Below are 230,686 nucleotides of genomic sequence, written 5' to 3' on the forward strand. Positions count from 1 at the left end.
TTATGGTAGGAGGCGCTGCCCTTTCCCGTAAATTTACTGACTTTAAAATTGCCCCGGAATATGAAGGTGCCGTCCTCTACGCCAAAGATGCGATGGACGGATTAGCGTTAGCAAATAAGCTGCAGAACAAAGAAGAAGTTATTCAGCTTTTAGCAGATTTAAAAACGCGTCAAGAAAAGAAAGTAACGGTTCGAGAACGCCAGCCTCAAACCGCTCAAGCAGCTACGGCTGTTTTAGAAAGATCCGCCATTTCAACGGATGTTCCTGTTTTTGTACCGGCTGATTTAAAGCGCCACGTTGTCAAACACTACGATTTGGCACAGGTTCTTCCGTATATTAACTGGCAGATGCTTTTAGGCCATCACTTAGGACTAAAAGGAAAAGTGAATAAGCTGCTTGCTGAAAAAGACGAGCGTGCTGTTCAATTAAAAGAAACCGTTGATGACCTTCTCGAACTGGCACTAAAAGAAAACTTAATTAAACCAGCGGTTATTTATCAGTTCTTCCCTGCTCAAGCAGACGGAAATGATTTAATTATTTATGATCCTGCTGATGAAAAAACAGAAATTGAACGCTTTACCTTCCCTCGACAAGCAAAAGGACAGTTCCTGTGCTTATCTGATTTTGCAAAACCTAAAGAAAAAGAGATGGACTATGTATGTTTCTTCTCTGTAACAGCAGGAACAGGCATTCGCGAACGCGCGGCGAAATTCAAAGAAAACGGCGAGTTTTTAAAGAGTCACGTGTTCCAAGCTCTTGCGCTTGAACTAGCTGAAGGATTAGCAGAACGTGTTCATCAGCAAATTCGTGACCGCTGGGGATTCCCCGATTCGCCTGACTTTACAATGGCGGAGCGTTTTTCAGCCAAATACCAAGGTCAGCGTTTTTCATTCGGATATCCCGCATGTCCAGACCTTGAAGACCAAGCAAAACTGTTTAAATTAATTAAACCTGAAGACATCGGCATTCAGTTAACAGACGGTTTCATGATGGAACCAGAAGCTTCTGTTACAGCCCTTGTTTTTGCACATCCTGAAGCGAAATATTTTAACGTATTGTAAAACATGGCTGCGGTCTTTTAGACCGCGGCTGTTTTTTTACAGTGAACAAACCTAAAAAAAAGGCTGCGACAAATGGATTTTAGTTGAAGAAAGATTCGAACGGAGTTAATTCTTAATTGAGAATCAACTCCGTTCGGATTGTTTTCATTATGATGGCGAACTAGATTTCATGTAGCTGTTTCTAGCTGTTGATTAGAGGGCAAGGCGAAGACTCCTGCGAAAAAAAGTGATGTAGTTATGTCTTAATCTCTTTGAATTCACCGCCGGTTTGAGCTTTTTTTATGAGTTTCTTGGGAAACACTGATAGAATAAGGAATGTAATAAATTTGTAACACTCTTATCAAGGTAATTTTTTTAGGGAAAGGAATTTTCAAGAGATGATTAAATTATTTGTAAGCGACTTAGATGGAACTCTTTTACACGAAGAAAAATACGTAGAACAGCATAATGCAGACGCACTTAGTGAACTTCAGCGCCAAGGAGTAGAGGTTTGTCTTGCTTCTGGACGAATGGATACGGAAATTTTAAAGATTTCTACTGATATTAATAATACATTTCATCGCATTAGCCAAAACGGAGGATTTGTGTGGACCAAAGAAAATCAAGAACTTCATGGAAAAGTGTTTGAAGATGATTTAGCGGTTCAACTTTATAAAAAAACGATAGATCCTAACCGTATTACGCTTGTCTGTTCAAACGACACGAATTATGTAGAGCAGCGAAATGAAATTATTGAAGCAATTGAAACTCACATGTTTTTCCCTATCGAAGAACAAATTAAAATGACAGATTCATTTGGTCACGCTCTTTCTCCATCTAAAATCACGGTTCTTGGAGATCATGATGAAATGGTAGCTCTGCAAAAAGAAGTGAACGAAGAGTTTGGTGATTATATTGATACATATATTTCTGCCAAGCAGTGTTTGGATATTATGCCTAAACATATCAGCAAAGGAAATGCCATTGAAATTTTATTAAATCATCTTCAGCTAAAACCAGAGGAAATTGCATGTGTGGGGGATTCATTTAATGATATTCCTATGTTTCAATTAACACCGAACAGTTTCGCTATGGCTACAGCTCCTGAAGCTGTTCAGCGCCATGCCTCTGCTGTTGTGTCATCTGTTAGTGAAGCAGCGCGTATTGTTTTAGAAAAAAATAAGCAAACAATCTAAAAAAAGCGGTCAACGTTTAAATTGACCGCTTTTATCTATTTAATAAGAAAACGGTAGTTATTTTTTTCGTAAAGAACGAAAAAAATCACCTAAGCTTTTTTGCTTCCCATCTGCATGCTCTCCATGATTAACCAAGCTGCTGATTCTTTCTCGTCGAACAACAACCATAATAAGAGTGGCAAAAAAGATAATGGAAACGGCAATGACAACCAGTGCAAGAACGGATGCTACAATAGCTTCAGAAGTCGTTAGTGACGATAGCATCTGCCTCGTACACCTCCATTTCGTTTGTGGCGAAAAGGAGCCTAGCAATTAGAAATGCAAATAATCTTTTTTCTCAGCTTGATGCATGTTATTATACACCATTTTCATTTTAGAAGCTGTAGCTTTTAAAGACGTAGACGAATCCACATCTTCGGCTAACATAATGTTTACTAAGTCAACCACAGAACGAGACAACAACTCTACATTATTTTGCAACTCTAATTCGTCATAAGTTGTACGGTCTTGAAGACGAAGTCGAATAATTTCATTTGCTAGCTCCCTAACACGCACTAATTGTTGATGTTCTCCCATAGTATCTCCGCCGCAAGAAACTTATAATCAGCCCTTTTATTGGCTTTTATAAGAGCTAGAAATCCCTGCAGCTTACCCCTCCTTATAAAGATGCCTAGCACACCTTTATGTAAATCGCACTTTCACCTTGTTTACATGTATATTCGCTATAGCTGGTTCTTTTTCCTTTTGAAATTAGCAGCCATCGTCAACGACCTTCTTGGTTTATCGTTCAGGTTTCAAATTTTTAAGGGTGTGATATACGAAAATTAAAACGCCAATAGCCGTAAGTGTTGCTCCTACTGCCACTAGGGGTGTAAAAGCTTGGTTTTCTAGTACGATCATGAGAAATAAACCAATCATCATGACCGGTAATCCTATATTATGCAACCATACGTGCAGTTTAGCTAATTTACTTTCGCTAAACGCAGGAAACAAATAATAAATAAGTCCCGCTAACGTAAGCGACGTCCATCCTAATAAATTAATGTGCACGTGAACAGGCGTCAAAGCGTAGCTGTGAACAATTGACATATAATACCCCAATATGATGCCAATTCCAAAATAAACGGCTGATATTTTAATTAATTTAATTCCCATCGTTTTCTCCCCCTTATTTCCCCTCCGACTTCTGTACTACTTTACGCAGGAAACATCATTTTAGAAGCGGCTGATTAACCAAAGGACACGAAATACGGAGTATGATATCTAAAAAGAGGATTCTTTACCGCAAACACAAAAAACAGCTGAGCAAAAGTACTCAGCCGTCTATTTTAAGCAATATAATGCAGCACAAAATTCAAGAAAAACAATAGCGCGCTTACATACATAAACATCGATACTTCACGCATTTTACCAAGGAATAATTTAAGCAGTGGATACGCAATGAACCCAAATGCAATTCCATCAGCAATGCTGTACGTAAGAGGAATAAGCGCAATAATTAAAAATGCAGGGAAACCTTCTGTTAAGTCCTGTAAATTGATGTTTTTGATATTTTGAATCATTAGTGCTCCAATAACAATAAGAATAGGTGCAATAGCACTATCTGGAACCAGCTTGATAAATGGAATAAACAGAAGTGAACTTAAAAATAAAACTCCTGTAATCAGCGATGTTAAACCCGTTCGCCCTCCAGCTGCAATACCAGATGCTCCTTCTACAGAAGACACCGTTGGACTTGTTCCAAACACGCCGCTTAGTAACGCTGAGGCAGCTGTTGCTTGAAAGGCCCGCGGAAATTTGCTATCTTGATTCATCATACCTAGCTGACCATGCAGCAACCCGATATTTTCAAAAATCAATACCATTGTTAATGAAAAGACAGCTGCCCAAAACGCAACGTCTCCAATAGCTCCAAAAGACAATGTGCCAAAGCTGCTAAAGAAGTCGTTCACGCTCCCAGCGGAATGTCCTTTTTCTGCACTGCTTCTTACACCAAGTAAGAAGGCAAGGACGGATCCAGCAATCATGCTTAACAAAAAGTTACCTTTCACATTTCGGATAAACAGTACGATTGTGATAATTAACGTCAACAGCGTACTGATTACAAACGGATCTGACAAGTCTCCAAGTGCTACAAAAGTGTTCTCGCTTGGAACTACAAGCTTCCCTTTTTGCAAACCGATAAATGTTAAAAATAAGCCAACACCGACTGTTATCGCTTCTTTTAACGAATGCGGAATCGAAGAAACAATTTTGGCAGACAGTCGTGAAAAAGCTAATGCTATAAAAAGAAAGCCGGATATCACTACTGCTAATAACCCTTCTTGCCAAGATAACCCCATTGATTGAACCATCGTATACGTAAACAATGCGTTAATCCCCATACCTGGCACCAGAATGAGAGGCGCATTTGCCCAAAAAGCCATAATAACACAGCCTACAAAAGCCGAAGCCACTGTTGCGAATATTCCTGCTTCAAGCGGAATACCAGCATCAGACAAAATGGTTGAATTAACAGCAATAATATACACGATGGAAAGAAATGAAATGACCCCAGCTAAGCTTTCTTTTCCGACAGTTGTTTGGTGGTCGTTTAAACGAAACAACTTTTCAAATAATGCGTTCAATCTAATTTCCTTCTTTTCATCTATCCCTCGCCCACCCAGTGACCAAAAATGCCACCGAAGTTATTATAGCAAAATCAACAATTGTTGCAAGGAAAACTTGTCTCCTTTAGCTTAAGCGTTCATTCCTTATTTAAAACTGTTATCATTTTCTAAACGTAGCGTCTTGCATGCATTCTATATATACCTTGAATTGGACATAATAAAAGAGCGCTTTATCAGCGCTCACTGTTTTAATAATAATAATATGGTGGGTACGGCGGATAATATGGTGCTGGATAACCGTAATAACCTGGACCTCCTAATGCACTTCCAAGAACTAATCCTCCAAGAAATGGAGCTCCAAAGCCCCAACCCCAAGGGCGACCAAAGCCATAACCGAACCCCGGGCGGCCGAAGCCATAACCGAACCCCGGGCGGCCGAAGCCAAAACCAGGACGACCGAAACCAAAACCCGGGCGACCGAAACCGAATCCTGGACGGCCAAAGCCTCCAAAACCACCGAATGGTCTTCTTATGTCATTAATATCAAATTCTTGCATGATACATGCCTCCTCAAATTATATTTCATTCTCTTTATTACATATGTTATTCACCTACTTCTTGCATAGGCAATCGCCTCTTTTTTTGTGATTTCTTAAAAAATATTCTTTTTCTATCACCTCGTTAGGATCAAACAAGCGTACAGCCATATATTTTTTAAGGCTTTGAAACATACTACATGTAACTTATGTAAAATAAGAGAGAGCAAAGGAGGAATGTACCTTTATAATTTTCAGCAGCTGCTGCAATGAGGAATAAATATAATATGAACGCATAAAAAGAACGCTCAACAAACATGTTGACCGTTCTTCTTATGAAAATACATAGCGATTTTTTATTAATTTATCTGACCCTTTGCTTGACCGTATATGCCCTAAAGCTATATAATCCCCTTTTTATACAATGCGCTTTGAACATAAAATCATAGGAGCGTCTCCCCAAACGCTGCTATGTATGTATATCTGTAATCGCTTACAAACCTTTAATAAAAAACCGATATGATTTTCTATCTATTTACATTAAACAATATTTTAGGCTAAATTTCAACACATTTTTTGTTTTTCTTTGTACTCAGCAAAAAAACAGGTGATATAGCACAATGATTTTCCTTTTTTCCTGTCCCTTTTACTTATATCCATAATCGTTTATAGTTTATAACGAAAGGAAGTGACATAATGTCTGATCAACTAGAAGAATACTTAGAACGAGGAATGTACGGAGCAAAGGAAACAAAAAGAGACGAAAGAAGATATTTCTTAACTGCTCTACGTGAGAATATTGAAATTGCGCTAAAAAAAGGGCAAGTCATGAAAAAGGATGCAGCAAAAATAAAGCCTCTTTTAAAAAAAGTGAAAGACGGTCATTTGTTTTTAAATGGCTCTTTGTCTTATTCATACCTCTCCCCTTATATTCAAGCGGCTAACCAATATAAAGTGCCTTTTACCATCGTTCAGAACTTAGAAGCTGATACCGATATTGGTCTAGTTTTAACGGGTTCTGAAGGCAGTTTGGAACGAGATATCTTTTTAGACTAAAAAAAGAGGTTGACACATAACGAAATGAATTCAATCAACTGCTAGAAGGAACGAGACAGATAAAACTATATTCACCATCAAAAAAAAACGAACCATTGATCAACATGTGATCAATGGTTCGTTTTTCACTTCGTCTAAAATACTTTTGTTGCAGCCTCTTTTTTATTTAGCAAACACGTGATGATCAATTGTTTTAATTACAGCACGTGAACGAATCCAGTTATCGGTAGCTGTTTTTGGATTATAAAAGTAAATGGAATCGTCTAAACGATCTTTTCTAGTCAACGCTTGCTCTACTGCTTTTTTCGAATCTTCTGAAGCAGGTTTGTTAATTGATCCGTTTTGAACCGGTGAAAAAGCGTATGCTTTTCCGACAACTTGTTTAATAACTCCTGTTACCGTATCTGGAAACTTCGGAGAATCTACACGGTTTAACACCACTGTTGCTACCCCTACTTTTCCTTCATACGATTCGCCTTTTGCTTCGGCTTCTACTAAGCGAGCTAATAAATCTTTTTCGCTTGACGAAATCGAAACTGCAGGTGTTTCCTGGTCTGCAGGTTTGGCTTCTGGTTTTGGTTCTGGCTTAGCCGTATTAGCAGGTGCTGCCGTTGAAGGTTCCGTTGTTTCAGCAGCCAGCACTTTTGTCTTACTCGGAATAGCTAATGTTTCACCAATATAAATCATATCTCCTTGACGATTGTTTAATTTTTTAATATCGTCAATTGTTACACTATATCTTTTACCTAACTTCCAAAGACTATCGCCTTTGACTACTTTATAATTAGTTGCAGCCGTAGCTGTTGCATTAAAACCTATAAATGAAAGAGTAGCTAAACAAGCTACTACCATTGATTTCATATAACTATGTTTCATAGGTAATACCTCCTGAAATTTCGTATGGTATTACTCTATCATAGCTATATGGGGGTTTCACCGAACGATTCAATTACATTTCTTTAAGTTTGATGAACAAAATTACGTTCGGAACACAAATATGACATTGTACCTTATTTTTTGTCATATTCACGGTAATTTTTCTGAAATACAGGTATATTTTCCCGCATTATTTCAGTTTAATCAGAAATTTCTTCATTCGTTTTTCCCTTATAATTCTTATGATAAACATTTAAATTCATCTACTTTTACACAAAAGAGCTGAATGTTGTAATCAACATTCAGCTCTTTTTAATCTTCGATCTCAATTTCTACAACATCATAGAAATCAATCACTAGCTTAGCACCCGTATCATCCATAAACGTAAAAACGTCTTGATCATCTGATAAATGTATCACGTATCCGGTCAACTGCTGTTCACTGTTGTCGTAAACAGTAGTAATTAGAATTTTTTTATGATCTACATATGCTTCTTCTAATAACGAATGGAGGTCATAGTCCCCGTCATCTTCGGGCCGGTTCGTTAACAGCATCCCATAAGTCGTCATTCCATTTTTATCTTTCCATATATGATCTGCAAAATAAAAAGGTGCTGTACTTTTTCGAAACTCATCCATAATATCCCTCCTATAACTAAACACGTTTATTCGCTCTTACTATACGTTACTAAATAAACGCACAAGCACTTGTAACAGTATATTCTCTACTGTACAGGCTCATACATCCATTATATAAGGCATAATCAAATAATGCCATCATTTCGTTTAACTCCTAGGAATTTCTAGATACGTATAGGTAAAATCGCCTCCGCGTCCGGCGATTCCACGAAAATGTTTGAAATCAGGGCGATTTACTAAAAAAGGGCGAAAAGCAAGAAAGTCTTCTTTTTTAACTTTAATTTCGGTTACTTTTCCTTCACTTAACTCATTTAACATATTGATTACTGTTTGTTCATCCATTCAGTTCCACCTCGTTTTTAGCTGTTCAGCCAATTTTGCAGAGACGCAAATTGAGCTTCAGCTTCTTTATATCCTTGGTTATAAAGAGCGTCGAGACGCTCACGATTCTTCTCAATTCGCCCTACTACAAGAGGGGATTGCGGACGAATCACAAAGATATTCCCCTGTCTTTCCTGCTCTTCAATATATGACAATGTTTCATTATACAATTTATAGCGGTTCTCAAGCGCACGAGTCAGCCCATCATAATGACGATATTTGCGCTTCAATAACCAAAGCATATTTGATTTCTTTTTTCGATATCCTTCGTTTCGCGTTAGCACAACAATATTTTTTCTATATCCATCCTGCACTGCTTTTTTGATTGGAATCGGATCACTGATTCCTCCATCTAACAGCTCTTTTCCTTTATATGTAACGACAGGTGCTAAAAATGGAAGGGAACTAGAAGCGCGAACCGCTGTCAAAATATCCCGATCATACTCATCAAAATAAACGGGTTCTCCCGTCACGCAGTCCGTTGCTCCTACTACAAGCTTCTCTGTACGCTCAGCAAATGCCTCAAAGTCAAATGGAAGAAGCTGATTAGGAATTTCATCAAAAACGAAATCCATTCCAAATATCTCTTTTGTTTTAAAATAATTTTTCCACGACAAGTAGCGAGGATCCTCTAAAAAATCTAAATTAGCTTTGCGACTTCTTCCTATTTGTCTAGATAAATAAGAAGTGGCATGACAAGCGCCGGCTGAAACGCCAATTACATACGGAAGGTACAGATTTCTTTCCATAAAGTAATCTAAAACTCCGGTTGTATAAAGGCCTCTCATACCGCCTCCTTCGAGCACGAGTCCAGTATCTTTCAATTTCTACACCTTCTAATTCTTATAATTTATGACAAGATTATACCTCGTTTATTATAACGAAAGATGAACAAAGATGGAACTGTGTTGCTTCTCTCTTTCGTTAAAGCTACCAATTCCTTTTATTCCTCAGCACATTTTACTTGTTTTTTCAATTTTATTTTATATTTTTTCAAAAAACCCTTTACTAATTCCCAGTTTTAAGGCAAAATTGTAAAAAAAGAAAACGCTAACTAGTTTCACTATTTTCAAAATTAAAATTATTTAAAAAATTAATAATGAACTAATTTAAAACAAAGGAGCGATGAATGATGAAAATAGCAGAGGTAGGAAACTTGATAGAATTTAAAAATGGCTTACAGGGCATTGTCGAAAAAGTAAATGAAAACTCCGTGATTGTTGATTTGACTTACATGACAAACTACCGGGATTTAGACTTAGAACAGCGAACTGTTGTCAATCACAAAAACTACACGATTATTAATCCCGCTATGTAAAGGGAAAAAGCAACCGGAACGCAAAAACGGTTGCTTTTTTAGTGGTTTTGAAAGAACTGATTCTTTTGTTCTTCTGTAATAATTCCCAGCTTATACATGAGATAAATATACTGTTGAACCTTAACATCCTTCGAACTTTTTTTCACTGTACTCCCTCTTTTCTAAAATGTTTCTTCATACAATAATATATGGCTAAGATAAAAAAAGTTTCCTTAAAGAAACAAAACCAGGCCCCATTTTTTCTTGAAAGGGCCTTATTTTCGTGTGACAATAAGAACAAGCTACTACTACCTACTTACTGAAAGGAATTACTAGCATGTTTGATACTGTATTGTTTATCGTTGCACTTATTGTCATTCTTTTTTTCATCGTGCAGTTCGTTTTTAAACGCAAGCAAACTTCAAATAAAAAAACATCCGTTGAACCCATGAATTATGCCGAAGAAGATTCTAACTCCTACACAAGCTGGAGTGAATCTGCTTCTAATCACGATCACGATGGTGATGGTGATGGGAACGCGGATGCTGACGGAAGATAGAAAAAAGCCTCTTCTTATGAAGAGGCTTTTTTTATTTTGATAACACGCGCTTGCCGTTGGTAAACGAATAATAGCATTCACCTGTATAGATGTCTTGGCTTTCATGTACATGAACACCACATTTATCTTCAAGTGCAGCTTTCATCATGGATTTGGCTACGTTATACGCTTTAATTGGACGATATTTTCTCCACTTTCCTACAAGGCAAAATGAACACGACTTTAACGTGTATCCCCCAAGCTTTTCAAATAGGCGAAACTCTTGGCGCTTGCCTAATAATAACGATGGGCGGAAAAAGTGAGTAGAACGGATATACAAGCTTGCGATATCTTCTTCTACTTGCCCCTTTACTTTACTGTAAAAGAATGGCGAACGAAGATCAGCACCAATTGCTGTAATCGTTAAAAAGTTTTTGCAGCGATATTTTTCTGCACATTTAGCCGCTTTTAAAGGAAATTCGTAGTCAACTTTAATGAATTTCGCTTTTGTTTTTGCTTTTTTCATTGTCGTGCCTAAACAGCAATATACATCATCAACTGCAAAGCATTCTTCGTGCTTATCAAGCTCTGAAAAATCAATTTCAAGCTGACGTAGCTTTGTGTGTTCGATTGGTAGCTTTTTTCGAACAAACACTGTCACATGGTTATATAAGCTGTTGCTTAATAACATTTTTAAAAGTTCTTGACCAACAAGTCCGCTTGCACCTAATACTAATGCTGATCTCTGTGACATTCTTTCACCTTCTCATCTGTTGTTTTTGCAATGGAAAACAGGTTGCATACACAACCTGTTTGTTCGAATTAACGATTATCAATTGTTTCTGGGTATAAATCATGATTCATCAGGCGATAATTAGCCATTTCTTCATACTTCGTACCAGGACGGCCATAGTTTGTATATGGATCAATTGAAATCCCGCCGCGTGGTGTGAATTTTCCCCATACTTCAATATATCTTGGATTCATCAGTTTAATTAAGTCATTCATAATAATATTCATACAGTCTTCATGGAAATCTCCATGGTTACGGAAGCTGAACAAATAAAGCTTTAACGACTTGCTTTCCACCATTTTTTCATCTGGAATGTAACTAATATAAATGGTTGCGAAATCCGGCTGACCCGTTTTTGGACATAAGCTCGTAAATTCCGGACAGTTAAATTTCACAAAATAATCACGATTTGGATGTTTGTTATCAAATGCTTCTAGAATCTCTGGTGAATATTCAAACAAATAGTTTGTTCCTTGATTTCCAAGGAGTGATACACCTTCTAATTCTTCATCTTTTCGACCGCTCATTTGCATTTCCTCTCTTTCTACGATTGTCATTCTAACAGCGTTTTTTTATTTTGTATATATCTGTTTTTATTTTTCTTTGTAAATTTTTTGCTATGCGCTTACACGCCTCGTTTATTTCCCCAAACAAGGGCGTGAACCTGCGGCAGAACTCTTACATCGTTCATGTTTTTAGCTGCCACTGCCTTGTCGATTAACCACTCATACTTTTTAAGCAATTCTTGTGTTAACGACGCATTATCGATTGTCGTTAAGTCCTCGTTGCCTACTTGAACAAAAAATGGAACCTCAGGATAACGTTCATGAACAGATGCTGCATATTCAAAGTCCTCATCATTAAATACAACGACTTTTATGCTTATGTGCGCCATGCGTTTTTCCTTTATTAATGTCTCTATAATATCGTCTAATACGGAGAAATTTGTTTTCATTAATGAACTTGGAGGCTTAGGAGAAATCGTTAAATCATCGATCTTTAGGAACCAATCCTGATAACGGCTTCCCTGTGTTTCAAGAGCTGCTTTTACCCCATGACTGTGCAAAAGCTCTACAAATGAACCAATCGCCTTGATAAGCGCAGGGTTTCCTCCAGAAATGGTGACGTGATCAAAGCACTCTCCTCCAATTTCTTTAAGCTCCGTCCAAATTTGTTCTGCTGTTAGTTGACGAATATCGTTTTTAGCTGATCCATCCCATGTAAAAGCTGAATCACACCAGCTGCAGGAATAATCACAGCCTGCGGTACGAACAAACATCGTCTTACGTCCTACAACCATTCCTTCCCCTTGAATCGTTGGGCCGAATATTTCAAGTACTGGAATTGTATTAGCCACGTTTTTTCACCTTCTTTGGGCGGTAAACTACGTAACTTGTCGGCGTTTCCCGCACGAATACTTGTACGCAAGAAGGCTTATTTGGTAGTGTGTCTAGATATTCTTGAACCAACTCATAAATTTTACGAGCAACAACTTCAGTTGTAGGAAAATCATTTGGATTTTCTTCGTTAAAGATAGAATGATCGTTCAATAATGTATGATCAAATTGACCAGAAACAATTTTTTTCAATAGCGCAAAGTTTACTAAAAAGCCCGCTTCGTCTAATGTATCTCCGGCAACAGTTAAATTTACAAAATACGTATGTCCATGGACTTGACGGCATTTTCCTGCTTCTGTATGAGGAACAAAATGTGCCGCAGCAAACTGCATATCTTTGTTCAATTCATATTCATAGTCATGAAAGACTTGAGGATACATTTGTTGCAGCATTATTTTTCTCCTCCTTCTTTTGTTTGCAAGTATTGATCTAACCCGCGTTTTCGCAATTGACATGCGGGACATTCGCCGCACCCATCAGCAACAATACCGTTGTAGCACGTTAATGTTTTTTCACGCACATATTCAAGCGCTCCTAGCTCATCCGCTAACGCCCACGTTTCTGCTTTATCAATCCACATAAGCGGCGTATGAATCACAAACTCGAAGTCCATTGATAAATTAAGCGTGACGTTTAACGATTTCACAAATACGTCTCGACAGTCTGGATATCCCGAAAAATCAGTTTCACAAACGCCTGTTACGATATGACGGCCTCCGCTGTTTTTAGCAAGTACGGCAGCAAATGATAAAAATAACAGATTGCGGCCATCCACAAACGTTGTAGGCAACTCTCCTTCTTTTTGCTCAATTTCAATATCATCTCGCGTTAAGGCATTTGGTGCTAATTGATTTAAAAGTGACATATCTAGGACGGTATGCTTCACACCTAAATCAGCTGCGATAGCTTTTGCTACCTCTATCTCTTGACTATGACGCTGACCGTATTGGAAAGTAACCGTTTCTACTTCTTTAAAGTTTTTCAAAGCCCAAAATAGACATGTTGTACTATCTTGACCTCCGCTAAATACAACAATAGCTTTTTCATTTTTCATCATTATTGTTCGTCTCCTTTTTGATTGAAATCAAAAGAAGAAGAAACTTTATTGAACCGTTCGTTCCCTTTGTGACTAATTTTATAACACAAAAAAGAGACTGCTCTTTTCCAGCAATCTCCCTAAAAAGCAACTAAGATACACGTCCTCGCCAGCATACACGTCAAAAAGACGTGTTGATAGAAAAGCACGTGAAAGAAGACACGCTAAAACCGTGTCTTTTGTCATCAACGATGATCTTAGTTTTTTATAGAGGGAGTTTTCGAACCTCTCCCGTACATATACAAACGTGTACGGCGTTTCTTCTTGAATTGTCATCGTATACTATACCACATACGTATAAATAATGCTATGTTTGTTGGCTTCTATCACCTTTAGCTGCCTTATTTCTCTTTATATAAGAAAGCGCAATAAATAACAACGGAAAACAGACGCTTAGTACAAATAAATAAAACGGCCAGTAATATTTTTCAAAATAATTGAAGTATGCTGTATTTGGAATAATGTAATACGCCACGCCTGTAATGATTAGACCTAAAGGAAAGCTCAAAAAATTGCGCACCCGTAAATTACATAATTGAGCGATACTTAACTGAATAGCATAGAACACAATGACAACTTTAAAAAAGATAGATAACATCCAAATAATAGCTACTAATACTTCAACGTGCTGTATCGTTGCACCTAACGAAATCATTTTTCCTAATAAATAAACTGGGTAGCTGTGCATTGATGCAATATTCGCGCCAAGAGCTAATATACAAGCCGCAACTGCAATCGTAATCGTCAAGCCCGATGCCACAGTGCCGATAACAATCATTCTTTTTACCTTTTTGCCATCTTTTATATGAGGCGTAATCATTAGCACAAAAATCAATTCCATAAACGGATTTCCTAAGAAATACGTGGTTCCTAACACTAAATCATCCATGCGGAATTCAAACAAAGGGTAAAGACGATCCAGTTTCATCTGAGGAATATTTAACGAAATTAACAATAAAAAAGGGACGACGATCCACGGTAAAAAGATTTCCGCGGTTCTCGCTATCACTTCAATGCCTAAATACCCTCCGTATATAACCGCTAAAATCACAAGAGCATGAATCCACGTAGGCAGCGTTTCAGGGACAATTTGCGTCGTCATAAATGTACTGATATCTCGAAGGGAAAACGTAGATTGAATGAACATAAAAAAAATGTAAATAAGAGACATACACGCTCCGGCGTAAGGACCTAGCGCTTTTTTAGCTATTTCAATGAACGTTTGCTGAGGGTAACGGTGCATCAGCCATAACAGCACCGCAACAATTAAAAGGGCAAAGCCAATAGCAAGCACACTACATACCCAGGCATTTTGTCTATTCGTTTCTAATAACGTAGCCGGAACTGCCAAAATAGCGCTTCCGATACAAAAAAAATAAATGAGAAAAAGAAGTTGTTTCGGAGTAATAAATTCTTTTATTTGCATCATACACCCCTTCTCTCCTACATGCTTACGTAAATAACAGATGATGAACGGTTTTAGTAAGAGGCTTAATGAGTTCCTCTAAAAAGTACAGAGGCGTAGGTACTTCTTTACGGAGTGTAATGGCTCCCCAAAAGAATAAACCCATACCTATAAGACAAAGATAGACAACGATTTCACGGTAATACTTTTCCTTTCGGAAGTTAATCATAATTTTTTTAGTCAAATAAGCAAGAAGTACGAGTAAGGCGATAAATCCCTCCATTTTCTTTCTCCTTAATGCTTCATTTGCTTCATATATGAGTTATTTAACGTGCCTAAGCGACGGATTTGAACTTTGGCATCTAACTCGACGGTTAAATCTTCTGCGTAAATTCTGTTCCAGTCTCTTTTCATTTTGTACCATCTCTTTACATCTTGTCTGTAAAACGTTTCTCCAAAACCGAAGATATCACTTTTATAATCTTTTTGAGCTTTTTCCACTGCGTCATTCATTTTTTCTTTTACGTCCGCTGCTGTTTTTCGTTCGAGCATATTGATTACAGCTGGGTCCTGTAAGTTTACTTGACACTCTACATCTGCCACGTTTGCTTCACCTTTTAAATCCACGTGAATATGAGGCTTATGGTTTTTCATAGAAGCCGTTACCTTCACGTTCGTTCGAAGCATTTCTACTCCGATGATATCGTGCTGTTTTTCTTTTCCTTCGCATGGAATAACAATTAACGTACTTTTTACATTTCCTGTAATATAGTTATATCCTTTACTTTCGTCTTCATTGAACCAGCCGATCAGCTTATCATTTTGAAAGACACCTAATCCTTTAAAATTGAGCAGGGTGGACAGATTGGTCCGGGAAATGCTCGACATATCTCCTGCCTTTTTCACGTCGCCTTTGACCAATACTCCCGATAACACCGCCTGCTTTCCTTCGCTCGTTAAGTTACTGATCAGTTCATTTAACTTTACGCCTCTAGTGGGTGCCCAAATACGCTGAGAGACGTCTAATGAAGCAAACATATGGTTAGCTGGTATTTTTTCAATTGTTGTTAATACGTTCAGAACGCTCGATGCTTTCGTGTTTTTAGCAACAACAACAAAATAATCGGTACGCACTTCATGATCCCGAGCAAAGAAATCAAGCACTTCAGCAATACCCTCTTCCGCCATGCTTTCGCTAATGACTAGCATTCGTAAATGAGAAAGATAAATTTTCCGCGGGGATTTTGTCGTTATTTTTCTTAACCCTTCCATTACAGACGAAGCCTTAATAGAGAATGTGGTAACAGAAGGCCCGTTTGTAGGGGTTTTGGCCTGAATATCACCAGGGTTAATCAGCTGAACTGTAACAATAATGCCATCTTCTGCTTTATCAATTCCGACAGCAACCGTAATGGCTAGCTCATTCAACTCTCGACTGCTCCAGCAGCCGCTTAACAGCAATGAACAGATACATAACATCAGAAATGCTTTCATAGTAACCGGCCACCTTTGCACAGTTTAGTTTTTTTGCGTCTTTTGACGTGAAATATTCTTCTCGTTAATAAGCTTTGGCCTTGTTTTCATTTTTTTGATCGAACGTCTAATTAGAACATCCTTTTGATCACGCTTCACAAAGGGAGCCATAGGTGTCATATAAGGGACTCCAAATGACCTTAAGCTGCATAAATGTAAAATCATTAAAATTAGCCCGAGGATAATACCGAACAAGCCAAAAGTAGCTGCTAAAACCATTAAAATAAAGCGCAGCATCCTTACTGCAATGGCCATATCATACACCGGTGAAACAAAGTTACTAATAGCGGTGATGGATACAACGATAACCATTGCAGGCGATACTAATCCAGCTTGTACGGCGGCTTCTCCTAAAACGAGTGCTCCCACGATTGAAATAGCTGAACCTACTGCTCGAGGCAATCGGACTCCCGCTTCTCGCAAAATTTCAAACGTGATTTCCATAATAAACGCTTCAATAATAGCTGGAAAAGGCACACCTTCCCTTTGAGCTGCAATACTAATTAACAAAGCAAAAGGAAGCATCTCTTGATGAAAAGTAGTTAAAGCAATATAAGCAGAAGGTGTTAAAAGGGCTAAGAAAAATGCCATGTAGCGCATTAAGCGAATCAATGTACTAATATCTGCGCGCTGGTAATAATCTTCGGCCGCCTGAAAAAATTGAATAAATAGGGCAGGAACCATCAATACAAAAGGTGTACCGTCTACTAAAATGGCTATCCGCCCCTCTAAAAGACCTGCTGCCACGGAGTCTGGACGCTCCGTGTTATGCATAGTAGGAAAAGGTGTATAATCTTCATCTTGAATCAACTCTTCGATATATCCGCTCTCCAAAATACCGTCTATATCAATTTTAGAAAGACGCTCTTTTACCTCTTGAATGACCTGTTCATCCGCAATGCCGTCTATATAAACGAGCGCAATATCCGTTTTTGTAAACTCTCCTATTTGCTGAGATTCAATCCAAAGTTTTGGAGATTTTATTCGGCGCCGAATCAATGCGGTATTCGTTCGCAGTGTTTCTGTAAAACTGTCTCGAGGTCCTCTTACAACGGTCTGAGATTGTGGTTCAGAAACAGCCCTGTCTCTCCACCCTCTTGTACTTGCCACAATACACGTTTGATACCCTTCTAAAAACAGCACGGTATCTCCTGATAAAACATGAAGAAGAGCATCATCCAATGTTTTGGCTTCCATAATTTCACCGGCCGCCAAACTATAGCTTTTAATCAACTCGTACATATTAACGACACCGTCATCATGAGTTAAATGCTCATCGTGATAATGCATAATGGAGTCCAGCGCATAGTGTTCAACTTCATCTTTATTTACCAATCCGTCGATGTAAGCAACACCTAAAGTGAATTTTTCTTCAATTGAAATTCGAAACTCTCTTGTCACTAAGTCCGTGCTCTGTCCCAATGCTTTTTTCATGTGGAAGATATTATCTCCCACTCTCTCCGACAATTTCTGCTCTTCCTCAGTGGAAGAAGCACTAGTTGCCTTAGAGTCCTTCGATTCACCAGCTTTTTCTTTCCGCTGTTTGGATTTATTCGTTAACTCCGATAGTTTTTTAATACGCATTGTTCATCCTCCACTACATTGAACGAAAAGAAACGGAATTTCTTCTTTTTATTCTCTATAGTTTTTGTATGAAAAGGAAATTTATACTTGAAGCCATTTTAATAATCTTTATTTTTGACATCATTTGTGCATTTCTATAGGATAGTAATGGATAATTCTTCGTTATTATAAAGAATGTTTATACGGAACATTGAAAGGAGTCTATACATGGCACAATCACTTAAAGGCAAAGTAGCTCTTATTACAGGAGCAGGAAAAGGCATCGGTCGTTCAACTGCAATTGAATTAGCAAAAGAAGGCGTAAATATCGGTTTAATTGCTCGTACAGAGGCAGATTTAAAGGCTGTTGCTTCTGAACTGGAAGCATTTGATGTACAAGTTGCTTATGCAACAGCAGACGTTTCTTCTATGGAAGAAGTAAACGCAGCAGTTGAGCATCTACATACAAAATTAGGGGCAACGGATATCTTAATCAACAATGCGGGAATCGGTAAATTCGGAGGCTTTTTAGAGCTAGACCCAGCTGAGTGGAAACAAATCATTGATGTGAATTTAATGGGCGTTTACTACGTAACGCGCGCCGTTCTACCTCAATTAATCGAAAAAAATGGTGGAGACATCATCAATATTTCATCCACTGCTGGTCAAAAAGGCGCTCCCGTTACAAGTGCTTACAGCGCTTCAAAATTTGGCGTGCTTGGCTTAACTGAATCTTTAGCGCTAGAAGTGCGCAAACACAATATTCGTGTAACAGCTCTAACACCAAGTACAGTAGCAACGGAATTAGCATATAAAGAAAACTTAACGGATGGCAATCCTGATAAAGTGATGCAGCCTGAAGACCTAGCAGAAATTATGGTAGCACAATTAAAGCTGCATCCGCGTATTTTTATCAAATCTGCGGGCATGTGGTCTACAAATCCATAAACAAACATAGAAAAAGGAGAGCTTCAGCTCTCCTTTTTTGTGTCTTCTTTTATATGATGGTTAGCTTATTTACGTTTAGGCGTGATTTCTTCTGATAGTTCTTCAAAAGACTTTACTTTTCCATGCGATGGGTTTTGTGATTGCTTTCGTACGTTCCACTGACGCTCTTTTTGACTTTTAGACTGAGTCATTTTGCTTCATCCCCTTTTTATATGCTTACATGTAGTAGGATAAAACAAGCTGCTCTTTTCCATTCATCAAAACTGCTTCCAATTTCTTTACTGCTTAGCTAAATGTATTTTAAACCATTTATCAATTTCCGCGTTATATTGATCATAATAAGCAGTTAGCGGATGGTCTCCGTTTTTATACAGTACATATTTGTATTCTTTTCCCTGCTCATCTAGTTGTTTCACAAGCTTTTCAGCCTGAGTGTGATGAACTTTACGATCATGATCACCCTGTAAAATTAAAAGAGGTGAATTTACTTTATCGCTCCAGTAGACAACAGAACGACTTTTATACCTCTCTGGATACTGCGCCGGATCTCCTACAATTGTCCGCAGCACTTGTTTCATTTCAGGCCCTCTTTGGTCGTAGAATTGAAACATGTCTGTAATACCTGATTGTACGACAACAGCATCAAATTTAACGCCGTTTTTCATCGTTAAATACGTCATCATACCGCCGCGTGAATATCCTAGCGCTACCTTTTGCTGGTGATTTACATAAGGAAGCTGTTCTCCCCATTTAATAAGATTTAATACGTCGTCAATATCTTTACCGCCGTACGTCTCTGTTCCTTCACTTCCGCCATTTCCCCTGTATTGAGTCGCAACAACGACGTAGCCTTTACTTGCCCAGTATGACAAATACTGAAGTGTTTTTGCGCGAATCATGCCATGTTCGCGATTTCCTCCGCGATTATATACTAAAAGCGGATAATGTTTGTCTGCAATGTCTTTAGGCTGTACTAAAAACCCTTTTATCTTTAAATTATCACTAGGATACGTAATTCTATATACATCTACTTTATTTGAATAAGGCGATAATAAATTCAATTTTTCTTTATTTACATCATCACTTTCAGCTCGGTTAAAAACCGCTGTCACACCGAGCACAGCTACAGTGATTAATGCAATGATGCCCCATTTTTTCAACAGAAACCCTCTCCTCAATAAATATCTTTTCTCTTTTATAATGAGTGTTTTCATTTGCCTTTACCCTTCTTAAATGTTTGCTAAAAAGGGCATTCATCCCATCGCCAATACAGCTTATTTATCATACCGCAAAACCCAAATTTCTTCATTAATAAAGAAATAAGAATTCATACAAGTACATGAAGAGGAAAGACGTATAGTAAATTGTATTATTAAATTATAGATTTGAAAAGTGGAATGATACTTTTTTTGTCGTTTTTTACCTGTCCTTTTTTAAAAAGAAAAAAGCCCAGTTAAGACTGAGCTTTTTTCTTGGCAATACCAATGCCTGTATTTGCTAAAATAATTGAAAAAATCGGACATAAAATGCTAAAGAATGTAAATGGAATATAGTCAGCCGCTGGAATATTTAATGCAGTTGAAATAAAAGCTCCGCTGACACCCCACGGAATAATAGCATTAATAACCGTTCCACCGTCTTCAAGCGTTCGTGATAAGTTTTTCGGGTCTAAGTTCCACTTTTCATACAGCGGCTTAAACGTTTGCCCAGGCAGAAGAATTGATAAATACTGTTCTCCTGTAATAACGTTCACTCCAATTGAAGATAGAAGCGTAGCAAAAATAACGTCTCCGCTGCGGCGGATTTGTTTTGCTAATCCTTCTAATAAAGCATCAATAATTCCAACCGCTCTCATCAAGCCACCTAGCGACAAGGCAATCATGATAAGAGAAATAGAAAACATCATGGACTGTAATCCGCCTTTGTTTACAATCGCATCGACTACTTTATTGCCTGACTCGATTGCTGGCCCGCTTTGAAGAACCCCTAGCAATTGACTCAGCGTAAATTCATGCTGTGTAATCATTCCTGTAATAATGGCCGTTACAATCCCTAAAACTAACGTTGGCAATACATCGACTCTTCTCATCGAAAAAATAAGAACTAAGAGTGGAGAAAGCAACGTTAACACGTGTAAATTAAACGTATGTTTTAATGCTTCTTGAATTCCTTGAATTTCTCCGTAATTGACGCTTTCATGATTTCCGTTCATTCCGATTACCAATGCAATGATTGCTGTAATAACAATACTTGGAACCGTCGTCCACGTAATATGCTGAATATGTTTAGGGAGCGGTACTTCAACGATACCAGAAGCAAAATTTGTTGTATCAGACAATGGAGACATCTTATCTCCAAACACAGCTCCTGAAACAATCATCCCTGCTGCTAGCCCTGGATGTACACCAATAGCAGTTCCCACGCCAAATAAAGCGACTCCTACCGTACTGACGGTTGTTAATGAACTTCCCGTGAATGTTGAAACTAACACGGTGATAACCAAAGCACTAATTAAAAAGTACTGCGGTGAAATCCAGTGGAAGCCGTAGGATAAAATCGTCGGTATCGTTCCTCCTACCATCCAAATCGCAATGAGCATCCCGATCAGCATTAGAATAAGGATAGGCTTAATGCCAAGTCTAACACCGTCTAAAATGCCTTTCTCCATTTCTGTCCACTTATATTTCAACAAAAAGCCAATCACACTAATAAATGCTACACCAAATATTAGCGGAATATGAGGCGGCAGCTTTAACATAAATAATGAAACAAAAATAATAGCTAATAGCACCAAAACCACCGCTATTGATTGTATAAATGAAATTTCTTTTTTCATGAGGTATTCCCTTTCTATCTTTCTTTTTCACTTAAACGCTTTTATGCTTTTACGCAGTTAAGTGCAAACCTTCTTGAGTATAATTTTTATCCTTCTTGCTGTCAATAACTTATTTTATCCAACGGCAGGCTCTGCACTCATTTTTCCACTTTTCTTCTTATTAATATTTATTCTCTATCTAAGCAAATCATTGTACAAAATGCTTCTAATGTTTTTATATATATAAAACGGGTACACACAAAACACACGTTTTTTTAATGTACTACCTTTTGTACATAAGCGAGGAACTTCCCTCAAAAAATTTTTAAGCAAAAGACTTGAAAGTCAAAAAAGGTCAAAGTATAATGAGATTATGAAAGGTCAAGAAAGGTCAAACACCTGCTGATCTTCGATTAAAATCATTTAGGGAGGCTAATTAAATGATTTGTCAAAACTGTAATAAACGTGAAGCATCTATTCAATTAAATGTACAAACAAATAATCAAAAATCTCAATATCGTTTATGTCATACATGTTATCAAGCACTAATGAAAGAACATAAAATCCCATCAGGCTTTGGAGGTGGCGGCTTTATGAACATCGATGATTTATTCAAGCAAATGGCGCACGAACAAGCTGCACCGGAGCAGCCACAGCAAGGAAACGGCGGCGGAGGCTTTTTAGATCAATTTGGTCGAAACTTAACTCAAATTGCGAAAACGGGATTAATTGACCCTGTTATTGGCCGCGAAGAAGAAGTAGAGCGCGTCATTGAAATTTTAAATAGAAGAAACAAAAACAACCCGGTACTAATTGGAGAACCCGGTGTTGGTAAAACAGCTGTAGTCGAAGGGTTAGCTTTAAAAATTGCGGAAGGAAAAGTTCCTGCAAAGCTGCTAAATAAAGATGTATATCTGTTAGATGTAGCATCACTCGTAGCTAATACGGGCGTGCGAGGTCAATTTGAAGAGCGTATGAAACAGTTAATTTCCGAGCTTCAACAGCGAAAAAACGTGATTTTATTTATCGATGAAATCCACCTTCTTGTAGGAGCAGGTTCAGCGGAAGGTTCAATGGACGCAAGCAATATTTTAAAACCTGCTCTTGCACGAGGTGAACTTCAAGTAGTCGGAGCTACAACTTTAAAAGAGTACCGTTCCATTGAAAAAGATGCGGCTCTTGAACGACGTTTCCAGCCGGTTATGGTTCACGAACCGTCTGTAGAAGAAGCCGTTGAAATTCTAAAAGGAATTCAAAGTAAATATGAAGATTATCACGGCGTTAGCTATACAGATGAAGCGATCCGCGCTTGTGTAAATTTATCACACCGCTACATTCAAGATCGTTTCTTGCCTGATAAAGCAATTGACTTGCTAGATGAAGCAGGTTCAAAAATGAACTTACAGGCAGGCATTACAAATAAAGACGACGCAGCCGCTCGCTTAAAAGAAATTACAAAAGAAAAAGAGCAGGCGCTAAAGGATGAAAAATATGAAGTAGCGGCAAAACTGCGCGATGAAGAAGCTGCTCTTGAAAAACAACTAAACGAAGAACAGCAAAAAATGAATGTGGATATTGCTGACATTCAAGCCATTATTGAAAAGAAAACGGGTATCCCTGTTGGTAAACTTCAAGAAAATGAATCAGCAAAAATGAAGCATTTAGCAGAGCACTTAGCTCAAAAAGTAATCGGACAGCAGGAAGCTGTCGAAAAAGTAGCAAAAGCAATTCGACGTTCTCGCGCTGGATTAAAAGCGAAGCATCGCCCAATTGGTTCATTCTTATTTGTCGGTCCAACAGGTGTCGGTAAAACAGAGTTAACCAAAACATTAGCTGAAGAACTGTTCGGCTCAAAAGATGCAATGGTTCGTCTAGATATGAGTGAATACATGGAAAAACACGCGGTGTCTAAATTAATCGGTTCACCTCCTGGCTACGTAGGTCACGAAGAGGCAGGACAATTAACAGAGAAAGTACGCCGTAACCCTTATTCCATCATCTTACTAGATGAAATTGAAAAAGCTCATCCAGACGTTCAGCATATGTTTTTGCAAATTTTAGAAGATGGACGTCTAACGGATAGTCAAGGTCGCACAGTAAGCTTCAAAGACACGGTTATCATTATGACAAGTAACGCTGGTGTAGGTGAAAAGAAAATTACGGTTGGGTTTGACGCAGAAAATGATGCGCTTAAGCAGGCATCCGTTTTAGATTCACTTTCATCTTATTTCAAACCAGAGTTTTTAAATCGATTTGATACAATCATTGAATTTAATCACCTTGAAAAAGATAACTTGATTAAAATCGTTGACCTTATGCTTGCTGAATTGAAAGAAACATTACAAGAACAAAACATCACGCTGAGCGTAGCAGATGAGGTAAAAGAAAAACTGGCTGAACTTGGCTATCACCCTGCATTCGGTGCTAGACCACTCCGCCGAGCAATTCAAGAACAGCTTGAAGATCGAATTACAGATTTACTGTTAGATGATGCGGACGTATCAACAGTGAACGTAACGTTAAATGCAGCAAGCGAAATCACCGTACAAAACTAATAGAAAAAGCGACTCTACTTGAGTCGCTTTTTTTTATAGAAATACTTTCGTTTATTTACTTTCATCTGTTTTGTCGTCCGCACTATCCGTTGATTCTTCTTGATCATCAGCTGCTTCATCCCCAGATGAATCATCTGCTTCGTCTTGCGTCATTGTTTCCTGTGAATCATCTGTTGTTGTATCCTCCGATTGAGTATCATCCGACTGTTCGGTTTGCTGTTCTGTTGCATCTTTTTCATCCGTTTGTGAGTTGCATGCTGTGATTAACATAATTGCTAGAAGTGATCCAAATAACTTGACTAATAAACTTTTGTTCATTTTACCGTCTCCTTTCGAATCATCTGAGCCTCTATGTAGTCACCATTCATATGGCTCTACTGGCAGTATAGCCTATCCAATTGGAAAAAAGTTCACTTTTACAAGGTTATCACAAAAGCTTTACATCTCCTTCATTTCGTTCATATTCCCCTCATATTTCCTTAATAGTTTATGACCAGCCACATTCTAGATCTATCTTCCTTGGTCTAAGTGCTCAATTCGGCTATTCACATAGTTGTAACTATGCTAATATGAGTGATATATTACTGTATCGTGCGACTAGCTGACTATGAAGTTATTCTCCTATAAAATTATTCACCATTTAAGAAAGGGATTTTTTATGGAATCACACAACCTCATAAAAAAACGTAATTTTATTCTTTTACTTATTTTTTGGCTGCTGTATTTTGTCCACATTGTGTTATACCACTTTATTGCAGCTGATCCTCATCTGATTGTTTTTATAAGCGGAGGGGTTTTATTATTGGTAGTGACGGCTATGTATTACTTTCATTTTCATCCTGCTATCATTATGTATTCTTTTTTTATATGCTATTATGCCTATATTGCGTACATAACATCTATTGAACCTGCTGTTATTAATTATTTGTTTTTGTTTCTTGGAATAATTGTTAGCTTTATTTACTATAGCTATATCGCTATTGTAACTTCTACATTAATGTCCATAATAATTGTTTTGTACTTTTATGTAAGCAACACTCTTTTTACATCTGTGACTTTCGTGAAATTAGATATCGTTTATTTCATTTTGTTTACGCTGATCACAATGATTATTTTGTTGTATTGTGCTCATTTCTCTAAAAAATTGATTGCTATTACGACGGTCAAAATGAACAAAACCGAAGATGAACTTTACTCAGCTCAAGAGTATTTACAATCTTTTTTCACATACAATCGCGACGCCATTTCCGTGTTCAGTCTAGACGGCAAAGTGATTAAAGTAAACGATGCTTTTGAGCAAATATACGGATGGAAAGCGGAAGAAATTGTCGGAAAAACCATCCCGTTTATTCCTACTGGCTTAAAAGGCGACGCTGAAAACCGATTAGACAGGGTTAAAAAAGGAGAAAAGCTGGTAGCCTTTGAAACCCAAGATAAGCGAAAAGACGGAAAAATAATTGATGTAGAAATCACTGTTTCACCTATTTTTAATCGTGATCAGCAAGTCGTTGCGCTTTTTGGTATTTCACGCGATCTTACAGAAGAAAAGGAAACAGAAAAATTTCTTCGCCAAACCGATAAATTATCTTTAGCCGGCGAAATGGCAGCGGGCATCGCTCATGAAATTCGAAATCCGCTTACTTCCCTGAATGGATTTATTCAGCTTATTCATGAAGACAGCAGCCGCTATCATTCTTATACAACCATCATGCTGAGTGAACTGAATCGTATTAACTCAATCGTTGGAGAATTTTTATTGCTCGCTAAACCTCATGATACGGTTATGAAAAAACATGCATTCTCTACTATTTTAAATGACGTTATTCTTCTGTATGAATCAGAATGTGTATTAAAAAACGTCGTAGTTAAAACGCAGGTGGAAGCTCCGCATACATACATCTGCTGTGATGCCAATCAAATTAAGCAAGTACTCATTAATTTATTAAAAAATGCGCTCGAAGCTATGCCTAGCGGAGGAGAAATTCATTTAAACGTTACTCAGCATACTAAAGGCCTTACTATTTTCATTAAAGATACAGGAGTGGGTATTCCCTCAAATTTGCTTACGCACATTCAAAAGCCCTTTTTTACCACGAAGCCATCAGGCACCGGTCTTGGACTTGTTGTGATTAAAAACATTCTGTATCAGCATAAAGGAACATTTGAGATTAAAAGCACTGTGGGCGAAGGAACCAGCGTTACCCTTACGATTCCTTTATGGGAACAAGGAGTGAACCATTAAAAAAAGAGGCTAGAACAAAAGTATGTTAGTTGAAGGAAGATCCGAACGAGTTTATTTTTTAATTAAAAATCAAACTCATTCGGATTTTTTTATTATGAGGGTGAGCGTAGGTTTAATCTAGGTGCTTCTAGCTGTTGATTGGAGGGCAAGGCGAAGACTCCTGCGGGAAAAGCGGAATAGGTGAGACCCCGCAGGAGCATAAGCGCCGAGGAGGCTCACCAGCCGCCCGCGGAAAGCGAAGCCTTGCACGGAAATCAACGGCGGTGTAACAAGCGATTCATACTAGATTGTTTCTCACATTTGTTCGTCTTTAGATTCGATTGATTTTGTTATGTCTCAAGCCCTGTTTTTATAGCTTTTTATCATCAATACTATTTAAATAGTTTTCAATTTCATCTACTACAGACTGCACGCAGCCCTCTTCGAATGGAGAGATCAAATTCGCTTCCTCTACTAATTCTAAAAATGGCTTACTTCCGCCAAGCTTACACAAATGAACGTAATCTTGCCATGCTTGTTCATGATTTTCTCGATCCTTTTTCCAAAATTGAAATGCACAAATTTGAGCGAGCGTATAATCAATATAATAAAACGGAGACGTGTAAATATGAAGCTGGCGCTGCCAGAAGCCACCGCTTTCTAGATAACGATGGCCATCATAGTTTTTAGAAGGCATATATTTCTTTTCAATTTCTCGCCACGTTTGTTTTCGTTCCGAAGGCGTCATCTCAGGGCGTTCGTATACAGCATGCTGAAATTCATCTACTGCTACCCCGTAAGGCAAGAAAGTTAAGCCTGAGCTTAAATGAGAAAACTGGTATTTATCTTTGTCTTCTTTAAAGAACAACTCCATCCAAGGCCATGTAAAATACTCCATGCTCATCGAATGAATTTCAGCTCCTTCATGCGTAGGCCAGTGATACTCATTGGTTTCCATATCTCGGCTGGAATACACTTGAAAAGCATGCCCTGCTTCATGCGTTAACACATCAATATCGCCTGATGTTCCATTAAAGTTTGAAAAAATAAACGGCGCTTTGTATTCTTCAATAAACGTACAGTAGCCTCCGCCTGCTTTGCCCTTTTTAGCGACTAAATCCATTAAATTATTTTCAAGCATAAAGGAAAAAAATTCGTCCGTTTCTTTAGAAAGCTCCTTATACATAACCCGTCCATTTTCAATAATCCACTTTTCATCACCTTTTGGCACTGCGTTTCCTGTTTCAAACTGAAACGGTTCATCATAATAAGTTAAGCTCTCTACTTGAATTCTTTCCTGCTGACGCTTTTTTAGTTTTTCAGTAAGGGGAACAATATACTCTTTCACTTGTTGGCGAAAAGCGGCAACCATTTCAGCATCGTACCCTATTCTAGACATACGAGCATAGCCCACTTCTACGAAATTTTTATAGCCTAATTTTTCAGCAAGCTTAGTCCGCACTTTTACAAGCTTGTCGTAAATATCATCAAATTCCTCTTCATGATCAGTAAAAAATTGAAACTTCGCTTCTGCTGCTTTTTTTCTCATTTCTCGATCAGATGACTCCATAAACGGATCGAGCTGAGCTAACGTTCTTTCTTCTCCTTCAAATACAATTTTAGCTGACGCCACTAGCTTCGTATATTGAGATGATAGCTTATTTTCTTCCTGCAGCTCTTTTACTATTTCAGGAGAGAACGTTTTTAACTGCATTTCAGCAAGAGAAAACAGCTGCTTTCCCCACTTTTCTTCTAGTTCCGGTTTAAAAGGTGAAGAGATTAAGGCTTTGTAAAATTTCTCTACGTATCCTTCTAAAAGCGGCTGTGTTTCATCAAAATAGTCTTGTTCTTCTTTATAAAATTCATTGGCTGTGTCGATAGAATGACGAATATAGCAGATGTTCCCCATTGTACTGTACTGAGAATACGCATCGTTTGCTAGACGAATTGCCTCATTTTGCTGACTGACTGACCCTGCTTCCGTAAAATGTGTAATGGCCTTTTCAAACTGCTTTTCAATTTCATTCATATCAGGTCGCGTATATGTATAATTCTCAAATTTCATCATTTATTCCCCTTCCTCTATATGTCTGTATGTAACCTAATTCGTTTTTATCCAGCTGTATTCCTGTTAATTTCAATTTTTTGTCACTTTTTATTTTTTATGTCGATTGGTCATGAAAGAAGTCATAGAAAAAACTCGTTTGTTCAACAGAAACAAACGAGCTTTCCTTACTTAATTAGTCGATTCCGGCAAAAATTCATCTGCATAGTGCCCTAGTTTCTTAAGCATCGAAATGGCAACTTCCTTTTCTTCGCTAGATAAAACGGATAAAATTTCATGAATTCTTTTTTCGTGACTCGGAAACATGCTTTCAATCATTTCCTTGCCTTGCTTGGTGATAGCTGCATAGGTTACGCGACGATCGTTCGGACAAGCAACACGCTCCAAGAAGCCTTTTTTCTCAAGCTTGTCTACTACATACGTAATACTGCCGCTTGCCAACAGAATTTTTCCGCCAATTTGCTGAAGAGGCTGCTGGCCTTTGTGGTACAATAACTCTAGGACAGCAAATTCGGTTGGATTCATTCCATGCTGTTGAATAAATTTATGCACATGATCATTAATTGAACGATTGGCACGAGATAGTACAATAAATAATTTAAGAGATTGGTCTAACTCTTCTCTAGTTACATCATTCGTCATTTTAATCAGTTCCTTTGATATTATCTTGATATCAAGATAATACTAAAATTTCCCTTCAAAGTCAATCAAAGCAGGCTTATTTCATCGGTTATTCTCTCTGCTTGTACAATTTTTTTGATAAAAAATGTATATAAGTGGATTTATACATATGCTTTTAATACAATAAACATATGAACATTACATAAAAAGGTGAATGATTATGAAACCAACCCATTTATTATTTAATTCCGCGATTGGTTCGCAAAAGCCTGAAACAATCGTTAACCGGCAAAACCCCTGTCCCTTTTGCGACGTAGAATCTCTTACAGGCATCATTGAAAAACAAGGACCTATCATTTGGCTAAAAAATAAGTTTCCCGTTCTGCAAGATGCTTATCAGACGGTTATTATTGAGACCGATGAGTGTTCGTCAGAACTATCTATTTATCCAAAAGAACATCTGTATACCTTGCTGAGTTTTGCTACTGAACGATGGATATCGATGATGAACAGCGGAGAATATGCTTCTGTTCTTTTCTTTAAAAACCACGGCCCCATGTCCGGAGGATCATTACGACATCCTCATATGCAAATTATTGGTTTAAATGAGATGGATGTAAATGAAAATGTGAAGCTAGAGCAGTTTGAAGGAGTCACAATTGCCAAAAATGAACACGTCACATTTAATTTATCTGTAAAACCTCGAATGGGCTTTTTTGAATTTAACGTGATAACAGATCAGCTTGACAAAGAGCTGCACACGTTTGCAGATTATCTTCAAACGGCTGCTCACTATTTATTAAATCATTTTCATCGTAGCTGCACGAGCTACAACTTGTTTTTTTATAATCTTAAAAACGGCAAAATTGCAGCGAAAATCATTCCTCGCTTTGCCACATCTCCTTTGTATGTAGGATATGGCATTCCTCAAGTTTCCAATAAGCTTGAGCACATTGCTAACCAAGTTCAGGAGCTGTACTTCACCTAAAAAGTTGAACCTTCACTGGTTCAACTTTTTTGTAAAATTATTGCATAAAGCTGTTCATTTTTAAAATAGTCATGCTCATAGAAAACAAAAAAACATACACTAAAAGAACGATGTGAATTGAGGATAAAAAGAAGAATACGTAAAAGGAGACGGTTTATGACTGAGGTACTAATTGGAAGCATTCTTTCTGCGCTATCGACTGGAGTAGGCGCTTTGCCTATTCTATTTTTGAATCAAGAACTCACTCATCGCTGGAAAGATATACTTCTTGCGCTCACTGCAGGCATTATGACAGCAGCTTCTACTATGAGCTTAATTCCAGAATCTCTTCAAAGCGGCGGTTTTTTTTCCTTAGCGATTGGCTTACTGCTTGGCGTGGTAACATTAACACTCTTGGAGCAGAATATTCCTCACATTGATCTTGAGCATTCTAAAACCGGCATACAGTTTGATGAAAAAGCACTTTTAATTGTTTCCGCTATTACGTTGCACAACCTTCCTGAAGGACTGTCTGTTGGTGTGAGCTACGCTTCAAATGTTGAAAATACAGGGAACTTAATTGCCCTTGCAATCGGTCTTCAAAATGCACCTGAAGGACTGTTGGTCGCGCTATTTTTAGCTCAGCAAAATATCAGTAAAATAAAAGCATTTTTAATTGCTACCCTTACAGGATCAGTTGAAATTGTAACGTCTTTACTCGGGTTTTATTTAACTAATTTTGTGGAGTCTCTCGTTTCATATGGATTAGCGTTTGCTGCTGGAGCCATGCTTTTTATTATTTATAAAGAGTTAATTCCGGAAAGTCACGGCGATGGAAACGAAAGATTTGCTACTTATTCGTTTATTTTTGGTATTTTGTTTATGATTTTTTTAATTAACATTTTTTAAAGCTGAAGAGAGGCCACGGGCAGCGTAATTGTTTCACTGCCCGATCCCGAATGCTTGTCCTGCATTACAGCTTTGAAAAAGATAAAAAGCGGCTAATCAGTGTGGCAAACGATGTCTTTTCTTCCTCTTCTTTTAAACGCTGCTTTTGATAAACGAGTAAGAGCTGATCAAGCTCTTGACTACAGGTAACGGTTTCTTCATTAGTCAGACCTTTTTCTTCTCCGAGCTGCACCATCTTTTGTCTTTTTTGGACGATTTCCACTAATAATCTCTCTGATTTCGTTCTATTTCTCACTCCAAACACAAAATCCTCTCCTATGACAAAGAAATTAGCTTATAACGCATTATTACAAATTCTACTAAATATGTAAATAGAGTCGCAATAATAGACATTTTTTTCGCAAAAAAATTATTTTGTCGGAATTTACAAACGCTTACATTGCTATAGGAATACCGTTTATCTTTTTTTTACAAGTTGTTTTTCGACAAAAGATGCTGCTTGTCGAATAAAAAAGAGGTTGAGACATAACGAAATAAATCCAATCGAAAGACGAACAAATGAGATACATGAGCTGGACTGCTTATGACACCGCAATTGATTTCCGTGCAAGGCTTCGCTTTCCGCGGGAGTCTTCTCTTTGCCCTCCAATCAATTGCTAGAAGGAACGAAACAAATAAAACGATGTACACCATCACAAAAAAAAAAAAGAACCACTCATCAAACAGGTTGATGAGTGGTTCTTTTTTTACTTGGACTCAACTACTTTTGTCCCAGCCTCTTTTTTATTCAGCTTTCTGAGCAGCGATTTGTACAGCATCCCATACCGTAGCAAAAGGAGGGGCATACGAAAGATCTAGCATGGTTATTTCATCTGTTGTGAGGCAGCAAGTAATAGCTGTCGCAAATACATCGATTCGTTTTGCAACTCCTTCTTTCCCAATCATTTGAACCCCTAAAATCTCTTTTGTTTCAGGATGATAAACAAGTTTTATCACAATCTTTTCAGCTCCTGGATAGTAAGAAGCATGACTCGGAGCCCCGGCTGTGATGGCTTTGTATAAAAGAGAATTTTCTCTTGCTTCTCTTTCTGAGATGCCGGTTTTTCCAATTTCATAGTCCATCACTTTGACAATACTTGTACCTACAACACCCGGAAATTCTCTTTTTTCTCCCCCTAATCGGTAACCAAGAACCCTTCCCTGCTTATTGGCAATGGTTCCAAGAGCAATATGAACATCTTTTTTTAATACGCGGTGATAGCTCGTTGCACAATCTCCCGCTGCGTAGATATGAGGCACGTTGGTTTCCAACTTCTCGTTTACTAAAATAGCTCCATTTTCAAGCATTCTTAGTCCGTTTCTTTCTAAGAATTGCGTATTCGGACGAACTCCTACATTTACAATCACTAAATCCGTTTGGTACGTTTGACGGTTTGTTTGAACGTGAGTGACGGAACCATCTGAATGCAGCAATGCTTCCACTTCTTCTTCGAAATGAAATAAAATATCGTCATCTAGCTGCTTTTGTAGATGCTCTGCCATGTCTTGATCTAAAATAGATAGAATCTGCTTTCCCTGTTCAATGACCCGTACTTCTTTTCCCAAAGCCTTCATTGCTTCAGCTACTTCCATTCCGACATATCCTCCACCAATAATAGTGACTTTTTCTACGGAGTGAGCCTGTAGATATGTATAGATTCTTTCGCTGTCTTCTAATGACTTTAATGTGCATACATTCGGCATGTTATCACTCATAAAATTAGGTTTAACAGCCGTTGTTCCAGTTGCAATGATGAGTTCATCATATGTTATCTCTTTTTCAGTGTGCGTTTTGACATCTTGTGCTACTATGTATTTCTTTGTATGGTTTACTTCTTTAACTTCGTGAAAAAGATGGACGGAGATATTTCGCTCTTCAAACTCTTGTTTCGTACGAGCAATCAAATCGTCTTTTTCTTTTACAACACCTGACAGATAGTAAGGCATGCCACATGCGCTGTAAGAGATATCTCCACCTTTTTCAAACACAAGGATTTCCACTTCTTCTTTTTCTTTCATCCGGCGAAGCTGTGAAGCTGCGCTCATTCCGGCGGCTACTCCTCCTATAATGACAACACGTTTCATTTATACTCCCTCTTTCTACATAAATAATAGATTATACTATTGTTTTTCCTTATTCTTCCCGATTTCAAACGAAAAAAAACGGCTGTTTACACAGCCGTAGATGTTTGTTTCGAGCGGTAATACGTTAGAGCCAAGGCTCCTGCCAATACAGCTCCTTTAATAATATCTTGCATATAATACGGAACATTTAGCATCGTTAATCCATTTAACAGCACACCGATTAAAATAGAGCCAATCAGCGTCCCGAATACATTCGGTTTCCCTGCTCCAAATACGGAAAAACCAATGTATGTCGCAGCTACGGCATCCATTAAAAATGGTGAGCCGGCGTTCACTTCTCCTACTCCAATACGGGCAGCTAAAACGACTCCTCCAATTCCAGCAAGCAAACCTGAAAACATATAGGCATACATGCGGTAACGATTAACCGGTACACCCGAAAGCCTTGCTGCTTCTATGTTACCTCCTGTTACATAGAAAAAACGCCCAAACTTTGTATAGGAAAAAACGATATGAACAAGCAGCACAGTCAGCAGCATAATGATCACAGGAACAGGAATACCTAGAAAGTGACCTTGCCCCAGCGCAAGGAAAGAAGGAATAAAAATTCCCGGAGCTCTGTCTCCGCTTGGTAAAGGCATATTGGTATAAATAGCTGAGCCTTTTGTATACGTTAATAAAATCCCTTGTACGATGAACATCATTGAAAGCGTGGCTAAAATATCAGGAATCTTTACTTTCACTACTAAAAAAGCATTTACTAACCCGATAAGAAGCGATGCAATAATCGGAACAATGATAGCGACTGCAATTTCTTGTCTGTGTAAAACAAGCATAGAGGCTGATAAAATAGTGGCTAACCCAGCCGTAGACCCTACAGATAAATCCAGTCCATTGACAGTTAACGATATCGTTACACCAAGCGCAATTAAGGTAACAATGGAAATAGAGCGCAGGATATCACTAATGTTTTCTCCTGTTAAAAAATTAGGTGTGGCAATGGAAAAAATAATCATAATAACAAAAATCATTAAGACTGTCCCATATTTATAAAAAAAGTCGAAAACGCTTATTTTTCTCTTTGGTTTCGCTACAGGTTCTGTTACATACTCCGCACTCATCCTTTTACTCCTCCTGCTGTATAATAAAATAATTTTTCACTAGTTGCTTCTTCTTTGGATAATTCTTTCACGATTTTTCCGTTGTACATAACATAAATTCGATCCGCTACCCCTAGCAGCTCCTCGAATTCACAGGTTGCATAAACAACGCCTTTTTTCTGTGACACAAGATTTGTAATTAAGTCGAATATCTCTCGCTTAGAGCCGACATCAACTCCTTTAGTTGGTTCATCAAACAACAGTACGTCAGAGTCCGTAACAAGCCATTTTCCGATTGCTACTTTTTGCTGATTTCCACCGCTTAACGTTCCAACTGACTGCTCGATAGAATGAGACTTTACGCCAACTTGCCCAGTCGTTTTCTGCGCTTTTTCTTTGATCTTTCCTCGCTTTAGAAACGAATAATTTGTAAAGCGGGACAGACTTGGCAAAACTAAGTTATCGGCAATCGATTCATGAACAAAAATTCCTTCTTTTCTTCGTTCTTCAGGAACAAGAGAAAGACCTTGTGCAATATAATAATACGGCTGCTTATTCAACTTTAGTTTCTTGCCTTTTAACCGAACGCTGCCGCTCACATATTGCTCTAAACCAAATAGACTTCGGCAAAGCTCCGTTTTCCCCGCTCCTACAAGCCCTGCAATACCGACTACCTCTCCTTCTTTTACATGAAAAGAGATATTAGAAAGCCGCCCTGGAAGAGATAATGCTTCTACGTGTAAAAGTTCGTTTCCAACTTCTACTGATTTTTTGACCCACTGCTTTACAGAAGACGTTCCTAGCATAAGCGTAATCACGTTTTCAATTGAAGTATGTGAAGTTTCTTTTGTAGCTACATAGCGTCCGTCCTTTAAAACCGTTAAGCGGTCGCAAATATCAACCACTTCTTGAAGGCGATGTGAAATATAAATAATGCCTACTCCGCTTTTCTTCAGCTCTCTCATCACAGAAAACAATTGTTTCGTCTCTTCCACACTAAGAGGTGCGGTTGGTTCATCCAAAATTAAATAATCAACATTCTGTACAATTGCACGTGCAATAAGCACCTGCTGTTTTTCTGATAGAGTTAGATCAACGACATTTTTTTTAACGGATAAAGAAGAACCAAGTAAAGAAAGAGCTTCTTCCGCTTTCTTATAAATAGATTTCCAGTTTACAAATGCCTTACTCTTATTAGAAGCCTGTACGTCTAACACAATGTTTTCAGCTACTGACAGCGAAGGAATCAGCGCTACATCGACTTCTTGGTGTACAATGCCGATGCCGTGACTCTTCGCTTCTTTAGGAGAAGAAATAGAGATTTCTCCTCCGTCTTTGTAGATCTTTCCCTCGTACTCGTCGTAAGCTCCGCACAATATTTTCATCAACGTACTTTTACCGGCACCATTGGCTCCCAATAAAGCATGAATTTCCCCTTTTTGAACAGTAAAATCAACTTTGTTCAGCGCTTGAAAAGAACCAAAGTTTTTTGTAATGTTCTTCATTGAAAGCTCGTTCGTCATGTCTGTCCCTCCACTTCTACTCTTTTTTGCCCCATTCTTCTACGTACTGACTAAGCTGATCCATATTAATCGTTTGATTAGGCAAGTCAGTTTGTTTGACTAAAACCGGATCAAAGGAATAATAACGAGGAATCTCTTGACCGGAAATCTTTTTAAGAAGCAGATCAACTTGCTTTTCTCCTACTGAAGCTGGATTTACGGCAGCAGACGCTTTCCACGGGCTGTTTTTTGCCTGCATCATTTGCAGATCTTCATCAGATAAGTCTACTCCGTATACTTTAATCTCGTCTCGTCCTGCTTCTTTAATCGCTCTTGTGACTCCTTTTGCAAATTCGTCCCATGGCGCCCAAACGGCCGCAATGTCTCCTTTATTTGGATACTGCTTCAATACGGCTGCCATTTTATTTTGAGTGTCTAGAGAGGTGTTGTCCGTTGCGCTTCCGAACGTGGCAATTTGTTTTACATCTGGATAGCGATTCATCATAATTTTATAAATGCTGTCGCGCTTTTCCATCGGTGCGAAGCCTCCAACAAATGCATATACAATATTTCCTTTTCCGTTAATGTCCTGCATCATTTGTTTCAGACCCTGCAGCGCAAGCATATAATCGTCTTGATCGATGGTTGTAACGCCTTCTACTTTTAATTCTACGTCTGTTGCAATAACGGGAATTCCTTTTGCAATCGCGCGCTTCACGCCAGGTTCAAGGGTTTCAGCCCGGCCGTGGTCAATCATAATGCCGTCAACATTTTGGTTAATAGCCGTGTCTAAATAAGCCGCCATTTTAGATTGATCATTGTTCGAATCAGAAACGGATAGCTGTACTCCTGCTTTTTTAGCCGCTTTTGTCACACCTGTTATGTACTGAGCAGCGTGAGTGCCTGATGTAAATTCAGAAATAAGCGCAATTTTTGTATCTTTCGTAACCTTTTTTCCTTCTTGCTGTACAGGCTTAGCAGAAGCCGCTTGCTGCGCTGGAGCTGCCTGTGCTTTCTCGTTTAGACTTGGCTGTTCTTTCGTGCAGGCAGCCAGCGCAAAAACTAGAAGCACGAGCAAAGTAAGTGGCCACAGCATTTTTTTACTCTTTTTCATGGTGTTCCTCCCATTAAACTTATTATTCATATAAAAATAGTTAGTTTTATAATAATCCAAAGAATACCCCGCTTTTAGATGTAAAAGCGGGGTGATCATGACCTATGCTTTACAAGTAGTTGTTATGCGTAAATAGGTACCCATCCTTCAGTTGTCACGAAAATTCGCACAGCGACTACTTTACGATCTTCCATTAGTGTAAAGTAATGAAGAATGTTTTCTGGTACTGAAATTAAATCGCCCGGCTCTAATTCAACATCAAAAAATTCACCGTCTTTTCCTTGAATAACAAAGATTCCATGACCGCTTACGATAAAGCGAACTTCGTCATCTGTATGAATATGCTTGCGCTGAAAGTTTTTTAACAATTCATCAATGTTTGGTGTAGATTCCGATAACGAGATAACATCTTGAGCTTTATAGCCGCGGCGTTCAGAAATATCTTTAATATCCTCACCAAAAGCGTTTAAAATTTCTGTTTTTTCTTCATCAGTTAAATCATATTTTTCACGAAGGTTTTCTGGAAGTTTTGTAATATCCCAGTTTTCATAAATAACTTCATTGTTTGCCAGAAAAGCTGATACTTCCTCTTGAGTTTCAATCCTTTTATTATTTACATGTAAGCGAATTTGCGCCATTTTTATTTCCTCCTTTTATAAATGCACCTTTGGCTTAATGCCTTTAAGTGATAGTAATTTCACATGGTAGCTAAATAGAAATTCATAGGCTTCTAGCGCTTTTTTTGTTTCAAACGCATTTTTCCCCCATACCGTAATCCCGTGGTTACGAATTAAAATCGCGCCTTGATCGCCTTTTATATGGTGAGAAAATTCTTCTGCTAGTGTCGGAATATCCGCGTAATTCGGAATAATCGGAACAGTAATTTCCGCATCTTCCTCCCAAATACCCAGTGCCTTAATAATTTCTTGGCCTTTGAATGAAATAAACCCTTCATCTCCGTACAGTTCAGAGATCACGTTGTTGTCGATTGTATGTACATGAAGGCTGCACCCAGCATTCGTTGACTCGTAAATCTTAACGTGTAAAAGCGTTTCAGCAGAAGGCTTTAAATGCGTTTCTTCTGCAGGCTTCCCGTATTGATCAACTAACAAAAAGTCTTCATTTGTGCGTTTTCTTTTATCTTTTCCACTTGCTGATACAAAGAAAGTTGTCGGATTTTGATCCACTTTAATCGCTAAGTTTCCGCTTGTACCGAAGAACCAATCGCGCTCTGCCAACTCATCTTTTATATCTGCAAGCTCGTGTAATCTTTGCTGAGCCATAATACTCATGCTTTCACCTCTTCTGTTAATTCTTGTAAATGGTGAATCACATCATAAAAAGTAGAAAAAGGACGATACGGTAGAGATAGCTCTTCGCATTTTTTAATTAAAAAGTCACGCGCAATGACAGTGTCAGCTAATTTGGCAGCCTGCAAATCTGTAATTGAATCGCCAATAACAACCGTATGATCTTTTTCATCTGCAAGATGGCGAATAATCGTTGGCTTACAGCAGCCGCAGTCATTTGTACACTGTTTATCACATGTATGAGGCCACGTAATGGAAATATGCTCACCGGAAAAATCAGATCCGTTGCAGTAGAGCATTTCTTCTGCAATTCGATTTCCCAAAAGCGGTTTTACAAAAAAGTCAATTCCTCCGCTTACAATATAAAGCGGAATATGATGCTCTTTTGTATAGGCAATAAAATCATCAAATCCATCTCGAATAGCAGACGTCTCTAAAATATAAGAAATAATATCTTCCTTTAATTCCACGGGAAGCAAGGCAAACATTTGCCCTACTCCTTCTTGAATGGAGACGCGCTGTGCTAGCACGTCGTCTTTAATACTTTCCCACTCCGGAGGAGCAAATTGTTTCATAATAGCAATAATGTTATCGCTATTTGTGATTGTTCCATCAAAGTCACAAAAGATTTTTAACGATGTCATGCTTTCACCTCTACTGTTCCCCATAGTTGCAAAGCTTTTTGCAACTCTTTTGATTCTTCCGCTTTTTCGGCTAGTGTTTGATGAGAGAGTACTCCATCTATCGCCGCACGGAATGCTTTTCCTCCTCCGATAGCGCCGTCTGGATGACCGTGAACTCCGCCTCCTGCATTAATAATGCTGTCGATTCCAAAGTCCTTCACAAGCTGCGGTACCATCCCAGGATGAATTCCTGCTGAAGGAACCGGGAAAGTCTGCTTATATTTGTACACAGGACGCGTTAATTCGTAGGCAATGCCTGTCGTATCTTCAAGAGAAAGCGCTACGCTTCCGTATGGTGATGGAAACAGTGAGAAATCTGCTCCGGCTAAGCGCAATAGTTTTCCAAGCAGTAATGAATTTGAAAAACCGTAAAACTCTGATGGCGTAAGCGCTCCGCTAACAGCTGGGTGTGCCATAATCGGCAAGTTAATTTCATCATCTTCTCGAAGTGCCTGCAGTACGTCTAACCCGTAAGCAAATACGTTGAATAAAAGAGCATCGGCTCCTAGCTCAGCTGCTTTTCTCGCTTTTTCTTTTAATTCAAACGTTCGTCCCGTTAAATTAACAGCATACAGCGTGCGGTGTCCCGTTTTTTCGTATACGTCATTCAGTACTTTTTTTCCTTCTGTAACGCGAGTTTCAAAAGGTGTTCGTTCACTATCAAACAAAATCTCGTCGTCTTTAACCAAATCCACTCCGCCAAGCGCTTGCTCACGCAGCTGAGTTGTTAAGTACGTCATGTCTCTTCCAATCACGCCTTTAAAAATACTCATCACAAGCGGACGGTCATAAACGCCTAGTTTCTCTCGTATACCTTCTATTCCAAAGCGCGGTCCTGGGAATTCAGCTAATAATTCATCAGGAAAATCCAAGTCTAATAATTTCACTTTTCCATCAAGTGATAGTTTTCCGAAAACCGTAACTAAAATAGCCGGTAAATCTCTTGAAAAGTTGGCAGTAGGATAAGCAATTTTGACAATAGCCTGCTTAACCTCTCCGCCTAAATATCCGTTAACACGTTCGCAGTCTTGAAGCTCAGTTACGGATACGACGCGCCCTTTATGCTTTTGAAGCTGCTGTTGATCTAAAAGCGGCAGATCTGTCCATGAGCCGACGGTTAGTCCTAAAGCGATTCCTTCCGCTTTTTTATGAAAATTTCCTTTATTGTCATGTAGTAAGTAGCTTGCAACGATTTCACTCATTATGCTAAAAACTCCCTTGCTGTTTAATATCGTTAATAAAAAAAAACCTCTTCTGTGATTAAGAAGAGGCTTTCGTTGCTCTTCTTATCTCTCAGCTGCTGCTGCAAGAATTAGCACCGTGCTTAACATGCGTTAAGTCGGTTGCCGGGCTTCATCGGGCTAGTCCCTCCACCTACTCTTAATAAGAAAGTTGCTATTTATTTAAATTGAATTCGTAGATTATATACTAAATAAAAAATACCGCTAGGATTTATCGGTTATTAATCTCGTTAACTTCTTACATATTAAGCCAACTCAAAAAGGATTGTCAATGCGTTTTTAAAATAAATTTAATTTTTTTATTCGAGATACAGCTTCTCTCATGCGCTCTTCATCCGTCAGCAGTCCTACGCGCACATAGCCTTCACCATATGTTCCGAAGCCTACTCCAGGTGCCACTACAACGTGGGCTTTTTCAAGAAGTAAATCTGAAAATTGTTCAGAAGTATATCCTTTAGGAACTTTTAGCCATGCAAAAAAGGAACCCGCTGGAGATGTAACGTCCCAACCAATTTCTTGAAGCCCTTGAATAAAGGTATTGCGTCTAGATTCATAGCGCTTAACTAAATCATTCACACATTGTTGAGATTCTAACAGAGCTGCCGCTGCTGCCTCTTGAACCGCCCCAAAGAGGCTGACATACATATGATCTTGAAGAAGATTAATAGCTTCTACTACACTTTCATTTCCTACAGCAAATCCAACTCGCCATCCCGCCATGTTATACGTTTTAGAAAGAGTATAAATTTCAATTCCCGTCTCTTTTGCACCAGGAGTCTGTAAAAAGCTGATTGGCTTTTTACCATCAAATCCAATGGCTCCGTAGGCAAAGTCGTGTACGACACAAATATCGTGCTTGGCAGCAAACGCCACGGTGTCTTCAAAAAATTCTGCCGTTGCCACTGCACCGGTAGGATTATTCGGATAGTTTAAAAACATGAGCTTTGCCTGTTCTTTAGCACGTTCACCTATCTCTTCGTATACGGGCAGAAAATGATTTTCAGCCGTGAGCGGCATCACTTCCATCTTTGCTTTTGCAAGCTCTACTCCAGACCAGTAATCAGGATATCCAGGATCCGGAACCAGCACCGTATCTCCAGGGTTTAATAAGCACTGCGGGATTTCAACAAGTCCACCCTTCCCGCCAAACAAAATAGCTACTTCTTTTTCAGGATCCACATCAACGCCATATTCTCGTTTATAAAAAGTCGCAACGGCCTCTTTCAAAAACTGGTGCCCCCGAAATGGAGAATATTTATGATGCATAGGATTAGCACTTGCTTTTTGGAGTGTTTCTACAATATGTGAAGGAGTAGGCTGATCAGGATTTCCCTGCCCTAAGTTAATAACGTCGTGCCCTTGGGCCATTACTTTTCCTACCTTGCCTACAAGTGATGCAAAAAATTGTTTTGGTAAACTTTTTAATAGTTCCGATTGCTCAAATTGTTTCATCATCGCACACCTTCTCAAAAAATTCTTGAAATTCTAGTCACAAATAATATATTGTAATACTCAACTTGTAAAGTCATTTTTTTCAACTACTAAAAAAAGGACGGATGATAAAGTGAGTGTAAAAATCACGTGTTTGCAGCTTGATATTGCGTTTGGAAACCCAACTAAAAACCGAAAATATATTCAACAAAAAATGACGGAAGCTCTAAAAGAAAACCCTGACATCCTTGTGCTTCCTGAGCTATGGGATACAGCTTATGATTTGACGCGGCTAGACGAAATTGCCGATGATGAAGGACAGCAGGCCAAGCAATTAATCTCTCAATTTGCTAAAACGAACGAAGTAAATATTGTGGCAGGTTCGATCGCGAAAAAAACAGAGCAAGGCGTCACAAATACGATGTATATTTTCGACCGAAAAGGTCGTGAAGTGTCACAATACAGTAAGCTGCACTTATTTAAATTAATGGATGAGCACCTCTATCTAGAAGCAGGAACAGCAAAAAATCTTTTTACACTTGAACAGTCTTTATGCGCAGGAGTTATTTGTTACGATATTCGTTTTCCAGAATGGATTCGCGTGCATACTAGCAGCGGAGCAGAAGTCTTATTTGTTGTTGCTCAGTGGCCGGCTCCAAGACTTGCCCATTGGAAAGCACTGCTCATTAGCCGCGCAATCGAAAATCAATGCTATGTAATCGCGTGTAATCGTGTAGGCCAAGATCCTAATAACATATTTGCCGGACATTCCTTAGTCATCGATCCGTGGGGAGAAATAATCGCTGAAGCTGGCGATAGCGAAGAACTTTTAAGTGCCGACGTTAACCTGGAACTTGTAAAAGAAATTCGTAAACAAATTCCTGTCTTTACAGATCGCCGCACAGAATTTTATTAATTATGTATTGACAGCCGTTTTTTTGCATGATACGATTTTCACCAGATAACATAAAATTTTCAAACAAATCAAAATTGAATAAGTAATCGTACTCTTATCAAGAGTTGGCTGAGGGATTTGGCCCTGTGAAGCCCAGCAACCGACCGTCATTCCATCCTAAGATGGATCACACCCGTAAAACATGTTTTTACAAAGGCACGGTGCTAATTCCAACAGAAAGTAATTCTTTCTGGCAGATAAGAGGTTTGAACACTACAATCAAGCCTCTTTCCAACGAAAGAGGCTTTTATATTTTCTAAAATTATAAAAGCCTCCATACATTCTTAAACCTATTAACTTAGTAAACAAATCAGTTTAATAAACTATGGAGGGATTCTAATGTCAACAACAAAAACAGAGAAGTATCAGCCTTTAACAGAAATTTCAGCAATCAAACTTGTGAAAAAGCTAGGTCTCTTTGATGCCACAGAAGCACTGACTGCCCGTGAAATCGGTGATGGCAACTTAAATCTCGTCTTTCACATCATAAATGATCAAACGAATAAATCCATTATCGTCAAACAAGCACTTCCTTATGCAAAAGTTGTAGGCGAGAGCTGGCCTCTATCCTTGAACCGTGCCACGATTGAAAGCAATGCGCTCAAGCAATTCGGTGCATTTACCCCTGAACTCGTACCAGCTGTGTATTACCACGATGAAACGCTTGCTGTTACGGTCATGGAAGATCTGTCTCATTTAACGATTTCCCGCGCCGGACTTATTCAAGGAGAAAGTTATCCCCTGCTTTCACAGCATATCGGTTCTTTTCTAGGACATATTGCATTCAAAACGTCGGATTTTGCCTTAAAGCCTCAGGATAAAAAAGAAGAAGTCGTCAAGTACAGCAATCCGGACTTATGCAATATTACGGAAGATTTAGTTTTTACAGATCCTTTTTTTGATATCGATACAAATGAATTTGAAGAAGCGCTGCGTCCTGATGTAGAAGAATTGTGGAACGATGGAGATGTAAAGTTACAAGCAGCAAAATTAAAATATAAATTTTTAACAAATGCCCAAACGCTAATTCACGGTGATTTACATACAGGAAGCATATTTGCTAGCAGTCAAGAAACGAAAGTGATTGATCCAGAGTTTGCTTTTTACGGTCCGTTTGGATTCGATTTAGGCCAATTTGTTGCAAATTTATTTTTAAATGCTCTTTCTCGAAAAACAGATCGCGAACCGTTATTTGCACACATTACGAACACATGGAACGTATTTAAAGATACCTTTACTGCGCTTTGGCATTCTGAAAACACTGAACCTTTCGCTAAAGATGAGCGCTTGTTACATGAAATTTTAACGCAAACGTGGCAAGATGCTGTTGGATATGCAGGGTGTGAAATCATTCGACGTACGATTGGCTTAGCTCACGTGGCGGACTTAGACGAAATTTCTTCAGAGGAAAGAAAAATTAACGCTAAACGTACTGCGTTAAAAATTGGACGCTATTTACTTCTGCACCAACAAGACGTTTCACCAAATGAATTTGAACATTTACTTCGATAACGAATAATGTACACAATGAAAGGATCGGTATCAGCATGACAAATACACTATCACTTCCGCGCTCAGTGGAATGGAATGAATCATATATTACTTTATTAGATCAGCAGCAGCTTCCTGGCAAAGTTGAATATATTAAGCTGCAAACCATTAAAGACGTATGGGATGCTATCACTACCTTGAAAGTACGCGGAGCCCCTGCAATTGGCATTACGGCGGCTTTTGGTCTTGCTCTTTCTGCGCTTAGCTATGACACGGATTCAGTCAAGGAATTTAACAAAAAGCTAGCTCTAGATCAACAGTATTTAGCTAGTTCACGCCCGACTGCCGTCAATTTATTTTGGGCATTGGACCGCGTAGCGAAAAGCGCTGAATCCGCTTCGTCCGTTAATGAAGCTAAAACAAAAGTTGTTCATGAAGCGATTCAAATTCAAGTAGAAGATGAAGAAACGTGCTACCGAATTGGAGATCATGCCCTTTCTTTATTTAAAAAGAAAGATAAAATCATGACAATATGTAATGCTGGTTCAATTGCTACAGCTTATTATGGAACAGCATTAGCACCTTTTCACTTGTCTAAGCAGCGCGATATTCCGCTTGAAGTATTTGCTTGTGAAACAAGACCCGTTCTTCAAGGTTCTCGCTTAACAGCATGGGAACTTCAGCAGTCGGGAGTAGACGTTACGCTGATTACGGATAATATGGCTGCTCATACCATTAAAACAAAAGGAATTAATGGGATCATTGTAGGTGCTGACCGCATTGCATCAAATGGCGATACGGCTAACAAAATTGGAACGTATGGACTTGCTCTTTTAGCGAAAGCATTCGGTATTCCATTTTACGTAGCAGCGCCGCAGTCCACATTTGATTTATCTATTCAAGACGGAAGCAGCATCCCTATTGAAGAACGTTCGACTAAAGAAGTAACGCACATTGGAGATACGCAAATTGCTCCAGACGGAATCTCTGTGTACAATCCAGCTTTTGATGTGACGCCAAGCGAACTGATTACGGCCATTATTACAGAGCATGGAGTTATCCATTCCCCGTCTTTTGAATCCATTCAAAAAGTTTTGCTGCAATCTGCTCAATAACAAGAGGCTGGGACAAAAGTATTTTAGCCCCACTGCAAAACGAACCACTAATCAACATGTTGATTAGTGGTTCGTTTTTTTGTGATGGTAAATATCGTTTTATCTGTTTCGTTCCTTCTAGCAGTTGATTGGAGGGCAAGGTGAAGACTCCTGCGGGAAAAACGGAAGGGGTGAGACCCCGCAGGAGCGCAAGCGACGAGGAGGCTCAGCGGCCGCCCGCGGAAAGCGAAGTCTTGCACGGAAATCAACTGCGGTGTCACAAGCGGTTCAGTTCATCTATACGAGTTGTTCATCTTTAGATGACATTGATTTTGTTATGTCTCAACCTTTTTTATTAAACAGCGCTTTTTGGCTGCATTTGTAACACAATTGTAACAGTACTCTCTGCTTTTTCTACATATATTATAGGGGATTCTTTTTGAATAAGGAGGAGTAAAAATGAGTGCAGAGCAAAAAACGGATAAAAACAAAGCGTTAAATCGCAAGCAGCAATATCAGCTATTCGATTTATCCAAAGATGAAGAACTAAATTCCCTCCCTTCTCCTCAGCAAATTGACGGTGTTTTTGTGCAGGGAGAAGGCTGGAAATTAGACGGTGAATAGTTATTTTAACTCCAGAGCGCCTTTTGCTACATTTCTTTCAAGCATTAATAGTTTTTCTTTTATATGAGTTTGGGAACCTGCATAACCTGTTAAAGCTCCATTTTTACCAATAACACGGTGACAAGGTAAAATAATAGGCAGTGGATTTCGACGATTCGCTTGTCCCACAGCCCTTACGGCTTTAGAGCGATTAACAGACTCCGCTACATCACTATAAGACCACGTTTGTCCATAAGGTATACCTTTAAGCGTTAACCACACTTCTTTTTGAAAGTCTGTTCCTTTTATATCCAAAGGCACATCAAATGTTAGCGTGCGCCCTTCAGCATAATCCTGAAGCTGCCGCTTCGCTTCTTTCACAAGGTGATAATTCTCGTCATGGACAAGTTTTTTAAGCTGCTCGTTGTGATCATCGCTATCAAACCAAATATGTTGAACCCCTTTTTCCGAGGCTACAATATAAATTTTCAAATCAGAAAATAAGTTCATTTCTCCATAGTACATACTCGCTTATCCTTTCTGTTTAGGCTGGAAGAATAACACGGAAAGCCGTTCCTTCTCCTATTTTGCTTTCCACTTCAATTCGCCCTTTATGTTCTTCGATAATTTTATATGAGACCATCAAACCAAGCCCCGTTCCTTTTTCTTTTGTCGTATAAAATGGTTCCCCTAAGCGCTTGATGCGCTCTTCGGGCATTCCGTCTCCTTGATCTCGAATGGAGACCGTCACGTAGTGCGGCTCTGTAGAATAGACTTCAACAAAAATTCTTCCCCCGTTTGACGTAACTTCAATTGCGTTTTTAATTACATTTATTAGTACTTGTTTAATTTGGTTCGGCTCGCAGTATACCATTGGCAGCTGAGGGGACACACTTAGTTCAAACTGAATATTTTCTAAAAGCGCTTGAGCATTTAATAAATCAATCGTTTCTTTAACAACCGCAGCTAGATTTTTCTTTTCGAACTTTACGGCCTGTGGCTTAGCGAGTACTAGAAACTCTGTAATAATGGTTTCGATTCTTTTTAATTCGGATTTAATAATATCAAAATAAAGAGAGTGATCTTCTTGAATGCTGCTTTCTAGCAGCTGAACAAACCCTTTTAAAGCCGTCATCGGGTTGCGGATTTCATGCGCAATCCCAGCTGCTAACTGTCCGACTACTTGAAGCGTATCCGATTTCCGAATCTGCTCCTGCATTTGATTTCGTTCCGTTACGTCTCTTAAAAGCGTCATATATAGACCTGGCAAGATATCTTTTTTCGTAGAGAATTCGATGTTTTTAACTTTTTCGTTCCCCGTAACGTACGTAATCTCTCCTTCAGCTTCCCCTTTTTCCTCAATTGTTTCTTTATGCTCAATGACCGCATCTAAATTCGCTGAAGAAATAAAATCCTCCATGGAATGCGCACAAATCTCCTCTTTGCTGAGTTCGAGAATATCACAAAGAGAAGAATTCACATCAATAATATTTCGCTTGCCGTCCCATAAAACTAACCCATCGATCGAACCATTAAAAATCTGTCTGAATTTCTCTTCGTTATTCCGAAGCTCTTGTTCGATTTTTGTACGTTCACTAATGTTTCGAAAAATGGTTAAATGGTCTCCTTCTATAATGCCTTTTTTCCCTGTGAATTCCAACTGTTTGATTTCTCCATTTGGCATGTAAAAAGGAAGCTGATTGCGAATTTCTCCTTCTTTTTGAAATGTTTGCAGCATTTTTAATGCACTAAAGCTTTGCTTATCGATAAACGTATACAAATTACTTCCAATCAATTTGTTCAACGGCAGCTCGAAAGTACGGGACGAAGCAAGATTAGCGTTTAAGATTTCCCCATCGTCTTTCCAAATCAAAATGGCTTCAATCGCATTTTCAAAAATAGCCCTGAAATTTTTTTCGCTTCTCAACAGCTGCTGCTCCATCAGCCGTTTTTCCGTCACGTCTCTCATAATGGACATATAGTATTGACTGTATATATTAGCCGTTGTGGTAAATTCAAAAAAAGTAACGTCTCCATTTTCGAGCTTAATCGGCAGCTCGCCGCTTGTCTTTCCTTCTTGATGCAGAGTTCTCCATAATTTTTTCACTTTATAATGATAAGTAGGTTCTACAAGCTCCTCTAACGTTTTAGTTAAAAGCTGTGCTCTTGTATAATTTAATCGCTCGCAAAATGAAGGGTTCGCATCGATAAGCTGACCAGTTCGATCAAAAATAACAATTCCATCTACCGCTTCATTAAATACATCCATAAACATATGATGACTAATAAACCTTTCATTTTCCATCATCTTGTGCTGCGTAATATCTCGAAATGTACACACAATAATGCCCGACATGTGACTATGTTTGTGTGAAGTAAATTCAACATGTTTCATCATGCCGCTTTGAAGCGTCATCGCGCCTTCATATTTGAAATAGCTTTCTTCTAAAAGCGCTGGATAGTACGCTTCAATCATGTCATACGGAAAATACATCAGAAAATCTTTCATTTGATACGTTAATAGCTCATCCTTTGTTTTTTCAAACAGCCCGCAGGCTGATTCATTGGCATTTATAACTTGAAAATACTCATCAAATACGACAATGGCATCTAATACGTCATTAAAAATAGCTCGTAGCTGCTCTAATTCACCTTGCTGCTTTTGCGCAGCTTCAGATGTTAATTCTCTGTGTGGTGACATGCTCATTGCTCCTTTCTTTTGCACTTCCCATTTCCCCACCTTTTATCTATAGACTTAGTATTCTACAAGATTTGCTTTTTACCTTTTTAAAATTAGTCACGTTTATTCAAAATGCGACATTTCTTCACATTCTCCCGTTATTTAAAAAAGGAGCATGAATAAAAGAGGCTGGGACATAACAAAATGAAACCTATGCTCAACATAACAAAGAAAACGAACCGTGAATCAACATGTTTGATTCACGGTTCGTTTTTCACTTCGGCTAAAATACGTTTTCCCAAGCCTCTATCGATCATTCACTACAATATAAGTGGCTTGAATAGGTCCATGCACGCCAACGACTAGATTCATTTCAATATCAGCTGAATTGCTCGGTCCCGTAATAAAGTTAATGCAAGAAGCAATCGTTTCTCCTCGCTCTACTTTTTCATGAATCATTTCAGCAGCTTGTGTCATGCGAGGGACAATGGAGCTTTGAGGAATGATCGCAATATAAGTGGCCGGCAGCAAACTGACCGATCGTCCTTTTGCACCGCTGCTGAACAAAACAACTGTGCCGGATTCCGCTAGCGTCAAATCACTGAATGTGATGCCTACATTTGCTTGTTCAGCTAGTTTAATATTCTCATCGCCTTTTGCAGAATTCCATACATGAAGGCTACTGCTTGTTTCCCATTTCTCCATCAGCAGATTCAATCCATATTCGGAAAACCTAGGATCATCCCACGTGCTCACAAGACCATTTCCATAGTTCGCTACGGCTTCTTCAAGGACAGCTGGCAAGTGTTGTGATGATGTTTCTACATAGCGAGTATGAATACGTTCGCAATGGTTTTCAAGCTCTTTCTTTAATTGATCTGGCGAATAGCTGCGGTAGACCTCATGCTGAGGAGCATGCTTCCATTGGGGCTTTACTACGCCGCTTGTTCGCCTGCTTCGCTTAAGATTAGCTGCAATATTGTCTAAAAAACTGTCTCTATTTTGAATGCTTCCGTTCATCATCATCACTCCTTTTATCAAACCAATCTCGTAAGCGCTCTTTTGTAGGCGCCGGAAACTCTCTGCTTTCCGTCCACGCTTTTAATGGACCAGGCCCTTTGGAAATACTGCTTCCTGACATAAAAGGAGTAAGAGCTGCCGGTGCTACTTTAGCGCCCACTGTATATAGAGAAGAAGAAGCGGCTCCCAAGCCAAATGCTTTCATCGCCAGCTTTTCCGAAATAGGTGCTTTTCCTTCTTTCTCGACAATTCGCTGACGGTGCTTGTGTAATAGCTCATGCAGCGGAATTTTGACCGGACAGGCATCCGTACAGGCTGCGCATAGAGTTGAAGCATATGGAAGCTCTTTGTAGTCTTCATAGCCTCCAAGCAAAGGGGATAATACAGCTCCAATCGGACCTGAATAAATAGATCCATATGAATGCCCTCCAATATGGCGATACACGGGACATACATTCACACATGCCGCACAGCGAATACACTGTAAAACAGATTGAAACTCAGTTCCTAAAATCGCAGATCGTCCGTTATCTACAATCACTAGGTGAAATTCTTCCGGTCCGTCTACTTCTCCTGGAAGTCTAGGTCCTGTAAGCGCTGTTACGTAACTTGTAAGCCGCTGACCTACTGCACTTCTAGTTAACAGGCTTACCAACACTTCAAACTCTTCAAACGTTGGCACAATTCGTTCCATTCCCATAACCGTAATTTGCGTTTTAGGAAGGGCCGTTGTTAACCTTGCATTTCCTTCATTGGTTACAAGTGAAATAGACCCAGATTCTGCAATCGCAAAATTACATCCCGTGATGCCAATATCAGCTGATAAAAATTCTTTTCGCAGCATTTCCCGGGCGTGAAGAGCTAGTTCTTCAGGTTTTTCTGTTTTTTTATAAGAAAGCTTTTGTTGAAATACATCTCTAATTTGTTCTTTATTTTTATGAAGTGCAGGAGCTACGATATGAGAAGGCGGATCGTGATCATCTACTTGCAGGATATATTCTCCTAAATCCGTTTCAATAACTTCACAGCCCAGTTCTTCTAAAGCAGCGTTCATATGAATTTCTTCTGTAACCATTGACTTGGATTTAACGACTTTCTTTGCCTGCTTTTGCCTCGCTACATTTTTTATGTACTCATTCGCTTCTTCAGCTGTTTGAGCGAAAAAAACGTGGCCTCCGCGTTTAGCTACATTATCCGTGAGCTGCTCTAAATAGTAATCTAAATTTTCAAGCGTATGCTGACGAATTTCTTCGCCAAGCGCTCTCCATTCTTCCCAGTTCCCTAATTCTTCCGCCGCATCTAATCTACGGCTTCTTAAGCGCTCTTGAGCACCTGAAACCGCAAAGCGCATAAACGCATTATTGACTCCGTCATCGACGCGTTTTTTAAACTGATCGTTTCCTATTTTCATAGACATTCGGTATTCTCCTTTCTTTACATTCTGCTATTTAACACTTCAGCGATATGCATCACTTTTACAGGCTGTCCTTTTCGTTCAATTCTTCCTCCAATATTCATAAGACAGCCGCAGTCAGCTCCAATTAAGTACTCCGCGTTTGTTTTAGCTATACAGCCCACTTTTTCATCGACCATTTGTTCAGAGATTTGCCCCATCTTAACCGAAAACGTCCCGCCAAATCCGCAGCAGTTATGACTGTTTTCAAGATTCTCCATTTCAAGACCCTTTACATTGTTTAATAGTGTAAAAGGTTCTTTTTTTACGTTTAGCAAACGCGTCATATGACAGGAAGAATGATAAGTGGCTTTCCCATTTAAGCTGGCTCCCACGTCTTCTACTTTTAAAACGTTTACAATAAAATCCGTTAGCTCATACGTTTTATCAGCAAGCTTCACGGCAGACTCATGCCATGCAGCATCACCTTTAAAAAGATGAGGATACTCTTTAAACATTGTCACACACGAGCCTGATGGAGATACAACGTACTCTGCATGCTCAAACGCTTTTATCATATTTTTCATTGCTTCTTTTGATTCTTTTACGTAACCGCTGTTATACGCAGGCTGCCCGCAGCATACTTGACTCTTTGGAAAATCCACTTCGCATCCTAATCGTTCTAACAATTCTACCGTCGCTTTTCCTACATTTGTTTGAAACATATCAATCAAACATGTGGCAAATAAAGATACTTTCATCATTTGCTCCCTCCAAGCTGATCATTTTACTTCTTTTAGTTAACAGGTCATCAGATGACTTAATGCTATTATACTCCTATGTTTTTCTAATTTCACTAGTTTTTCAAAAATACATTTCTTTGTTTGATATTTTCCCCACAAAATAATAAGAAATTGAGACACGTGAAACCTACGTTTGCCCTATTATTAAAAAAATCCGAACGAATTTGATTCTCCATCAAGAATCAAAACCGTTCGGATCTTCCTTCAACTAAACTACGTTTGTCTCAGCTTCTTACTTATTTATTTCCAAAAATCATCAAACACTGTGATTGGCAATTGGCGTTTATGCTGCGTTTTTAAGAAGTGACCTTCAATGACGTTACTTGCATGTTCACCTACATCTTTTCCTTCTAAATAATCGTCGATTTGCTCATACGTTACGCCAAGCGCTTCTTCATCCGGAAGCTGTGGACGATCTTCTTCCAAATCAGCCGTTGGTTTTTTCATATATAGATGCTCGGGACAGCCTAATTCTTTTAGCATTTGTTTCCCTTGTCGCTTGTTTAGACGGAAGATAGGCACTAAGTCAGCTCCTCCGTCACCAAATTTTGTATAAAATCCTGTAACAGCTTCAGCGGAGTGATCCGTTCCAAGTACGACTCCACTGTACATGCCTGCTACCGTATATTGCGCAATCATTCGTTCACGTGCTTTTACATTTCCTTTGTTGAAGTCGGAAACTTTATCATCTGCCGCTTCTTCAACAGCAGAAAGCATCGCATCTACTGCTGGTTTTACATTAATAGAAATAGATTTTGTTGGTTGAATAAAAGCAAGTGCATCTTGACAGTCTGCTTCATCTGCCTGCACACCGTATGGAAGACGAACAGCAATAAACTGATAGCGCTCTTCTTCGGCTTCTTCATTCAACTCATTAACCGCTAGCTGCGCCAGCTTTCCAGTTAACGTAGAATCTTGGCCGCCGGAAATACCTAGTACAAACGAACGTAAAAAAGGATATTTGTTCATGTAGGATTTCAGAAAATCAACGCTGCGGCGAATTTCTTCCGCGGGATTAATTTCTTTTTGCACATGCATTTCTTCAATAATTTGCTTTTGTAGCTCTTTCATAAAAAAACTCTCCTCTCATTACTAGCTGACGGAATCTACACAAGTACGGTATCAGATAGTAACTTGCTTCTAGTCTCTTCGATATTTTGCATTTTGTTATCCCAGCAGTTTGTACTTAAGTCTACTGGATACTCTGTAGGACGAAATACATCTTCGTTCGATTTTGTAATAACTTTGTAGTCATCCCATAGATGCTTTAAGTTTTGTAAGCAGTAGGCTCTCATTTCTTCAATGGTAGGCTGCTCATACACAAGCTTTCCCTGTGCAAAGATTGGCTGGTGAATTTTACGTGCGTTAAAGTTCGTGACAAACTTGCTGACGTGCGTATGAATAGGATGAAACATTTTTAAATGCTCCTCTTCATTCGGCACTTCGTCTTGCATCGTAATATAATCGCCTTCCCATTTGTGATTCACTTGATTTACAATTCGATATACTTCTTTTAGACCAGGAGTTGAAATTTTCTCTGGATTTTCTGACAGCTTAATCGTATCCACCATGTTTCCATGATCATCTTCAATAGAAACCAGCTTGTACACCGCTCCTAGCGCCGGCTGATCAAAGGACGTCATGAGCTTTGTTCCAACTCCCCATCCATCAATTTTGGCACCTTGCGCTTTCAAATCTAGAATGCTGTACTCATCAAGGTCATTCGAAGCGAAAATTTTCACATCATGATAGCCCGCTTCATCAAGCATTTTTCTTGCCTCTTGAGAAAGATATGGAAGTCTTCCGCTGTCTAATCGAATACCGATAAAATTAATTCGTTCTCCCATTTCTTTTGCTACTTTAATAGCATTTGGAATACCTGATTTTAACGTATTATATGTATCTACTAAAAAGATACAGTTACGGTGTGATTCGGCATATTTTTTAAACGCACTATATTCATCACGATAGACTTGAACAAGCGCGTGGGCGTGAGTGCCGGACACAGGAATTCCAAACACTTTTCCCGCTCTTACATTACTGGTTGCGTCAAAGCCTCCAATATAAGCAGCTCTTGCCCCGTAAAAAGCAGCATCCAGCTCATGTGCTCTTCTTGAACCAAATTCCATAAGCTGATTTGTACCCGTATGTTCATATAAATTATCTTCTCCCGCGGCTAAGCGAATACGCGATGCTTTTGTGGCAATCAGCGGATGGAAATTTAAAATATTTAAAAGCGGCGTTTCAATAAGCTGCGCTTCTGCTAAAGGAGCGTCAATTTGCAGCATCGGTTCATTAGCAAAAATCATTTCGCCTTCTACGACCGAACGAATATTACCGCTAAATCGAACCTGTTTTAGATAGTCGATAAACTCCGCTTCATAATGTAATTCTTCATATAAATAATCTAAGTCCGTTTCGCTAAATCTGAAATTAGCAATAAAATCAATTACTCTTTCTAGCCCGGCAAACACCGCATAACCGCTTTCAAACGGCATCCGACGAAAGTAAGCTTCAAATACAGAACGACGTTTATGAATCTGGTCTTGAAAATACGTATGCGCCATATTCAGCTCGTATAGATCTGTATGCAAAGCTAGACTATCATCTCTATATTGCTTTTTCATACTTTGTAACCCTCCATTTGACAATCCTAGTTTCTATTATGTAAATCTTTTCACAATAGAGCAAGCATAAATTATCGGAAGGTGCTTGAATTTTAGTTTTTCTGTTGTTTAGAGCGCACTTTTCTGCCTGAAATGGCGTTATTTTTCTTCCGGTATGTATTTCATTAGTACATGTTCAACATTATCAAGGTGACTCATCATAAAGTGCTGAGCATCTTCTGCATGCTGAGAAAGAATAGCTTCATAAATTTGCTGATGCTCTTTATAAATCCGTTCAGCCGTTTTCTCTTCTGCATAAAGCCAGATGCGTCTTGTCTCTTTCATCGTTTCAATCATCATTTCTGATACGTTATTCATAAGCTTCACTAAAAGAGGGTTTTGTGAGGCTTTGGCAATGGCTAAATGAAAAGCAAAATCTGCTTTCTCTCCCAGTTCTTCATTGCCAAACGCTCCTTTCATTTGTTCCAGACTATTAGACAGCTGTTTAAGGTCCGCATCCGTTCTCTTTTGAGCTGCCGCTCGAACAGCTCCAATTTCTAATACTTTTCTCACTTCAAGCAAATGCTCAATATCGTTTTTATTCATTAATACAGCGCTAGTTACAGGCAAAGACAGCATATCTGAGTTAAATTCGCGTACAAATGTGCCTTCTCCTTGCTTCATCTCCAGAAGCCCCATCGCCCGCAAAGCGCTAAGAGCTTCACGAATAGCTGAGCGTCCTACCTGAAAGTTTTCCGCCAGCTGCTGCACTGAATCCAAACGGTCTCCAGGCTTCAAGCTGCCTTCTTTTATATTCTCAAGAAGCGTTTCGGCTACTTCTTCGTATATTTTTTTTGGCTTAATTCGCTTATATTCCACGTTTTCCACCTCATTTTTTTCGTTCACCAAGGTTCACATTAACCGAGACTCTTTCTTCTTTTACGTTTCTGTTACATTTTACCGAAATCTTTTCCCCGCCACAACAAAAGTGCAAAGGTATTTATACTTTATTTCTCAAATGTGCTAAAATAGTAAATTGATTTCATATTACGAGTTAAAAGGAGCTTTTTGAATGAACATTGTTGTCAGTACATTGAATGCGAAGTATATTCATACTTCTTTAGCCCTTCGATGTTTAAAAGCCTATGCCGAGCCTGACTATAAAGTGGATATGGCCGAATATACGATTAAAGATCCTGCTATGAACATTGTCACGGATTTATATAAACGCAACCCAGATATTATTGGTTTCAGCTGTTACATTTGGAATATTGAAGAAACGATTAAAGTCGCACAAATGCTTAAAAAGATCAATCCTGAGCTCATCATTATATTCGGTGGACCAGAAGTAACCTATGATGTAACTCACTGGTTAGAGCGTATTCCTGAAGCTGACTTTATCGCTATTGGTGAAGGTGAAGAAACATTCAAGCAGCTGTTAGATGAACTTCACGGCGAGCGTCAGTTTGAAAACGTAAGCGGCGTGGCTTTCCGAAAAGAAGGAAAACCAGTTGTTAACCCACAGCGCAATAAAATTGATCTGCGCGAAATGCCTTCTCCTTTCCGTTTTGAAGAAGACCGCCAAGAACTTTCAAAACGCGTTGTGTATATTGAAACAAGCCGCGGCTGTCCGTTTAGCTGTCAGTTCTGTCTCTCTTCTATTGAAGTAGGCGTTCGTTATTTCGACCGAGAAAAAGTAAAAGAAGATATTCGCTATTTGATGGATAACGGAGCCCGCACAATTAAGTTCGTAGACCGCACGTTCAACATCAGCCGCAGCTACGCCATGGAAATGTTCCAATTTTTAATTGATGAACATCGTGAAGGTACCGTATTTCAGTTTGAAATTACTGCCGATATTATGCGCCCAGAAGTTATTCAGTTCTTAAACGATAACGCGCCAAAAGGATTATTCCGCTTTGAAATTGGCGTTCAATCTACAAATGATGCCGTTAATGAGCTAGTCAAACGCAAACAAAACTTCAAAAAATTAACGCGTACCGTAACAATGGTAAAAGAAGGCGGAAAGATCGACCAGCATTTAGATTTAATCGCCGGACTGCCAGACGAAGATTACAACTCATTTAAAAATACGTTTAATGATGTATTTGCACTTCGTCCTGAAGAGCTTCAGCTAGGCTTTTTAAAAATGCTTCGCGGCACTGGCTTACGTTTAAGTGCGCCTCGCTATAATTATCAATACATGGATCAGTCGCCTTATGAAATTTTAAGCAATAACGTCTTGCCATTTTCAGATGTCGTACGCATCAAGCATGTAGAAGATATTTTAGAAAAGTTTTGGAATGACCACCGAATGGATGAAACGATCGAGTTTTTAGTAGAACACTGCTATGATACGCCTTTTGATTTTTTCCAAAACTTTGGGACGTATTGGGATGAAATGGGCTGGGTTCGAATCGGTCATCAGCTTGAAGATTTATTCAGACGCCTTAAACAGTATATTCAAACAGAAAGTTTTTCAAATGAAGAAGTAATTGAAGGGTTTATGAAAATTGATTATTTACAAAACCAAAAGCATAAGCCTCGTAAGCCTTGGTGGGACGATAAAGTAGAAAAACAAGTCCGCTCTCATTACTATCAGCAAATGCTTGCTAATCCTTCTATCATGGGACAGGCTTTTGAAGCTGAACAGCTTGCTGAAAAAGAATTATACAAGCACACTGTTTTAGAGATTCTTCCATTTGATTATATGTATTATAAACAAACAGGACAAATCAATGAACAACCATCTGTTCTTCTTGCTTATTATGATCAAAAAGCAAATGATACAAAACTTTATTCAGCACCTGTAGAAGCATTTGGTCTTCCAGTTGTAAGCTAAAACCTCGGATATCCGAGGTTTTTTTCTTTAGCATTCTTTTTTCTTTTCATGCTCTTTATCAGACTTTGTCTTTCCAAGGGATTCATATATTTTAGCTGCGTTCGGATCACCCATTTCCGTTCCAAACTCTTCTTGCAGTAATTGTTTTTGTTTTGCTTCGGTGCTCGCGATGTGCTTATTATTTTGTTTATGTTTGCTCATCGTTACTTACCTTGCTTTCCTTTTTTAGAATTGCGATTCGCGCCTTTAGCCGGCTCCTCGCCGCCAGCATATTCAGCAGCAAATTCTGCATCTGAAAGGCTCTCTTTTGGTGTATTGTTGTTAGTTAGTGCTGATTTGTACCCTACTTTACGCTTTGCCATCATCTATCCCTCCTATGCTTGGAAGTCCATTGAACTTCCTTTTCTTAGAATGCGCCTTTTGCTAAGCAATATAAGCAGAAAAAGCTGTAAAAAAGCGGTTGAAACATAACAAAATCACTTTACTCTAAATACGAACAACTAGGATAAATGCGTTGAACCGCTTGTGACACCGCTGTTGATTTCCGTGCAAGGCTTCGCTTTCCGCGGGCGGTCGATAAGCCTCGCCCTCCCATCAACAGCTAGAAGCAGCTACATGAAACCTACGTTCACCATCATAATAAAAAGATCCGAACGAGTTAGATTCTTAATCAAGAAACAAACTCGTTCGGATCTTCCAACTAACATATTTTTGTCCCAGCCTCTTTTATCCAATAATAATACGTTCTTTCGGATAGTGATAATCCGGTCCAGACGTTGGACGGCGAAGCATTAAAATGAATGAAAACATGCCAATTCGGCCAATGAACATTAAAATCATAATAACGCATTTACCGATATCAGAAAGGCCTCCTGTAATTCCCATTGATAAACCGGTTGTCCCAAAAGCTGAACACACTTCAAAAATAAGCTCAATGAGAGAAAAATGTTCTGTAACACTTAAAATAAGAAGAGAAATCGAGCAAATGATCACGGCTAACATCGACACGGCTACTGATTTGATAATGTCATCTTCATGAATTTCGCGGCGAAAGATTTTAATCGTCTTATTTCCTCTTACGTAATAAAACAGGAAAAGAATATTTAATGCAAACGTCGTCGTACGAATTCCTCCCCCTACTGAGCTCGGTGAAGCCCCGATAAACATCATCGCGCTCATCATAATTAACGTAGGAAGGGAAAACTCATTAATATTCATGGTCGCCACTCCTCCGCTCCTTGTGGCAGCGGATTGGAAAAACGCATAAAAAAACGATTCATCCCAAGACTTATCTGCTAAAAACCCTGAATGCTCTAGCACAAGAATTAAAATTGTTCCCCCTGCTAACAGCAGAAAAAACATAATGCTCGTCAGCTTCGTAAATAGAGAAAATTGAAATTTACGCTTCTCTTTAAACGTTAAAAAATAGTGCTTAATCTCAATTAATACAGGGAATCCAATCGCTCCAAGCGTAATTAAAATAACGGTTACCACTTGTACAAAATAATCGTGGGCGTAAGGAATAAATGAAGTTCCTGTAATATCGAAGCCGGCATTTGTTGTAGCGCTGACAGAAGCAAAGAAACCATGCAGAAACGCATCTGTCCAGCTCGAATAGTAACGGAGAAAATGTAATCCTAAAATAATGGCACCAACTAGTTCAATAGCAAAAATAATAAATAAAATATTTCTCATCAAGTCAACTAATCCTGATAAACGGGATTGGTTATGATCTGTCATAATGAGCTGACGTTCCTTTAAACCAATTTTTTTACCTAAAATCATCCAAATGAATGTACTGAGTGTCATCACACCAATACCACCGATTTGAAAGATAAAAGCGAGCAAAAAATAGCCCGTCGTACTAAATGTATCCGGAGTAGAAACAGGTGTCAGCCCTGTTACACTTACCGCACTAACGGCAATAAATAAGCGATCAATAAATGCTAACTTCACTCCCGGCTTTAAAGCTTCTGGAATACTAAGCAATAGAAATCCAAGCGTAACAGCCACTATGTAAAATGTAACAATAATTTGAGCTGAAGACATCTGCCTTACTCGTCGTTTCCATGGTTGCGGCATAATCTGACATTCCTTTTTTTGTTATAATACTAATAGTTTTCTTCTTTCTTCCCAAAGCATACTCATTGTTACATGGATCGCAATATCCATGTAAAAAATCCCATGTTCAAGAAGGTGACTACATTAGTATAAAAGAAGTCACCTCACTTGTCATTAGATATCATAAATCCAAGCAGCCGCATAAAGAACCTTCACTCAATATTGTCTGTTTATACAAAAAAACGAGGTCAAGACATAATTAAATTAATCTAATCTAAAGACAAATAAATGGGATACATGAGCTCGTATGGACACTTGAGACACCGCTGGTGATTTCCGTGCAAGACTTCGCTTTCCGCGGGCGGACGCTGAGCCTCCTCGTCGCTTACGCTCCTGCGGGGTCTCACCTGTTCCGCTTTTCCCGCAGGAGTCTTCGCCTTGCCCTCCAATCACCAGCTAGAAGCAACTGCATACTTGAAACCTGCGTTCACCATAACAAAAAACGAACCACTGATATCAGTGGTTCGTTTTTTACTTCGGCTGAAATACTTTTGTGCCAGCCTCGTTTTTATTTTATTTAGAGCGCTTTTCTAGCCAATCGCCGATTGAAGGATATGTTTCCTTTACTGCTTTTGGACCAAATACAACAGATACGTGACCTGTTTGCAGTAATTTATATTCTTTATCTTCACTTGAAACAGCGTCCATTAAAGCTGCCACTTGATGCGGCATCGCAATATGATCACGGCTAGCAGCAATGTTTAAAATATTAGCTTTAATATTTTTCAAATCTACTTTTCGGCCGCGAACTTCAAGTTCACCATTGATTAATTTGTTTTGTTGATAGAAGTCGCGAATCCACTGACGATAAGCTTCACCAGCAAATGGGATTCCGTCAGCAACCCACTTTTGCATGAGCTTCCAGCTTTCAACAAAACGCTGATTTTCCGAACGATCCACCAACGTTACATACGGGCCGTAAAAATTCGTGATTGGCTTTAGCATCTTGTTTCCAAAGTCAATCATCTCTGGAGGGATGTTTCCGAATGTATCTACTGCTTTATCTAAATTAAAGTAGCGGTCGTCTAGGAATGCCCCGTATAAACCTGTATCCGAGAAATCAAATGGACTTGTCATAAAAATTAAGTTTTTAATCGGCAAGTCTTCATTTAATGCAGCAAAAATAGATGTCATAGTTCCGCCCATGCAGTAACCAAGAACAGACAAATCAGGAGATTTAGAAGTGCGCAGCACCTTTTTCGCCGCTTTTGGAATATAATCCACAATATAATCATCTAGCTTCATATTGCTGTCTTCAAGCCCAGGAGTTCCCCAGTCAAGCAAATACACGTCAAAACCGCGGTTTAATAAGTATTCAACAAGGCTGTTTCCAGGTGTTAAATCCAAAATATACGGTTTATTGATCAGTGCATATACGAGTAAAATTGGTGTTTTATGCAGGTTATCTTTTACTGGCGTATAGCGATATAATTTTGCTTTATTCTTTTTCCAAATAACCTCTTTTGGTGTTAATCCAACTTCCGGTTCCGCTTCTGTTGTCATAATTTCATATGCACGCTTAAAACGTCTTGCAGAACTTTTATATTCACTTGGCATTGATTTGATTAATTTTTCCCACTCTTGCACGTAAGGAATTGCCACGAATATACACACCCTTTCATTTCATTAGTAGTTAGTTAACAAGCACAGCCCCGACAAAAGTCAGGGCCAGCATTTATTACATGTATAAGCCGCCGTTAATGTTTAACTGTTGTCCTGTAATGTACGCGCCGTCTTTTGCTAAGTAAACAACTCCACGTGCAATTTCTTCAGCGTGACCTAAGCGACGAGTTGGGATTTTTGCTACAACTTTTGCACGTACTTCTTCAGGCATTGCCATTACCATTTCTGTTTCAATAAATCCTGGGCAAATTGCATTAACCGTTACGCCACTTTTAGCTAGTTCAAGAGCTAATGATTTGGTGAATCCTAGCATACCTGCTTTAGCAGCTGAGTAGTTTGTTTGACCAAATCCGCCCGCTTGACCAATAATTGATGAAATATTGATAACACGACCGCCTTCAGATTCTAAAAGATGCGTTAGCGCAGCTGATGTTGTGTTGTATACGCTATGTAAGTTTACATCAATTACTTTTTTCCAATCTTCTTCACCTAATTTCTTGAATGAACGGTCGCGCGTAATTCCAGCATTGTTTACTAGAATGTCTAATTGACCAAACGCAGCTTTTGTTTCTTCGATTAGGTGTTTTGCTTGATCTACATAAGACACGTCAGCTTGAACCGCAATAGCTTCTCCGCCGTTGTCTTTAATTTCTTTTACAATTGCTTCTGCAGATTCTTTACTGCTGTTATAGTTTACTGCTACTTTTACTCCATTAGAAGCAAGCTCACGTGTAATTGCTGCCCCGATACCTTTAGATCCGCCTGTTACGATTGCTACTTTACCTTGTAATGTTGTCATGAAAAATTTCCCCCTTGCTTCTTCAGCGATGATTTTTACTGTAAATACAGCAGTTAATGTTGTTTTAAAATCCCCTATGCCCTACTTGCGAGCCGGTTGCTCAGTTTTTTGAGCGTTTGATGGTTTTGCTTCAGCTTTAGCTTCTGCCTTTGGCTTTTCAGCTAATTTTTCTTGTTTTTCTAAAAGCTGAGCCTGAAGCTGCTCACCTTGAGTTTTAATTTGTTGTTGAATCGTTTCTTTTAACTCGTCTTGTGTTTTTTGCTGCCCTTCAAGAAGAGATAACACTTTGTCGAGTTTTTTGTCTAATGATTTGACATCAGATTTCAGCTTAGTTACATCTTTTTTCAAAGCGGATGCACTTTCTTGCTGTGCTTCTAATTCATCAAAACGATCATCAAATTGCTCTTCTAATAATTCTACTTTTTCTTCCACATTGATGACTAATGACGCAACGTTTGCTACATCTTCCTTTGTGGGTACATTTACTTGGTGCAGATAGCGCCCCGTTACTTCATTTACTGCTTGTTGATATTGAAGGTTCATATTTAGCACATTTCCCATGAGCTGGGAAAATTCTTCACGATTCATATTGTCCCCAATAACTTTACCCCAGTAAGATTCGGTTTTGTCATATACGTCTTTCCATGCTTGAAACGGATCAAATACTTTTTGCTGTTCCAAAACTCCATCTCCTTTCTTGTGTACGTTAAAAGTGATGGCTTTCAATATGGACACTTAATGTGACAAGCGACATATTAGAAGCTCTAAGTAAACGCAACCAATTTTGCGTTTATTTATTGGATAATGTAAATCTTTTCACAATTCACTTACCAACAAATTATAAATGTTATAAAAATTACCTACATGTACTATTATAAATTCGTTTCCCAAAATAAACAATTCTAAATCTTTGTTTATTTTTGAATTTTTTTGACGCTTTTTGTCGAAATTCAAAAAATCGTTCTTTTTTCCTGTATTTGAAAGACCTGTTTTAAAGTGTTGACAATTTTTTCATCTAGGTGTAAATTACACATATAGAAAACAAATTCTCTTTTTTCGAAGGGGTGATTACCTTGGGATCAAGTGAAAAAGATAACACCTCTAATTCAAACAACTTAGAAAAATCGATTAGCGGTGCACCAAAAAACTTGATGGTTCCTTTTCTTCTTTTAAGTTTAAGAGGTTGGAATCTACATGGTTACAAGCTCATTCAGCAACTAATGAGCTTTGGATTCACATCAGTTGATCAAGGAAATGTCTACCGCACGCTGAGACAGCTTGAAAAAGACAACTTGATTACATCGCAATGGGATACGTCAGCTGAAGGACCTGCACGCCGGATTTACTCATTAACAGATGCCGGTGAACAATATTTAAGCATGTGGGCTAATTCACTTGAACAGTATCAAAACATGTTAGATTCATTTTTTCACATGTATACCGACATGTTGTTCCCTTTTAGCTCTTCTTCTTCTAAAAAGTCAAAAGAATCAAAAGAGGAAGAAAACGATTAAAGGGATTCACGCAGTACATCTGCGTTTCCTAATATAATGTTAAATAAATTTCACGGTCAACCAGCGAGCGCGGAATGTTAGGTTTATTACACAACTACGAATTTCTTCTTTAACGTTTTGTTCATTACGATAACTGTTCGCCAGACCAAATTATTCAAGGAGGAATTTGATTATGTCAACAGTAAAGTATGATACAGTAATTGATGCAATGTGGGAACAATGGACAAAGGGATTACAAAACATTGCAGACGGAAACAAACAAATTGAGCAATGGACGTTAAAAGCACTTGAGCAACAGCAAGAATTTGTAACAAAAGCAGTTGAACAACTTCAAGCAACAGACAAACAGTGGAAAGCTGAATTAGAAGATCTTCAACAAAAAACAGTTGAAAACTTACGTAAAACAGCTGGTAACGCTGTTGCCGATTCTTATGAAGAATGGACAAACCGCACGCATGAAGCATTAAATAAATTACAAGAGCTTTCTCTTAACCAAAGCAAATCAAGCTATTCTTTAGTAAAGCAAGCTCAAGAACAATATCATCAAGTAGTAACACAATTAGTAGAAGAGCAAAAGAAAACGCGTCAAGAGTTCCAACACGTATCTGATGCATACGTAGAGCAAGTAAAATCTCTTCAAAAATCATTTGCTCAGTCTCTTGAGCAATATGCAGTTGTAAAATAATATATAAAAAAGCCCAGCTTCTTTGAAAGCTGGGCTTTTTTATACTTTCTTGCAAACCATTACCAGTATGCAAAATAGTAAACAGCAAATAATACAGGTACAGCAGTGAACTGCTGTACAACTAAAAAAGGAGATGACTAATCATGGCTAGAACAAATAAACTATTAACACCAGGAGTAGAACAATTTTTAGATCAATATAAATACGAAATCGCTCAAGAATTTGGGGTAACTCTAGGTTCTGACACTGCTGCACGCAGCAACGGTTCAGTAGGCGGAGAAATCACAAAACGCTTGGTGCAACAAGCTCAAGCTCACTTAAGCGGCAGCACACAAAAATAAAACATAACTTCATAACATGGCTAAAAAAAAGGCACCTGCGTGTGCCTTTTTCTTACATAATATAGTCTTTTAAATACACGTAATCCCCCGCTAATATAATAACCATTGCGATGATATATTTCCGGTTTCTTTCAATTGTTTTCCGGCTCACTTTGACATTTTTTTCAATCAAGCGAATGGGAAGCTGCCGCTTTAAAAACAGCTTATCTTTTAATTCTTTTTCATTGACGATAAAAGATGCAACTTCCACTGCGTTTCCCCTTGCATCCTTATGTTTAGGAGACGTGTTAATAATGTCTTCAAGAGTTAATTTAAACAGTTCCAGCGTCTGACAAAAATAAGTCATTTCCTCTTGAATATATGAAGTTTCACTTTGCCTTTTATAGTTAGAAAGCGATATATCCCTTTCTACCTTACCTTGCATAAAACCTTCATTGTCAATTCGGCTATAGAGCAGCGTTTGGTTTCGCTTTTCTTTTCGAATATAGTCGATGACTCTTCTTTTAATAATCAGTTCCGCAAATGCAAGAAGGGATCTTCCTTTTTGGATTGTGTAATTTTCAATGGCTTCATTAAACGCAATCAGACCAATGCTAAATTCATCGTCAGCTTCACTTATATAACGTTTACATACAGCTGAAACAACTTTAGCAATAAACGGTTTATATTGTTGAATCATTTCGTTATGTAATTGTTTATCCCCTTGCTGAATCGTCAGTACAAGCGTTTCAAGCGATGGAGGCGTTTGAACTTTTGTGAGCATTGGCTTCACCTCTTTTACTATACTCAGTTGCTTTATACCATGTTAATATCCATTCTTTTGATGACGAACAGGGTCAAGAAGCGCTCTGCTCCTTTTAATTTCTCTTTATTATAACCCATAATAGCTCAATTTTACCAATTAACATACATTTGAAATATATGTTTATGAACTGAAATAAACTTCATTGAACTGAATTATCCAACGCTGCTTCCGTTCTTTACAGAATATGAACGAAAAAGCAAAACATTCGGATATACAGTAATTAAACATCAGTTAGTTCTTTTACCCTTTCTCAAAACAATTTAAACTAGGTATTTTATCTTAATATACAAAAAAACGCGCATTAAAAGCGCGTTTTTTTGTATTATTGATTTTCAATTTTCTTTAATGAGTCTTTTTCTTTCTCTGAACCTTCAAGATCAGTTTGTTCTTTGTTTTTAGATAAAAACCAGCCTGAAGCTGCTATGCCAAGTAACACAACCCAAAACGTAATTTTCCATACTTTTGATTCAGGGAAGTGTTCATTAATAATACCTAACTCCGGATGAGCAAGAGTGTAAACTGCTAGCTTAACCCCTACCCAGCCTACGATAGCAAAAGCCGCCGTTTCTAGCCCCGGGCGCGTATTTAATAGCTTGACGAACCAAGTTGCAGCAAAACGCATAATGATTAGTCCCATAATTCCTCCGGCAAAGATCACCAAGAATTGTCCGCCATCGAGTCCGCCAATTTTAGGAAGATTGGTTGTTGGCAACGTAACGGCAAGAGCCACAGCAGCCAAAATTGAATCAACCGCAAAAGCAATGTCCGCTACTTCTACTTTCAAGACCGTCATCCAGAAACCTGAGCCCTTTTTTCCGTCCGCTTCTTTTACTTTTTCATGATCACCTTTTTTCACATATCGCTTCACAATATGATTAATGGAAATGAACAATAAGTAAATGGCTCCTATTGCTTGAAGCTGCCATACATCTACCAAAAATGAAATCAAAAACAATGAACCGAATCTAAAAATAAAGGCACCGGCTAATCCGTAAAACAATGCCTTCTTGCGTTTTTCTTCCGGTAAATGTTTGACCATAATGGCCATTACAAGAGCATTATCCGCCGCCAAAATTCCTTCTAATGCAACCAGCACCAACAATACCCAGCCATATTCTAACAAAAGCGATGCATCCATAAAAATCCCCTCTCGTTTCTTTGTATAAGTTGATTTATTCTCATTACCGGAATAAAACACAAAAAGACCTTTGCCAAATATGGCAAAGGTCTTGCTAAGCATAATCATTATGCCAACAAAGCCGATGGAATACTCCATGTAATGACGACTTTGTTTCAGGTTTCCCTGACGCTACTCCCCTTTACTCCGTAAGAAGTAAATGTATTAAGTTGTTTTTATTTTACAAAAGGTCCACTAATAAGTCAATGAAAAGCCCTCTAAACTTTTGTTAAGCTTTTGTTAAGCGTTTTAATACGTTTAAAAACGTGGCAATATGAATAGGCTTTGTTACGTATTCACTAAAACCGACTAAAAAAGCTTGATCGATGTCGCTTTGCATTGCGCTTGCACTCAAGGCAACTCGCGGAATATTCTTCAACTCTTTTTCCAGCTGAAGCTGTGTGCATACCTCAAAACCATTCATATCAGGCAGATCAATATCAATTAAGATCATATCCGGTGAAATAGACTTGATTAGCCCGATGCCGTTTTCTCCTGTTTTGGCAACTAAGAGCTTAACGTTTTTATATGGAGAAAGAATCGATTGCATAAGCTCAATATTTGTATCGTTATCCTCAATATACACAATTGAGATCGGCATGGAAAAACCTAAAAATGACTCGGCTTCCCCTTCATTGGATAAGCGTTTAAAAACAGGTGGATGTACTAAGGGAAAACGAACCCAAAATGTACTGCCTTTTCCTTCTTCACTTCGCACTCCGCACGTTCCATTCATTAAGACAACAAGCTGCTTTACAAGCGCCAGCCCAATCCCTGTTCCGTCTTTTTCTAGTCTATTCACGCGATAGAAAGGCTCAAAAATCCGATTTAATTCTGAAGCTGGAATTCCAAAGCCCCTATCTTCAATCAATATGGTTACGTGATGCTGAGTAATATTGGTATAGATAATGATATCGCGATAAGCGGGCGAATATTTAATGGCGTTTGTAAGCAGATTTAATAAGATCTGCTGAAAACGAAGTTCATCTACTTCAACAAACACTTCTTGGTATGCGTGAAAGCGAGTATAAAATATACTATGCTTATCTTTTGCTAATGGTTTCATAATTTTAAGCGCGTCTTCAATTGCTTCTTTTACCGACACTGGTTCAAGGTTAATCGCTAAGTGACCTGATTCAATTTTCGATAAATCAAGCGTTTCATTTATTAAATAAAGAAGATGATTACCTGCTTTTAAAATTTTTCGTATACGATTCAATTGTTTTTCTGTTAAATCTTTTTCTCCTTGCTCTTCCAATATCTGTGCATAGCCTAAAATACTGTTTAAAGGCGTTCGAAGTTCATGGCTTACTTTTGATAAAAATTCTGACTTAGCCTGATTTGCTTTTTCGGCTTCTTCTTTGGCTATAATCATTTGCTGATTGGAATGAAGCAGGTCTTGTTCTTGTTCCTGCTGCTTTGTAATATCATAAAATGTGACAACTACGCCTTTATAATATTTGCTTTCTTGCAGAGGTTCAGCATTCACCGAAAGCCAAGTCAACTTTTTCTCATTTAAATAAATGCCCATGACTGTATTTCGCACAGGCTCTTTTGTATGAAGACAGCGGACAGATGGAATATCTTCGAGTGCAAAAGCTGTACCATCAGGATGAATAATTTCCCAGTCTAAACCAAACGGGTTAACCGATAACATTTGGTCATAAGGCACGTTTAGAATCTTAGCAGCGTATGCATTGGCAGCAATTAAGTTACCTTCAAGGTCATGAAACACCACGCCTTCTGACATTGTAGAAAGAACGGATCGATACATGCTTTCACTTTTAGCCAGCTTTTCTCTTGCTTCGTGAAGATCAGTAATATCTACTATAGAACCAATAACTTCTTGTACTTCTCCTTTGTAGATATGAGGTGTTAATTTCGTATAGTAAGCAAAGTCGTTCAAAAGTACTTCATACGACACTTTCTCTCCCGCCCATGCTTTATCATAGTAACTCCTATTATCTCTTGCGTAGGATTCAGGTAAAAATTCCTCAGGTGTTTTTCCGACAACATCTATTTCCTCATATCCCATTTCACGAATCATTTTGCCTTCGCACATCGTATAGACATATCCTTTACTGTTCTTCACAAATTTAAAAATAGTACCATCTTGCTGTGAAAGCGTGCGTTTTAAATCTTTTTGTAAATCCAGAAGCTGCTGTTGAGCCCTTTTTCGATCTGTCACATCTTTGGCGATAACGTAACTTCCTTTAATTTGATCATAAACAATAATGGGCATTTGCGTGACTTCAACGTATACAGGCTGATTATCTTTTCGAATCAACGTTGCCTCATAATATACAGAGTCTCCGCTCAGGGATTTCCACATATATTCTTCAGCTCTTTCAGCTTCTCTGAACATAGAAGGAAACGGGATTGTCTCCATTTTATTTAACGTGTATCCTGTTAGCTCGATTCCTTTTGGGTTAATCGTTTGAATATTGCCGTACAAATCAACTGCACACACAATATTGGGATTGTAGTTAAAAAGGGATTGATAATACTCTTCTTTTAATTGACTTTCCCTCACTTCTTCCTGACGCTTAAAAGCAGCAACGAGCAGGAAGACAATCAGTAGCGTAATTGTGATGCTTGCAATAATATTGGAAAACGGCGCTTGATACGGCAGCCACTGGCCCCACCTTCTAGCAACTGAATGTGCAATATGCAGCTTCATTCCATACATACTAATGAAATGCATAGCTGAAATGCCAATGCCTAGTAAAATGGAGCTAACAAGTTTAAGAAATGGATTAGCTTTCACGCTTTTCGAACGAAAAAACAAGTGCATCGCATAAAATGCAACGACCAGGGCGATGATGATGGAAAGCAAAACAGATAGCATCGCATAATGAATGTGTGCTTCTGTTTCGATTGCTGCCATTGCAATGTAATGCGTACCCAGAATACTGCTTCCTAAAATAAGCCCTGACCATACCGACGTGCGCCATTTCCAGAATGTCCAAAACGCAACTAATGACCCGCTAATTGCTATTATTAAAGCAAGAACAGAAAGTACAGCATCAAAATGAAAGCTAACAGGAACATAATAAGCAAGCATCGCAATATAGTGCATCGCCCCCACTCCAAGCCCCATTGAAGTTGCTGACAGTGTAAGCCACAAATAATTGTTTCGCTGTTTTTTTATCATTTTGCTCATAATATCAAGTGCTGTATAAGAGGCAAGAATCCCTACAATGACAGCAAGAAATACGGTAAATTCATTATAGTGACCAGTAATTGAAATCATTTTCTTTCCTTTCACTTTAACGTTACTTCTTCTATCTAACTCTCCTTATAAGAACTATATTACGATCATTTATTCCGAAAGCAGACACATGAAATAGACGAAACTTACATAAGCTTCGTCCTTTCATCAACATAACTATTTTAGAAGCAGCAGCATCTCTTAATTTGTCATTAACTGATGCAGCTGTTTTTGAACGTCTTGGATTTTTAATTTTGAGATATGAGCATATTCATCAATTTCTAAGAAATAAACAAGATATGTTTCGTTTTTTGGCGTGATGTGCGAAACTTTCTGCAAATTTACGATATAAGACCGATGTGTTTGACTGAATACAGAAGGGTTCAAATACATATAGATATCACTAATATTTTCATATGTCTCATAGACACGTGATTGAGTATAGATTAAGCATTTTTTCCCGGACTTTTCGATAAAAATAATTTGATCAATTGGAATGTAATAAGTAGATCCATTAAATTTTACAGGCAGTCTTTTTAATTGCTCACCTGGCTTTTTTGACTGATTTTTATCAATTCCAATGGAGTTTTTTGCCCGCTCTAGCGCCATATAAAGTCTGGTTTTTTCAATTGGTTTTACAATGTAATCCAGTGCCGACAACTCGAATGCCTTCACAGCAAATTCATCATAACCGGTGATAAAAATGAAGTTTAAATTCGGCTTAATGCGCAGGCACTTTTTTATGGCATCTACACCGTTAACCGTAGGCATATTAATGTCTACGAGCAAAAGGTCTGGACTCTTAGCCATCACTTCCTGTACAAGCTGCTCTCCGTCTTTGCAGATGCCAATCACTTCAAATTCCGGAAGCTGTTCTATAAAATAATCTAAAATTTCAACCGAATCTTCGTTATCATCGGCAATAATTAAGTTGATTTTGTTCATCCTGACTCCCCCTAGGATACAATGTTAAAGTATAGTACGAACTATTGCCCATTCTGTTTTATGCATGTCTACACATCTTTATAGTGTTTTTATGTTGAGATGAATGATCTACACGGACGCTAATCGTTAATGGAACGCACAACGATTGTTCATGGGGAATATTGCAATAATTGTAGGTTTTCTAGAAGAAGAAATAAAACCGTTTATCTATTATCATTTATTTTCCTAACAATGATTTAATACCCTTTTTATAATCTGCAAATCAGCATGCCAGAATCTTTATTTAATATTTTTAATAAAGGCGACACGCTATTTTCAATCATTTTGTCTTCTCTTATTCTCTTACTATTAAAACATGTTCTACGTTCTTCCACCCATACTTTTATTCATTTTTTTACTTTTTATTCAAGGTAATTACTTACATACAACCCTTAATAACCCTGTATTTGTAATTTCACTTGAAGAAATTTATGTATTTTTTATTCATTTTATTATAAAAATTCTAGCATATAACGTTATGAACTTACATATGTATTCCGAACTAGTTCCTTTTAGAACTATGATTATTATACCATTTCATAGTATAAATCACATATATTTAAAGGTGAAGACTTTCCATTCCTTTAAGAGTTCAAAGCTATTTATTTGTAAAATAAATCAATTCATTCCTCTCTAAAGGCTAATACATCTAATTATCTATCTATTATCTGTAAAAAAACAGGCCTAAAGTTATACTTCGGCCTGTTTTACATTCATTTCTTATTTTGCATTTTTTACAATTTGCTGTGCCTGTTTCGATACAAAGAAGCGACCCTTTTTATCCTGTACCACCACGCTGTCCATCTGTATCTCTTTTCCATTTACAATCGCAATATTTTTATTTACCGGAAAACGTACCGTTCGCTTATTGTTTGTAACAACGAGCACAGGGTTGTTTTTATCTTTTGAGTCCACCGCTACATTTGAGCCTTTAAAAGCTTTATTTGCTTCAATAAATAATTCATTTGTTAACTCGTTTAAGTTAATATTCATTGACTTAGCCATATGTTTGGCAATATCCGTATTATCAAAGTGCCCCGTTGGTCGATTGACGCCGTATGAATACAGAAATACATCCTCACCCGTATGACCGCCCGTTGTGAACCCAAGGTTTGCTCGGTTGGCTAATAGCTTTGATAGTGTAGCACTCATTTCTTTTTTATCTCTTGCTTTAGTCAGCTGCGCTTTTTCCTCTGAAGTTAGGTTTGATAAACCATACAAAGCAGCTACTTCTTCTTTATTTGATAAATCTTCTTTTAAGTTAGACGTAGCACCTTCTAACGTCATTTTTGCTTTTTTTAATGGATCAATATAAGCAGAAACAGGTGTGATATCATATCCTTTTGTTGTATTTGCATTACCGATTGAAAGACCGCTGTTTCCGTGATCAGCAATCGCAATAACCATCGTATTTCCATCTTTTTTAGCGAACTCTACTGCCTTGCCCACTGCTTCATCAAACGCTAATACATCGCTAATCATGCCTACTGGATCATTCGCATGAGCTGCCCAATCCGTTTTGCTTCCTTCAACAAATAAGAAGAAACCGTCTTTATCTTTGGAGAGTGTTGTTATTGCTTTATTTGTCATCTGGGACAGCTTTGGCTGTTCTGCTTTTGTCTGCGGTCGATCCATATCATACGCTAAGTCTCGGTCAGCGAAGCTCCCCCAGATTTTTTTGGCGCGTGACTGCTCTAATTCCTTTTTATTTTCTACAAAGTCATATCCTCTTTTGTTCAATACATTGACTAAGTTTTCACCGTCTTTTCGGCTTTTTTCTTCTGCTCCTGGAAGAAGAGATTGCTTACCTCCTCCAAGTACTACATCGATGTTTTGATACACTTGCTGCTCCGCTAGCGTTTGAAAATCATCACGGCTGTAGTTGTGGGCTGAAAAACCAGCTGGTGTGGCGTGCTGGATTTCAGAAGTAGCCACAATTCCTGTCGCGCGTCCCGAAAGCTTTGCTCCTTCTAGAACGTTTGCTACGGGACGAAACTGATCTTCTTTTTCTACGGGTTTAACCCCAGGTGTATTCACTACTGAAGGGAGCACACCTACATAACCAGAATTTGATTTATTTCCTGTTGCTAAAGCAGTAGCTGCTGGAGCGGAATCTGTAATAGCAGATTCTGCCGAATACGCCCGTACTCCCCCGGCCATTAGCTGATCCATGTGTAACGGTTTTCCTTTGTACCATCTTGCGAGTGTAGTAGCATTCGAACTCGTCCCATCCATTACCATCATAATGACATTTTGAGGTTTCTTAGCTGACTTATGCTCCACTTTTGCTTCCGTTTGAATAAGTGAGTTTCCTACACCAAACGAGGCCAATGCTACCGCTCCTGCCAGTGTAATACCTGCTAATTTTTTCTTCATATAAATGTACCCGCTCCTTTATTTCATTATCTTCGACATGTCTAAAGTTACCATCCAAACGTAAATCTACTGTTTATCCACTGTAAAAGAGTGTAAAGTTTGTTTTTATATTCTCCCTTTCTTCTTGAGAAAAAATAGTCGAATAAAAAGGAAGTACATGAACAAACTACCAGTAATAGAAAGTCATGCGAGGGGCACGGTTATGTTTAAACATTTATTTAAAAAAAAGAATGCAGACGATCAGCCCAAAAAAACATTGGATGAACTGATTAAACAATTTAAAAAATCAAGTGATTTCACAACATTAGCTATTGGTTCGCAGCATCGAAAATACATCATTACTTATTTTAAGCAGCTCGTAAACATGCAAAGTGTTGAAGATAAAATACTTGAACCCTTTCAAAAACTAGACTTTACGTTAAGCAGTGTGCACGAAGTCGAAAATGTTCTGCCAATTGAAGATATTTCAATTACAAAAGATACAAAAGAAATTTTAGAAAAAATGCTGCGCGGCTACGTGATGTTTCAACTGCATAAAGACGATAAGCTAGTAGCTCTTATTAAAGTTCAAAGCTTTGATACAGGGTTTCGAAAGGAAAATGAAACGGAAAATGAGTTTAGCGTCGTCGGTCCTAAAATTGGTTTTGTAGAGGATTTAGATGTCAATCTCTATTTAATGAGAAAAACGGTTATTTCCGAAAATCTTATTTTCAAAGAGCTCACCGTAGGAAATAAATCAAAAACACGCGTCGTGCTTGTTTATTTAGAAGGCGTAACGAATCCTCAGCACGTAGAGACTATGACCCAGCGTCTTGAAGATGTAGATTTCGACGTTATTTTTGATAGTACGATGCTTGATCAATTAATTTCGGATAACTCTTCTACGCCGTTTCCTCTGTTTTTAACAACAGAGCGAATCGATCGGGTATTATTTACCCTGTTAAACGGGCAAGTCGCTTTCTTTTCAAGCGGTTCACCTTACGCGGTTACGGGACCGTCAACGCTGCTTGATTTTTTTATTTCACCCGAAGATTACTATTTGCCGTGGGTACTAGGCTCATTTTTCCGAGTCATTCGTATTTTTGGCGTCTTTTTTTCTATTTTTGCTACGCCTCTTTATGTAGCCATTGTTACATATCATTATGAGATGCTGCCCAAAGATCTTCTGGGACCTATTATTTTTTCAAGGACAAACGTTCCTTTTCCACCCGTCATCGAAGTACTTTTTTTAGAAATTACCATTGAACTGCTTCGAGAAGCGGGAGCCAGACTTCCAACAAAAGTAGGTCAAACGCTAGGAATCGTAGGTGGGATTGTTATTGGGCAAGCAACGGTAGAAGCTGCGTTAACAAGCAATATTTTGCTTATTATTGTTTCACTGACGGCTTTAGCTTCTTTTACAACGCCTATTTTTAAAATGTCTAACACCATCCGCTTACTGCGTTTTCCTTTTATTCTGTTTGCTACGGCATTTGGTTTAGTGGGAATTACATTTTGTTTTTGTTTCTTATTAGTTCACTTGCTGCGATTGAAATCTTTAGGAACACCTTACCTTGTTCCTTTATTCCCATTTCGTCCAAAAGAATATAGAGATACGTTTCTTCGCTTGCCTTATAGTCATACCGCGAAGCGTCCAAGCTACTTACGGCCATTAGACCGCTTCCGCTATGATCCTAAAAAAGCGAAAAGAAAAAGTAATTTAGATACTGAATAAAGCGAGGAACTAACATGAAAAAAACGATGATTTTATGTGCTTGCCTCATTTGTTTAGCCGGCTGTGCAGACCGGGAAGTTATTGATGAAATTCAAGTGGTTAATTCTTTAGGCTACGACTATAATCCAGACACTAAAAAAGTACGTGGCACTATTTTATATCCTATCTATAAATATGGACCAACTGAAGAACCAAGCATTATTGCGGCCAATGCAAAATCAGCCTTTGATGTTCCTCTTCAGCTAAATAACAAATCTTCACTTCCTATCGCTTTTGGCCAGTTGCGAAGCGTAGTCATTGGAGAAAATTTCGCCCAACATGGAGTGGATGAATTAGTCAATATTCTCGCGCGTAACCCAGACCTTGGCCGTAACATTAAATTAAGCATTGTAGACGGTAAAGCCCATGAGTTATTAAGCTCTGTGACGAAAAAGAAAATTAAGGACTATCAGTTTATTTCAAATTTAATCGAACAAAACATTCGAACAGAAAATTTGCCAAATACCAATTTGCAAATATTTTTATTCAGTTTTTTCAGTGATGACCGCGACGCGTATCTCCCGCTCTTAACGCAGGACAAAGATGCCATTAAATTAAAAGGACTCGCCTTGTTTAAAGGAAAAGAGTTGGCCACCACCGTTGGAATAAAAGAAACGTTTTTATTCAAACTTTTAACAACAGGTACTAAGCATGGACGCTATGGCGTGAAAATCAAAGAAAATAATCAGCGCGGAAAAGTCATACTCCAAAACTTGCGAACAAAAACAACGTATGAACTAAAAGGAGATCCTCACAATCCAGCAATCATTACTCATGTAAAAATTGATGGTCTTGTCAAAGAGTTTCCTAGCTGGATTGATCTAACCACGTCTTCAGGTATTAAACTGGTAGAAAAGGAGCTGAAAAATGATATTGAAAAAAACGGTAATACATTCATAAAAAAACTTCAGCGAGAAAAAATTGATCCGATTTGTTTCACAGACTATGCTCGAAGTAAAACACGTCATTTTAACAGTCAAGAATTTAAAGCGAAATATCCTAATATGAACATTAAAGTGAAAGCGCATGTTCACCTTATTCAAACGGGTATCAGCAACTAGGAGGAAGAAAAGATGCACAATACAATTAAAGAAGAAAATCAAGTTTCCCCCTCTTTTCTTTTTTTCTTAGTGCACTCTACGCAGATTGGCGTTGGGATACTAGGATTTCAGCGCTATATTATGAAAGGTGCTGGGTATGAATCCTGGATATCTATCATCCTTGCTGCAATTAGCGTCTGTATTTTGTTAGCGATGATTTTTAATATCTTAATCCGCGAGAATAGCGATATAATTGATATACACCGATTATATTTCGGAAAATACGTTGGAGGAGCTTTAACTCTTGCCGCTTCCATTTATTATTTTATCTTTGCATTAACGATTTACCGAACGTATGTAGAAATTTTGCAAATATGGATGTTTCCCCAGTTAGCTACATGGATTGTATCAATCGTTTACTTGCCTATTATTTACTACACGGTTTCAGGTGGATTTCGTGTCATTACGGGAGTTGCTTTTTTTGGAGTCATTATGCCTTTGCCTCTCCTATTTGCGCTCATTTATCCGTTAAAATATGCTCATCTGGACAATCTATTTCCTTTATTCGATCACACAATATGGGAATTTTTAATTTCAACTAAAATGATGACCTTTGAGAACCTAGGATTTGAATCCGTTCTTTTTTTCTATCCTTTTATAAAAAATGGTGCTACTAGTCAGAAGTGGGCTCAATATGGCGTTTTGTTCAGTACGCTTTTATATTTTTGCACAGCATTAGTCTCGTTTGTCTATTTTAGTCAGGGACAGTTAGGCCATACCATTTGGCCAACTTTAACGATGGCTAAAATTATTGAAATTCCATTTTTGCAGCGTTTTGAATATATCTTAATTTCTCTGTGGCTTTTAGTTGTTCTACCCACGATTGCTGTTAGCTTGTGGTGTACAATTCGCGGATTTAGTAAAACATTTAATAAACCGCCTACTATTTTTCTCATACTAGCCTTAATTGCTCTTCTTGGCTTTTCTATTTTCTTTGATGATCGAGAAACGATTGATCAGCTTAATACACGACTATCTATGACCGGCTTTTACTTTATTTATGGGTACATTCCTTTCCTTTTTCTCTATAGCTTCATTCGAGCCAAAATAAAACAAAAGAAAGCACAAAAAGAAGAGCGTGAGCCAACTTTAAGTTGAATCACGCTCTTTTTTTTCATACTCTTTTATTTGTTAAATAAAACAGCGTATTCCCCGTATCCTTCTTTTTCTAAATCTTCCTTCGGAACAAAGCGAAGAGCTGCTGAGTTGATGCAATAACGCAAGCCGCCTGCATCTTGCGGACCATCATCAAATAAATGACCTAAGTGAGAGTTAGCCGTTTTGCTTCGTACTTCTGTACGAACCATATTATGACTAACGTCCATGTTTTCTTTTACTTCATCTTTATTAATCGCTTTTGTGAAAGACGGCCATCCGCATCCGGCATCATATTTATCCGTTGAACTAAACAACGGCTCTCCTGATACGATATCTACATAAATACCATCTTCTGTATGATCCCAAAATTCATTGCGAAACGGGGGTTCCGTTGCGTCATTTTGAGTAACTTCATATTGAATAGGCGTTAATGTCGTTTTTAGCTGCTCGTCGCGGCCAAAGTCTTTCCAGTTTTCTTTAATAAAACGATCACGTCCAGATCCTCGTCGATACATAGCATAGCGGAATTTATTTTTCTTATAATAACCTTGATGGTATTCTTCCGCTTCATAAAACGGTTTTGCCGGTAGAATTTGTGTGGCAATTGGTTCAGAAAAACGACCGCTTGCTTCTAATTGTTGCTTGGATTCTTCAGCTAGTGCCTTTTGGTGCTCATTGTGATAAAAGATAGCTGTTCGATATGAATCGCCTCGATCCGCAAATTGTCCGCCTGCATCCGTTGGGTCAATTTGAGGCCAGTATAGTTCTAAAAGCTTTTCATATGGAAAAACTTCTGGGTCAAATGTAATTTGGACCGCTTCATAGTGGCCCGTTGTTTCTGAGCATACTTCTTTGTACGTCGGGTTCTCTTTGTGACCGCCTGTATAGCCAGATACAACTTTTATAATGCCTGGCTGTTCATCAAAGGGCTTCACCATACACCAAAAACAGCCTCCAGCAAAAGTTGCTACTTCATATTGTTCTGTCAAAAAGATGACCTCCTTCATGTATTCTTTCTATTATTATACGCTGATTTGATGTTCTCACCAACTAACTTGCTTCTTGTACTCTTTCCGTTTTAAGACAAAAAAATAATCAGTGAAGCTCATCTTCACTGATTATTCTTCCGCATTTAAAGCGCTTTATTTTTGATCACCTTTAATTTTGTGAAACAGTTTATTCATCGTTTCAATTTCTTTATCTGTAAAGTGCTCAAACCGCTCAAGGAAATACGCTCGTTTTTTTTCTTGAATCACATTAAAAATATCTTGCCCTTCTTTGGTCAGTTCAATATCAATAATACGTCGATCATTTTCAGACCGTTTGCGTGCAATGTAGCCTTTTGACAAAAGCAAGTCGGTTACCGCCGTAATGTGGCTTGCTGACACTTGAAGATACTTAGATAAATCAGTTGATCGCTGCCTGCCGGAATCAACCAGCATACGAAGCACCATAAATTCATTTGTTGATAGCTCTGAATTGTATACTTCATTAATTTCTTGGCGAAGCTGTCTGAACACAAAGCGAAACAGCGTCTCCATTTCTTGAACGAGCTCTTCTCTTTTTTTCACTTGTCACTCTCCTTAACGCTATCGCATGATAACGAATATGTATTTACGAAAGTATTTCACTTTCTTAACTTAATTAGTTTTATCAAATTACTAAGCGTTTCGTCAACTATTATTGAGATTTTTTTCCACAATTCTGTACGAATTGATGTATTTTTCATAAAATTCCATAAAAAAAGCGATTTACCGTTATGGTAAATCGCTGCTAGTAGCTAAAAATACCGGTTAAAAAGCTTCTCCATCTTGGAACAGGCTTTTTACCTTTTAAGCTGTCTTCACTTTTCAACTGACTTTCAAGTTCCGCTACTCGATTTTCTAATTTCGTAATAACTTTATTTAACCGATCGATTTCTGAACGATGCTCTAAAATTTGAAAGGTCACTACTTCTCCCGCTTTTTCTTCTGTACGCTTTTCATTTTCAATCAGTCTTAAAAAAAGCTGATCAAGCTGCTTTTGCATATCTTGTGCACGTTCATCAGATATAACGACTTCCTCTTTTTCTACTACTTTTTCTACCACTTTGACGACGGCTTGACGATTGCGGTTTTTTTGAAAGTCTCTAAGTGCTTCAATATTTTCTTCTGTAAACTCACAGTGTCCCGATTCATTTCTCTCTAGCTCGATATCCGCCATTTTAACCCATTTTAATACCGTACTTGGATGTATTCCCAGCGACTTTGCCACATCCACCGTTTTCATCGTCATGTTCCATCCCTCCATTTTTTCATTTACTAGCCATTTCGAGAGAAATCTTTAAATCCCTTCATACGTGACAAAACTAGTATGAATTCGTCAAAGAAAGTGGACGTTCAACAAATGAAGAAAATGATGTCATTATTCCCTAGAAAAACTCGTATAAACCTTCTGCAAAATAACAAAATTCGCTCTGTGAAATCCCCTTGCCGTATCCCTTAAAAAAAGACGCGCGCTCTTTACCTGTAAAGATTCCGTCTTCAAAACGAACAGCCAGCGCCATATCATAACGAGCGTCTCCTAAAGTTCCTCCGCTCCAGTCAATAACAGCTGTTATCTGACCGTCGTGTACAAGTACATTATCAATCGTGTAGTCTCCGTGAATAAGTACCTCTTGTTTGCATATCATGTTTTGCTTCTGCAGTTGTTTTAGCAGCGGTTGATTTCCGTATACCTCATAGTGGGTTAAATTGTACTCTGCCTCTTGCAGCATTCGGTGGATTCACGGCTGCTTACTCACTAATCGTTCTGGACACTCAGCATTGTGAATACGAGCAAGAAGATGCCCCATTTCATAGACAACGTGCTCACGCTTTTTTTCATTATCTTCCTTCTCTAAATACTCTCTTACCGTCTTTCCTTCAAAAAATTCTAGCAGCATCCAGCTCTCCTCTGCTGTTTGAACAAACTTGTAAGCGCTCGGGCTTTGAAAGTCCGCCAGTGCCTGTATATTTTTTAATACATAATATTCCTTATATAACCATTTTCTGTACTTTTCCCTTTTTGTCCGTTTTAAAACATATCTCCCTCTAGCCGTATGAAGGATACCAACATCTGAGGTACACCCTTGCTTCGGAAACGTCACTTTTTCGATTTGCTTTACATACTTTTTTATCGAATGAGGAATTTCTTCTATTATAATAGGATGCAACTGTCTCACTCCCCTTTCTTTCTACATTCTCTTTTTGTTGCTCTTTCCCTCCAACCCACAGCTAGAAGCAACTAACTGCATACTTGAAACCTACGTTCACCATTCCAATAAAAAAATCCGAACGATTACTCGTTCGGACCTTCCTTCAACTAAACTACTTTTGCCCAGTCTCTTACCCTTTACCAAGCACCCAGCGGCTTTTGGTAAACATCGTATAACCAATCGTAAATAAAACAACTGTACAAACCGATAAGCTTCCTATTGTATAGACTAGACTCTGCATGTCATAGACACCGTAGAGAAGCTGTTTCATAAGTGCAAATACGTTATAAATAGGAATTAAAAATCCGCTTGGGTGCAGTTCATGTACGGATTTTCCCATCAGTAAAAAGTATGGAAGTATCGCTACCATCACAATTTGAGATGTATAGCTCTGCGCTTCTTTAACCGAACTTGCTAAAAGGCTAAGGATACATAATACTATGGCTCCTAGCAGCGCTAGCAGGGTAAGGGTGACTAAAAACGAGAAGATAAAGGTTGTAACATGACCCTTAAGCTGCAGTGCATCATTTAATATAGTTGTTAAATAACGTACAGAGAAAACAAATGCCAATGTAGACAAAAGACCGCTTACGATACCGAATGTAGAGATCGTAAGCCATTTTCCAACCAGTAATTGCGTTCGTTTGACAGGAGCCATCAATAGAGCTTCCATCGTCTTCCGTTCTTTTTCACCTGCAAAAATATCATTGGCAGAAGGAAGAATGCCACCTAAAACGCCCATAATGATAATCATTGGCGCAAACATCGCAATCATTGTTAAAGAGCCGTCATCTTCTTTAGACACTCCTTTTTCAACCACATTAAACGGAGCTATCGTTTGACTATTCACATTTAGTTGGTCTAAGCGTTCGCTAACTATAGCTTCTCGATGTTTATTCAGTATATTTTGTATATACTCTGCGGTAGCACCTGAGTTCATGCTCGCTGAATCCGTATAAACAGTAACTTCTGGCGATTTCATCTTACGCACTTCTGAAGAAAAATCGTCTGGTAGCTTTAACGCCGCTAACGCTTTCCCTTGTTCTACAGCACTGAGTGGATTTCTGCTTTCAATTACTTTAATATTGTCATCGTTTTTTAACCAGTCGATCACACTGGCATCAGAATCTTTTGTAACAGCTACAGACATGGAATCTGTTTGATCACTAGCCATCATTTTGTCTGCAAAAAAGATAATCCCTACATTTAATAAAATCGGAATCAACACGCTAAAGATAATCGTTTTGCGATCTCGCAAACAATCAATCAACTCTTTTTTATAAATATGCCAAATCATATTAAGCCCCCCTCACGATACGCGACATAAAGATGTAGTTTAAGTCTGTACTTTCCTCTTCTTTATACAGCTGTTCATTTGTTCCTTGATAAATCATTTTTCCTTTATGAATCATGATGATAGACTGACACAGCATCTCCACTTCTTCCATAATGTGACTGGAAAAAACAATCGTTTTTCCTTCTCTTTGCAGACTTTTAATAAGTTCACGAAACATGTTTGCTGATGTAATGTCTAATCCTGTAGTCGGTTCATCAAATAGGATAACGTCCGGGTTATGAAGAATAGTGCGTGCAATGGCTACTTTTTGACGCATTCCTTTTGAAAAGCCTCCGACGCGGCGATCCAAGTAGTCTTTCATTCCAAAACGTTTGGCCAGTTCCTCAATCCTTATCTTTGTTTCATGTTTGCTCATTCCATAAAACTTAGCAAAATAAGCTAAGTTTTCACGCGCAGTCAAACGGTCGTATAAACCTGTTTCACCGCCAAAAAGGACGCCGATTTTTTGCTTTATTTTATCAGGCTGTTTATGAATGTTAATTCCGTGAATGAACATATGGCCTTCCGATGGTTCAAGTACAGTCGACAGCATACGTAAAAGAGTTGTTTTCCCCGCTCCATTTTCACCTAATAGTCCTACAATTTCTCCTTGTGCGATGGTTACATGAATATCTTGAACAGCTGCAATTGTTTGCTTTTTCTCTTTAAAATATTTCGTCACACCTTTGATTTCAATCATATCCGCTCTCCCCTTTTACTGTGATTGACTCTATCTTAGCTTATTTTTTATACAGCATCTTCCATCTTGTCATAAAGAGGGTTTTTTATGTCGCGAAACGTCCTTCCCACCTTGTAAATCATGGTAAAATAGTGTGGTAAGATCCAATAGAATGAAACAAAGAGGGTTTTTATTTATGAAGGTAGGATTAGTGGATGATCATTCATATGATTTAGAAAAATTGAGGATTTCTTTAGAAAGAGAAGATGATATAGACATACTTTTTTCGACTAGCAGCGCGGAGGAAGCTTATAACGAAATTAAAAAAAATGAAATTGATTTATTAATTACAGATATTGAAATGCCAAAGCTATCAGGTTATGAGCTTGCAGACTTTATCAATGCTTACGCACTTGATATTCAAGTCATCTTTGTCACTGGGCACAGCGGCTTTGCCGTTCATGCATTTGAACTCAACGTTTTGGACTACATTATGAAGCCTTATTCTAAAGAGCGTCTGTTAAAAGGCATTCAGCGTTTTCATCAAAAAAAACAATCAACTGATACAAGAGATAAGCTTATTTTAAAACAAAAAACCGAAATGCAAGTGCTGAACAAACAAGATATTATATTTGCAGAGCGAACGGGTCGCTCTACCACCATCATAACGACAAATGGAGAATTTAGTACCTATCAATCATTAAACGAAATTGAAAAAGAATTAACAGCGAGTCATTTTCTAAGGTCGCATCGAGCTTTTATTATCAACATTTCCTATATTCAAAATTTCTCCCTGTATACTAAGCACTCCTACTCCGTGATGTTTCAAAGCACCGAAAAAACAGCTTTAATCACGAAAACAAATTTAGACATCTTGCAAAAAGAGTACTTTTAAAGGAGGGACTATCTAAAATGAAACTATTTTACACACTAGTTTTACTAACTGTTTTCGTGCTCCTCTTTTTTAAAGACCTGCCTGTTAGTTTACATCTCCTACTTAGTTCTTTTATAATTGGTTCATTTTTTATATGGAGAAAGAAATATCAAACGGCTCCTTCACTAACGATAAAAAAAGCAATCGTACTGACGTCTTTTTTTCTGCTTTTATTTAGCCTATCTTCACCTCTTAGTATTGTCCTAACCGTTATCGCAATGATTGGTTACATGACCGACATGTTTTCGTCTTATCAACAATACATATTCGTCGCTAACCGGGAAAGCAGTGCTTCACGTGAAATTCAAAAAAACAATGAGCTTTTTCAAGCGTTAAGAGCTGAAAGACATGATTTTATTAAACATGTCAGCGCCGTATCCTATCTTCTAGAAACAAACCAAAGACAGCAGGCACAAGAGTATATTCAAGATTACGTTGAAGCTTTGAATGATACCCATTCATATATTCAAGGTGAACATTCGCACGTTGCTTCTGTTGTACATCAAAGCAAGAATCAAGCACATACGTGGGGAATACATATGAATGTTCAATTAGATTCACCGTTATCACAGCTGCCTTTAAAGCACCTTGACCAAATGAATCTCATCATGAATTTACTGCATAATGCTTTAGAAGCCGCTCATTCTTCTGAGAAAAAAGAGATAACCGTTTCGAGTATGATTCGAAGTGGCATTTACATTTTAGAAGTCAGCAATTCTACCGCTCCTTTATCACGAGAGCGTCAAGATCACTTGTTTACTTCTTTTCATGTGACAGAAAAGAAAGAACACCACGAAGGCCTTGGCACGTGGATCATTTCTGAACTTGTTTCCAACTACCAAGGACGCTTGGAATATACCTATCACGATTTAACTCTTTCCATTAAAATAAAATTTCCGATAGTCGTTTCCTCAAAACAAGCAACATAGCCGCTATAGCCTAAGCGGCTTTTTTTCGTATGAGCCTCTTCTATACGCGCACACTATAAAAAGCACCGAAAAAAAGAAATATTTCACACTTATTTTAGCTCTTTTATAGTCACTTTTTTAGTTTTTGATTTTTTATATGCAAATCTATTGCATTTCAAGTAAAAAACGAATATTATATATCATGTTGCTTTTAATGTTCGTTATTTTTGGAGGTTACTTATGTTTAAGTTAAAAGAATATAACACGGATGCTAAAACGGAGATTTTAGCTGGTATTACAACGTTTTTAACCATGATTTATATCGTCATTGTGAACCCAGTTATTTTGTCCAGCGCCGGCGTTCCTTTTGATCAAGTATTTACAGCTACTATTATTTCAGCAGTCGTAGCTACGCTATGGATGGCTCTTGCAGCTAACTATCCAATCGCTATTGCTCCCGGTATGGGAATGAACGCATACTTTGCTGCTTTAGTTGTTGGTTCAAATGGAAGTATCGACTATGCTACTGCTTTTTCAGCTGTATTCGTAGCGGGTATTATCTTTATCATCCTATCGTTAACATCGTTTCGTGAAAAATTAATTGAAGCTATTCCAAACAATTTAAAGCACGCGATCAGTGCTGGTATCGGTTTATTTATTGCTTTTATCGGGCTTCGTTCAGCCGGTATTATTGTTGCAAATAAATCAAATTTAATTGGACTTGGTGATTTGCAGTCTGAGAAAGTAGTTTTAACACTGATTGGACTTGCGATTACAATCATTTTATATACGCTAAATGTAAACGGCGCTTTATTCTTCGGTATGATTATTACCGGATTAATTGCTTTCTTTAGAGGACAGCTTTCATTTGATAAAGGTTTGTTTGCTTCCCCTCACCTTCCAGATGGCTTAATGATTTCAAATCCTTTTGCTGCTTTTGGAGATGTTATTCATCATGATTTGTACACAGTTGTTTTTTCTTTCTTACTTGTGACGATTTTTGATACAACAGGTACAATGGTAGGCGTAGCTCAACAGGCCGGTCTTATGAAAGGTAATAAGATGCCTCGCGTGCGTCAAGCATTGCTTGCTGACTCATTTGGTACAACGATTGGAGCTTTATTTGGTACAAGCCCAACAACCGCTTACGTTGAATCTTCATCTGGTGTAGCAGCAGGCGGACGTACAGGTCTAACGGGCGTGACGGTAGCCATTCTATTTATCGTGGCAGCGTTCTTTAGCCCGGTTGTAAGCTCGGTTTCTGGTGTAGCAGCTATTACTTCACCTGCATTAATTATTGTCGGAAGCTTGATGATGGGTGCTGTAGCTAAAATTAATTGGAACGACTTTGATGAAGCGTTCCCTGCCTTTTTAGTTGTTCTAGCGATGCCTCTTACATCAAGTATTGCAACAGGAATTGCGCTTGGCTTCATTTCTTATCCGTTAATGAAGCTGGTAAAAGGAAAAGGCAAACAAGTTCATCCGCTTGTGTATGTCTTTGCTGTTTTATTTCTCTATCAGCTCATCTTTTTACCGCATTAAAAAAGCTTGGAGATTTCTCTCCAAGCTTTTTTTTTATTGAAAGTGATTGTTATTTTCTTTTGTTTGATAAAGGTAATTTTCCACATAGATTTGTTCTGCATCAGAAGCATTCTTTATCCCTTCTTCTGGATTTAACTCGACACTTCTCTTTTTAGCTATATAATCCACTAGCGCCCCAAATCCTAAAAGACCGCCTATGATCCCAGCAAATACAATCCATATTGGCAATTGCTTCACGTCCCTTTTCTTTTAATTGTATCAGCTTCAACGCAACAGGTAAATATTAACATGTTTTCTTCACTTATAAATAAAGCGCTTTTTACCAAATATACGTAAAAAACGTCTTTGTATTTGGTATACTAAACTCACGGCATGTTCTACAGAGAAAGGGGCTTAATTGCATATGAACAAACAGCTTGGAACGTTAATGTTTGTTATTTTTATGGTATTTGTCGGCTTTGGAGTGATCATCCCCATCGTACCTGAAGTTATTCGTGCCACGGGTGCAAGCACGGTCAATTTAGGGATACTAATGGCTAGCTATTCGATCGCATCTTTTATTACCGCACCTTTTTGGGGGAAGCTTTCCGATATAAAAGGCCGCCGTCCCATCTTACTTTGGGGCTTACTTGGCTTTAGCGCAAGCTTTTTTCTTTTTTCGGTGGCAGAAAACTCTCTGACTCTGATGTATACGTCACGCATCATCGGAGGTTTGTTTGCAGGAGCTGTTATTCCTTGTGCTTTTGCATACGCTTCTGATAGTACAGATGAAGAAAACCGCACGAAAGCAATGGGACTGTTAGGGATGTCAATTGGCTTAGGCTTTATTTTTGGACCGGCATTAGGCGGTGTCCTTTCGTCTTTCGGCTTGTTTGTTCCCTTCGTTATCTCTGGTATCTTGTCACTGATTATGACAGCGTTCTCATTCTTTACGTTAAAAGAATCGTTACGAAAAGAACCTGCTGCCAAAATACAGACATCCAGATGGCATGACTTCACGTCAGATTTTCAAGGAGCTATGAAGTATTTATATGTTCTTTCATTTTTAGCTACTTTTACGCTCGCTGGTTTAGAAGCTACTTTTCAATTTTTTCAAATAGCGAAAATCAATGCTACTCCCACGACAATCGGATGGATGTTTATGGCGAGCGGTTTAACTCAAGCCCTGATTCAAGGCGGTGTACTGCAGCGATTTAAAAAAGGAAATGAAAAAAAACTGATGGCTATTGGCTTATTGGTTTCAGCAATAGGATTTACGTCTATTTTGTTATCTTCTAGTGCCGTTAATGCTACCTTATTTCTGTGCATATTTACAGCAGGAAATGCCCTTATTCGTCCTTGTGTCCTCTCATTAATTACGATGAGAACCAAAGTAGGATACGGCTCTGCTTCAGGGTTAACTGCCTCAATGGATAGCTTAGGGCGTATTTTTGGCCCTCTGCTTGGTGCATTTGCCTTTAAACTCAATATGACGCTGCCTTTTATTATCGGAGCAGTTGTCACTTTAGCTGCTTTACTGCTGATTCAGCGTCATACAGCTCTAGATTATTCTGAGCAAACACTATCATCATAGAGGCTGAAACAAAAGTATTTTAGCTGAAGGAAGATCCGAACGATGAATCGAGATTCTTGGTGGAGAATCCAACGCGTTCGGATTTTTTTATTGCTATGGTAAACGTAAGTTTCATGTATGTAGGTACTTCTAGCTGGTGATTGGAGGGCAAGGCGAAGACTCCTGCGGAAAGCGAAGCCTTGTAGGGAAATCAACAGCCGATTCCTACTAGCTCATGTAGCCAATTTGTTAGTCTTTGGATTAATCTAGCTATGTCTCAATCTCTTTTCATCGTTACTAACACAAGATTATCCGCAGCTGCAGTGTGTTTTATAATTGAAAACCGATGAGCTTCGTATAGCTTAATCGCAGGTGTATTTTTTTCGGCTGTGGAAACTATACACTCACATTCTGAATATCTTTGAAGTACATATGTTAAAAGACGGCTTCCGATTCCTTTTCGAAAGTAACGAGGACGCACAACAAGGCGGCAAATCGTTAATCGCTCATTTTCTTTTTCAAACGACAGCACGCCTGCTAGCTTACCTTCAATTATTTCTCCGATAAACACTTCCTTGCTTTTCATAACATCTTCTTTGCTTTCTGTAAGCTGAGGAATATCTGAAAAGCTAATGAGCCTTGCTTCTTCTTGATAAGCTTCTACTTGCACAGCTACTATTTGAAGAGCGATATCCACTCTTTGATGTTCGAGGATTTGAAGCATGAAAACCACTCCATTTCTTTCACAAATTTAGACAAATTCCATGTTTTCACTATATCCAAACACCTTCCTTGTACATATTGTATTATGTACCGAATTAGCCAGGAGGTGTTTATATGCATATCACTGCTGAAAGAATTAGAGAAGCAACAGAAGCACTTGCTTCTACTGAGCTTGAAACATTTATGTACCAAGAGCCAACTGCTCTTCACAGACGTTCTCGTCGTCGTTCTACTCGCCGTTCTACTCGCCGCACTACTCGCCGTTCTACTCGTCGCACTACTCGCCGCACTACTCGTCGCACTACTCGCCGTTCTACTCGTCGCACTACTCGCCGTTCTACTCGTCGTTCTACTCGTCGCACTACTCGCCGTTCTACTCGCTGCACTACTCGCCGTTCTACTCGCCGTTCTAGCCGTCGCCGCTGTCGCTGCGGTTCACCTTGCTGCTCATATCCATGGTTTAATAAATCATTTGGCTGCTGCTTTAAAGGGCATGGCTGCCGTCGCTAACTAACTCTAAAGCAAGCCGAGTCTAAAACATACGCGGCTTGCTTTTTTCAAGATTTTTATTTTACATAATCATTCGTTTTACTCTTCTTAAAAAAGAAAACAAAGTATAATTTACTCTTCTTAAAAAAGAAAACAAAGTATAATAGTGGGAAAGAATCTCTCTTAAAAGGAGGCCTACCCATGCACTTATCTTTTGATCATCTTGTTCATTTTTCACCTGATCCTATTAAAGCTCAGAAAGAACTAAACGAATACGGAATCAATGTTATTAAAGGCGGTACCCATGAAAAATGGGGCACTTTTAACACGTTGGCTTATTTTCACCTGAGCTATATTGAGTGGCTTGGGCTTACAGATATCGCATTAGCTCAAACAGTTACAGATAATGATCTTATTCAGCAGCTTGTTAACGAACATACGCCGTTTGGTCATTTTGGGCGATTTGCCCTTCGTACAGATGATACGGATTTGCTCATAACCGAGCTGAAAGACAAGGGCTACACTGTAAAAGGCCCTGTAGCGGGGTCTCGTCAAACTAATGATAAAGAAAGACTTCAATGGCAAATGTGTTTTATTGAAGATGACCATGATGTCCTCCCTTTTCCTTTCTTTATTGAGTGGGGTGAACCAGAAGAAAAACGCAAGCCAAAGCTAGCTGCTCTTTCTTCCCATCAAGCCGGTCAGCTGCAGCTAAAAAACATTTACTGTGCTGTACATAACCTTGAAGAATCCATCAGCAAATGGACAAAACTGCTGGACGTTCAGGCTGGCGAAAGCTACAAAGACTCTTTACTTGATGCACGTTGTCAAAAACTATATGTCAATAAAGGAAACCTTATTTTTTGCAGCGGAACACAAGGTGTTGTCCACGATACATTAAAAAAAGTTGGAGAGCGTCCATTTTTGGTTGAATTGGATCACGCTCTAACACCGCAACAAATTACCGTACAAGGAGCTTCTTTTAAATTCAACAAATAAACATCCGCGGGCGGATGTTTATTTCTGTGCTTCTTTTATAGCTTGATAAATGAAGTGAGGCAAAATCTCAAAGGAATACTGAACGTCTAATCTTTCGGTCCATTGATGCGCATCTCTTCCCAGCGGTCCAATGTTCAGCACCGGCATCTTCAGCTCCTCTAGCTCTTCTAGCGGGATATGATATCCTTTATTCCATAGAGGCATATTGGCTACTAACGTGTTAAATGTATGAAGCGGGTGCTGCAGGCTGGCATAGCTTAAATCCGAAATTCCACCAAAATAACTTTGTTCAACTAGCTCCACTTGGAATTGCTCTTTGGCAGCTGCCTGTACGTTTGACAAAATCTTTTGTACAAAGAGATCATCATGTGAACAAACGGCCGGGTAAAAAGGCGGCGTAAAAAATAAGACTATCATCGGAGCTGCTTCTTTACATAAACCAGCTAAAGAGTTTACTAATTTAATGGTTTTATTTCTGTCATCATCTTCTTGTGCCAAAAGTGCCGCTTCCATTTCTTGCACATATTTTTTACCGTGCTGTTTGACTGCATGAGTATAAAGTTCTTCATACGTCCATACGTTCACGTCAAGGGATGAACCCTCCATTCCCACAGCGTACTGCCGAGCAGCTTTATTATAATGTTTTTTTACATTCAAAGCCGCTTTGTCAGCCGATTTCAACAGCAGATCTGTTACTTCTTTAAGAGAGCGGTTTAACATAAATAAATTAAATAATACAACGGCAGAGTGCGGAACTTGAACGGAATACTCTTCTTTTAAATCTTTTTGTATCAGCACAGTAGGAGGTGGACTCGTTTCATCTCTTACTTTTTCGCAAAAATCAACGTTTAGTTCTATTTCTTTTGTTAAATAAGAAGCTAGTAAATTAGCATTCAAACCAGCTAGCGGTTCCCCTACATGAGTTTCTTTTCCATAACACAAAAAGCTTGGCATGATCTTGCCAATCGATCCTGAGTACACATAGTTCGTTTGATCACCAGGATAGCGGCTGAACACTGGTTCTGCATTTAGCATGAGAGAAAAATCCAGCTGATGTTTGCACGCAAGTTCTAAAAGAACAGGCACTGCTTTTCTCATTCCGAGCGAATTTACTTCTTCATCCGGTACCGACAGAAGCAGGATGTTTCCGTCAAACTCTCCGTTGCATGCTCGTTCAATCATACTGATATGCAGAGCAATACCTGCTTTCATGTCCATCGTTCCTCGGCCAAAAAGCCAGTCTCCTTTTATCATATCTTTTTGTACGTGCGCCGGAACTTGTTCCATATCATTATAAAAAGTACTCGTTAACGTATCAGCGTGAAAAGCATCCTTTTTCCACTGTCCATAATCTTGTACATCCACTACGTCGTAATGACTGACTAATACAACTGTTTTATTCGTATTTTTCCCTTCAACAAAAGCTGTGACAATCGATCGCCCGTCTCCTGTTGAATGAAGCTCAACTTGCTCGTTTTTTTGAAAGTAAGGCAGCTTCAATAAATACGACGCTATCGATTCAGCCATTTCCACTTCTGCCATCGTTCCTGTCACGCTAGGTATAGAAACCAATTCGCTTACAAGCTTCTTTAACTGTTCTTTTGTTTGATACAAAGATGTTTTGTTCGACATACCCTTCATCTCTTTCCTTTTTCTAAATTTTCCATCAAACAAAACGATTCGTCAATCCCTTTGACAGAGACCCTTTCATTCTATCCCTATGTATCATAGTATGCGCTTCCTTGACGCACATGATAAAAAAAGAGTGCGCGGCTAGGGCTAGCACCGCACACTCTTTTTTTTACTTTTCGTCATCTTCTAAAAAGTCTAGGATACGATCAATAAGCTGTTCGCTTCCTGCATCGTTTCCATGTTCAAGAGACATTTCCATTTCAATGCTCCTTTCATAAAATATTCTTGTTTTATAACATACCACAATTCATTTCGAATGTAACCTTTAATTTGTGTAAAAATTTCGACAATTTATGATTAATTTTGAAACCTAGTGAGTAATGATTATACCCACCAGATTCTTCAATTGTCAAAAAACATGCTTTCTATTTAAAAACACTTTAAAAATAGAGGCGCGAGCAGACTTCTATAAAAGACAGCCTACTCGCTCAAGCTTGGAACAGCATGATGAATAAATTTCTAGTTCATTTGCTTTTTGTACATCTTTAATATCTATGCCTACAGCATATGTACGAACATGGTTTTCGACCACAATTTCATAAAATGTTTCTAATTCACGATAAGCTACTTGATAATGCTTTCCTAATAATTTTACGGCTTCCTTTAATGCTTTCTCTCCTGTATGTGCTGCAACTGCTGTATGACTCATAAAACCCTCTCCTTTTAGAAAAATAAAAAAACTCATTTTGCTTTGATGCAAAATGAGTTTTTCACCCGTTTTATCACCCAAAGCACATGCTTTGCTGGTAGGAGCACCTTACATTCGTAGGTTGCTGTGGAGTCAAAGAGCCAGATCTCTCGTCCACTCGTGATAACTTTTTTAATTTAAAATTTATTTTATCAAACAATTCCATCCGCGTAAATAGAAAAATAAAAATATTTTAATTTTTTTGGTAATGGAATGAATTCAAAAAGTCAAAGCTTAGATTAGCAAAATAAGAAGCTGCTACAAGTAATGCCTCTTCATTTAATGAAAAAGAAGGATGGTGCCATTCATATTCTCCAGCCGTACCCATCCATACAAAAAATCCTGGTACACGCTGCTGATATACGGCAAAATCTTCTCCTCCAGGCGATTGTTCAGCTTCTACGACTTGATAACTAAGATTCTCTGCAGCGTTAATAACCAATTTTTCCAGCGTATCATCATTGTTTACTACAGGAAGATACGGATACCATTTAACGTCTACTGAAGCCCCGAAAGCTGCTCCAATCCCTTCAGCAGATCGTTTCATAAGAGCCGGTATTTTTTCTCTCGCTTCTTCTTGAAAGGTACGCACCGTTCCTTCAAGCGTTACTTTGTCAGGAATGACGTTCCACGAGCTCCCTCCGTGGATTTGAGTTATGCTGACAACAACATTTTGAAATGGGCTGAGATTACGGCTGACAATGGTTTGTAAACTAGTAACAATTTGACCAGCAACAGCAATCGGATCTACTGTTTTTTCTGGAATACCTGCGTGACCGCCTACTCCTTTGACGTCAATTTCAAAACGATCAACGCTTGCCATTAAAGGTCCCGATTTGACACCAATGGTTCCTACAGGAAGATTCGGTTTGTTATGCATCCCAAATATCGCTTCTACTCCTTCGAGCACACCTTTTTCAACGAGCATTTTTGCCCCAGAAGCCGTTTCTTCGGCCGGTTGAAAGATAAATCGAACCGTACCGCAAAGCTCCTGCTGACGCTCTTTGAGAAGAATGGCTGCTCCGATTATAGAAGCCGTATGAAAATCATGGCCGCATGCGTGCATAACACCGTTCACTTCAGAAGCAAATGGCAGATTGGTTTTTTCTTCAATTGGCAGCGCATCAATATCAGCTCGAATAGCGATAGTAGGTCCCGGCTTTCCTCCCACAATTTCCGCTACTGCTCCCACGTCTAAATGGAATGCATCCGCTATAGAAATATCGTAGTGCTTTAACCACTTTTTAATACGTTTAGTTGTTTCATATTCTTTCATTGAAAGCTCTGGAAACCGGTGCAGCTCACGGCGTATGTCTATTAGCGTATTTAGTAGTAATTGATCTGTCATATTTATCACTCTTTCACATTTCTTAATTTAGACCACTTCTCTATCTTTTACGACAAAGAGTGTACCTCATTGAATTTTTTATAAAGAAATACGGTCGTATAGCTTTCTGCAAGGTGCTTTTCTTTAGCTTGAACATATCCTTTTCGTTCATACATCTCAACTAACCAAGGATGTTCTTTTGCTGTTCCTAAAGACACACCTGGCGATTTAAACGTATTTTTTATTACCTCTTCCTCTACTAGATGAAGCAGCTTAGATCCAACGCCTTTCCTGGCAAACGACGGGTCCACTGCAAACCACCAAAAATGCGGAACAGCAAACGGACCTGGATGTTCTCCCCAAGGCATTCGTATAGATATAGTGGCAGCGATTCTTTTATCTTCTTCGTATACATAGCAAAGGTTTTGAGAAATATTTTTCTTAACGAGGGCAAGATCAGCAGTAGCTGCTAAGAAAGGAATGCCTAGCTCTCGAATAGGCTTATATGCTTGTAGAGTTAAGTTCAATAAGTTATCCGCGTCGTCATTTGTTGCCAAACGGAATTCATTTTTCATCTCTTTGTCTCCTTATATAGTACTTAAATATTTTATTTAACTTATAAGTTTACTAAGAATTAAAAAAGGCAGACTGCCGCCTTGCGTACTCACTATACAACTGCTTTGATAACGTGTCAATTCTATTTATCGTTTTCTATAAAAGATATAAATAAAACAAATACACGCAGAAAACTGCGCGTATTACGTACATATCAAGATAGACTTCAGGACTCACTTACCGTAGCTTTTAAATTAGCTGCCAACATCACAAGTTCTTCTATAGATGCTAACTCCTCTTGTGAAGCCGCAGCTACTTCTTCAGCGTAAGCAGCTGCTTGTTTAGCAACCTCCGAAAGGGCCATGACAGACTCCATTACCTTAAACGAATACCCATCAATCTCTCCTGTTGCCTTTGTCATTTTGTTCATTTGTTCTTGAGCGGCAAAGACATCTTCCATAATTGTGGAAAACTGTTGCGTTACATCTTCGACAGTGGCAATACCAAGCGTGACTTCTTCCGTATTCACTTCCATGTTTCGATAAGCCCGCTTTGCCTGTACTTCAATTTCTTTTAACAAATGACTGATTTGTATAGCGGACGTTTTAGATTCTTCCGCTAGCTTACGTACTTCCCCTGCCACTACAGCAAAACCTCTTCCATGTTCTCCAGCCCTTGCAGCTTCAATAGCAGCATTAAGTGCAAGAAGATTTGTTTGTTCAGCAATTCTTGTAATCGTATTAATAATGCGGCCAATCTCTGCGGAACGATCTTCGAGTCCCTTTACTTCACTGGTCGATATCTTAACGGTTTCATAGATTTTATTCATTTGATTCGTCACATCTTTCACCACAACATTTCCGGTAGAAGTATGTTCAGAGGCTCTGTTCATCGATTGTTGTACCTTTGAAGAATGATCAGTCATTTTCTGAAGCAGCTTGGCCATATCCACCATAGCCTGCTCGGTTTCAACCACACTTAGCAACTGCTTATCAGAACCCGCAGCAATTTCTTGAATAGACATCGTAACTTCTGTCACAGCTGTTTTTGTTTCCTCCATGCTTACAAGCAATTGCTCTGAGGAATGACTGACCGTGCTCTTTGTTTTACTTATTTTCTGACGCAGTATTCTCATGTGAGTCATCATTTCATTAAATGAAGATATGAGTGTACTAATCTCATTTTTCCCTTTCAAAGGAACAACATCTACAGATAAATCGCCGTTTGAAATCCCTTTCATTGTTTTTGACAAATTTTCAACCGCAATTATGTAGCGACGTATGATAAAATAGAACACGGTAGTTGTAAAAGAAACAAACAGAAATGTAATCACTAGCGTAATCGAAGCTGCTTGCTCTTGTTTCACAATAAGATAATAATTGGTTACTTCAATTACAGTAGATGTTATGGCCATCATGGCTGCAATCATACATAGCATTTTCATGCGTAAACTTTGAAAAGCTTTTTTCATTTTTTCATCCCCTATACAATCTAAAGACATAGAATGTCTAATCTATATTAGTAGTATCGGCATATTTTTATATTTTTTTGTAAAAACTAAAGAAGAATTGAAACAATTATTATTGGCGCTTTTCCACTAAATATTGGAATACATATCTTCCTGCAAGGCGCTGCAACAGCAGTTGATAACTGTCTGATTATTCTTTCATTTGACCAAACTCTACCTTTGCTTATAAAATGAAGATTTGTAGAAAGGAGTACGAAAAATTTTATGTATACGTATCAAACAGGCAATCAAACAATTGACTACAAAATTGAAGTCGTTCCAAATAGAACCGATATCACGGTGCAAATTTGTGACAAAGAAGGGGTAAAAGTTATTATCCCAAGAGGTCTTAATGAAAACAATGTGCGTTCAATCATCGCACGCAAAGCAACATGGATTTTAAAACAACTAAACGGTTCACAACCAGCTGAGGAAAAGCCAGCTGCTCCAAAGAAAGAAGCAGTAAAAAAAGAAACAGCTAAAAAAGAGGCTCCTAAAGCAGCAGCTTCTGCAGCTAAAACTGGTTCTTTTGAAGAAGGAGACAAATTCCCTTACCTAGGGCGTCAATACCGCTTAAACATCGTTCGTGGAGATGTAGCAAAGGCTGAAATGACATTCCGTGCAAAATTCATTGCTACAGTACCTGAAAGCTGGAACGAGCAGCAAACAAATGAAGGTATTGGACAACTATTAACAGAATGGTACCAAGGCCGCGCAGGTGAAAAATTCCAAGAAGCTTTGAAATCTGTTAAAAAAGCAGCTGACAATGCTCCTGAATCTGTTAAGTGGGACGAGTTAGGTGAAGAATACGCTACGACTCAAGATAATACAATTGTATTAAACTGGCGTTTGCTAACAGCTCCTCTTGCAACAATTGAATATGTCATTGCTTCTCAATTTACAAATGCAGATGAGTTATTCGAAGATGCAGCTGAACGCAAACAGTGGTTAAGCGATAACACCCTAAACGCATTTTAAGTTTATACATAAAAAAAGCACGCGGCGAACGCGTGCTTTTTTTATGACAATGAAGTATTATACCCACTCCCTCCCCTCAGAAATTCCACTCTACCAGGTCTTTGGACATGTCAAAGTTTCTACACCAATCGATATATTGTCTTTTAAAAGAAAGATATATATAATCAAGAAAATGTTTGATTTTGTTTAAATGTGGATACGTATACCTATAAGCAAGATGGCAAACACTTAAGGTAAGCAGTTTTGCTATAAAAGTTGTAAAAGAAAGGAAGTGCAGCTTATGAAAGGACAGAGCTTTTTTATTTTAGGACTTATATTTGCTCTTATCATTGCTGTTTTAGCTGTAATTAACAACGATCCTGTACAATTTAACTATGTATTTGGTTCACAAAAATGGCCTCTTATTTTAATCATCTTAACAACGGCTGTGTTTGGAGGAGTTGTTGCTGCTTCATTGAGCTTTGTGAAAATTGTTCAACTAAGAGGACAAGTGAAACAGAAAAACAAGCGAATTGCTGAACTGGAAGAAGAAATCAAGCAGCATAAGCCTGTTGAGCCTGTTGTGGAAGAAGAACCAAATCAACCAGCTACTCGAACTGAGCGCGCTCAGTTATAATAAAGAAAAGCCGTTATTTTCTAGAATAACGGCTTTTTTCATTTTTTGTTCCGCCAAGCATATTTTCGGGATACACGCATAAACAGATAGATATGGAAAACTTTAGTTCTGAATGGTACAATCAACACTGTTATATCTCTATGAAAAACCTAAATTGATAGTCTTACCGTTAAGAAGGTGTTCATCCATTATGATCAATAAAAAAATAAAGCGTGAAATTCTTACATACACAAGCGTCATCCTCGGCACCGTTTTGCTTTCTGTTGTCGTTCAGCACTATTGGTTTCAGCCCTACACTGTAAAAGGCGATTCTATGAAGCCTATTTTGCACGAAGGCAATCGAATTATTATTAACAAACACAGCGAGCTGGAGCGCTTTGATATTGTCGTGTTACAAGCTCCCTATAGCAGTGATTTTCTAGTAAAGCGGATTGTGGGCTTACCAGGAGAAACGGTCGAATACAAAGATGATGTTCTATATATAAATAACAAAGTCAAAAAAGAGCCGCATCTTCATAAATATTTATCCAAAGTGCCCGCTTACGAGCGATTTACTGAAAACTTTTCCACGTACGAACTGTCTCCAGACGGCACGATACCGGATGGATACGTATTAGTGCTAGGTGACAACAGACGCATAAGCCGGGACGGAAGACATTTTGGCCTCACTCCCATTTCTTCAATCATGGGAGAAGTCAACATGAAATACTGGCCTTTAAAAGAAATGACTTTTATGCATTAACATATAAAAAGAAAGCTCAAAATTGAGCTTTCTTTTTATTTTGGATTTTCCTTATTTTCTACATGCTGTTCTTCTGCAAATTCTGTGTCATACGCTAGTTTTCGCTTAAAAGCCGGGCGCGTTCTCGCTGTATGCTTTGTTTCAATATGGTTGAATAAGTAGCGGTGAACAAAAACTTCAGCAAATGTAATAATAGCTGCAGAAATAATACTTCCCCAAGCAATTTGAACGTAACTGTCTAATAACAATGTGCCAAAAATCCATACGCTCATATACGTTAGAACAAATTCAACAATAATGGCATCACGATTTCCCACTCGAGGCAGTACAATTCGATCCACTACTAGATATGTCACAACTGTCGTTAACAAGCTAAAAGAAATAATGTCTCCGATGGTTGCATCAAAAAACAAATCAAGGCCTATACCAAACGCAATAAGTGCCGCTGCAAATTTAATGAGCAATAATGTTGCATGATTCATATTTGAACCCTCCTTTTTCTATATTAATTTGAACAAAAATAGGGAAATTAATACCTTTTTTGCCAAGAAGGGTATAATATAAGCAAAGCCAGTACGTTTGAGACAGCTCGAGCGTACAACAATGATTTGGGAGATGTTGTAATGATTGTACTAGAAAATAGCGAAATGAAAGTCAGCGTTGAAGAAAAAGGAGCGGAAGTTGTAGAAGTATTTCATAAAGAAAAAGGCCTGCAGTTTATGTGGAGCGGAGACCCCGCTTATTGGGGACGAGTATCGCCCGTATTGTTTCCAATCGTAGGCCGATTAAAAAATGATCAGTATACCGTTGATCAGCGCGAATACTCTTTGCCTCAGCACGGTTTTTTACGTGATTCTACTTTCACCGTGATTGAGCAAACAAACGAAACAGCACGGCTGAAATTTGCCACAAACGGCCGGTTTAAAGACGTATATCCATTTGAATGTTCAGTTGAAATTAGCTACCGTCTGGAAAACAATCGATTAACGTTTCAGTGGAAAGTAGTAAATGCAGATAAAGAGGATATGTATTTTTCAATTGGAGCCCACCCTGCTTTTCGTATTCCGCTACGTGAAAACGAGCAGATTTCTGATTACTTTTTAGAAATAGAGCCTTCTGAAACTACGCCGAAGGAATTTGTATTAAAAGACGCTCTTATTCATGAAAAAGGGGCTGCAGAAAACTTGCACAAGCTGCCGCTAAGCGCAGATTTATTTGCAAATGACGCGTTAATTTTTAGCCATATTGACGGAATTACAATTAAATCACCGGTTAATGAAAATCAAATTAACGTTCAGTTTAATGATTTCCCTTATGTCGGTATTTGGTCAAAGTATGATGCAGAAAATCATACAATCGCTCCTTTTCTTTGCATCGAACCTTGGTTTGGAATTGCAGATACGCATGACCACAACGGAAATTTCAAAGAAAAATTAGGCATCAACCGTTTATCAAAAGACGGTGTATTTCAAACAGAATTCTCTGTTTCCTTTAGCTAATGCAACAGAGAACATAACAAAATCAATCCAACCTTGAGACGAACAAATGGGGTCAATGATCTGGACTGCGTTCACCATAACAATGAAAAGCTCCGAACGATTACTCGTTCGGAGCTTTCTTCAGCTAAACTACTTTTGTCTCTGCGTCTTTTTATATTAATTATTTACAACATCGCTATTTTTTAGCGCATGTACTTGCTCTATTAGCTTCTGAACGTATTCTTCGCTGAGTACACCTGTTGCTCCTCGAATAATTTCAGTCGAATAGTGATCCGGAGGTGCGACTTCTTTTTCTTTATTTAACACAAAAAAAGTAAGAACATGATCCACCATCTTACCTTCATGCTCGACAGAAATAATAGCAGGACGATAGCCGTTATTATCTACCCCTTCTCTGCCATACAAATACGTAATTGCTTCGGGCGGCACGCGGTACAGTTTGCCTTCAACAACTCCGCCTTCTTCAACCATGTCTGCACGTCCTCCGTCATGAATAACGTGGTTATACCGAAGCGTATAGCCTTTAAAAACAGCTCTGCCAAGACAGTCTTGGAAATGCTGATCAACGCCGTGCTTAATAAAACGATCGTTATCCATACATGAACCGTAAGCAAAATACAGCATGCCTTCTAATAAATCTTCTTTCCATACGCGCCAGTTTCCGCCTGGGATAAATTCTTGCAGCAGAGAACGGTCTCTTGCTACATATACAACGGCTTCAAATTCACCTTGGTCCGTTTCAACCGTTTGCACAACTTTATCATATTCATTGTCTTTATGACCTTCGTGAATGTACCCTTCTAATTCATCAAGCGCCTTCCACATAAGCTGATCGGTCACTTCATATACTTCTCCGTATACAATGTGTTCACTGTCGATATCAAGCATCGGATAGCCTTGCTTAGTATCATATAATTTTCCTTTCGTTTTTGCCTGCTTGGCAATTGAGCGCGCATGATGCAGCAACCCGTGATTACCTTCTCCTTCAAGAAGCGTTCCGTATACGAATAAATAATTGCACATACTCCTTATTCCCCCTCTTTCTCTTCATAAAGCTCTAGCGGTAACCCGTCCGGATCAGCAAAAAATGTGAATTTTTTTCCCGTTAGTTCATCTACCCTAATAGGTTCCACATCAATCCCTTGCTGCTCTAGTTCACGCTTGGAATCCTCTACGCTTTCAACCGCAAAAGCTAAATGGCGTAAGCCGCACGCTTCAGGTCTTGAAGGACGCTGTGGCGGATTTGGAAACGAGAACAACTCAATTTGATAGCCAGGAGCTACTTCTAAATCTAGCTTATATGAATCTCTTTCTTTTCTATATGTTTCTTCTATAATCTTGCATCCTAACACATTTACATAAAAAGCTTTTGAACGTTCATAATTACTTCCTATAATGGCTACGTGGTGCATTCGTTTTAAATTCATTTCATTCTCCCATAAAAACCCTTTTCTAATCATCCTACACAAAATGCCGGCAAACATCAAATAATTACGTTATCACCTTTGACTAGAGTGATAAAAGTCACGGACATAGTGTCTCATAACAAGTAATATAACAACGAGGTGAATAACATGATTTCGTTAACATTTAAAGCCAGAATTGACCGAACTCAAAATTTAGATTCGTTAAAAGAAGAAGCTGCTATTATGCACCGTATTGCTGATCAGCTATCTCCAATGAGCTCTGAGTTCATAGAATATACTGAACGTATTCAATATGTGTATGAACGCATGCACATTATCGTACGTCATCCTACTAAAAAACTCGCTTAATGTAAGCGAGTTTTTTTTATAAAATCTTTGTCAAACTACCTTATTTTGAGATATACTGAATGCTAATAAAAAAATGAAACTTTTTGATCTTACGCGCGTATACTTAATTACGATAGGATAAAAGATAAATAGTTGCGTAGATAAAAACCATCACGTGATGGTTGACATAGTTAAAGGAGGTGGTATTCTGATGGGGTTGCGACATACAAAATTGGCGAACTTGCAGAGATGGCACATGTAACGAAGCGCACGGTTGACTATTATACTAACATTGGGTTGTTAAAAGCAGAACGCTCTGCTTCTAACTATCGCTTTTATAACGAAGAAGCGCTGAAACGTCTTTACTTAATTGAAAAATTAAAAAGCGAAGGCCGTTCTCTTGAAGAGATTTCTTCTCTCTTTTCTGTAGAGCAATCCGAGAATAGCCACTACAAAGACGAATTAGCATCCAAATTTTACGTACTAAACGACAGTTTAAAAGAAGTTGCACCGCTTATGGAAAAGCTGAATGAAGAAGACCGAAAAGTAATGATGAATCGGCTCTCACCAGAAAGCGTCACTCTTTTGCACTCTTTACTGCTGCTGCTGTCGTAAATTTATTATTTACAGGAGGTGTTTACTTACTTTATAGCACTATAAAGTAAGTATATTCATTGATAACCATTAACTTAATTATTTTTGCGATTTTAATTGTACTCACTGCTTTTTTCGTTGCTTCAGAGTTTGCAATTGTGAAGCTTCGTAGTTCACGGGTAGATCAACTTGTTGCTGAAGGCAAAAAAGGAGCGAATGCGGTTAAAACCGTAACGACACACTTAGATGAGTATTTATCTGCGTGTCAGCTTGGTATTACGATTACTGCTTTAGGACTCGGTTGGTTAGGAGAACCGACTGTTGCGAAGATTTTGGAACCTCTGTTTGAAGAACTGGGTGTTGCTGCATCTTTAACACATATTCTTTCATTCATTATCGCATTTGCGCTTGTAACGTTTGTTCACGTAGTCGTTGGTGAATTAGCGCCAAAAACATTTGCGATTCAAAAAGCTGAAACAGTTACGTTATTGTTTGCTCGTCCGTTAATTTTATTCTATAAAATCATGTTCCCTTTCATTTGGTTACTAAATGGTTCTGCCCGTTTGTTAACTGGCATGTTTGGATTAAAGCCAGCTTCAGAGCATGAACTTGCGCACAGTGAAGAAGAGCTGCGCATTATTTTATCAGAAAGTTTTAAAGGCGGGGAAATTAACCAGTCTGAATATAAGTACGTGAACAACATTTTTGAATTCGATAACCGTGTTGCTCGTGAAATCATGGTACCAAGAACAGAAATTTCAGCTGTTTCTGAAGATGACAGCATTGAAGATTTCTTAAAGCTTGCTGTAGAAGACCGCTACACCCGTTACCCTGTTACCGTTGATGGAGACAAAGATAACATTATCGGCTTAGTCAACGTCAAAGAGATTCTAAACGATGTCGTAATTAACGATGCGTTAAAAAAGCAAAGCGTGAAGCTTTATATGAATCCTATTATTCAAGTAATTGAAACCGTAGCGATTCAAGACCTACTGCGCTCGATGCAGAAGAAACGTACGCATATGGCCGTGTTGATTGACGAGTACGGCGGTACGGCTGGTATCGTTACCGTTGAAGATATTTTAGAAGAAATCGTTGGAGAAATTCGAGATGAGTTTGATACAGATGAAAAGCCGCTTGTTCAAAAAATCAGCGATCAGCACTTTGTCTTTAACTCAAAAGTACTGCTTGAAGAAGTCAACGAAGTGCTTCATATCGAAATTGAAAACGATGATATCGATACAATCGGCGGCTGGATGCTGATGCAAAATATCGATATTCAAGAAGGCGAATCGTTCAAACTTTTTGGATACGAGTTTATTGCAAAAGAAATGGACGGTCACCAAATGAAAGAAGTGGAAGTACGTGCCCTTCCTGAGGAAGAACGCGTGCAGCCTGAAAGCCATTCACCAGAACAAGAAGTTACACAAGCATAATAGAAAGAGCCGCTTCTTCATGAAGCGGCTCTTTTTTTATGATTGTTTACTCTTAATCATGCAGCAGCTTATACACAACGTTCTCTTCTGCGTCTTCCCCAGTCTTTTCCTTCGCTTGGTCCATCGTGCCGACAAACTCCAGCTTTCCTTCCTTTAAGACGGCAAACCGATCACACACGCCTAAAATTTCATTCAAATCATGGGTGATATAGATAATCGTCTTTCCTTTTGCCGCCAGCTGTTTAATATAACGAATGATCTCAAGCTTGGACTGCAAATCAATTCCGACTGTCGGCTCGTCCATTAACAAAACGGACGGTTCATGAATAAGTGAAACGGCTATATTCAGCTTTCTCTTCATGCCTCCTGATAAATTTTTCACTTTATCCTTCCATCTTCCTTCGAGCTGTACAGCTGAGCAAAGAGACTGAAGCTGTTCATTCGACAAAGAGCGTGAAGTCATTTTGCTCCACATTTTCATGTTTTCTTTTACGCTAAGCTCTTCCCACAGCGCTATGTCTTGTGGAACGTAGCCAATGACTTCTCGTATCGCTTTTTGATTTTTCTTAAGCGATAAGCCTCCAATCGTGACATTCCCGCTTGAAGGAGCCGTAATGGTAGACAAAATAGACAGAAGCGTTGACTTACCAGCGCCGTTTGGTCCTAAAAGACCAATGACTTCTCCACTTTCTACGGTCAGCGTAACATTTGCTAACGATTGTTTTTTTCCGTATGTTTTGCTAACATTGTTAATTTCAATCATTTAATGCTCCTCACATTCCACACTATTTTAAACGTGCACAAACATATGCATCCAATGGAAACAGCTATCTCTTTCCAAATGAACGCAAGCGGCAGTGTATGCTGATACAGAAGCAGATGCTGCGGAAGCCACTGACTTATTCTTTCAATCGTTGCAGAAAGCTCTCCTACCGGGAAAAAGCTCCCTCCTATTATGCTGAGTCCTGTGACCGTGACGACGCTGATCATATAATAAGAGCCAACTCGCTGACTTTCACTTGCAAGCCATGTGCTAAAAGCAACGCACACAATCACATAGATGCACATATACAGCAGCACACCGTAAGACTCTGCTCCATACAGCCATTTAAATAGAGCAAAACTGATGAGAGCTTGAAGCACGTATAGCACAGCATAAGCGGCGCTGACGCTTCGAATATAACCATAAAGTCCTTTTTGCATCGTCTTCATTCGTTTAAAAAGATGACTCCGTTCTTTAATCATCCAATCTGATGTAATGCAGCAAAGTAAAAGCGTAAAAAATCCCCATAGCGGCACGTATCCGGTCATTTGAACGCTCCCTTGCTTCTTATGCTTCTTCGTTCCTTGCGCCTCGTAATCAATTGTCATCAGCGGCTTTGGTTTCCACTGGTTATCGGTATAGTGATACGCTTCTTTCCATAAATCCGGTCCTGCATGAATGTTATAGACTTTATATAAAAAACGCACTTCATTTGCGGCTTTAACATTTGTCGTTAACCGTGTCACTTCACTGGCCACGACTTCTCGAACCGCTTCTGTCGCAACGGAAGAAGGCAGCGTAAGCAAATCAATGACTCCTTGATAATTCCCCGCTTCTACTTCTTGCTGAAATCCGTTAGGAAACACAAAAATGCTGTCAATTTTATTTTTTGCCAGCTGCTTTCTCGCTTGTTCTTCATTCATAGAAAGAAACTGAATTTCTGTTGTTTTCCGCAGTCGATCCAGCACTTGTTTAGACATGTTGCTGTGGTCTTGATCGACAAGAGCAACGGGTATTTTTGAATCACTTTGTACTTTTGCTAAAAATGAGCTGCTGATGACCGTTCCTATTAAAGGTAAAAAGAAGATCATGACAATAAGCATAGGACGCTTCAGCAGCTGCTTTATTTTTTCACTGATCATTTTCTCCACCGCCTTTGCAAAGTCATCACGTAGCCAACAGCAAGAACAAAACTTCCTGCTGCCGTAATGAGAATAGGCTTAAGGTAAAGAAAAGCTTCGTTTGTGTTATATCCATCAAATTCATAAAATAACAGCTCCAAGACGCGGGTGTTGAGTGACCATTTCTGAAAACCACTCGCCCAGTCTGGTAAATAGACGACCGGCACAACATGTCCGCTTAAAATCGCACTCAGCAAAATAAACAGCATGCCGGTTAGTTGATAAGCTTTTTGTGATAAAAAAAGAACCCGAAGAAGTAAAAACAAACATAAAAAAGCAAACAAACTTCCGCTTATCCCTAGAAAAAGCTCTCCGTACGTACCGGTTACAGGCAGTTTCAGTCCTTTAATGAGGCTTCCAAACAAAACGACAGATACCGGTAGCAAAAGAACAAACAGAGCCGTCAGCTGCGCTAAATAAATGCGAAGAAACGATACACCTCTTGTTTTCATTCGATCCAGCACGGGAGAAGTCTGCGTTTCACTAGCAAGCAGCCATCCGCCGTAGCTCCAAATCATAAGCAGCAAAGCAGCAAAAGACAGCACATAATATTGCTTCATATCCTGCTGAAAGAAACTCGTTTCTACTTGTTCATCAAATAAACTTCCTCTATCTAATACATGAAGCCCAAACGTTACTAAGCTCTTCTTAAATTCTGCGCGTCTCTTTTCATGGGAAACATTTTCTTTTTCTAAAAAGGCATCAACCGTATTAATACCGCTTTGAGCAGCTGACGTGTAGTCGGCTGCACTTTCCATCACGTAGCGAAACAGCTGTGACTGAAGCGGCTTATTGTTGTTTCCAATGACGTGTAAAGGCTGATTTTTCCCATGAGCAATATCATGACTAAAACCTTTTGGCAGCGTTACAATGGCTGCCACTTTATTTTGCTGCAGCAGCTGTTTAGCTTTCTCTTCATTCGTGTAAAGCGGCTTCATGATCTTGCGAAGCTTACCTTCAGTCAGCTGTTCGATGACGTACTTCGTTTGTGCCGTATCATCTTTATCCACAATGGCCACGGGGAACCGATTTACCTTCTCCTCACCTTGCATGGTCTGACTAATAATGATCCCTGCTCCAAATAAAAACAGAGCAGGGATCATTATTAGCAGTATGAGAGATTTTATATTTTTCAATAGAGCTTTACATGTAAAAAGAGTCAAAGAGAAATATATCTTCATCTGCTTTGCACCTTTTAGTAACCAGCGGTTCCCATATTCATCATGAGACCTTGAACATTTTTAGCGAAATTTTCTTGAATCGACAGCATATCTTCAGGCGTTACATCTTTTACGTTTGTCGCATTAGATGCGTCAAGCTCTGGAATAGAGGCTGATTTTTTTAATTGAGAAGCAGAGTCAATTTTTAACGTAACGTTTGCAGGATCTGCTTTTGGTCCTATTTTTGTACGAATATCAAACGAATAATCTGCTTTTCCTTTTGAAGCACTTATTGCTTGATTCTGCTTTACTTCTCCGTTTACTACTAGATCTTCTTGATCACCTAAGTCTAAAGAGAAAGTACGGTCAGCCGTCTGTTTTGCATCGGTTTTACCGTTGATTACTGAATTCATTTTAAACGTCATATTCGTGTCTTCATCTTTTGAATCTTTTGTTAACAAATGAATAGACATGTTTTCTTTTCTCTTTTCACTTTCCGTTGTTACGTCATTTTTCATATCAAACGTAAATGCATCATCGGTAGTGCTATCGGTTAGGACTGCTTTGAACTGCTTAGCCGTTTTGTTATCTTCATACGGAATATTTTTAGTTACGACGTTAAGTTTTCCTTTATCGTTAGAAGCATTTTTTACGCCCATGTTCATATCGCGAGCTACAACAACATCGTCTTGAACGTACACGGTTGATTTAACACCGCCAGGATACGTGATATCTTTTGCATCTTTTTGGAAGTCTTGAAGACTTTCTTTTACTGATTTTTTCAATTCTTTTGGATCTGCCATATCTTTTAATTCTGGATTTGTCGCTGCTGAAGATTTAAACAGCTTAGACACGTGATTTGCATAGATAGTATGAAGCTTGTCATCTTTTGCTACCTTTGCAATAAGCTTATCCATAAATTGTTTTGTTTCTTTGTCAGACATGTTAAGCGTCACGCTTGTTAACTGAAGCGTTTTGCCATTTGTTTTATAATCCACATTTTTTTCTTTTGTAAAATAATCGCTGTCTAGCTGATCATAAATGAACGTTCCGTACTCTTTTGCAATGTAGGTTTTTTCTTTTTCCGTTAACTTTAAGTCTTCTAAACTTACGTTGCTCGTGTTAATATCAAGCGTTTCAGGACCTGAATACGAAGGATCGAACTTACGCGCTACCTGTCCATATTCGTCTAAGTTTAAATAGAAATATTCATTTGCTAGAATCGGGGCTTTAAAGCCTATTCTTTCTTTCGTTTGAAAACCTTCTAGGTCAAGCGCTTTTGAACCGCCGATATTAAGAGCCAGTGAACCGTATGCTTCACTTTTTTTCGGATCTTGTTCCGCTTTAATTTTAATTTCAGCTTTACTGATAAGATCTTGAATCATTTTAAAGCTTGGATCATACGAAAGTGAATCCATGTTAAAGCCGCCTTTGACAGTAGCATTTGTGGTAGAAGGCTGCTTCATCGCTTTTTCCTGATAAGCCATCGTTTCACTGTACTTCGTTTCTAATTCATCTGCTGCTTTTTGATACGTATTTACTTCAGAAATTAAATATAACTGCTTAGGAGATTTTTTAAATACCGTAGCAAATGTAATTACTCCTCCAATAATCACAATTAAAGCTGCCAAAATGATAATCCATTTAGCTGGCGCTTTTTTGGGAGCGGGCGCTGTTTCTAGCGAAGCCGCTGTTTCGTCTGTTGTTCTGTTTTGATCTTTCTCACTCATCTACACCAGAACCTCCTATGTATTTTGTTAGTCACTTTGTACATGATAAGGAATGGTTTCCATAAATTCTACTACTTCGACAAAATAAGACAATAATTAGTCCGATAAACCGATGTCTTTCGGTGCAATATCGTGTGCAAAGTACTCTACTTAAGTACCCAATATATTGAAAATAAAACCAATTATTCAAAACTATCTCAATAACTATTAAAATACGTAAATGACTTATCCTCTTGTATTTTTACAATATATTCCTATAATTAAGTATTTACACCTAAGAATTACAAAGCGCAGTTTTTTCTTCTTTCCTTTCATCACATACAGGTGATATCTATGTACGTCTTTATGAAAACATGATAAAAACATCAGCGTTTTGTTCTGTTTTGAAAGGGAAATAATAATAGTGAGAAAGCTTTTTTCTTGCCCGTGACATAAAAATCGAATAAAGTATTCCTAAATACATTTCACACAATTTAATTTGAGGATAGAAAAAGGAGGATATCATTTATGAATATACGCGTCACTCCTTCTGCAAAAGAAGCGTTGCAGAACGTGGAACAAAACCAAATGATTCAGCTTTCTTTTGATCGGGGAAGCTGCGATATTGTTAATACAATTTATGAAATGAAGATCATTTCAAAGCGCAGCCTTCAACCCTATGAAAAAGTTGTAACGGTTGAAGACTTAGAGTTTATTGTTGACGATGACATGGAAGAAGTGTACGACAATGAGCTGGTGATCGATCACGCAGCAGGTGCTTTTATCTTCAAAAATCACAACCAAATTTTTAATAATCGCGTAGGACTACGCTATATCAATTCATAGAAAAAAGCAGGGAGCTCCCTGCTTTTTTTCTTGCATATGTCTTTTATCGATTGACTTTCAACCGCTCTTGGATAAACAATAACACGTTCACAAGGCTATTTTCTTCATATACATTCACTTGCTGACGCTTAAATTCCCCTTGTTCATGGTAGTAAATAATATCTCCCGTTCCTTTGTCTTCATTCATATGTAAATGAAAACTAAGCGGCGTTGCCAAAATAGATCCGTCTTCATCTCGCTGAAGAATTTGACAAAGCGTTTGATTCCCTTGTTTTTCAGATAAAAAGTCATAGCCAAATTGACGTGCTAACTTCTCCACTTGTGCAGCAATAAGAGCTGTAATCTGTTGATTGTCTTTCATAAGCAGTATTTCTCCTTACTTCATCTCATTAGGGTTTTATTATTAGTATACTATACCTTAAACTTCTGGAGCTAACTACTTATCCTGTACAAATCATGACCACATGTCCATCCGGATCTTTTATCGTAAAAAACGAAAAATCATCAAAAGAAGTAATCGGAGAATCAATCGTATAGTCCATCCCTTTAACAAATTCATAGGCTTCTTTAATATCTTCCGTATGGAAATTAAAAATTGGATGGAGACTAGCCACTATTTGTTTTTCTGTTCCTTCTGGGCCAGCGTCCAGCGTTAACCCTGTTTCTCCATCAATTTTAAGGTTATAAACGGGGTTCTTCACCTCGCTCATCTTGTATTCTTGACTCAGTAGCTCGCTATACCATTTTACTGAAGACTTTAAATTGGATACGTGGATAAATACCGTATTCATTTTGTTGAAAACAGGACTTGGCATTTTTACCCTCCTTTTTGTTTTTCTATTCATTCTATACCATTATCCACGTATCACTTTATACCTGCTACTTCCTTAACTTTTGCTCATAGATACAGAAAAGCTTGCGAATACTATTCACAAGCTTTTTCTTCATAAAAAATATGTATGCTGTACAACTACAATCACAACCGCAATTAAAATCGAAGGCAGTAAATTGGCAACTTTAATTTTAATAATTTCTAATAAATTAATTCCAATTGCTAAAATTAACACGCCGCCTACTCCTGTGACTTCGGCAATGATACTATTCATTAAATCTTGCGGCACAACCGCATTAATTTGCGTAGCAAATAGCGCAATGATACCTTCGTACAGAAATACGGGCACCGCTGAGAAAATGACGCCTATTCCAAGCGTAGTCGTTAATAACAATGAGATAAACCCATCCATCACCGCTTTCGTAAACAATACGCTGTGATCGCCTCGTATTCCGCTGTCTAATGCCCCTACAATCGCCATCGCTCCAATAACAAAAATTAGCGTTCCTGTCACAAAGCCCTGTGACATACTAAATGTTTGCTTGTCGTTTTGCTGAGATTGAAATTTTCGTTCAATCATATTGCCTAAAAGGTTTAGCTTTTCATCTAAATCAATGAACTCACCAATAACCGCTCCAATGGCTAAGCTCAAAATTACAATTAAAAACTGATGACTTTTAAAGCCCATTTGCAAACCAAGCGTGATAACGGATAAACCCATCACTTGCATCACCGTCACGCTTACTTTTTCAGGAATGCGGTGAGCAAGCTTGCCCATTAATGTTCCGACAACAATTGCTAATCCATTGACTAATGCTCCTATAATAAACATGCTGTCACCTTTACTTTGAATAATGCCGTTTCTTTTTTCACTTGTTCTACTCCCTCTCTGCTGCGCACTAGCTGTATCAAACACCCTAAATTTTAACACAAAATTCTCTCAATTATGAAGAAAAGAAAAAGAGATTGAATCTACGTTCACCATCACCATAAAAAGATCCGAACGATGAATCGTTCGGATCTTCTTTTAACTAGAACAGGTTTGTTCCAGCCTTTTTATTAAAATGTAATAACGTCTTTTGTACCTTGCTTTTGGTAGCCTGTTTTTAACAGCTTCACTTCTTTATCCGCTGGCAAGTTGGTAAATACAACCGGCGTCACAATCGACGGTGCATGCTTTTTAACATACTCTAAATCCACCTGTAAAAGAGGTGTTCCTTGTTGAACGCTGTCACCTTCTTGAACAAGCGCTTGAAATCCTTCTCCTTTTAAATTCACAGTATCTAATCCAACGTGAATCAGAATTTCAATTCCTTCTACTGTTTTTAAGCCAATCGCATGTTTTGTTGGGAACACGGTCATGACTTCACCGTTAATCGGTGATACGAGCGTTCCTTCAATCGGTTCAATCGCAAAGCCGTCGCCCATCATCTTTTGTGAAAACACTTGATCTTTCACTTCACTAAGCGGATTTACAACGCCTTCAAACGGTAACACAAACTCTGTGTGTGCATCTGCTTGAACAACCTGTTGTTCAACAGGTGCAGCGGTTGACGCTGTGCCGTATTTAACTAATTGATTCATTGCGTCTGCAACAAACTCTACTTCTGTTCCGACAATGACTTGAACATTTGTTTTATTGAGCTTCATGATTCCTCTCGCTCCGTGGCGCTTTAAGGCAACTTCATTAATATTGCTAGCATCAGCTACTTGTAAGCGAAGACGAGTCGCACAGTTATCAATTACGGTTAAGTTTTCTTTTCCGCCTAAATCTTCAATAAAATACGATGCCATATCCACATATTTATCTCCTGTTGCTACAACCGTTTCGTTTGATGTGTCTACTTCTTCATCATCTTCACGTCCCGGTGTTTTTAAATTTAATGCTTTGATCAGCGTGTAGAAAATGACAAAGTAAATGACCGCATATACAATTCCAATTCCCGCTAACAGCAGCGGTTTTTGTGAAATTCCGTAGTTTAAGAAGAAGTCAATGGCACCTGCTGAAAATCCAAATCCAGCGTGAATGCCAAGAGCAACGGCTAAAGCCATCGAAATTCCTGTTAAAACGGCATGAATAACGTATAATAGCGGTGCTACGAACATAAATAGAAATTCAATTGGTTCCGTAATTCCTGTTAAAAAAGATGTAACCGCAAGTCCGATTAACATACCGCTGACTTGTTTGCGCTTTTCTTTTTTAGCTGCTGCAATCATCGCAAGCGCAGCTGCCGGTAAACCAAACATCATAACCGGGAAGAATCCAGACATGAACGTTCCTGCCGTTGGATCTCCTTTAAAGAAGCGATTCAAATCTCCCGTTACGCCGTGATAGTCTCCGAATACAAACCATACTAAGCTGTTTAACACGTGATGCAGTCCAATTGGAATCAACAGACGGTTTAAAAATCCGTATATACCTGCACCAAGCGCTCCTGCTCCTGTAATCCACGTTCCTAAGTTGTTAATTTGATCTTGAATCGGCGGCCAAATAACCCCGAAAATTCCTGCAAGCGCAAGCATAACGACTGAAGTAATAATCGGTACAAACCGCTTTCCTGCAAAGAAGCCGAGCCACTCGGGCAGCTTAATCGCTGAGAAACGATTGTATAGTAAACCAGCCGTTACCCCCGAGACGATCCCGCCGAGTACACCCATGTTAATATCTTTATCAATAGCTACAGTTCCTTTTGTTAACACAAAATAACCGACCACTCCGGCAAGTGCTGCTGCGCCGCTTCCATCTTTTGAAAGCCCTACAGCAATACCGAGTGCAAACAGTAGTGCTAAATTCGCAAAAATCGCATCTCCGGCTTGAGCCATAAATGGAATATCTAATAAGTCCTTTTGACCCAAACGAAGAAGCAATGCCGCAGCAGGTAATACTGCGATTGGCAGCATAAGCGATTTACCAATACGTTGTAAAAAATTCAGCATGTTTCTATCCCCTTTGTATAACGTATTTAACCCGATGTTACGAGCAAGGATTTTCGTAACAATATTTATCGGATGACAAGTTACCGCATTCATCCCTGTCCTATGATTACATCATCAGCTGAAATGACGGCGGTTTTACTGCATGGACTCATACTAGCACATAAAATATATAGTTGTCTATACCAATTTTCTTTTTAAAAACCTCTCTATATCAATGTTAAAAGCCCTTACAAAACTTTCTAATTCACAAAAAAGCATCAACTGGTATAGACAACTATTCCAAAAAGCGTTACACTTAAATCAATACAACGAGCAAAGGAGTGTATGTATGGATACACATTCATCCATCATTATTTATAATGTAACCGTTTATAGTGAAAATCAGACATTAAAAAACGGGTATATTAAACTAACGAACAAGAAAATTACTGAAATCGGAGAGATCCATCAATACGTACGTCAGCCGAAAGACCATGTAATTGAACTTTCTCCTTCCTATAAAGTGATTCCTGGTGCCATTGACGTGCATATTCATGGCGTTAACAATGCGGACGCTATGGACGGTACAGCAGAAGCATTAAAAACAATGGCGCGCACGCTTCCAAAAGAAGGTACAACAAGCTTTTTAGCAACTACTATGACGCAGTCGAATGAAGCGGTTGAAAAAGCACTTCGCAACGCGGGCGCTTATATCGAAGAGCAAATAGATGCGGATGCTGAAGTAGTTGGTATTCACTTAGAAGGTCCGTTTATTTCACCAAAACGTGCGGGCGCGCAGCCCCCCACTCACATTCAAGATCCGAATGTGGCACTGTTTCAAGAGTGGCAAAAAGCAGCCGGAGGACATATTAAACTTGTTACGTTAGCTCCAGAGCAGCCAAACGGCTTAGCGCTTACTTCTTATTTAAAAGAAACAAACGTCGTCGCTTCTATTGGCCACTCCGACAGCACATATGATCAAGTTGGTGAAGCCATCGAAGCAGGAGCTTCTCATATTACGCACTTATATAACGGCATGCGCGGTCTTCACCATAGAGAGCCCGGCGTATTGGGCGCCGCTTATTTGAGAGATGAATTATTTGTAGAGCTGATTACAGACGGCATCCACTGCCGACCTGAAATGGTCAAGCTTGCGTACGATCAAATCACAAGTGAACGCATGATTCTTATCACGGATTCTCTTCGTGCCAAATGGCTAAAAAACGGTACGTATGATTTAGGAGGACAGCCTGTTCACGTAAACGACACAACGGCTACCCTTGCAGATGGAACGTTAGCGGGAAGCATCTTAAAGATGAACGATGCAATTAAAAACACGATGAGCTTTACGAACTGCTCATTAGAAGACATCGTAAAAATGACTGCTGAAAACCCAGCAAAACAGCTTAACCTGTTTGATACAAAAGGAAGCCTTAAAATTGGAAAAGATGCGGATATCGTGGTGTTAAATGAAAACTTAGATGTTGAAATGACATTTTGCCGAGGCACATTGAGCTTTCAAAAGGAGGACTAACAATGAATATCATCCAAGTGAAAAACTACAGTGAAATGAGTGCAAAAGCAGCTGATATGCTGATTAGCAAACTTCATGAAAAGCCAAATATGAATCTGGGACTTGCAACGGGAGGCACGCCGAAAGGATTATATGATCGTTTAATTCAAGATCATAAAGAGCACGGCACGTCTTACAAACACGTTACTTCCTTTAACTTAGATGAATATGTCGGAATGAAGCCGCAAGATCCAAACAGCTATCACTACTATATGGCAGATGCGTTATTTAATCACATTGATATTGACGTAAGCAGCACGCACGTTCCTAACGGCTTAGCTGATACGCCTGAAGAAGAATGCCGCCGCTACGATGAAATGATTCAAAATCATGGAGGCATTGACCTTCAGATTCTTGGAATCGGCCAAAACGGACACATTGGCTTTAACGAACCTGGTACGTCATTCAACTCTCCTACTCATATTGTGACGTTAGAAGAGTCAACGCGAAAAGCCAATGCGCGCTACTTTAATTCTCTTGACGAAGTGCCTACTCAGGCTATTACAATGGGAATTGAATCGATTATGAAAAGCAAAGAAATTTTACTGCTTATCTCCGGGGAAGCCAAAGCAGAAGCGATGTATCAGCTGCTTAACGGAGAAATCACAGAAGACTTCCCTGCTTCTATTTTAAAGAAGCATCACTGTGTTACAATTATTGCGGACCAAGAAGCTTTAGCTAAAGTATCGACTACGGTTTAATTTATAGCCTCCTCGTCTTTTTTAGATGAGGAGGTTTACATAAAGGAGAGAACTTAAGTGATTGATAAAAGCTCACCTCTTCCGATTTATTATCAAATTGAAGAACAGTTGAAAAAACAAATTGAAAACGGAGAGTTAAAACCAAATGATTCGCTTCCTTCTGAACGCGAGTTTGCAGAACGATTTGAAATCAGCAGAATGACCGTTCGCCAAGCAATTAACAATTTAGTAAACGACGGTTATTTATATCGTCAAAAAGGCCGCGGTACCTTTGTATCTGAAAAAAAACTGGAGCAGCAGCTCATTGGATTAACGAGTTTTACAGAAGATATGAAAGCGCGTGGAATGGTGCCAAGCAGTAAATTGCTGAGCTTTGAAATCATTGCGGCTTCAGAAAAAATTGCCGAGCAGCTGCACATTTCTCTTCATGCACCTGTTTATGAAATCAAGCGTATTCGTTTAGCTGATGACGTGCCAATGGCGCTCGAAAGCGTATATGTATCCGCTAACTTAGTCAAAGGGTTAACAGAATCCATTGTTAACGACTCTCTTTACCGCTATATAGAAGAAGAGCTCGGGCTGAAAATTGGCGAAGCCAATCAAACGTTAGAATCCATTTTAGCTTCTGAAACCGAAGTGAAGCATCTTGGAATCAACTCATATTCACCCGTTCTACTGATTCAACGAAATACGTATTTGCAAGACGGCACGCCGCTTGAAGTGGTGAAGTCTTCGTACCGAGCAGACCGCTATAAGTTTACGATTAACATGACACGATCTTAAAACTAAGGAGTTTTTTTATGTCTAGTTTATATCTACAGGAACTAACAAAACTGCTTGCTAAAGTGGATGCGCATGAACAGCAGGCAATAGAATCCGCAGCCGAGAAAATCTCACAGCAATTGGCTTCTCATCACCTCATTCATTTATTTGGGTGCGGTCATTCTCATATTTTAACGGAAGAAGTGTTTTACCGTTCTGGAGGGCTTGCGCCGATTCATCCTATTTTTGTGGAAGAACTGATGCTTCATAAAGGAGCTTCGCGCTCTTCACAGCTAGAGCGTAAAAACGACTATGCCTCCACCTTTATGGAAAAAGAAGATATCGTACCAGGCGATATCATGATTGTCATTTCTACATCGGGCGTAAATCCCGTTCCGATTGATGTAGCTTTGATTGCAAAAGAAAAAGGCGCCTTTGTTATCGGGCTTACCTCTCCTTCTTATGCCACGAGCCGGGCTTCGCGACATAAAAGCGGAAAATACCTTCATGATGTCGTGGATCTTGTTATTAATAATCATATTCCAAAAGGAGACGTTCTTCTTCATCAGCAAGACATTTCCTTCGCTTCTGGTTCTACTATAATTGGAGGCGCTATCCTAAATGATGTCCTATCTAAAGCCATACAAAAACTGCTCAGCCGCGGCATCACGCCTCCTGTCTTTTTAAGCGGAAACATGGAAGGTTCAGATGAACATAACCAGCGGTTGATTGATGCTTACAAAGGAAGAATTACTGCCCTATAACAGCCCCTGTGGCTGTTTTTTTGCACAAAAAAAAGATGCTTGAAAGCATCTCATCAAAGTCGGACTGTACGTTTTGGACTAGATCTCCTCTTTATCAGTAGAAGTCTTGTTCACAGCACCATAACCTACTTATCCGACATAATTACTATGTTTAACATAAGTATACTCTTTTATACCTTAGGTGTCAAATAATAATTGTCGGTACCGCTACTCCACTTCGTGTCATTCTCACTATCTACTACAATGGCAATATACTAGTACCTTATATTTACTATACTAGTAAATAAGTTTATACTTATACATAATTAGGTATATATACATATTTTTTATGAAGTGAGGAGCTAACGTTTTATGAAGAAGATCCTATTTTGGACATTTATAGTAGCCTGCTGTACGGTAATTATTGCATTAGGTGTTGGGTTGATTAGCGCTTTCCATACTAAATCTGCCCTTCCAGCAGCTAAAGAAAGTAAGGAAAAAAACCAAGAATTAGAAGAGCAAGTTTCTTACATAGGAGGAACGCCTGAGCCCGAAGTTGAACTGAATCAATCTACCAGTGAAGAAACAGTTATTGAAACGATGCATAAAATGACTCACCAAAAAGTATATTCTCCTGATAAATGGGGCGCAGTTGAAATGACTTCGGCTAATATTCAAAAAGTTAAACATGTATTAGAGATAAATGAATTTGAACATAAAGCTCAGCTTCTTCAAATTTTAAATAGATGGGAGAATAATGATTTTAGTAAGGTAGTAGAAGAGCATAATTACTTTTGGACCCTTCAAGGAGGAAACATTGGAGAAGCAACCGGCAGACTCAGCGAATCGGACGAAAAAACATTTATTAAAAACAATTTCCGTTAGTTTCTTGCAGTAAACTAGATGCAGAAAAATACTTGAGACAAAAGTATTTTTGTTGCAGGATGAACGCAGATTTAATCTGTTTAGTTGCTTCTAGCAGTTGATTGGAGAGCAAGACGAAGACTCCTGCGGGAAAAGCGGAAGGGGTGAGACCCCGCAGGAGCGTATGCGACGAGGAGGCTCAGCGTCCGCCCGCGGAAAGCGAAGTCTTGCACGGAAATCAACTGCGGTGTCACAAGCGGTTCAGCTCATGTATCCCATTTGTTCGTCTTTAGATTGATTTAATTTCGTTGTGTCTCAACCTCTTCTCTTTCTATCGTACTCATTATTTTATGTTCATAACCATTAGCAGCGAATTACAAATGGAGCTTTAATCCTTCATGAGAAGCTGTGAATCCAAGCTTTTGATAGAAACGCAAAGCCTCCGACCGTTCCTTGTCCGTTGTTAATTGTATCAACTGACAATTGCGTTCTTTCGCTCGTTCAATCGCCCATGTAATCAGCTGATAGCCAACCCCTTTTCCGCGCTGTGACGAAGCGGTTCGAACTCCTTCAATTGTTGCTCTCCACCCGCCTTGTCGTGCAATGTGAGGCGTAAAGGTTAGTTGTTGAACACCTATTACTTCACTATCTTTACATGCGACAATCAGTTCATTGTTTGGATCCGCATCAATTGCCTGAAATGCTTGAACATAACAGGCGGGAAGCGGTGATTCGTAGCGCTCTCGTTTGCTTCCAAGCATATCATCAGCAAGCATTTCAACAATTTGATCTAAATCTTCCCGCACCGCTTCTCTAAAGGTTATTTCCCCCATTTCACACAGCACCTTTCCCGTGTCTATTTATGATATTAAAAAGAACGCTGACGAACAAGCTCAGAACCGATGCCAAGAACAAAGCAGCCGCTAAAGCACCAAGACCCATTCCTTCAAAGCCGCCAACTCCAAATATGCTATATAGAAATAGAAATATGCTTATTAGCATGCTGCTAAGTGAAATTCCGTACTGGACGGGCGAGTTCTTTCTATAGAAGAAATACGACGCACCAAAAAGCAGCACGAAGAAAGCACCCATTAATCCAAATAAAGAAATCATTTACACCCTCCTCCTTCTCTAAAAAAAGGAATTTATATCCATTATATACTATCATTTTTATTTATTCTATCTATATTAATAGCCCTGCAGCCACAACTAAATAGACATGACCAAAACGGCCATGTCTATTTTTCTACTATATTATTAAAAAGAAAGTTCTTTGAACCAAAAAGAATAAGGGGCTAAGCAAGCTTCATCAATTTCATTCATACGTTTTTTGCATCGCTGCAGCACCTCAGCAGGAATGTGTCGCTCTAAGTATGCAGATTCTCCGTTTGCTTGAATCGTTTCTTCTACTAGCTCTTCAAACACATCTAAGCATGCTAAAAACTGCGGAAAAGTTGTATTCACGAAACGCTCGCAGTCATCGTTGGACGTATCGAGCAGCACAACCGAACCGTTTTTTTGATGAAGACAAATTGGATCTCCAGCGCCGGTTGTTCCTAAAAACCAATAGTGCTGGTAGCGAGATGATAACTCAAATGTTTCGCATAATGTTGTTAGCTTTCCTTTGGATGAAACGAACTCTAGAAATGGTGAAGCTTCTTTGGGCAATCCTTTTTCTGTTAGCAACTTCTTTGTCTCTTTATCAATATCAAGGGGTGCAAGCTGTTCGGCATCAAACTTCATTCGTTTTTCCTGTCGTTGCATCACATTTGACAACTTCTTTCACTCCTTTTCACCATTTGCTCTTTCTTTGCTTTTGTTTATTATAAAAGAAATCCAGCTCGTATTATATGCTACAAATGAACTTAATTAGACTGAAAATTTTTCCAATCTTTATTTATATAGCCCGATTTCCTCTTTATAAACACAGGTAAAAAGAAACCGATCAGATTTTCTCCAACAGATTCTGCTTTTAAAAATAATTCTCATTCCCTTCTTCCCTTTTCAGCGTACTTTCGCCTCTTATAAATAGGCTCAATCTTTATTATTCCAATTTTTTCTACTTTTTGCAACTAGGACTTATCTCACCATTTTTTATGCCAGATTAATAACTTGACAAAATACTAAAATAAGCAACAGTAATTATTTACAATTTTTTAAACTTTATGGTTTAATAGGTATGTAATTCCTGTTTTTTACTATATTTTTTTGGAGGTTTAACATGAAAAAAGGGTCAATTTATCGTTTTATTGCTTTTGCTTTAATGTTCACCTTGTGTTTTAGCCAATTAGGCTTACTGAAAACACAAGCAGCAGGCAATCCTCCTGCTAATGAAAAAACATTAAGCATTGGTAAAGCAGCAAAAGGAACATTTACAGAACCAGAACAAACAAATTGGTACAAAATTAATCCTTCTAAGCAAGAGGTAGCAAAGTTTTCACACTACCGAATTAAGCTTCAAAGTGATGATGAAGTAAATATCACGGTTTACTCCAGTCTTGAAAATGCCAAAAACAACGTGGCATTTGACCGTTATATGGGATACTCTTACAAAGACGAGCCTGCTCAGCTTGATTTTCCAATCGCCTGGACTGGCCCTTATTATGTGAAAGTTGATTATTATGGAGATGAAGATATCATCATCGAAGACGATACAGAAGAAGATGGAAAAACACCTTCTGAACCTCAACCGGAATTAAAAACAGAAGTTCCATATACAATCAGCTATGAAGGCGCTTCACTTCCCCCTTCTCAAATGGAGGCAGAAGAATGCCCGGCTGAATTAAGTACAAGCCAAAAAGAAAACGGAAAAGGTATTTTAAAAGATTTGCGTACGATTCGTGACGCTGTGCTTTCAAAAACAGCAAGCGGAAAAGACCTTTCTTCTCTTTACTACAAAGCCGCTCCGTTTATCAGTTCTAAAATGATTATTGATAAATCGATGCGCGAACAAGTATACAAAGATTTAGTTCAGCTAAAGGGTCTATTTACAGATGTAGCGAAAAACGGCGCATCAAGCACATATATGATTACAAGTGCTGATCAAAAAGCAATCAATGATTTATACAGCATCGCTTATAAATCCGTTCCGGCTGCTTTAAAGAAAGACTTAGAAAAAGTAGCAGCACAGACAAAATTAAAAGACGTAACGGACTTAAACGTATCGTCTGTATTAGTAAGAGCTAAGTTAGTCAGCGCAAACAGCGTTTCAACAAAAGCGGAAACTCGCTATATTGTTAAATTAAAAGATGGTGCAAATGCTAAATCATTTAAAACAAAAGCACAGTCAAAATCAGCAAGCATTGAATCTATTAATCCATTAAAACAATCAGCTGCTTCTTTTGATAATATGTTTGTTATCCAATTAGATGACAGCAATGGAAAAAGCTTCAGTACGTCGTCTGCTCAAGGTAAAATGACGGCAAAACAAATTCAGGCACTTCCTGAAACTGAATTTATCGAGCCGGTTCAAGAGTACCACGCTCTTTCAATGGATTCACAATATCCGTATCAGTGGTCATTAAACAACACGGGTAAAAATGACGGTACGCAGCACGCCGATATTCAATACGAATCGCTTGAAAAACTACTAAACGGGCAAAAATTAAAAGATACGGTTATTGCTGTTGCCGATACGGGCGTAGATTCATCACTTGCTGATTTAAAAGGCGTGGTGGATACAAGAACAGGCTATAACTACGTGGATCGTTCGTCAAATGCAACTGATGACAACGGACACGGAACTCACGTAGCAGGTATTATCGCAGCCTCTGCAAACAATAACTATTCAATGGCCGGCATTAATTCTCATGCGAAAATTTTACCGGTTAAAATTCTAGACGCATCTGGTAGCGGAGATACAGAACAAATTGCGTACGGTATTAAATACGCGGTTGATCACGGTGCAAAAGTTATTAACTTAAGCCTTGGCGGATCTTACAGCCGCGTGCTTGAATATTCATTAAAATATGCATACGACCATAACGTAACGGTTGTAGCAGCAAGCGGAAACGACGGTATGGAAGAGCTCTCTTACCCAGCTTCATCTGCCTATGCGATTTCAGTAGGCGCGTCAAACCGTTTAGATATCGTATCTGACTACTCAAACTATGGAAAAGGATTAGATATTACAGCTCCAGGCTCTGATATTCCAAGTCTTGTTCCAGACGGAAACGTTACTTACTTAAGCGGAACATCGATGGCAACACCTCACGTGGCAGCCGTTGCGGGATTACTGCTATCACAAAACCCAGGCTTAAAGCCAAAAGACGTTGAAAAACGCCTAACGGATACAGCTAAAGATATTAAGTTTGACGAGAAAGATGCTCCTGTATACGATGATGAAGAAAGTCCAGCAGCTCCCCCTGCTCCAGGCTACGATTACGTATCAGGATGGGGACGTTTAAATGCGTACAGCGCGGTAAGTGCACAGCAGCTGCAAGCGCAGGTAAATACATTTGTCAGCACGCAAAAAGTTGTTACAGGTAAAGCTCAAAGCGGTTCAACTGTTAAAGTAATGAACGGCTCAAAAACACTTGGCACTGCCAAAGCTGATGCAAAAAATACGTTCTCTGTGAACATTCCAGCTCAAAAAGCTGATACCGTTTTACAAGTGGTTGTCACAAACGGAAAAGCAAGCACAAGCATTCGTGCAGTTGTTCAAAAAGCACCTGCCAAACCAGCGGTAAAAGCCGTGACGAATAAAGATGAATACGTAACAGGAACATCTAAAGCGAATTTTACGGTAAATGTTAAAAACAGCGCTAAAAAAGTGATTGCTTCGGCAAAAGCTGATGCAAAAGGCGCGTTCAAAGTGAAGATTCCAAAACAAAAAGAAAACACAGTCTTGTATATCACGGCTACAAACAGCCAAAAACAAGAAAGTGAAGAAGTAAAAGTAACGGTGCGTGACGTTATTGCTCCAAATGCACCTAAAGTGAATCCAGTCAGCGACGCGGATACAGCTATTAAAGGAACAGCAGAAGCAAATGCATCTGTTGTAGCCAAAGTGAACAACAAAGAAATCGGCAAAGCAAAAGCTAACGCAAAAGGTCAGTACAGCATAACGATTAAAAAACAAAAAGCGGGTACAGCAATCAGCGTAACAGCAGCAGACGCAGCTAACAACACAAGTAAAGCTACGACTGTAAAAGTGAGCGATAAAACTCCTCCTGCTGCACCAAGCGTAAATGCTGTCACAACAAAAAGCACGGCTGTAACGGGTAAAGCAGAAGCAAATGCTACCGTAACAGTAACCGTAAACAAAAAAAGCATTGGCTCTGCTGCTGCTAACAGCAAAGGACAATACTCAGTAAAAATTAAAAAACAAAAAGAAAAAACAGTTTTAAGCGTAACGGCAAAAGACAAAGCGAACAATACGAGTAAAGCAACAACAAAAACGGTGACAAAATAAAGAAAGAAAAAGGCACTTGGCTTATAGCCAAGTGCCTTTTTGTTATAACAGCTGTTTGTTTTTAAAGTATTTCCACATTCCCCACGTTAACACAATTAACATAACAATAATAACAGCAGTAGCCCAGTGGGAATTTTGATATGGAATCGGTACGTTCATTCCAAAAAATCCGGTTACGAACGTTAGCGGAAGCATAATCGTTGAAATTAACGTTAAGACGTTCAGCTTTTCAGATGAAGTTGCATTGGTAATAGAATAATACGTATCAAGTGCACTGTTTACGAGGTCTCTAAACGTTTCAGCAGAGTCTACAATACGCTCTAAGTGGTCAAGCAAGTCAATGTAGAAAGGAACATTTTCTTCTCGTATGTCGAATTTCCACTTTCCATTAACCGTTAAGAAAATTCGGCGCTGAGGCAGAATAACGCGACGGATTAAGATAATGGTTCTTTTTAAGGCTAAGAACTCTTCCGTCACTCCTCGGACTTCTTTGTTGTAGATTTCATCTTCTAATTCATCAATACGCATGTCAATTCGGTCTAAAATCGGAAAGTATTCGTCCGTGATGCCATCAATCAAAGCATATAGTAAAAAGTCGGCGCCGCGGTTCATAAACTTTGGATAGCGTGAGCACACGGCATCCATTTTGCGAAGCCAGCCCATTTTATGTTTATGAATCGTCACTACGTAATTTGATCCGACAAAGGCATTTAACTCAAGCGTCGTAATCTCGTCATCACTTTCTTCGTTATAGCGAAGCGCGTGAAAAACGAAAAATTTATAGTCTTCGTAATCATCCATTTTAGCGCGAGGACTGTCGTGTAAGCAGTCTTCAATCGCCAATGGGTGAAAATCGAATAATTTAGCAATTTGAGCAAGCTCTTGTCCGTGGACATCATACAGATCAATCCACAGCAAATTATCAGGATTGCGCAATTTCTCATGCACGTCTCCTAAATCAAGATTCGTTACCATTTCTTTTGTTTCATCATCATATAAGTATGTTTTAATCATTGATTTTTCACCTCACATCATTGAGGCATTAAGGAGTATTTTCCTTCGTTGAAATGAGAGGAACACATACACCTTTGTTGCCCCTATCTTGTTTTGCAGTAACCTTCATCGAAATGGGGTCATCAGTGCCCATTCATCTCACCTCCTAATTAGTTGAAGGAACGCTGACTTGTAATACAGCTACTTCACAAAGCTTAATTTTAACATACAATCCAACTCTAGCGTAGCGCTTTTTTCAAAACCTTTTCCTCTCTATTTAAAGTTTCAAACAAAACTTCCGATACTATAAAAGCAGTTATTATAATTCTTAAGAATGCCTTACTAATATACCCGCTATTTAATAATGCAACAGTACTTACAAACAGTAACCACTACCTCAGACCTCTCGAATCCTCCCACAAAGGTTCACCTAATCGTAGGCCACCAACCCCGCAAGGGGGGTGACCTACGATTAGGTCTAGAATATCTACCATGGCCGGTCTGTGGCCATGGTAGATATTCTACATCGATAAACATTATATGGGGGATGGGGAAAAACGTGTAGGAATTTTTAGACTTTCATCGAATACTTACTTAACAAACTTAGATTACGAAAAGGACTGATGATACATGCATTTTAAACGTGAAGAACCGTTTCGCTTTTTATTTGAGACTCCCATTGTTGGAACGTTTTCCATTGCTAAATACGACAACAAAGAAATCGATTCTAAGCCAGGTCCTTTGTCTGTCATCGACCTTTCACCAAAAGGAATCAAAATAATTACGCCGCTTGATTTACCTATTTTTAACCATCAAATTCAGCTAAAAATCAGCTTTTATTTAAATGAAAAACCCATCCATATTACCGGACTTTGCGTGTGGAAAGAAAAACGGCACACCGAATACCTTTATGGCATTGAAGCGTTTAACAATGTGGAAGAACAAGCAATTTTAATTACAGAACTCAAAACCTACGCCAAGAAAAAGCAAGATATCCAATAAAAATAGCGCTCATTTGTTTTACTCCCCTTTTAAGATGGCAATACTACGAACGAATTCGATAGAAAAAGGTGAGACGATGAGCAGCAAAGCAAAAAAAGAGTGGATTGGCGGTCTCGTACTGTTTTTACTCGTCAGTTTTGTCAGCATCACGTTTGCAGGCTATCATACGGTGAAAGCTGCCGTTGATCAAACGTATGTACCGCTTGAGCATGGTAACAAAACACACGTCAATTTAAAAAAAGGACAACCGTTTTCCCTGCTTTTAATTCAAGAAAACCATCAAAATACGTCATTTGTGTATATGACTGTTAATAAACAGCATGAATCAATAAAAATGACCCACTTGCCAGGGTCAACTCAGCTCGGTAATGAAACACTGCGAACTATTTATCACCAAGGAAATATGAATGCTGTGGTAAAGAAAGTCGAAACATATGCAAAGCTTCCTGTTGATTATTATGTCAAAATGGATCAGCAGGCAGTCGTCGATGCTGTAGATAAATTAGGCGGCGTTATCGTCACGAACAAACATGCTTTTGAACATAGCAACATTGTTTTTCCAAAAGGATCGATTCGCCTTAACGGAAAAGAAGCACTTGTTTTTTTAAAAGAGCGTAATGAACAAGACGTCTTTACTGCGCATGAAAGACAGCTGTCCGTAGCGAAAGCTATTTTCAGTCAAGCTGCTACGATTCCCAATGTTACAAAGCTGCATTCTCTTGTATTTACGCTCGCTGATCACATTGAAACCAATGCAACCTTTAATGATATCAAACGGATTCAAAAAACCTACAAGCCGGCCGTTGCACACGTAGACAAGCAGCAGTTTCCGCAAAACGAATGGAATCAAAAACAAGTCACAACCCGGCTGTATAAGCACTTAGAACGCAGCGAGCTGTTTTTATAACCGCAGGAGATTGATTCCTGCGGTTATTGCGTATGAGTTATATGTAGATGCATAATTAAATCCTTTTTGATTTTTGCTAGCTTATAGAGAATGTGATTTTTCTATATAAAAACTGACCTTCGATTGATAGATGCCGCTTACCAATCAAAGGTCAGTTCCAAGCCTAAGAGATCTTATTTAATGACTAAAAGTTTCAGCATGATGATGGCGGTATGCTTTGCGGAAAACGAAATAAATTTTCCGGATCATATTTCGCCTTTACCTCTCGAAGCCTTGAAAAGTTTGATCCATAATAAGCTTTTCCGAAATTTTCAATATTTTGGTCAGGAACATTAACATATGAACCTGTTACATAAGGCTTCATCATCTGACGTACTTTTTCAACTGATGCAAGGCTAGCAGCTTCTTCGGATTTCTTTTCCCAACTAGCAGTCCATTCAGTATAAAACAAGGGGCTGCGCCAGAAAAAGGCTGTTTTGTGGCTTGGTACTTTACTTATCGCACCGCCCCAATTTATAAAAAAGAAGTTGGACTCTGTACCGGGAGCTTCTTCCAAGAATTTCTTCATGATTGAAATAGGCTCTTCCGGCCATAAATCAAGTCCCCATGATGAGGAAAATTTAACACTTTGATTAGATCTACCAGGGATTGGTTCGTCAGGGTCTAAGAAATCTATAGCGTCTGGATAAGGTAATGTTTCTATCACGATTTGTGATGGAGTACCTGTATTTGTTAAAGGCTCTAATAATTGAATTAGCTCCTTTTTTGAACCCAAAAAGATACCTTCTGCATGACACAAGCCGTTGACTTTGCTGAAAATCTCGAGGATGCATCCTAGTCGTGAGTCTACAAACGGTGCCCAATTCTGCCACGTTTTAAATACTGCTTCTAGCTGTTCCCATGGCCAAATAATGTTAAAAACTGTTGCGGTTTTAGGTGCACGGCGAACTTGAAACGCGTATTGAGTATTATATCCAAAGTTACCGCCTCCACCACCTCTAGATGCCCAAAATAAATCTTCATTGCAAGATTTATTCGCTTCAATAATTTTGCCATGTGCATCTACCATTTTCAAACCGACAAGGTTATCGCTTATAAGGCCAATCGACCGTGAGAGTACGCCAAATCCTCCTCCCATCGTAATTCCTCCGATTCCAACAGTTGGGCTATCCCCAAACGGCGCCATAAAACCTTCACGAGCCAAACCTTTTACAAGCGGGCCTACGTGCACTCCTGTTTGAACAACAGCAATTGCATTTTTTTTATCTAAGTGAACTTTATTCATGTCGCTCACATCAATAACAAGTCCACCATTCACTACTGAAAGGTTCTTATCGAGAGCGTGACGACCACTTCTGACGCGCAGTGGTACATTATTCTCACGAGCCCATTTAATAGCATTACTAACATCATACGAATTTTGTGCAAAAACAAAGACAAGAGGAAAGACATCAACATAAGGGTTCCAGTTCTTAACTGCCTCTTTATAACCAGGGTCACCCTTAAAGATTACTCGCCCTGTTAGGTGTGTTGATCCCATATACTATACTCCACTCCTACTAGATATTTAATTACCAATACTAGTATATGTAGGGTGTTGACAAGCTCTTGGACAAATTATCTACTAACTTAAAAACATGTAAATATACCTAAGCGTATACCTTTCACAGAGAATTTTTGATGTTGAAAAAGTTCCTCAAAACGCTAGTTTTATAGAATTTTAACCAAATTAACTACTGGTAATTCTGGTTAAGTAAACTAGGTTTGCTTATTATATGCATAGTCAAACCTAGTCATATAGGAGATTACTCGAAGATACCATAATCGTGATGTTTCTTACCTATGATAAATCATAGGTTTGTTTACTTGATTTCTTGAGCCATTTGATTTGGCTCGGAGGGAAAAAAGGTATAGAGGTAAGGCAGAATTTCCGTTAAACTCATTAAAAAAACCCTTACACGTCTTGCTCTTCTTCAGAAGGCAGTATCTTCTCATTAATTTTGACGATGATCTGCTCCTCACTTCCATTTCTTCTATACTCACTTACTTGATTCATCTCATAAAATTTCTTATTGTCAGGCGGTCCAATCACAACCGTATCGGTAATCGGAGCGACGGCTTCTGCTACTTCGCTTGCACTTACTCCGTATGCTTTTTGAAACACGATCGGAGGCGTTAAACGCAGCACGTCGGATCCTTCTGTAGACTCAAATTGATCATTGTTAAAAAAGAGATGCAGATGCGCTTCTTCCGATAGCGGTTCGATCCAATGCCACCAGCCCATCGGTATAAAAACAACTTCGCCTTCTTTTATTCGATAATTGTGCATGCTGCTTGTATCAGGGTCCAAGATAGACACCTGCACTTCACCTGAAACGACGACATCTAATTCCCACGCATTTGGATGCCAGTGCGGTTCTCTCATATGCCCTTTCGTCATATATAAATCAACAAAAGCACCTCCGAGCATTGCCGGCAGCTGAGTTGAGGTTAGTTGATACGCTATATTTTGGTCGTTTCGTTTGAACAGGACATTTTGCTTATAGTTCACTGACAGATTAGGCGTTCCTGAGCTTTTTTTGATATTTGAATTATCCGGCACAAATCCAGATTTACTCATAGTGTCATACCCTCTTTTCATTAAAAAGTTATATGCACTATCCTATTAAAACTCTTTGCTAAGGGTGTTTTAATTAGAAAAAATAAAAAACGAGCGTTTCCGCTCGTTTTTTATCCGACAAGACGTTCAATTTTCTTTTTCTTCCATACAAATTGATAATAGCTGTACTGCAGGATTAAGCTGACAACAAACGCCGCTGGATATCCAATCCAAATCCCTTTGATTTCAAGAGACGTGAACTGCGATAACACGTAGGCTACGGGTACTTCCACACACCAAATCGCCATAATGCTAAATACCGTAGGCCAAAGCACTGTACCGCTTGCTCGCATCGTAGCAGTAATAATTTGCGCATGACCGAAAATCAAATAGCTCCAAAGCGTTATCACTAACAGCTCTTCGGCAATATGGAGCGTATGCTGACTTGTTAAAAACAGTGCTAAAATTTGATTAGAAAAGAGATAAATAAGTAAAATCAATACGCTGCCAATGACGTAATTCAGCATAATTCCAGAGCGAATCACTTCTTTTAAACGCTCAAATTTATTGGCACCAATCGACTGCGCGGCAAAAATAGAAACCGCAATTCCTAAGCTGATTGCCGGCATTTGTACATAGCTTGCTACTTGGTTCACCGCTCCGTACGCTGCTGTAGCGTCTGAGCCAAATCCGTTTACGAACGTAATAACCGCAATTTCAGAAAGAGAAACTAAAATCATATTGATACTCGCGGGAATCCCTAAACGCATAAGCAGCTTTAACAGCGTTCCGTCCATTTTTAATGAAATAGAGGAATCAAACTTTAGCGGATGATTTTTCTTGCGTAAATAAACAATCATAATAATGAACGTTAATACGGTTGAAAACACCGTTGCGTACGCAGCGCCGTACACGCCAAGCTTCGGCACTCCAATCCATCCAAAAATTAAAATCGGAAGAAAAATGAGGTTTAAGACCGTACTCACAACTAAAAAGTAAAAAGGCGTTTTAGAGTCTCCGGTTCCGCGCATAAACGTCGTATAAACAAAGTATAAAAACAAAACAGGAATCGCCACAAACAAAATGCGCGCATAGTGAACCGTTACGTCAATAATATTAGCCGGCGTTCCCATAATCCGAAGAATCTCCGGGGCAAATATGCTTCCCAAAACAGCAAGCACAATTCCGACTAAAAAGGTAAACGTGAGCGTGGTACCGATAATTTCTTTCACTCGTTTTTCATTTTGTGCCCCGTACGCTTGCCCGATTAAAATGGAACTTCCTGACCCAATTCCAATCGAAAACGACACGAGCAGAAAAAACAGAGGAAAAAACGCGGAAATAGCGGCTAACGCATCAACGCCAAGCGCTCTTCCGACAATAATACTTCCCGCCAGCTGACCAACGGACTGCATGGCATTACTTAACATGAGCGGAATCAAAAACACAAGCATCAGCTTACTGACGGATTTTTCTGATTCCACTACTTCACTTTTCACATCTTGATTCTTCACACCTATTTCTCCTTTGTATCAGCTTTCGGCGAATGATAGCCTTTTTCGCCGTAAGGCTGCAGCTTCTCTAACCATTTCGCTTCTAGTTTTAGCAAATCCTTTTTTGAAAGTGCTTTTTCTTCTTCTCTTTTAATCGTTTCCAGCATCTCAATTGAAAAAGCATCCGCACCATACGTATTCCACTCATCTTGAAGCTCTTTATTTTGATGAGTGTTCGTCTTTAACGTGAACTTTACGCCGTTTAACGTTTTGACGTTAGGCGTAGAGCCAATGTAAATCTTATCGTTTTGAAGGTTTTTAATTTGATACACGCCGCCTTCTGTTTTTACTTCTTTCGCTAGCTGCTTCATCTGTTTTTTATAGTCTTTTGAGTCCATACTCATCCCTGTCTCTCCTTTTCTCCAGTAGCTGCTTCCGTCTGCGCTGCGCTCTAAGAAACCGTACTCAATTAAATAGCGTCGCAGCACCGCATAATCGTCATAAAAAGGTGCTAACCTATCATTTACTTCTTTTTCGGTATACGTTGCGCCAAACTCAAAATGCCCGCTTAATTCTTCAAGAACAACAAGACGGTGTTTTTCTTGCAAATGAAAAGTACGAAGCGGTCCGTTTAAACCTTGAGGAAAATTCTTCCCTAAAATTTTTTCACGTTCTTCATCACTGACGCTGTAGCGCTGACTTCTTCTAGGAGCCGTATTTGTTACGGGTACCGCCTTCTCTTCTTCCCCTTCATTTAACAGTTCCATCAGCGTTAAAAACACTTTTGCCTGACGCTCTTTTTTCTTTAACGTAAAGCGGTGATTCCGAATGGTGGATGAACTGCCGATTCCCATTTCTTTTTGAATATCACTATCACTTTTTCCTTCTTTAAAAAACTTCACTAAATTTTTTTGATGATCAGAAAGACCCGTTACTTCTTTATCTAGCCCTATTAAATGATGAAACACAGACCCGTGCTGCTGTTCCACATGAAGCTTCATATAGCGTTTTGCTTCATAAAAAACTCCTTCCACCGGATAAATAATGCCTTTTTCAATGCTTTCACCGCACAGTAAGCAGTGGTAGTGATCTTCGCTTTCCCCGTACCCTTTCTTCATATCTTCAAAAGATGATTCCCAAAACAAGTCGTTTACCATTTAAATAGACACCTTTCTTTTTTGTTTATTAATTTATAAACAAATATATTATATGTTTATTATTATGTCAATCTTACGTTTGTGATACATAAAAAAGGTTGAGACATAACGAAATGAATCCAACCTAAAGATGAACAAACGGGATACACGAGCTCGTATAAATCGCTTATGACACCGCAGTTAATTTCCATGCAAGACTTCGCTTTCCGCAGGCGGCCGGTGAGCCTCCTCGTCGCTTGCGCTCCTGCGGGGTCTCACCTATTCCGCTTTTCCCGCAGGAGTCTTCGCCTTGCCCTCCAATCAACTGCTAGAAAGACCTACACATATGAAACCTACGTTTACCATAACTAAAAAAACGAACCGCTAATCAAACACGTTGATCAGTGGTTCGTTTTTCACTTGTGCTAAAATAATTTCGTCCCGGTCTCTTTATTCCATTCACTTAAATACGGAAAATCCTTAGATACAACGGGCTCATCATCCAAAAGCGTAATTAATTCCAAGCTGTTACCGTCAGGGTCATCAAAATACACGCAAGCCGCCGGCATCCACGTGTGAACAATTGGCTCTGTCTGCGGCTTTCCAAACGACGTTTCTTCAGGTTCAATACCTTTTGAACGCAGCCACGTTAACGCTTCATGAATATCTGCGGCTTCAATTCCAAAAGCAAAGTGACTTCTTTTCAACTCTTTTTCGTCTGTTTCCCAAAGACCAAGCATTTGCTTTTGTTCCCCAACAAAGAAAAAAGCACAGCGCCGCTCTTCAATTTTATGAACAAACGTCAGCCCAAGATGTCTATAAAACTCAATCGAATCCTCCAAACTCCGAACCTGTACATGCGTCTCATAAATACTCTTAATCATAGCCTCTCCCCCATCCTTTCCTACTACTATAAGCCATTTCACACCAAACAGCTTCCTAACAAAGAATGAAAAACAATCATACTTAAGAACGAGAAACACTCACACAAACGTACAGCTTGGAAATCTCCAAGAGCACTATGGATTTGACTTTAACTAAGGTTTTGAGGCTACCCCGCAAGGGGTGCCTCAAAACCTTAGTTCTAGAAAAACCCCCATGGCTGCACTTTAGCCATGGGGGTTTTTCTACATCGATATATTAAACGTGGGCTTTTGCGAGGCCTATGCAGATACCGCCTGAAATAATCAGCACACTCGCAAGAGATACATAGAATAATTGACGCTTCGTTTTCTTTTCTCCCAAGAAGACAATACCGCCAAAGATAGAAATAACGATACCCATTTGCGATAATGAAAAGCTTGTTGCTACGCCTAGTCTTGATTGAGATAAGAATAAGAACATGTTTCCAGATGCCCAGATTAGACCTGGTAAGATATTACGAATCGTATATTTGTTAAATGGCTTATGTTTGTATGTAATGATTAAACCGCCAATTAACATACCAATTGCTTGCGGGAATAGTGCTGCCCATGCGTCTACGTTGAAAATACGTGCGATAACTACGTAAACTAAGAATCCAAGACTTGAAATGATAAGAGTGATAACTCCTTTTTTCGTTTGTCCTGGAGTCCCTTGTGCTCCTTCTTTTTTACCGTCTAATGAAGAAAGCACAACGCCTGCTAGTATTAAAAGAATTGCAATAGATCCAAGTACAATCGTTTGAAGCGTTGACCATTCTTTAAATACAATAACACCAAAAAGAGCTGTTGATACTAATTGCATACCCGTTGAAATTGGCATTGACTTTGAAACCCCAAGGTATGGAACACTTTTAAACTGATTACTTTGACCTACTGACCAAAACAAACCTGAAACAATTCCGACAATAACGAGCGTTGGCGTTAACACCGGCTGAACAATCATAAACTGAACAAATGAAAGAATCAAAGCTCCAATAATTGTTCCAAGCGTTTGACTGTAAGGTCCACCGCCCATCTTCATACTAACTAAAATCATGCTTCCCCACGCAACGGAAGGAAGAACACCTAGCAAAATATCCATCTTTCTCTTAACCTACTTTCCTATTTCTAATCTATGTACATCGTATGTAACGACCTGCTGCTTTTCTCTCATCAAGGGCAAAGAGCCAAGCACTCATACTCCCTCGAATATCCCCCCAAAAGGTCTACCTAAGCGGATGGTGCCTACCCCGCAAGGGGGGCAACATCCGCTTAGGTATAGAAAATTTAATAGGACTGCTCTTTAGTCCTATCAAATTTTCTATATCGATAAAAATATATAACGTTTTCATAAATGGTGGTAAAACTGCTATTTCTTGCTGCTCGTATTATACTAACACGAACATTTATTATTTAGCTAGAAATTTTTTTGATTATTTTTTAAAAACAGAAAAAATTTTTTTCTTCTTGCTCCGCAGCTCGCTTTTTCCTCTTATGTGATCTGCAATCAGCAGAAACGGACGCCTCTGCTGATTGAAAATAAGAAGAGATAAAGCCTTTTCATTTTAGTTAGCTACAGGCTTACAAAATTGCTCGACTACTTCTTTGGCTGGAATGGAACTGATCGCACCTTTTCCAGTTGTCGTTAAGGCACCGCTTGCATTTGCAAAACGTAAAATAGCATCGTGGTCAGAATCAAGAATAGCCGTTAAGTTTTCTTGTGACACGTCGCGGCTTAATAGCTGATAAAGGAATCCGCCAATAAACGCATCTCCTGCACCTGTTGTATCAACAACCGCTACTTTGTAACCGTTTGATTCATAGACAGCTTCTTTTGTATAAAGCGTTGCGCCTTCTGCACCTTTTGTGAACACAACTACTTGAACGTCACCTGTAAATAGAGACTGAATCGCTTGCTGTTCATCTTCAATGCCTGTGATAAACGCTAGCTCGTCGTCTGAAATTTTGACAATGTGCGCTTGAGGAATAAATTCTAAAATCGTTTGACGGCATAGCTCATGGTCTTTCCACAGTGGAAGACGTACATTTGGATCAAAGCTGATAACTCCGCCTTTTTCTTTCATGCTTTTAATCGCTTTCATATGAGCGTATTTCATAGGACTTTCAACTAAATCAACCGAACAGAAATGAAGAAGATCGTTGCTTGCAAACCAATCAGGGTTAATTTCGTCTTCCGTTAACAATAAATCTGCTGAAGGATTACGATAGAAGCTGAAATCTCTTTCTCCGTCTTCACGCAGGGAAACGAAAGCTAAAGCTGTGTTTGCTTCTTCTGTACGATAGACCATATCAGTACCTACTCCTACTTCACGAAGCGTATCTACTAGAAAGTCTCCAAACGCATCTTCTCCAACTTTTGTAATAAGCGCTGACTCATTACCGTATGTAGCAACAACTGCTGCAACGTTTGCCGGCGCTCCGCCTGGCACACGCGTAAACGATTCCACTTCTTTCAATTGAAGACCCTTTTGAGCTGGAATCATATCAATTAATACTTCACCGATACTAAATAACTTACCCATTCTATTCACCTTACTTTTCTTTTTTGTCATATTGTCATACTATGTTCCAAAAAATCCTTAAATCAAATTATACGTCCCAAACATCTTTTTCGTAAAGAGAAATTTCCAATTTATTTTAAAAAAATCGCAAATTATCGTTTTTTTCTCACAATCTTTTATTCATTAAACCTTTTCCATCCCTTGTCAAATCTGGGATTTAAATGACCTTGTTAAACAAAGATCACAGAATAAAAAAAGTTAATTTCCAGTTTAAACTGTTTATCTATTCACTTTTCGTTCGACATCTCTTTCCTTATTTCCTGTTTATTCGCCGTGAATATGCAAATAATGATAAAAATTCGTGTTTTTACCCCTATTTAAGAAGGAATAGCTTAAAACGTGTCGAATAGACTTAGGTAGGTATATGACATTATGTATGTTACACTAAATACAAGGCAAGGAAGGGAGAATCAGTCATGAAAATCAATGTTTTTCTAGACGACTATCGCAAGTGCCCTGACGGTCATGTTTTAGCCGAAACGATTGACGAATGTATTGATCTGCTAAGATCATTCGAGGTTGAACATTTGTCACTCGATCACGATTTACTCAGCAAGACACGGAATGGATTAACGCTCGTGCATTTTATGGTAAAGCATCATTTATATGCCGATCGAATTACGATTCACTCCGCTAATCATTTAGGCAGCAAAGCAATGTACAACTGCTTTAAAAAAGCTCAAAAAGAGCATAAAATGCCAAACAACATTAAAATTCTAAGATGCCCTCTGCCTCTTCGATGATATCTGCAACCTCACACATTCATTTCAACAGAATCTGTCCGGATTCAATTCTCACAGACTTCCTGTTTCTATAAAATGAAGAACAATACTGCTTGTTCGATACGTATAGATGTGAATACGCTTTAAGCAGTTTATATTATATAGAAGAAAACCGCTCTAAAATACCGTGATGATAGCTTTAAAAGCAGACTATATGGTACAAAGAGCGGTTTTTTTGCTATTTAGACAATTTAGCAGAATCCAAGTCAGCTGAGAGAGAAGCCGGCTGCTTTTTAGCTTCTTTTAGCTGCCTAGCGTTCACAAACCAGTAGAGGCTTCCTACAAACACTCCTCCCCCTACGATATTTCCGAGCGTAACAGGAATTAAATTATGAAATAGTCCAGCAGCCGAAATCGTATCTGGATGCGGAAGCAGTAAAGCCAGGCCAAGAAACGTCATATTTGCCACGCTGTGCTCGTATCCTGAAGCAACAAATGCAAACAGCATCCAAAAAATAAGCATGATTTTTGCCGCATCGCTTTTAGTGCGCGAAGCCGTCCAAATCGCCAGACAAACAAGCCAGTTACAAAGGATGCTGCGAAAAAACAATTCACTAACCGGCAAATTCATTTTTTTAGCTGCCAGCGTCATGAGTAAATGGTTCGGTTCAATTCCTTTAAACAAACCGGTTCCCGTAATTAACAAACAAAGCCCAAACGCTCCTATCGCATTTCCGATAAAACACCACGTCCAATTTTTGAACATATCTTTCCATGTGGTGACTCCTGATAGCGTACTGACCGTATAAACCATATGATTCCCCGTAAACAATTCAGCTCCTGCAAATACAACAAGCAGGAGAGCAACAGCAAAAGATAACCCCATCACAAGAGAAACGACCGGTAAAGAAGCAGAAGCTAAAGGCGCTCCTACCGATAGAGCTAATATAACGCCAAGTCCCACGTAAGCACCCGCTAGCATCGCTAACAGCAAATAACTCGGTAAATGATCATTCACAAGCTTCGTTTTTTCGCGGGCTAACTCATTCATTGACTGCAGTGAATTCTTAAACAAAAGCGTTTCCTCCTTTTATTCATACTAGACGCATACTTTTTCTTCTGTTTTTTCCAAAAACCACGAAAGAACAGAAGCTTGCTTCACCACTTCACCAATCACAATCATCGCGGGATTGCTGACTTGCTGCTCAGCAGCCGTATCTACGATTGTACCAAGCGTGCCTGTAACCGTGCGCTGATAAAGCGACGTGCCTTGTTCAATAAGAGCGACCGGCGTATCCGCGCTTTTCCCCGCTTCTAAAAGCTGGCGGCAAATATACGGCAAGTTTTTAACGCCCATATAAATCGCCAGCGTATCAACTCCTTTTGCTAAATGCTCCCAGCGAATACTTTCCGGCTTGCCGCTCAAGCAGTGTCCCGTCACAACGGCAAACGAACGGCTGAGCTCCCGATGCGTCACAGGAATTCCAGCATAGGCCGGTGCCGCGATGCCTGCTGTAATACCTGGAACGACTTCAAACGAAATTCCGTTTTGAACAAGCACTTCTGCTTCTTCACCGCCTCTTCCGAAAATAAACGGATCTCCGCCTTTTAACCGGACGACGATGTTTCCTTTTCTTGCGTAGAATACAAGCAAATCATGAATATCATCTTGAGAAACGCAGTGATCACCAGGCTTTTTCCCGCAGTAGACGAGTTCTGCTCCTTCTTTTGCATACTGAAGAAGAACAGGGTTCACTAACCGGTCATATAAAATAACGTCTGCTTTTTCTAAACATTTGGCTGCTTTTATCGTTAGCAAATCTGGATCTCCTGGTCCGGCTCCTACAATGTACACTTTTCCTGTTCTCATTTTTGCTTCGCTCCTTTTAGTGTGTCCCCTTGAATTTTTGTGGCGCGTTGAAAGTCAACGCGCCACGTTACTTATTCTTCAATTAAAAGATACAGCAACTCTCCTTCAACAAACGCTTCGTACGTGTCTACACATCCGCTGTCAGGCTCTTGTACGTTACCGTCATGCAGGCAAATTTTCCAGTCGTGCATTGGACAGAACACCGAGTCGCCGCTCACGATTCCTTCACTTAGCACCCCGCCTTTATGCGGACAGCGGTTTTCAATTGCCCGTATTTTTCCGCTTGATAGCTTAAACACCGCAATTTCTTTTCCGTTTACTTTCACTGTTTTACCAAGGCTTACCGGAAAATCATGAATCGACCCTACGCATACTTTTGTAATGTTTTTATTCACCATCTTTATTTCCCCCCAGCTTTATGATGTGACAACTGTTTCGAACAGCTCTTTTTTCGTTTTTTTGCTTTCGACGATTTCTTTCCAAGGATCACGGTACGTAGATAACGCTTCGTCCATACGCATATTCAGCTCTCTTCTCGTCTCCGCGTCATCAAGCACTGATTGAATGTGCGAAAGTCCCATGCGCTCAATCCATGCAGACGTACGCTCTAAGTAATTAGCCGTTTCTCGGTAGTACTGTAAATACGCTCCTGTGATGTCCATCAATTCTTCATCTGTTTTTACTTTATATAACAAATCTCCGCCGCGAAGATGCGTACCTCCATTTCCGCCCACGTAAATTTCCCAGCCGCCGTCAATTCCAATAAAGCCGATATCTTTAATACCTGACTCAGCACAGCTTCTTGGACAAGCAGATACAGCCATTTTCACTTTATGAGGCGTCCATAGTCCTTCAAATTTTTTCTCAAGCGCAATTCCAACGCCCATTGAATCCTGCGTGCCAAAGCGGCAAAACTGTTCGCCGACGCATGTTTTCACCGTCCGCAGCGACTTACCGTACGCGTAGCCGGAAGGCATATCTAACTCTTCCCATACGCTAGGCAAATCTTCTTTTTTAACACCAAACAAATCAAGACGCTGACCACCCGTCACTTTTACGAGCGGAATTTCATATTTATCAACAACATCTGCAATTTTTCGTAAATCTTCTGCGTTTGTGACGCCTCCGTACATGCGAGGAACAACAGAATACGTGCCGTCTTTTTGAATATTTGCGTGCATGCGTTCATTCACAAATCGTGATTCGCGTTCATCAACGTATCCGGTTGGATTTACCATACCTAAATAATAATTCAGCGCCGGACGGCATTTCGAACAGCCTTCTTCATTATTCCATTCAAGTACATTCATAACTTCACGCGTATGCGAAAGACCTTTTGCTTTGATTTCTTCGACAACTTCATCTCGTGATAGAGTCGTACAGCCGCAAATCGCTTCTTTTTGAGCCGTAGCGTCAAAGTCAGCGCCAAGAGTATGCTGAAGCACTTCCGCTACAAGCGGTTTACATCCTCCGCAAGAGCGAGACGCACTTGTACAAGCTTTGATTTCATCAACCGATGAGCATCCTTGTTTTTGGATAGCTTCCACAATCGTACCTTTTGTTACGCCGTTACAGCCGCAAATAATATCATCGGCGCTCATGCTTGCTACTAAGCTTTCACCCGCGTTACCGCCAGACGGCTGTAAAATCGACACTTTTGCGACATCTGATACGTCTTCTTGCTTTTGAATCATTGAAAACAGTCGATTTCCGTCGCTGCTGTCTCCAAAAAGAACGGCTCCTACAATTTGATTGCCTCGCAAAACAAGTTTTTTATAAATGCCGTCTTGTTCATCAAACACTTTGATCGCTTTTTTCTCTTCATCTTCCGTAAAGTCGCCCGCCGAAAATACTTCAACACCTGATACTTTTAGCTGCGTGGATAAAACCGATCCTTCATAAGTCACTTTTTCTGCCCCGCAAATCGCTTTTGCTAATGCTTTTCCTTGTTCATACAAAGGTGCTACCAGTCCGTATACCATTCCTCTATGCTCTGCACATTCTCCAACCGCGTAGATGTTTGGAATATCCGTTTGCATATAGTCATTCACAACAATTCCTCGGTTTACGGTAAGTCCCGCTTCTTTTGCAAGCTGAACATTTGGCTTAATTCCAACGGCCATCACGACTAAATCAGCTTCTAAAAACGTCCCGTCTTTAAAAGATAATCCTTCAACTCGCTCATCGCCGACGATTTCCGCCGTTTGTTTTTCAAGCAAAAACTTCATGCCTTGTTTTTCTAATTCGTTTTGAAGCAATTTGCCGGCTGTTGGATCGAGCTGACGTTCCATTAAATACGGAGCTAAATGAATCACAGATACATCCATCCCTAGATTTAACAGCCCGCGCGCCGCTTCTAATCCAAGCAGTCCGCCTCCAATAACCGCTGCTTTTTTATACTGCTGAGATGCCTGCAGCATTTCATCCGTGTCTTTTATATCTCGAAAAGCCGTAACTCCTTTTTTATCAGACCCTGGAATCGGAAGAATAAAAGGAAGAGAGCCCGTTGCTAAAATTAATTCATCATATGATTCTACTCTGCCGCTGTTTGTCGCTACTTCTTTTTTGATCGAATCGATACTCGTAACCGTTTCATTTGTATATAATGTAATATTGTTTTCTTGATACCAGTTCCAATCGTTTAACGTAATGTCTTCAACATTCGTATCTCCTTGCAGCACTTTTGATAGTAAAATACGATTATAGTTCGGATGCGGCTCGCTTCCGAAAATCGTAATTTCAAAAGCTTCGTTTGAAACCTTCAATACTTCTTCAATCGCTCGAACTCCAGCCATTCCATTTCCAATCAATACGAGTTTCTTTTTTTGCATCTTCCATTCCTCCCCTGGCGTCTATACCTGCTTGTTTAAAAGATATATTTTCTATGCATCTTTAAAGATATATTTAAGATATATGAATTTTCTGAATCGTTCAACTTATGTGTTAGGTTATCTAACACTGTTATGGTATGTATGCGATTCCATTGCTTTAACAGCAAGCAAAAAAAATAAGTGCTCTAATTACGTTTTAATTGAGATCATCCTTTGCATTTTATTTTGTGATGTTTTTCACAACATTAATTTAGCAAGAACAAATAACCTGAGCTATGATAAAAATCACTTCTACAAAAAATAATCAATAGTTTCATTGTCTTGTTCTAAAGACTTGAGTTAGTATCTTGTGATCTACCTTTTATCAGCATATAAATCGACTATTGCGGCTACTGCAGATCAAACACTTCTAAATATTCATTCCAAAAAATTCTTTATAAAGAATTTTTTAGATAAACTGTTCTTTATAGTATTTACTATCCCTCTTAAGTTCTTTATAATGAATTAATATAAACTCTATAAAGAACAGGATGAGGAATCGTAATGCCACTCGTAAACATCAAAAAGGTTTGGACTCCTTTAGAGATTTTTGGTTTTAAACTTTATAAGTGTAGAGATACCAAAAATTACTACTATAAAACGAAGAAAAGTCACAATCTAGCAAAATTATGAAAAAAACAAGCCTTCTTTCAAAAGAAAGAAGGCTTGTTTTTTATTTTCCCGTAAACCAATTCACAACGTACTCTCCCCACACTTCATTTCCTTTTTTCGTTAAATTGCCGCTGTCTTTATTGATATACTCTCCTAAATGAAACGGCCAAATGAGCGAGTGATTCATATAATATACCCAGTTTGCTTCAGATACTCCCCTAATCGCTTCTACCCCTTCTTCATAGGACTCCGTTTGTGAAATATATGGCTGTGACGGCTGAATCATAAGGGTTTTTTTCAAGTCTTTGAGCTGATGAATTAGCTTGTCTGTATTTTCAAGCGTCTCATCTAGCGTGAGATGCTGATAATCATTTTTAAGAGGTGCTTCAAACAGAATAATGTTTGGCTGAAGTTGATCAATTTGATCGGCAATATGTGAGGATAAAAGCTCATTCGTTGTCCCGTTACCATATGAAAGTATTTTAACCGTAAATACATCACGTCCATATGTAGCTGCTAGCTCTTTTTTTAACTGCTGTGGCCACCCTGCTTCCTTCGCGGATGTGACAAGCACAAGAGTCAGAGGTTTTTTATTTGCGATAGATGACTGGATTTGTTTTGTAATAAAGTCTGGAAGATTTTTTGTATAAGCAGATACATCAGAAAACTGTTTTTCTTTATGTACAACAGCAGTTTTTACTTCACTTGCCTGCGCTTCCGTTTGCTCCTGCCAGTGCTGCGTCCCCGCATACATCACCGCCCCGCACAAAACAGCCGCCGCCACATTTACCCCAACCATCGCCTTCATTCAATCTCCCCTTTACCCACTTTTTAAAAACCAACTATATTCTGCCCACCCTACTTACATTCAATAGAATAAACAAAAGGACAACCACAAAAATACTTCACTGAATTTGCCCAAAAAGGTTCACATATGCGGCAGGCGCAAACCCGCAAGGGAGGGTGACTGCCGCTTAGGTCTAGCAACTCTACCATCACGGAAGAGCGGTGATGGTAGAGTTGCTACATCGATATATAAATAGTATAGATTAGTAGAAATTGGAATGGGGGACCTTTCGTACGTAAAATCTCTACAAATACACGTATACTTCGCATATTTCCTAGCGAAACGTGAAGTTTCCGGGGAAATTACGTCACGTTTCTTAAAAAGAAAACATAATGTACGTTCATTCGCACATGTGATCTTCCCCTTGTACAGTAGAGATACCGGCGGAATACAGCAAAAACGCGTTTTTGAAAAAGGAATGCTACATGCAAAAAAGCTCGTTTGATCAAATCGCTTCATCTTTTCATCCATTAATTGTGTCGATGATTAAAAAATTTCATATTTACAAAGACTACGACGAATATTATCAAATTGCGTTAATTGGTTTATGGAGAGCGTATCAAAAATTTGACGAAAGCAAAGGCTCTTTTTCCGCTTATGCCTACACAACCGTGCGCGGTACGATCCTTTCTCATTTAAAAGGCACCATTTTATACGAAGAACGTGAAACACCGGCTGAGCAGAACCTGCTTTCACTAAACGAAGATCACGCTCTTCCCGTTCCGCTAGAAAGTGAAATTATTAAGCAGCATATCGAACACTTAACGGGAAGAGAAAAAATCTATGTACTCGAACATCTGCTAGAAGGCTACTCCTATAAAGATATTGCCTACAAATACGGAGTCTCCACAGGAGCCGTTAAAAACTGGGGAAAAGCCGCTCGCAAAAAGCTAAAAGCCTCGCTTCTTCAGGAATAAGAAAAGGAGGAAGCTTATTTTAAGCTTCCTCCTTTAGTACATATGTGTAGTCCCATGCAACCGATTGTTCATATGTAGGACAAGTTCGTTTGATAAATCGAACGCACTACGCTAAAAAAAGCGGACTTTCTAAACAATAATTGCGAATAACAGCTGCTCTGGCCAGCTTTTTTTCTAAACTATAATAAGAGAGTTTCACTGGAATGAACGTTCCGTCTTTGAAGTGAATCAGCATCGAGGGTGAATCAACTGTAGCAAGCGTGTGTGAAGTATGAACATGAGAGGCAAAAATCCAGGTACAGCTATAGTCATTTGGCGAAGATGTCGGAAACGCAATGATGGCTTGTGAACGATTAATAACAAGCGGCGTAAGCTGTTTGTACGGAAACATTTTTCGAACGGCGGCAATAGACCCTTTAAACGTACTTAATTCTCGAATGCACGCTTCTTCTAATAATTGCTTACACGTCTTGCTTAACATGTATTCTCCTGCTTCATCTAGCACCTTCGTTCGGTGCACAGGATCATTCACTGGAATTAATGCTTTTGTCGTCAAACCAATTTGATACTTTTCATCATTTGTCATACATCTACCCCCTTTGCTACTTTATAACTATTCTATACTATCGAAACGGGAAAAATCTAGTCTTTTTTTCTCATTATTTGAAATATTTTGAATATATTTCATATCCAAAGAAAAAAGCGCTGAAACCAGCGCTTTTCTTTTAAATAAAAATGTCTAAAATAAGAACCATTGCAAACGCCGCAAATGATAGAATCGTTTCCATCACTGTCCACGTTTTTAACGTTTGAGCCACTGACATGTTGAAGAATTCTTTGATTAACCAGAAGCCAGAATCATTTACGTGCGATAGCATTACAGAACCTGCGCCTGTTGCCAGTACTAGCAGCTCTGGGCTTACGTTTGGCATCGTTGCTGCAATTGGTGCGACAATACCTGCCGCTGTTGTCATTGCTACTGTTGCTGAACCAACTGCTGCACGAATTAACCCTGCAATCACAAACGCTAGTACGATAGGAGAAAGATGGGCATCTTGAGCAAATCCTGCAATCGCGTCACCTACACCGCTTGCTGTTAAAATTTTGTTAAAACCGCCGCCTGCACCGATGATTAAAATGATCGAAGCAACGGGTCCAAGACATTCATTTGTGAATTTTAATAAATCATCTTTGTTGTACCCTCTTGCAAAACCGAACGAATAAAAAGCAAATACCAATGAAATTAAAAGCGCAACGATTGGACTTCCGATAAAGTTTGTTACATAGCGAATCGTACTTGTTTCTGGATAAACAAACCCAGTAATTGTTGCTAAAAGCATTAATAGTACTGGAAGTAAAATCGTGAATAACGTAATGCCGAAACCAGGAAGATCTTTATGCTTCGACTCTGTGAACTGCTCCATAATTTCACCCGTTGGCTCTACGTGAACACGGCGTGAAATGAACGATCCGTAAATAGGACCTGCCACTGCTGCAGCTGGGAATGCCACAACTAATGAATACAAAATCGTTTTACCTAAATCTGCTTTAAAGATATCTACCGCTAGCATCGCTGCCGGATGCGGAGGTACTAAACTGTGAACAACGGCTAAACCGGCAATTAACGATAAACCAATTTTAATAAGTGACGTACCCGTATGCTTGGCAATTACAAACACAAGTGGAATTAATAGCACAACGCCAACTTGAAAAAAGACCGGGATCCCGCAAATAACGGCTACAACCATCATTGCCCAGTGTACGTTCTTTTCACCGAATACTTTAATTAACGTGCGGGCAATACGCTCAGCTCCGCCTGACTCTGCCATCATTTTACCTAACATCGTTCCAAGACCAAGAACAATCGCGATAAACCCTAAGACGCTCGCTACTCCTTCTTGGAAAGCTGTGACGATATCAGGCAGCTTCATTCCTGAAATAAGACCCATAAACAAAGCCGCAACAATCAGCGCTACGAACGGATTTGTTTTAAACTTAGCAATTAAAAAGATAAGTCCAACAATCGATACAATTGCATACAGCAAAAGACTTGCTTCATGACTTAATCCGAATACTGAATTCATATGTTCATCCCCTTAGTGTGACCATTTTTCATGTACGTACATCCAAATAATGTATACGCTTTCAAATATTCTCTGAAGTGAACGCACCTCGTACGTTCACTTCTTTCTATTCACTTAGTAATTCAACCGTTTCACGAAGCGTTGTTTTAGCTCCAACATTCCCAGGGAAAATGATGTACGCAATGCCTGGAAACTTGCTTTCCTCTCCCGTTACCCATACCGGAATGCCCGGCTTGATTTGTCCAGCAACCGTTGCACGCTTTACGGATAAACCGTTTACGCCAATATCACTTGACGTAATGCCGCCTTTTGCAACGATAAAGTTTGGACGAACGTTTAAGCGGCGAACAATGCTTGTAACCGCATCTGAAATTTTCACCGATAATTTAAGCTCTTCTTCTTTTTTCCCTTCGCCAAGATCTAAGCGCTCGCGTCTTGTATAGACGGCTACCGTTTGACCTTGTGAAATAAGCTTTTCTGCTTCATTGATAATACGGTTCACTTCTTCTTCAAACTTTTCAGGTTCTAAGACAAGATGACAATCAAATTCAATAAATTCAATGAAGCTGCATTTCTTTAATTCTTCTAACTGCTCTGTTGTTTTTTTTACATGCGAACCAACCATAATTAATCCGCCGTTTGACGACTTTTCTTTAATGAGCTCTTCTTTTGTTAAAAGGTCTTTGTCGCTCACGCCGCCCATCACTTTTGTTAGAGCCGCAGCGCTGCGATACATAAAATGCTTTCCGAGCTTCATCGCGCGAAGAAGCGCAATCGTCACAACTTTCACGTCTACATAATCCACTGCGTTCACAACTACTTTGTTAAAGTCTTTCACTTCCATTAACTGATTTGTAATCGTCACTAAATCAAGGGCACGAATGCTCCCGAGCGAAATATATGTCGTATGACTTGCTTTGAATTTTCCTTCTGACTTTTCTTCTACCCATTCGCCTAAATGAGACTTACTGTAGCCAAACGTACGATCTTTTGCAAACTCCGTTTCTCCTGCCGGCACTAAGTAGTCTTCATCTTGCACGTAGTGAATGTTATCAACTGTGAATCGTCCGCCTTCTTTAAAGAAAGGAAAAATCACTTCGCCGTCGAGGACTTGATTCGAGTGCTGTTCAACGGTTTTCTTTAACACTTCTGTTTCTAACGGGTAGTGACCGCGAAGAGTGGAGTCACCTCTGCTGATAATTAAAAACTCTTTATCTACTTCAGTCGCTACCTCTGTAATAACAGCCGCAATGTCCGCGTGGGCTTTTTCCGTTTCAGAAGCGGTAAATCCGCGTGAATTTGTTAGAATAAAAAACATGGAGTTTTCTTCTAAAAACCCTTGCTTGATACTCTCTTTGCTCCAGTCTGTGTACACGGAAATACCGTTAACCGTTTGAACACCCGTTGGATCATCGTCTAACACGATGATTTTTTGGTTGAACGTCAGAAGCTCATCGTCGAGCATTTTTTGCACAAGTGCCTCATCAACCGCTGGAATGTCTTTAAACACATCGCTTACAAGACGTTTTTCATCTTGTTTAATCATGCTTTCACCTTCTTTTTCACTTCAACGTTTGCTAATTTTTCATAGTACTGTACAATTCCGCCGTGATCATCGCTTGCTTTTCCGTCTACTTTTAACGCATGGAAAATTTCCACAAGCTGACTTGAAAGCGGAAGCGGTACGCCAATGTCATGAGCCGTTTCCATCACGTTTGTCATATCTTTTAAGTTAATATCAATGCGTCCGCCTGCTACAAAGTTGCGGTCTAAAATAAGCGGCACTTTTGCATCTAATACAGCGCTTCCTGCTAATCCGCCGCGAATCGCTTGATACATTTTTTCAACGTCAATGCCTGCTTTGGCTCCTAGTACAAGTGCTTCAGACATCGCTGCGATATTTAAGTTTACAATGACTTGATTTGCAAGCTTAGCCGTTACGCCGCTTCCGTTGTCTCCAACAAGCGTTATTTCTGCTCCCATCGCATGAAGGATAGGTGAAACGCTTTCAAAGATATGCTCATTTCCCCCGACCATAATCGCAAGCGTGCCGTCAATTGCTTTAGGTTCTCCGCCGCTAACCGGAGCGTCTAGCATGTGAATTCCTTTTTGTGCAAGTTCAGCCGCAATTTCTTTTGATGCTACCGGCGAAATGGAACTCATATCGATGATAACGCTTCCTTCTTTTGCGCTATGAATCAACCCTTCTTCTCCAAGCACTACGCTTTTTACATGATGTGAAGCTGGAAGCATCGTGATCATCACGTCGCTGTTCACTGCAACTTCAGCAAGACTTTCTGCTCCAAATCCTCCTGCTGCTTTCACTTCTTCTACTGCTGCTTTATTAATATCGTAAACCGTTACCTCAAAACCTGCTTTTAATAAATTGAGTGTCATCGGTTTTCCCATAATTCCAAGTCCAATAAATCCAACGCGTTTCGTCATTTTCGTTTCCTCCCCTTGTTGTATACGTTTTCAAATACGTTTAAAAAAATAATGTATACGTTAAAATATTTTTTGTATACATTTCTGATAATTTTGTATACACTCATCATATTCGCATTTTATTTATTTGTCTAGCCTTTTTTTAAATGAAATTTATTTCCAAAAGCGAAACTTTCCGTCCCACCTTTTCACAAGTTATAGTATGATTTGGGTATACGCGTACAAAATGATTAAAAATAAAGAGAGAAAGAGACGAGATTTTCTCGTGTCGAATGCTAGAGGTGAAGTAGAGTATGTTAAGAAATCAAGGTTCTCGTTCGTCTCATCACCCTTCTTATGAGATGATTCGAGATAAAATTTTAAACGGTGAGCTTGAAGGCGGTACAAAAATCGTCGAAGAAAAATTAGCGAGCGAGCTTGGATTCAGCCGAACGCCGATTCGTGACTCCATTAGACGCTTAGAATATGAAGGACTGATTGTTCGAAAAAAAGTCGTGTCGCCGACAGAAAAAGATCTGCGCAACTTGTTTGAAGTGCGAATGCTGCTAGAAGGCTCAGCTTCTAAAGCTGCTGCGACTTTTTTATCTGATAACGAATTAGAAGAGTTAAAGGAATGCGTAGACATCGGAAGAAACGGCTCGTTTGAAGAAATTATGAGTGCAAATGAACGTTTCCACGCCATTATTGTGAATTCAAGCAACAATGACGTAATGATTAATATCATCGACCGCATGCAGTCCATCATTTACTTATTCCGTCATACCGTGGTGTTTTACAACCGCCCGTTTTTAATTGACGAACATGAAGAGATTTATAACGCGATTAAAGAACGCAATGCTGAAAAAGCAGAAGCATTAATGCAGGAACACCTTCAAAAAGACTTAGAGTTTTGCCTGCATTTACTTCAAAGAAGACAATAAAAAAGCTGCCAATCGGCAGCTTTTTTATACGTACATCTTTTCTTTTACAGAAATATCAGCTAACTGTCCGCTGCTGTTTTTGAACACCACGTGTTTTTTTGAAAACTTCGTTGGCGAATCAATACCAGCAGCTGCGGCTAAATTAAACAATCCTTCACGTAATGACAGCACGTAGTTGCACACGCGGTATGACTTTTCTTCAATAATAAGCGCTTTTTGCAGCTTTGGATCTGTTGTCGCTACGCCCACGGGACAACTGTTATTGTGACAAACTTGCGCTTGAATACAGCCAACGGAAAACATAAAGCCTCTGGCAATATTTACGCAGTCGGCACCCAGTGATAAAGCAGTCGCAATTTTATCAGCCGTTAGCAGCTTGCCCGATGCAAAAAGCTTTACTTCATCACGAACGCCATATTTTTTAAGCAGTTCATCCACAAAAGGAAGTCCTGAAAACAGCGGCACACCCGCTCCGTCCGCTAATTCTTGAAACGATGCGCCCGTTCCTCCTTCTGCTCCATCGATCGTAATAAAGTCAGGACCGCTTCCTGTCTCTTTCATATACGCCGCCATTTCTTCAAGGTCGTTTGTGTTGCCGACAACCATTTTAATCCCTACTGGCTTGCCGCCTACATCTCGAAGTTTTTCAATAAACTGGAACATTTCAGGATACGACGCGAACTCTTTAAAACGGTTTGGACTGTCTACAGACTCTCCCGGCTTCAAGTTGCGGATTTCTGCGATTTCTTCCGTTACTTTTGAACCGTCTACGTGACCGCCTCGCGTTTTGGCTCCTTGGGCCAGCTTAATTTCAAACGCTTTGATTTGCTTCATTTCACTTTTCTTTTTAAATTCTTCCCACGAAAATTCTCCTTCTTTTGTTCGAACGCCAAAAAGCCCGGGACCAATTTGAAAAATGATATCCACATTTCCTTTTAAATGATATGGTGACAGTCCGCCTTCTCCCGTGTTCATCCACGTGCCGCCTGCTCGTCCTAAACCTAGTGATAAAGCGGTAATCGCGTGGTCACCAAGCGCTCCAAAGCTCATGCCGGATTGACCGATTAATCCTTTTACAACAAACGGCTTTTTGCATGAAGGACCTATAACGATCGCTTCTTCATCTCGCAAATAAAACGGATCCGCTTCTTTCTCTTCTCGGTGCTCTCTTCGGCTAAATAAGTTATCAGCGTCCATTTTATATACTTTCGTTTTAATTTTTTGCGTATTATCCGCTTTCATTTCGTCGCGCTGCTTTGGAAACACCGCGTTTCGAATGTAATAGCCGGGTTCATTAAAATCACGCTCTGAGCCAAACCCCATCATTCGGTTGAGGTATTTACCTGACTTAACGGTTTGCTCGTATTGATTTCTAGAAAACGGCTTGCCTTCATTATTATTTAAAAATAAATACTGACGCAGTTCAGGCCCCATTTTCTCAAAAATATAGCGTATTTTCCCGAGCAGCGGATAGTTTCTCAAAACCGAATGCTCTTCTTGTTTTTCATCTTTCATCCAAAGAATAATAGCAATGATAACAGGCACTACAATCACAAGCATCATGACCGCACCAAAAATAAGTAAAATGATTTCAAACACTCCCATGATATCCCTCCTAAAAAGACTCTCCTATACGGAGAGTCACTGATTAAAGCATTCTGCTTAGTCCTTTTCGAAGCGGCGGCATTTCGAGCTCGTGTTCTTTGAAGAACTTTTTCATGATGTGCTTCGAATAATTGGCTGCTTGTCCGAATGAAATTTTGCCTGGAAGCGGCGGTTCGTCCGCAACAACAACATCAATCACCACAGGGACATTCGCAAGCGCTGCTTTTTCAAAAGCGGTTTCGAGCTCTTCGTATTTTTCAACGCGGTAGCCAATCCCTCCGCACGATTCAGCGAACTTCGCAAAATTCATTTCACCGAGCTGCGTTTGATAATCCAAGTGACCTTGAATGGCTTGTTCGTATTTAATCATGCCGATTTCACTGTTATTAAGGACGACGACAACGATCGGCAGCTTGTACTTCACAGCCGTCACAAAATCTTGCATGACCATTGTAAAGCCTCCGTCACCGCATACGGCTACCGATTGTTTTTCAGGATGAGCAAGCTTTCCTGCAATCGCAGCCGGAAGTCCGCAGCCCATCGTTGCCAGCCAGCTTGAAATGACAAATTTTTGATTCGTCATGCGGAAATGTCTCGCCATCCATACCGTCACGTTCCCGACATCAACAGATACAATCGCATCATCATCAACGATTTTTTGAAGCTTAGGAATGACTTGCTGCGGCTTGATTGGCGTACTCACTTCGTTTTCTTCTTTTTCTACGTGCTTCCACCAGTTTTCCATATTAACTTGACACTCTTCTAAGAAACGGCGGTTTTCTTGATAATCTAAATTATGCGCAAGCTGGGACAGCGTCGTTTTCGAGTCTCCGACTAAGCCAATCGATACAGGATAGCGTCTGCCGATTTGTGTAGCGTCAGAGTCCAGCTGAATCGCTTCAACCCCGTCCGGTAAAAACTCACGGTATGGAAACGAAGTTCCAATCATAATCAGCAAATCGGTTTCTTCCATCGCTTCATACGCCGGCTTTGTCCCAATTTGCCCGAGCTGCCCCAGGTTATAAGGATGATGATCCGGCAGTATTCCTTTACCCGGAAGCGTAAAGATAATCGGCGCCGCAATTTTTTCCGCAAACTGCGCTAATTCAAGCTTGGCGTGCTTGGCGCCTGTTCCTGCTAAAATAACCGGTTTTTTTGAATATTTAATCGCTAGAAGCGCTTTAGCTACATCTTCCGGGTCACTGTGAGAAATGGTTTTTGATACATTAGCAATTGGCGTTTTTTCATCAATTTTAATTGTTGAAGACGGAATATCATCTGGAATAACTAGAACCGCTACACCTTTTTTAGCGTAAGCCGTTCGAATCGCTTGCTGCAGCAGATGCGGAAATGATTCTGGCGAGTCTACTCGGTGATTAAACACCGACACATCGTCAAAAACACGTTCTAAATTCACTTCTTGAAATGATTCATTGCCAAGCTTGGCACGAGGCACCTGTCCGGCTAATACTAACACCGGCGCACCATCTGCTTTCGCATCATATAAGCCGTTTAACAAATGAATCGCACCCGGCCCTCCAATTGACAGACACACACCGATTTTGCCCGTGATTTTAGCGTAAGAAGATGCCGCAAGTGCGCCTACTTCCTCGTGACGGACTTGAATAAACTCAATTTCATCTTTTTCACTTCGCAGATTGTCCATAAAATGATTGATTGAATCTCCCGGCATACCGAAAATGTGATCGATATTCCATTCTTTTAATACCGACATAGCTGCTTTGCCAGCTGTAGTTTTTATCATATTCAGCCTTCCTTTCTTTAGCTTTGTTTCTATTCCATACCACAATGAAAGAAAGACAAAACAAGGAACTTTCCCATTTTTATGGAAAAGTCCCTTGTTTTCAGCTAAATAATTTAAATAAACTAAATTTTTTCATCGGCTCAGGCTCTAATTGATGCACCGGACGACCGTCGATAATCGCCTCTGCATTTTCAATAAAAAAATAAAGCTCTGACGCACCGTACATATCGGAAATATAATCATACGCTTTTGAAAGTGAATAGTCGTGGTAATTGCGAGCATGAACGCCAGAGGCAATCACGTGGGCGAAGCGGTATTTAATAAACGTACAGGCCGCTTTTCTTTCTTTTTTTCCGTTTAAACCGAGAATACTAGCGGCGCTTAGCTGAACGAGCACGCCTTTTTTAACAAGCTCATACAAACGCTCAGGGTGATCTCGGAAAATCGGATGACATTCTGGTGAACGTAGAATCGGCACAACGCCTTTTGTGAGAAGATCATACAGCGTTTTTTCAAAATAAGGTGAGATATCATATTCAGGCAGTGAAAGAAACAAATATTTATCGGTATGATTAAGCGTAAGAAGCTGATTTCGCTCATAGTTTCGCAGAAGTTGGGGTGATAAAGGAATAAGCTGGCCTGGTAACACTTGAAGAGGAATACATGAATTTGTAAGCCATTCATTAGCTGCATTTACATAGAGAAATAAATGGTGTTTCATAAACTCTTGATCGCTATCATAAAGCGGCGTCGCCACAACGGACTGAACGCCTTGATCCGCTAAGGAGCGCGCCATCTTCAAAAAACCGTCTACTTCCTCAGGTCCGCTATCGATATTAGGCAATATGTACGTATGAATATCAATCACTTTATTTCCCTCCCTGCGTCTTATATAGCTCTATTCTACGACGATTTCTAGTGTGAAACTATGTATTCTTCTCGACATTTACCTCCATGAACCCCGGAAAACCGCGTACTTTCCTGTCATCTACTTAACTAACAATATTTTACTATCACTCTATGTGAAAACGCAAACATAATTTGTAAAATAACTCCAAATAATGATGATAAAAGAAGGGATTGGAATAGGTCTTTGTATGCAAATACCCTGATTAAACAGAAGTTAATCAGGGTACAAAGGGAAAAGTTAAAAAATTCCTAGAAATTTTGTTTTTTTGATGCGTTCAGGCTCTTGTTTATAAACAGCCTTCCCGCTCGCAATAGCCTCAGCATTTTCCATGAAATGATAAAGCTTGCTGTTGCCGTATTTTTTAGAAACAGCTGAATAGGCTTTTTGCAGGCCGTACTGCTGGTAATTTTCACGATTCACACCTGATGCAATAACGTGTGCTAATCCGTGATCAATAAACTGATAAGCTGCTTTTTTAGCTTTACTGCCATTGCTGCCCAGCACACTTTGTGCAGACAGCTGAACGACTGCTCCATTTTTTACTAGCTTGTACAAGTGCGGAGGGTTCTCCACAAATAATGAATGGCACTCAGGCTCATTTAAAACCGGTACAATACCTTTTAGCTGAAGCTCGTAAGCAATATTTTCTAACACTTCAATTTCCACGTCTTGTGGAATGTGTAAAAACATATATTTTTCATTTTCATTTATTGTCATCGTGTAATACTCTTCATTTGATACAATCATATTGGTAGAGGCAATTACTTTTTGACCTGGTAAAACGCTTAACGAAATAGAAGATTTTCTTAACCATTCATTCGCAAGATCCACGCCTTCTTTATAGCTGGAATCTTTTCCGTCATAAAGAGGTGCTGCTACGGCTTCTGTTACTCCTTGTTTCACTAATACATTTGCCATTTCTAAAAATTCTTCTACACTTTTGGGACCACTGTTCACATTTGGCAAGATATTGGTATATATATCTATCATTTTTTTCTCCTCTTTCTATGCCTCAGATCATGGATAGTATTCCATGAATTATATTATATCACAGGGCTTTTTTTCTATCTTCTAGCATAAGTATCTATTTTTGCTCATGCTCTCTTTTGGGATTGATAGACGTTCCTTTTGTATTGAAATGTGGCATTCTTTTCTTGAAGAAAATGTTAAAAATAAATAATGGAAAATGAACGAGATAGAAAATGAGTAAATATACCTAAACACTGATTGACTTTTCTCTTCTTCTTCGTTTATAGTTTTTCTATATGTGTCTAAAAATGAGAAAATATTGTAGGAGTTGTAGATGAATTTGAAGAAAAAAATTGACATTCTAGGAAGCTGTGTTTCTAGAGACCCTTTTGCTATGTTTGACCATCAATATGAAATTAATGAGTATTTTGCTAGAACGAATATTATATCGCTAGCATCCAAACCTGTTGGACTATCTATTCGAGGCATCCACATTGAGTCCAAATTCCAGCGTAGAAGTGTATACAATGATCTTAATAAACTTTTCTTAAAACATGTGGATGAAGAGCCTGCCGACACGTTAATCATTGACTTACTCTCTGAAAGATTAAGACTTATGAAACGCGGAGAATCTTACATCGCCCTTTCCAAAGAATTTGCTCAATCTAATTTAATGAATGATTTAAAGAGTAAAAAAATTGTAGAACGCACTGATGAATTATGGGAAAGCTCTGCTGATAAAATATGCGAAAGAATCAACGCAAGCAGCATTTCAAAAGTCATTATTCATAAAGCGTTTTGGAAAGAAAAATATGTAGATAAAGAAGGAAACGTTCAAGTTTTTGAAAATCAAGACGAAATTCAACGTCACAATCAACAATTAGAGTATATGTATACATACCTTGGCAACAAAATTAACAATAGTACATACCTTGAAATAAAAGAAGAATTTATGGCAGATGAAAATCACAAATGGGGTCTTACGCCAAGACACTATCAGCCAGCTTATTATGAAAGATTTTTAAAGCAGCTTAACGCTTTACTTTTACCTGTTGTAACAAATTAAAAAATAAAAGCACGCACCTTTTTTATAAGGTAGCGTGCTTTTTCATCATTATGAATTAGTAAAATACTCAGAGAGAAATTTGAACCATACCTTCTCCCCTTCTTCGTTCGGTTGACCATTTTCATCAGATAAATACTTTAAAATGCCTTCCTCATTATAATCTGGCCATGCACTCCAATGATTTACAAACTCGTATCCATTTTCTTTAGCAAAGGTTTCTAAAGCATTTACGTCGTTAGGGTAATTCTGAGCTTGATAGACCGGAGCTGATGGTTGAAAAATAGTAACTAGGTCTTTATTTTCACTTTCAATATGCTTCATAATAATTTGCAAGTTATCAATTGTATTGTTAATACCTACTACGCCGTTATCATTTAATAAAAATGGTTCAAAAAGCAAGATATCAGGCTTTGCTTTTGTAATGTCTTCATACGTTTTTGATTTCACAAATTGTAATGTATTCATTTGTTTGTATTCATACAACTCTACATTTATTAAATCTGTCCCATATGTATCTCCTAGTTTATCTTTCAATAAAGTTCCCCATGTCTTTACATCTTTCTCGGGAGCAGATCCTACAATTACAAGCTTTACGGGATTTCCTTTTTTCTTTGCGTTTTCTAATTTTTTTACAATTGATTCCGGCAAGTTCTTAGTCTCAGTTTGCATATCTTTTTCTGTTTCTGCTGCGCTTACTCTAGTAGGCTTTGATTCAAACTGCTTGTCTAATTGATGATTCCAGTACATCTTTCCTGCTACTAAAGACGAGATAAAGATGAGAATAGCAAATACGTTAATTAAAATTTTCATAAAATGTCTCCCTTACTATATCTTTCTTTTTTTCTTTTATTATAATATAATTTTAAAGTACATGAAGAAATTTGATTAAATTTGTCATTTTTTTAATCATTTTGACGTGTTTTACGATGAAAAAGATAAGAATAATGGCTTACATAGAAGACATTTATTTTATCAATACATAAGGAAAAGGAAGAGAGGTTCCACATGGAAGAACAAGTACAACCTTCAAATGCGCGCAGACGCAAACGAAAAAAACCGAAAAAGAAACGCGCGTTCAAAATTATTCTTGGTATTATTTTAGTATTAATTCTAGGTGTAGCAGGCTATGCATATAGCATATGGCATTCTGTTGAAAAGACATTCACACAAACTCACGAACCGTTAAAACGTGATGTATCTGAAAAACGTTCAACTAAAGTGAGCCTGGCAAATGGAGATCCTATTTCTATTTTACTATTAGGAGTAGATCAGCGTGCCGGTGACCGCGGACGTTCAGATTCTACTATTTTAATGACGGTAAACCCAAAGACACAGTCTATGAAGATGGTCAGTATTCCACGTGATACGCGTACTGAAATTGTAGGAAAAGGAACACAAGATAAAATTAACCATGCTTATGCTTTTGGTGGCGTAGACATGTCCGTAAATACGGTAGAGAAATTCTTAGACGTTCCCGTAGACTACTACGTTCAAGTGAATATGGAAAGCTTTAAAGACATTGTAGACGCTGTTGGCGGCGTAACTGTAAATAATACTCTTGCGTTTAATTACGACGGCTACAGTTTCCAAAAAGGACCTTTAAAATTAGATGGTAAAGAAGCATTGGCTTTTACCCGTATGCGTAAACAAGACCCTCGCGGTGACTTTGGACGTCAGCAGCGCCAGCGTCAAGTAATTGAAGGCGTTATTGACGAAGGAGCTAGCGTTCAGTCTTTAACAAACTACGGTACAATTCTAGATGCAATTGGCCAAAATGTAAAAACAAACCTTACGTTTGATGATATGAAGCAAATTCAATCAAACTATAAAGACGCACGTAAACATTCAGAACAGCTTCAAATAGATGGAAAAGGCGAAAAAATTAACGGTATCTATTACTATGCCGTATCTGATGACACGCGTAACCAACTATCTGCTGAATTAAAAGAAAGTTTAAATCTAAAATAAAAAAAGATCGCGGGAAATATCCCGTGATCTTTTTTATTTATTATGATTTTGTTACTTTTACTAATTCTGTGCTTTTTGCAACAGCTTTTTCTTTTCCAGCTTTCACGTATACGCGTACACGATAGTCGCCAGACTTCGTTAACTTATAAGCCAACTCTTTTTTTGAAGAGTAAGGGATTTTTTGGAATAGCTTGCCGTCTTTATAAACGGAGTAAGCGTATTTAAGGTCTTTCCCTTCCGCTGTTGTTTTTACTTCTAAGCGTTTGTCTCCTACGTTTTTAATAGAGACTTTGTTTAATGCTGTTTTTTCTTGTTGAGTTTGTTCCGTTTTAGTTGGTTTGCTTGCAGTCTCTTTGTCATTGCTGCAGCCTGTGAATAATAATGCACCTGCTACGATTGGAATTAATACTTTTGCTTTCATTAGAGATCCTCCTTGAATAGTAGATATATCAATCTACATATCTATTCTCAATATTATTAAAATGCTTTATAAACCTTATGTATAAAACATTAAAATCGCTAAAAACAAAGACAGCATAGATAAAATGCCTACTTGAAAATAAAGCTTGAACGTTTTTCGTCTTTCTTTTTTCCGTTCACGTCGCTTTGTACGCTGCTCTAACGAGTATAATGGCTGATTATACTCACTCTTTTCATTCATCAAGGCATATTCATCTTTTGCCTGATTAGCCAGCATATCTAGTTTATACTGCTTTTTCTCTTCATCAGTTAATCCATTAAACCATTTAACAAACTCTTTATATTTTTCTAAAACAACACGAGTGCCGCCAAATTGCTTTAACTCTCCAAAGTGAATCCACATGACTTTGTTGCACACACTGCGGATTTGAGTCAACGAATGACTTATAAAGAAAATCGTTTTACCTTGTTCTTTAAATTCATTAATCTTTTTCAAACATTTATCGTAAAATGTTTGATCTCCTACTGATAAAGCCTCATCTACTACCAATATATCGGGATTGGTATGAACAGAAATGGCAAATCCAAGCCTTGATTTCATACCGCTCGAATAGTTTTTTACCGGCTGAGTAATAAACTTTCCGATATCAGCAAATTCGATGATATCAGGAGTGATTTTTTTTATCTCTTCTTTCGTTAGTCCATGCATCAGACACTTCAATTCGATATTTTCTAATCCATTTAAGTTATTATTTAACCCTACCGAAATAGCAATTAATGATGTTTCACCATTGATTTTAATATCACCTGACGTCTGAGGCACAACTTGCGACAGCAAGTTAGAAAGAGTTGATTTTCCTGATCCATTAATTCCTACAACACCAATTGTTTCTCCTTCATTTACGGAAAAAGAAATGTTTCTTAGTGCGTAAAAGCTTTCATTTTTCTTTTTTGGAAAGAAAATTTCAAGTAGTTTATCGGATCTTTTTTTATATAAAACATACTTTTTACTAACGTTCTCAAATTGAACTTTTAGTGCCATAGATTACGCTCCTAGATTACAAGTAATCGATGAATTTATTTCTGAATTTCAAATGCAGGATTGATCCTACTGTTAGTATTAATAATGTGATAACCCAAAAATATAATGTGTATATCCAATCCTCATAAAACCAACCGTAACCTAACAATGAATATCTAAATCCTTGCACGATGTAAAAGAGTGGATTTAATTTTAAAATCGTTTCATATACATGTGACAATTTAGACGTATCCCATAAAATAGGCAATAAGTAAAGCACCATTCTCATTAATGATTGTAATATTTGCTGAAAATCTCTTATTAACGTTGAAATAGTTGATGTTAGCAGCGTGAGTGCAAATAAAAAAACAAATAATGCTACTAAATAATATGGCAATTGAAGTAAATACCATCCCGGATTAATTCCGTAAATAACGAAGATAACTCCCATAACCAGCATCATGATGATGAACTGAAAACTGTTACTGACAATCGTGACAGTTGGCAGTACGCTGACTGGAAACTTCATTTTTGAAACCAAACTTACCCTTGCATACACACTGTTTGAACCTTGAGTAATGGAAGGACTAATAAAAAACCAAGGAATTAACCCTGCAATTAGCCATACAAAGAATGGAATTCCGTGTACGGGTGCTCCTCCACGAATTCCTAATCCAAAAACAAGCCAGTACAGAAGAATCTGTATGGCAGGTCCTAAAAACTGCCATACAGCTCCAAGATAGTGCATTTGGTATTTACTTTTTGCATCATAAAGAGATAATCTCAATATTAAATGAAAATTCGAGGATTGTTCTTTCAAAATCCTCCCTACAGAATTCATGCCATTACTTCTTCCTTCTTAAGGAATGCATGTAGGTTACCATAGTTAATGTAGCTGAAATCGTCAGAACGGTTAGCTACCACGTTTTTCGTATCGAAAATACGTTTTGTTGCCATACCTTCTAATTCGCTCCAGTTTAATTCTTTGAATTCATTATGGTCTGTTAACACAAGAACTAGGTCAGAGTTGCGTACAGCTTCCTTGATATCTTGTTCAACCCAATCTTGTTCCACGTGAGGATCAAATGCGCGAATTTCGTATTTGCCTTCTGCTTTTAATAAGTCATAGATTTCCATTGCCGGACTTTCACGGATATCGTCTACGTTTCCTTTATATGTTAAACCAAATACTGTCACAACGCGGCCGTCTACTTTTTCCATTAGAGCATTTGTGTTGTCTACTACGTATTGAGGCATAGACGTGTTAATTGTTCTTGCTAGATTAATAAGCTGAGCTGTTTTAGGCGCTTTTGCAACGATGAAATATGGGTCTACAGCCAAGCAGTGTCCGCCTACACCCGGTCCTGGTGTATGAAGGTTTACACGCGGATGCTTGTTAGCCATTTGAACAACTTCTAATGCATCGATTTCTAATTCGTTACATACTTTTGTTAATTCGTTTGCTAACGCGATGTTTACGTCACGGAATGTGTTTTCCATTAGTTTTGACATTTCTGCTGTTTTTGCATCTGTTTTAATGATTTCACCTTGTACAAATGTGCTGTATACCATTGCACCAGCTTCTGTACAGTTTGGCGTAAGTCCTCCAACAATACGGTTGTTGTGGATTAGTTCGTGAAGAATTTGTCCTGGAAGTACACGCTCTGGACAATGTACTAAGAACACGTCTTTTCCAACTTCAAAGCCAGCTGCTTCTACTAACGGTTTAACATGGTCATCCATGCTGCGCGGTGCGATTGTAGATTCTACGATTAATACGTTTCCTTTTTCTAAGTAAGGAATGACGTTGCTTACAGCGCTTAATACATATGATAGATCACAAGATTTGTGTTGGTCATCATGGTTTGGTGTTGGTACAGCTACGATGAATGCATCTGCTTTTTCCGGCTGTAATGCTGCGCGGAATGTACCTTTTTCAATTACTTCATTTAATGCTTCCTGCAGACCAGGCTCTTCTAAATGGATTTTTCCATTGTTTAATGATTCAATTACGCGTTGACTCACGTCTACACCTACAACATCCACATCATGTTTTGCAAACATAATAGACGTTGGTAATCCAATATATCCTAATCCTACTGTACAAAGTTTCATTTTATTTCCTCCTGTGTTAACTGCTTAATAATGTTTTATATAAAGACACTATTTGTGTCTCTAACCGCTTTTTGTTTGTATTGATTTCTTACAAAAATTCTACATCTGTATTCGCCTTTAGCTCTTGGCTTATAGCGGAAAATTTCTTCCTCAATATAAGACGTTTTATGAACGATTTTATCGTCTTTGTAAATGTAGTATGCGTACTCCAAATTGCCGTGGCCTTCTGTATCACATCTTGCAATAAAGTAGCTCTTGTTATCTTTTAAAAGAGCTCTTTTAATTTTAAATGGCACGTGTTCGACATACTGCACATCTAAAATTTCGCTAATCGTTCGGCCAAGATACAGAGGAAAATAACCTTTTAAGTCTTTATGATTTGCTCGATCTTCTAAATCTAGCGTTACTTTATACCCTCTGTCTTTTAGCTGGTGATACAGCGGAAGAACATGACTTTTGTGATGATAATCCCACGTTCCTACATACAAACGGATGTCTGGTGCGCTATCTACAGGCTGATCTAGTAAGTTAAATAGAATTTGATTTAAGTATTCTTTGTTTACATTATCCGAGCCTGAAATATACTCTGCAATATTGACATGCTCTGCCTGATCAATCAAAAAGTCTCCTAATTTACTTTGAGGAGCACCGGCAATTACTTGTCCAAAATGATACTTAATTCCATAGTATAACGCCGCATAGCCGCCTTTAGACGAGCCTACGGTCATGACATTTTTGTGCGTAAAACCGTGCTTGGACATAATATATTGAATAAGCGAAGATACGCTTGTTTCAATCACATGATTTCTATTTTTGCCTAAGTAGTAAGAGCCTTGTTCACCAAAATCATCTAAAATGAAAAGTTTATTTGCTCCAACTTCATCTAACGTTTTCATATAATTATATACATAATGATATTTATTAGCTAAAGCAGAAAAGACAATAACCAATTTATCCTGTAATGTCTCATCAGCTGCTGGAACAAAATGATACTTCACGCCATTCATAGATTGATAATGTGACTCTAATTCAAATGGCCCTTGATCTCTTGCTGCGATTTTATAATTCGCCAAGCGGAATTCTGTTACTACTTCAACCGAATCTTCGCCGCTGCTGAAATCCAGCTCAAGCACAGTAGCAGGCTGTTTCGATTCCATTTTAGGAAATACCCATCCTTGCACGTGCGGAACTGTCTGTTCACGCACTGCTCGTATATTGACGTCTGTAGTAGACGTAATTTCAAGTTCAGCTACTTTGTTATTGTTTCTAAATAACTCCACAATTTGATCTCTTACGTGAACTTCTAAGTCCGGAGCTACATGCCAAAACAGCTTGTATTGATGAGTATCTTCTGAAGCGACGTGATCACGTACAGTGATATGCTCAAGCTGTTTGTTATAGCGTACGTTACGCGTATGAGTAACTCCACTATAACGTTCATTCACTCCCGTTGCTTCCGAGCAGTCTTCCGTTAGCTGATAATCTTTTATATATACTTTTTCGTGCTGATGATCCACTCGAGGGAGACCGCGTCCATCCACGATTAGCGTGTTGTGTCCAAATGAAGAATACGCATACTTCGTAAACTTATCTTTGTAATTATATCCATTTGGCCCAGCTTCTGTAATGATATCACCGTTTGAATAAATGTGCATATTTAAGTCATCACTGTGCTTATGGTAACTAGTGTGATAAGCCGCGGAAAACAGTACGTACGTTTCTTTTTCTTTTCTTTCCCATCCGCTTCTGAAAATCGCATAACCGGAGTCTTTGAACACCGCATCTTTTTCTACAGGCATTCTACCAGCTTTCCCTTGATGAACTGCATATAGAAACTCTTCACTTTTGTACAAGCTTCGATAGCTGCTGTTTACAACAGGCTTAGACTCTGTATCACAAAGAGGCGGGAATAATCCGTCTGGTCGAATAATATAGGTTGCATATTTTTCCGTCTTTTTAAATAAATCAACGAAAAACTTTGCGTGGTTAGGGCTCAAATCCTTCAGCCATACAACCAATTTATTTAAATAATTGGATACAAGAAAATGATAAGACGGCGAATGTTCCTTATGTACGCCTTCTTCTGTATACACATAGGTAAAGTAATCTACAAGACGCTTTAATGCAATATCACGATAACGATCCGACTCATTATCTGCTTCTTCGAAATACATCGCGTAAGCAAGCAAAGAAATATCTTGGAACATGCCGTGATTTGTATTTGTTGAATGAAAATCATCTTGAGACAGTAAATTAGCTGTTTTAGCCATATTTTCTAAGATAAGCTGTTCATCCGACGAAGCAAGCTTGTCCTTCGCTAAGATGTATAATCTCAGCCAATACTGTAGACGCATTGCCGTTGTTTCATCGTGAAAAGCCATTTCATTTGAACCATTAGGATAAGGATTTTTTTGAATCCAATCTTTGACTAAACCAATGGCTTTATCTTTGTACTGCTCTTCTTTTGTCTCTTCGTAAGCATCTGTCAAACATCCTAAAAAAGTATGACCATGAATCAAGCGTAAAAAACTTCTAGATTTATCTTCATTCCATAGAATTCCTTTTGGGTATCGAATGACCCCAAAAGGCGGAAGCGGATATTTATTACCCATAATGTTTTTAGCAGCTGCTAGCGGATCTTTATTCCGACTTTTCGGTAAGATCCTCATCAACTTTTGAATTTTTTCTTCATCCAATGCCGTTAATGCTTTTTTTGTATTTATCATTCAGTCATTTCCCACTTTCTCATATGCGCGCTGTACGCATACAAACTATAAATTTCAAAAGGAACTTATAGATTAACTTAAAACAGGTTCCGCAACGTTCACAATTAACTCTTCCCATTGATTCGCTACTTTTTCAGCTCCAAAGTGCTGCTTTACATACTCTTTTAAAGAAGCTTGAAGCTCTGTATCTGTTTCTTTTGAGTTCAGTGCTAGAATACGCGCTACTGCTTCCTCAACATCCGATAGAAGATACTCTTTAGGATAAATTGTATCACTGCCATCCCAGTTGAGAATAATTGGATAAGCGCCTGAAGCCATCCCTTCACTTGGTGAAAGGTGGAAACTTTCAAAATCACTTGTTGATAGAACAATTCCTACCTTTGAAAGCCATTCAGAAATATCGCCGAACCCTTCAAAAATAACAGCGTCTTTCCACGGAGCTTTTTCGATACGATTAAAAATTGCTTCGTAATATTCACGCTCTTCTTCTTTATTCCACAGCCACGAATATTCCTGCGGCATTTTTCCTTTAACAAACAGCTTATAGCGATTATCTTGATGCCATAACTTATCTAGCATATCTACAGCCAAGTCTAGACGCTTTCGCTGCGGACAAATTCCAATAATGCCTAAATGATACTTAGCGCCTTCCGTTTTGGAGCCATCCACTTTTTCTGTATCTACTACGTTATAAATCATCGTCATCTTTTCACGCGGAAAATTAAACGTTCGATAAAACTCTTCATATACGTATGGAGAAATCGCGATAATTTTATCGATATTTTCTATGTTAAAGCTATGAGGATAAATCGTATCGCGCTCTTGAAGATGCATGCGTACAATTAAATGCTGGTGAGGCTTTTTATGATGAGAGTACCACACTGCATTTCCAAGTCCCCATTCACAAACAATAACGTCTGCCCACTCTAAGCAAGCTTGGCTATGCTCTTCATCATGAGCATTATGGCCACTCCACTCGTCCGTTTTAATTTCAAACCCCGGACGGCTTGCCAAACGGTCCATAATGATACGTGCAAATTTTAAATCATGTCCTGCAAATAATATCTTTTTCATTTTTGTAACCTCACAGCTCTATTTTATTTACCATAGCAGTGATGTCGTCCTTGCTGCTATCTTCTAATTTCAAGTAATTAAATTTGTCATTACTAAAGAACTGCTTGCCGTATTTAGCATATGAGGCAAGACTTTGATCTTGTTCAAAGAGATTAATTACTTGCTCAAGCGAAAGATTGCTGTATACATTTGTTTTAGCAACGGAGCTCTGTGAAGATAACTCTCTTACAAACTCGTATTCTTGACCTGCATTTTTCTCTTCAAGCTTTCCGTTTTCCACACTGTAGTGAGTCGTTTTACCAATAAAGTCACTGTCCGTAAACGTTGTGCTCAGCATTAAATCTAGTAAATAATTTTGCCCGTAATAGCTGTCTTGGCTAAAGTACGTTACATACTCACTTGAAATCCAATCGCGAATGTTTAAGTAGTTGTGCATATAACTGCGAACAAACGTGTGAATAGTTTTTGTGTTGTATTTATTATAAAGATCTAAATAGCCATCAAATGTATCTACTAAAATATATAATTGCTTATTGTCATAAGCTTGACGGTTAAATTGATCAATGATGTTCTCAAACTCTTGACGCGTATTAGCAATCGCGACTACCGTAACGGTTGGCAGTTCAAAAGCAAAGTTTAAGCCCACTTTCTCAATAATGTACTCTAAGCGATGCGTATACGTATGCTTAGTTAATACATCTCGAATACCCGTTAATGCTTTTTCTTCGTAGTAACGTTCGTCTTCTAAAAGCTGCTTGAATTCTTCATGCAAACTCGTTGGATCTTCAGACATATAAACAAGATCACCGAAAATTTCTCCAATTCCCTGTGCGTACGTACTAATAACAGGCGTTCCACATGCTAACCCTTCATACACACGGCGAGAGAACATCGTAGGAGATTCTTTTACTGTATTTACGTTAATCATAACTTTGTAGCCTTTATATGCTTTATCAATTTCGTAATACTTTAAGTTTCCTTTTACATAAGGAACAAAGCGATCCGGGAATTGATGATTTGGCATAAGACCTTTTAAGTTTTGAATATAGTTTCGATCGTAAATATCTAGTCCCACTTTAGCCGCAGCATCTAATAAACGATCCATATCAATACATCTTTCTTCATGATGACGATAATAAGATCCAGCGAAACATGCTTTGTTTTCGCGTTCATCCACGATTTTAATTGGATTATGAATAGCCGGCTGAGCAGCAAACGGTAGCGCAAATGCGTTTTGATGTCCAGCTCTTTCTTGGTAGTAAGGAACCATGTTTTCATCCGTTGTGAAAATGTAATCAAATCGTCTAGCTGTTTCAATAAAACGATTAAAGTGAACAGGATCTTCCTTGTTCCAAAATACAGTTGGCACATTATGCTCTTTACACCAAGCTAACAGTGAGTAAAGAGGCTTCATATTCTCTTCTCCGTAGTAACCAACACGCTTATTCCAAACGCCTCCGTTACCACGCCAAGCAGATTCAACCATTAACAAGTCTGGCTGTTCCTTTGTCATAACCTCAAGCCAGTTATCCGGCGTCATTTTAATTAATTTGCACTCATGTTCATAAGAAGCCGTCGTAAATTCGTCAAAAATAACCGCCATCTTCATTTCTTTGATCGGCTTTGGAGGAAGCATGTTAAATGCATCTACTTCTTGTTTTGCTACGTAATCTAATAACTGCTCTCGTTCAATGCTTTTCATTTCATTAATAGAAATCGTATGAACACCAAATTCACCTTTTCCAGAAACGCGTAAAGCAATTCGGAACTGTGTAATATCAGGATGAATTTGAACTTTTGTCATTGAGTTAAATTTTAGCTGCAGCACTTGAAGCTTTTCTTCATCTGAATATCCAATAAACATTGGAATCACAGCTACATCTTCATCTGCTTTGCCTTTTACAGTGAACTCATATTCAAATCCTTTTTGCATCGTCATGATATGGTGAGTCGGAAGCATTTTAAAGCTGTTATTTGTTTCTTTATACGAAATATAGCTGTTTTTTCCAGCTTCAATACTTACTGAACCGCGCAGCCCTTTTTCTGATGTAGAAAGCTGTACTAATTTCTTCGCGCTTGCAAACCAATCTGAAGCTTGTAGCTCTAGCCGTGCACTGTTGGTAATTTCAATTGGCTTTTCTTGAATGTTAATTTGCAGCCCTTTAAAGAATCCGCTCTCCGTCACACGTATTAAAAACTCAACGTGTTCTGTATCTTTTTTGAAACGTAGTTCAGCTTTTTCATTCAGTTCAAGCTGATGAATTTCATTTTGCTTGCTGTTTTTATATCCTACGGCATATACAACTAACTCAATACCTTCGTACACTTCACCTGCTGGCGTAATCACATACGTAGAATCATGATCAACAGCTACTGAGATATTTTCACTTGTGTTAAAGTGCTGAGCTGTTAAATGAATGAATTCCTGCCCTTTTAACTTAGATTGAAACAGCTGGTTCCAAGGATGATAAATAACACCATTATTTGACTCTTGCCATCCTTTAAGAGAGTGTTCGTTAAGAGCATATTTAACAGGTGCATCAACCGTCATTTTAGGAACGGTTACTTCAACATCATGAACCCACCAATAAGACACGTTGTTGATGATGATATCATCAAGCTTAAATTCACCTTTACCAGATACTCTCACTGCTAGACGAATAGCGTTATATTCTTCTTGGAACTGAATCAGCTTTTTATTGTTTAACTTTAATTCATCTGTTCCTACTTTTTTCCCGTCTTGGTAAAAGACAATAGCAAGACGTACATCAACAGAATTCTCTTTCTCGCCTTGAAAGCAAACCGATAGTGTATCATCATGAACAGCCACTGGACTTGCAGGCTGAGCAGAGAAAGCAGCATTTCCTTCTCTATGCGTTACATACGCGAATTGCTTATCTTCAAAACTTACGTTGAATTTCTTGTTAAATGGATCATAGTATAATTGATCGGACTTAGGCATGTACCACTGATTTTGTTCTAAAACAATATAATTTCCTTCTGTCAAAAGCTCGCTTTGATTCCAGAATCCTCGGTCATTAATTAACATGCTCTCAATTTTAAATGTTCCCTGCCCTTTCACGCGCAGCGCTAAGCGGATAGAATCAGTAGATTGAGAGAACGGTATAATGCCTTCACTGTTCATTTCAAATCTATGTATACCTACTTTTTGACGATTTTTATATTCAATAATGAATAACTCGACGGAGACACTTTCACTTTTTGTCCCTTTGAAGACAAGCGTTTGCTGACTTGAAAAGTCAAACGCAATATTTTCTTCTACAGGAGCTTGTTGAAAGTCGATATTCTGCTCGCGATAAGTTAGATACGTATAGTTGTTAGAATTCAAATCAACAGTAAAACTTCGGTCGTCTTCATTAAATGAAACAGCAACTTGATTCTTTTTAAACCAGCCGCTATTCGCTTCGACTTCTGAAAACTCTAGGCTTGGAATGCGATGTGCTTTTGCCCAATCTCTTTTTTGCGTAATCGACTTCATACGCTTTTGAATATCACTGATCATTATCTATGCCCCTTTGTTGCTTTATTTGTACCCATTCGCTTTCGAACCGTCCAATATTTTAGCGTTAACTTTCCTAGAAAAGAACGGCTGATAGCCGCATATCTTTTTTCTAGCATCGTATAACGTTTTTGCAAATCCTGGTACTCTTTTAATTCTTTTTCTCTTATGTTTAATTGTTCGATTAGTTCCGATTTAACCACTTGAAGTTCTTTTTCCAGAACTTCTACAGATACATGGCTATGGAGTTTGACACCCATACGCGTAAGTTCCTCCTTTTACGTTATATTGCTTGATAGACTTTCAAAAATTGAACTTGTTCACTTTCCCAGTTGTACTTGAACTTCGCTGTTTTACAGTTGTTGCTCATCGTTGCACGCAGCACAGGATCTCGTAATAACTGATTAACAGCACTCGCAATCTCTTTGTAATCATGCGAATCTACACACAATCCAATATGCTCGCCTTCTACTACTTTTTTAATCTCCGGAAAATCGCATGCTACTACCGGTACATCGCTCATAATGTATTCAAATAACTTATTTGAAGAAGCCGAATAGTGATTGAAGCACACATTATTTAATACTTGAAAACCTAAGTACGCATTTTTTGTATACTTCGGCAAGTCCTGCAATGGCACTTTTGGAATAAACTTCACTTTATTTTCTAACTTCATTTCCGCTACCATACGCTCTAGCTCTGGCTTGATGCGTCCGTCTCCAATAAAGACTAACGTTCCTTCTTTAAATAACGGAGCCGCTTGAACAAGCTTTTCAAGGCCTCGTCCCGTTTGGATGCCGCCTTGATACAACAGAATTTTTTCATTTTCAGGAAGCCCTAAGCGTTCGTGTAAATTCACTTGTTGCTGCTGCTTCTTTTTTGGTCGAAACGGATAGTTATAGACAACGTTTGGATAGAAGCCATATAAATCTTCATTGTATTTGGCACGCGTATGATTTTCTACAATCATAGAGTCAATTTTATTAATAAAGAACGACTCCATTTTTGCGTATACGCCGCTGTCGTAGCCCGTTCTGCTCGTTTGTACCTCGTGAGAATCATACACAAGATACTTACGCTTAAAGCGAAGCTTGGAGCATATAAACCCTTGAGGCAACGTATTTAAATCATTCGAGTGATAAATCTCGTATTTCTTCTTCCTGCCTTTTAAAATCATCCTTAAGATAATGCTTCCTCTTACCCAGACCACTTGCAGCTTCGTTTTTAATAACAGCACGGCTACGATCGTAACAGGAAGAACTACATAAGGAGCTACGTACGCTGCTCCTAACCACAGCAAAAAAGCGATCAGAGCAAGCACTTTATATTTTAGAAGTGCACGGTACGCTTTTTTCATAAAAAGCAGCGAAGAAGGATAACGCTTTACGCGATGAACGTGAAAATGTTCATTTACTTCTTCATACTGTTTTAAATCCGGATTGTTCGGATCATGAATACAAATTAAATCAACGGCGTAACCATTCTCTGATAAAGCCGTACATTCGCGCAGGACGCGCGCATCATTGGTGAAATGATTCCATACAAACATACAGACATTTTTTCTCATAATACTTCAACCTTATCCACTGATTCTGTCTGCTCCACATGAAGCGGTTCAGAACTTTTATTCTCAATTAAACGTATTAATACTTCGATATTTTTTTCCCAGAAGAAATGCTTCTTCACATAATTTAAGCTATTGCGAGACATTTCACCTCTTTTAGAAGGGTGCTGATACAAGTACAGAATATGTCTGAGCATCTCATCTGCTGTATTTGTCTCTGATACAATTCCAGCTTCATGCGAAACAATTACGTCTTTTGCATAGCCAGAAACCGATGCGACAATCGGGATTCCACACGTCATATAATCAATGATCTTACCAGGAAGAACCGTTTCAAATACTTGCTTACCGTTCAACGTCACAATTCCAATATGATGTTCAGAAATAATATGTAAGCACTCTTGACGAGTAGTTGGTTTAATAAATCGAACATTCGTTAGCTTATGCTCTTTGGTAAAACGTACAAATTCTTTCTTTTTAAACCCATATCCCATAACCGTCAATTCAATATTATACTCATTTAGTTCTTTTGCAAGGTCCATTAGAACCGTTACATCTTGAGCTAAACCGATATTGCCTGCATACATGACTTTAAATACATCGCTTCCAGATTCAATCATCGAAATTTCATTACGATTTGCAGCATTAGGCATAAAATGAATTTTGTTTAACGGAATGGCATACTTCTCTGTCATAAACCGAATAAAGCCTTCACTGTTTACAATAATATGATCAGCTTTCACATAGAGAATTTTCTCTAGGCGGCTGAAAACAGAAATAACGACCGGATAATTGAACACCCCTACGCCTTTTAACGATTCAGGCCATAAATCTCGAATGTCTAAAATAAGCGGCCTTCGATAACGGTATTTGGCAAGCAGCCCGACGACAGCAATAAAAATAGGCGGAGACGTAACGAAAACCACATCGTACTGTTTTCGGTCAGTTAAAATGAATAACATCATTTTAAAAGCAATTTCTAAATAATACATTAAACGATTGATAATACTTCTAGAATACTTGCGATTTTTCACACCAATGCGCGTTACATCATTTTCTTCATCAATTGACTCATCATCCCAAAACTGTTCGCCATGATAGATCTTTTTATTTGGATATGTGGGCTCAGTCGTCAGTACATTTACGTCATAATTTTCATCTTTTAAGAGTTTATATATATTTTTTATACGATTTCCTGCACTACCGATTTCAGGATAAAAATGTTGAGAAATCACAAGTACCCTTTTTGTCAAAGCAACTTCACTCCAATACAATTTCACTAGCTCGACAAGCGAACTAGTGAAACATCAATTAAGCTTTTACGTTTTCTCTTTGTAATAGCTCATCCATAAATGTAAGTAAATCATCACGTAAATCTTCATGCTGAAGAGCAAATTCTAGCGACGTTTGAATAAATCCTAGCTTTTCACCCACATCATAACGTTTGCCTTCAAAGTCGTAAGCGAATACGCGCTGAATTTCGTTAAGCTTTTGAATCGCATCCGTTAATTGGATCTCTCCACCTGCGCCTACTTCCTGCTGTTCTAAAAACTTGAAGATTTCAGGCGTGAAGATATAACGTCCCATAATAGCTAGATTAGAAGGTGCTGTTCCTAATGCTGGCTTTTCAACAAATGTATCCACTTGATAACGGCGACCATTGCTTGAAATAGGATCTACAATTCCGTAACGGTTCGTTTCGTTTTCTGGAACCGTCTGCACACCAATCACAGAAGATAACGTTTCATCATACTGATTCATTAACTGACGCAAACAAGGCGTTTCTGCTTGAACAATGTCGTCTCCGAGCAGCACAGCAAAAGGCTCGTCCCCAATAAATTTGCGCGCACACCAAACCGCATGCCCTAATCCTTTTGGCTCTTTTTGACGGATGTAGTGAATTTCTACGTTCGCTGATTGACGCACTTTCTCTAGAAGCTCGAACTTTTCCTTTTCTACAAGGTTTTGTTCTAGTTCAGGAGCATTATCAAAATGATCTTCAATTGCACGCTTTCCTTTACCGGTTACAATAATAATATCTTCAATACCAGACTCAATTGCTTCTTCAATGATGTACTGAATAGTCGGTTTGTCTACAATTGGAAGCATTTCTTTTGGCATTGCTTTTGTTGCCGGTAAGAAACGTGTACCTAATCCCGCAGCTGGAATAATTGCTTTTTTTACTTTTGACATGATTAAACTTCCCCCATCTACTAATTACTTATTTTGAGCGTTAAAATATTCGCTAATCGCATCGGCAATACGTTTTGAAGCAAGTCCATCACCGTACGGGTTCGATGCTTTAGACATACGCGCATATTCGTCTTCATTTGTTAAAAGCTCTTTAGCAAGTGAATAAATCGTTTCTTCTTCTACACCTGCAAGCTTTAATGTGCCAGCTTCAATTCCTTCAGGACGTTCGGTTGTATCACGAAGCACTAATACCGGTACACCTAATGAAGGAGCTTCTTCTTGCACGCCGCCTGAATCCGTTAAAATGATATGAGCACGTGAAGCGAAATTATGGAAGTCTACTACTTCTAGAGGTTCAATTAATTGAATGCGAGGATCATTTCCTAACACTTCGTCTGCCAATTCACGAACAACAGGATTTAAATGCACAGGATAGACAACTTGTACGTCATCATGTTCCTCTACAATTCGTTTGATCGCACGGAACATATTGCGCATTGGTTCACCAAGATTTTCACGGCGGTGAGCAGTTAACAGAATTAAACGGTCATTGCCCACACGATCTAGTACCGGGTGAGAATATTCTTCTAATACGGTTGTTTTTAGTGCATCGATTGCCGTGTTTCCTGTAATAAACAACGTTTCTTCTTTTTTGTTTTCTTGCAATAAGTTGTGCGCAGATTTTGTAGTAGGAGCAAAATGAAGGTCCGCTAATACTCCTGTTAACTGGCGGTTCATTTCTTCCGGGTACGGAGAATATTTATTCCATGTACGAAGTCCCGCTTCTACATGACCTACTTTGATTTGATTATAAAAAGCCGCAAGACCTGCGATGAAGGTCGTTGTCGTATCGCCGTGCACAAGTACGATATCAGGCTGAACTTCTTTCATGACTTGATCTAGTCCTTGAAGTCCGCGTGTTGTTACGTCCATAAGCGTTTGACGGTCTTTCATAATGTTCAAGTCGTGATCCGGTGTAATATCAAACACACGCAGCACTTGGTCTAGCATTTCACGGTGCTGAGCTGTTACTGTTACGATAGATTCAAATTCTTCTGAACGTTTATTTAATTCTAATACAAGAGGAGCCATTTTGATGGCTTCTGGACGTGTTCCAAAAATCGTCATTACTTTAATACGCTGTTGCAATGCAGTCACCTAGTTTCATTAAATTATGTATAAAAGCACTAGTATTTTTAATAGAAAATACTAGTCTCTTTTTTTATAAAGTTCTTGTTCTTTCTGCTGAATGGCATGTGCTAAATGTTTCTTTAAAATCAGCAGCTGATCGTAAGATGCATCTTGGTAAATATACCGCACAGCCTTTTTTACACTCTTAGGTAAATGATCAAATTCTTTCATAATTTCTATACTGCTCAATAGCTTCTACCCTCTAGGCATTAAAAAATACCTAGAAACTTTTTCCGCATAATTTTTTCTGGAGATTCCTTGTAACACTGTGTACCGTCGATAACGCACTGAGCGTTTTCTAGAAACATATAATAATAGTCTCTTCCATGCTCACTCTCAATCACATCAATCGCGGCTTGCATATGAAAAGAGCGATGTTGGAGGTTATGGGCGTCTGAGGAAACAAAATGCACGAGGTTGGCGTCTATTAACTGGTGAGAAAATTTCTTTATTTTCTTTCCAAAGTGTCCAACCAAGCTAGAAGCTGTAACTTGAGCTAATGCTCCTTTATTAATAAAGTTATAGAGAAGATCAGGGTCTTCTAACAACCGACTGTTTCGTTCTGGATGGACAATAATAGGGATGATTCCCTGTGATTGAATATCAAACAGCAGTCGCTCTGCGTATCGAGGGACTTGACTAGAAGGAAATTCAACAAACAAGTATTTTCCCGTATTGTTTAAAGTGAGTATTTTGTCTTGATGATAGTCGTCTAAGATTTCACCGTAAATACGGTTTTCTTGGCCAGGTAAAATGGTTAATGGCACTCCTTCACGAACTAATAAACTATTTAATTGTTCAACACTCTGTAAAATAGCTTCTTTTTCATTGAGATATCTGCCATTCTGATGATGAGGCGTGGCAACAATAGCCGTAATGCCTTCTGAGACAGCTCGCTTTGCCATTTCAATACTCATCTCACTACTTGCAGCACCGTCATCGACATTAGGCAAAATGTGACAATGTAAGTCAATCATCTACCCTCACCCCTATCCTTCTTAAGACCTAATTAAAGCAATACTTATGTTAGCATATTACAACATGTATTTCTATGTCTTTTTTTGTCGAAACATCTGCAAATCAACACCCTGTAAATATTTAAGAATAGTCTGAATATATCTATTCATTTCATTTGAACTACTAAACAAGCCCTAAAATGTGCTGTTCATCGAGAAAAACCTACTTTTTAGCTATCATGTAAGTACATGAATAAACAGCAAAATTTTACTAATTACTTTTAAATACTTCAACCATGAAAAATCTCACATTTTAAACTTTTTATAACAATAGTCATAATTTCTTATACGTACTTCGATAAAAAACACGCCAAAAAGCCTCCCCACTAGCTTTTGCTAGCGAGGAGGCTTTAATTAATTGGTACCATAATAGTAATAGTAGTTACCTTCTTCTACTTTTCGGTTATTTAACACAACCCCAAGCAGTTTACCTTGCGCGTTGCTTAACAGCTCTTTTGATTTTAACGCAGCTTCTTTCTCTGTTTTACCGCTGCTGACAACTAAAATCGTGCCGTCTACTTGATTCGCTAAAATCTGCGCATCAGCTACAGCTAAAATCGGAGGCGTATCAAAAATAATCATATCAAACTGTTCCTTCATTTCTTTTAACAACTCTGTCATCTGAGCAGATGCTAACAGTTCAGATGGATTAGGTGGAATCGGACCGCTTGTTAAGACAAAAAGATGAGGAATTTCTGATTCTTGAACCGCTTGCGCTAACGTAGATTGACGAGTTAATACATTCGTAAGACCAATATGGTTTTCTAATCGGAACGTGTAATGACCCGTTGGTTTACGTAAATCAGCATCAATTAGTAATACGTTTAAACCTTGCTGCGCGTAAACCGTTGCTAAATTAGCAGAAGTCGTAGACTTTCCTTCTTCCGCTCCGCTTGATGTTAAGACAATCGTTTTAATGTCTTGATCAACGTTTGAGAACTGAATATTCGTACGAATTGTACGGTACTGTTCTGCTACCGGATCTTTTGGACTGTTATGAGCAAGCAAACGTCTTTTTAACGTTAGCATTTTATCATTTTTTTGAGCTTTGTTTTTACGAGCCATACGTCTCACCTCTTTGCGGTACGCGAGCAGCTACATCTGATCGCGATACGTTTGTTGGCTTAGGCACATCTTTAATATTCGTGACGACTCCAATTACAGGAAGTCCTAGAATATTTTCAATATCTTGCTCTGTTTTTACCGTATTATCTAAGTATTCTAGTAAGAACGATAGACCGATACCTGCCATTAATCCAACCACGATAGCAATTGCAACGTTCATAAGAGGCTGAGGCTTAATAGGACTAGCACTTTCACCGACGGTTGCTTTTGACAGCACGCTTACATTGTCCACATTCATAATTTTGGGCACTTCTTTTTGGAAAACAGCAGCCGTTGTATTTGCAATATCAGTCGCACGCTTTGCACTTGTATCTTGTACGGTAATCTGCGCTACCTGAGAGTACTCAGCACTTGTTACTTGAATTTGACCTTTTAAGCTTGTAGCCGATTCATCAAGCTTTAGTTCTTTAATGACTTTGTCCAAAATAGCCGGACTTGTAATGATGTCATTGTACGTGTTAATAAGCTGTATATTTGTTTGAACAGCTTGTGTATTATATAACTGTTCATCGCTTTTCGCTTGATTGACTAAGATCTGCGTTTTCGATTGATACACAGGCGTCAGCACAAAAAAGCTAATTGCTGCACTTACGGTTGCTGCGATAATGGTAATCAGTACAATAAGCCAAAGACGCTTACGAAGTACTGCAAACAACTCTCGCAAACTAATTGTCTCTCCCATAGTTGACCTCCGAACTTAATAACTTCTAAAAAATCTGTATACTCTTTATTATAATTGACAAAAGTTGTTTTAACTACGAATTCTTGTAAACTATAACTAAAGATTTACATTCTTTCTCTTTCTTCGCCATTTTTATATCGACAACAACATAAAATTATTTACTTTTATTATGGTGTTTTATTTAATTAATTTTGGCTATCTTTTAATTTCAACGCTTATTCCCTTTGATTATCCAATTTTATTTATCTTAAGGTATTATTTTTAGAATAATATTCATTTTTTAATATAATATCTAACATACCAATCGGCAAATTTTTGCAACCCTTCTTCTATGGAAGTCTCTGGCTTAAATTCTACAGCATTTTGTAATAACTCTGTCGATGCATATGTAGCTGGAACATCGCCCGGTTTAATAGACTCAAATATTTTCTCAAATACTACCTCTCTGCCTAGAGATTTACTTAAACATTTTTCCAAAGTTTCAATAAAGGCCATTAATTTCTCTGGATTATTATTTCCAATATTAAACACTTTATGAGGGACGTTATTTTCTCCAACTGAAGGATTAGGAAGTAAACGCTCAATGCCTTCTACAATGTCATCAATATAGGTAAAATCCCTATATAAATCTCTCTCAAAATCACCGTTGTTGTATATTTGAATGGGCTCATCAGCAAAATACTTATTCGCAAACCCAAAGTAAGCCATATCTGGGCGTCCCAATGGACCATATACTGTGAAGAATCGAAGTCCTGTGGCCGGAATGTTATATAAGTGGCTATAAGTATGAGCCATCAGTTCATTAGATTTCTTAGTTGCTGCATAAAGTGATACTGGATGATCAACAAAATCGCTTTCTTCAAATGGAACTTTCTTATTGGAACCATATACAGAACTTGAAGAAGCATAAATCAGATGATCTACTGGATAGTGTCTGCATGCTTCAAGAATATTGTAGAAACCAATAACATTACTTTGCATATACACACTAGGATTTTCAATTGAGTATCTCACCCCTGCTTGAGCAGCTAAGTTTACAACAATTTCTGGCTTATATTCTTTAAACACATTCGTTAGAGTTTCTTTATCTGAAATATCTACTTTTAGAAACGTAAATTTATCATACGGTTTTAATTGCTCAAGACGAGTATGTTTAAGCTTTACATCATAGTAGTCATTAACATTATCAATTCCAATAACTGTGCATCCTTGCTCTAGCAATTTTTTCGATAAGAAGTAGCCAATAAACCCTGCTGCTCCTGTAATAAGATATGTTTTATTAAAATCTAATTGATTGTAGCTCACGTTCGTTTGGCTCCTTCATGTTTTGTCTTTCCACTGTTTTTCTTCCAATAGAATGATACTCTACTTGTGCTTGTTCCATTTCATCTATACTATAGATATTTCGTCCATCGTAAACTAACGGAGTTCTCATTAGCTCTTTATACATACTTGGCTTTACTTCTTTTACTTCACCCCACTCTGTAAAAATGAAACAAACATTGGCATCTTTGATTGCCTCTTCTACATTAGACACATAAGTAATACTTCCTTTTCTATGGCGACCTTCAGGATGTACCTTCGCAAAGTTGGCTGCTCCAACGGGATCGAACGCATAAATGTCTGCACCTTGCTCTAATAATAAAGGGATATTCTCAAGAGAAGCGGCTTCGCGTAAATCGTCTGTTCCTGGTTTGAATGTTAAACCTAGTACCGCAACTTTTAGACCATTAAACGTAATGAGTCGGCGACTTGCCTTCTTATAAAGCATTGTCTTTTGCTCTTTATTTACATTAATAGCAGCTTGTACCGTTTTTAATTCGTAACCATTTTGCTTCGCAAGGTAATCTAATGCTTTTGTATCTTTAGGGAAGCATGATCCACCAAATCCAATACCTGCATTTAAAAACTTACTACCAATGCGCTCGTCAAAACTCATACCTTTAGCAACTTCTTGAATATCAGCCCCTACTAACTCACAGAGGTTCGCGATATCATTCATATACGAAATTTTAAGCGCTAAAAAGTCATTTGAAGCATATTTAATCATTTCTGCTGATCTGCGGTTTACTGAGACAATTGGAAGATTAAATGGTTTATATATATTTTGTAAAAGTTCTTCTGCCCATTTACTTTCTGTGCCGATGATAATTCTTTCTGCATGTAATGTATCATGCACTGCAGATCCTTGAGCTAAGAATTCTGGATTCGAGGCAACTTCTACTCTCACATCATTAATTAAGAAGTCCTGGATAAATTGGTCTACTTTATCATTTGTGCCAACTGGAACCGTAGATTTAACAACTACAAGGCAATCTTTCTCTACTGATTCAGCAATCTGTCTTGCGACTGTTGCAATATAAGAAAGGTTTGCTGAGCCGTCTGGTTGCTCTGGGGTACCTACACCAATGAAAATGGCCTCTGCATCTTTGTAAGCAGATTGATAATCTGTTGTATAATCTAGTCTTCCTGACTGATAATTTTTCACCATTAAATCCTGTAAATCTGCTTCGTAAATTGGTGAAATTCCAGATTTCATTAGTTCTACTTTACTTTGATCAATATCTACACACGTTACTTGATGGCCCATTTCCGCAAAGCACACACCAGCTACTAGACCAACATATCCTGTACCAGCGACTGCTATTTTAGACATGTAAACTCCTTCTTTCACTTTTTTTCACATAGGTATGCAATTAAACTCACAAATTACATACTTATTTTATTCACCGACTATTAAGATTGCCTTTAAATTAATCCGAATTATTGCCTACAAATATATACTTCATTATATATATTTGTAGGTAAATACCAGGTTACAAAATAATAACCATTACTAAGAGTTAGAATCTGTAAGTATTGAAGATACCTAACTATTCACTTATTACTTTATACATTGTATTGTTTCTCGAAATATTCTCTATACTCACCACTTATTATCTGCTCCCACCATCCCTTGTTATCCAAGTACCATTGAATGGTTTGAGCAATTCCAGTTTCAAAGTCATACTTAGGTTTCCAACCTAATTCTTCCAACTTTGTAGGATTAATTGCGTAACGTTTATCATGACCTAGTCGATCTTCTACAAACTCTATTAAATCCTCTGATTTATTAAGGGCATGGAGAATAGTTTTTACAACTTCTAAGTTATTACGTTCATTATGTCCACCTACATTGTAGACTTCTCCACTTTTGCCTTCATGTAAGACTAGGTCAATTGCCGAACAATGATCTATAACATGTAACCAATCTCTAATATTTTTTCCATCTCCATACACAGGTACTTTCTGATCATTTAATACTCGAGATATGGTTAAAGGTATTAGCTTTTCTGGAAAATGATAAGGTCCATAATTGTTTGAGCAACGAGTAATATTAACGGGTAAACCGTATGTTTCACTATACGATCGAACCAATAAATCTGAAGAAGCTTTACTTGCACTGTATGGGCTATTTGGTTGCAGTGGAGTGTCCTCAGTAAAGAATGTATTCGGATCGAAATCAAGTTCTCCATATACTTCATCTGTAGATACATGTACAAATTTTTTAATATTCACTAACTTTGCTGCGTCTAATAAAACTTGGGTACCTAAAACGTTTGTACGTATAAAAATCTCTGGATCTGTAATTGAACGATCAACATGACTTTCTGCTGCGAAGTGGACTACATAATCAAACTTCTCAGAAGTGAAAAGTGGAATTATTTCCTCTCTATTTGCGATATCGGCTTTAATAAACCGATAATTATCTTTTTCCTCTATTTCACGATGTTTGGTTAAATCCCCGGCATATGTAAGTAAATCTAAATTATAAATTTCATACTCTGGATATTTATTAACCATATACTGAACAAAGTTACCTCCAATAAATCCTGAACCACCAGTTACAAGTATTTTCTTTTTCATCATTTATTTCACCTCAAGTTTTAATTCCTTCACATATCTTTTTACTGCGTCTTCCCATGTTGGCAATGGAGTGAATCCCTTTTTAACTAGTTTTGATTTTGTCATACGTGAATTTTTAGGACGAACAGCACGAGTTGGATATTGTTCACTTGAAATAGACTCCACTTTTACATTCTTATTACTTTCTTTAAATATTTCTTTAGCGAATTCTGCCCAACTACAAAAGCCTTCGTTAGTAGCATGATAAACACCATATTCAGTACTTTGGATCATTTCTATTAATAGCTTAGCCAAATCAAAGGTATAAGTAGGGGAACCAATCTGATCTCCGACTACATTTAGTTGTTTATGTGTATCCGACAATCGTAACATTGTTTTAACGAAGTTGTTTCCATTTATACCAAAGACCCAAGAAATGCGAACTATGAACCATTCCTTCAATATGTGTTGAACTACCTTTTCACCTTCATATTTCGTTTTTCCATAGTAACCAATAGGAATTGGAGAATCTGTTTCTTTAAAAGGATTATCTCCCTCTCCGTTAAATACGTAGTCAGTACTAATATACATAAATTTTGCCTTAATAGATTTAGCAGCATTTGATAAATATTTCGTACCATTTACATTGATATCCCAGCACTTCTCCGTATCTTCCTCAGCCTGATCAACGGCTGTATAAGCAGCACAATGTATAATAGCATCTGGCTTAATCTTTTCTATGTAACTAGTAACCTCTTTTTCTAAGGATAAGTCCACATCTTTAGAACTTATTCCTACCATATTAAGTCCTTGTGTACGACCATAGCGTACAACATCATATCCAAGTTGGCCAGAGTAACCTGTGACTAATATCTTCATATTGTTACTCCTCATACTTAAAGTTATTTTGGGCTTCTTTTAAAGTTGGTGCTTGCTCGTCTTTTACTGATAACACAGGAGTAATATCCATAGGCCATTCTATACCAATGGAAGAGTCATTCCATATAATCCCTCTATCATGCTGAGGAGCATATAATTCATCCACTTTATATTGAACTTCAACATCCTCACTTAAAGTTAAAAAGCCATGTGCAAATCCCTTAGGAACAAGCAATTGCTTTTTATTTTCTTCTGTTAACTCAATACCAAACCATTCCCCAAAGGTAGGACTACCTATACGAATATCTACAGCTACATCATAAATAGCACCTTTTGTACAACGTACTAACTTAGTTTGTGATTTAGGATTTAATTGATAATGGAGCCCCCTTAATGTACCTTTAGTAGCAGAAAAAGATTGATTGTCTTGGATAAATTTTACATCTATTCCATGGTTTAATAGCTCTTTTTCATTATAAGTTTCCATAAACCATCCGCGATGATCTCCAAAAACTGCTGGTTCAATTACAACTACACCCTCTAAGTGAGTATTAGAAATTTTCATTATATTATTTCTCCGTTCTATCATATGTTAATATTTTATTTCACCATTTGCTACTTTCATTAAATATTGGCCGTAACCAGTTTTGCTAAGCTTTTCTCCACATTCCCATAGCTTCTCCTTAGTAATCCACCCATTAATAAAAGCTACTTCCTCGGGAGCTGCAATCTTTACCCCCTGATGCTCTTCGACAGTCTTAACAAAATTCGTTGCCTCAGTTAAACTTTGATGTGTCCCAGTATCTAACCAAGTAAACCCACGGCCTAATAGTTCTACTTCAAGTTCACCTAGCTCTAGATATGCCTCATTTACCGCTGTAATCTCTAGTTCACCACGTGCAGAGGGTTTAACACTTTTAGCAATTTCAATTACTCTATTATCATAGAAATACAGACCGGTAATAGCATAATTTGATTTAGGTATCGCTGGTTTCTCTTCAACGCTGATTACCTTGCCCTCATTATTGAACTCTACCACACCAAATCTCTCAGGATCCTGTACATGATAACCAAAAACTGTAGCTCCACTTTCCTTCTTGGCCGCATTCTGAAGGATTTTCCTCATCCCACTTCCATAGTAAATATTGTCTCCTAATATCATTGCAACAGAATCTTCTCCGATGAATTCCTCTCCAATTAAGAAGGCCTGTGCTAAGCCATCTGGGCTAGGCTGCACTTTGTACTCTAATCTTATTCCAAACTGTGAACCATCCCCTAGTAAGTCTTTAAACCGTTGAGTATCTTCCGGAGTTGAAATGATTAATATTTCTTTAATACCTGCTAGCATCAGGGTTGTTAATGGGTAATAAATCATTGGTTTGTCGTAAATTGGTAATAGTTGTTTGCTAGTTACCATTGTTAAAGGATATAAGCGTGTTCCACTACCACCTGCTAAAATAATTCCTTTCATAGAACATATAACTCCTTTCAAATAAGCTAAATTATTATCTATAAACTAATTTTACAATTAACCTTTTTTATGAAATCGTTACAGATTAAAATGGAAAATTTGTTATTTACTTAATAATGATTTTAATGATGAAAATGTATTTATTATATCTTTCCTCTTCAGGAAAAAGTAGATGATTACTACTATTATATATAGACACAAACCTATTCCTCCGCCTATTATCCAACTAGATATGATAAATACAGTGTTTAGTAACAATTCAAAAGTAATATCCTTAATGACATGTATATTCAATACTTTGGCAATATACAGCTCTGCTAACACACACCGAATGGCTAACAGTGCAACAATTGACAAAATTGTTATATCTATACTATTTATTAAATAAACTGTGGTAAAACATGTTAATAAACTTAGAAAAACAGTAAATGTATTAATTATTAACATAACTTTTTCTTTTCTCAAAGACTTCAAATAGGTATTTATCAACAGTGCCATCTTACTTTCATAAACTATTAAGGGGAATAATAAAGCAAGATATTCTATCCCCTCTTTATAGTGAGGTAACCATAATAATAGTAGTTCTTTAAGTGGATAATAAATTACCAACATAAAAAGAATGGGCACCATTAACAAAGTGCGTATATCTCTGTATATATAAGGTAATTGTTGATTAGATACCCTTCGGAGCATTGGGAACAATATAATAGAAATGGCATTAATGAATACCATAACTAAGTTCGAAACACTTAGAGTTAAAGAAATTTTTCCAAATACCTCAACTCCCCAATTGCGCTCAATATTAAATCTAACAATACCTATAATTAGAATGCTAGCTATATTGGATACCATCAATTTAAATCCAGCATTTAAATTTTCCTTAGCTTCTGTTATACTCTCATAAACATTTGACAATTTTACAAAAACCATGTCTTTGCAGTAATATACTGACAATCCAAAAGCGAATAATTTCCCTACTAAATCTGAAGCAATTACTATATGGTAATCTTTGAAACCCATTAATAATAAAGCGACTAAAATTATGCCAAATACTACACGATCTATTATTGATATCTTAGCAAACTCTTTAATACGATTCGTGGCTTGTAATACATAATATAGAATTCCCCTAGGAGTAGTAATAAACCCAGATACTAGTGCCCATAAGACCATTTGTACATTTAAAAATTCTTTTAAACTAAATATAGGGACATATAGTAGTAGCGAAAATAGAATATAAAAAATAGATATGTACCAGAACTGAGAACTAATAAGTCTCTTATTTAAATCCTCATATTTGGCGCCTCCATATCTTAAATATACTCCATCACACCAACCAAGTTGCATAACCCCCGTATATGAAATATATAAGAGATACAATTGCCAATAACCATATTGGGTTACACCTAGAAATTTTGGAACAATTAATATGGTAATAATAGAAACTAATAATGACAACAAGTTTGAAACAAAAGAAAATGTAAAGTTTTCAAGAAAAGAAAATACTTTACTCTTATGTTTTCCTTTTTTACTGATTTTCACAAATAAACTCTCCTAATCTAGACAATAATTTGCAGAACGAGCTCATAAATTCTTATTGAGAACCTTCTCTAATTCTCTCTCAAATGCATTAACGGAATTGTCCCATGAGAGTTTTGTGATATTTTCTTTTCCTTCATTAGCAATTTTCCATCTAAGATTATTGTCACAAATTAGCCTTTTAACTTGCTTAACTAGAGATTTTGTATCTTTTGGTGTGGAAAGCAGTGCATTTTTCCCATCCTCAGCGTATTCAAGTACTCCTTTATATGAGGTAGAAACTAGAGCACATCCACATGCCATGCTTTCAGCTCCAGTAAGGCCAAACCCCTCTTTAACAGTTGAGCATAAAAAAATAGATGATTCATTATATATATCTCTCAACTGCTCTTGAGTAGCACTTCTTGTGTAGTTTATCCAGCTTGGTAAATCTTTTGGCCTTTGAGGTACTCCAAATAAATTAGCTTTTAGCTCAGGGAATTGTTTCTTGAGTTCTGTGATTACTTCAATTCCATATTTTGATCCCTTATGCTCACTTTTGTGATATAACATTGAAATTGAATAGGGATTTCTCTCCTTTATAGGAGTATCTATCCCAAACACACTAAAATCTATGCCATTTGGAATATAAGTACTTGGATAATCACTCTTTTTATCCACTATATCTTTTAACCATTTTGAAATAACTATATTATGCATATTGAACTGATAAGTATTATAGACATCAGAATCTGTGTTATCCCAGTTTTCAAAATCTTGTATAAGGTATGCTTTTTTACCTTTTTTCTGATTTAAGTCGTAAACGTCTTTCGCAGTTGTTATAGCAGTAGCAACTATTATGTCTGCATCAGGTATGGTATTATGATCTATTCCAAATGCACAGATTTTCTTAACTTTTTTGTTAAGCTCAAACCATTTAGGGCTTCTTTTCACTATATATCTACACAAATACTCTCTAAAGTTATTAGGTAGATTATACTTTTTAAAAGTATCCTTACAATTAAATACTATACTTACATTATGACCTTTTTCTACAAGACGGTTACTATATTCAAATACTATTTTCACTCCACCAACTGGGCGATGTGAGATGCCTGGTAAACAAAAACAAATATTCATATATATCCTCCAAATTAGCAGAGTTGCTCCCTTAAAAAATTACATATAGTTACTATCTCTTATACCTAAAATAAAAGATTTCAACTTACTATTTTTTTCTTTTTCAAATATTAAAACTTTAGTTATTTTCTTTAATAAATTACTATATACTCTATATCTACTTAAATAGTCCTTATGTTTCTTTAAGTAATATATAGAATTGCGGGCATAATAATATACTCTATTTGCAGAGTGATTAGTGACTCTAATTTTCTTCCCGAAAAAATTGACTACTTTTAATTCTCCCAGTCTATGAAATAGTATTGCACTATTTAGTCTAGCGATCTTAAATCCTGCTTTTTGCACTCTAACACAATATTCAAAATCTACAAGGTCAATAAACATATTTTCGTCATAGTATCCTATTTCTTTACATATATTAACATTCATAAATGAACCTGAGGTAATACATGTTTCAATGTACTCTATCTCTGGTTTGCTGTAATTTTCTTCCACTAAATAATTTCTATCCACTATTCTAGGACATAAAATTCCTATATTATTAACATTCACATATTTCATGTAAGTTTCCATGAGATTATTTGCACATGTGGAATCTTGATCTAAAGTTAATACCCATGGGTAATTTCTCTCCTCGCACGCATGTATAATTTGGTTTAAAGCATAAGCTATTCCCTTATTGGTTTCGTTCTGTATTATAAGAATCTTCGGCGATTTATTATACAAATCTTTAACTAAAGATATATTTGACGAAGCATTATCTACAAGTATTAACAAGTCAACTTGTGAAATTATTGCATCAATATTTTTACTTAATAAATCAATCTCTGGGTTATATAAAACTATTCCAGCAGCAATCATTTTCATACATCCTTCTTAAGGTAAATTTAGATAATATGGTATCAAGTAAGGTTTCCATAAATCACTTTGAAATATTGATAAATAGATCCATCCTAACCCAAAAATAAAAATAAGATAATTATAGAGTACAATAGTATATTTTCTCCTCGATTGTTCAAAGGGAAGCTTCCATACTGAGGCATATAAATAACAAGCAGCAGGGTATAAATAGTAAGCAACTCGGTGTATAGGGAAAACTACACTTGTAATACCAATTCCAATTATCACCAAGAATAACTTTATGTATAGGTTGCTTCGATAAATTGATATATTAAAATATTTATTCCAAATTAACACAATGATAAATAGGGGTGCCATACACACGATATTATTAATAACTCTCCAATTTCCTTCTATTTCAAAGTATGTACTATATCTAGAAAACCAAGAAAATCCACCAAATAATAGAGGGAAAAACTTTTGAACTATAATAAATAAAACTGGAATTATAAATATAATTAATAACACAAATTTAAATAAATCAAGCTGTTTTTTATCGTCCCTGCTAGCATTTTTGGATATAGGGTTCACCAATAAATAGAGAGGTATCATAATTAATGCAGAATAATGGAAAAGTGACGCCATAATACACCAGAACAAATACTTTTTAAAATTTCTTGTTTCCAGATACTTATAAGCAAAGACTGTTACTCCTATAGCTATTGACATTCTCACTAATCCATATAGCAAAAGATAATAAGTAAAGCTATAAGACCAAATATACATAGCCATACTTACTTTTTTTACATATCTACTCAGATTTAGATAAACGAAAAATAATGAGAGAAAGGCACTGAACATAAGTACAAACTGAAAATTGTTTAATGTGTGAGCTATCACATAATTTAATATAGCAAAAAAAGGTTCAGGCATTCCTGTATATTGGGAAAAATAGTTATCACCCAATAAATTTACATTGGCATACATATTTAAATATGTTCCATAATCAACTCCAAACCCTCTTAACCCGACAGGGAGAAATAAGGAGAGAAAGGACAATATGTAGAAAGCTTTGTTAACTTTATAATTTCCAATCTTGTTTTTGTAGGAAAATTTATCACTAAGATAAGCAAAAAAAGTAGCTAGAAATATACTTAAAAAATATACGCTATATGACTCTAAAGTGTTTAATTCTATACCAGATGCCATGTTTATCTCCTTAGATTATTACAATACATGCATTTTAAATAATGAATTAAATGCTATACAAAAGATTAAAAACTCGTTACATATTAAGCAAATTGTTCCAGACCATAAGGTTATTATTATAGGAAAATTTTTCGTTCCACTGCTTGGAGGCATTATCGCTATAATTTTCCCATGTATCAAGGTTTGCTGCTATTTGCATAATAGCATCTATCCAATTATCATTTGCATTTTTATCTTCCACAAGTACTCCACAATCTTGATTAACAACCTCTTGATTAAATCCTACTTTTGAAGCAATAACTGGTAAGCCAGTTGAGATGTATTGGACTAATTTGAAGCCACCTTTTCCTAATGCATACTCCTTAAAAATCAAAGGCATAATGCCAATATGAGAATTATAGATTTCTTTCTTTGCTCTATCTCTCGTCCATACAATGTTATTTATAATTAGATACTTTACTTGTGTATCGAGAGGTTGGTTACAAACTACAGTTAATATTAGCTTCTTATGATATTTACTTTTCACCTTAAAAGCTGCTTCATCTAAAACCTTTATTATTTTCATTAGATGAGGTATGTTTCCTGCCGTTGCTACCCATACTAACCTAATTTCATCTTTAAAAGTAGAATGACGTAGATCTCTTAAAGCTTTCTTATCAAACCCTTGCATATCACCGTCAGTAGTTGGTAATAATATAACTTTATCATGGTATTCATCATTTATTTTTGATTTTAAGAAATCACTTGTTACAACAATTGCTTTACTATTTTCCTTTAGTATGGAGGCTTGCTTTGAAGAAATTTCACCACTTTCAAATATATAATCATCAAAATCCCAATATAAAATAGAATTTGCTGTTACTTTCCTTATGAGTGCACTAAGGAAAAATGGTGTATATCTTGGACAAAAGGTTTTAGATACAATTATATAGTTGGGCTTTTCCTTCATATCTATTAACAAATAATATGTGACACGCGTCAACATACATATATAGTATAAAAGTGCCAGTATAACTCTATTGATTTTAGTAGTCATAGCAGAATTTAAATGTTTTTTATACAATTTTGTTGGAGCAATATTTCTAATTTTTATATCTCCCTCAAAGTTTTTTGCATACTGTATTATTCTATAATAACTTGAAGGAGTTATATCTTTGTTACGAACATATATTGAGACTCGCTTTCTATTTTCCATCCAATTTGTTCTCCTCTAAAATCTAAGTTTAGAACTTTACATACTGTATTCTGATTAAATTTTTCTCATTTCATCCAAGTATGCATCTACCACAATGCTTCTATTAAAACTTTTTTTCATTTTAGCCCTTCCTGCTATTCCCATTTGTTTCTTTTCTTCATAGGTCAAGGCTAAAAATTTCTCTATTTTATTTATAAGATCTTCACTATTTTGCTCTTCAACAATATAACCATTTATGCCATCGTCCACTACTTCTCTACATCCACTTCTATTTGTAGTAATTATTGGTCTTCCACATCCTGAACTTTCAAGTAAAACATTAGACATTCCCTCTGGATAATAAGTAGGATGGACTGTACAGTGTGATTTCTCATAAAACTTTCGGACATCACTTTGCATACCATGATATTCAATAATTCCTTTACTTTGTAATTCCTTAAGCTTATCTTCATAATCTTGTTCACAAAAACCAAGAATATGAAATCTTGTTTTGGGATACTTCTCTCTAATCACAGCTGCAGCATCTAAATATTGATCAATCCCTTTTTCCTTCATCACACGAGCCACGAATAAAAAGTTAATAATTTCATCTTTGGGATAGTCTAACAACGAATAATATTCCAGGTTGACTCCCGACCCTGGTATTAATCGTTGATTACTGATATAGACCTTGTCGCTAATGAATTTTTTATTTTCTTCATTCTGAAAGAAAACACATTTGGATTTCTTTAATGATAATCTGTATAAAAGAAGGGTAATTTTTTGAAGTAATCCGCCATTTTCCACTGCAGTTCCTAAACCAGTTATATTCACAATATAGGGAACTCTACTTATTCTGCATACTATTCCACCGTATATGTTTGGTTTAATTGTGTAAGTTAAAATAATATCAGGTTGAACCTTGTTTATAACCTTCTTATAATGTGACATTAACTTAAAATCAGTTACCGGATTAGTTCCTCTTCTACTTATAGGGGTATTTATAAACTCACAGCCCATTTCCTTAAAGTTTCTTATATAATCTCCGTCAGGTAGGGAAATGTAGACTTTATATTCTTTTATAAGCTCCTCAATTAATTCTTTCCTGAACTTATATAACCCCACATCATTATTAGCTAATATTAAAACTCTTTTCATCTCTTATGAACTCCTTGCTAAAACTTTAACCTAACTCTAAGTTCAAATTATATTTTTAACTATTATATTAATAATAGTTGCTTATTCTTTTAAAGGTTTGGTTAATAGTAATCTTATACAATATATCCCTTTACTCAAAAAATCATCTATCTGATAAAATTAAAGGTGATGAATATAGATTTCATTATCAACAGAACTACTTCACTGCAGGAGCAATTGTTAATATATTAGTCATTACTTCTTGTACCTTCAAAAGGCTCAATTGTTGCTGCAGTCTCTGAATTAATACCTTCACGGATGAAAACTTTCTTGATTGTAAGAAATATAATTTTAATATCTAATAGAAGACTTATATTCCCTACATATTTTACGTCTAAATTAAACTTATCCTCCCAGCTAATTGCATTCCTACCGTTCACCTGAGCTAATCCAGATAAGCCCGGTCTTACCTCATGACGACGTTTTTGATATTCGTTGTATAAAGGTAAATACTGAACGAGTAATGGACGAGGACCAACTAATGACATATCACCTTTTAAAATATTAAATAACTCAGGTAATTCATCAAGAGACGTTGATCTTAAAAACTTTCCAAACTTAGTAAGCCGTACGTCATCCGGCAAAAGTTCTCCATCCTCATCTCGCTCATCTGTCATTGTTCGGAATTTATACATTAGAAATATCTTTTCATTCATACCAGGTCTCTTCTGCTTAAACAACACAGGACTTCCTAATTTTACTCGAACAAGGAATGCTACTGTTAAAAATAAAAGACTTAAAAAGATAATTGCAACTAGTGATAATATGATATCTATAAGTCTCTTTATGTACCTTTTATAAATACCATTATTAGAACTTTGCATTATTCCCACCACAACTTTTTAATAGTATTTACTACTCTTTTCAAATCATCAGAAGTCATTTTCGTATCGCTTGGTAAACATACACCGTTTTCAAATAACTTTTCTGCTGTTCCATTACCAATACAATCATATTTTTTAAAGAATGGCTGCATATGCATCGGCTTCCATACAGGTCTTGACTCAATATTCTCTTTTTCTAATGCTTCCATGACATCAATAGGTCTTACTGAACCATTTAAAGTTATGCTACTTAACCAATAGTTCGGTTGATCCCATTCATTGCTAGGCATAAACTCAATTCCTTCGAGTTCACTTAAATGTTCTTTATAAAAAGAGAAAATCTCTCTTTTTTTCTCTACTCGTTGATCTAACACCTTTAACTGACCTCGACCAATTCCTGCAACAACATTACTCATACGGTAATTGAAACCTAATTCACTGTGCTGGTAATGCCTTGCCTGATCGCGGCTCTGCGTAGCCCAAAAACGAACTTTTGAGATTTTTTCTTCATTGTTCGAGACAAGCATTCCTCCACCAGAAGTTGTAATAATTTTATTACCATTAAAAGAGAAAATACCATAGTCTCCGAAAGTACCTGTATGCTTTCCTTCATAATAAGTTCCTAGACTTTCAGCTGCATCCTCAATTAACGGGACATTATGTTTTGTACAAAACTCTGTAATTCTATCCATATCAGCGGATAGTCCATAAAGATGCACAACAATAACAGCTTTTACATTAGGATACTTTATAAAAGCCTCTTCTAGTGCTTCAGGACACATATTCCATGTTTCTTCATTACTATCAATAAAAACAGGAGTTGCATTTTGATAGATTATTGGATTTGCTGTAGCTGAGAAAGTAAGCGTTGGACAAAAAACAATATCCCCTGCTTCTACTCCTGCGGCTTTTAAAGCTAAATGGATAGCTGCTGTTCCTGAAGACAAAGCAGCTGCGGATTTAGAACCTACTTTAGTTGCTAACTCTTCTTCAAACTTGTTTACATTTTCTCCAAGAGGAGCGATCCAGTTTGTATCAAAAGCTTCTTTCACGTATTCCATTTCATATCCTTCTTCACTCATATGAGGAGAAGAAAGAAAAATTCTATCTTGCATATTATGGACTTCCTTCCATCTTAAGATATCTTCTATTTTGTTTGAATATTGTTAACTATTCTTTTATAACTGCTGGTACACCAGCTACTAAAACATTGCTTGGTACATCTTTAGTTACAACTGCCCCAGCTGCTATAACAGAATCATATCCAATGTTAATATTATTTATAATAGTGGCCCCAATACAAATCCACGTCCGCTCTCCGACTTTTACAGTGCCGCCAAGGTGAGCACCAGGAGATGTATGAACACCATCTTGTAATAGACAGTCATGGTCAATCGTAGAAGCTGTATTAATAATACAGCTTTTACCGATTCTTGCATCTGGATTTACTACTGCTCCTGCCATTATTACTGTTCCTTCTTCTATAGAACTTTTTGCGCTCACTGTACTAGAAGGATGAATAAGGATTGGTATTTTAAAGCCATGATCACTTAATTTTTTTGTCCATGTAACCCTCGCATTATTACTACCGATGGCCACAAAGGCGTATTCATATTTTTTTTTAAAGGCAGGTAAATCAGCTAGTTTACCTACTATAGGAATTCCTAATACTTCTGAAACATCTTCTCTATCATCTAGAAAAGCAACCTGTTCCCAATGTTTCATAAGCTGAGCAATTTCAGATACTACTTTTCCATGACCGCCTGCACCTAAAATTAATAGTTTAGCCACAATATTTTACTCCTTGCCTTATTAAAGATAGAAATACCTACTTCTATAATAAAGAAATAATTTAGTTCATACTTTTTACAAGCAAACTTTCACGATCGTTCGCTAAATTCAGCACATAATCTCTAGTATAATCTGTATCGTAAACTTTGTAATTATCAACCAACGTTGAAACTCGAGAAAAGTCAACTTCCACGGATTTCCCAATAAATATCTTAGGAAAAATAGCCTCATCATGTACTTCATCTTTTCCTAGAAGCTCTTCATACATTTTTTCCCCAGGTCGAATGCCTGAATACTTAATTCCAATCTCTTCTTCCGTATAACCTGAAAGTTTAATCAGGTTCTTTGCTAAATCTACAATCTTAACAGGTTCACCCATATCCAATACAAAAATTTCTCCGCCACGAGCAAGCGTCCCGGCTTGCATAACGAGTCTGGAGGCCTCAGGAATTGTCATAAAATACCTTGTCATTTCAGGATGCGTAACTGTAACAGGCCCACCGGTTTGAATTTGCTTTTTAAATAGAGGAATTACACTACCACGGCTACCTAGAACATTACCAAAACGAACAGCTACAAACTTTGTCTGACTGTGCTTATCTAACTCCTGAATTACCATTTCTGCAATTCTCTTAGTAGAACCCATAACATTTGTAGGATTAACCGCTTTATCTGATGAAATCAGCACGAAATTACTTACTGAAAAAGTATCAGCAGCCTCTGCTACGTTCTTTGTACCAATTACGTTATTTTTTACAGCTTCCTTAGGGTTATATTCCATTAAAGGTACATGCTTATGAGCAGCAGCATGGTAAACCACGTCTGGTCTGTATTTGTTCATTACATCAAAAATCCGCTGGCGATCTTGAATATCAGCAATAATGGGAATGATTTCAAATTTACCTTTGAATCGATTTCTTAACTCCATATCGATAGAATAAATAGAATTTTCTCCATGACCAAGAAGCAATATTTTTTCGGGTTTGAATTTGCTGACTTGTCGGCAAATCTCTGATCCAATCGACCCTCCAGCCCCCGTTACAAGAATTGTTTTTCCAGTTAACTTCTTTGATATACCTTGAATATCAAGCTCTACTGGATCTCTTCCTAATAAGTCTTCAACCTGTACATCCCGAAATTGATTAACAGATACTTTTCCTGTAATGATATCTTCTATCATCGGCATAATCTTTATTTGAGCTTTTGTTTTACTACACTCTTGATAAATCCTTTGAACCTCAAGTTTATTAAGTGACGGTATTGCAATAATAATATGGCCAATTCCCTTTTTTTCTACAACCTCAGGGATATCTTCTGTTTTGCCAAGCACTGTAACTCCAAAAATCTCAAGCTTTTGTTTTGCAACATCATCATCTACAAAAGCAATTGGTTTTAGTTCACTTTCATTATGCTTTAGCAATTGACGAACAAGCATAGTTCCAGCTGATCCTGCCCCCACAATGAGCGCATTCTCTTTTTCTACGACTGACTTAATAAGACGCCCTCTTACCATCCTCCAGGAAAAACGGGAACCTCCAATAAGGCACATGTGTAAAAGCCATGTGATAAATAAAACTCGAATGTATATATCACTGTTTACTAGAAACTGAACAATTGCTGCCGTTCCTATCGAGAACGTTACAGCTTTTACAACGGCTACAAGTTCTCCCACACTAGCATATTCCCAAGCCTTATGGTACAAGTGATAAATAAATGCAAATACATGATGGCTTACTAATAAAGTCAAAGAACTGATTGTCAACATTTGAAGTGTGTAAATGTTAAAGTAAGGGTTTAAAATATAATATCCAATAAATATTGAAAATAGGACGATAAATGAATCCATTCCTATTAGCAATGACACTCGTTTTGAGTAGCTCAATTTGACACCTTCCTCATGTGAAATTTTATCGTGAAAAATATCTAGAAAAAGGACATAATAGTTACACCCTTGAATTAGATATTTAAATTAAAGTTTAAAACATCTATTTTATTTAATAATGGCTGTATGTTTCGTTTCTTGAACCACTAAATTATTCATAATTCTCAACAAATCTTCTTTTAAATCCGGATGTTGTAATGCAACTTCAATCGTCGTTTCAATAAACCCTAATTTCTCCCCAACGTCATAACGTTTACCTTCAAAATCATATGCAAATACACGCTGAATTTCATTTAGCTTTTGAATGGCATCCGTTAATTGGATTTCACCGCCTGCCCCTACTTCTTGTTCCTCTAAAAACTTGAAGATTTCAGGTGTAAACACATAGCGCCCCATGATAGCTAGATTTGAAGGTGCTGTACCTGCGGCTGGCTTTTCTACAAATGTATTCACTTGGTGACGACGGCCATCGTTTGAAATTGGATCGACGATGCCGTAGCGATGCGTTTGATTGTCAGGGACTGTTTGCACACCTATTACGGACGAAAGAGTTTGTTCATATTCGTTCATTAATTGACGAAGACAAGGTGTTTCTGCTTGGACAATATCATCGCCTAACAACACAGCAAATGGCTCGTCGCCGATAAAGTTACGCGCACACCATACAGCGTGACCTAATCCTTTTGGTTCTTTTTGGCGGATATAATGAATATCAACGTTTGAAGACTGACGCACTTTTTCTAAAATATCGAATTTTTCTTTTTCGACTAAATTATTTTCAAGTTCTGGAGCATAATCAAAATGATCTTCAATCGCGCGTTTTCCTTTTCCAGTTACGATGATGATGTCTTCAATACCTGATTGAACCGCTTCTTCGACGATATATTGAATAGTTGGTTTATCAACGATGGGAAGCATTTCTTTTGGCATTGCTTTCGTTGCGGGTAAAAACCGAGTACCCAATCCAGCAGCTGGAATAATAGCTTTTTTAATTTTTTTCATCGTCATTCATTCCTCGTTTCTTCCTATTTATATATATTGTGTAAGCACTTACGAATGCGCTGCAACTGTAGCTGCAGCGCATTCGTAGGTGCTTATAAATTAATAGGGGCATTTAACCCCACCTCACACCGCACTCCTGACAACGAACGCGTCTAAGGTACTTTTCTACCCACAGTGTAGCCGAGTGCCTCCTTTGATAGTGGTAGAGGAGACATCACCATATATATTGCTCATTTTATTACTATTTTTGAATATTCATCCTGTATTAGAAAAAATTAAAAACTTGTCTTTAATTTCAACAAGTTTCTAAGGGTTGGGGACGTTTATCTACAATAATTTTTATAGTGCATTCATCTTATCTATTCTTAGTTATTTTTGTACATTTTTATTAATAGCCATTAGACCTATAACTTATGACACAATGGTAAAATTAATGTTATCACAAAAATAGGAAAAGAGGGATAAGAATTTTTGTCGAAATTTGCGATATCACAAGTTTTTTGAATGAAAAGATAATATTTTCGCCCCAAAAGACCTTTTTATGTCGTTAAATGTTGAAAGTCTTACCTTTTTCTATATTTAGTAAGTTGCTAGAGCTTCTATCACAAATAATGAGAATAATAAATATTTCTATATAAAAATATCTTAATATTATATAAGAAGAAAGACACTTAAGGATATTTCTTGCATTTTCATCCCTTTTCTCTTACGATATGAAGATAAATCTAAAAACAAAAGGATTTTTTTGTATGATACTAAAAAGAATTTGTGTTGTTGCGATGATACTTGCTATTTCTCATTTTTCCCACACGCCTCATCTTCAAGTGACGGATCCAAACTCCTGGAGCAATGCTTCAGTCTGGAATCATAAAGCCACTCTTTGGTCTGTATTACATCCTGGCAGTGAATTTTATACGTCTTATACATACGGATTTGATTTAGAGTTTATTTTACGTAAACTTGCCCATATTTCTTTTTTCGGCTTATTAGCACTATTAATTTACTGGAATTTGAAAAAAAGTTCGTGGAGATATGTAAAAGCGTGGGTTTTACTCGCTTGTTTTGCTTTTTTAGATGAATTGCATCAAGCTTTTATTATTGGACGCGATGGGCGAATTATTGATGTAGCTATTGACTCCTTTGGCGGTGCACTGTTTTTATTTTTACTTTACAGATACAAAAAGATCTCTAGAAATTAGAGATCTTTTTTTTGCGTTTCCTCTATTCTTTTTTTACATATTTCTCGTACTTCTCCATATCCGTACTAATAATCTGAGCGGGAACTCCCGCTACAACACAATTGCTTGGAATATCTTTTGTCACTACTGCATTGGCCCCTACTACCACATTATCTCCAATCGTTCCTCCAATACAAATTGCCCCAGGAGCAATGTATACGTTATCTCCAATAATCGGCTGCTTGCCCCGTGATCCTACGGTTACATTTTGTGAGATGGTGCAGTTTCTTCCTATTTTCGCTGATTTTTGAATAACAACTCCAATGCCGCCGTAGCCCAGTTTTGTCCCTTCGCCTATTTCTGCTGTGTATGGAATATAAGAGTTGAATTTATGACGAATGAAGTCTTTTACATATTCTGCCCCTTTTGTTAGGCCATTTTCATAAAAGATTCTAGATAACTTGTAGAGATCCATTGCTAAGAAGCGATGTAAGTTAGTTGTCAGTATATTTTTTTCACTTACTTTTAAGGTATAGCTCTCAGTTTGATAATCGTCTAGTTCAAGAGCTTCTAACGCAATTAACGTAACGTTTTGTCCTTTAATGTCTTCGAGGCTTTCAACTGGAAGATCAAAAAAAGTTTGGCCGCAGTATTGATTGGTTGGATCAATAAAACTTCTAATATGGTTATGTTTTTCCATCAATAGTTTAATAAAAGCTGCGTTTCGATGGACACCTACGATGGAATAAATCTTTTGTTGGTTTACTGGGTGGTCTTTTGTTTCAAAATCTTTGTAGCGAAAATCTTCGCTGTTTTTTATTGTTCGTTCTCCTTCAGCATTTCGGATAAAGACTTTCACTCTATATCTTCCCCGTTCATGTAAGTTAAACGTATGTGAATGATTTCTAGAATACGGGATCTTTTCAATGACTTCTTGATCTTTGATTAAATAATACGACACTTTTGTATGTTTGTGTTCTCCGTGGCATGTTACTACAAGCTGATAAAAGTTTTTAAGTTCAAGGGTTAACTCATTAATCGATTGTTTCATTCGTATCTCCTTTTATTTCTTGGCCAAATGAAAACATTTTAGCTCAATACTCTTCTCTCTAACAATTGGTAAAATTCTTCATTTCTATTCTATCTCAATTTAGAAAAAATGAAGAGAAAAACTTTTTTATCGTTACCGTTATAAATTAATCTTTTTTCTGGCTCTATATTTATTTAGGTCTTAATTCTTATATATTATCCACAAAAATAATTCTTTTGTCATATTTTGTCGAGTAAATTAAATTGCTTCATCCTTTTAATACTATTAAAATATTTAAATGGTAAAATATTTTAATTTAAGGAGACTTTAGTATGAATAAACAAGTTTTAAAAACAATGATTGCATTCATTGTTCTCTTCTCAGTTGCTGCGTACGGTAACTTTTTACCTAGTAAAGTTTCGGCAGCAACTTCAAGTGTACGGTTAAGCTCATTATCTCCAGATTCGGATCACAGCTTTTATACCTCTTATTGGAATGATGAAAAATTTACTGATGTATATGGTAAAACAGTAAATGATGGAGTAGGCCTTCATGATGATTCTGCTTACTCAACCTATAACGTCGCTGGAAAAGGCTACTCTTCTTTTCAAGGAAAAGTTACTCTTGATTCTCGATATGCAAACGGCGATTATGGTAAATCTGTAGTTGGTTTTTATGCAGATGATCGTTTACTATACGAAAAGCCTTTGGCAAAAAGTAGCGGTGTTGTAAGCGTGAATGTAAAGTTACCTAAAAATACAAAAGGTTTTTCAATTGTCGTCAAAGAAAAAAGTGGAAGTAAAGGCCAACATTTTATTGTTGTACAAGACGGCCAATTTATTAAAGGTGGTTCTTATTTAAGTGTCCCTTACTCTTCATATAGCTCCCTTGTAACCATAGGGGACTCTCGCTCCGAACGTTATAATAGTACGGATTCTTACCACGATCTAGAAGATATTAATGGTAACCTCATTACGAATGGATTCTCTTTAGACACTTCGTATAACACGGGAGGGTTAAGCTATTCAACATTCTCTATTGAAGGTAACGACTACAACACTTTAGAAACATCTATTTCTCTTGATGCAAGATACGTGAATGGTGATTGGGGTAAGTCAATAGTAGGTATTTATGCAGATGATTACCTTCTTTATGAAAAAGAATTCACGTCTAAAACATCGATTCAAAAAGTTAAAGTGTCTATTCCCAAAGGTACAAACCATTTAACTCTTCTAGTGAATCAAATTAATGGTGCTAAAGGAACGCAAGCAGTGACATTCAGTCAGCCTGTAGTATCAAAAACAGGTTCTTCTTACACGTCTGTCCCATATACAGCTTTGCCATCTACAATTGGTGCTAATGATAGTCACAGAGCATGGGAAACTCATTTATCACAGTTCGGAAAAATCATTCGTTTTTCAAACGGAACGTTAGGCACTTCAGGATTAGTTTTTGAAGGTGTTTATTACAGTGATTCTTACGCTACTTACAATCTTTCAGATGCTGGAGTAAACTACTTTAAAGCAAAACTATCGTTGGATTCTGCGTACCTTCAAGGTGACTACGGGTCATCTACAATTCAGCTTTTAGCAGATAATCGAGTGCTTTATTCAAGAGCTCTAACAAGATCAACTGGTATTGTAAATGTAGGTGTACAAATCCCTTCAAAAACACAAGAATTTAAAATCGTGGTTAAGCAAAAAGAAGGGGCAAAAGGCTATCATAACGTTGTGTTAGGTAACGCAGTATTCCAAAAGCTACCGGTATCAGCAAAACTATCCCCTTCTCGTGTATCTGTTGCTAATAACTATAACCAAAACGACGTTGTAACAGTGAAGTCATTAGCTAAAGGCGATGTGATTAAAGTCTATAATACTAAAGGCGCTTTATTAGCGACATCTAAACCTGTTACATCTAACTATACGAAAGTAGCAATTAAACAATTAGGGACAGCTAAAGGAAATATCCTTGTATCACGTACAACATCAGGCGTTTTAGAAAGTGATCCTGTCTCTGTGCCTTATGCAGCAGAACCTGTTCCATCTCCTTCTGTCGCTGCCAAACAAGTAACGATTGAAAATAATAAAAACAAAAACGATTTAATTACAGTAAAGTCGTTAAGCAAAAATGATGTTATCAAAGTTTATAATTCAAAAGGAAGTCTGATTGCGACATCTAAACCTGTTACATCTAACTACACCAAGATTTCTATTAAACAGCTTGGTACTGGAAAAGGAAATGTACTGATTTCTAGGATTAGCACAGGTAAAGTAGAAAGCGCTAAAACTTCTGTTGCTTATAAAGCAGAATAAAGAAAAGCCGAAACATGTGAAACTTCACATGTTTCGGCTTTTTTATTAGCCTACCGTTAGAATACGATACGGGCTATATTTACCTTTTGGATTTTTAATAGTAATACTAATTTTTGTCTTGGCTGCCTGTGGTTTAATCGTTACATTAAAAGTTCCTTTACTATCCGCTACGCCTCTTCCAATTAGCTCTGATCCCTTTTTAATATAGACGATACTTTTAGCTTCTGTTGTACCTGTAACGGTTGTGGACATACTGCGAACACGATTTACATTAGGAGCAGAAGGACCAGAAGATACAACTGTTTTATACGTGTAAGGACTATATCCACCTTTTCCTTTTGCCGTTACGCCTAGTTTCGTATTCACTGATTGTTTTCGAATGGTAATGCTAAATGCACCCTTACTATTTGCTGTGCCTGTACCAATCACATTTGTACCTGCTTTCACATATACACGACTTCTCGCTTCAGTCGTTCCTGTTACCGCTGTGGATTCGTCTGTCATATCATTAACGGCTGGTGCATTAGGTGCTTTGTATTTTGCCACTACTGTACTGTATGTGTACACACTGTACCCAGCGCTGTTTTTCACCGTTACGCCTAGTTTTGTATTAGCGGCTTGAGGCGCTATTCCAATGCTATACGTTCCTTGCTTGGTTGCTACTCCTCTTCCCAGAACTGTTGAGCCTTTTTTTACATATACAATACTGTTTGCTTCAGCTGTACCTGTTACGTTTGTATCTTGATCAGTCACTGTGTGAATAACAGGAGCAGCTGGTTTTTGAACAGTTTTTGAAACATTTATATACGTGTATCCACTATACCCAGCGCTATTTTTCACCGTTACGCCTAGTTTTGTATTAGCGGCTTGAGACGCTATTCCAATGCTATACGTTCCTTGCTTCGTTGCTACTCCTCTTCCTAACACTGTTGAGCCTTTTTTTACATATACAATACTGTTTGCTTCAGCTGTTCCGCTGACCGATGTATCTTGATCATAGATTTTATTAATGGTTGGCGCTTCTGGTTTGGTTACTTTTTGTACGACTGTTTTGTACGTATACGCACTGTATCCCACACTATCTTTAATGACTACACCAATCTTCGTTTTAGCTGCCTGCGGCTGGATAGATACTGAATATGTACCTTGACTGGATACTGTACTACGCCCTAACAACGTTGAGCCTTTTTTCACATACACGATACTTCCAGGCGCTGCTTTTCCTGTAACTTTCGTATCTTCTGATGTGATATCGTTTACTTCCGGCGCATTAGGCAATACTTTATATACTCTTGGGTAAGCTGTATCATAGGCGCTTGTTAAAAGAGTCGTAGGATAATAAAATGCGAGAATTTCTTGATAGTTTTTCCCTTGTTTTGCCATACTGTTCGCACCAAATTGACTCAAACCAATTCCATGACCAAATCCCTTACCCGTAATAACAATTGATGTTCCATTGTCTTTAATATCCGTTACGTATTTACTGAGCATACTGCTCCCATCAATTAAACGAATAACCTCCTCAGCAAGACTTCCTGTTAAATCCCATTGTTTTTCAACAATTTGTCCATCTTTATCAAATTCATTTTTAACGATGTATTTAACGCTAAGGTCTCCTTTTGTCACGCGTTTACCAGAAGTAGGCTCGTAAAAATTCACTTTTGAAATACTTGTAATCTTGATATCTTTTCCTGTTAAATCCTTTTTAAGCATTTCACTTTTAATTCGGTCTGTCATAGTTTTATCAGCTTCTTTTGTTGTGTCCCACCATTGTTCGGGCTTCTTCAAATCTTTTCCTGATAAATTAATTTGTTGCTTTTGAACAGTCTTTGTCCATATTCTTTGAGGGTCATAAGGATCATCTTTAACTTGAGAATAAGTATTCACAGGAGTATCCCAAAAGTTTGTGTTCGATTCAATGATTCCTCCATTACTTGAAGAGTACACTGCATTTACAGTACTCCCTTTATATGTGATAACTTGTCCAAAAGTCTCATCAACAGCTTGAGATGTTCGAGCATTCCAATTGTATCCTCCATAAACTTGATAACGAGTTGAGTCATTAATTAATTTACCATGCAAACTTAATACATACGATCTTGCAGCTATAGCTTGAGATTTAAATGTATCTAATTCCCATGATGTATATACCTCTCTTGGAATTACTCCTTTTAAATAGTCCTCCATTGGAAGAGTATTAACTGGTCGAACATATTTGTTATTTTCATTTTTAAATAACATGTTTCCTAGATAAGGCTGTCCATTAATAGAAAGCGTAGCATCGTATGTAGAAGGTATAACTTCAAATCTAGAAAACTCTCCAATTTTCTCTTTAGCTTGATATAAGGATACACCTGCGCCTGCTATTTTCACTTCATAGTCTTTGTTCGCCTGTAGGGTTATATCTTGGTCTTTAATACGATATAACGCCGAGGGGTGAATCGTAATACTACTTTTGCTACCTAAATCATTTGTCAACTCTACTGACACAAGAGGTTCTGTTCCTGCTGCTTCTGCTGTAGAGAACCAGGCTAGTGGAGTTAAAACAACAGCTAGTCCTAGTATAACTCTTAATATAAATTTCATTTTCTTTTCGCCTTACCTTTCTCTATTTTTCTAGTAATATTGCATAAAAAACACTCTTTCCTAATATCGGATACAATTTCATACTTGCCAGAGGCACGCTTAATTTTTTAACTTTTTTTTACTTAAGTTGATAAAATCCTTAAATCATCTACTTTTTTCAACTTTTTGTTTATATTTGTCGAATCCTTATGCTATAATGTTGAAGATATGACTTTATATCATGCTTGATTTAAAACCTAATTAAAACCGAAAAAGAGTCCTTTTCTACAAGTAGAAAAGGACTCTTTTTTCTATTGAACTACGCTAACTGCTTTAGCTACACTTTGATTTCCGCCTAAATCGGTTGATGTAATCGATAGCTTTGTTCCTACTTTTTGCTTTGCTATTGCGACTTTGAACTGTCCTTTGACATCCGCTGTGCCGCTGCCAATCAGCCTAGTACCTACTTTAATTGTAAGTTTTGCATTTGCTTCTGAGGTACCTGTTACAGAAATAGATTGGCTCGTGACCTTGTTTACTGCAGGAGGTGATGGAGCTGTTTTGTCTTGAACGGTAATCGTTTGAGCTGCACTTACATTTCCAGCTAAGTCTTTTGCTGTAACAAAGATTTTTGTTCCGGCTTTTTGCTTAGGAATGGTAAGTTTAAATTCCCCTTTAGCATTAGACATTCCTGTTGCAATAACCGTCGTACCTATTTTTACATCTACTTGAGCATTAGGTTCCGCCGTTCCTGTGACGACTGTTTGCTGATCTGTAATGCTATTTGCTGTTGGTATAGAAGGTGCTGTTTTATCTTTAACCACAACTGTTGTAGGTGCACTTTCTCCCGTACTATTTTTGGCATTCACAGCTATTTTTGTTCCGGCTTTTTGCTTAGAAATCATCATTGAAAATTGTCCGTTACTCCCTGCTTTAGTGCTTCCGATAACGACCGTTTCGACTTTTGCCGTAACCGTTGCATTACTTTCTGCTGTTCCCGTAATAGTCGTAGTATTGTCTCCTATTTCGTTAACTTTTGGAGCAGAAGGCACTTTCTTTTTAGCTGTAACACTTACATAAGCAGTCGAGCTCACGTTATTTGCTTTATCTGTTGCATATAGACTGATTTTTGCTCCAGCTTTTTGTTTTCTAACCCGTATAGAAAAGCTGCCTTTATCGTTAGCCGTAGCTGTTCCAATTGTTATTGTTCCTACTTTCGCTGTGATACGAGAGTTAGGCTCAGCTGTGCCTGTTAAACTCTCATCTTGATCAGTTATAGGATTCACTTTTGGAGAGACAGGCGGTGTTTTGTCTTCAACAACTATTTCACTTGTCGTACTGCTATTTCCCGCTTTATCTCGAGCTGTTACACCTATTTTTACTCCTCCGAGCTGCTTTCCTATTCTAATGGAGAAGTTGCCTTTTGCATCTGATGTTGCACTGCCAATTACTTTGCTATCAATCTTTGCTGTAATGAAAGCACTTGGTTCAGATGTTCCTGTTATTGTTTCTCCTTGATCAGTTAACGGATTTACAATTGGTGCTGCTGGTGCAGTCTTGTCTTGTACAATGATTTCTACGGCTTTACTCGTGTTATTAGCTGCATCTTGTACAACAATACTTAATTTTGTTCCCGCTTTTTGTTTAGAAATTTTCACACTAAACGTACCCTTGCTTGTCGCTTTACTTTTCCCCACTACTTTACTGCCTGCTTTTACGTAAACCGTTGCATTGCTTTCGGTTGTTCCGGTGACGGCAGTGGAAGAATCGCTAACGGCATTTACTTTTGGGACTGCTGGTGGAGTCTTATCCTGTACAATAACTTGAGCTTCTCCGCTCGTATTTTCGTAAGCATCTTTAGCCGTTACCGCAAGTTTGCTTCCCGCTTTTTGTTTGGCAATAGAAACTGTAAAACTACCATTTTCATTTGCTACTCCGTTGCCAATTTGTGTACTTCCTGCTTTTACACTAACTGATGACCCGGCTTCTGCTGTTCCAGTAACTGTAGTGTCTCGATCAGTGACTCTATTAACGTTCGGTGTAGACGGCGCTGTTTTATCATTTACCGTCACAACGGTTCGTTCACTTTGATTTCCTGTACCATCGATTGCTATTACGTCTAACGAAGACAGACTTCTTTGACGATCTATATTCACTTGGAATGAACCTTGGTTATCGACCGTTCCTTCATAGGTGTTTGTTTCTCCTGTGACTCTAATAGTAGCCCCTGCTTCTGCTGTACCAGCAACAACTGTATCTTGATCTGTTACTGTATATACTTGAGGAGCAGATGGAGGCGTTCGATCTTGAACAGTGACTTCTGTTTGCTCACTTTCGTTGCCAGCTTCGTCTGTAGCTGTAAACGTTATTTTTGTTCCTGCTTGTTGCCGAGGAATATACATGTAAAACCATCCACCAGACTGCGCTTGTGTAGTTTCTATTACATTTCCGTCAATTCTTGCTGTGACCGTTGCATAATCTTCTGCAAAGCCTTGCACCAAGGAGTCCTGATCTCCAATGTCATAAACAGTTGGCTTAAAAGGTGCAGTGACATCCTGCTCTGCTACTGTGAAATCTCCTCCGTTTAAATCTGCATTTCGAAAATTATCTCCATAGTCATACAAAAAAGTCTGGTTATCAAATTTATCAATCAACGTGACAGATACACATTCAAACTGGCCTAGTCCCATATATCCATACGTAGCTAAATATAAATTCTGCAGCTTAAATTGATTACTTCCTATGTTGGTAGCGTCAAAAGAGACATACCCACCTTGAGGTATTTTGTACTCAACATTCACACGTTTTATTTCGCTATATTCATCATAAGCATTTACAATAACGTTTACTGAATCATATAAATTCACTTTTTTACTGTTAGCATTAATTCCGTTAAAAACTGGCCCAGCAGTATCGGGATAAGACGTGGTCTTAAAATTCCCTTCGTCTAACTCATAGAACCCTCCTTCTTCTACGTCATCATACATGCTAAAACGACCATCGTTATACTCAACCCATATAGAGGAAACCTTCCATTCTCCTTCTTTACTAAAAAAACTTCCAATACTTCCCTCGTACGCACCATTTCCATTGTTCAACAGAGAAACCTGCATATATCCTCCAGCAGGAATCTTATAGTTAACGTATACTTGGCGAATCCTACTATTTGAATCAAATTTCATCGTAATGGTTTGATAGTTAGGAATTAATACCGTTTTTTCTGCCAGTGTAAAGGAGATTAGGTCTTCTATTCTTCCATCTGCAATCTGTGCTTTTGCAGGCGTTCCATAATTTCCAATAGAGAACAAGCAACACATAATCAAACAAACTGTCAATATCTTTCTCGTCATTTTTCTTCCCCCAGAATCAAAATACACTTTTTTATCTATTTAGTTGACTCCAATTAACATCTCTAGCGTTATTAGCTCCCCTCTTATAAGTTCAATTTAAACTTTTCAGCTAATTATACCAACTTATAGTTATTTATAACTACAACTTTAGTCATGAAATCTTTTCATAATTCTTTTTATATTAGTGACTTTACATAGTGAATTTTTCATAAAAAAAGAAGCCATTATTTAAATGACTTCCTTTGCACAAGTTCTTTTTACCCGATAGGCTGTAGTGTTTCTTTTTCGGCAAAATACCAAAGGAGAATAGAATACACTGAAAACACTTTGCGAATATGAACTCTGCTGCTTAGATTTGGTGATCGTAGCAACCTAAATAAGATTTTACGATTAAACATTGCATCAATTTCTCTTGTTTCCATCGTCGATAGATACTCCAAACATTTCTCTTGTACAGAACCTAATTCAACGACTTGCCAAAGAGGTGCTCTAAGCTTTTTAGCTCTTTCGATATGTTCAGGCAGGGCCTTTGGGGCTTTCATTCCTTCAACAGGTTTAACCATTTCACTTAGCGCAAACTTCGGACGTCTTTCACTTTTAAACTCTCTCATTTTCACATTTCCGCGCAGTTTAGGATATGTTTCTGTATAAATTTCTCGATCAAAAGGCAAAGTCGATAACTCAGAGAATAAACGATTCATCAGATCAATACCAACCACATTTGCAGAACGCATCTCCTGAGGAACAGATAACGCACACTTAATACCGTTTAGCGTATAAAGCGGGTCAAACCGCGCCCCAAAACTACTCCAGCGGTGAGAAGTCACTCCTACATAATATCTGTTTCGAATCACGAGATACATATAATCTAAATATGCATCTTCACGAAGACCATTTTCACGGCAATCATTAAAGAATTGCTTAATCTTTTGGGAAAACCGCTTTTTAAATTTTTCCGACAGCAAAGCATTATCTGTGTCTTTATCAAAAAAGATTTTCCCCCATAAAGTTGGCATTAGAGAATCCACATCATGGATTTGCTCTAGCTCTGCCCTTGAACCGAAAAATGATCTAAAGCATTCACCGTAACCGCCGCTTAGCACAATATTTGGGTTCGTCTCATAAAAACGGTGCGGAGACGCAGCTAGAATGCCGCTGGAAAAATCCAATGGCCATAAAAATCGTTCTTCTAACGTTTGTGGTGCCTTTAATGCATTAAAACCATTGTATTCTGTCATTGTTAACCCAAATTCAGAACATAGTCGTTCAGCCGTATATCGATCCGGCATATTTGGGCGGCCCGAACAAAAGAAACGATAAGATTGCCCTGAATCCGTGCCTAGTATACCAGCCAATACTAAGCGCGAATCAAATCCACCTGTTAAATGAGAAATTTTGTGCGCCGCATGTTTATAGTTGCTAACCGCTTTTATGTTATTTTTAATTTCTTCTACAGCAAGCGCTAGCTGCTCTTCGTATGACTTATCACTTGAGAAGAAATCTTGTTTCCAGCTGTATTCGTTAATAGAGAAACTATTGTTAGTAGACGTTACGTATTCAAAAGGTTTGAGCGCTTGAATCTCTTCATAGCTTGATTCAAAAAAGCCTCCATTCCCTGTTCCAATAACTTCATTCAAATAATCCATAGACTTTTGAAGTGAAATACCTACACTGCTTAACACGCTAACAATTGAATCAATATCGGTTGAGAAAACAGTAATTGAACGCGAGCGGTAATAGAAGACAATAGCGCTTCCAAAAGGATCTGGGATAATCATACTTTCTTGAGCAGATTTATTACCGATAAATCCACACAACGAACCTCTCATATCTCGACCGATAAAGTCACCTGAAATATGATGACCAGCTTCTTCTAAAGCAGTAACCCAGTCGCTCGGATTCATAATAAATTGACTTCTATATACTCCTGAACCACTGCTATCTATTAAATAGTCAGCATTTTTCACTTGTGTATGTACGGCTACGTTAGAAGGCATAAAATAGCAGCCTTCATAAATCTTGAATTTCATTAACTCTGGATATTCATTATTTGAAAAAATAAGTACAGGTGCAGTTTTAGGCAATAAAATCCCCTCGTTCCAATTAATATATAATTTTGTCTTCAGGTTATAAGTCCAAAGACCTTATGTAATATTTTGCAGCAAAACTATTTTATAACAAAACACATACTTTTGGTATATATATTTACTTATTTTTACTTAAAGTGAATAAAAAGTTTCATCTGTTAACAAACCTATAGTTCTAAATAAATTGTAATATATCCAAAATATCTTTATCTTCCCTTCATAAATAAAAAACTGTTCCATCTACTTCATACAAAAAGCATGGAGCAAATTGATATGCTCCATGCTTTTTCTTAGATTTTAAACCTCGCAATCAATTCTTGCAGCTCCTCTGACATATTTGCTAAATCCATCGCGGATGAAGCAATTTCCTCCATGGAAGCAAGCTGTTCTTCCGTTGTAGCTGACACGTTTTGCGCACCGGCTGCCGCTTCTTCAGCGATACCGTTGACTTCGTGAATCGCCTGCTGGACTTCGAGCGTATCTTTGGCTAGATTATGAATAGCGCTTCCGATTTGCTGAATTTGATCCACTACGTGCTGTACGGCTTCGTTAATTTGCATAAATGATGTACCCGCTTGTTCCACTACTGCTAAGCCTTCTTTTACTTCTTTGGTAGTGGCCGTCATCGATTGAAGCGTTCGAGCTGTTTCACTTTGAATGAGTGAAACTAGATCTTTAATTTGATTCGCTGAGTTGGATGAGCCTTCTGCTAGTTTACGTACTTCACTCGCCACAACGGCAAAGCCTTTTCCGTGATCTCCTGCTCTTGCTGCTTCAATAGCTGCGTTCAAAGCAAGCAGATTTGTTTGATCGGCAATGGTTGTGATGACATCGTTAATTTGACTAATTTTCGCTGAGTGTTCGCTAAGACCTTGAAAAACAGATGAGAGTTCAGTGACATTGTCGTTGATTGATTTCATTTGTTGGGCTGCTGTTTCAACGGTCTCTGTTCCGCTATTTGAAATCGCAGCCGTGTCGAGTGCTCGCTTAGTGATTTGCTCGACGTTTTCAACAACTTCTGATGTTTGGTTCGTAATGCGGTGAATAATGGTGGAGCTTTCTTGAATTTGATTCACTTGATGGTTAGATCCTGAGGCTAGTTTTTCAGTGATGCTTGAAATATGTTCAATGGCGCTATTGTTTTGTTCTGCGCTGGCGCTTAGTTCTTCTGAAGAAGCAGCCACCGTTGATGAAATGTTTCCAACGGACATGATCATTTCTTTCAATCCGCCAATCATTTTATTAAATGATGCTGTAAGTAAGCCAATTTCATCTTTGGATTCGTAGGTGCCTTGCACTTGAAAATCCCCTTCTTTTGCTGTTTCCATGAGGTTTTTAATATCGTTTAACGGCTTTGTAATCATGCGTGCAATCAGAAGTCCAACCCCTATTGTAAGTAGGATGACCAACGCGCTGACGAGTAAAAGAGTAGTAACGGCTGATTTTACGCTTTGCTTATTTTTTTGATAAATGCTTTTTGCTTCGTTATTATTTATCGTCTGAAGATCATCTAGCGTGTTGTTTATGGTTGTACGCAGGGTGACGATTTGTTTAGAAAAAACGTTATAGGCTTCGTCTCCTTTTTCATCTTGAGCAAGCTGTATAGCTTCACTTCTTGCTTGTGTTAAGTTACTAATATTTTCTTTGTATACATCGAGCTTTTCTTTTTCATTGTCCAGCATAAATGTTTTTTCGTATTGCGCCATGAGCTTGTTATTTTCAGCTTCTTTTTCTTGAATTTCATCGAGGCGCTTACGCTGATAGTTTTCATCTTTTGATAAAATCATTTCAAGCGTATTGGCATCAATCGCACGGTTATTTGTACGAATTTGCCCTAACTGCCTGATTGGCTGCAGGCGATCATTATACATAGACTCCGAGCTGTCAGCAATTCGCTGTGTGTAAAAATAGCTGATCACGGTGACTGAAAGAAGTGAAATTGTTGAAATTATAACCATGACTAGCAGCTTTCGATAGATACTCAGATTTCGTAATGCCCCCATAACATTTCCCCTTTTCGCTGATGTATTCTCCTGCTTTCTATCGGTCATGGGGCTTGTTCTATCCATAGTACGTTTGTGAATTTTTATTGCCATACAAAACGCGCTGAAGCAATCATCGCATCTTTTCCCTTTTAATACACAATACTTTCGGTCATATTAATGACGTTTGTTTCTACTTCTTTTAATCTCTTTTCACTTTCACTTTCCGTTTTTTGCCTAACTCCAAAATAAAACTTCACTTTTGGCTCTGTACCGAACGGACGAATTTCAAACTAAGAGCTGTCTTGCAGCCAAAATTTGAGTACGTTGGATGAAAGCAAGTTCATCCTTTCTTACTGAACGGTGAATAAGTTGGTTCTTATTCCAGTTTGATAGTCTTCTATTTTCTCGACTGCTGCACCCGCTATTTCTGCGGGAGGATGCTCGCGGTAATGATAATGCCAGCATAAGCACGAAGATAACGAACGGTATAGATATTTATACGATTGAGTCCCGCACCGAGTTCACCTCTCATCCCACCGGTGCCAAACTCGAGCCGTTTATAAAAGGCATCTTCTTGTTCACGTTCGGTCATTTCATTCATTTGTTTTTTCATTCACTTGGCAGTTCTTTGTGAGTACTACATTTACTCCATTCCGTTTTCCATGCCATGTTTCTCTCTCCTGTTCTATATTTTTCTGCTTTTATTGTGCATGAATTGTATAAACTGTGGATGAATTAGTTTATACGTCCCAAAAAAAACTCAAAATATTCTTTATAAAGAACATTTTTAATTAAAAAACGGTCACAATTTCTTTTTATGCGTTATAATGAACAAAACAACTAAAAAGAGGATGAATTGAAGTGATAGGAGAAAAGATTAAGAATTTGCGATTAAAACGCGGCTATTCTATTACACGTTTAGCTGAAGAAGCTAATATTTCAAAATCATATTTATCTCATTTAGAAAAAGGGTTAAATAATAATCCTTCTCTTCAAATGCTTGATAAAATCGCTTCTTCTCTTCATACAACGATTGATGAATTAATTGAAGGAGACATCAGCTGTCCAGCTCTAACTTCAAAGCCAAGTCTCAATCAAGAGTGGCTTTATTTAATCGAACAAGCCATTCGAGATGGCATGACCAAAGAAGAATTTATTGAATTTCAGTATTATTTAAAGTTCCGAAAAACGAACTGATAGACCCATTCACTAACTTTTAATTTTTTTATGATAATCGACCTTTTTCGACACCTTTTACAAATATTATGTTATAGAATAACTTTATACTAAGAATACTATTACAAATTATCCAGATAAGGGCAAAACTATTGAAAAATAGTGACGCAAAGCTTCAGATCTAAGGCCGCTTTCGGCTACGATGGCTGAGTTCCCTGGCAAAGGGTGGATGAGTCGTAATGAAAAAAGAAAATGTATTGTCAATTGATCAAGAATGGGTAGACCTTATGGAATCAGCTCGCAAGCTAGGGCTGACCATCGAAGAAGTCCGGAAATTTTTATTGGAGACTAAGCAGAACTAAATTAAAAAAAGCACGCTCAGATTAGAGCGTGCTTTTTGCAGTTACTATTATTCTTCTAACATTTTTCGTAGAAATTAGTATCGTTATCAAGCTGTTCAAAAACCGCTTGAAGAGAGTCTGCAATACGTGTATCCATAAAGTATACGAGAGAAGCATCTTCTGTGCCCCACCTTACTTCAAAATACCATCCTTCTACGACTTCAAAGAAAATAAAGCCTTCTCTTTCATCATACGTATCTAAATCCGGATCACTTTCGTAAAAGTCTTCACGTAAGTGCAAGTCTACTGCACTTTCTAGATATATAATTCGTTGAAAAGCAGTTGTTTCATTCCTATTTGCAAAGCCATATCCTATTTCTACATAAAATTGACGGAGCTCTGCTGGAAATTTCGTTCCTAATCTTTGCTCTGCAAACTCTATCTCTTTTACTTTCAAGGGAAGAAATTTATGTTTTTCATTATGAAGAAAGTGAAATACGCTCATATTAAATACGAATTCCTTTTGGCTTACGTTGATCAAACGTATAAATTTCCGTAAATCCGCACTGTTTCGCCATTTCAGTCGCTTCTTTCATATGTGCTCCTACCGTTTCAGCAAAGTGTGAATCCGATCCAATCGTTAAAATTTCTCCGCCTAAATCGCGGTACAGCCCAACAACTTCGAGTGCCGGCAGCGCTTCGCCCAGCTTCCCTCTTATACCTGAAGTGTTAATTTCAATTCCGATATTGCGATCAATTGCTTTTTTCAAAATATCTGCAAGAATATCTTTGAATTCATGAAAGTCGTAAATACCATATTGCTCAAACGCATAGCGCTTCATTAAATCTAAATGAGCCAATACATCAATATCTGCGTCGCTTACTAGCTTATACATTTCGTTAAAATAAGCGCGGTAAATCGCTTCTTTATCGTTGAGTTCTAAATGTTTACGAAGCTTGATGTTATTAATGTTATGCACCGAACCTAAAATAAAATCAAAGTTCTCTTGCTTCATTGTTTTTTGATATTTTTCTTTTAAATAGTGCGGCTCACAAATTTCAATTCCTTTTTTAATCACTAGCTGATCTTGAAACTGATCTCTGCATTCCGCTAGTTCTCGTTCATATTTATCAAAATCCATATGACCGTACGTTGGCGCTAATGGATTTAATGAAAAGTGCTCGGTAAAACAAATTTCGTTTATGCCGTTTTTTACAGCTTGCTCGCACACTTCTTTCATGACTGCCTGTGAGTCAAATGAATTATTTGTGTGATGATGGTAGTCTACTAGATACATAATTAGTCACCTCTAGGTTTATTATACATCTCTCCTGCACTTACTGCACATAGAGACCCTTTTCCCCTCTATCACGCCTTTTTGGTTCATAAAAAGAATTCCCACTAAAAAAAGGCGTTTTTCCTCTTTCAGTAACCCTTCTTTTCTTATAAACTAACTTATTATAGCAGATGTTCTGACATACAACTTGACATATAACTTTTACACAAAAGAAAGGAAATAAGAAATGGAATTCGAAAAAAGTCTTTCTCAAAGCAAAAGCCCCTTTCTGTCTTACTTAAGCTCTTATACGAAAAAGATGAAAGGAGAATTAAAAGAAGAACCGAAAATCAATTATAGAGATGCAGTCGTTTCTTCTATTGGAGGCTTAATTGCGATTATCATCAGCAGCGCGATTGCACTAGCGCTTGGTTATCCAATGGCACTCGCTCCAATTGGCGCAACCTGCGTGCTTGTCTTCGCTGCTCATAAAGGGCCTTTATCACAGCCGCGCCACGTGCTTGGAGGGCACTTACTAGCAACGGTTTCTGCACTTATTATTTGGAGTTTATTTCACCGAAGCCTTATCACGATTGCGATTGTGCTGGCTTTTGTTCTTATTTTAATGATTCTTACCAAAACCGTTCATCCTCCTGCTGCAGCTAGCGCGATTGTGGCAATTAATACTCAAGCAGGATGGGGATATTTAGGTATTATTATGATTTGTGCGTGTGTAGTTGTACTAATTTCTACCGTGTATAATAATTTATTTCAAGATCGGCAGTATCCCAGGTATTGGGTTTGATATTGGGACTCATACATAAAAAAGACGTCTTCTCATGGAAGACGTCTTTTTTATTTGTTATTTCCTACTACGTTTTTCGCTTTTTCAGGGTCTATTTATCAGCTTTTACTTTACTTCCGTTGAACTAATAAGCTGATAAACTCCCAAACTTCCATCAGATAACTCTTTTACTTTATGAACACTGTTGAATTTTTTATATTTAACAGAGCTGTCTCCGTACGAAATATCATACTCTTCTGTTGTATATACTTTATACATAGAGTCATCGAGTTTTGTTACTCTATTTACGTTAAAACTTAATAAATCTTCTGTTATGCCTTTTTTGATTAGGTAAGCGGTATAATCTTTTTGTTCCTTATATTTTGGTCCGTTAGTATCGATATAAGGCTCTGCAATAGAAAAGTCTCCACTGTTAATTGAGGAAATTGTAGCGTACATATATTGTTCGATAAAACTAGAAACTTCACTAGTAGATACTCCAGAATTGACTTCCGAACCTTTGTCCGTCGTCTCTTGATTCTTAGAAGGAGCCGATGCTTTTGCCGTAGCTTCTGTCGTATTTTCTTCATCAAAATTAAGCGCAACATCTTCCATACCTTTTTTAATTGATACTTCTTCCGTTTTCTTTTCTCCACGTTTTGCATATAGTTTTATAGAACCATCCATTGGCAGTGGACCTAAATAATCAATATCGCTAATTTCTGTTTTTGTGTCTTTACCATTAACGAACAGCGTCGCGTCATCATAATCTGAAGAGATGTATACTGCATGATCTGACCAATCAAACTCTACATTTACATCTTCTCCATTGGCGGCTTCAATCTCTTGTTCGTTTTCAACTTTTCCATAATCATTTTGCACTTCACCTTTTAATGTATGTGTACCAGGTAAAAATGGTCCAATCTTTTTAGAAGAGTCACTGCTTACCGTTCCAGCTTTTTGACCGTCAATATATACTACTGTCGCATCTTCTGTAGACTGAGCCTTTGCATATACAGGGTTTATTTGCACCGTGTAATGATCAAAGATTCCCCACTTCTTTCCGTCTTGTTCTAACTTAGCGTATGAAGAGTGATCTTCGCTTGGAACTCCTGCTTCAAGCGCTCTGCTATCTGCCGCTAACCCTTCAGAGATTGATTTCATTACATCGGGATTTTCATGCAGATATGTAATAAATGATTTTGTTTGCTCATCGTTGGCTTCTAATTGAATTTGACCATCATTTACATATTTTTTTACTTTATCAACATCATTGCCCTTTACTGAAGCAATAAATTTTTCTGACACGGCTTTAGGTGCCATCATTGTTTTATCTATTCCGTAATAAGCGCCGCCAAGTATAGCAGCTGCTGCTATAACTGAAATGGCTATAACCTTTGTTTTTTTATTTGAAGGCTTTACTGATTCGCGTCTCTCCTCTGCTGAAGATGACTCAGGTTCTACGTAACGCTGTGATGCCGCTACTTCAATAGAAGCCGCTTTCCTTTCGACGGGATGTCCACACTCTGGACAAAATTGATGCTCATTTGTTAACTGATGGCCACACTCTTTACAATATCCCAACTTACACACTCCTTTTTATAGTGTTATGAAAAAGCATCGCTGTGCACGATGCTTTCTGTCGACTTAAAATAAATCATTTAATTCACTGCTGTTTCCCATTCTTGTAATAATGGTTTTGGCTTCTTCTCCTAAACCATTCGCAATGAACGTCAGTACAATCGTAATGACTACATATACAATAAGAGTGCTATAGATACGATCAAGCCCATTTGTTCCGCTTTGCTTAAAGCTAGCAATCGTAAATGGAACCACAAGGAAAATACTCAGCAAACCGAAATTCATAAAATAAGAGAAGTATTCAACATGGAGAAATGCAAGCACAAGCCCAATTAAAAGAAGAGCTGTTGGAATAATTAAAAACGTGCCAAAGCGTGAGAAAAATTCTTTAAAAGAAACGTCTACCTTTCCAAACTTTGCTGCAACATATGTTGCTCCAATAATAACCGCAAGTCCAATAAAAATAAAAATCCCTTGTTTAAAGACAAAATCGGTAAAATTGAAGTGAATGATGCTGTTTATATCTGTGGCTTTTATCAAATCAGCGCCTGTATTAAAATCCTCCATGTCAGATGGAGCCAGCTCTTCACTGATAATAGGAAGCTTGAACATGCTTCGAACAAATTGAATCAACAATAGCTTCCAGCCTATATACAGCATAATAGGTATACTAAGAACATAAAGAATGACTGTGATAAGAGCATTAACAAATTGGCTTTCGCCTGCTGCTTGTGCTGTAGCTGTTGGATTTTTAATTCCTTCTGCAAAATAACTAAAAAATGATTTTGACACTTTTTTCGCCTGACAAACACGCTGATTAGGCTGTTGAGGCGCATACGCTGGTTGCGGCTGAGGCTGATATTCAGATGCTGCTGCCGCCTGGCTTACAGCTGCCTCTTCTTGCAATTTATGACCGCACTTCACGCAAAACTTTCCGCCCTCATTAAAATGGCCGCAATTTGAACAATTCAAATACTCCTTCCCCCTTCAATAAATTGTTTAAAATATAGTCATATAGGTTTATTTTGTTGAAATCTATATAATTCTATATTCATACCTTTTAGCATTATACACCATTTTTGGTATTTTAGGAGAAATGTTTTCAACGGATCAACTAAAAAAATTACTACCTAAACTCCCTAGCAGAATTCTTTCTTTTACTTCTGAGTCCATGGACATTATATAAATCTTCCTTCTATAATTTTGTTTCACCAATAAAACTATTTTATGCCTTAAGCATCTTGTTTTAATTTTCAGAATTGTTTATACTCGAAACATCTTTGTTTTTCTAGAAAAACAAAGGAGGTGAATTTGCAGCACGGTCTATACATACTCAAGGGGGATTTTTTATGTTGAAATTAATTGGGGTTTTGCTAGTAGCAGTAGGTTTTTTATTTCGTTTAAATACACTGCTTGTTGTGACCGTCGCAGGCATCGTAACGGGCCTTGTATCAGGTTTATCATTGCATGAAGTAATCACGATGTTTGGACAGTTTTTTGTGGATAACCGCTATATGTCTATGGCTATTTTACTTACTCTTCCTATATTCGGCGTGTTAGAAAAATACGGGTTAAAGGAACAAGCGGAAGTATTAATCAAAAAAGCCAAAAACGCTTCTTCTGGAAATGTTTTACTTATATATCTTTTTATCCGTGAAATCTCAGCCGCAGTCGGCTTAAATATTGGCGGACATGCTCAATCTGTGCGTCCGTTAGTAGCACCTATGTCTGAAGGCGCTGCTCGTGCCAAATACGGAGAGCTTCCGCCTAAAGTAAAAGAAGATATTCGCGCTCACGCAGCCGCTGCTGAAAATACGGGCTGGTTTTTCGGTGAAGATATCTTTATCGCAACGGGTGGAATTCTTTTAATGAAAGGATTCTTTGACTCTGTAGGCATTCACGTTGACGTGTGGGATATGGCGCTTTGGGGTATTCCAACAGCCATCTCAGCGCTGCTGATCAGTGCCATTCGTTTCCGTCAGTTAGACCGAAGAATTCACAAAAAAATGACGAAGCACAAACCAACATCATCTTCCAAGACGGAGGCGAGTTAAATGAAAAGCATCCTGACGCTTGATACGATTTACTACTTACTCGGTATTATTGTCGCTTTTATCGCGATTCGAATCGCACGCGACCGCAACCATCCTAACCGTTTAGGGTCTTCTCTATTCTGGGCACTGTTTTCTATTACGTTTTTATTTGGCAACGTCATTCCGCCTTTTTATATAGGGTGCTTGGTCATTATCATGGTGCTGCTTGCTTCCTTTAACCGCGTGACTAAGTCCAATGAAGCGGAAACACCTGCTGAAGAACGCGTGGCTCACGCACAAAGATTAAAAAACAAAATTTTTTTACCGGCTTTATTTATTCCTATTTTTACGATTATTGGTACCCTTCTTTTGGGCAAAATTAAGTTTGGAAACTGGGCGCTAATTGATCCAGAAAAAGTTACGTTAATTTCACTGGCAATCGCAGCTGTTATTGCGTTTGTAGCTTCAATGGGCGTCACAAAAGCAAAAATGGATGTGCCTGTTAAAGAAGGAAGCCGCTTACTTCAAGCAGTTGGTTGGGCTGTTATTTTGCCGCAAATGCTCGCAGCGCTTGGCGGCATCTTTTCAAAATCAGGCGTTGGAACAGTCGTTTCGGATATTGTAAGTGATATACTGCCAACTAACTACGCGTTTGTGGCTGTCCTTGCTTACTGCTTGGGAATGCTGCTATTTACGATTGTCATGGGAAATGCGTTTGCCGCGTTTGCCGTTATTACGGGAGGGATTGGTCTTCCGCTGATTGTACATATGCACGGAGGAAATCCAGCGATTATGGCAGCGCTCGGCATGTTTGCTGGGTACTGCGGCACGCTTCTTACGCCAATGGCAGCCAACTTTAACATCGTACCTGCCATGCTGCTTGAATTAAAAGACAAAAATGCCGTGATTAAAGCTCAAGTGCCGATTGCTTTATCCGTTTTTGTTGTGAATACGCTATTAATGTACTACCTTGTATACCATTTTTAAAGGAGATTGATAGAATGACAACTGTATTACTAACCGGCTTTGAACCATTCGAAGGTGAAAGTATTAATCCGTCCTTAGAAGCTGTAAAAGCTTTAGACGGTGTAGCTGTTGAAGACTATCACATTATCGCTAAGCCTCTTCCTACTGTGTTTGGTGAATCAATCGCAAAGCTTCATACGTATATAGAAGAAATCAGCCCTTCCATCGTCATTTGCGTTGGACAAGCAGGCGGCCGAGAAGGAATTACCGTAGAACGCGTTGCGATTAACGTAGACGACGCGCGAATCCCTGACAACATCGGCCAGCAGCCTATTGATCGCGCTATTATTGAAAATGGTCCTGCCGCATACTTTTCGACGCTGCCCATCAAAGCAGCTGTCGAAAACCTGCGCCAAGCAGGCATTCCAAGCAGCGTCTCACAAACCGCTGGAACGTTTGTCTGTAACCACGTGTTTTACGGGCTCATGAACATGATTCAAAACTGTTGTATTAAAGGGGGATTTGTGCATATTCCTTATCTTCCTGAACAAGCCGTGAATCATCCGGGAAAAGCGAGTATGTCGTTGGATTTGATTGTGCAGGGACTGCTTGGTGTGGTGAAGACTACGATTTTGATTGAAGAAGATATTGTAGTTTCGGGTGGGGCTACGCATTAAAAATATCTTTATAGAAACGGACCTTATTCTATTGGAAAAGGTTCGTTTTTTTATTTCTTGGGATATTAGCTTCCATTATTTTAGACGCTTAAATGTATAGGAGTAGCTTTTGAAAACCTTTATCTTTCAAGTGTATTTCCTTCTTCTTAGACTGTAATATCTCAGTAGTTTAGTAATTAATTTTCACTTTCGCACTCACTAGGTATTAAGACTCTTTTAATTACATAAAATGTTTATTTTTTATAAAAAGTAATATTTATATACCGATATTAAGGTGAATGGGGCGATGAACTTTATGAGAATTATGAACAATGTTGCAGCGTTAAATATATACAATAAACTCAATCAACAAACAAAAGCAAATCAAACTTCTATGGAGAAGCTTTCATCTGGTTTGCGTATCAACAAAGCTGCTGATGATGCTGCCGGTCTATCTATTTCAGAAAAAATGCGGAGCCAAATTCGTGGCTTAAACCAAGCTGATCGAAATATTTTAGATGGGGTTTCATTAATTCAAACAGCTGAAAGCGGCCTTAGCCAGATTGCTGACCCAAATCTTCTTAGACTTCGTGAGTTAGCTGTTCAAGCTTCAAACGCTACATACACACATACACAGCTGAAGACAGACAAGCTATTCAAAATGAAGTTTCACAGTTGATTAGCGGAATTGATGAAATTGCAACCAACACGGAATTTAATACACAGAAAGTATTGTGTCCCCCTGTAATTTCTACCCCAGGAACTCCGAGCAGCGGAAAAGCTGATATTGTCTTCGTCGTAGACAATACGGCTAGTATGGCGGGCATTCAAACGACGATTGCTAATAATTTCAGCGACTTAGTCACTAGTATTAGCGGGCGAGGCGTTTCAGATATTAGAATGGGGATTGTGGAGTATACGGATGACGAGTTTTTACTCAGTGATTTTAACGGCAGTAAATGGTCTTCTAAACAAGAAGAAATTTCAAATGAAATTTTACGCTTAGCTTCTACTAATAGAGGAGGAACTGAAAATGCTATGCCCCCTCTTAACACGGCTGCTAACAATTATGATTTTAGAGATAACGAAAACGGAGCTCAAACGAAACATGTTGTTTTTGTTACAAATGAAACTGCTGATGACTCTGCATTTCTGTCCTCTACATTAGCTAATCTGCAAGGAAAAGGAATTCACGTACACGGTGTGTATCAAAAATATTCAGGTACCGCTCCTTTAGATGCTGTTGTCCAAAGTACTGATGGAAAATTTGTAGACCTTTCTTCACCAACTTGGGGAACAGAAATTAGTACCGTTATTGGAGATACAATTGGTGAATCAGCAGGCTCCATTATAGAAGATGATAATATGCCTACACTTTCATTTCAAGTTGGCGCAAACGCTAAAGACCTATTCAAAGTAGACTTGACAGATGCAAGGACTAAAACCTTTGGAATTCAAGAACTCAATGTCCTATCTACCGCAGAAGCCCAAACAACAATCGGTTCAATCGACCAGGCTATGCAGACCATTTCAACTGCTAGGTCCAAGTTTGGTGCCTATCAAAATGCACTCGAACATATCACGACAAATGTCAATAACTATTCTGTAAACTTAACTAATTCGGAATCGCGCATTCGAGATGCCGATATGGCAAAAGAGCTAATGGAACAAACAAAAACCGCCATCTTAACGCAAAGTTCACAGGCTATGCTGGCTCAATCGTTGAAGCTGCCCAAGGGGTTTTGGATTTGTTGAAATAACTTAATCAAAAGAAATTTTATCCTTAACTTAGTTGTATGCACAGCTATATAGCTGTGCATACAACTAAGTTATCTTAATAAATACAAGAGGTCGAAAATCAGCTTGGACCAATTTTCAATATTATATATTCTATGTTTATCCAATGGTATAATGGAAACAGACCTATAGTAGCCTAGGCTACCGAATTCCTAAACCGGCTGAGAAACACATGAGTAAAACAGCTTAAGACTTAACTTTTTATGTTCAAATTATTGACTCAAACCCGACTAAAACATAAGTTAAACTCTTTATTTTAAATCGATGCAGCTCCGTTAAGATTATTTTTTGAAGATTCTATGGTTTTATTATTTCAGTGAGTAACCTTATTGCACTTTCTACCTCTGAATTCATTTCTACATCTTCACTAAATTTTAATACATTTTGATAATGTTGTAATGACTTTTCAACATTCCCTTTAAGTTCGTACAGATATCCTAAGTTAAAGTTTATGTGAGGATTATTTTTGTCTTCGTTTATTCCCATTAAAAAATAATTTTCTGCTTCCTGTATTTTTTTTACACTAAGTGATATTATACCTAGTATAGAAAAAATTTCTGCATCAAAACCATACTTTCTTGTATATTCATTTATTAATTTTTTCGCTTCACTTATGTTATTAACCTCAACTAACTCTTCTATTTTAAACCTTAAAAAAGTTTTTGATAAATTTTCCTCTTGATATTCTTTAGCTAATATATCTAGAACATTAGCTAATTTTTTAGTTAAGCATTTGCGCTCATAAACTTTTATTTCTTCTAATGGAGTTGATACTCTTATATTAGAGCTGCTCCACTGCAGATATAATTCATATAAATATTTTTCGATTGCTTCTGTATCATCAAAATCACAGTTGATTCCGCACTCTAAATCCCTTATTAAATTATCTACTACTCCTCCATTAGGTGATAAAGCAATGATAGGTTTCCTCAACCTCAAATATTCAAACAACTTAGCAGGATAAACTGCTTTATTTTTTCTACCAGGCCCCACAATTAATAATAATGCATCTGCTCTATTAGCCATTTCTAAACTTTCTTTGTGTTCTAAATATCCTACTGTTTCTAATATATCCTTCAACTCCAGCTTATGAGCGACTTCTATCCAACTTTTATCATTTTCAGACCAAGAAAATACTAGTTTAATCTTTTCTTTTTCTAACAAACCTTTTGAAATCAATCTATGAACAGCTTGCAAAAAAGTTACTGGAGTTCTTATTAAATAAAACAGCCCATTATGGACTACAGTGAACCTTTCATTGTGCGTTAAATTACTATTCAAAGAGTTAAAATCCTCTTCATCATATCCATTGGTAATTATATGAACTTTTTCTTCAGGTAATCTAAAGAAATCTATATAATTCTGCCTTGTAACTGGTGTAGTAGTTAAAACTTTATCTGCTGTTCTTAAAAGTCGCTCTTCAATTAATACTGTTATTTGATAAAAAATATTATCTTTTTTATCACTTATATTATAAGGATTATTACTCCACTCATCACGCAAATCCATTATCCAAGGTTTACACCATCTCATCTTTAGATAATAACCTATAATATGATCTGAGAAAGGACCCGAAGTAGAATAAATCATTTCAACACTACCGCTGTCTAGTACTGTACTTATGTGTTCTAACACATTATTAGCCCAAAATAAATAATAATCTGGTAATATCAAATCTCTAATCTGGTTTTTATTTTCTTTTATTAAATTGAAATATTTTTTCAATTTAATTTTATCATCAACAATACCATCTAAAAGTGTTAAATTTTCTTTTAAGTTACTAAGACTCAGTTCAGAAGGTTCATCTACTCTGATTACTTTAATATCTTTAGGTATTTCCTTTAATAAGCTATAATCTTGGAGGGGATATCCTGTTTTTCCGACAGTTAGTACAACAGGTTCCCAACCAAATTCCCTTAAGTATTTTACAAACTTTAATGTTCTTTGAACACCTGAACCCCCAACAGGAGGAAATATATGAGAAATAATTAACACTCTTTTTCTTTTCATAATTTCCCTCCATATTTTATGTTTAAATTAGAAAATCTATATTTTCGACTAATTATTTCTCTAATTTCATTTAAACCTTCTAAGTTTTGCAGTAGCTCATATATTTTATAGATTTTACGATATACTCTATATTGACTATTGAATTGAAGTAAACGTTTGTATTGAACTAGCGCTTCTTCTAAACAATTGTCTTTAAAATAGAGGTCACCTAAAAATTCAGTTACCTCAGCATTTTGTTCATCTTTTTGTAGAACCTTGAAAGCCAACTCCATCGCCTGATTTATATATCCATATTCAGAAAGGATTTTTGCAATAACTAATTGTCCCTTAAGACTACATGATGAAAAATATCTAGATAATAAGTAAAAAATCTCAAATTGTTCTAAAACTATTAATTTTTCAATTAAATCAATAATTATCTTTTCTTTGTAAAGATTAAATTCTACATTTTTATATTCCCTAGGTTCTACCATTTTATATACAGAATTAACTTCTTCATATTCCAATTTAGATTCAATTACACTATTTTTTAATAAACTATCATCTTTTAATATCATTGATAATAAAACCAAATCTATTATATTTTCTTTACACACTTTTTTATTTTCTTTCCATATTTCAACGGAATATTCATATTTTCTAGCGTATTCGTAGCTAATAGACTGAATTCTATCATCAAGTTGGATGTTATATTTTTCTAAATATTTTTGTAACAAAGGACTTCTTGATTGATATAACAGTTTTATAATAAAAATTAAATCTTCTTGATTATTTATCACATACAATTGATTAAAGCTCTGAAATACCTCATCTAATTCAATCTTGGCTGTTACCATCAACTTAATATAAGATGTTATTGCCTTATCAAAATGTTTTTTTAACTTTATTGAATAAAACAAAGCTTCTAGAGCTTTTAACTTATTCCCTAAATATATTTCAACTTCGCTAAGATAAAAATAAGCCCAAAAGCTTCCAACCCCTTCTGTAGTAGAGGAATGGCTCATCTCACCTAATGAAATGCACTTATCAAAAGCATGTTTCGCTTCTTCGTAGTACCCATATTCTAAAAATACCCTCCCGTGTACAAAGTGTAAATCAGTATATGTTGGAAAGGTGTTAATCGCATCTTCTAATACAGTTAAAGCATCCTCATAACGCTCTTGTTGCCTTAAACAATCTGCAATATGAAACAGCAATTCATTTAAATAATTCATATTTTTGCTATGAGTATACGCTTTCTTAAAATAAGTAATAGCCTGTGGTATATTGTTTATTTGCTTGTATTGCTTTGCTAAATTAAAATAGTCGTATCCAGAGGGATTTTCCTCGAGTGCCTTCAGCAACAAATTTAAGTTTCGATTTTTTTTATCCTTTTCTTTAATTACATCTTCTCTATAACCTATATGACCTATTTGTGCCTTTGAATAGCTCCAATCATATTCTCGGGTATTATTTTGTATATTTAAATGTTCATGAATCCTCCCGAAATATTCCAGACCTATATTGTTCTTAAATAGGCGTACAGCCTCATGATATCTCACAAATCCACTCTCAGAGTAATTTTTTATTCGACAAATATAATAATCTTTTAAAAGATTTAAATCTTTTAAAATTTGCTTCGTATCTTCAATATATTCATCTGCATCTAAAACTAATATGTAATCAGAAGTTGCATAATTTATCGAAATATTCCTCGCTTCAGAGAAATTATTATTCCATTTTGTATTATAAACTTTTGCTTTATACTTATTAGCAATATTTATTGTTAAATCAGTTGAGCCCGTATCTACAATTATTATCTCATTAATAATTTCCTGGATACTCGACAAACATTTTTCAAGATATTTTTCTTCATTTTTAACAATCATACATAAAGTGATCGACGGATTTGTCATAAATTTCTCCTATTAATGTGTCTTTAAAAGAAAAAGACTCTGAATTTAAGAGTCTTTTCTAAAGATTAACGTAATAATTGAAGTACGCCTTGGGGCTGTTGATTAGCTTGCGCCAACATAGCTTGAGAAGCTTGTGAAAGGATTGAATTCTTTGTTTGCTCCATCATCTCTTTTGCCATGTCAACATCTCGGATTCTTGATTCAGACGCTGTTAAATTTTCTGATGCTGTCGATAAATTGTTAATAGTATGTTCTAAACGATTTTGTGTTGCTCCTAAGCCTGATCTCTGTGAAGATACCGCATTAATTGCGCTATCTATCAAAGCAACTGCACTATCAAATGAAAAGCCAGAGCTAACATCAATAGAACTCACTCCTAAAGCGCTAGCACTCATATCCGAAATGTTAAGGTCAATATTCTGATCAGCATTTGCACCAATTTGTAGTTTAATTCCTGTAGTTGCAAAATCTCCATTTAATAAATTTTTCCCATTAAATTGAGTTCTATCAGAGATACCTTTACTCGTGCCTTCACCTCCAATTTCCTCAATTAACGCTTTCATTTCGTCCTGAATAGCAGATAGGTCTTCAGATTGATTAGTTCCATTTCCTGCTTGAACCGTAAGTTCTCGCATTCGTTGCAGAATATCATTTGTCTCATTTAATGCTCCTTCTGCAGTCTGAATTAGTGAAATTCCATCTTGAGAATTACGAGCAGCTTCATCTAGTCCTCGAATCTGTCCACGCATTTTTTCAGAGATAGCTAAACCAGCTGCATCGTCTGCTGCGCTGTTTATACGTTGACCCGAAGACAATTTCTCCATTGATTTTGATTGTGCATTGTTCGCATTGTTAAACTGACGATACGTATTTAACGCCGCAATATTGTGATTAATTCTCATTTTCCTTTACCTCCATATAATTGGTTTTACTTCTTGATTACATCCTTGTATTCAAGAAGCCTCTCACTTAATAATTAATTAAGCAAGGAATAACAGTAATCAAACATAGACAATAGGGTATATGCTCATACTATATATCGACGTGGAGGTAAAGTTGTTTATACTCTCTGCACATTTTCTTTTAGAATTTTATTGATAGTGTCGCTAGAACTATTCTCTATTTACTTACCATTTAAGAAACACTTTACTTATCCAGCCTTCAAAAACCCCTTATATTCCTGTATAATGCTTATAATCACTAAAACATGAAGCTCTACCAATACACAATCTCCAACACATTTTACAACTCATAACTTCACACTAACAAACGAAATAACAAAAGGATTTGAATACCAGCATCAAGAAACTGAAGATATTGTATATTTACTGCCGACAAAAGAAATAACCCCTGTAGTAAGTCCTCTTTCATTTGGCATTGACTTAAGTCAATGTAATAGAAAAGTTCATAATACCGCGTTAAAATATTTTCCAAATCGGTTAAATGGAGGAAAACAGCCGATTTCTTTTGGTTATTCATTTAAGTTTCAAACAGAAAAAATTAAGTGAATTTTTACATGCGTTAAATAAGTAAATAGTAAAAAAGATAGGATAGACATCTATCCTGTCTTTTTAATCTATCTAACTATAAAACTAGTATGTTTTTTACAGATATAAATTACTCAACACCTATGATTTAAGAACCAACTCATGATGTTCAAAAAGGCGCTACCTCTAGAAAAACATCTCGCTTTGTCTTTCGCTGTCTGACAAGCCATCAAGCTTCGAATGAACATAATCATATAAATCATTCAATTTATTATTTCTAGTATTCATACGTTGCAGTGATATAAAGGCAATTGTCTTTATCCATTCTCCCGCTGCTTAAATCAGGTTCTAACATCTGTGTTAGCATGTCAATATCGCGGACAAGATTGTGCAAACCTTGTTTTTCTTCTACTAGAGTATGGATCAGGTTTAAAATAATATGAGGAATATTTTTGTTAAAAACAATAGACAAGACTCCACGTTCCTAAAATCACTTCTTTTAACTATCAATCCCTACTTCCTGACTTTATTAAAGTTACTTATACAATTGTTTTTCTAACATATTATCGAAATTTGTCGAATCTTTTTTAGGGTAATTCAACCTAGTTTTATGGTAAAATCTAAAAAAGATATTCGTTATATAGTATCATTTTAGTTATTTCGTTCTTTAAAAGAAACGAAGAGTAGTGAACTTAACTTGTTCAGTTAAAGGCAAACCAGTCGAAAGGCTGGGACGCAAAACTTCAGGTCTAAGGTCTTTAGGACTAGGATAGCTGGGTTTCCTGATATATCAGGGGGCAAAGGAAAACATGAACAATCAGCGTGTCGTTACTGGAAGTATTGGAGCTTCGTATATGAGGCCGCGCATCGTGGCATTCATTCCGGCGCACAATGAAGAAAAATCAATTCGCGACTGCTTGGCAGGATTAGGCGATCAGCTTCTTCCAAATAATGTGGAGCTTGATGTATTTGTGATTGCAGATAACTGTACGGACCGCACGAAAGAAAAAGCGGAGCTGGCCGGAGATGAATTTGATTTAAATGTAAAAGTACTGGTCACTGAAGGCAATAAACAACGAAAAGTCGGCGCGTTAAATACGGCTTGGAAAAAGATATATGGAGATACACTGGATTTATACAATACGACGCTGACGAAATATCAGCAGCTGTATAAAGAGTCGATTAAAGCGATTTTAGGGATGGATGCAGACAGCCGCTTGGCTCCGAAAGCACTCATTAATTTATGGGAAGATTTGATGACGTCGCGAAACATCGGCGGCGTGATGGCAAAGTATACGATGAGAATGCCTAAAAAGAAAAGCTCGCTTTCAAAAGATGATGTGCACTATGAGGAAAAGCTTGCAAGCGGCGAGTACGGCGGACCGATAGCCCGGTGGTGGACGCATCAGCAAAAGCAGGATATGGCAAGCTGGCTGTTGGATCTTCAGTATCACGGTGGAAGCACATATGTACTTGGCGGTCAGGCTACTTTGTTTCGTCCTGAAGCGCTTCAAAATATAGTAGAAGAAAATAAGCAATAAGCTTGACGGTCCTTGGCAAAATGACAGCGACGTTGAAGATATGCTGCTGACGTGGCAGCTGCAAAAATCCAACTGGAAAACGTTAATCAGTCCAGGCGCTCGTTGCTTCGTGGACTCGATGAGAAGCTATCACACGTACCGTGAACAGCGTAATAAATGGAAGTCTGGAACCGTGGATTTACTGACAAACGGAAACTTGGACGTCAGAACCAAGCATAAAGGAAAGCTATGGCGTTCACAGATCAAAACGCTGTGTGATTTACTTATTCGCCTGCTGTTTATTTTATTGTTATCGGCTGCGCTTGCAACTGATCAATTTTACTGGTCGTGGCTTTGGATCATTCCAATTGCGTTAGCTTCTGTTTTAAATATTATGCTCGCTGTGAAAACGCCGATGCACAGGCCGATTGATGTGATACTGGCAGGTCTTTTGATTAGTCCGGAAATTTATTTATGGGTGAACTTGATTACCTTTAGTCAAGTCTGGCTAGAGAGGCTTGCCGCTAATAAAAAAGACGGATGGGCGAATCAATATAACGCCGAAAACGGGAAAACGCGCAGTAAATTAGGGCAAGGGATTTTAACGGGCTTTGCCTTTACAGGAATGATTGTTGTCCTATGCATTTATTTCCGTGACTACTTAACGAGCCCTTCTGTTCAGCAAGCTATTTATCCGTACTTAATGAACGGCTGGATCTTGCTGACGTATTTGACCATCTATCAGTCTCTTTATATGTTTTACCAAATTTGGACTCTTCGAAAACCTATTCAAGCGTAAAAAAAGTGATGTCTCTGTTGAGACATCACTTTTTTATAGAAATCGTTTCTTTAAATATTTTGCGATTTTTTGAGGCGCAGCTGGCTGACTAACAATATAGCCTTGAATAAAGGAACATTCATGCTTTTGTAAAAAGGCGAGCTGCTCTTTTGTTTCAACGCCTTCTGCAATTACTTTCATGTTAAGAGCATGAGCTAAATACAAAATGCTTTTTGTAATCGCCTGCTGCTTTCCTTTATCGGTCGCATGTTGAATAAACGTTTTATCGATTTTTAACGTGTTAAATTCGAAGTCTTTTAAATGTGATAGCGAAGAAAAGCCGGTGCCAAAATCATCTAAAGCAAACGTTACGCCGATTTTCTTTAATTCGTCCATGACTTTTTTTACGTGTTCTTCATACTGAATAATGGAGCTTTCCGTCACTTCAAATTCAATGAATGAAGGGTCGATGTTGTAACGGGCTAACGTTTGTTGCACGTGCTCTACAAATCCTCTTTTCAGCAAATGTTTAGACGAGACGTTAATCGAAACGGGCACGGTTTGTAATCCTTGATTTTTCCACTGCTGCAGCTGCTTGCACACATGATCAATTACCCAGTCGCCGAGTTCGATAATTAAATGAGTTTCTTCTGCTAATGGAATAAAGTCTTCTGGTGATACGCGCCCCCATTCCGGGTGATTCCAGCGAATTAGCGCTTCGATACTATCAATCTCTCTGCTGTTTGTATGAACCTTTGGCTGATATTCAATAAAAAACTCATCTTGCAGAAGTGCGTTGCGCAGTCCTTTTTCCAGATGATAGCTTTTATACGTCTCGCTGTCCATTAACGGAGAATACAGCTGCCAGTCGCTTCGCCCAATTTCTTTTGCACGGCGCATAGCAAGGTTGGCATTTGTCAATAAGGTTTTCACATCTTCACCGTCATGCGGGTAAATGCTGATTCCTATAGTGGCTGTGACGTAGAGAGAAAAGTCGTCAATGGTAATTTCTTTTTCGATTTCTTGAAAAAGAGCTGCGGCTAGCTTTTGACATTCATTTATATGTGCAAGAGATAAAAAACAAATCGCGAGCTCGTCTTCTCCTACTCTAGCTAGCATCACATCTGGCGTCACAAACTTTTTTAACCGATTAGCGATACGCTGCAGCAGGCGATCACCTACGTCGTGTCCTAATGTATCATTAATATGTTTGAAGCGATTCAGTCCTAGATAAAAGACCGCTAATGAATCTCTTTCTTTTTTCATTTGCCGAATGAATTTTTTTAATTTCTTTTCAAACTTTCTTCGATTCGGCAAATTTGTCACATGATCATGAGTCGCGAGATATTCAACTTGGTCCACGTACTTTTTTTCTGCGGTGATATCTTCAACAATGCCGTCTATGCGCACTAGCTTGCCGTTCTCATCAAGTGTTGGAATGCATCGATCTTTTACCCACTTCATTTCTCCGGTTTTTGTATAAATCCGATACTGCTGGCGAATTGTTTTTCCTTTTTGTAGCTGATGCTGCGCTTTTTCCACAGCTGGTTTATCGTCAGGGTGAACAAAGCTTTCCCACAGATCTCTATCTTCTAAAAATTTAATTGCATCTTCTCCGTAAATGTTGCTAACACCGTTTGAACATACAATCATTTTATTGCGCTGCACATCAACGGACCATATTCCGGCATCCAAATTGTTATAAATCGTTTGAAACTGCTGTTCTTTTTGCTTTAATTCATTCGTAATCACTTTCGATTCGGTAATATCATGAACAACGCCGATCAGCTGTATGACGTTTCCTTGCTCATCTGCTACTGCGTCCGCTTGTTCAAACACCGTACGTTCTTCACCGTTTGGCCGCATTAGCGCGTATTCAATTTTATAGCTTTCCCCCGTTGAAAGTGCCTCTGTAACTGCTTTTTTTAACCTTTTTTGGTCACATTCTTTAATAAATTGAAGAACGTCTTTAAAAGAAGGAGTAAAGAGCTGGTTGGGGTTTAATCCGTAAATATTATACAGCTGAGGTGACCAATAGCTTTTATCTTCCGTCACGTCGTAATACCAGCTTCCTACATTCGCAAGCTTTTGCTCCATTTTCAAATGCGTTTCTAACTGAGAAATGTGATTGGAGCGCTCCTGCTCTTTTGAATCATCTCGGCATACGGCATAAACACCCACAACTTGCTCACTTACGATAATAGGAATGAGCGTAATATATAAATGAAGTTCTTTTTTTGTTTTATGATTGACTGTCGTTGAAAAATGAACTTTTTCCCCTTTTAAAGCACGTTGAAAAAGCTCTTGTGCCTGCTGTTGTTTCGACTTATGTATAAGAGCTGTCAGCTGCTGGCTTTTTTGTTTGTGTTCGTTTCCTGTTAGCCTGAAGGCTGCCTCGTTGCTAAACATGATATCCCCTTCACAGTTGATAAAAAAAATACCTTCACTGTATTCTTTTAAAAGCTGTGTGTTCAAACGATCAAGATGTTTCATGATCATGATCGACTGCTCCTTCTCCGTATTTTTATCTGGCAAGGTCTCATGCTGCCTCCTTTTATCTATTTCTTCTATACTAGTAGAATAAGTTACATTTGACATATATTTTACCCTACTTTCCCCAAATGAGGAACATCTCAGGTAAAGATAGCCGAAAAGGTTTTTAAAGTCTTTTAAATTTGGTAAAATAAAACATATAAAGGAGGGATAGCGTGAATCAAAGTGTTAAAAAACATGATCTATTTTCTAGGGGTTCCTTTCAAACCGCTGCTTTTTTACTTCTTTTCTCGCCTCTTTTTACTCGCTTGTTTCAGCAAAACGTCTGGACGTATATAACAGTCGCTTCTATCATTGTTCTTTTTAATTTTATCACCGAGTGTATTTTAGTAAAAAGAATCAGCGCCGCTCCGAAAAACTACATTGCTTTTTTCCAAACGATTTGTCTGCCTGTGAACGTACTTCTTCTATGTTTCTTTTATTATGTTACGTAAAAAAGCATCTATCGATTTGATAGATGCTTTTTGATATTATGACTTTTTCAAAAGGCTCGATACATGCTTAGCTACAATCGCTCCTTGACCGGCTGAAGAGCTGATACTAGAAAACAAGGGAGTCGTGCAGGCGTCTCCAATGGCATAAATAGATGGATTGCTGCTTTGATGCACTTCATTAATGACGATGAGCCCGCTTTGTGTAGTGGTGACTTTTTCTTTAATAAGTTCAACATTGGGCGCTACGCCTAGTCTGATTAGCACTGCGTCTACCAATAAATTCTTGGACTCACCGTTTTTACTTTTTAAATCAATTGATGTGACGCGATGCTTTCCGTGTATAGCGGTCACTTCGGTGTCTGTCATCACTTTAACACCGGGGTCGGAAAGAACTTTTTCAACGTATTGCTCTCTTGCTTTAAAATGCGTAGAACGATGAATCAAATATACTTGTTTTGCTTTTGATGCTAAAAGATGTGCTCCTTCAAACGCCCGGTCTCCTCCGCCAATGAGAGCAACCCTTTTACCTGTTAACCGTTCTCCGTCTGCTGAAGCAGAGTACACTTCTCCTCGGTCAATCATTTGCTGTTCACCCGGCACTCCGAGCTTTCGCTGGCTAGAGCCCGTTGCTAAAATAAGATACGTATAACCAATTTCTTTTTCTGTTTCTTGCTGCTTTACTTTTACTGTTTTAAAACGTTCGTCAATGGAAATTACTTTTGTATTCGCTTCATATAAGCAGTCCATATCGATAAAATGCTGAACCATTTTACGCTGCATTTCAATTCCATTTTCCGCTTGTATTCCGGGATAATCAATAATCTCATTGTAAATCGTAAACAGCTGTCCGCCTAACTGTGCCTGCTCTTCAAGAAGCAAGCACTCAACGCCTAGCCTTTTACACCACACGGCAGCAGAGATGCCAGCGGGCCCTCCGCCAATAATCAGTACGTCAACATGTTGCATACAGCTCACCTCGCTTCTGCTTCTCAGCTTATATGGCTTTTTGTTTCTTTACATTTGTCGCTGTAAAAGAGATAAAAATTCTCCGCGAACCTCTGGTTTTTCCATAAACGTTCCCCGAACGGATGAAGTGGCTGTAGAAGCTGAAGATTTTTTAATTCCTCTTCCGCACATGCACATATGCTTCGCTTCAATAATTACCATAACTCCTTTTGGCTCTAACACTTCTTCAATTGCATCTGCAATTTCATTTGTTAGACGTTCTTGAACTTGAAATCTCTTTGCGTATCCTTCTACCGTACGAGCGATTTTAGATAAACCTGTGATTTTTTTATCCGGTATATACCCAACGTGGGCAACGCCAAAGAACGGCGCAAAGTGATGTTCACACATTGAGTGAAATTCAATATCTCGTATTAACACTAATTCATTGTGATTCACGTCAAATGTTTTTTCCAAATGGGCTTTCGGATCTTCTCGGTAGCCTTCCGTGTATTCCAAAAATGCCTTTAACACGCGGTACGGCGTCTCTTCAAGACCGTCTCTTTCCGGATTATCTCCGCATAAATCAATCAGTTCTTTCACCGCATTCATAAATATGTCAGCTTGACCTATTTTTTTATCTATTTCAGTTGAATTCGTGCCTACTGTTTCTAAAAATTTTTGAGCAATTAAATTTTGTGTGCTAAGTGCCATCCTTTTATGTCCTCTTCCCTTTTCTTAGTAAGTTTATTTTTAAATGATGGTTTTGCTTCAGCTATTTAAAAACGCTGCTTCAAAATCTTTTGCAGCAAGAGGCTTGCTAAACAAGTACCCCTGCATATGATCACAGCCATTTTCCATTAAAAACGCTTTTTGATATTCTTCTTCCACACCTTCTGCGATTACTTCAAGCTTTAAGCTTTGAGATAAGCTGATAATCGCCTGCGCAATTTCGCTGTTGCTGTAATCTTCTTGAATATCCTGGATAAAAGACCGGTCGATTTTCAAACAATCGATTGGTAATTTTTTTAAATAGCTCAACGAAGAATATCCGGTTCCAAAATCATCGATAGAAATTGATATACCATATTTCTTTAACAGATGTAAAGCTTTAATCGTTTCTTCCGCGTTCATCAGCAATGTACTTTCCGTAATTTCCATTTCAAACCATGCGGGATCAAATCTATGAAGCGAAAGAAATTGCTGTATTTCATTAACTAACACAATCGGATCTTGAAACTGCCGCGGAGAAAAGTTAACCGCTAGCGTCATTTTTTCGTTTCGATCCTTGTTCCATTTGCTGACTTGAGAACAAGCTTTTTTCGTGACAACTTCCCATAGAGACTGAATCAAACCAGTTTCTTCTGCTATAGGGATAAACGCTTCTGGAGAAACAAATCCAAGCTCTGCATCATTCCA

At 38.0% G+C, this 230,686-nt stretch carries 216 protein-coding genes, 2 pseudogenes and 7 riboswitches (2 of these 225 cut by a window edge); of the genes and pseudogenes, 63 read left to right on the forward strand and 155 right to left on the reverse strand.

Annotated features, from left to right (window positions below):
• Nucleotides 1-1,061: the 3' end of a methionine synthase gene (metH, locus tag ACRPLQ_RS12875; RefSeq protein WP_165635673.1), read on the forward strand. It extends 2,383 nt beyond the left edge of the window; only the last 1,061 of its 3,444 coding nucleotides appear in the window; the start codon falls outside the window, past its left edge; its stop codon occupies nucleotides 1,059-1,061.
• A 377-nt stretch (nucleotides 1,062-1,438) separates the two neighbouring features.
• Entirely contained in the window at nucleotides 1,439-2,236 is a 798-nt protein-coding gene (locus ACRPLQ_RS12880) for an HAD family hydrolase (RefSeq protein WP_165635672.1), read from the forward strand.
• Between the two features lie 57 nt (nucleotides 2,237-2,293).
• Here ACRPLQ_RS12880 and ACRPLQ_RS12885 read toward each other — a convergent pair whose 3' ends face one another.
• From ACRPLQ_RS12885 to ACRPLQ_RS12905, 5 genes are all read right to left on the reverse strand, one after another.
• Entirely contained in the window at nucleotides 2,294-2,500 is a 207-nt protein-coding gene (locus ACRPLQ_RS12885) for a hypothetical protein (RefSeq protein ID WP_014461041.1), read from the reverse strand.
• Between the two features lie 48 nt (nucleotides 2,501-2,548).
• Nucleotides 2,549-2,812 carry a hypothetical protein gene (locus ACRPLQ_RS12890; RefSeq protein WP_013055998.1) on the reverse strand — a complete coding sequence of 88 codons (264 nt, stop codon included), beginning with the start codon at nucleotides 2,810-2,812 and terminating at the stop codon, nucleotides 2,549-2,551.
• 204 nt (nucleotides 2,813-3,016) lie between these two features.
• On the reverse strand, nucleotides 3,017-3,391 hold the full coding sequence (locus ACRPLQ_RS12895) for a cytochrome-c oxidase (protein WP_099000146.1): 375 nt from the start codon (nucleotides 3,389-3,391) through the stop codon (nucleotides 3,017-3,019).
• Nucleotides 3,392-3,564: 173 nt separating this feature from the next.
• A complete protein-coding gene (locus ACRPLQ_RS12900; RefSeq protein WP_028414142.1) occupies nucleotides 3,565-4,863 on the reverse strand; it encodes an NCS2 family permease in 1,299 nt (432 codons plus the stop codon).
• A gap of 230 nt (nucleotides 4,864-5,093) precedes the next feature.
• Nucleotides 5,094-5,402, reverse strand: coding sequence for a hypothetical protein (locus ACRPLQ_RS12905; protein WP_432236037.1), 309 nt, complete (start codon nucleotides 5,400-5,402; stop codon nucleotides 5,094-5,096).
• A gap of 675 nt (nucleotides 5,403-6,077) precedes the next feature.
• Between ACRPLQ_RS12905 and ACRPLQ_RS12910 the strand changes: the two genes are divergently transcribed.
• Nucleotides 6,078-6,437 carry a YueI family protein gene (locus tag ACRPLQ_RS12910; protein ID WP_098112872.1) on the forward strand — a complete coding sequence of 120 codons (360 nt, stop codon included), beginning with the start codon at nucleotides 6,078-6,080 and terminating at the stop codon, nucleotides 6,435-6,437.
• 162 nt (nucleotides 6,438-6,599) lie between these two features.
• Here the strand turns inward: ACRPLQ_RS12910 and ACRPLQ_RS12915 are convergent, their stop codons facing one another.
• The 4 genes from ACRPLQ_RS12915 to ACRPLQ_RS12930 all read right to left on the reverse strand — a co-directional run bounded on the left by ACRPLQ_RS12915 (nucleotide 6,600) and on the right by ACRPLQ_RS12930 (nucleotide 9,157).
• Complete coding sequence (locus ACRPLQ_RS12915) at nucleotides 6,600-7,313, reverse strand: cell wall hydrolase (protein ID WP_098112871.1); 714 nt, start codon at nucleotides 7,311-7,313, stop codon at nucleotides 6,600-6,602.
• A 312-nt stretch (nucleotides 7,314-7,625) separates the two neighbouring features.
• Nucleotides 7,626-7,952, reverse strand: coding sequence for a hypothetical protein (locus tag ACRPLQ_RS12920; RefSeq protein WP_013082248.1), 327 nt, complete (start codon nucleotides 7,950-7,952; stop codon nucleotides 7,626-7,628).
• A 147-nt stretch (nucleotides 7,953-8,099) separates the two neighbouring features.
• Complete coding sequence (locus ACRPLQ_RS12925; RefSeq protein ID WP_033578384.1) at nucleotides 8,100-8,294, reverse strand: hypothetical protein; 195 nt, start codon at nucleotides 8,292-8,294, stop codon at nucleotides 8,100-8,102.
• Between the two features lie 17 nt (nucleotides 8,295-8,311).
• Nucleotides 8,312-9,157 (reverse strand): patatin-like phospholipase family protein, encoded by an 846-nt coding sequence (locus ACRPLQ_RS12930; protein WP_028414145.1) that lies wholly within the window; start codon nucleotides 9,155-9,157, stop codon nucleotides 8,312-8,314.
• Nucleotides 9,158-9,465: 308 nt separating this feature from the next.
• Between ACRPLQ_RS12930 and ACRPLQ_RS12935 the strand changes: the two genes are divergently transcribed.
• Nucleotides 9,466-9,651 (forward strand): YkvS family protein, encoded by a 186-nt coding sequence (locus ACRPLQ_RS12935; protein ID WP_013055988.1) that lies wholly within the window; start codon nucleotides 9,466-9,468, stop codon nucleotides 9,649-9,651.
• Between the two features lie 316 nt (nucleotides 9,652-9,967).
• Complete coding sequence (locus tag ACRPLQ_RS12940; RefSeq protein WP_047751404.1) at nucleotides 9,968-10,189, forward strand: hypothetical protein; 222 nt, start codon at nucleotides 9,968-9,970, stop codon at nucleotides 10,187-10,189.
• A 31-nt stretch (nucleotides 10,190-10,220) separates the two neighbouring features.
• On the opposite strand, the gene ACRPLQ_RS12945 is transcribed toward ACRPLQ_RS12940, so the two are convergent.
• The 9 genes from ACRPLQ_RS12945 to ACRPLQ_RS12985 all read right to left on the reverse strand — a co-directional run bounded on the left by ACRPLQ_RS12945 (nucleotide 10,221) and on the right by ACRPLQ_RS12985 (nucleotide 17,977).
• A complete protein-coding gene (locus tag ACRPLQ_RS12945) occupies nucleotides 10,221-10,922 on the reverse strand; it encodes an NAD(P)H-binding protein (protein WP_028414147.1) in 702 nt (233 codons plus the stop codon).
• Between the two features lie 68 nt (nucleotides 10,923-10,990).
• Nucleotides 10,991-11,488, reverse strand: a complete 498-nt coding sequence (queF, locus tag ACRPLQ_RS12950; protein ID WP_013055985.1) for a preQ(1) synthase — start codon at nucleotides 11,486-11,488, stop codon at nucleotides 10,991-10,993.
• 98 nt (nucleotides 11,489-11,586) lie between these two features.
• Nucleotides 11,587-12,318, reverse strand: coding sequence for a 7-carboxy-7-deazaguanine synthase QueE (gene queE, locus ACRPLQ_RS12955; protein WP_098112870.1), 732 nt, complete (start codon nucleotides 12,316-12,318; stop codon nucleotides 11,587-11,589).
• Nucleotides 12,311-12,751 carry a 6-carboxytetrahydropterin synthase QueD gene (queD, locus tag ACRPLQ_RS12960; protein WP_013055983.1) on the reverse strand — a complete coding sequence of 147 codons (441 nt, stop codon included), beginning with the start codon at nucleotides 12,749-12,751 and terminating at the stop codon, nucleotides 12,311-12,313. The genes queE and queD overlap by 8 nt, the downstream gene beginning before the upstream one ends.
• Nucleotides 12,751-13,416, reverse strand: a complete 666-nt coding sequence (queC, locus tag ACRPLQ_RS12965) for a 7-cyano-7-deazaguanine synthase QueC (RefSeq protein ID WP_028414148.1) — start codon at nucleotides 13,414-13,416, stop codon at nucleotides 12,751-12,753. Before queC ends, queD begins: the two co-directional genes overlap by 1 nt.
• Before the next feature lie 230 nt (nucleotides 13,417-13,646).
• Nucleotides 13,647-13,690, reverse strand: a riboswitch (PreQ1 riboswitch).
• Between the two features lie 72 nt (nucleotides 13,691-13,762).
• A complete protein-coding gene (locus ACRPLQ_RS12970; protein WP_028414149.1) occupies nucleotides 13,763-14,884 on the reverse strand; it encodes a GerAB/ArcD/ProY family transporter in 1,122 nt (373 codons plus the stop codon).
• A 22-nt stretch (nucleotides 14,885-14,906) separates the two neighbouring features.
• Entirely contained in the window at nucleotides 14,907-15,143 is a 237-nt protein-coding gene (locus ACRPLQ_RS12975; protein ID WP_033578382.1) for a hypothetical protein, read from the reverse strand.
• A gap of 11 nt (nucleotides 15,144-15,154) precedes the next feature.
• Nucleotides 15,155-16,354, reverse strand: coding sequence for a Ger(x)C family spore germination protein (locus tag ACRPLQ_RS12980; protein WP_432236038.1), 1,200 nt, complete (start codon nucleotides 16,352-16,354; stop codon nucleotides 15,155-15,157).
• Nucleotides 16,355-16,378: 24 nt separating this feature from the next.
• Complete coding sequence (locus ACRPLQ_RS12985; RefSeq protein ID WP_028414152.1) at nucleotides 16,379-17,977, reverse strand: spore germination protein; 1,599 nt, start codon at nucleotides 17,975-17,977, stop codon at nucleotides 16,379-16,381.
• Nucleotides 17,978-18,184: 207 nt separating this feature from the next.
• On the opposite strand from ACRPLQ_RS12985, the gene ACRPLQ_RS12990 reads away from it, so the two are divergent.
• Entirely contained in the window at nucleotides 18,185-18,904 is a 720-nt protein-coding gene (locus ACRPLQ_RS12990) for a 3-ketoacyl-ACP reductase (RefSeq protein ID WP_028414153.1), read from the forward strand.
• Between the two features lie 65 nt (nucleotides 18,905-18,969).
• Here ACRPLQ_RS12990 and ACRPLQ_RS12995 read toward each other — a convergent pair whose 3' ends face one another.
• From ACRPLQ_RS12995 to nhaC, 3 genes are all read right to left on the reverse strand, one after another.
• Nucleotides 18,970-19,095: a DUF6254 family protein gene (locus ACRPLQ_RS12995; protein WP_013082238.1), complete on the reverse strand. Its 126-nt coding sequence runs from the start codon at nucleotides 19,093-19,095 to the stop codon at nucleotides 18,970-18,972.
• Between the two features lie 87 nt (nucleotides 19,096-19,182).
• A complete protein-coding gene (locus ACRPLQ_RS13000) occupies nucleotides 19,183-20,064 on the reverse strand; it encodes an alpha/beta hydrolase family protein (RefSeq protein WP_286128087.1) in 882 nt (293 codons plus the stop codon).
• A 293-nt stretch (nucleotides 20,065-20,357) separates the two neighbouring features.
• Nucleotides 20,358-21,740, reverse strand: a complete 1,383-nt coding sequence (nhaC, locus tag ACRPLQ_RS13005) for a Na+/H+ antiporter NhaC (RefSeq protein ID WP_432236039.1) — start codon at nucleotides 21,738-21,740, stop codon at nucleotides 20,358-20,360.
• Nucleotides 21,741-22,159: 419 nt separating this feature from the next.
• Here nhaC and ACRPLQ_RS13010 point away from each other — a divergent pair, with 419 nt between their 5' ends.
• Nucleotides 22,160-24,274 carry an ATP-dependent Clp protease ATP-binding subunit gene (locus tag ACRPLQ_RS13010; protein WP_328141362.1) on the forward strand — a complete coding sequence of 705 codons (2,115 nt, stop codon included), beginning with the start codon at nucleotides 22,160-22,162 and terminating at the stop codon, nucleotides 24,272-24,274.
• Between the two features lie 51 nt (nucleotides 24,275-24,325).
• Here the strand turns inward: ACRPLQ_RS13010 and ACRPLQ_RS13015 are convergent, their stop codons facing one another.
• Nucleotides 24,326-24,592, reverse strand: a complete 267-nt coding sequence (locus ACRPLQ_RS13015; RefSeq protein WP_165635667.1) for a hypothetical protein — start codon at nucleotides 24,590-24,592, stop codon at nucleotides 24,326-24,328.
• Between the two features lie 340 nt (nucleotides 24,593-24,932).
• Between ACRPLQ_RS13015 and ACRPLQ_RS13020 the strand changes: the two genes are divergently transcribed.
• Both ACRPLQ_RS13020 and ACRPLQ_RS13025 read left to right on the forward strand, forming a co-directional pair.
• Entirely contained in the window at nucleotides 24,933-26,516 is a 1,584-nt protein-coding gene (locus ACRPLQ_RS13020) for a PAS domain S-box protein (RefSeq protein ID WP_165635666.1), read from the forward strand.
• Between the two features lie 134 nt (nucleotides 26,517-26,650).
• A complete protein-coding gene (locus tag ACRPLQ_RS13025; RefSeq protein WP_014461068.1) occupies nucleotides 26,651-26,785 on the forward strand; it encodes a hypothetical protein in 135 nt (44 codons plus the stop codon).
• 80 nt (nucleotides 26,786-26,865) lie between these two features.
• On the opposite strand, the gene ACRPLQ_RS13030 is transcribed toward ACRPLQ_RS13025, so the two are convergent.
• Both ACRPLQ_RS13030 and ACRPLQ_RS13035 read right to left on the reverse strand, forming a co-directional pair.
• The gene (locus ACRPLQ_RS13030; protein WP_165635665.1) at nucleotides 26,866-28,560 is read right to left on the reverse strand and encodes a M3 family oligoendopeptidase; all 1,695 of its coding nucleotides are present in this window, start codon (nucleotides 28,558-28,560) and stop codon (nucleotides 26,866-26,868) included.
• Nucleotides 28,561-28,731: 171 nt separating this feature from the next.
• On the reverse strand, nucleotides 28,732-29,202 hold the full coding sequence (locus ACRPLQ_RS13035) for a MarR family winged helix-turn-helix transcriptional regulator (RefSeq protein WP_034268232.1): 471 nt from the start codon (nucleotides 29,200-29,202) through the stop codon (nucleotides 28,732-28,734).
• A gap of 199 nt (nucleotides 29,203-29,401) precedes the next feature.
• On the opposite strand from ACRPLQ_RS13035, the gene ACRPLQ_RS13040 reads away from it, so the two are divergent.
• Nucleotides 29,402-30,169 carry a DUF4931 domain-containing protein gene (locus ACRPLQ_RS13040; protein WP_028414160.1) on the forward strand — a complete coding sequence of 256 codons (768 nt, stop codon included), beginning with the start codon at nucleotides 29,402-29,404 and terminating at the stop codon, nucleotides 30,167-30,169.
• Between the two features lie 156 nt (nucleotides 30,170-30,325).
• Nucleotides 30,326-31,057, forward strand: a complete 732-nt coding sequence (locus ACRPLQ_RS13045; RefSeq protein ID WP_028414161.1) for a ZIP family metal transporter — start codon at nucleotides 30,326-30,328, stop codon at nucleotides 31,055-31,057.
• A gap of 64 nt (nucleotides 31,058-31,121) precedes the next feature.
• Here the strand turns inward: ACRPLQ_RS13045 and ACRPLQ_RS13050 are convergent, their stop codons facing one another.
• The 10 genes from ACRPLQ_RS13050 to ACRPLQ_RS13095 form a co-directional block, all read right to left on the reverse strand.
• On the reverse strand, nucleotides 31,122-31,361 hold the full coding sequence (locus ACRPLQ_RS13050; RefSeq protein WP_013082228.1) for an aspartyl-phosphate phosphatase Spo0E family protein: 240 nt from the start codon (nucleotides 31,359-31,361) through the stop codon (nucleotides 31,122-31,124).
• A 479-nt stretch (nucleotides 31,362-31,840) separates the two neighbouring features.
• Nucleotides 31,841-33,181, reverse strand: a complete 1,341-nt coding sequence (locus tag ACRPLQ_RS13055; RefSeq protein WP_432236040.1) for a CoA-disulfide reductase — start codon at nucleotides 33,179-33,181, stop codon at nucleotides 31,841-31,843.
• An 86-nt stretch (nucleotides 33,182-33,267) separates the two neighbouring features.
• Nucleotides 33,268-34,302 (reverse strand): ABC transporter permease, encoded by a 1,035-nt coding sequence (locus tag ACRPLQ_RS13060; RefSeq protein WP_042992251.1) that lies wholly within the window; start codon nucleotides 34,300-34,302, stop codon nucleotides 33,268-33,270.
• Complete coding sequence (locus ACRPLQ_RS13065) at nucleotides 34,299-35,804, reverse strand: sugar ABC transporter ATP-binding protein (RefSeq protein WP_165635662.1); 1,506 nt, start codon at nucleotides 35,802-35,804, stop codon at nucleotides 34,299-34,301. Before ACRPLQ_RS13065 ends, ACRPLQ_RS13060 begins: the two co-directional genes overlap by 4 nt.
• A gap of 16 nt (nucleotides 35,805-35,820) precedes the next feature.
• Nucleotides 35,821-36,897, reverse strand: a complete 1,077-nt coding sequence (locus ACRPLQ_RS13070; protein WP_063670932.1) for a sugar ABC transporter substrate-binding protein — start codon at nucleotides 36,895-36,897, stop codon at nucleotides 35,821-35,823.
• Nucleotides 36,898-37,019: 122 nt separating this feature from the next.
• Nucleotides 37,020-37,535, reverse strand: a complete 516-nt coding sequence (locus ACRPLQ_RS13075; RefSeq protein WP_013055961.1) for a 1,2-dihydroxy-3-keto-5-methylthiopentene dioxygenase — start codon at nucleotides 37,533-37,535, stop codon at nucleotides 37,020-37,022.
• A gap of 15 nt (nucleotides 37,536-37,550) precedes the next feature.
• Complete coding sequence (locus ACRPLQ_RS13080; protein WP_028414166.1) at nucleotides 37,551-38,189, reverse strand: methylthioribulose 1-phosphate dehydratase; 639 nt, start codon at nucleotides 38,187-38,189, stop codon at nucleotides 37,551-37,553.
• Nucleotides 38,186-38,851, reverse strand: a complete 666-nt coding sequence (locus ACRPLQ_RS13085; RefSeq protein ID WP_165635661.1) for a 2-hydroxy-3-keto-5-methylthiopentenyl-1-phosphate phosphatase — start codon at nucleotides 38,849-38,851, stop codon at nucleotides 38,186-38,188. Before ACRPLQ_RS13085 ends, ACRPLQ_RS13080 begins: the two co-directional genes overlap by 4 nt.
• Complete coding sequence (gene mtnW, locus ACRPLQ_RS13090) at nucleotides 38,848-40,092, reverse strand: 2,3-diketo-5-methylthiopentyl-1-phosphate enolase (RefSeq protein WP_033578371.1); 1,245 nt, start codon at nucleotides 40,090-40,092, stop codon at nucleotides 38,848-38,850. The genes ACRPLQ_RS13085 and mtnW overlap by 4 nt, the downstream gene beginning before the upstream one ends.
• Nucleotides 40,093-40,173: 81 nt before the next feature.
• Nucleotides 40,174-40,280: riboswitch (SAM riboswitch) on the reverse strand.
• Nucleotides 40,281-40,410: 130 nt separating this feature from the next.
• Nucleotides 40,411-41,583: a pyridoxal phosphate-dependent aminotransferase gene (locus tag ACRPLQ_RS13095; protein WP_028414169.1), complete on the reverse strand. Its 1,173-nt coding sequence runs from the start codon at nucleotides 41,581-41,583 to the stop codon at nucleotides 40,411-40,413.
• A 112-nt stretch (nucleotides 41,584-41,695) separates the two neighbouring features.
• On the opposite strand from ACRPLQ_RS13095, the gene ACRPLQ_RS13100 reads away from it, so the two are divergent.
• The 5 genes from ACRPLQ_RS13100 to ACRPLQ_RS13120 all read left to right on the forward strand — a co-directional run bounded on the left by ACRPLQ_RS13100 (nucleotide 41,696) and on the right by ACRPLQ_RS13120 (nucleotide 45,726).
• Nucleotides 41,696-42,478, forward strand: coding sequence for a carbon-nitrogen family hydrolase (locus ACRPLQ_RS13100; RefSeq protein ID WP_034263980.1), 783 nt, complete (start codon nucleotides 41,696-41,698; stop codon nucleotides 42,476-42,478).
• Between the two features lie 91 nt (nucleotides 42,479-42,569).
• A riboswitch (SAM riboswitch) is annotated at nucleotides 42,570-42,721 on the forward strand.
• 135 nt (nucleotides 42,722-42,856) lie between these two features.
• Nucleotides 42,857-44,029, forward strand: coding sequence for an S-methyl-5-thioribose kinase (gene mtnK / locus ACRPLQ_RS13105; RefSeq protein WP_028414171.1), 1,173 nt, complete (start codon nucleotides 42,857-42,859; stop codon nucleotides 44,027-44,029).
• Between the two features lie 35 nt (nucleotides 44,030-44,064).
• A complete protein-coding gene (gene mtnA, locus ACRPLQ_RS13110; RefSeq protein ID WP_432236041.1) occupies nucleotides 44,065-45,123 on the forward strand; it encodes an S-methyl-5-thioribose-1-phosphate isomerase in 1,059 nt (352 codons plus the stop codon).
• A gap of 124 nt (nucleotides 45,124-45,247) precedes the next feature.
• A complete protein-coding gene (locus ACRPLQ_RS13115) occupies nucleotides 45,248-45,487 on the forward strand; it encodes a hypothetical protein (protein WP_154991552.1) in 240 nt (79 codons plus the stop codon).
• Nucleotides 45,488-45,561: 74 nt separating this feature from the next.
• Nucleotides 45,562-45,726: a hypothetical protein gene (locus ACRPLQ_RS13120; RefSeq protein WP_014461081.1), complete on the forward strand. Its 165-nt coding sequence runs from the start codon at nucleotides 45,562-45,564 to the stop codon at nucleotides 45,724-45,726.
• On the opposite strand, the gene ACRPLQ_RS13125 is transcribed toward ACRPLQ_RS13120, so the two are convergent.
• The 8 genes from ACRPLQ_RS13125 to ACRPLQ_RS13160 form a co-directional block, all read right to left on the reverse strand.
• Nucleotides 45,727-46,230, reverse strand: coding sequence for a methylated-DNA--[protein]-cysteine S-methyltransferase (locus ACRPLQ_RS13125; RefSeq protein WP_028414173.1), 504 nt, complete (start codon nucleotides 46,228-46,230; stop codon nucleotides 45,727-45,729).
• Between the two features lie 19 nt (nucleotides 46,231-46,249).
• Entirely contained in the window at nucleotides 46,250-48,430 is a 2,181-nt protein-coding gene (locus ACRPLQ_RS13130; protein ID WP_432236042.1) for a PAS domain S-box protein, read from the reverse strand.
• Nucleotides 48,431-48,691: 261 nt separating this feature from the next.
• A complete protein-coding gene (locus ACRPLQ_RS13135) occupies nucleotides 48,692-49,405 on the reverse strand; it encodes a LutC/YkgG family protein (RefSeq protein ID WP_098112664.1) in 714 nt (237 codons plus the stop codon).
• Nucleotides 49,383-50,822 carry a LutB/LldF family L-lactate oxidation iron-sulfur protein gene (locus ACRPLQ_RS13140; protein WP_014461085.1) on the reverse strand — a complete coding sequence of 480 codons (1,440 nt, stop codon included), beginning with the start codon at nucleotides 50,820-50,822 and terminating at the stop codon, nucleotides 49,383-49,385. The genes ACRPLQ_RS13135 and ACRPLQ_RS13140 overlap by 23 nt, the downstream gene beginning before the upstream one ends.
• A gap of 17 nt (nucleotides 50,823-50,839) precedes the next feature.
• The gene (locus tag ACRPLQ_RS13145; protein WP_028414177.1) at nucleotides 50,840-51,559 is read right to left on the reverse strand and encodes a (Fe-S)-binding protein; all 720 of its coding nucleotides are present in this window, start codon (nucleotides 51,557-51,559) and stop codon (nucleotides 50,840-50,842) included.
• Between the two features lie 282 nt (nucleotides 51,560-51,841).
• The gene (gene nadE / locus ACRPLQ_RS13150) at nucleotides 51,842-52,672 is read right to left on the reverse strand and encodes an ammonia-dependent NAD(+) synthetase (protein WP_028414178.1); all 831 of its coding nucleotides are present in this window, start codon (nucleotides 52,670-52,672) and stop codon (nucleotides 51,842-51,844) included.
• 35 nt (nucleotides 52,673-52,707) lie between these two features.
• The gene (locus tag ACRPLQ_RS13155) at nucleotides 52,708-54,228 is read right to left on the reverse strand and encodes a nicotinate phosphoribosyltransferase (RefSeq protein ID WP_047751413.1); all 1,521 of its coding nucleotides are present in this window, start codon (nucleotides 54,226-54,228) and stop codon (nucleotides 52,708-52,710) included.
• Nucleotides 54,229-54,366: 138 nt separating this feature from the next.
• On the reverse strand, nucleotides 54,367-55,086 hold the full coding sequence (locus ACRPLQ_RS13160) for a FadR/GntR family transcriptional regulator (RefSeq protein ID WP_028414180.1): 720 nt from the start codon (nucleotides 55,084-55,086) through the stop codon (nucleotides 54,367-54,369).
• A 193-nt stretch (nucleotides 55,087-55,279) separates the two neighbouring features.
• On the opposite strand from ACRPLQ_RS13160, the gene ACRPLQ_RS13165 reads away from it, so the two are divergent.
• Nucleotides 55,280-57,049 carry a B12-binding domain-containing radical SAM protein gene (locus ACRPLQ_RS13165; RefSeq protein ID WP_028414181.1) on the forward strand — a complete coding sequence of 590 codons (1,770 nt, stop codon included), beginning with the start codon at nucleotides 55,280-55,282 and terminating at the stop codon, nucleotides 57,047-57,049.
• A gap of 27 nt (nucleotides 57,050-57,076) precedes the next feature.
• On the opposite strand, the gene ACRPLQ_RS13170 is transcribed toward ACRPLQ_RS13165, so the two are convergent.
• From ACRPLQ_RS13170 to phaR, 7 genes are all read right to left on the reverse strand, one after another.
• Nucleotides 57,077-57,250: a hypothetical protein gene (locus ACRPLQ_RS13170; protein WP_014461091.1), complete on the reverse strand. Its 174-nt coding sequence runs from the start codon at nucleotides 57,248-57,250 to the stop codon at nucleotides 57,077-57,079.
• A 2-nt stretch (nucleotides 57,251-57,252) separates the two neighbouring features.
• Nucleotides 57,253-57,411, reverse strand: coding sequence for a hypothetical protein (locus ACRPLQ_RS13175; protein ID WP_025749458.1), 159 nt, complete (start codon nucleotides 57,409-57,411; stop codon nucleotides 57,253-57,255).
• Between the two features lie 364 nt (nucleotides 57,412-57,775).
• Nucleotides 57,776-59,131, reverse strand: a complete 1,356-nt coding sequence (locus tag ACRPLQ_RS13180; protein WP_165635658.1) for a TrkH family potassium uptake protein — start codon at nucleotides 59,129-59,131, stop codon at nucleotides 57,776-57,778.
• A gap of 243 nt (nucleotides 59,132-59,374) precedes the next feature.
• Nucleotides 59,375-59,563, reverse strand: coding sequence for a hypothetical protein (locus tag ACRPLQ_RS13185; RefSeq protein ID WP_081732889.1), 189 nt, complete (start codon nucleotides 59,561-59,563; stop codon nucleotides 59,375-59,377).
• Between the two features lie 120 nt (nucleotides 59,564-59,683).
• On the reverse strand, nucleotides 59,684-60,772 hold the full coding sequence (locus ACRPLQ_RS13190; protein WP_013055939.1) for a class III poly(R)-hydroxyalkanoic acid synthase subunit PhaC: 1,089 nt from the start codon (nucleotides 60,770-60,772) through the stop codon (nucleotides 59,684-59,686).
• A 76-nt stretch (nucleotides 60,773-60,848) separates the two neighbouring features.
• Nucleotides 60,849-61,592, reverse strand: coding sequence for an acetoacetyl-CoA reductase (gene phbB, locus ACRPLQ_RS13195; protein ID WP_014461095.1), 744 nt, complete (start codon nucleotides 61,590-61,592; stop codon nucleotides 60,849-60,851).
• A gap of 81 nt (nucleotides 61,593-61,673) precedes the next feature.
• The gene (phaR, locus tag ACRPLQ_RS13200) at nucleotides 61,674-62,273 is read right to left on the reverse strand and encodes a polyhydroxyalkanoic acid synthase subunit PhaR (RefSeq protein WP_028414183.1); all 600 of its coding nucleotides are present in this window, start codon (nucleotides 62,271-62,273) and stop codon (nucleotides 61,674-61,676) included.
• Between the two features lie 392 nt (nucleotides 62,274-62,665).
• Here phaR and phaQ point away from each other — a divergent pair, with 392 nt between their 5' ends.
• From phaQ to ACRPLQ_RS13215, 3 genes are all read left to right on the forward strand, one after another.
• The gene (phaQ, locus tag ACRPLQ_RS13205; protein WP_013055935.1) at nucleotides 62,666-63,106 is read left to right on the forward strand and encodes a poly-beta-hydroxybutyrate-responsive repressor; all 441 of its coding nucleotides are present in this window, start codon (nucleotides 62,666-62,668) and stop codon (nucleotides 63,104-63,106) included.
• Between the two features lie 172 nt (nucleotides 63,107-63,278).
• Nucleotides 63,279-63,791, forward strand: a complete 513-nt coding sequence (phaP, locus tag ACRPLQ_RS13210) for a polyhydroxyalkanoic acid inclusion protein PhaP (protein WP_014461097.1) — start codon at nucleotides 63,279-63,281, stop codon at nucleotides 63,789-63,791.
• A 143-nt stretch (nucleotides 63,792-63,934) separates the two neighbouring features.
• The gene (locus ACRPLQ_RS13215) at nucleotides 63,935-64,132 is read left to right on the forward strand and encodes an alpha/beta-type small acid-soluble spore protein (RefSeq protein ID WP_013055933.1); all 198 of its coding nucleotides are present in this window, start codon (nucleotides 63,935-63,937) and stop codon (nucleotides 64,130-64,132) included.
• Between the two features lie 52 nt (nucleotides 64,133-64,184).
• Here the strand turns inward: ACRPLQ_RS13215 and sigI are convergent, their stop codons facing one another.
• From sigI to ACRPLQ_RS13240, 5 genes are all read right to left on the reverse strand, one after another.
• Entirely contained in the window at nucleotides 64,185-64,895 is a 711-nt protein-coding gene (sigI, locus tag ACRPLQ_RS13220) for an RNA polymerase sigma factor SigI (protein WP_432231938.1), read from the reverse strand.
• Nucleotides 64,896-65,259: 364 nt separating this feature from the next.
• Entirely contained in the window at nucleotides 65,260-66,075 is an 816-nt protein-coding gene (locus ACRPLQ_RS13225; RefSeq protein ID WP_028414185.1) for a TerC family protein, read from the reverse strand.
• 96 nt (nucleotides 66,076-66,171) lie between these two features.
• A riboswitch (yybP-ykoY riboswitch) is annotated at nucleotides 66,172-66,267 on the reverse strand.
• A 76-nt stretch (nucleotides 66,268-66,343) separates the two neighbouring features.
• Nucleotides 66,344-69,367, reverse strand: coding sequence for a PAS domain S-box protein (locus ACRPLQ_RS13230; RefSeq protein ID WP_430077496.1), 3,024 nt, complete (start codon nucleotides 69,365-69,367; stop codon nucleotides 66,344-66,346).
• Nucleotides 69,368-69,526: 159 nt separating this feature from the next.
• Nucleotides 69,527-70,270 (reverse strand): LytR/AlgR family response regulator transcription factor, encoded by a 744-nt coding sequence (locus ACRPLQ_RS13235; protein WP_432236043.1) that lies wholly within the window; start codon nucleotides 70,268-70,270, stop codon nucleotides 69,527-69,529.
• 759 nt (nucleotides 70,271-71,029) lie between these two features.
• On the reverse strand, nucleotides 71,030-72,685 hold the full coding sequence (locus ACRPLQ_RS13240) for an alkaline phosphatase (RefSeq protein ID WP_432236044.1): 1,656 nt from the start codon (nucleotides 72,683-72,685) through the stop codon (nucleotides 71,030-71,032).
• A 202-nt stretch (nucleotides 72,686-72,887) separates the two neighbouring features.
• Between ACRPLQ_RS13240 and ACRPLQ_RS13245 the strand changes: the two genes are divergently transcribed.
• The 3 genes from ACRPLQ_RS13245 to ACRPLQ_RS13255 are packed head-to-tail and all read left to right on the forward strand — an operon-like array spanning nucleotide 72,888 to nucleotide 76,636.
• Nucleotides 72,888-74,399, forward strand: coding sequence for a spore germination protein (locus tag ACRPLQ_RS13245; RefSeq protein ID WP_099330743.1), 1,512 nt, complete (start codon nucleotides 72,888-72,890; stop codon nucleotides 74,397-74,399).
• Nucleotides 74,400-74,413: 14 nt separating this feature from the next.
• On the forward strand, nucleotides 74,414-75,499 hold the full coding sequence (locus tag ACRPLQ_RS13250) for a Ger(x)C family spore germination protein (protein WP_099330742.1): 1,086 nt from the start codon (nucleotides 74,414-74,416) through the stop codon (nucleotides 75,497-75,499).
• A gap of 12 nt (nucleotides 75,500-75,511) precedes the next feature.
• Nucleotides 75,512-76,636, forward strand: a complete 1,125-nt coding sequence (locus ACRPLQ_RS13255; protein WP_165635654.1) for a GerAB/ArcD/ProY family transporter — start codon at nucleotides 75,512-75,514, stop codon at nucleotides 76,634-76,636.
• A gap of 26 nt (nucleotides 76,637-76,662) precedes the next feature.
• On the opposite strand, the gene msrA is transcribed toward ACRPLQ_RS13255, so the two are convergent.
• The 7 genes from msrA to ACRPLQ_RS13290 all read right to left on the reverse strand — a co-directional run bounded on the left by msrA (nucleotide 76,663) and on the right by ACRPLQ_RS13290 (nucleotide 81,907).
• Nucleotides 76,663-77,625, reverse strand: a complete 963-nt coding sequence (gene msrA, locus ACRPLQ_RS13260; RefSeq protein ID WP_080754393.1) for a peptide-methionine (S)-S-oxide reductase MsrA — start codon at nucleotides 77,623-77,625, stop codon at nucleotides 76,663-76,665.
• Between the two features lie 153 nt (nucleotides 77,626-77,778).
• Nucleotides 77,779-78,207, reverse strand: a complete 429-nt coding sequence (locus ACRPLQ_RS13265) for a MarR family winged helix-turn-helix transcriptional regulator (RefSeq protein ID WP_028414193.1) — start codon at nucleotides 78,205-78,207, stop codon at nucleotides 77,779-77,781.
• A 202-nt stretch (nucleotides 78,208-78,409) separates the two neighbouring features.
• Nucleotides 78,410-78,910, reverse strand: coding sequence for a MerR family transcriptional regulator (locus ACRPLQ_RS13270; RefSeq protein WP_033578357.1), 501 nt, complete (start codon nucleotides 78,908-78,910; stop codon nucleotides 78,410-78,412).
• A gap of 136 nt (nucleotides 78,911-79,046) precedes the next feature.
• Complete coding sequence (locus ACRPLQ_RS13275; protein WP_321201895.1) at nucleotides 79,047-79,391, reverse strand: aminoglycoside phosphotransferase family protein; 345 nt, start codon at nucleotides 79,389-79,391, stop codon at nucleotides 79,047-79,049.
• A gap of 9 nt (nucleotides 79,392-79,400) precedes the next feature.
• The gene (locus ACRPLQ_RS13280; RefSeq protein ID WP_321201894.1) at nucleotides 79,401-79,829 is read right to left on the reverse strand and encodes a phosphotransferase; all 429 of its coding nucleotides are present in this window, start codon (nucleotides 79,827-79,829) and stop codon (nucleotides 79,401-79,403) included.
• Nucleotides 79,830-80,001: 172 nt separating this feature from the next.
• Nucleotides 80,002-81,168, reverse strand: coding sequence for an ABC transporter permease (locus tag ACRPLQ_RS13285; protein ID WP_165635653.1), 1,167 nt, complete (start codon nucleotides 81,166-81,168; stop codon nucleotides 80,002-80,004).
• A gap of 1 nt (nucleotide 81,169) precedes the next feature.
• Nucleotides 81,170-81,907 (reverse strand): ABC transporter ATP-binding protein, encoded by a 738-nt coding sequence (locus tag ACRPLQ_RS13290; RefSeq protein WP_047751424.1) that lies wholly within the window; start codon nucleotides 81,905-81,907, stop codon nucleotides 81,170-81,172.
• Nucleotides 81,908-82,082: 175 nt separating this feature from the next.
• Here ACRPLQ_RS13290 and ACRPLQ_RS13295 point away from each other — a divergent pair, with 175 nt between their 5' ends.
• The 3 genes from ACRPLQ_RS13295 to ACRPLQ_RS13305 all read left to right on the forward strand — a co-directional run bounded on the left by ACRPLQ_RS13295 (nucleotide 82,083) and on the right by ACRPLQ_RS13305 (nucleotide 85,270).
• Entirely contained in the window at nucleotides 82,083-82,781 is a 699-nt protein-coding gene (locus tag ACRPLQ_RS13295; RefSeq protein WP_016763353.1) for a LytR/AlgR family response regulator transcription factor, read from the forward strand.
• 17 nt (nucleotides 82,782-82,798) lie between these two features.
• Nucleotides 82,799-83,749, forward strand: coding sequence for a sensor histidine kinase (locus tag ACRPLQ_RS13300; protein ID WP_205664458.1), 951 nt, complete (start codon nucleotides 82,799-82,801; stop codon nucleotides 83,747-83,749).
• 219 nt (nucleotides 83,750-83,968) lie between these two features.
• Nucleotides 83,969-85,270 (forward strand): NCS2 family permease, encoded by a 1,302-nt coding sequence (locus ACRPLQ_RS13305; RefSeq protein ID WP_013055916.1) that lies wholly within the window; start codon nucleotides 83,969-83,971, stop codon nucleotides 85,268-85,270.
• 33 nt (nucleotides 85,271-85,303) lie between these two features.
• Here ACRPLQ_RS13305 and ACRPLQ_RS13310 read toward each other — a convergent pair whose 3' ends face one another.
• Nucleotides 85,304-85,498 carry a hypothetical protein gene (locus ACRPLQ_RS13310; protein ID WP_033578351.1) on the reverse strand — a complete coding sequence of 65 codons (195 nt, stop codon included), beginning with the start codon at nucleotides 85,496-85,498 and terminating at the stop codon, nucleotides 85,304-85,306.
• A gap of 175 nt (nucleotides 85,499-85,673) precedes the next feature.
• On the opposite strand from ACRPLQ_RS13310, the gene ACRPLQ_RS13315 reads away from it, so the two are divergent.
• Nucleotides 85,674-86,843, forward strand: coding sequence for an MFS transporter (locus tag ACRPLQ_RS13315; protein ID WP_033578350.1), 1,170 nt, complete (start codon nucleotides 85,674-85,676; stop codon nucleotides 86,841-86,843).
• Nucleotides 86,844-87,099: 256 nt separating this feature from the next.
• Here the strand turns inward: ACRPLQ_RS13315 and ACRPLQ_RS13320 are convergent, their stop codons facing one another.
• Nucleotides 87,100-87,546, reverse strand: a complete 447-nt coding sequence (locus ACRPLQ_RS13320) for a GNAT family N-acetyltransferase (protein WP_432236045.1) — start codon at nucleotides 87,544-87,546, stop codon at nucleotides 87,100-87,102.
• Between the two features lie 113 nt (nucleotides 87,547-87,659).
• Here ACRPLQ_RS13320 and ACRPLQ_RS13325 point away from each other — a divergent pair, with 113 nt between their 5' ends.
• Both ACRPLQ_RS13325 and ACRPLQ_RS13330 read left to right on the forward strand, forming a co-directional pair.
• Nucleotides 87,660-88,055, forward strand: coding sequence for a CotG/ExsB N-terminal domain-containing protein (locus ACRPLQ_RS13325; protein WP_432236046.1), 396 nt, complete (start codon nucleotides 87,660-87,662; stop codon nucleotides 88,053-88,055).
• A 180-nt stretch (nucleotides 88,056-88,235) separates the two neighbouring features.
• On the forward strand, nucleotides 88,236-89,033 hold the full coding sequence (locus tag ACRPLQ_RS13330) for a VOC family protein (protein ID WP_432236047.1): 798 nt from the start codon (nucleotides 88,236-88,238) through the stop codon (nucleotides 89,031-89,033).
• A gap of 18 nt (nucleotides 89,034-89,051) precedes the next feature.
• Here ACRPLQ_RS13330 and ACRPLQ_RS13335 read toward each other — a convergent pair whose 3' ends face one another.
• The 5 genes from ACRPLQ_RS13335 to ACRPLQ_RS13355 all read right to left on the reverse strand — a co-directional run bounded on the left by ACRPLQ_RS13335 (nucleotide 89,052) and on the right by ACRPLQ_RS13355 (nucleotide 94,766).
• Nucleotides 89,052-90,665, reverse strand: coding sequence for a M20/M25/M40 family metallo-hydrolase (locus tag ACRPLQ_RS13335; protein ID WP_432236048.1), 1,614 nt, complete (start codon nucleotides 90,663-90,665; stop codon nucleotides 89,052-89,054).
• Nucleotides 90,666-91,131: 466 nt separating this feature from the next.
• On the reverse strand, nucleotides 91,132-91,374 hold the full coding sequence (locus ACRPLQ_RS13340) for a hypothetical protein (RefSeq protein ID WP_028414204.1): 243 nt from the start codon (nucleotides 91,372-91,374) through the stop codon (nucleotides 91,132-91,134).
• Nucleotides 91,375-91,441: 67 nt separating this feature from the next.
• Nucleotides 91,442-91,543, reverse strand: a riboswitch (SAM riboswitch).
• Nucleotides 91,544-91,606: 63 nt separating this feature from the next.
• Nucleotides 91,607-92,761 (reverse strand): amidohydrolase, encoded by a 1,155-nt coding sequence (locus ACRPLQ_RS13345; RefSeq protein ID WP_165635648.1) that lies wholly within the window; start codon nucleotides 92,759-92,761, stop codon nucleotides 91,607-91,609.
• A gap of 47 nt (nucleotides 92,762-92,808) precedes the next feature.
• Nucleotides 92,809-93,315, reverse strand: a complete 507-nt coding sequence (locus ACRPLQ_RS13350; protein ID WP_165635647.1) for a GNAT family N-acetyltransferase — start codon at nucleotides 93,313-93,315, stop codon at nucleotides 92,809-92,811.
• Between the two features lie 206 nt (nucleotides 93,316-93,521).
• Nucleotides 93,522-94,766 (reverse strand): methyl-accepting chemotaxis protein, encoded by a 1,245-nt coding sequence (locus ACRPLQ_RS13355; RefSeq protein ID WP_432236049.1) that lies wholly within the window; start codon nucleotides 94,764-94,766, stop codon nucleotides 93,522-93,524.
• Nucleotides 94,767-95,027: 261 nt separating this feature from the next.
• Between ACRPLQ_RS13355 and ACRPLQ_RS13360 the strand changes: the two genes are divergently transcribed.
• The 3 genes from ACRPLQ_RS13360 (at nucleotide 95,028) to lepB (ending at nucleotide 97,138) form a co-directional block, all read left to right on the forward strand.
• Nucleotides 95,028-95,780: a M48 family metallopeptidase gene (locus ACRPLQ_RS13360; protein ID WP_028414208.1), complete on the forward strand. Its 753-nt coding sequence runs from the start codon at nucleotides 95,028-95,030 to the stop codon at nucleotides 95,778-95,780.
• A 280-nt stretch (nucleotides 95,781-96,060) separates the two neighbouring features.
• On the forward strand, nucleotides 96,061-96,396 hold the full coding sequence (locus ACRPLQ_RS13365; protein WP_014461129.1) for a LapA family protein: 336 nt from the start codon (nucleotides 96,061-96,063) through the stop codon (nucleotides 96,394-96,396).
• A 190-nt stretch (nucleotides 96,397-96,586) separates the two neighbouring features.
• The gene (gene lepB, locus ACRPLQ_RS13370; protein ID WP_176344411.1) at nucleotides 96,587-97,138 is read left to right on the forward strand and encodes a signal peptidase I; all 552 of its coding nucleotides are present in this window, start codon (nucleotides 96,587-96,589) and stop codon (nucleotides 97,136-97,138) included.
• Nucleotides 97,139-97,173: 35 nt separating this feature from the next.
• Here lepB and ACRPLQ_RS13375 read toward each other — a convergent pair whose 3' ends face one another.
• Entirely contained in the window at nucleotides 97,174-97,620 is a 447-nt protein-coding gene (locus ACRPLQ_RS13375) for a YndM family protein (RefSeq protein WP_016763336.1), read from the reverse strand.
• Between the two features lie 141 nt (nucleotides 97,621-97,761).
• Here ACRPLQ_RS13375 and ACRPLQ_RS13380 point away from each other — a divergent pair, with 141 nt between their 5' ends.
• A complete protein-coding gene (locus tag ACRPLQ_RS13380) occupies nucleotides 97,762-98,637 on the forward strand; it encodes an aldose 1-epimerase family protein (protein ID WP_367077395.1) in 876 nt (291 codons plus the stop codon).
• A 156-nt stretch (nucleotides 98,638-98,793) separates the two neighbouring features.
• Here ACRPLQ_RS13380 and ACRPLQ_RS13385 read toward each other — a convergent pair whose 3' ends face one another.
• Together ACRPLQ_RS13385 and gloA2 are read right to left on the reverse strand one after the other, a co-directional pair.
• A complete protein-coding gene (locus ACRPLQ_RS13385; RefSeq protein ID WP_140450289.1) occupies nucleotides 98,794-99,660 on the reverse strand; it encodes a gamma-glutamylcyclotransferase in 867 nt (288 codons plus the stop codon).
• A 5-nt stretch (nucleotides 99,661-99,665) separates the two neighbouring features.
• Nucleotides 99,666-100,064, reverse strand: a complete 399-nt coding sequence (gene gloA2, locus ACRPLQ_RS13390; protein WP_014461134.1) for an SMU1112c/YaeR family gloxylase I-like metalloprotein — start codon at nucleotides 100,062-100,064, stop codon at nucleotides 99,666-99,668.
• A gap of 147 nt (nucleotides 100,065-100,211) precedes the next feature.
• On the opposite strand from gloA2, the gene ACRPLQ_RS13395 reads away from it, so the two are divergent.
• The 3 genes from ACRPLQ_RS13395 (at nucleotide 100,212) to ACRPLQ_RS13405 (ending at nucleotide 102,421) form a co-directional block, all read left to right on the forward strand.
• The gene (locus ACRPLQ_RS13395; RefSeq protein WP_430158575.1) at nucleotides 100,212-100,412 is read left to right on the forward strand and encodes a hypothetical protein; all 201 of its coding nucleotides are present in this window, start codon (nucleotides 100,212-100,214) and stop codon (nucleotides 100,410-100,412) included.
• 228 nt (nucleotides 100,413-100,640) lie between these two features.
• Nucleotides 100,641-101,006: a MerR family transcriptional regulator gene (locus ACRPLQ_RS13400; RefSeq protein ID WP_376185069.1), complete on the forward strand. Its 366-nt coding sequence runs from the start codon at nucleotides 100,641-100,643 to the stop codon at nucleotides 101,004-101,006.
• A 59-nt stretch (nucleotides 101,007-101,065) separates the two neighbouring features.
• Entirely contained in the window at nucleotides 101,066-102,421 is a 1,356-nt protein-coding gene (locus ACRPLQ_RS13405) for a hemolysin family protein (RefSeq protein WP_033578338.1), read from the forward strand.
• Between the two features lie 52 nt (nucleotides 102,422-102,473).
• Here the strand turns inward: ACRPLQ_RS13405 and ACRPLQ_RS13410 are convergent, their stop codons facing one another.
• The 4 genes from ACRPLQ_RS13410 to ACRPLQ_RS13425 are packed head-to-tail and all read right to left on the reverse strand — an operon-like array spanning nucleotide 102,474 to nucleotide 107,255.
• On the reverse strand, nucleotides 102,474-103,184 hold the full coding sequence (locus tag ACRPLQ_RS13410) for an ABC transporter ATP-binding protein (protein WP_182029583.1): 711 nt from the start codon (nucleotides 103,182-103,184) through the stop codon (nucleotides 102,474-102,476).
• Nucleotides 103,181-104,326 (reverse strand): ABC transporter permease, encoded by a 1,146-nt coding sequence (locus tag ACRPLQ_RS13415; RefSeq protein ID WP_367078454.1) that lies wholly within the window; start codon nucleotides 104,324-104,326, stop codon nucleotides 103,181-103,183. Before ACRPLQ_RS13415 ends, ACRPLQ_RS13410 begins: the two co-directional genes overlap by 4 nt.
• Nucleotides 104,323-105,546 carry an ABC transporter permease gene (locus tag ACRPLQ_RS13420; RefSeq protein WP_432236050.1) on the reverse strand — a complete coding sequence of 408 codons (1,224 nt, stop codon included), beginning with the start codon at nucleotides 105,544-105,546 and terminating at the stop codon, nucleotides 104,323-104,325. The genes ACRPLQ_RS13415 and ACRPLQ_RS13420 overlap by 4 nt, the downstream gene beginning before the upstream one ends.
• 14 nt (nucleotides 105,547-105,560) lie before the next feature.
• On the reverse strand, nucleotides 105,561-107,255 hold the full coding sequence (locus ACRPLQ_RS13425; RefSeq protein ID WP_328170478.1) for a DUF6583 family protein: 1,695 nt from the start codon (nucleotides 107,253-107,255) through the stop codon (nucleotides 105,561-105,563).
• A 507-nt stretch (nucleotides 107,256-107,762) separates the two neighbouring features.
• On the opposite strand from ACRPLQ_RS13425, the gene ACRPLQ_RS13430 reads away from it, so the two are divergent.
• Nucleotides 107,763-108,080, forward strand: coding sequence for an iron-sulfur cluster biosynthesis family protein (locus ACRPLQ_RS13430; RefSeq protein ID WP_028414219.1), 318 nt, complete (start codon nucleotides 107,763-107,765; stop codon nucleotides 108,078-108,080).
• Nucleotides 108,081-108,123: 43 nt separating this feature from the next.
• Here ACRPLQ_RS13430 and ACRPLQ_RS13435 read toward each other — a convergent pair whose 3' ends face one another.
• From ACRPLQ_RS13435 to nagE, 4 genes are all read right to left on the reverse strand, one after another.
• Complete coding sequence (locus tag ACRPLQ_RS13435; protein ID WP_013082157.1) at nucleotides 108,124-108,441, reverse strand: hypothetical protein; 318 nt, start codon at nucleotides 108,439-108,441, stop codon at nucleotides 108,124-108,126.
• A 79-nt stretch (nucleotides 108,442-108,520) separates the two neighbouring features.
• The gene (locus tag ACRPLQ_RS13440; RefSeq protein ID WP_165635639.1) at nucleotides 108,521-108,895 is read right to left on the reverse strand and encodes a VOC family protein; all 375 of its coding nucleotides are present in this window, start codon (nucleotides 108,893-108,895) and stop codon (nucleotides 108,521-108,523) included.
• A 129-nt stretch (nucleotides 108,896-109,024) separates the two neighbouring features.
• The gene (locus ACRPLQ_RS13445; protein ID WP_033579488.1) at nucleotides 109,025-109,744 is read right to left on the reverse strand and encodes a DUF554 domain-containing protein; all 720 of its coding nucleotides are present in this window, start codon (nucleotides 109,742-109,744) and stop codon (nucleotides 109,025-109,027) included.
• Between the two features lie 227 nt (nucleotides 109,745-109,971).
• Entirely contained in the window at nucleotides 109,972-111,849 is a 1,878-nt protein-coding gene (gene nagE / locus ACRPLQ_RS13450) for an N-acetylglucosamine-specific PTS transporter subunit IIBC (RefSeq protein ID WP_165635637.1), read from the reverse strand.
• A gap of 328 nt (nucleotides 111,850-112,177) precedes the next feature.
• Between nagE and nagA the strand changes: the two genes are divergently transcribed.
• From nagA to ACRPLQ_RS13480, 6 genes are all read left to right on the forward strand, one after another.
• Nucleotides 112,178-113,362: an N-acetylglucosamine-6-phosphate deacetylase gene (nagA, locus tag ACRPLQ_RS13455; protein ID WP_367078457.1), complete on the forward strand. Its 1,185-nt coding sequence runs from the start codon at nucleotides 112,178-112,180 to the stop codon at nucleotides 113,360-113,362.
• Nucleotides 113,363-113,364: 2 nt separating this feature from the next.
• Nucleotides 113,365-114,102 carry a glucosamine-6-phosphate deaminase gene (gene nagB, locus ACRPLQ_RS13460; protein WP_116371952.1) on the forward strand — a complete coding sequence of 246 codons (738 nt, stop codon included), beginning with the start codon at nucleotides 113,365-113,367 and terminating at the stop codon, nucleotides 114,100-114,102.
• A gap of 57 nt (nucleotides 114,103-114,159) precedes the next feature.
• A complete protein-coding gene (locus ACRPLQ_RS13465; RefSeq protein ID WP_367078459.1) occupies nucleotides 114,160-114,885 on the forward strand; it encodes a GntR family transcriptional regulator in 726 nt (241 codons plus the stop codon).
• 17 nt (nucleotides 114,886-114,902) lie between these two features.
• Nucleotides 114,903-115,628: an SIS domain-containing protein gene (locus ACRPLQ_RS13470; RefSeq protein ID WP_165635635.1), complete on the forward strand. Its 726-nt coding sequence runs from the start codon at nucleotides 114,903-114,905 to the stop codon at nucleotides 115,626-115,628.
• A 351-nt stretch (nucleotides 115,629-115,979) separates the two neighbouring features.
• A complete protein-coding gene (locus ACRPLQ_RS13475) occupies nucleotides 115,980-116,492 on the forward strand; it encodes a DUF6241 domain-containing protein (RefSeq protein WP_165635634.1) in 513 nt (170 codons plus the stop codon).
• Between the two features lie 97 nt (nucleotides 116,493-116,589).
• Entirely contained in the window at nucleotides 116,590-116,769 is a 180-nt protein-coding gene (locus ACRPLQ_RS13480) for a hypothetical protein (protein ID WP_080963412.1), read from the forward strand.
• A 76-nt stretch (nucleotides 116,770-116,845) separates the two neighbouring features.
• On the opposite strand, the gene ACRPLQ_RS13485 is transcribed toward ACRPLQ_RS13480, so the two are convergent.
• From ACRPLQ_RS13485 to ACRPLQ_RS13495, 3 genes are all read right to left on the reverse strand, one after another.
• The gene (locus tag ACRPLQ_RS13485) at nucleotides 116,846-117,304 is read right to left on the reverse strand and encodes an N-acetyltransferase family protein (RefSeq protein WP_432236051.1); all 459 of its coding nucleotides are present in this window, start codon (nucleotides 117,302-117,304) and stop codon (nucleotides 116,846-116,848) included.
• A gap of 1 nt (nucleotide 117,305) precedes the next feature.
• The gene (locus tag ACRPLQ_RS13490; RefSeq protein ID WP_028407828.1) at nucleotides 117,306-117,584 is read right to left on the reverse strand and encodes a YesK family protein; all 279 of its coding nucleotides are present in this window, start codon (nucleotides 117,582-117,584) and stop codon (nucleotides 117,306-117,308) included.
• A 144-nt stretch (nucleotides 117,585-117,728) separates the two neighbouring features.
• The gene (locus ACRPLQ_RS13495) at nucleotides 117,729-118,238 is read right to left on the reverse strand and encodes an SUKH-4 family immunity protein (protein WP_223546654.1); all 510 of its coding nucleotides are present in this window, start codon (nucleotides 118,236-118,238) and stop codon (nucleotides 117,729-117,731) included.
• 454 nt (nucleotides 118,239-118,692) lie between these two features.
• On the opposite strand from ACRPLQ_RS13495, the gene ACRPLQ_RS13500 reads away from it, so the two are divergent.
• A complete protein-coding gene (locus tag ACRPLQ_RS13500) occupies nucleotides 118,693-121,884 on the forward strand; it encodes an Ig-like domain-containing protein (protein WP_432236052.1) in 3,192 nt (1,063 codons plus the stop codon).
• A gap of 42 nt (nucleotides 121,885-121,926) precedes the next feature.
• Here ACRPLQ_RS13500 and corA read toward each other — a convergent pair whose 3' ends face one another.
• Nucleotides 121,927-122,898 carry a magnesium/cobalt transporter CorA gene (corA, locus tag ACRPLQ_RS13505; RefSeq protein ID WP_013055874.1) on the reverse strand — a complete coding sequence of 324 codons (972 nt, stop codon included), beginning with the start codon at nucleotides 122,896-122,898 and terminating at the stop codon, nucleotides 121,927-121,929.
• Nucleotides 122,899-123,507: 609 nt separating this feature from the next.
• Here corA and ACRPLQ_RS13510 point away from each other — a divergent pair.
• On the forward strand, nucleotides 123,508-123,879 hold the full coding sequence (locus ACRPLQ_RS13510) for a PilZ domain-containing protein (RefSeq protein WP_098627393.1): 372 nt from the start codon (nucleotides 123,508-123,510) through the stop codon (nucleotides 123,877-123,879).
• 76 nt (nucleotides 123,880-123,955) lie between these two features.
• A complete protein-coding gene (locus tag ACRPLQ_RS13515) occupies nucleotides 123,956-124,786 on the forward strand; it encodes an LCP family protein (protein WP_432236053.1) in 831 nt (276 codons plus the stop codon).
• A gap of 193 nt (nucleotides 124,787-124,979) precedes the next feature.
• On the opposite strand, the gene ACRPLQ_RS13520 is transcribed toward ACRPLQ_RS13515, so the two are convergent.
• The 8 genes from ACRPLQ_RS13520 to ACRPLQ_RS13555 form a co-directional block, all read right to left on the reverse strand.
• Nucleotides 124,980-126,326, reverse strand: coding sequence for an FAD-binding oxidoreductase (locus ACRPLQ_RS13520; RefSeq protein ID WP_432236054.1), 1,347 nt, complete (start codon nucleotides 126,324-126,326; stop codon nucleotides 124,980-124,982).
• A 414-nt stretch (nucleotides 126,327-126,740) separates the two neighbouring features.
• Complete coding sequence (locus ACRPLQ_RS13525) at nucleotides 126,741-127,406, reverse strand: cupin domain-containing protein (protein WP_432236055.1); 666 nt, start codon at nucleotides 127,404-127,406, stop codon at nucleotides 126,741-126,743.
• A gap of 110 nt (nucleotides 127,407-127,516) precedes the next feature.
• Nucleotides 127,517-128,839, reverse strand: a complete 1,323-nt coding sequence (locus ACRPLQ_RS13530; protein ID WP_340843755.1) for an MATE family efflux transporter — start codon at nucleotides 128,837-128,839, stop codon at nucleotides 127,517-127,519.
• A gap of 62 nt (nucleotides 128,840-128,901) precedes the next feature.
• On the reverse strand, nucleotides 128,902-130,035 hold the full coding sequence (locus ACRPLQ_RS13535; RefSeq protein ID WP_367077406.1) for a DUF2087 domain-containing protein: 1,134 nt from the start codon (nucleotides 130,033-130,035) through the stop codon (nucleotides 128,902-128,904).
• Between the two features lie 166 nt (nucleotides 130,036-130,201).
• Complete coding sequence (locus tag ACRPLQ_RS13540; protein ID WP_325077775.1) at nucleotides 130,202-130,339, reverse strand: hypothetical protein; 138 nt, start codon at nucleotides 130,337-130,339, stop codon at nucleotides 130,202-130,204.
• A gap of 100 nt (nucleotides 130,340-130,439) precedes the next feature.
• Complete coding sequence (locus tag ACRPLQ_RS13545) at nucleotides 130,440-130,898, reverse strand: VOC family protein (RefSeq protein ID WP_430077536.1); 459 nt, start codon at nucleotides 130,896-130,898, stop codon at nucleotides 130,440-130,442.
• 256 nt (nucleotides 130,899-131,154) lie between these two features.
• Nucleotides 131,155-132,018 (reverse strand): GRP family sugar transporter, encoded by an 864-nt coding sequence (locus tag ACRPLQ_RS13550; RefSeq protein WP_050691765.1) that lies wholly within the window; start codon nucleotides 132,016-132,018, stop codon nucleotides 131,155-131,157.
• Between the two features lie 463 nt (nucleotides 132,019-132,481).
• Nucleotides 132,482-133,459: a carbohydrate kinase family protein gene (locus tag ACRPLQ_RS13555; protein WP_014461164.1), complete on the reverse strand. Its 978-nt coding sequence runs from the start codon at nucleotides 133,457-133,459 to the stop codon at nucleotides 132,482-132,484.
• A 455-nt stretch (nucleotides 133,460-133,914) separates the two neighbouring features.
• Here ACRPLQ_RS13555 and ACRPLQ_RS13560 point away from each other — a divergent pair, with 455 nt between their 5' ends.
• Nucleotides 133,915-134,241, forward strand: a complete 327-nt coding sequence (locus ACRPLQ_RS13560; RefSeq protein WP_155017106.1) for a cyclic-phosphate processing receiver domain-containing protein — start codon at nucleotides 133,915-133,917, stop codon at nucleotides 134,239-134,241.
• Between the two features lie 217 nt (nucleotides 134,242-134,458).
• Here ACRPLQ_RS13560 and ACRPLQ_RS13565 read toward each other — a convergent pair whose 3' ends face one another.
• The 5 genes from ACRPLQ_RS13565 to ACRPLQ_RS13585 form a co-directional block, all read right to left on the reverse strand.
• Entirely contained in the window at nucleotides 134,459-135,295 is an 837-nt protein-coding gene (locus tag ACRPLQ_RS13565) for a formate/nitrite transporter family protein (protein ID WP_328158628.1), read from the reverse strand.
• Between the two features lie 24 nt (nucleotides 135,296-135,319).
• On the reverse strand, nucleotides 135,320-136,090 hold the full coding sequence (gene cobA, locus ACRPLQ_RS13570) for a uroporphyrinogen-III C-methyltransferase (RefSeq protein ID WP_328158630.1): 771 nt from the start codon (nucleotides 136,088-136,090) through the stop codon (nucleotides 135,320-135,322).
• A gap of 71 nt (nucleotides 136,091-136,161) precedes the next feature.
• The gene (gene nirD, locus ACRPLQ_RS13575) at nucleotides 136,162-136,488 is read right to left on the reverse strand and encodes a nitrite reductase small subunit NirD (protein ID WP_328158632.1); all 327 of its coding nucleotides are present in this window, start codon (nucleotides 136,486-136,488) and stop codon (nucleotides 136,162-136,164) included.
• An 18-nt stretch (nucleotides 136,489-136,506) separates the two neighbouring features.
• On the reverse strand, nucleotides 136,507-138,921 hold the full coding sequence (gene nirB, locus ACRPLQ_RS13580) for a nitrite reductase large subunit NirB (RefSeq protein ID WP_432236056.1): 2,415 nt from the start codon (nucleotides 138,919-138,921) through the stop codon (nucleotides 136,507-136,509).
• A 712-nt stretch (nucleotides 138,922-139,633) separates the two neighbouring features.
• Nucleotides 139,634-140,380: an SGNH/GDSL hydrolase family protein gene (locus ACRPLQ_RS13585; protein ID WP_432236057.1), complete on the reverse strand. Its 747-nt coding sequence runs from the start codon at nucleotides 140,378-140,380 to the stop codon at nucleotides 139,634-139,636.
• A gap of 464 nt (nucleotides 140,381-140,844) precedes the next feature.
• Between ACRPLQ_RS13585 and ACRPLQ_RS13590 the strand changes: the two genes are divergently transcribed.
• The gene (locus tag ACRPLQ_RS13590; protein WP_045293088.1) at nucleotides 140,845-141,336 is read left to right on the forward strand and encodes a sigma-70 family RNA polymerase sigma factor; all 492 of its coding nucleotides are present in this window, start codon (nucleotides 140,845-140,847) and stop codon (nucleotides 141,334-141,336) included.
• A gap of 106 nt (nucleotides 141,337-141,442) precedes the next feature.
• On the opposite strand, the gene ACRPLQ_RS13595 is transcribed toward ACRPLQ_RS13590, so the two are convergent.
• The 4 genes from ACRPLQ_RS13595 to garR form a co-directional block, all read right to left on the reverse strand.
• Nucleotides 141,443-141,922: a competence protein ComK gene (locus ACRPLQ_RS13595; RefSeq protein ID WP_432236058.1), complete on the reverse strand. Its 480-nt coding sequence runs from the start codon at nucleotides 141,920-141,922 to the stop codon at nucleotides 141,443-141,445.
• 139 nt (nucleotides 141,923-142,061) lie between these two features.
• The gene (locus tag ACRPLQ_RS13600; RefSeq protein ID WP_013055857.1) at nucleotides 142,062-143,420 is read right to left on the reverse strand and encodes a gluconate:H+ symporter; all 1,359 of its coding nucleotides are present in this window, start codon (nucleotides 143,418-143,420) and stop codon (nucleotides 142,062-142,064) included.
• Between the two features lie 106 nt (nucleotides 143,421-143,526).
• On the reverse strand, nucleotides 143,527-144,966 hold the full coding sequence (locus ACRPLQ_RS13605; protein WP_432236059.1) for a four-carbon acid sugar kinase family protein: 1,440 nt from the start codon (nucleotides 144,964-144,966) through the stop codon (nucleotides 143,527-143,529).
• Nucleotides 144,963-145,865 carry a 2-hydroxy-3-oxopropionate reductase gene (gene garR, locus ACRPLQ_RS13610; protein WP_432236060.1) on the reverse strand — a complete coding sequence of 301 codons (903 nt, stop codon included), beginning with the start codon at nucleotides 145,863-145,865 and terminating at the stop codon, nucleotides 144,963-144,965. The genes ACRPLQ_RS13605 and garR overlap by 4 nt, the downstream gene beginning before the upstream one ends.
• 293 nt (nucleotides 145,866-146,158) lie before the next feature.
• On the opposite strand from garR, the gene ACRPLQ_RS13615 reads away from it, so the two are divergent.
• The gene (locus ACRPLQ_RS13615) at nucleotides 146,159-146,785 is read left to right on the forward strand and encodes a GntR family transcriptional regulator (protein ID WP_432236061.1); all 627 of its coding nucleotides are present in this window, start codon (nucleotides 146,159-146,161) and stop codon (nucleotides 146,783-146,785) included.
• A gap of 24 nt (nucleotides 146,786-146,809) precedes the next feature.
• Here the strand turns inward: ACRPLQ_RS13615 and ACRPLQ_RS13620 are convergent, their stop codons facing one another.
• The 4 genes from ACRPLQ_RS13620 to ACRPLQ_RS13635 all read right to left on the reverse strand — a co-directional run bounded on the left by ACRPLQ_RS13620 (nucleotide 146,810) and on the right by ACRPLQ_RS13635 (nucleotide 152,055).
• The gene (locus ACRPLQ_RS13620) at nucleotides 146,810-148,390 is read right to left on the reverse strand and encodes an FMN-binding glutamate synthase family protein (protein ID WP_432236062.1); all 1,581 of its coding nucleotides are present in this window, start codon (nucleotides 148,388-148,390) and stop codon (nucleotides 146,810-146,812) included.
• A gap of 43 nt (nucleotides 148,391-148,433) precedes the next feature.
• Nucleotides 148,434-150,155, reverse strand: coding sequence for a pyruvate oxidase (locus ACRPLQ_RS13625; RefSeq protein ID WP_432236063.1), 1,722 nt, complete (start codon nucleotides 150,153-150,155; stop codon nucleotides 148,434-148,436).
• A gap of 100 nt (nucleotides 150,156-150,255) precedes the next feature.
• A complete protein-coding gene (locus ACRPLQ_RS13630; protein WP_221817964.1) occupies nucleotides 150,256-151,023 on the reverse strand; it encodes a tyrosine-protein phosphatase in 768 nt (255 codons plus the stop codon).
• A gap of 279 nt (nucleotides 151,024-151,302) precedes the next feature.
• Nucleotides 151,303-152,055 carry a CpsB/CapC family capsule biosynthesis tyrosine phosphatase gene (locus tag ACRPLQ_RS13635; protein ID WP_406901620.1) on the reverse strand — a complete coding sequence of 251 codons (753 nt, stop codon included), beginning with the start codon at nucleotides 152,053-152,055 and terminating at the stop codon, nucleotides 151,303-151,305.
• 313 nt (nucleotides 152,056-152,368) lie between these two features.
• On the opposite strand from ACRPLQ_RS13635, the gene ACRPLQ_RS13640 reads away from it, so the two are divergent.
• Nucleotides 152,369-153,100, forward strand: coding sequence for a DUF6270 domain-containing protein (locus ACRPLQ_RS13640; RefSeq protein WP_432236064.1), 732 nt, complete (start codon nucleotides 152,369-152,371; stop codon nucleotides 153,098-153,100).
• 48 nt (nucleotides 153,101-153,148) lie between these two features.
• On the opposite strand, the gene ACRPLQ_RS13645 is transcribed toward ACRPLQ_RS13640, so the two are convergent.
• Nucleotides 153,149-153,910, reverse strand: coding sequence for an SGNH/GDSL hydrolase family protein (locus ACRPLQ_RS13645; protein ID WP_432236065.1), 762 nt, complete (start codon nucleotides 153,908-153,910; stop codon nucleotides 153,149-153,151).
• A 195-nt stretch (nucleotides 153,911-154,105) separates the two neighbouring features.
• Between ACRPLQ_RS13645 and ACRPLQ_RS13650 the strand changes: the two genes are divergently transcribed.
• Nucleotides 154,106-155,068: a LytR family transcriptional regulator gene (locus ACRPLQ_RS13650; protein WP_432236066.1), complete on the forward strand. Its 963-nt coding sequence runs from the start codon at nucleotides 154,106-154,108 to the stop codon at nucleotides 155,066-155,068.
• Between the two features lie 40 nt (nucleotides 155,069-155,108).
• Here the strand turns inward: ACRPLQ_RS13650 and ACRPLQ_RS13655 are convergent, their stop codons facing one another.
• The 33 genes from ACRPLQ_RS13655 to galU (ACRPLQ_RS13815) form a co-directional block, all read right to left on the reverse strand.
• The gene (locus ACRPLQ_RS13655; RefSeq protein ID WP_043979836.1) at nucleotides 155,109-155,489 is read right to left on the reverse strand and encodes a triple tyrosine motif-containing protein; all 381 of its coding nucleotides are present in this window, start codon (nucleotides 155,487-155,489) and stop codon (nucleotides 155,109-155,111) included.
• Between the two features lie 75 nt (nucleotides 155,490-155,564).
• Entirely contained in the window at nucleotides 155,565-156,530 is a 966-nt protein-coding gene (gene tagH / locus ACRPLQ_RS13660) for a teichoic acids export ABC transporter ATP-binding subunit TagH (protein WP_049166343.1), read from the reverse strand.
• A 16-nt stretch (nucleotides 156,531-156,546) separates the two neighbouring features.
• Nucleotides 156,547-157,350, reverse strand: a complete 804-nt coding sequence (locus tag ACRPLQ_RS13665; RefSeq protein ID WP_049163404.1) for an ABC transporter permease — start codon at nucleotides 157,348-157,350, stop codon at nucleotides 156,547-156,549.
• Nucleotides 157,347-158,624, reverse strand: a complete 1,278-nt coding sequence (locus ACRPLQ_RS13670) for a nucleotide sugar dehydrogenase (protein ID WP_043979840.1) — start codon at nucleotides 158,622-158,624, stop codon at nucleotides 157,347-157,349. The genes ACRPLQ_RS13665 and ACRPLQ_RS13670 overlap by 4 nt, the downstream gene beginning before the upstream one ends.
• 35 nt (nucleotides 158,625-158,659) lie before the next feature.
• Nucleotides 158,660-161,350: an accessory Sec system protein Asp2 gene (locus ACRPLQ_RS13675; protein WP_432236067.1), complete on the reverse strand. Its 2,691-nt coding sequence runs from the start codon at nucleotides 161,348-161,350 to the stop codon at nucleotides 158,660-158,662.
• A gap of 72 nt (nucleotides 161,351-161,422) precedes the next feature.
• Nucleotides 161,423-162,424, reverse strand: a complete 1,002-nt coding sequence (locus tag ACRPLQ_RS13680) for a glycosyltransferase family 4 protein (protein ID WP_432236068.1) — start codon at nucleotides 162,422-162,424, stop codon at nucleotides 161,423-161,425.
• A 10-nt stretch (nucleotides 162,425-162,434) separates the two neighbouring features.
• Nucleotides 162,435-165,947 carry a CgeB family protein gene (locus ACRPLQ_RS13685; RefSeq protein WP_432236069.1) on the reverse strand — a complete coding sequence of 1,171 codons (3,513 nt, stop codon included), beginning with the start codon at nucleotides 165,945-165,947 and terminating at the stop codon, nucleotides 162,435-162,437.
• Nucleotides 165,947-166,204, reverse strand: coding sequence for a hypothetical protein (locus tag ACRPLQ_RS13690; protein ID WP_043979847.1), 258 nt, complete (start codon nucleotides 166,202-166,204; stop codon nucleotides 165,947-165,949). Before ACRPLQ_RS13690 ends, ACRPLQ_RS13685 begins: the two co-directional genes overlap by 1 nt.
• A gap of 23 nt (nucleotides 166,205-166,227) precedes the next feature.
• Nucleotides 166,228-167,514, reverse strand: a complete 1,287-nt coding sequence (locus tag ACRPLQ_RS13695) for a glycosyltransferase (RefSeq protein ID WP_432236167.1) — start codon at nucleotides 167,512-167,514, stop codon at nucleotides 166,228-166,230.
• Nucleotides 167,508-168,761: a glycosyltransferase family 4 protein gene (locus ACRPLQ_RS13700; RefSeq protein WP_432236070.1), complete on the reverse strand. Its 1,254-nt coding sequence runs from the start codon at nucleotides 168,759-168,761 to the stop codon at nucleotides 167,508-167,510. The genes ACRPLQ_RS13695 and ACRPLQ_RS13700 overlap by 7 nt, the downstream gene beginning before the upstream one ends.
• 58 nt (nucleotides 168,762-168,819) lie before the next feature.
• Nucleotides 168,820-169,701 carry a UTP--glucose-1-phosphate uridylyltransferase GalU gene (gene galU, locus ACRPLQ_RS13705; RefSeq protein ID WP_043979854.1) on the reverse strand — a complete coding sequence of 294 codons (882 nt, stop codon included), beginning with the start codon at nucleotides 169,699-169,701 and terminating at the stop codon, nucleotides 168,820-168,822.
• Nucleotides 169,702-169,725: 24 nt separating this feature from the next.
• Entirely contained in the window at nucleotides 169,726-170,850 is a 1,125-nt protein-coding gene (gene wecB, locus ACRPLQ_RS13710; RefSeq protein ID WP_432236071.1) for a non-hydrolyzing UDP-N-acetylglucosamine 2-epimerase, read from the reverse strand.
• A 60-nt stretch (nucleotides 170,851-170,910) separates the two neighbouring features.
• The gene (locus tag ACRPLQ_RS13715; RefSeq protein WP_157876213.1) at nucleotides 170,911-171,081 is read right to left on the reverse strand and encodes a hypothetical protein; all 171 of its coding nucleotides are present in this window, start codon (nucleotides 171,079-171,081) and stop codon (nucleotides 170,911-170,913) included.
• 20 nt (nucleotides 171,082-171,101) lie between these two features.
• Nucleotides 171,102-171,869, reverse strand: coding sequence for a tyrosine-protein phosphatase (locus tag ACRPLQ_RS13720; protein ID WP_432236072.1), 768 nt, complete (start codon nucleotides 171,867-171,869; stop codon nucleotides 171,102-171,104).
• 393 nt (nucleotides 171,870-172,262) lie between these two features.
• Nucleotides 172,263-172,973, reverse strand: coding sequence for a CpsD/CapB family tyrosine-protein kinase (locus tag ACRPLQ_RS13725; RefSeq protein ID WP_432236073.1), 711 nt, complete (start codon nucleotides 172,971-172,973; stop codon nucleotides 172,263-172,265).
• On the reverse strand, nucleotides 172,963-173,715 hold the full coding sequence (locus ACRPLQ_RS13730) for a YveK family protein (protein WP_432236074.1): 753 nt from the start codon (nucleotides 173,713-173,715) through the stop codon (nucleotides 172,963-172,965). The genes ACRPLQ_RS13725 and ACRPLQ_RS13730 overlap by 11 nt, the downstream gene beginning before the upstream one ends.
• 273 nt (nucleotides 173,716-173,988) lie before the next feature.
• Nucleotides 173,989-175,020 carry an SDR family NAD(P)-dependent oxidoreductase gene (locus ACRPLQ_RS13735; RefSeq protein WP_432236075.1) on the reverse strand — a complete coding sequence of 344 codons (1,032 nt, stop codon included), beginning with the start codon at nucleotides 175,018-175,020 and terminating at the stop codon, nucleotides 173,989-173,991.
• Nucleotides 174,995-176,371, reverse strand: coding sequence for a UDP-glucose dehydrogenase family protein (locus ACRPLQ_RS13740; RefSeq protein ID WP_432236076.1), 1,377 nt, complete (start codon nucleotides 176,369-176,371; stop codon nucleotides 174,995-174,997). The genes ACRPLQ_RS13735 and ACRPLQ_RS13740 overlap by 26 nt, the downstream gene beginning before the upstream one ends.
• Before the next feature lie 233 nt (nucleotides 176,372-176,604).
• Entirely contained in the window at nucleotides 176,605-177,624 is a 1,020-nt protein-coding gene (gene rfbB, locus ACRPLQ_RS13745; RefSeq protein ID WP_432236077.1) for a dTDP-glucose 4,6-dehydratase, read from the reverse strand.
• Nucleotides 177,625-178,479 carry a dTDP-4-dehydrorhamnose reductase gene (gene rfbD, locus ACRPLQ_RS13750; RefSeq protein ID WP_432236078.1) on the reverse strand — a complete coding sequence of 285 codons (855 nt, stop codon included), beginning with the start codon at nucleotides 178,477-178,479 and terminating at the stop codon, nucleotides 177,625-177,627.
• A gap of 4 nt (nucleotides 178,480-178,483) precedes the next feature.
• The gene (gene rfbC, locus ACRPLQ_RS13755; RefSeq protein ID WP_432236079.1) at nucleotides 178,484-179,044 is read right to left on the reverse strand and encodes a dTDP-4-dehydrorhamnose 3,5-epimerase; all 561 of its coding nucleotides are present in this window, start codon (nucleotides 179,042-179,044) and stop codon (nucleotides 178,484-178,486) included.
• A 27-nt stretch (nucleotides 179,045-179,071) separates the two neighbouring features.
• Nucleotides 179,072-179,950, reverse strand: coding sequence for a glucose-1-phosphate thymidylyltransferase RfbA (rfbA, locus tag ACRPLQ_RS13760; RefSeq protein WP_432236080.1), 879 nt, complete (start codon nucleotides 179,948-179,950; stop codon nucleotides 179,072-179,074).
• A gap of 102 nt (nucleotides 179,951-180,052) precedes the next feature.
• Nucleotides 180,053-181,492: a lipopolysaccharide biosynthesis protein gene (locus ACRPLQ_RS13765; RefSeq protein ID WP_432236081.1), complete on the reverse strand. Its 1,440-nt coding sequence runs from the start codon at nucleotides 181,490-181,492 to the stop codon at nucleotides 180,053-180,055.
• 42 nt (nucleotides 181,493-181,534) lie between these two features.
• Nucleotides 181,535-182,608 (reverse strand): glycosyltransferase family 4 protein, encoded by a 1,074-nt coding sequence (locus tag ACRPLQ_RS13770; protein WP_432236082.1) that lies wholly within the window; start codon nucleotides 182,606-182,608, stop codon nucleotides 181,535-181,537.
• A 39-nt stretch (nucleotides 182,609-182,647) separates the two neighbouring features.
• Nucleotides 182,648-183,469, reverse strand: coding sequence for a glycosyltransferase family 2 protein (locus ACRPLQ_RS13775; protein ID WP_432236083.1), 822 nt, complete (start codon nucleotides 183,467-183,469; stop codon nucleotides 182,648-182,650).
• Between the two features lie 15 nt (nucleotides 183,470-183,484).
• Nucleotides 183,485-184,657, reverse strand: a complete 1,173-nt coding sequence (locus ACRPLQ_RS13780) for an EpsG family protein (protein WP_432236084.1) — start codon at nucleotides 184,655-184,657, stop codon at nucleotides 183,485-183,487.
• 76 nt (nucleotides 184,658-184,733) lie between these two features.
• The gene (locus ACRPLQ_RS13785; RefSeq protein WP_432236085.1) at nucleotides 184,734-185,852 is read right to left on the reverse strand and encodes a glycosyltransferase; all 1,119 of its coding nucleotides are present in this window, start codon (nucleotides 185,850-185,852) and stop codon (nucleotides 184,734-184,736) included.
• Nucleotides 185,853-185,906: 54 nt separating this feature from the next.
• On the reverse strand, nucleotides 185,907-186,989 hold the full coding sequence (locus ACRPLQ_RS13790) for a glycosyltransferase family 4 protein (protein ID WP_432236086.1): 1,083 nt from the start codon (nucleotides 186,987-186,989) through the stop codon (nucleotides 185,907-185,909).
• A 227-nt stretch (nucleotides 186,990-187,216) separates the two neighbouring features.
• The gene (locus tag ACRPLQ_RS13795; protein WP_432236087.1) at nucleotides 187,217-187,852 is read right to left on the reverse strand and encodes a sugar transferase; all 636 of its coding nucleotides are present in this window, start codon (nucleotides 187,850-187,852) and stop codon (nucleotides 187,217-187,219) included.
• Entirely contained in the window at nucleotides 187,852-188,967 is a 1,116-nt protein-coding gene (locus ACRPLQ_RS13800; RefSeq protein ID WP_432236088.1) for a DegT/DnrJ/EryC1/StrS family aminotransferase, read from the reverse strand. The genes ACRPLQ_RS13795 and ACRPLQ_RS13800 overlap by 1 nt, the downstream gene beginning before the upstream one ends.
• Before the next feature lie 55 nt (nucleotides 188,968-189,022).
• Nucleotides 189,023-189,643 carry an acetyltransferase gene (locus tag ACRPLQ_RS13805; RefSeq protein ID WP_310878096.1) on the reverse strand — a complete coding sequence of 207 codons (621 nt, stop codon included), beginning with the start codon at nucleotides 189,641-189,643 and terminating at the stop codon, nucleotides 189,023-189,025.
• 61 nt (nucleotides 189,644-189,704) lie between these two features.
• A complete protein-coding gene (locus ACRPLQ_RS13810) occupies nucleotides 189,705-191,525 on the reverse strand; it encodes a polysaccharide biosynthesis protein (RefSeq protein WP_432236089.1) in 1,821 nt (606 codons plus the stop codon).
• Nucleotides 191,526-191,633: 108 nt separating this feature from the next.
• A complete protein-coding gene (galU, locus tag ACRPLQ_RS13815) occupies nucleotides 191,634-192,527 on the reverse strand; it encodes a UTP--glucose-1-phosphate uridylyltransferase GalU (protein ID WP_310878094.1) in 894 nt (297 codons plus the stop codon).
• Nucleotides 192,528-193,276: 749 nt separating this feature from the next.
• Between galU (ACRPLQ_RS13815) and ACRPLQ_RS13820 the strand changes: the two genes are divergently transcribed.
• On the forward strand, nucleotides 193,277-193,726 hold the full coding sequence (locus tag ACRPLQ_RS13820; protein WP_432236090.1) for a VanZ family protein: 450 nt from the start codon (nucleotides 193,277-193,279) through the stop codon (nucleotides 193,724-193,726).
• A 22-nt stretch (nucleotides 193,727-193,748) separates the two neighbouring features.
• Here the strand turns inward: ACRPLQ_RS13820 and ACRPLQ_RS13825 are convergent, their stop codons facing one another.
• A complete protein-coding gene (locus ACRPLQ_RS13825) occupies nucleotides 193,749-194,756 on the reverse strand; it encodes a serine O-acetyltransferase (RefSeq protein ID WP_432236091.1) in 1,008 nt (335 codons plus the stop codon).
• A gap of 311 nt (nucleotides 194,757-195,067) precedes the next feature.
• Between ACRPLQ_RS13825 and ACRPLQ_RS13830 the strand changes: the two genes are divergently transcribed.
• Nucleotides 195,068-197,047, forward strand: a complete 1,980-nt coding sequence (locus tag ACRPLQ_RS13830; RefSeq protein WP_432236092.1) for an NPCBM/NEW2 domain-containing protein — start codon at nucleotides 195,068-195,070, stop codon at nucleotides 197,045-197,047.
• 45 nt (nucleotides 197,048-197,092) lie between these two features.
• On the opposite strand, the gene ACRPLQ_RS13835 is transcribed toward ACRPLQ_RS13830, so the two are convergent.
• The 5 genes and pseudogenes from ACRPLQ_RS13835 to ACRPLQ_RS13855 form a co-directional block, all read right to left on the reverse strand.
• A complete protein-coding gene (locus ACRPLQ_RS13835; RefSeq protein WP_432236093.1) occupies nucleotides 197,093-199,633 on the reverse strand; it encodes an Ig-like domain-containing protein in 2,541 nt (846 codons plus the stop codon).
• 290 nt (nucleotides 199,634-199,923) lie between these two features.
• The gene (locus ACRPLQ_RS13840) at nucleotides 199,924-202,962 is read right to left on the reverse strand and encodes an Ig-like domain-containing protein (protein WP_432236094.1); all 3,039 of its coding nucleotides are present in this window, start codon (nucleotides 202,960-202,962) and stop codon (nucleotides 199,924-199,926) included.
• A 257-nt stretch (nucleotides 202,963-203,219) separates the two neighbouring features.
• The gene (locus ACRPLQ_RS13845) at nucleotides 203,220-205,046 is read right to left on the reverse strand and encodes a hypothetical protein (protein ID WP_432236095.1); all 1,827 of its coding nucleotides are present in this window, start codon (nucleotides 205,044-205,046) and stop codon (nucleotides 203,220-203,222) included.
• 293 nt (nucleotides 205,047-205,339) lie between these two features.
• Nucleotides 205,340-207,052, reverse strand: coding sequence for a methyl-accepting chemotaxis protein (locus tag ACRPLQ_RS13850; protein WP_432236096.1), 1,713 nt, complete (start codon nucleotides 207,050-207,052; stop codon nucleotides 205,340-205,342).
• Nucleotides 207,053-207,512: 460 nt separating this feature from the next.
• Nucleotides 207,513-207,703, reverse strand: a pseudogene (locus tag ACRPLQ_RS13855) (phospho-sugar mutase); the annotation flags it as partial.
• 192 nt (nucleotides 207,704-207,895) lie between these two features.
• On the opposite strand from ACRPLQ_RS13855, the gene ACRPLQ_RS13860 reads away from it, so the two are divergent.
• Both ACRPLQ_RS13860 and ACRPLQ_RS13865 read left to right on the forward strand, forming a co-directional pair.
• On the forward strand, nucleotides 207,896-208,231 hold the full coding sequence (locus ACRPLQ_RS13860) for a helix-turn-helix domain-containing protein (protein ID WP_310877421.1): 336 nt from the start codon (nucleotides 207,896-207,898) through the stop codon (nucleotides 208,229-208,231).
• Between the two features lie 111 nt (nucleotides 208,232-208,342).
• Nucleotides 208,343-208,429: riboswitch (cyclic di-GMP riboswitch) on the forward strand.
• A gap of 20 nt (nucleotides 208,430-208,449) precedes the next feature.
• The gene (locus tag ACRPLQ_RS13865; RefSeq protein ID WP_328132467.1) at nucleotides 208,450-208,572 is read left to right on the forward strand and encodes an anti-repressor SinI family protein; all 123 of its coding nucleotides are present in this window, start codon (nucleotides 208,450-208,452) and stop codon (nucleotides 208,570-208,572) included.
• Between the two features lie 55 nt (nucleotides 208,573-208,627).
• Here ACRPLQ_RS13865 and ACRPLQ_RS13870 read toward each other — a convergent pair whose 3' ends face one another.
• The gene (locus ACRPLQ_RS13870) at nucleotides 208,628-209,056 is read right to left on the reverse strand and encodes an SMI1/KNR4 family protein (RefSeq protein ID WP_432236097.1); all 429 of its coding nucleotides are present in this window, start codon (nucleotides 209,054-209,056) and stop codon (nucleotides 208,628-208,630) included.
• Between the two features lies 1 nt (nucleotide 209,057).
• Nucleotides 209,058-209,849, reverse strand: a complete 792-nt coding sequence (locus ACRPLQ_RS13875; RefSeq protein WP_432236098.1) for a histidinol-phosphatase HisJ family protein — start codon at nucleotides 209,847-209,849, stop codon at nucleotides 209,058-209,060.
• 226 nt (nucleotides 209,850-210,075) lie between these two features.
• Here ACRPLQ_RS13875 and ACRPLQ_RS13880 point away from each other — a divergent pair, with 226 nt between their 5' ends.
• A complete protein-coding gene (locus ACRPLQ_RS13880) occupies nucleotides 210,076-210,633 on the forward strand; it encodes an HPP family protein (RefSeq protein WP_432236099.1) in 558 nt (185 codons plus the stop codon).
• 105 nt (nucleotides 210,634-210,738) lie between these two features.
• Here ACRPLQ_RS13880 and ACRPLQ_RS13885 read toward each other — a convergent pair whose 3' ends face one another.
• Complete coding sequence (locus tag ACRPLQ_RS13885) at nucleotides 210,739-212,196, reverse strand: zinc ribbon domain-containing protein (RefSeq protein WP_432236100.1); 1,458 nt, start codon at nucleotides 212,194-212,196, stop codon at nucleotides 210,739-210,741.
• A gap of 63 nt (nucleotides 212,197-212,259) precedes the next feature.
• Nucleotides 212,260-213,165 carry a zinc ribbon domain-containing protein gene (locus tag ACRPLQ_RS13890; RefSeq protein WP_432236101.1) on the reverse strand — a complete coding sequence of 302 codons (906 nt, stop codon included), beginning with the start codon at nucleotides 213,163-213,165 and terminating at the stop codon, nucleotides 212,260-212,262.
• Nucleotides 213,166-213,542: 377 nt separating this feature from the next.
• Between ACRPLQ_RS13890 and ACRPLQ_RS13895 the strand changes: the two genes are divergently transcribed.
• The 5 genes from ACRPLQ_RS13895 (at nucleotide 213,543) to ACRPLQ_RS13915 (ending at nucleotide 217,603) form a co-directional block, all read left to right on the forward strand.
• Nucleotides 213,543-214,247 carry a DUF969 domain-containing protein gene (locus tag ACRPLQ_RS13895; RefSeq protein ID WP_098658531.1) on the forward strand — a complete coding sequence of 235 codons (705 nt, stop codon included), beginning with the start codon at nucleotides 213,543-213,545 and terminating at the stop codon, nucleotides 214,245-214,247.
• Complete coding sequence (locus ACRPLQ_RS13900; protein WP_432236102.1) at nucleotides 214,248-215,213, forward strand: DUF979 domain-containing protein; 966 nt, start codon at nucleotides 214,248-214,250, stop codon at nucleotides 215,211-215,213.
• A gap of 14 nt (nucleotides 215,214-215,227) precedes the next feature.
• The gene (gene pcp / locus ACRPLQ_RS13905) at nucleotides 215,228-215,869 is read left to right on the forward strand and encodes a pyroglutamyl-peptidase I (protein WP_432236103.1); all 642 of its coding nucleotides are present in this window, start codon (nucleotides 215,228-215,230) and stop codon (nucleotides 215,867-215,869) included.
• 286 nt (nucleotides 215,870-216,155) lie between these two features.
• Nucleotides 216,156-216,527, forward strand: a complete 372-nt coding sequence (locus tag ACRPLQ_RS13910) for a hypothetical protein (RefSeq protein WP_432236104.1) — start codon at nucleotides 216,156-216,158, stop codon at nucleotides 216,525-216,527.
• A complete protein-coding gene (locus ACRPLQ_RS13915; protein WP_432236105.1) occupies nucleotides 216,524-217,603 on the forward strand; it encodes a flagellin in 1,080 nt (359 codons plus the stop codon). Before ACRPLQ_RS13910 ends, ACRPLQ_RS13915 begins: the two co-directional genes overlap by 4 nt.
• Nucleotides 217,604-217,942: 339 nt before the next feature.
• Here the strand turns inward: ACRPLQ_RS13915 and ACRPLQ_RS13920 are convergent, their stop codons facing one another.
• The 3 genes from ACRPLQ_RS13920 to ACRPLQ_RS13930 form a co-directional block, all read right to left on the reverse strand.
• Nucleotides 217,943-219,655, reverse strand: coding sequence for a glycosyltransferase (locus tag ACRPLQ_RS13920; protein ID WP_432236106.1), 1,713 nt, complete (start codon nucleotides 219,653-219,655; stop codon nucleotides 217,943-217,945).
• Complete coding sequence (locus ACRPLQ_RS13925) at nucleotides 219,652-221,550, reverse strand: glycosyltransferase (protein WP_432236107.1); 1,899 nt, start codon at nucleotides 221,548-221,550, stop codon at nucleotides 219,652-219,654. Before ACRPLQ_RS13925 ends, ACRPLQ_RS13920 begins: the two co-directional genes overlap by 4 nt.
• 65 nt (nucleotides 221,551-221,615) lie before the next feature.
• Nucleotides 221,616-222,452, reverse strand: coding sequence for a flagellin (locus ACRPLQ_RS13930; RefSeq protein WP_432236108.1), 837 nt, complete (start codon nucleotides 222,450-222,452; stop codon nucleotides 221,616-221,618).
• Nucleotides 222,453-223,737: 1,285 nt separating this feature from the next.
• A riboswitch (cyclic di-GMP riboswitch) is annotated at nucleotides 223,738-223,823 on the forward strand.
• Nucleotides 223,824-223,846: 23 nt separating this feature from the next.
• On the opposite strand from ACRPLQ_RS13930, the pseudogene ACRPLQ_RS13935 reads away from it, so the two are divergent.
• Nucleotides 223,847-225,356: pseudogene (locus ACRPLQ_RS13935) on the forward strand (glycosyltransferase family 2 protein).
• Between the two features lie 33 nt (nucleotides 225,357-225,389).
• Here the strand turns inward: ACRPLQ_RS13935 and ACRPLQ_RS13940 are convergent.
• The gene (locus tag ACRPLQ_RS13940) at nucleotides 225,390-227,834 is read right to left on the reverse strand and encodes a sensor domain-containing protein (protein ID WP_432236109.1); all 2,445 of its coding nucleotides are present in this window, start codon (nucleotides 227,832-227,834) and stop codon (nucleotides 225,390-225,392) included.
• Between the two features lie 209 nt (nucleotides 227,835-228,043).
• Here ACRPLQ_RS13940 and ACRPLQ_RS13945 point away from each other — a divergent pair, with 209 nt between their 5' ends.
• Nucleotides 228,044-228,322, forward strand: a complete 279-nt coding sequence (locus ACRPLQ_RS13945) for a hypothetical protein (protein WP_049163216.1) — start codon at nucleotides 228,044-228,046, stop codon at nucleotides 228,320-228,322.
• Nucleotides 228,323-228,358: 36 nt separating this feature from the next.
• Here ACRPLQ_RS13945 and ACRPLQ_RS13950 read toward each other — a convergent pair whose 3' ends face one another.
• The 3 genes in view from ACRPLQ_RS13950 to ACRPLQ_RS13960 are tightly spaced (at most 57 nt apart) and all read right to left on the reverse strand, a layout consistent with a single transcriptional unit that may run on beyond the window.
• Entirely contained in the window at nucleotides 228,359-229,288 is a 930-nt protein-coding gene (locus tag ACRPLQ_RS13950; protein ID WP_155017048.1) for an NAD(P)/FAD-dependent oxidoreductase, read from the reverse strand.
• Between the two features lie 48 nt (nucleotides 229,289-229,336).
• Nucleotides 229,337-229,981, reverse strand: a complete 645-nt coding sequence (gene folE, locus ACRPLQ_RS13955) for a GTP cyclohydrolase I FolE (RefSeq protein ID WP_028414300.1) — start codon at nucleotides 229,979-229,981, stop codon at nucleotides 229,337-229,339.
• A 57-nt stretch (nucleotides 229,982-230,038) separates the two neighbouring features.
• A protein-coding gene (locus ACRPLQ_RS13960) for an EAL domain-containing protein (protein ID WP_432236110.1) crosses the window boundary here: on the reverse strand, nucleotides 230,039-230,686 show its final stretch. Its footprint extends 1,884 nt past the window's final position; the window shows 648 of its 2,532 coding nt (coding positions 1,885-2,532); the start codon falls outside the window, past its right edge; its stop codon occupies nucleotides 230,039-230,041.

This window comes from Priestia sp. TRN 1309 (assembly GCF_050846875.1).
GTDB lineage: Bacteria > Bacillota > Bacilli > Bacillales > Bacillaceae_H > Priestia > Priestia zanthoxyli.

Bases quoted from the DNA above. Each gene is read 5' to 3' on its own strand.
- ACRPLQ_RS12880 (WP_165635672.1), top strand. From the start codon at position 1,439: ATGATTAAATTATTTGTAAGCGACTTAGATGGAACTCTTTTACACGAA.
- ACRPLQ_RS12885 (WP_014461041.1), bottom strand. From the start codon at position 2,500: ATGCTATCGTCACTAACGACTTCTGAAGCTATTGTAGCATCCGTTCTT.
- ACRPLQ_RS12890 (WP_013055998.1), bottom strand. From the start codon at position 2,812: ATGGGAGAACATCAACAATTAGTGCGTGTTAGGGAGCTAGCAAATGAA.
- ACRPLQ_RS12895 (WP_099000146.1), bottom strand. From the start codon at position 3,391: ATGGGAATTAAATTAATTAAAATATCAGCCGTTTATTTTGGAATTGGC.
- ACRPLQ_RS12905 (WP_432236037.1), bottom strand. From the start codon at position 5,402: ATGCAAGAATTTGATATTAATGACATAAGAAGACCATTCGGTGGTTTT.
- ACRPLQ_RS12910 (WP_098112872.1), top strand. From the start codon at position 6,078: ATGTCTGATCAACTAGAAGAATACTTAGAACGAGGAATGTACGGAGCA.
- ACRPLQ_RS12915 (WP_098112871.1), bottom strand. From the start codon at position 7,313: ATGAAACATAGTTATATGAAATCAATGGTAGTAGCTTGTTTAGCTACT.
- ACRPLQ_RS12920 (WP_013082248.1), bottom strand. From the start codon at position 7,952: ATGGATGAGTTTCGAAAAAGTACAGCACCTTTTTATTTTGCAGATCAT.
- ACRPLQ_RS12925 (WP_033578384.1), bottom strand. From the start codon at position 8,294: ATGGATGAACAAACAGTAATCAATATGTTAAATGAGTTAAGTGAAGGA.
- ACRPLQ_RS12935 (WP_013055988.1), top strand. From the start codon at position 9,466: ATGAAAATAGCAGAGGTAGGAAACTTGATAGAATTTAAAAATGGCTTA.
- ACRPLQ_RS12940 (WP_047751404.1), top strand. From the start codon at position 9,968: ATGTTTGATACTGTATTGTTTATCGTTGCACTTATTGTCATTCTTTTT.
- ACRPLQ_RS12945 (WP_028414147.1), bottom strand. From the start codon at position 10,922: ATGTCACAGAGATCAGCATTAGTATTAGGTGCAAGCGGACTTGTTGGT.
- queF (WP_013055985.1), bottom strand. From the start codon at position 11,488: ATGAGCGGTCGAAAAGATGAAGAATTAGAAGGTGTATCACTCCTTGGA.
- queD (WP_013055983.1), bottom strand. From the start codon at position 12,751: ATGCTGCAACAAATGTATCCTCAAGTCTTTCATGACTATGAATATGAA.
- queC (WP_028414148.1), bottom strand. From the start codon at position 13,416: ATGATGAAAAATGAAAAAGCTATTGTTGTATTTAGCGGAGGTCAAGAT.
- ACRPLQ_RS12970 (WP_028414149.1), bottom strand. From the start codon at position 14,884: ATGATGCAAATAAAAGAATTTATTACTCCGAAACAACTTCTTTTTCTC.
- ACRPLQ_RS12975 (WP_033578382.1), bottom strand. From the start codon at position 15,143: ATGGAGGGATTTATCGCCTTACTCGTACTTCTTGCTTATTTGACTAAA.
- ACRPLQ_RS12980 (WP_432236038.1), bottom strand. From the start codon at position 16,354: ATGAAAGCATTTCTGATGTTATGTATCTGTTCATTGCTGTTAAGCGGC.
- ACRPLQ_RS12985 (WP_028414152.1), bottom strand. From the start codon at position 17,977: ATGCGTATTAAAAAACTATCGGAGTTAACGAATAAATCCAAACAGCGG.
- ACRPLQ_RS12990 (WP_028414153.1), top strand. From the start codon at position 18,185: ATGGCACAATCACTTAAAGGCAAAGTAGCTCTTATTACAGGAGCAGGA.
- ACRPLQ_RS12995 (WP_013082238.1), bottom strand. From the start codon at position 19,095: ATGACTCAGTCTAAAAGTCAAAAAGAGCGTCAGTGGAACGTACGAAAG.
- nhaC (WP_432236039.1), bottom strand. From the start codon at position 21,740: ATGAAAAAAGAAATTTCATTTATACAATCAATAGCGGTGGTTTTGGTG.
- ACRPLQ_RS13010 (WP_328141362.1), top strand. From the start codon at position 22,160: ATGATTTGTCAAAACTGTAATAAACGTGAAGCATCTATTCAATTAAAT.
- ACRPLQ_RS13015 (WP_165635667.1), bottom strand. From the start codon at position 24,592: ATGAACAAAAGTTTATTAGTCAAGTTATTTGGATCACTTCTAGCAATT.
- ACRPLQ_RS13020 (WP_165635666.1), top strand. From the start codon at position 24,933: ATGGAATCACACAACCTCATAAAAAAACGTAATTTTATTCTTTTACTT.
- ACRPLQ_RS13030 (WP_165635665.1), bottom strand. From the start codon at position 28,560: ATGAAATTTGAGAATTATACATATACGCGACCTGATATGAATGAAATT.
- ACRPLQ_RS13035 (WP_034268232.1), bottom strand. From the start codon at position 29,202: ATGACGAATGATGTAACTAGAGAAGAGTTAGACCAATCTCTTAAATTA.
- ACRPLQ_RS13040 (WP_028414160.1), top strand. From the start codon at position 29,402: ATGAAACCAACCCATTTATTATTTAATTCCGCGATTGGTTCGCAAAAG.
- ACRPLQ_RS13045 (WP_028414161.1), top strand. From the start codon at position 30,326: ATGACTGAGGTACTAATTGGAAGCATTCTTTCTGCGCTATCGACTGGA.
- ACRPLQ_RS13055 (WP_432236040.1), bottom strand. From the start codon at position 33,181: ATGAAACGTGTTGTCATTATAGGAGGAGTAGCCGCCGGAATGAGCGCA.
- ACRPLQ_RS13060 (WP_042992251.1), bottom strand. From the start codon at position 34,302: ATGAGTGCGGAGTATGTAACAGAACCTGTAGCGAAACCAAAGAGAAAA.
- ACRPLQ_RS13065 (WP_165635662.1), bottom strand. From the start codon at position 35,804: ATGACGAACGAGCTTTCAATGAAGAACATTACAAAAAACTTTGGTTCT.
- ACRPLQ_RS13070 (WP_063670932.1), bottom strand. From the start codon at position 36,897: ATGAAAAAGAGTAAAAAAATGCTGTGGCCACTTACTTTGCTCGTGCTT.
- ACRPLQ_RS13075 (WP_013055961.1), bottom strand. From the start codon at position 37,535: ATGGCGCAAATTCGCTTACATGTAAATAATAAAAGGATTGAAACTCAA.
- ACRPLQ_RS13080 (WP_028414166.1), bottom strand. From the start codon at position 38,189: ATGAGTATTATGGCTCAGCAAAGATTACACGAGCTTGCAGATATAAAA.
- ACRPLQ_RS13085 (WP_165635661.1), bottom strand. From the start codon at position 38,851: ATGACATCGTTAAAAATCTTTTGTGACTTTGATGGAACAATCACAAAT.
- mtnW (WP_033578371.1), bottom strand. From the start codon at position 40,092: ATGAGTGAAATCGTTGCAAGCTACTTACTACATGACAATAAAGGAAAT.
- ACRPLQ_RS13095 (WP_028414169.1), bottom strand. From the start codon at position 41,583: ATGAAACAATTTGAGCAATCGGAACTATTAAAAAGTTTACCAAAACAA.
- mtnK (WP_028414171.1), top strand. From the start codon at position 42,857: ATGTCAACAACAAAAACAGAGAAGTATCAGCCTTTAACAGAAATTTCA.
- mtnA (WP_432236041.1), top strand. From the start codon at position 44,065: ATGACAAATACACTATCACTTCCGCGCTCAGTGGAATGGAATGAATCA.
- ACRPLQ_RS13120 (WP_014461081.1), top strand. From the start codon at position 45,562: ATGAGTGCAGAGCAAAAAACGGATAAAAACAAAGCGTTAAATCGCAAG.
- ACRPLQ_RS13125 (WP_028414173.1), bottom strand. From the start codon at position 46,230: ATGTACTATGGAGAAATGAACTTATTTTCTGATTTGAAAATTTATATT.
- ACRPLQ_RS13135 (WP_098112664.1), bottom strand. From the start codon at position 49,405: ATGAACGGAAGCATTCAAAATAGAGACAGTTTTTTAGACAATATTGCA.
- ACRPLQ_RS13140 (WP_014461085.1), bottom strand. From the start codon at position 50,822: ATGTCTATGAAAATAGGAAACGATCAGTTTAAAAAACGCGTCGATGAC.
- ACRPLQ_RS13145 (WP_028414177.1), bottom strand. From the start codon at position 51,559: ATGAAAGTATCTTTATTTGCCACATGTTTGATTGATATGTTTCAAACA.
- nadE (WP_028414178.1), bottom strand. From the start codon at position 52,672: ATGAAAGAGCTACAAAAGCAAATTATTGAAGAAATGCATGTGCAAAAA.
- ACRPLQ_RS13155 (WP_047751413.1), bottom strand. From the start codon at position 54,228: ATGAAAAAGCAATATAGAGATGATAGTCTAGCTTTGCATACAGATCTA.
- ACRPLQ_RS13165 (WP_028414181.1), top strand. From the start codon at position 55,280: ATGAACATTGTTGTCAGTACATTGAATGCGAAGTATATTCATACTTCT.
- ACRPLQ_RS13170 (WP_014461091.1), bottom strand. From the start codon at position 57,250: ATGAGCAAACATAAACAAAATAATAAGCACATCGCGAGCACCGAAGCA.
- ACRPLQ_RS13175 (WP_025749458.1), bottom strand. From the start codon at position 57,411: ATGGCAAAGCGTAAAGTAGGGTACAAATCAGCACTAACTAACAACAAT.
- ACRPLQ_RS13180 (WP_165635658.1), bottom strand. From the start codon at position 59,131: ATGCCGCAACCATGGAAACGACGAGTAAGGCAGATGTCTTCAGCTCAA.
- phbB (WP_014461095.1), bottom strand. From the start codon at position 61,592: ATGACAACATTACAAGGTAAAGTAGCAATCGTAACAGGCGGATCTAAA.
- phaP (WP_014461097.1), top strand. From the start codon at position 63,279: ATGTCAACAGTAAAGTATGATACAGTAATTGATGCAATGTGGGAACAA.
- ACRPLQ_RS13215 (WP_013055933.1), top strand. From the start codon at position 63,935: ATGGCTAGAACAAATAAACTATTAACACCAGGAGTAGAACAATTTTTA.
- sigI (WP_432231938.1), bottom strand. From the start codon at position 64,895: ATGCTCACAAAAGTTCAAACGCCTCCATCGCTTGAAACGCTTGTACTG.
- ACRPLQ_RS13225 (WP_028414185.1), bottom strand. From the start codon at position 66,075: ATGGATGCATCGCTTTTGTTAGAATATGGCTGGGTATTGTTGGTGCTG.
- ACRPLQ_RS13230 (WP_430077496.1), bottom strand. From the start codon at position 69,367: ATGATTTCAATTACTGGTCACTATAATGAATTTACCGTATTTCTTGCT.
- ACRPLQ_RS13235 (WP_432236043.1), bottom strand. From the start codon at position 70,270: ATGAACAAAATCAACTTAATTATTGCCGATGATAACGAAGATTCGGTT.
- ACRPLQ_RS13240 (WP_432236044.1), bottom strand. From the start codon at position 72,685: ATGAAGAAAAAATTAGCAGGTATTACACTGGCAGGAGCGGTAGCATTG.
- ACRPLQ_RS13245 (WP_099330743.1), top strand. From the start codon at position 72,888: ATGTTTAAACATTTATTTAAAAAAAAGAATGCAGACGATCAGCCCAAA.
- ACRPLQ_RS13250 (WP_099330742.1), top strand. From the start codon at position 74,414: ATGAAAAAAACGATGATTTTATGTGCTTGCCTCATTTGTTTAGCCGGC.
- ACRPLQ_RS13255 (WP_165635654.1), top strand. From the start codon at position 75,512: ATGCACAATACAATTAAAGAAGAAAATCAAGTTTCCCCCTCTTTTCTT.
- ACRPLQ_RS13270 (WP_033578357.1), bottom strand. From the start codon at position 78,910: ATGACGATGAAAACGGTGGATGTGGCAAAGTCGCTGGGAATACATCCA.
- ACRPLQ_RS13275 (WP_321201895.1), bottom strand. From the start codon at position 79,391: ATGCTGCAAGAGGCAGAGTACAATTTAACCCACTATGAGGTATACGGA.
- ACRPLQ_RS13285 (WP_165635653.1), bottom strand. From the start codon at position 81,168: ATGATTTGGCATATTTATAAAAAAGAGTTGATTGATTGTTTGCGAGAT.
- ACRPLQ_RS13290 (WP_047751424.1), bottom strand. From the start codon at position 81,907: ATGATTGAAATCAAAGGTGTGACGAAATATTTTAAAGAGAAAAAGCAA.
- ACRPLQ_RS13295 (WP_016763353.1), top strand. From the start codon at position 82,083: ATGAAGGTAGGATTAGTGGATGATCATTCATATGATTTAGAAAAATTG.
- ACRPLQ_RS13300 (WP_205664458.1), top strand. From the start codon at position 82,799: ATGAAACTATTTTACACACTAGTTTTACTAACTGTTTTCGTGCTCCTC.
- ACRPLQ_RS13305 (WP_013055916.1), top strand. From the start codon at position 83,969: ATGTTTAAGTTAAAAGAATATAACACGGATGCTAAAACGGAGATTTTA.
- ACRPLQ_RS13315 (WP_033578350.1), top strand. From the start codon at position 85,674: ATGAACAAACAGCTTGGAACGTTAATGTTTGTTATTTTTATGGTATTT.
- ACRPLQ_RS13320 (WP_432236045.1), bottom strand. From the start codon at position 87,546: ATGCTTCAAATCCTCGAACATCAAAGAGTGGATATCGCTCTTCAAATA.
- ACRPLQ_RS13325 (WP_432236046.1), top strand. From the start codon at position 87,660: ATGCATATCACTGCTGAAAGAATTAGAGAAGCAACAGAAGCACTTGCT.
- ACRPLQ_RS13330 (WP_432236047.1), top strand. From the start codon at position 88,236: ATGCACTTATCTTTTGATCATCTTGTTCATTTTTCACCTGATCCTATT.
- ACRPLQ_RS13335 (WP_432236048.1), bottom strand. From the start codon at position 90,665: ATGTCGAACAAAACATCTTTGTATCAAACAAAAGAACAGTTAAAGAAG.
- ACRPLQ_RS13340 (WP_028414204.1), bottom strand. From the start codon at position 91,374: ATGAGTCATACAGCAGTTGCAGCACATACAGGAGAGAAAGCATTAAAG.
- ACRPLQ_RS13345 (WP_165635648.1), bottom strand. From the start codon at position 92,761: ATGACAGATCAATTACTACTAAATACGCTAATAGACATACGCCGTGAG.
- ACRPLQ_RS13350 (WP_165635647.1), bottom strand. From the start codon at position 93,315: ATGAAAAATGAATTCCGTTTGGCAACAAATGACGACGCGGATAACTTA.
- ACRPLQ_RS13355 (WP_432236049.1), bottom strand. From the start codon at position 94,766: ATGAAAAAAGCTTTTCAAAGTTTACGCATGAAAATGCTATGTATGATT.
- ACRPLQ_RS13360 (WP_028414208.1), top strand. From the start codon at position 95,028: ATGTATACGTATCAAACAGGCAATCAAACAATTGACTACAAAATTGAA.
- ACRPLQ_RS13365 (WP_014461129.1), top strand. From the start codon at position 96,061: ATGAAAGGACAGAGCTTTTTTATTTTAGGACTTATATTTGCTCTTATC.
- lepB (WP_176344411.1), top strand. From the start codon at position 96,587: ATGATCAATAAAAAAATAAAGCGTGAAATTCTTACATACACAAGCGTC.
- ACRPLQ_RS13375 (WP_016763336.1), bottom strand. From the start codon at position 97,620: ATGAATCATGCAACATTATTGCTCATTAAATTTGCAGCGGCACTTATT.
- ACRPLQ_RS13380 (WP_367077395.1), top strand. From the start codon at position 97,762: ATGATTGTACTAGAAAATAGCGAAATGAAAGTCAGCGTTGAAGAAAAA.
- ACRPLQ_RS13385 (WP_140450289.1), bottom strand. From the start codon at position 99,660: ATGTGCAATTATTTATTCGTATACGGAACGCTTCTTGAAGGAGAAGGT.
- gloA2 (WP_014461134.1), bottom strand. From the start codon at position 100,064: ATGAATTTAAAACGAATGCACCACGTAGCCATTATAGGAAGTAATTAT.
- ACRPLQ_RS13395 (WP_430158575.1), top strand. From the start codon at position 100,212: ATGATTTCGTTAACATTTAAAGCCAGAATTGACCGAACTCAAAATTTA.
- ACRPLQ_RS13400 (WP_376185069.1), top strand. From the start codon at position 100,641: ATGGCACATGTAACGAAGCGCACGGTTGACTATTATACTAACATTGGG.
- ACRPLQ_RS13410 (WP_182029583.1), bottom strand. From the start codon at position 103,184: ATGATTGAAATTAACAATGTTAGCAAAACATACGGAAAAAAACAATCG.
- ACRPLQ_RS13415 (WP_367078454.1), bottom strand. From the start codon at position 104,326: ATGATCAGTGAAAAAATAAAGCAGCTGCTGAAGCGTCCTATGCTTATT.
- ACRPLQ_RS13420 (WP_432236050.1), bottom strand. From the start codon at position 105,546: ATGAAGATATATTTCTCTTTGACTCTTTTTACATGTAAAGCTCTATTG.
- ACRPLQ_RS13425 (WP_328170478.1), bottom strand. From the start codon at position 107,255: ATGAGTGAGAAAGATCAAAACAGAACAACAGACGAAACAGCGGCTTCG.
- ACRPLQ_RS13430 (WP_028414219.1), top strand. From the start codon at position 107,763: ATGAATATACGCGTCACTCCTTCTGCAAAAGAAGCGTTGCAGAACGTG.
- ACRPLQ_RS13435 (WP_013082157.1), bottom strand. From the start codon at position 108,441: ATGAAAGACAATCAACAGATTACAGCTCTTATTGCTGCACAAGTGGAG.
- ACRPLQ_RS13440 (WP_165635639.1), bottom strand. From the start codon at position 108,895: ATGCCAAGTCCTGTTTTCAACAAAATGAATACGGTATTTATCCACGTA.
- ACRPLQ_RS13445 (WP_033579488.1), bottom strand. From the start codon at position 109,744: ATGTTTATTATAGGAGCATTAGTCAATGGATTAGCAATTGTTGTCGGA.
- nagE (WP_165635637.1), bottom strand. From the start codon at position 111,849: ATGCTGAATTTTTTACAACGTATTGGTAAATCGCTTATGCTGCCAATC.
- nagA (WP_367078457.1), top strand. From the start codon at position 112,178: ATGGATACACATTCATCCATCATTATTTATAATGTAACCGTTTATAGT.
- nagB (WP_116371952.1), top strand. From the start codon at position 113,365: ATGAATATCATCCAAGTGAAAAACTACAGTGAAATGAGTGCAAAAGCA.
- ACRPLQ_RS13470 (WP_165635635.1), top strand. From the start codon at position 114,903: ATGTCTAGTTTATATCTACAGGAACTAACAAAACTGCTTGCTAAAGTG.
- ACRPLQ_RS13475 (WP_165635634.1), top strand. From the start codon at position 115,980: ATGAAGAAGATCCTATTTTGGACATTTATAGTAGCCTGCTGTACGGTA.
- ACRPLQ_RS13485 (WP_432236051.1), bottom strand. From the start codon at position 117,304: ATGGGGGAAATAACCTTTAGAGAAGCGGTGCGGGAAGATTTAGATCAA.
- ACRPLQ_RS13490 (WP_028407828.1), bottom strand. From the start codon at position 117,584: ATGATTTCTTTATTTGGATTAATGGGTGCTTTCTTCGTGCTGCTTTTT.
- ACRPLQ_RS13500 (WP_432236052.1), top strand. From the start codon at position 118,693: ATGAAAAAAGGGTCAATTTATCGTTTTATTGCTTTTGCTTTAATGTTC.
- corA (WP_013055874.1), bottom strand. From the start codon at position 122,898: ATGATTAAAACATACTTATATGATGATGAAACAAAAGAAATGGTAACG.
- ACRPLQ_RS13510 (WP_098627393.1), top strand. From the start codon at position 123,508: ATGCATTTTAAACGTGAAGAACCGTTTCGCTTTTTATTTGAGACTCCC.
- ACRPLQ_RS13515 (WP_432236053.1), top strand. From the start codon at position 123,956: ATGAGCAGCAAAGCAAAAAAAGAGTGGATTGGCGGTCTCGTACTGTTT.
- ACRPLQ_RS13520 (WP_432236054.1), bottom strand. From the start codon at position 126,326: ATGGGATCAACACACCTAACAGGGCGAGTAATCTTTAAGGGTGACCCT.
- ACRPLQ_RS13525 (WP_432236055.1), bottom strand. From the start codon at position 127,406: ATGAGTAAATCTGGATTTGTGCCGGATAATTCAAATATCAAAAAAAGC.
- ACRPLQ_RS13530 (WP_340843755.1), bottom strand. From the start codon at position 128,839: ATGCTTGTGTTTTTGATTCCGCTCATGTTAAGTAATGCCATGCAGTCC.
- ACRPLQ_RS13535 (WP_367077406.1), bottom strand. From the start codon at position 130,035: ATGGTAAACGACTTGTTTTGGGAATCATCTTTTGAAGATATGAAGAAA.
- ACRPLQ_RS13545 (WP_430077536.1), bottom strand. From the start codon at position 130,898: ATGATTAAGAGTATTTATGAGACGCATGTACAGGTTCGGAGTTTGGAG.
- ACRPLQ_RS13550 (WP_050691765.1), bottom strand. From the start codon at position 132,018: ATGGATATTTTGCTAGGTGTTCTTCCTTCCGTTGCGTGGGGAAGCATG.
- ACRPLQ_RS13555 (WP_014461164.1), bottom strand. From the start codon at position 133,459: ATGGGTAAGTTATTTAGTATCGGTGAAGTATTAATTGATATGATTCCA.
- ACRPLQ_RS13560 (WP_155017106.1), top strand. From the start codon at position 133,915: ATGAAAATCAATGTTTTTCTAGACGACTATCGCAAGTGCCCTGACGGT.
- cobA (WP_328158630.1), bottom strand. From the start codon at position 136,090: ATGAGAACAGGAAAAGTGTACATTGTAGGAGCCGGACCAGGAGATCCA.
- nirD (WP_328158632.1), bottom strand. From the start codon at position 136,488: ATGGTGAATAAAAACATTACAAAAGTATGCGTAGGGTCGATTCATGAT.
- nirB (WP_432236056.1), bottom strand. From the start codon at position 138,921: ATGCAAAAAAAGAAACTCGTATTGATTGGAAATGGAATGGCTGGAGTT.
- ACRPLQ_RS13585 (WP_432236057.1), bottom strand. From the start codon at position 140,380: ATGAAGGCGATGGTTGGGGTAAATGTGGCGGCGGCTGTTTTGTGCGGG.
- ACRPLQ_RS13590 (WP_045293088.1), top strand. From the start codon at position 140,845: ATGCAAAAAAGCTCGTTTGATCAAATCGCTTCATCTTTTCATCCATTA.
- ACRPLQ_RS13595 (WP_432236058.1), bottom strand. From the start codon at position 141,922: ATGACAAATGATGAAAAGTATCAAATTGGTTTGACGACAAAAGCATTA.
- ACRPLQ_RS13600 (WP_013055857.1), bottom strand. From the start codon at position 143,420: ATGAATTCAGTATTCGGATTAAGTCATGAAGCAAGTCTTTTGCTGTAT.
- ACRPLQ_RS13605 (WP_432236059.1), bottom strand. From the start codon at position 144,966: ATGATTAAACAAGATGAAAAACGTCTTGTAAGCGATGTGTTTAAAGAC.
- garR (WP_432236060.1), bottom strand. From the start codon at position 145,865: ATGACGAAACGCGTTGGATTTATTGGACTTGGAATTATGGGAAAACCG.
- ACRPLQ_RS13615 (WP_432236061.1), top strand. From the start codon at position 146,159: ATGTTAAGAAATCAAGGTTCTCGTTCGTCTCATCACCCTTCTTATGAG.
- ACRPLQ_RS13620 (WP_432236062.1), bottom strand. From the start codon at position 148,390: ATGGGAGTGTTTGAAATCATTTTACTTATTTTTGGTGCGGTCATGATG.
- ACRPLQ_RS13625 (WP_432236063.1), bottom strand. From the start codon at position 150,155: ATGATAAAAACTACAGCTGGCAAAGCAGCTATGTCGGTATTAAAAGAA.
- ACRPLQ_RS13635 (WP_406901620.1), bottom strand. From the start codon at position 152,055: ATGATAGATATATATACCAATATCTTGCCAAATGTGAACAGTGGTCCC.
- ACRPLQ_RS13640 (WP_432236064.1), top strand. From the start codon at position 152,369: ATGAATTTGAAGAAAAAAATTGACATTCTAGGAAGCTGTGTTTCTAGA.
- ACRPLQ_RS13645 (WP_432236065.1), bottom strand. From the start codon at position 153,910: ATGAAAATTTTAATTAACGTATTTGCTATTCTCATCTTTATCTCGTCT.
- ACRPLQ_RS13650 (WP_432236066.1), top strand. From the start codon at position 154,106: ATGGAAGAACAAGTACAACCTTCAAATGCGCGCAGACGCAAACGAAAA.
- ACRPLQ_RS13655 (WP_043979836.1), bottom strand. From the start codon at position 155,489: ATGAAAGCAAAAGTATTAATTCCAATCGTAGCAGGTGCATTATTATTC.
- tagH (WP_049166343.1), bottom strand. From the start codon at position 156,530: ATGGCACTAAAAGTTCAATTTGAGAACGTTAGTAAAAAGTATGTTTTA.
- ACRPLQ_RS13665 (WP_049163404.1), bottom strand. From the start codon at position 157,350: ATGAATTCTGTAGGGAGGATTTTGAAAGAACAATCCTCGAATTTTCAT.
- ACRPLQ_RS13670 (WP_043979840.1), bottom strand. From the start codon at position 158,624: ATGAAACTTTGTACAGTAGGATTAGGATATATTGGATTACCAACGTCT.
- ACRPLQ_RS13675 (WP_432236067.1), bottom strand. From the start codon at position 161,350: ATGATAAATACAAAAAAAGCATTAACGGCATTGGATGAAGAAAAAATT.
- ACRPLQ_RS13680 (WP_432236068.1), bottom strand. From the start codon at position 162,424: ATGAAAAAGATATTATTTGCAGGACATGATTTAAAATTTGCACGTATC.
- ACRPLQ_RS13685 (WP_432236069.1), bottom strand. From the start codon at position 165,947: ATGATCAGTGATATTCAAAAGCGTATGAAGTCGATTACGCAAAAAAGA.
- ACRPLQ_RS13690 (WP_043979847.1), bottom strand. From the start codon at position 166,204: ATGGGTGTCAAACTCCATAGCCATGTATCTGTAGAAGTTCTGGAAAAA.
- galU (WP_043979854.1), bottom strand. From the start codon at position 169,701: ATGTCAAAAGTAAAAAAAGCAATTATTCCAGCTGCGGGATTAGGTACA.
- ACRPLQ_RS13720 (WP_432236072.1), bottom strand. From the start codon at position 171,869: ATGATTGACTTACATTGTCACATTTTGCCTAATGTCGATGACGGTGCT.
- ACRPLQ_RS13725 (WP_432236073.1), bottom strand. From the start codon at position 172,973: ATGGCTCGTAAAAACAAAGCTCAAAAAAATGATAAAATGCTAACGTTA.
- ACRPLQ_RS13730 (WP_432236074.1), bottom strand. From the start codon at position 173,715: ATGGGAGAGACAATTAGTTTGCGAGAGTTGTTTGCAGTACTTCGTAAG.
- ACRPLQ_RS13740 (WP_432236076.1), bottom strand. From the start codon at position 176,371: ATGTCTAAAATAGCAGTCGCTGGTACAGGATATGTTGGTCTAGTAGCT.
- rfbB (WP_432236077.1), bottom strand. From the start codon at position 177,624: ATGATGAAAAAGAAAATACTTGTAACTGGTGGTTCAGGATTTATTGGA.
- rfbD (WP_432236078.1), bottom strand. From the start codon at position 178,479: ATGAAGATATTAGTCACAGGTTACTCTGGCCAACTTGGATATGATGTT.
- rfbC (WP_432236079.1), bottom strand. From the start codon at position 179,044: ATGAAAATTTCTAATACTCACTTAGAGGGTGTAGTTGTAATTGAACCA.
- rfbA (WP_432236080.1), bottom strand. From the start codon at position 179,950: ATGAAAGGAATTATTTTAGCAGGTGGTAGTGGAACACGCTTATATCCT.
- ACRPLQ_RS13770 (WP_432236082.1), bottom strand. From the start codon at position 182,608: ATGAATATTTGTTTTTGTTTACCAGGCATCTCACATCGCCCAGTTGGT.
- ACRPLQ_RS13775 (WP_432236083.1), bottom strand. From the start codon at position 183,469: ATGATTGCTGCTGGAATAGTTTTATATAACCCAGAGATTGATTTATTA.
- ACRPLQ_RS13780 (WP_432236084.1), bottom strand. From the start codon at position 184,657: ATGGCATCTGGTATAGAATTAAACACTTTAGAGTCATATAGCGTATAT.
- ACRPLQ_RS13785 (WP_432236085.1), bottom strand. From the start codon at position 185,852: ATGGAAAATAGAAAGCGAGTCTCAATATATGTTCGTAACAAAGATATA.
- ACRPLQ_RS13790 (WP_432236086.1), bottom strand. From the start codon at position 186,989: ATGAAAAGAGTTTTAATATTAGCTAATAATGATGTGGGGTTATATAAG.
- ACRPLQ_RS13795 (WP_432236087.1), bottom strand. From the start codon at position 187,852: ATGCAAAGTTCTAATAATGGTATTTATAAAAGGTACATAAAGAGACTT.
- ACRPLQ_RS13800 (WP_432236088.1), bottom strand. From the start codon at position 188,967: ATGCAAGATAGAATTTTTCTTTCTTCTCCTCATATGAGTGAAGAAGGA.
- galU (WP_310878094.1), bottom strand. From the start codon at position 192,527: ATGAAAAAAATTAAAAAAGCTATTATTCCAGCTGCTGGATTGGGTACT.
- ACRPLQ_RS13820 (WP_432236090.1), top strand. From the start codon at position 193,277: ATGATACTAAAAAGAATTTGTGTTGTTGCGATGATACTTGCTATTTCT.
- ACRPLQ_RS13825 (WP_432236091.1), bottom strand. From the start codon at position 194,756: ATGAAACAATCGATTAATGAGTTAACCCTTGAACTTAAAAACTTTTAT.
- ACRPLQ_RS13830 (WP_432236092.1), top strand. From the start codon at position 195,068: ATGAATAAACAAGTTTTAAAAACAATGATTGCATTCATTGTTCTCTTC.
- ACRPLQ_RS13835 (WP_432236093.1), bottom strand. From the start codon at position 199,633: ATGAAATTTATATTAAGAGTTATACTAGGACTAGCTGTTGTTTTAACT.
- ACRPLQ_RS13840 (WP_432236094.1), bottom strand. From the start codon at position 202,962: ATGACGAGAAAGATATTGACAGTTTGTTTGATTATGTGTTGCTTGTTC.
- ACRPLQ_RS13850 (WP_432236096.1), bottom strand. From the start codon at position 207,052: ATGGGGGCATTACGAAATCTGAGTATCTATCGAAAGCTGCTAGTCATG.
- ACRPLQ_RS13865 (WP_328132467.1), top strand. From the start codon at position 208,450: ATGAAAAAAGAAAATGTATTGTCAATTGATCAAGAATGGGTAGACCTT.
- ACRPLQ_RS13870 (WP_432236097.1), bottom strand. From the start codon at position 209,056: ATGAGCGTATTTCACTTTCTTCATAATGAAAAACATAAATTTCTTCCC.
- ACRPLQ_RS13875 (WP_432236098.1), bottom strand. From the start codon at position 209,849: ATGTATCTAGTAGACTACCATCATCACACAAATAATTCATTTGACTCA.
- ACRPLQ_RS13880 (WP_432236099.1), top strand. From the start codon at position 210,076: ATGGAATTCGAAAAAAGTCTTTCTCAAAGCAAAAGCCCCTTTCTGTCT.
- ACRPLQ_RS13895 (WP_098658531.1), top strand. From the start codon at position 213,543: ATGTTGAAATTAATTGGGGTTTTGCTAGTAGCAGTAGGTTTTTTATTT.
- ACRPLQ_RS13900 (WP_432236102.1), top strand. From the start codon at position 214,248: ATGAAAAGCATCCTGACGCTTGATACGATTTACTACTTACTCGGTATT.
- pcp (WP_432236103.1), top strand. From the start codon at position 215,228: ATGACAACTGTATTACTAACCGGCTTTGAACCATTCGAAGGTGAAAGT.
- ACRPLQ_RS13910 (WP_432236104.1), top strand. From the start codon at position 216,156: ATGAACTTTATGAGAATTATGAACAATGTTGCAGCGTTAAATATATAC.
- ACRPLQ_RS13920 (WP_432236106.1), bottom strand. From the start codon at position 219,655: ATGAAAAGAAAAAGAGTGTTAATTATTTCTCATATATTTCCTCCTGTT.
- ACRPLQ_RS13925 (WP_432236107.1), bottom strand. From the start codon at position 221,550: ATGACAAATCCGTCGATCACTTTATGTATGATTGTTAAAAATGAAGAA.
- ACRPLQ_RS13930 (WP_432236108.1), bottom strand. From the start codon at position 222,452: ATGAGAATTAATCACAATATTGCGGCGTTAAATACGTATCGTCAGTTT.
- ACRPLQ_RS13940 (WP_432236109.1), bottom strand. From the start codon at position 227,834: ATGATCATGAAACATCTTGATCGTTTGAACACACAGCTTTTAAAAGAA.
- ACRPLQ_RS13950 (WP_155017048.1), bottom strand. From the start codon at position 229,288: ATGCAACATGTTGACGTACTGATTATTGGCGGAGGGCCCGCTGGCATC.
- folE (WP_028414300.1), bottom strand. From the start codon at position 229,981: ATGGCACTTAGCACACAAAATTTAATTGCTCAAAAATTTTTAGAAACA.